Annotated in this window: 175 protein-coding genes and 6 pseudogenes; 107 read left to right on the plus strand and 74 right to left on the minus strand. The window is 71.1% G+C overall.

Annotated features, from left to right (window positions below; genetic code table 11):
• Positions 1-101: 101 nt before the first annotated feature.
• Positions 102-227: pseudogene (locus tag ACIQZO_RS15535) on the plus strand (carbohydrate-binding protein); the annotation flags it as partial.
• Between the two features lie 126 nt (positions 228-353).
• On the opposite strand, the gene ACIQZO_RS15540 reads toward ACIQZO_RS15535, so the two are convergent.
• The 3 genes from ACIQZO_RS15540 to ACIQZO_RS15550 are packed head-to-tail and all read right to left on the minus strand — an operon-like array spanning position 354 to position 4,277.
• Positions 354-1,370, minus strand: coding sequence for a YdcF family protein (locus ACIQZO_RS15540; protein ID WP_403625782.1), 1,017 nt, complete (start codon positions 1,368-1,370; stop codon positions 354-356).
• A 23-nt stretch (positions 1,371-1,393) separates the two neighbouring features.
• Positions 1,394-2,974 carry an amidohydrolase family protein gene (locus ACIQZO_RS15545; RefSeq protein ID WP_403625785.1) on the minus strand — a complete coding sequence of 527 codons (1,581 nt, stop codon included), beginning with the start codon at positions 2,972-2,974 and terminating at the stop codon, positions 1,394-1,396.
• Between the two features lie 10 nt (positions 2,975-2,984).
• Positions 2,985-4,277 (minus strand): amino acid deaminase, encoded by a 1,293-nt coding sequence (locus ACIQZO_RS15550; protein WP_403625788.1) that lies wholly within the window; start codon positions 4,275-4,277, stop codon positions 2,985-2,987.
• 195 nt (positions 4,278-4,472) lie between these two features.
• On the opposite strand from ACIQZO_RS15550, the gene ACIQZO_RS15555 reads away from it, so the two are divergent.
• Together ACIQZO_RS15555 and ACIQZO_RS15560 are read left to right on the plus strand one after the other, a co-directional pair.
• Positions 4,473-5,225: an IclR family transcriptional regulator gene (locus tag ACIQZO_RS15555; protein ID WP_403625791.1), complete on the plus strand. Its 753-nt coding sequence runs from the start codon at positions 4,473-4,475 to the stop codon at positions 5,223-5,225.
• Positions 5,226-5,236: 11 nt separating this feature from the next.
• Positions 5,237-5,647 carry a RidA family protein gene (locus tag ACIQZO_RS15560; RefSeq protein WP_403626377.1) on the plus strand — a complete coding sequence of 137 codons (411 nt, stop codon included), beginning with the start codon at positions 5,237-5,239 and terminating at the stop codon, positions 5,645-5,647.
• Between the two features lie 150 nt (positions 5,648-5,797).
• Here ACIQZO_RS15560 and ACIQZO_RS15565 read toward each other — a convergent pair whose 3' ends face one another.
• Together ACIQZO_RS15565 and ACIQZO_RS15570 are read right to left on the minus strand one after the other, a co-directional pair.
• Entirely contained in the window at positions 5,798-7,135 is a 1,338-nt protein-coding gene (locus ACIQZO_RS15565; RefSeq protein WP_403625794.1) for a M14 family metallopeptidase, read from the minus strand.
• Between the two features lie 125 nt (positions 7,136-7,260).
• Positions 7,261-8,964 (minus strand): chitinase, encoded by a 1,704-nt coding sequence (locus tag ACIQZO_RS15570; protein ID WP_403625797.1) that lies wholly within the window; start codon positions 8,962-8,964, stop codon positions 7,261-7,263.
• Between the two features lie 416 nt (positions 8,965-9,380).
• Between ACIQZO_RS15570 and ACIQZO_RS15575 the strand changes: the two genes are divergently transcribed.
• From ACIQZO_RS15575 to ACIQZO_RS15635, 13 genes are all read left to right on the plus strand, one after another.
• Complete coding sequence (locus ACIQZO_RS15575) at positions 9,381-10,271, plus strand: hypothetical protein (protein WP_403625800.1); 891 nt, start codon at positions 9,381-9,383, stop codon at positions 10,269-10,271.
• 48 nt (positions 10,272-10,319) lie between these two features.
• The gene (gene cpaB / locus ACIQZO_RS15580; protein WP_403625802.1) at positions 10,320-11,021 is read left to right on the plus strand and encodes a Flp pilus assembly protein CpaB; all 702 of its coding nucleotides are present in this window, start codon (positions 10,320-10,322) and stop codon (positions 11,019-11,021) included.
• A gap of 7 nt (positions 11,022-11,028) precedes the next feature.
• Positions 11,029-12,312 (plus strand): CpaE family protein, encoded by a 1,284-nt coding sequence (locus ACIQZO_RS15585; protein WP_403625804.1) that lies wholly within the window; start codon positions 11,029-11,031, stop codon positions 12,310-12,312.
• Positions 12,313-12,315: 3 nt separating this feature from the next.
• On the plus strand, positions 12,316-12,684 hold the full coding sequence (locus ACIQZO_RS15590; RefSeq protein ID WP_403625807.1) for a TadE/TadG family type IV pilus assembly protein: 369 nt from the start codon (positions 12,316-12,318) through the stop codon (positions 12,682-12,684).
• 1 nt (position 12,685) lies between these two features.
• Complete coding sequence (locus ACIQZO_RS15595; RefSeq protein ID WP_403625810.1) at positions 12,686-13,054, plus strand: TadE/TadG family type IV pilus assembly protein; 369 nt, start codon at positions 12,686-12,688, stop codon at positions 13,052-13,054.
• Positions 13,051-14,394, plus strand: coding sequence for a CpaF family protein (locus tag ACIQZO_RS15600; RefSeq protein WP_403625813.1), 1,344 nt, complete (start codon positions 13,051-13,053; stop codon positions 14,392-14,394). Before ACIQZO_RS15595 ends, ACIQZO_RS15600 begins: the two co-directional genes overlap by 4 nt.
• Complete coding sequence (locus ACIQZO_RS15605; RefSeq protein ID WP_403625816.1) at positions 14,391-15,329, plus strand: type II secretion system F family protein; 939 nt, start codon at positions 14,391-14,393, stop codon at positions 15,327-15,329. Before ACIQZO_RS15600 ends, ACIQZO_RS15605 begins: the two co-directional genes overlap by 4 nt.
• 19 nt (positions 15,330-15,348) lie before the next feature.
• Positions 15,349-16,239, plus strand: a complete 891-nt coding sequence (locus ACIQZO_RS15610; protein ID WP_403626379.1) for a DUF5936 domain-containing protein — start codon at positions 15,349-15,351, stop codon at positions 16,237-16,239.
• Between the two features lie 3 nt (positions 16,240-16,242).
• Positions 16,243-16,929, plus strand: a complete 687-nt coding sequence (locus ACIQZO_RS15615; protein WP_403625819.1) for a response regulator — start codon at positions 16,243-16,245, stop codon at positions 16,927-16,929.
• 110 nt (positions 16,930-17,039) lie between these two features.
• A complete protein-coding gene (locus ACIQZO_RS15620; RefSeq protein WP_403625822.1) occupies positions 17,040-17,240 on the plus strand; it encodes a hypothetical protein in 201 nt (66 codons plus the stop codon).
• Positions 17,237-17,863 carry a pilus assembly protein TadG-related protein gene (locus tag ACIQZO_RS15625; RefSeq protein WP_403625825.1) on the plus strand — a complete coding sequence of 209 codons (627 nt, stop codon included), beginning with the start codon at positions 17,237-17,239 and terminating at the stop codon, positions 17,861-17,863. The genes ACIQZO_RS15620 and ACIQZO_RS15625 overlap by 4 nt, the downstream gene beginning before the upstream one ends.
• A 27-nt stretch (positions 17,864-17,890) precedes the next feature.
• Entirely contained in the window at positions 17,891-18,475 is a 585-nt protein-coding gene (locus ACIQZO_RS15630; protein ID WP_403625828.1) for a hypothetical protein, read from the plus strand.
• A 4-nt stretch (positions 18,476-18,479) separates the two neighbouring features.
• Entirely contained in the window at positions 18,480-19,115 is a 636-nt protein-coding gene (locus tag ACIQZO_RS15635; protein ID WP_403625831.1) for an OmpA family protein, read from the plus strand.
• Here ACIQZO_RS15635 and ACIQZO_RS15640 read toward each other — a convergent pair whose 3' ends face one another.
• From ACIQZO_RS15640 to ACIQZO_RS15650, 3 genes and pseudogenes are all read right to left on the minus strand, one after another.
• A complete protein-coding gene (locus tag ACIQZO_RS15640) occupies positions 19,116-19,445 on the minus strand; it encodes an SCO4225 family membrane protein (protein WP_403625834.1) in 330 nt (109 codons plus the stop codon).
• A 137-nt stretch (positions 19,446-19,582) separates the two neighbouring features.
• Positions 19,583-19,836, minus strand: a pseudogene (locus ACIQZO_RS15645) (carboxymuconolactone decarboxylase family protein); the annotation flags it as partial.
• Positions 19,837-19,899: 63 nt separating this feature from the next.
• A complete protein-coding gene (locus ACIQZO_RS15650) occupies positions 19,900-20,433 on the minus strand; it encodes a TetR/AcrR family transcriptional regulator (RefSeq protein ID WP_403625837.1) in 534 nt (177 codons plus the stop codon).
• Positions 20,434-20,551: 118 nt separating this feature from the next.
• On the opposite strand from ACIQZO_RS15650, the gene ACIQZO_RS15655 reads away from it, so the two are divergent.
• Complete coding sequence (locus ACIQZO_RS15655) at positions 20,552-20,980, plus strand: nuclear transport factor 2 family protein (RefSeq protein WP_403625840.1); 429 nt, start codon at positions 20,552-20,554, stop codon at positions 20,978-20,980.
• A 148-nt stretch (positions 20,981-21,128) separates the two neighbouring features.
• Here the strand turns inward: ACIQZO_RS15655 and ACIQZO_RS15660 are convergent, their stop codons facing one another.
• Positions 21,129-21,707 (minus strand): TetR/AcrR family transcriptional regulator, encoded by a 579-nt coding sequence (locus ACIQZO_RS15660; protein ID WP_403625843.1) that lies wholly within the window; start codon positions 21,705-21,707, stop codon positions 21,129-21,131.
• 131 nt (positions 21,708-21,838) lie between these two features.
• Here ACIQZO_RS15660 and ACIQZO_RS15665 point away from each other — a divergent pair, with 131 nt between their 5' ends.
• The 3 genes from ACIQZO_RS15665 to ACIQZO_RS15675 all read left to right on the plus strand — a co-directional run bounded on the left by ACIQZO_RS15665 (position 21,839) and on the right by ACIQZO_RS15675 (position 25,274).
• Positions 21,839-23,425, plus strand: a complete 1,587-nt coding sequence (locus tag ACIQZO_RS15665; RefSeq protein ID WP_403625845.1) for an MDR family MFS transporter — start codon at positions 21,839-21,841, stop codon at positions 23,423-23,425.
• A gap of 529 nt (positions 23,426-23,954) precedes the next feature.
• Positions 23,955-24,833 carry a polysaccharide deacetylase family protein gene (locus ACIQZO_RS15670; RefSeq protein WP_403625848.1) on the plus strand — a complete coding sequence of 293 codons (879 nt, stop codon included), beginning with the start codon at positions 23,955-23,957 and terminating at the stop codon, positions 24,831-24,833.
• Positions 24,834-24,944: 111 nt separating this feature from the next.
• Entirely contained in the window at positions 24,945-25,274 is a 330-nt protein-coding gene (locus tag ACIQZO_RS15675; RefSeq protein WP_403625851.1) for a nuclear transport factor 2 family protein, read from the plus strand.
• Positions 25,275-25,350: 76 nt separating this feature from the next.
• Here the strand turns inward: ACIQZO_RS15675 and ACIQZO_RS15680 are convergent, their stop codons facing one another.
• Positions 25,351-26,034 (minus strand): serine hydrolase domain-containing protein, encoded by a 684-nt coding sequence (locus ACIQZO_RS15680; protein WP_403625854.1) that lies wholly within the window; start codon positions 26,032-26,034, stop codon positions 25,351-25,353.
• 152 nt (positions 26,035-26,186) lie between these two features.
• Between ACIQZO_RS15680 and ACIQZO_RS15685 the strand changes: the two genes are divergently transcribed.
• Positions 26,187-26,813, plus strand: a complete 627-nt coding sequence (locus ACIQZO_RS15685; RefSeq protein WP_403625857.1) for a hypothetical protein — start codon at positions 26,187-26,189, stop codon at positions 26,811-26,813.
• Positions 26,814-26,970: 157 nt separating this feature from the next.
• On the opposite strand, the gene ACIQZO_RS15690 is transcribed toward ACIQZO_RS15685, so the two are convergent.
• The 3 genes from ACIQZO_RS15690 to ACIQZO_RS15700 form a co-directional block, all read right to left on the minus strand.
• Positions 26,971-28,257 carry an extracellular solute-binding protein gene (locus ACIQZO_RS15690; RefSeq protein ID WP_403625860.1) on the minus strand — a complete coding sequence of 429 codons (1,287 nt, stop codon included), beginning with the start codon at positions 28,255-28,257 and terminating at the stop codon, positions 26,971-26,973.
• 315 nt (positions 28,258-28,572) lie between these two features.
• Positions 28,573-29,190, minus strand: a complete 618-nt coding sequence (locus ACIQZO_RS15695; protein ID WP_403625863.1) for an SMI1/KNR4 family protein — start codon at positions 29,188-29,190, stop codon at positions 28,573-28,575.
• Positions 29,191-29,249: 59 nt separating this feature from the next.
• The gene (locus tag ACIQZO_RS15700; RefSeq protein WP_403625866.1) at positions 29,250-29,624 is read right to left on the minus strand and encodes a DUF192 domain-containing protein; all 375 of its coding nucleotides are present in this window, start codon (positions 29,622-29,624) and stop codon (positions 29,250-29,252) included.
• A gap of 38 nt (positions 29,625-29,662) precedes the next feature.
• Here ACIQZO_RS15700 and ACIQZO_RS15705 point away from each other — a divergent pair, with 38 nt between their 5' ends.
• Positions 29,663-30,403: a prepilin peptidase gene (locus ACIQZO_RS15705; protein ID WP_403626382.1), complete on the plus strand. Its 741-nt coding sequence runs from the start codon at positions 29,663-29,665 to the stop codon at positions 30,401-30,403.
• 142 nt (positions 30,404-30,545) lie between these two features.
• Here ACIQZO_RS15705 and ACIQZO_RS15710 read toward each other — a convergent pair.
• From ACIQZO_RS15710 to ACIQZO_RS15720, 3 genes and pseudogenes are all read right to left on the minus strand, one after another.
• Positions 30,546-31,166: pseudogene (locus ACIQZO_RS15710) on the minus strand (aldo/keto reductase); the annotation flags it as partial.
• Positions 31,167-31,174: 8 nt separating this feature from the next.
• A complete protein-coding gene (ltrA, locus tag ACIQZO_RS15715) occupies positions 31,175-32,995 on the minus strand; it encodes a group II intron reverse transcriptase/maturase (protein ID WP_403625869.1) in 1,821 nt (606 codons plus the stop codon).
• Positions 32,996-33,659: 664 nt separating this feature from the next.
• A pseudogene (locus tag ACIQZO_RS15720) lies at positions 33,660-34,034 on the minus strand (aldo/keto reductase); the annotation flags it as partial.
• Between the two features lie 177 nt (positions 34,035-34,211).
• Here ACIQZO_RS15720 and ACIQZO_RS15725 point away from each other — a divergent pair.
• From ACIQZO_RS15725 to ACIQZO_RS15750, 6 genes are all read left to right on the plus strand, one after another.
• Positions 34,212-34,973, plus strand: a complete 762-nt coding sequence (locus ACIQZO_RS15725; RefSeq protein ID WP_403625872.1) for an isoprenyl transferase — start codon at positions 34,212-34,214, stop codon at positions 34,971-34,973.
• A gap of 302 nt (positions 34,974-35,275) precedes the next feature.
• On the plus strand, positions 35,276-36,592 hold the full coding sequence (locus tag ACIQZO_RS15730; protein ID WP_403625875.1) for a PhoH family protein: 1,317 nt from the start codon (positions 35,276-35,278) through the stop codon (positions 36,590-36,592).
• 460 nt (positions 36,593-37,052) lie between these two features.
• On the plus strand, positions 37,053-37,754 hold the full coding sequence (locus tag ACIQZO_RS15735; RefSeq protein ID WP_403625878.1) for a transglycosylase SLT domain-containing protein: 702 nt from the start codon (positions 37,053-37,055) through the stop codon (positions 37,752-37,754).
• Between the two features lie 135 nt (positions 37,755-37,889).
• Positions 37,890-39,314, plus strand: coding sequence for an AI-2E family transporter (locus tag ACIQZO_RS15740; protein ID WP_403625881.1), 1,425 nt, complete (start codon positions 37,890-37,892; stop codon positions 39,312-39,314).
• Between the two features lie 78 nt (positions 39,315-39,392).
• On the plus strand, positions 39,393-39,683 hold the full coding sequence (locus ACIQZO_RS15745; RefSeq protein ID WP_403625884.1) for a hypothetical protein: 291 nt from the start codon (positions 39,393-39,395) through the stop codon (positions 39,681-39,683).
• Positions 39,684-39,701: 18 nt separating this feature from the next.
• Positions 39,702-40,394: a hypothetical protein gene (locus ACIQZO_RS15750; protein ID WP_403625887.1), complete on the plus strand. Its 693-nt coding sequence runs from the start codon at positions 39,702-39,704 to the stop codon at positions 40,392-40,394.
• Positions 40,395-40,457: 63 nt separating this feature from the next.
• Here ACIQZO_RS15750 and ACIQZO_RS15755 read toward each other — a convergent pair whose 3' ends face one another.
• Positions 40,458-40,994, minus strand: a complete 537-nt coding sequence (locus ACIQZO_RS15755) for an alkyl hydroperoxide reductase (protein WP_030712103.1) — start codon at positions 40,992-40,994, stop codon at positions 40,458-40,460.
• Between the two features lie 3 nt (positions 40,995-40,997).
• Positions 40,998-41,552 (minus strand): peroxiredoxin, encoded by a 555-nt coding sequence (locus ACIQZO_RS15760; RefSeq protein WP_403625891.1) that lies wholly within the window; start codon positions 41,550-41,552, stop codon positions 40,998-41,000.
• A 135-nt stretch (positions 41,553-41,687) separates the two neighbouring features.
• Here ACIQZO_RS15760 and ACIQZO_RS15765 point away from each other — a divergent pair, with 135 nt between their 5' ends.
• Positions 41,688-42,635 carry a hydrogen peroxide-inducible genes activator gene (locus ACIQZO_RS15765; protein ID WP_403625894.1) on the plus strand — a complete coding sequence of 316 codons (948 nt, stop codon included), beginning with the start codon at positions 41,688-41,690 and terminating at the stop codon, positions 42,633-42,635.
• A 5-nt stretch (positions 42,636-42,640) separates the two neighbouring features.
• Here ACIQZO_RS15765 and ACIQZO_RS15770 read toward each other — a convergent pair whose 3' ends face one another.
• Both ACIQZO_RS15770 and ACIQZO_RS15775 read right to left on the minus strand, forming a co-directional pair.
• Entirely contained in the window at positions 42,641-42,874 is a 234-nt protein-coding gene (locus tag ACIQZO_RS15770) for a hypothetical protein (protein WP_403625896.1), read from the minus strand.
• Positions 42,871-43,779, minus strand: coding sequence for an SPFH domain-containing protein (locus tag ACIQZO_RS15775; RefSeq protein WP_403625899.1), 909 nt, complete (start codon positions 43,777-43,779; stop codon positions 42,871-42,873). Before ACIQZO_RS15775 ends, ACIQZO_RS15770 begins: the two co-directional genes overlap by 4 nt.
• Positions 43,780-44,011: 232 nt before the next feature.
• Between ACIQZO_RS15775 and ACIQZO_RS15780 the strand changes: the two genes are divergently transcribed.
• Positions 44,012-46,276: a transglycosylase domain-containing protein gene (locus tag ACIQZO_RS15780; protein WP_403625902.1), complete on the plus strand. Its 2,265-nt coding sequence runs from the start codon at positions 44,012-44,014 to the stop codon at positions 46,274-46,276.
• Positions 46,277-46,357: 81 nt separating this feature from the next.
• On the opposite strand, the gene ACIQZO_RS15785 is transcribed toward ACIQZO_RS15780, so the two are convergent.
• From ACIQZO_RS15785 to ACIQZO_RS15795, 3 genes are all read right to left on the minus strand, one after another.
• Positions 46,358-48,652, minus strand: coding sequence for a SpoIIE family protein phosphatase (locus tag ACIQZO_RS15785; protein WP_403625905.1), 2,295 nt, complete (start codon positions 48,650-48,652; stop codon positions 46,358-46,360).
• 307 nt (positions 48,653-48,959) lie between these two features.
• Complete coding sequence (locus ACIQZO_RS15790; RefSeq protein ID WP_403625908.1) at positions 48,960-49,679, minus strand: DUF402 domain-containing protein; 720 nt, start codon at positions 49,677-49,679, stop codon at positions 48,960-48,962.
• A 112-nt stretch (positions 49,680-49,791) separates the two neighbouring features.
• Positions 49,792-51,195 (minus strand): class II fumarate hydratase, encoded by a 1,404-nt coding sequence (locus tag ACIQZO_RS15795; RefSeq protein ID WP_403625911.1) that lies wholly within the window; start codon positions 51,193-51,195, stop codon positions 49,792-49,794.
• A gap of 109 nt (positions 51,196-51,304) precedes the next feature.
• On the opposite strand from ACIQZO_RS15795, the gene ACIQZO_RS15800 reads away from it, so the two are divergent.
• The gene (locus tag ACIQZO_RS15800) at positions 51,305-52,831 is read left to right on the plus strand and encodes a ricin-type beta-trefoil lectin domain protein (RefSeq protein ID WP_403625914.1); all 1,527 of its coding nucleotides are present in this window, start codon (positions 51,305-51,307) and stop codon (positions 52,829-52,831) included.
• 83 nt (positions 52,832-52,914) lie between these two features.
• Here the strand turns inward: ACIQZO_RS15800 and ACIQZO_RS15805 are convergent, their stop codons facing one another.
• The 6 genes from ACIQZO_RS15805 to ACIQZO_RS15830 form a co-directional block, all read right to left on the minus strand.
• Positions 52,915-53,697, minus strand: a complete 783-nt coding sequence (locus ACIQZO_RS15805; RefSeq protein ID WP_403625917.1) for a glycerophosphodiester phosphodiesterase — start codon at positions 53,695-53,697, stop codon at positions 52,915-52,917.
• 226 nt (positions 53,698-53,923) lie between these two features.
• Positions 53,924-54,115 carry a hypothetical protein gene (locus tag ACIQZO_RS15810; RefSeq protein ID WP_403625920.1) on the minus strand — a complete coding sequence of 64 codons (192 nt, stop codon included), beginning with the start codon at positions 54,113-54,115 and terminating at the stop codon, positions 53,924-53,926.
• A gap of 66 nt (positions 54,116-54,181) precedes the next feature.
• Positions 54,182-55,012 carry a helix-turn-helix domain-containing protein gene (locus ACIQZO_RS15815; protein ID WP_403625923.1) on the minus strand — a complete coding sequence of 277 codons (831 nt, stop codon included), beginning with the start codon at positions 55,010-55,012 and terminating at the stop codon, positions 54,182-54,184.
• Complete coding sequence (locus tag ACIQZO_RS15820) at positions 55,009-55,527, minus strand: DUF6879 family protein (protein WP_403625925.1); 519 nt, start codon at positions 55,525-55,527, stop codon at positions 55,009-55,011. The genes ACIQZO_RS15815 and ACIQZO_RS15820 overlap by 4 nt, the downstream gene beginning before the upstream one ends.
• On the minus strand, positions 55,517-55,714 hold the full coding sequence (locus tag ACIQZO_RS15825) for a hypothetical protein (protein WP_403625928.1): 198 nt from the start codon (positions 55,712-55,714) through the stop codon (positions 55,517-55,519). Before ACIQZO_RS15825 ends, ACIQZO_RS15820 begins: the two co-directional genes overlap by 11 nt.
• 210 nt (positions 55,715-55,924) lie before the next feature.
• Positions 55,925-57,595, minus strand: a complete 1,671-nt coding sequence (locus ACIQZO_RS15830) for a fumarate hydratase (RefSeq protein ID WP_403625931.1) — start codon at positions 57,593-57,595, stop codon at positions 55,925-55,927.
• A 150-nt stretch (positions 57,596-57,745) separates the two neighbouring features.
• Here ACIQZO_RS15830 and ACIQZO_RS15835 point away from each other — a divergent pair, with 150 nt between their 5' ends.
• The 3 genes from ACIQZO_RS15835 to ACIQZO_RS15845 all read left to right on the plus strand — a co-directional run bounded on the left by ACIQZO_RS15835 (position 57,746) and on the right by ACIQZO_RS15845 (position 59,699).
• The gene (locus tag ACIQZO_RS15835) at positions 57,746-58,405 is read left to right on the plus strand and encodes a DUF1707 domain-containing protein (RefSeq protein ID WP_403625934.1); all 660 of its coding nucleotides are present in this window, start codon (positions 57,746-57,748) and stop codon (positions 58,403-58,405) included.
• A gap of 162 nt (positions 58,406-58,567) precedes the next feature.
• Entirely contained in the window at positions 58,568-59,167 is a 600-nt protein-coding gene (locus ACIQZO_RS15840) for a TIGR03086 family metal-binding protein (protein WP_403625937.1), read from the plus strand.
• Positions 59,168-59,300: 133 nt separating this feature from the next.
• Complete coding sequence (locus tag ACIQZO_RS15845) at positions 59,301-59,699, plus strand: WhiB family transcriptional regulator (RefSeq protein WP_403625940.1); 399 nt, start codon at positions 59,301-59,303, stop codon at positions 59,697-59,699.
• A 131-nt stretch (positions 59,700-59,830) separates the two neighbouring features.
• Here ACIQZO_RS15845 and glpX read toward each other — a convergent pair whose 3' ends face one another.
• Complete coding sequence (gene glpX / locus ACIQZO_RS15850; RefSeq protein WP_403625943.1) at positions 59,831-60,862, minus strand: class II fructose-bisphosphatase; 1,032 nt, start codon at positions 60,860-60,862, stop codon at positions 59,831-59,833.
• Between the two features lie 246 nt (positions 60,863-61,108).
• Between glpX and ACIQZO_RS15855 the strand changes: the two genes are divergently transcribed.
• Positions 61,109-61,627: a DUF4245 domain-containing protein gene (locus ACIQZO_RS15855; RefSeq protein ID WP_403626385.1), complete on the plus strand. Its 519-nt coding sequence runs from the start codon at positions 61,109-61,111 to the stop codon at positions 61,625-61,627.
• Here ACIQZO_RS15855 and ACIQZO_RS15860 read toward each other — a convergent pair.
• From ACIQZO_RS15860 to ACIQZO_RS15880, 5 genes are all read right to left on the minus strand, one after another.
• Positions 61,611-61,862, minus strand: coding sequence for a hypothetical protein (locus ACIQZO_RS15860; protein ID WP_403626422.1), 252 nt, complete (start codon positions 61,860-61,862; stop codon positions 61,611-61,613). The two genes, ACIQZO_RS15855 and ACIQZO_RS15860, sit on opposite strands and share 17 nt — an antisense overlap.
• A 238-nt stretch (positions 61,863-62,100) precedes the next feature.
• A complete protein-coding gene (locus ACIQZO_RS15865) occupies positions 62,101-62,694 on the minus strand; it encodes a malonic semialdehyde reductase (RefSeq protein WP_403625946.1) in 594 nt (197 codons plus the stop codon).
• Positions 62,695-62,824: 130 nt separating this feature from the next.
• Positions 62,825-63,043 carry an exodeoxyribonuclease VII small subunit gene (locus ACIQZO_RS15870; RefSeq protein WP_030385819.1) on the minus strand — a complete coding sequence of 73 codons (219 nt, stop codon included), beginning with the start codon at positions 63,041-63,043 and terminating at the stop codon, positions 62,825-62,827.
• A gap of 54 nt (positions 63,044-63,097) precedes the next feature.
• A complete protein-coding gene (xseA, locus tag ACIQZO_RS15875) occupies positions 63,098-64,369 on the minus strand; it encodes an exodeoxyribonuclease VII large subunit (RefSeq protein ID WP_403625950.1) in 1,272 nt (423 codons plus the stop codon).
• A gap of 33 nt (positions 64,370-64,402) precedes the next feature.
• Positions 64,403-65,782 carry an APC family permease gene (locus tag ACIQZO_RS15880; protein ID WP_403625952.1) on the minus strand — a complete coding sequence of 460 codons (1,380 nt, stop codon included), beginning with the start codon at positions 65,780-65,782 and terminating at the stop codon, positions 64,403-64,405.
• Between the two features lie 129 nt (positions 65,783-65,911).
• Here ACIQZO_RS15880 and ACIQZO_RS15885 point away from each other — a divergent pair, with 129 nt between their 5' ends.
• Both ACIQZO_RS15885 and ppgK read left to right on the plus strand, forming a co-directional pair.
• Positions 65,912-66,916, plus strand: a complete 1,005-nt coding sequence (locus tag ACIQZO_RS15885) for a 4-hydroxy-3-methylbut-2-enyl diphosphate reductase (RefSeq protein WP_403625955.1) — start codon at positions 65,912-65,914, stop codon at positions 66,914-66,916.
• Positions 66,917-66,937: 21 nt separating this feature from the next.
• Complete coding sequence (gene ppgK / locus ACIQZO_RS15890; RefSeq protein WP_403625957.1) at positions 66,938-67,705, plus strand: polyphosphate--glucose phosphotransferase; 768 nt, start codon at positions 66,938-66,940, stop codon at positions 67,703-67,705.
• Between the two features lie 9 nt (positions 67,706-67,714).
• Here the strand turns inward: ppgK and ACIQZO_RS15895 are convergent, their stop codons facing one another.
• On the minus strand, positions 67,715-68,092 hold the full coding sequence (locus ACIQZO_RS15895; RefSeq protein WP_403625960.1) for a DUF6542 domain-containing protein: 378 nt from the start codon (positions 68,090-68,092) through the stop codon (positions 67,715-67,717).
• 282 nt (positions 68,093-68,374) lie between these two features.
• Between ACIQZO_RS15895 and ychF the strand changes: the two genes are divergently transcribed.
• The 4 genes from ychF to ACIQZO_RS15915 all read left to right on the plus strand — a co-directional run bounded on the left by ychF (position 68,375) and on the right by ACIQZO_RS15915 (position 71,340).
• Positions 68,375-69,463: a redox-regulated ATPase YchF gene (gene ychF / locus ACIQZO_RS15900; protein WP_403625963.1), complete on the plus strand. Its 1,089-nt coding sequence runs from the start codon at positions 68,375-68,377 to the stop codon at positions 69,461-69,463.
• 332 nt (positions 69,464-69,795) lie between these two features.
• On the plus strand, positions 69,796-69,987 hold the full coding sequence (locus ACIQZO_RS15905) for a hypothetical protein (RefSeq protein ID WP_361333796.1): 192 nt from the start codon (positions 69,796-69,798) through the stop codon (positions 69,985-69,987).
• Positions 69,971-70,513, plus strand: a complete 543-nt coding sequence (locus ACIQZO_RS15910; RefSeq protein ID WP_403625967.1) for a DUF6879 family protein — start codon at positions 69,971-69,973, stop codon at positions 70,511-70,513. The genes ACIQZO_RS15905 and ACIQZO_RS15910 overlap by 17 nt, the downstream gene beginning before the upstream one ends.
• Positions 70,510-71,340, plus strand: coding sequence for a helix-turn-helix domain-containing protein (locus ACIQZO_RS15915; RefSeq protein WP_403625970.1), 831 nt, complete (start codon positions 70,510-70,512; stop codon positions 71,338-71,340). Before ACIQZO_RS15910 ends, ACIQZO_RS15915 begins: the two co-directional genes overlap by 4 nt.
• A 541-nt stretch (positions 71,341-71,881) precedes the next feature.
• Here ACIQZO_RS15915 and ACIQZO_RS15920 read toward each other — a convergent pair.
• The 4 genes from ACIQZO_RS15920 to ACIQZO_RS15935 form a co-directional block, all read right to left on the minus strand.
• Positions 71,882-72,154, minus strand: a complete 273-nt coding sequence (locus ACIQZO_RS15920; RefSeq protein WP_403625973.1) for a hypothetical protein — start codon at positions 72,152-72,154, stop codon at positions 71,882-71,884.
• A gap of 225 nt (positions 72,155-72,379) precedes the next feature.
• A complete protein-coding gene (locus ACIQZO_RS15925) occupies positions 72,380-72,814 on the minus strand; it encodes a hypothetical protein (protein WP_403625975.1) in 435 nt (144 codons plus the stop codon).
• A 644-nt stretch (positions 72,815-73,458) separates the two neighbouring features.
• A complete protein-coding gene (locus ACIQZO_RS15930) occupies positions 73,459-74,040 on the minus strand; it encodes a Uma2 family endonuclease (protein WP_403625977.1) in 582 nt (193 codons plus the stop codon).
• Positions 74,041-74,189: 149 nt separating this feature from the next.
• Complete coding sequence (locus ACIQZO_RS15935; RefSeq protein ID WP_403625980.1) at positions 74,190-76,283, minus strand: N-6 DNA methylase; 2,094 nt, start codon at positions 76,281-76,283, stop codon at positions 74,190-74,192.
• Between the two features lie 583 nt (positions 76,284-76,866).
• On the opposite strand from ACIQZO_RS15935, the gene ACIQZO_RS15940 reads away from it, so the two are divergent.
• Positions 76,867-77,247, plus strand: a complete 381-nt coding sequence (locus tag ACIQZO_RS15940; protein WP_403625983.1) for a PadR family transcriptional regulator — start codon at positions 76,867-76,869, stop codon at positions 77,245-77,247.
• Complete coding sequence (locus ACIQZO_RS15945) at positions 77,244-77,819, plus strand: hypothetical protein (RefSeq protein WP_403625986.1); 576 nt, start codon at positions 77,244-77,246, stop codon at positions 77,817-77,819. The genes ACIQZO_RS15940 and ACIQZO_RS15945 overlap by 4 nt, the downstream gene beginning before the upstream one ends.
• An 87-nt stretch (positions 77,820-77,906) precedes the next feature.
• Here ACIQZO_RS15945 and ACIQZO_RS15950 read toward each other — a convergent pair whose 3' ends face one another.
• Positions 77,907-78,932, minus strand: a complete 1,026-nt coding sequence (locus tag ACIQZO_RS15950) for an SMP-30/gluconolactonase/LRE family protein (RefSeq protein WP_403625988.1) — start codon at positions 78,930-78,932, stop codon at positions 77,907-77,909.
• Positions 78,933-79,017: 85 nt separating this feature from the next.
• On the opposite strand from ACIQZO_RS15950, the gene ACIQZO_RS15955 reads away from it, so the two are divergent.
• From ACIQZO_RS15955 to ACIQZO_RS15970, 4 genes are all read left to right on the plus strand, one after another.
• Positions 79,018-79,455, plus strand: a complete 438-nt coding sequence (locus tag ACIQZO_RS15955; protein ID WP_403625991.1) for a MarR family winged helix-turn-helix transcriptional regulator — start codon at positions 79,018-79,020, stop codon at positions 79,453-79,455.
• Between the two features lie 136 nt (positions 79,456-79,591).
• A complete protein-coding gene (locus tag ACIQZO_RS15960) occupies positions 79,592-80,860 on the plus strand; it encodes an alpha/beta hydrolase (protein WP_403625994.1) in 1,269 nt (422 codons plus the stop codon).
• 246 nt (positions 80,861-81,106) lie between these two features.
• Complete coding sequence (locus ACIQZO_RS15965; RefSeq protein WP_403625997.1) at positions 81,107-82,120, plus strand: alpha/beta hydrolase; 1,014 nt, start codon at positions 81,107-81,109, stop codon at positions 82,118-82,120.
• The gene (locus ACIQZO_RS15970) at positions 82,117-82,908 is read left to right on the plus strand and encodes a trypsin-like serine peptidase (RefSeq protein WP_403626000.1); all 792 of its coding nucleotides are present in this window, start codon (positions 82,117-82,119) and stop codon (positions 82,906-82,908) included. Before ACIQZO_RS15965 ends, ACIQZO_RS15970 begins: the two co-directional genes overlap by 4 nt.
• Before the next feature lie 133 nt (positions 82,909-83,041).
• Here the strand turns inward: ACIQZO_RS15970 and ACIQZO_RS15975 are convergent.
• The 3 genes and pseudogenes from ACIQZO_RS15975 to ACIQZO_RS15985 form a co-directional block, all read right to left on the minus strand.
• Positions 83,042-83,665, minus strand: a pseudogene (locus ACIQZO_RS15975) (EamA family transporter); the annotation flags it as partial.
• A gap of 14 nt (positions 83,666-83,679) precedes the next feature.
• Positions 83,680-84,498: an isocitrate lyase/phosphoenolpyruvate mutase family protein gene (locus ACIQZO_RS15980; RefSeq protein WP_403626003.1), complete on the minus strand. Its 819-nt coding sequence runs from the start codon at positions 84,496-84,498 to the stop codon at positions 83,680-83,682.
• A 197-nt stretch (positions 84,499-84,695) separates the two neighbouring features.
• On the minus strand, positions 84,696-85,808 hold the full coding sequence (locus ACIQZO_RS15985) for a threonine synthase (protein ID WP_403626006.1): 1,113 nt from the start codon (positions 85,806-85,808) through the stop codon (positions 84,696-84,698).
• A 196-nt stretch (positions 85,809-86,004) separates the two neighbouring features.
• Here ACIQZO_RS15985 and ACIQZO_RS15990 point away from each other — a divergent pair, with 196 nt between their 5' ends.
• The 7 genes from ACIQZO_RS15990 to ACIQZO_RS16020 all read left to right on the plus strand — a co-directional run bounded on the left by ACIQZO_RS15990 (position 86,005) and on the right by ACIQZO_RS16020 (position 94,270).
• Positions 86,005-87,576, plus strand: a complete 1,572-nt coding sequence (locus ACIQZO_RS15990) for a S8 family peptidase (protein ID WP_403626009.1) — start codon at positions 86,005-86,007, stop codon at positions 87,574-87,576.
• A 157-nt stretch (positions 87,577-87,733) separates the two neighbouring features.
• Positions 87,734-88,903, plus strand: coding sequence for a DUF4190 domain-containing protein (locus tag ACIQZO_RS15995; protein ID WP_403626012.1), 1,170 nt, complete (start codon positions 87,734-87,736; stop codon positions 88,901-88,903).
• Between the two features lie 137 nt (positions 88,904-89,040).
• Complete coding sequence (locus ACIQZO_RS16000) at positions 89,041-89,793, plus strand: GntR family transcriptional regulator (RefSeq protein ID WP_403626015.1); 753 nt, start codon at positions 89,041-89,043, stop codon at positions 89,791-89,793.
• A 439-nt stretch (positions 89,794-90,232) separates the two neighbouring features.
• Complete coding sequence (locus ACIQZO_RS16005; protein WP_403626018.1) at positions 90,233-90,418, plus strand: SPOR domain-containing protein; 186 nt, start codon at positions 90,233-90,235, stop codon at positions 90,416-90,418.
• Positions 90,419-90,459: 41 nt separating this feature from the next.
• Positions 90,460-90,870 (plus strand): (deoxy)nucleoside triphosphate pyrophosphohydrolase, encoded by a 411-nt coding sequence (locus ACIQZO_RS16010; RefSeq protein WP_403626021.1) that lies wholly within the window; start codon positions 90,460-90,462, stop codon positions 90,868-90,870.
• 153 nt (positions 90,871-91,023) lie between these two features.
• Positions 91,024-91,452, plus strand: a complete 429-nt coding sequence (locus tag ACIQZO_RS16015) for an ATP-binding protein (protein ID WP_403626024.1) — start codon at positions 91,024-91,026, stop codon at positions 91,450-91,452.
• Between the two features lie 199 nt (positions 91,453-91,651).
• Positions 91,652-94,270 (plus strand): SpoIIE family protein phosphatase, encoded by a 2,619-nt coding sequence (locus ACIQZO_RS16020; protein ID WP_403626027.1) that lies wholly within the window; start codon positions 91,652-91,654, stop codon positions 94,268-94,270.
• Between the two features lie 58 nt (positions 94,271-94,328).
• Here ACIQZO_RS16020 and ACIQZO_RS16025 read toward each other — a convergent pair whose 3' ends face one another.
• The 9 genes from ACIQZO_RS16025 to ACIQZO_RS16065 all read right to left on the minus strand — a co-directional run bounded on the left by ACIQZO_RS16025 (position 94,329) and on the right by ACIQZO_RS16065 (position 104,169).
• Positions 94,329-94,793, minus strand: coding sequence for a hypothetical protein (locus tag ACIQZO_RS16025; RefSeq protein WP_403626030.1), 465 nt, complete (start codon positions 94,791-94,793; stop codon positions 94,329-94,331).
• 77 nt (positions 94,794-94,870) lie between these two features.
• On the minus strand, positions 94,871-96,751 hold the full coding sequence (locus ACIQZO_RS16030; protein ID WP_403626033.1) for an alpha/beta hydrolase: 1,881 nt from the start codon (positions 96,749-96,751) through the stop codon (positions 94,871-94,873).
• An 8-nt stretch (positions 96,752-96,759) separates the two neighbouring features.
• A complete protein-coding gene (locus ACIQZO_RS16035; protein ID WP_403626035.1) occupies positions 96,760-97,206 on the minus strand; it encodes a hypothetical protein in 447 nt (148 codons plus the stop codon).
• A 165-nt stretch (positions 97,207-97,371) separates the two neighbouring features.
• Positions 97,372-98,091, minus strand: coding sequence for a PspA/IM30 family protein (locus ACIQZO_RS16040; protein ID WP_403626038.1), 720 nt, complete (start codon positions 98,089-98,091; stop codon positions 97,372-97,374).
• 38 nt (positions 98,092-98,129) lie between these two features.
• On the minus strand, positions 98,130-100,253 hold the full coding sequence (locus tag ACIQZO_RS16045) for a TPM domain-containing protein (protein WP_403626041.1): 2,124 nt from the start codon (positions 100,251-100,253) through the stop codon (positions 98,130-98,132).
• Between the two features lie 91 nt (positions 100,254-100,344).
• The gene (locus ACIQZO_RS16050) at positions 100,345-101,121 is read right to left on the minus strand and encodes a succinate dehydrogenase/fumarate reductase iron-sulfur subunit (protein WP_403626043.1); all 777 of its coding nucleotides are present in this window, start codon (positions 101,119-101,121) and stop codon (positions 100,345-100,347) included.
• Positions 101,118-103,016, minus strand: a complete 1,899-nt coding sequence (locus ACIQZO_RS16055; RefSeq protein WP_403626046.1) for a fumarate reductase/succinate dehydrogenase flavoprotein subunit — start codon at positions 103,014-103,016, stop codon at positions 101,118-101,120. The genes ACIQZO_RS16050 and ACIQZO_RS16055 overlap by 4 nt, the downstream gene beginning before the upstream one ends.
• 1 nt (position 103,017) lies before the next feature.
• Positions 103,018-103,842 carry a hypothetical protein gene (locus ACIQZO_RS16060; RefSeq protein WP_403626049.1) on the minus strand — a complete coding sequence of 275 codons (825 nt, stop codon included), beginning with the start codon at positions 103,840-103,842 and terminating at the stop codon, positions 103,018-103,020.
• A 102-nt stretch (positions 103,843-103,944) separates the two neighbouring features.
• Positions 103,945-104,169, minus strand: a complete 225-nt coding sequence (locus tag ACIQZO_RS16065; protein WP_403626052.1) for a hypothetical protein — start codon at positions 104,167-104,169, stop codon at positions 103,945-103,947.
• A 347-nt stretch (positions 104,170-104,516) separates the two neighbouring features.
• Between ACIQZO_RS16065 and ACIQZO_RS16070 the strand changes: the two genes are divergently transcribed.
• The 21 genes from ACIQZO_RS16070 (at position 104,517) to ACIQZO_RS16170 (ending at position 129,964) form a co-directional block, all read left to right on the plus strand.
• The gene (locus tag ACIQZO_RS16070; RefSeq protein WP_403626055.1) at positions 104,517-106,832 is read left to right on the plus strand and encodes an ABC transporter family substrate-binding protein; all 2,316 of its coding nucleotides are present in this window, start codon (positions 104,517-104,519) and stop codon (positions 106,830-106,832) included.
• Between the two features lie 348 nt (positions 106,833-107,180).
• Positions 107,181-109,085: a translational GTPase TypA gene (gene typA / locus ACIQZO_RS16075; protein WP_403626058.1), complete on the plus strand. Its 1,905-nt coding sequence runs from the start codon at positions 107,181-107,183 to the stop codon at positions 109,083-109,085.
• Positions 109,086-109,556: 471 nt separating this feature from the next.
• Positions 109,557-111,209, plus strand: a complete 1,653-nt coding sequence (locus ACIQZO_RS16080) for an ABC transporter substrate-binding protein (protein WP_403626061.1) — start codon at positions 109,557-109,559, stop codon at positions 111,207-111,209.
• A gap of 230 nt (positions 111,210-111,439) precedes the next feature.
• Positions 111,440-112,333: an ABC transporter permease gene (locus ACIQZO_RS16085; RefSeq protein WP_403626064.1), complete on the plus strand. Its 894-nt coding sequence runs from the start codon at positions 111,440-111,442 to the stop codon at positions 112,331-112,333.
• A 23-nt stretch (positions 112,334-112,356) separates the two neighbouring features.
• Complete coding sequence (locus tag ACIQZO_RS16090; RefSeq protein WP_403626067.1) at positions 112,357-113,280, plus strand: ABC transporter permease; 924 nt, start codon at positions 112,357-112,359, stop codon at positions 113,278-113,280.
• A 51-nt stretch (positions 113,281-113,331) separates the two neighbouring features.
• Positions 113,332-114,381, plus strand: a complete 1,050-nt coding sequence (locus tag ACIQZO_RS16095) for an ABC transporter ATP-binding protein (RefSeq protein WP_403626070.1) — start codon at positions 113,332-113,334, stop codon at positions 114,379-114,381.
• Complete coding sequence (locus tag ACIQZO_RS16100) at positions 114,374-115,426, plus strand: ABC transporter ATP-binding protein (RefSeq protein ID WP_403626073.1); 1,053 nt, start codon at positions 114,374-114,376, stop codon at positions 115,424-115,426. The genes ACIQZO_RS16095 and ACIQZO_RS16100 overlap by 8 nt, the downstream gene beginning before the upstream one ends.
• A 174-nt stretch (positions 115,427-115,600) precedes the next feature.
• A complete protein-coding gene (locus ACIQZO_RS16105) occupies positions 115,601-116,527 on the plus strand; it encodes a GNAT family N-acetyltransferase (RefSeq protein ID WP_403626076.1) in 927 nt (308 codons plus the stop codon).
• Positions 116,528-116,634: 107 nt separating this feature from the next.
• A complete protein-coding gene (locus ACIQZO_RS16110; protein ID WP_403626080.1) occupies positions 116,635-118,266 on the plus strand; it encodes an ABC transporter substrate-binding protein in 1,632 nt (543 codons plus the stop codon).
• A 31-nt stretch (positions 118,267-118,297) separates the two neighbouring features.
• Positions 118,298-119,221, plus strand: a complete 924-nt coding sequence (locus tag ACIQZO_RS16115; protein WP_403626083.1) for an ABC transporter permease — start codon at positions 118,298-118,300, stop codon at positions 119,219-119,221.
• The gene (locus ACIQZO_RS16120) at positions 119,214-120,236 is read left to right on the plus strand and encodes an ABC transporter permease (protein WP_403626086.1); all 1,023 of its coding nucleotides are present in this window, start codon (positions 119,214-119,216) and stop codon (positions 120,234-120,236) included. The genes ACIQZO_RS16115 and ACIQZO_RS16120 overlap by 8 nt, the downstream gene beginning before the upstream one ends.
• Before the next feature lie 12 nt (positions 120,237-120,248).
• On the plus strand, positions 120,249-121,232 hold the full coding sequence (locus tag ACIQZO_RS16125) for an ABC transporter ATP-binding protein (RefSeq protein WP_403626089.1): 984 nt from the start codon (positions 120,249-120,251) through the stop codon (positions 121,230-121,232).
• Complete coding sequence (locus ACIQZO_RS16130) at positions 121,225-122,328, plus strand: ABC transporter ATP-binding protein (RefSeq protein ID WP_403626092.1); 1,104 nt, start codon at positions 121,225-121,227, stop codon at positions 122,326-122,328. The genes ACIQZO_RS16125 and ACIQZO_RS16130 overlap by 8 nt, the downstream gene beginning before the upstream one ends.
• Before the next feature lie 351 nt (positions 122,329-122,679).
• Positions 122,680-122,874: a hypothetical protein gene (locus tag ACIQZO_RS16135; RefSeq protein ID WP_030012369.1), complete on the plus strand. Its 195-nt coding sequence runs from the start codon at positions 122,680-122,682 to the stop codon at positions 122,872-122,874.
• A 24-nt stretch (positions 122,875-122,898) separates the two neighbouring features.
• Positions 122,899-123,795 (plus strand): N-acetyl-1-D-myo-inositol-2-amino-2-deoxy-alpha-D-glucopyranoside deacetylase, encoded by an 897-nt coding sequence (gene mshB / locus ACIQZO_RS16140; RefSeq protein WP_403626095.1) that lies wholly within the window; start codon positions 122,899-122,901, stop codon positions 123,793-123,795.
• Positions 123,792-124,175 (plus strand): DUF6113 family protein, encoded by a 384-nt coding sequence (locus ACIQZO_RS16145; protein WP_403626098.1) that lies wholly within the window; start codon positions 123,792-123,794, stop codon positions 124,173-124,175. Before mshB ends, ACIQZO_RS16145 begins: the two co-directional genes overlap by 4 nt.
• 343 nt (positions 124,176-124,518) lie before the next feature.
• Entirely contained in the window at positions 124,519-126,351 is a 1,833-nt protein-coding gene (locus ACIQZO_RS16150; RefSeq protein WP_403626100.1) for a hypothetical protein, read from the plus strand.
• A gap of 143 nt (positions 126,352-126,494) precedes the next feature.
• Complete coding sequence (locus ACIQZO_RS16155) at positions 126,495-127,439, plus strand: ABC transporter ATP-binding protein (RefSeq protein ID WP_403626103.1); 945 nt, start codon at positions 126,495-126,497, stop codon at positions 127,437-127,439.
• The gene (locus ACIQZO_RS16160; protein ID WP_403626106.1) at positions 127,436-128,176 is read left to right on the plus strand and encodes an ABC transporter permease; all 741 of its coding nucleotides are present in this window, start codon (positions 127,436-127,438) and stop codon (positions 128,174-128,176) included. Before ACIQZO_RS16155 ends, ACIQZO_RS16160 begins: the two co-directional genes overlap by 4 nt.
• Positions 128,177-128,255: 79 nt before the next feature.
• A complete protein-coding gene (locus ACIQZO_RS16165; RefSeq protein WP_403626388.1) occupies positions 128,256-129,350 on the plus strand; it encodes a sensor histidine kinase in 1,095 nt (364 codons plus the stop codon).
• The gene (locus ACIQZO_RS16170) at positions 129,347-129,964 is read left to right on the plus strand and encodes a DNA-binding response regulator (protein WP_030385870.1); all 618 of its coding nucleotides are present in this window, start codon (positions 129,347-129,349) and stop codon (positions 129,962-129,964) included. The genes ACIQZO_RS16165 and ACIQZO_RS16170 overlap by 4 nt, the downstream gene beginning before the upstream one ends.
• A gap of 94 nt (positions 129,965-130,058) precedes the next feature.
• Here the strand turns inward: ACIQZO_RS16170 and ACIQZO_RS16175 are convergent, their stop codons facing one another.
• Entirely contained in the window at positions 130,059-130,853 is a 795-nt protein-coding gene (locus ACIQZO_RS16175; RefSeq protein ID WP_403626109.1) for a tetratricopeptide repeat protein, read from the minus strand.
• The gene (locus tag ACIQZO_RS16180; RefSeq protein WP_403626112.1) at positions 130,850-131,836 is read right to left on the minus strand and encodes a GNAT family N-acetyltransferase; all 987 of its coding nucleotides are present in this window, start codon (positions 131,834-131,836) and stop codon (positions 130,850-130,852) included. Before ACIQZO_RS16180 ends, ACIQZO_RS16175 begins: the two co-directional genes overlap by 4 nt.
• A gap of 117 nt (positions 131,837-131,953) precedes the next feature.
• Here ACIQZO_RS16180 and fdxA point away from each other — a divergent pair, with 117 nt between their 5' ends.
• Together fdxA and dapC are read left to right on the plus strand one after the other, a co-directional pair.
• Positions 131,954-132,283, plus strand: coding sequence for a ferredoxin (gene fdxA / locus ACIQZO_RS16185; RefSeq protein WP_030011906.1), 330 nt, complete (start codon positions 131,954-131,956; stop codon positions 132,281-132,283).
• Between the two features lie 107 nt (positions 132,284-132,390).
• On the plus strand, positions 132,391-133,485 hold the full coding sequence (gene dapC / locus ACIQZO_RS16190) for a succinyldiaminopimelate transaminase (RefSeq protein WP_403626116.1): 1,095 nt from the start codon (positions 132,391-132,393) through the stop codon (positions 133,483-133,485).
• Positions 133,486-133,563: 78 nt separating this feature from the next.
• Here the strand turns inward: dapC and ACIQZO_RS16195 are convergent, their stop codons facing one another.
• Together ACIQZO_RS16195 and ACIQZO_RS16200 are read right to left on the minus strand one after the other, a co-directional pair.
• Positions 133,564-133,947 carry an ATP-binding protein gene (locus ACIQZO_RS16195; protein WP_403626119.1) on the minus strand — a complete coding sequence of 128 codons (384 nt, stop codon included), beginning with the start codon at positions 133,945-133,947 and terminating at the stop codon, positions 133,564-133,566.
• Positions 133,948-134,267: 320 nt separating this feature from the next.
• Entirely contained in the window at positions 134,268-135,248 is a 981-nt protein-coding gene (locus ACIQZO_RS16200; protein ID WP_403626122.1) for a hypothetical protein, read from the minus strand.
• 86 nt (positions 135,249-135,334) lie between these two features.
• Here ACIQZO_RS16200 and dapE point away from each other — a divergent pair, with 86 nt between their 5' ends.
• Complete coding sequence (dapE, locus tag ACIQZO_RS16205; RefSeq protein WP_403626125.1) at positions 135,335-136,414, plus strand: succinyl-diaminopimelate desuccinylase; 1,080 nt, start codon at positions 135,335-135,337, stop codon at positions 136,412-136,414.
• Between the two features lie 64 nt (positions 136,415-136,478).
• Positions 136,479-137,246: a TIGR00730 family Rossman fold protein gene (locus ACIQZO_RS16210; protein WP_150259084.1), complete on the plus strand. Its 768-nt coding sequence runs from the start codon at positions 136,479-136,481 to the stop codon at positions 137,244-137,246.
• 43 nt (positions 137,247-137,289) lie between these two features.
• Here ACIQZO_RS16210 and folP read toward each other — a convergent pair whose 3' ends face one another.
• Complete coding sequence (gene folP, locus ACIQZO_RS16215) at positions 137,290-138,150, minus strand: dihydropteroate synthase (protein WP_403626128.1); 861 nt, start codon at positions 138,148-138,150, stop codon at positions 137,290-137,292.
• A 76-nt stretch (positions 138,151-138,226) separates the two neighbouring features.
• Between folP and ACIQZO_RS16220 the strand changes: the two genes are divergently transcribed.
• Positions 138,227-138,607, plus strand: a complete 381-nt coding sequence (locus ACIQZO_RS16220; protein ID WP_403626130.1) for a DivIVA domain-containing protein — start codon at positions 138,227-138,229, stop codon at positions 138,605-138,607.
• Positions 138,604-139,182, plus strand: a complete 579-nt coding sequence (locus ACIQZO_RS16225) for a DNA-3-methyladenine glycosylase I (protein ID WP_403626133.1) — start codon at positions 138,604-138,606, stop codon at positions 139,180-139,182. The genes ACIQZO_RS16220 and ACIQZO_RS16225 overlap by 4 nt, the downstream gene beginning before the upstream one ends.
• A gap of 29 nt (positions 139,183-139,211) precedes the next feature.
• Here ACIQZO_RS16225 and ACIQZO_RS16230 read toward each other — a convergent pair whose 3' ends face one another.
• Positions 139,212-140,015 (minus strand): enoyl-CoA hydratase/isomerase family protein, encoded by an 804-nt coding sequence (locus ACIQZO_RS16230; protein ID WP_403626136.1) that lies wholly within the window; start codon positions 140,013-140,015, stop codon positions 139,212-139,214.
• Positions 140,016-140,348: 333 nt separating this feature from the next.
• Here ACIQZO_RS16230 and ACIQZO_RS16235 point away from each other — a divergent pair, with 333 nt between their 5' ends.
• On the plus strand, positions 140,349-140,516 hold the full coding sequence (locus ACIQZO_RS16235) for a DUF3117 domain-containing protein (protein ID WP_003966491.1): 168 nt from the start codon (positions 140,349-140,351) through the stop codon (positions 140,514-140,516).
• Positions 140,517-140,645: 129 nt separating this feature from the next.
• Entirely contained in the window at positions 140,646-141,263 is a 618-nt protein-coding gene (locus ACIQZO_RS16240) for a hypothetical protein (RefSeq protein ID WP_403626139.1), read from the plus strand.
• Positions 141,264-141,327: 64 nt separating this feature from the next.
• Here ACIQZO_RS16240 and ACIQZO_RS16245 read toward each other — a convergent pair whose 3' ends face one another.
• Entirely contained in the window at positions 141,328-141,990 is a 663-nt protein-coding gene (locus tag ACIQZO_RS16245) for an O-methyltransferase (protein WP_030385883.1), read from the minus strand.
• Positions 141,991-142,168: 178 nt separating this feature from the next.
• Here ACIQZO_RS16245 and sigE point away from each other — a divergent pair, with 178 nt between their 5' ends.
• The 5 genes from sigE to ACIQZO_RS16270 all read left to right on the plus strand — a co-directional run bounded on the left by sigE (position 142,169) and on the right by ACIQZO_RS16270 (position 146,413).
• Complete coding sequence (gene sigE, locus ACIQZO_RS16250) at positions 142,169-142,948, plus strand: RNA polymerase sigma factor SigE (protein WP_403626142.1); 780 nt, start codon at positions 142,169-142,171, stop codon at positions 142,946-142,948.
• Entirely contained in the window at positions 142,945-143,598 is a 654-nt protein-coding gene (locus tag ACIQZO_RS16255; protein ID WP_403626145.1) for an anti-sigma factor family protein, read from the plus strand. The genes sigE and ACIQZO_RS16255 overlap by 4 nt, the downstream gene beginning before the upstream one ends.
• Before the next feature lie 54 nt (positions 143,599-143,652).
• The gene (locus tag ACIQZO_RS16260) at positions 143,653-144,996 is read left to right on the plus strand and encodes a S1C family serine protease (protein ID WP_403626148.1); all 1,344 of its coding nucleotides are present in this window, start codon (positions 143,653-143,655) and stop codon (positions 144,994-144,996) included.
• Positions 144,997-145,114: 118 nt separating this feature from the next.
• Positions 145,115-145,546 (plus strand): sec-independent translocase, encoded by a 432-nt coding sequence (locus tag ACIQZO_RS16265; protein ID WP_403626150.1) that lies wholly within the window; start codon positions 145,115-145,117, stop codon positions 145,544-145,546.
• A 138-nt stretch (positions 145,547-145,684) separates the two neighbouring features.
• Positions 145,685-146,413, plus strand: a complete 729-nt coding sequence (locus tag ACIQZO_RS16270) for a hypothetical protein (protein WP_403626153.1) — start codon at positions 145,685-145,687, stop codon at positions 146,411-146,413.
• Between the two features lie 76 nt (positions 146,414-146,489).
• On the opposite strand, the gene ACIQZO_RS16275 is transcribed toward ACIQZO_RS16270, so the two are convergent.
• From ACIQZO_RS16275 to ACIQZO_RS16285, 3 genes are all read right to left on the minus strand, one after another.
• Complete coding sequence (locus tag ACIQZO_RS16275) at positions 146,490-147,605, minus strand: Mrp/NBP35 family ATP-binding protein (RefSeq protein WP_403626391.1); 1,116 nt, start codon at positions 147,603-147,605, stop codon at positions 146,490-146,492.
• Positions 147,606-147,693: 88 nt separating this feature from the next.
• Positions 147,694-148,269 carry a DUF1003 domain-containing protein gene (locus ACIQZO_RS16280; RefSeq protein WP_403626393.1) on the minus strand — a complete coding sequence of 192 codons (576 nt, stop codon included), beginning with the start codon at positions 148,267-148,269 and terminating at the stop codon, positions 147,694-147,696.
• Positions 148,270-148,375: 106 nt separating this feature from the next.
• Positions 148,376-149,647, minus strand: a complete 1,272-nt coding sequence (locus ACIQZO_RS16285) for a magnesium transporter MgtE N-terminal domain-containing protein (protein WP_403626155.1) — start codon at positions 149,645-149,647, stop codon at positions 148,376-148,378.
• A gap of 188 nt (positions 149,648-149,835) precedes the next feature.
• Between ACIQZO_RS16285 and ACIQZO_RS16290 the strand changes: the two genes are divergently transcribed.
• Positions 149,836-150,627, plus strand: coding sequence for a hypothetical protein (locus ACIQZO_RS16290; RefSeq protein WP_403626158.1), 792 nt, complete (start codon positions 149,836-149,838; stop codon positions 150,625-150,627).
• Positions 150,628-150,631: 4 nt separating this feature from the next.
• Here ACIQZO_RS16290 and ACIQZO_RS16295 read toward each other — a convergent pair whose 3' ends face one another.
• Together ACIQZO_RS16295 and ACIQZO_RS16300 are read right to left on the minus strand one after the other, a co-directional pair.
• Positions 150,632-151,144, minus strand: a complete 513-nt coding sequence (locus ACIQZO_RS16295) for a hypothetical protein (protein WP_403626161.1) — start codon at positions 151,142-151,144, stop codon at positions 150,632-150,634.
• 63 nt (positions 151,145-151,207) lie between these two features.
• Positions 151,208-152,323, minus strand: a complete 1,116-nt coding sequence (locus tag ACIQZO_RS16300) for a magnesium and cobalt transport protein CorA (protein WP_403626163.1) — start codon at positions 152,321-152,323, stop codon at positions 151,208-151,210.
• Between the two features lie 390 nt (positions 152,324-152,713).
• Here ACIQZO_RS16300 and ACIQZO_RS16305 point away from each other — a divergent pair, with 390 nt between their 5' ends.
• From ACIQZO_RS16305 to ACIQZO_RS16320, 4 genes are all read left to right on the plus strand, one after another.
• Positions 152,714-153,298 (plus strand): suppressor of fused domain protein, encoded by a 585-nt coding sequence (locus ACIQZO_RS16305; protein WP_403626166.1) that lies wholly within the window; start codon positions 152,714-152,716, stop codon positions 153,296-153,298.
• A 60-nt stretch (positions 153,299-153,358) separates the two neighbouring features.
• On the plus strand, positions 153,359-154,003 hold the full coding sequence (locus ACIQZO_RS16310) for a DUF6758 family protein (RefSeq protein ID WP_403626169.1): 645 nt from the start codon (positions 153,359-153,361) through the stop codon (positions 154,001-154,003).
• 62 nt (positions 154,004-154,065) lie between these two features.
• Positions 154,066-154,929, plus strand: a complete 864-nt coding sequence (locus tag ACIQZO_RS16315; protein ID WP_403626171.1) for a PHP domain-containing protein — start codon at positions 154,066-154,068, stop codon at positions 154,927-154,929.
• Positions 154,930-155,004: 75 nt separating this feature from the next.
• On the plus strand, positions 155,005-155,610 hold the full coding sequence (locus tag ACIQZO_RS16320; RefSeq protein ID WP_403626174.1) for a MarC family protein: 606 nt from the start codon (positions 155,005-155,007) through the stop codon (positions 155,608-155,610).
• A 114-nt stretch (positions 155,611-155,724) separates the two neighbouring features.
• On the opposite strand, the gene ACIQZO_RS16325 is transcribed toward ACIQZO_RS16320, so the two are convergent.
• From ACIQZO_RS16325 to ACIQZO_RS16335, 3 genes are all read right to left on the minus strand, one after another.
• Positions 155,725-155,877 carry a hypothetical protein gene (locus ACIQZO_RS16325; protein ID WP_167745535.1) on the minus strand — a complete coding sequence of 51 codons (153 nt, stop codon included), beginning with the start codon at positions 155,875-155,877 and terminating at the stop codon, positions 155,725-155,727.
• Between the two features lie 97 nt (positions 155,878-155,974).
• Positions 155,975-156,832: an alpha/beta fold hydrolase gene (locus tag ACIQZO_RS16330; RefSeq protein ID WP_403626177.1), complete on the minus strand. Its 858-nt coding sequence runs from the start codon at positions 156,830-156,832 to the stop codon at positions 155,975-155,977.
• A gap of 106 nt (positions 156,833-156,938) precedes the next feature.
• Complete coding sequence (locus ACIQZO_RS16335; RefSeq protein WP_403626180.1) at positions 156,939-158,885, minus strand: DEAD/DEAH box helicase; 1,947 nt, start codon at positions 158,883-158,885, stop codon at positions 156,939-156,941.
• 472 nt (positions 158,886-159,357) lie between these two features.
• Here ACIQZO_RS16335 and ACIQZO_RS16340 point away from each other — a divergent pair, with 472 nt between their 5' ends.
• Positions 159,358-160,116 (plus strand): ferritin-like fold-containing protein, encoded by a 759-nt coding sequence (locus tag ACIQZO_RS16340; protein WP_403626183.1) that lies wholly within the window; start codon positions 159,358-159,360, stop codon positions 160,114-160,116.
• A gap of 132 nt (positions 160,117-160,248) precedes the next feature.
• Here the strand turns inward: ACIQZO_RS16340 and ACIQZO_RS16345 are convergent, their stop codons facing one another.
• The 4 genes from ACIQZO_RS16345 to ACIQZO_RS16360 all read right to left on the minus strand — a co-directional run bounded on the left by ACIQZO_RS16345 (position 160,249) and on the right by ACIQZO_RS16360 (position 162,111).
• Positions 160,249-160,548, minus strand: a complete 300-nt coding sequence (locus tag ACIQZO_RS16345; RefSeq protein WP_403626396.1) for a hypothetical protein — start codon at positions 160,546-160,548, stop codon at positions 160,249-160,251.
• 112 nt (positions 160,549-160,660) lie between these two features.
• The gene (locus ACIQZO_RS16350) at positions 160,661-160,888 is read right to left on the minus strand and encodes a DUF3107 domain-containing protein (RefSeq protein WP_403626186.1); all 228 of its coding nucleotides are present in this window, start codon (positions 160,886-160,888) and stop codon (positions 160,661-160,663) included.
• Positions 160,889-161,016: 128 nt separating this feature from the next.
• Positions 161,017-161,700 carry a TetR/AcrR family transcriptional regulator gene (locus ACIQZO_RS16355; protein WP_403626189.1) on the minus strand — a complete coding sequence of 228 codons (684 nt, stop codon included), beginning with the start codon at positions 161,698-161,700 and terminating at the stop codon, positions 161,017-161,019.
• Positions 161,701-161,895: 195 nt separating this feature from the next.
• Complete coding sequence (locus ACIQZO_RS16360) at positions 161,896-162,111, minus strand: hypothetical protein (protein WP_403626191.1); 216 nt, start codon at positions 162,109-162,111, stop codon at positions 161,896-161,898.
• Positions 162,112-162,259: 148 nt separating this feature from the next.
• Here ACIQZO_RS16360 and ACIQZO_RS16365 point away from each other — a divergent pair, with 148 nt between their 5' ends.
• The 7 genes from ACIQZO_RS16365 to moeZ all read left to right on the plus strand — a co-directional run bounded on the left by ACIQZO_RS16365 (position 162,260) and on the right by moeZ (position 170,758).
• The gene (locus ACIQZO_RS16365; RefSeq protein ID WP_403626194.1) at positions 162,260-163,255 is read left to right on the plus strand and encodes an alpha/beta fold hydrolase; all 996 of its coding nucleotides are present in this window, start codon (positions 162,260-162,262) and stop codon (positions 163,253-163,255) included.
• A gap of 5 nt (positions 163,256-163,260) precedes the next feature.
• Positions 163,261-164,640, plus strand: a complete 1,380-nt coding sequence (locus ACIQZO_RS16370; RefSeq protein WP_403626197.1) for a DUF3152 domain-containing protein — start codon at positions 163,261-163,263, stop codon at positions 164,638-164,640.
• A gap of 394 nt (positions 164,641-165,034) precedes the next feature.
• Complete coding sequence (locus ACIQZO_RS16375; protein ID WP_403626399.1) at positions 165,035-166,645, plus strand: DUF3492 domain-containing protein; 1,611 nt, start codon at positions 165,035-165,037, stop codon at positions 166,643-166,645.
• Entirely contained in the window at positions 166,642-167,592 is a 951-nt protein-coding gene (locus ACIQZO_RS16380; RefSeq protein ID WP_403626200.1) for a hypothetical protein, read from the plus strand. Before ACIQZO_RS16375 ends, ACIQZO_RS16380 begins: the two co-directional genes overlap by 4 nt.
• A 149-nt stretch (positions 167,593-167,741) precedes the next feature.
• Positions 167,742-168,752, plus strand: a complete 1,011-nt coding sequence (locus tag ACIQZO_RS16385; RefSeq protein WP_403626203.1) for an NAD-dependent epimerase/dehydratase — start codon at positions 167,742-167,744, stop codon at positions 168,750-168,752.
• On the plus strand, positions 168,740-169,495 hold the full coding sequence (locus tag ACIQZO_RS16390) for a spherulation-specific family 4 protein (protein ID WP_403626205.1): 756 nt from the start codon (positions 168,740-168,742) through the stop codon (positions 169,493-169,495). The genes ACIQZO_RS16385 and ACIQZO_RS16390 overlap by 13 nt, the downstream gene beginning before the upstream one ends.
• Before the next feature lie 84 nt (positions 169,496-169,579).
• Complete coding sequence (moeZ, locus tag ACIQZO_RS16395) at positions 169,580-170,758, plus strand: adenylyltransferase/sulfurtransferase MoeZ (protein ID WP_403626208.1); 1,179 nt, start codon at positions 169,580-169,582, stop codon at positions 170,756-170,758.
• A gap of 138 nt (positions 170,759-170,896) precedes the next feature.
• On the opposite strand, the gene ACIQZO_RS16400 is transcribed toward moeZ, so the two are convergent.
• Complete coding sequence (locus ACIQZO_RS16400) at positions 170,897-172,492, minus strand: alpha/beta hydrolase (RefSeq protein WP_403626211.1); 1,596 nt, start codon at positions 172,490-172,492, stop codon at positions 170,897-170,899.
• A gap of 108 nt (positions 172,493-172,600) precedes the next feature.
• Between ACIQZO_RS16400 and ACIQZO_RS16405 the strand changes: the two are divergent.
• Positions 172,601-172,714: pseudogene (locus ACIQZO_RS16405) on the plus strand (VOC family protein); the annotation flags it as partial.
• Between the two features lie 137 nt (positions 172,715-172,851).
• Here the strand turns inward: ACIQZO_RS16405 and ACIQZO_RS16410 are convergent.
• Entirely contained in the window at positions 172,852-175,659 is a 2,808-nt protein-coding gene (locus ACIQZO_RS16410) for a YbhN family protein (protein ID WP_403626214.1), read from the minus strand.
• A 167-nt stretch (positions 175,660-175,826) separates the two neighbouring features.
• Between ACIQZO_RS16410 and ACIQZO_RS16415 the strand changes: the two genes are divergently transcribed.
• The 5 genes from ACIQZO_RS16415 (at position 175,827) to nudC (ending at position 186,132) form a co-directional block, all read left to right on the plus strand.
• A complete protein-coding gene (locus ACIQZO_RS16415) occupies positions 175,827-176,177 on the plus strand; it encodes an MGMT family protein (protein ID WP_403626217.1) in 351 nt (116 codons plus the stop codon).
• A 207-nt stretch (positions 176,178-176,384) separates the two neighbouring features.
• Complete coding sequence (locus ACIQZO_RS16420) at positions 176,385-179,996, plus strand: ATP-dependent helicase (RefSeq protein WP_403626402.1); 3,612 nt, start codon at positions 176,385-176,387, stop codon at positions 179,994-179,996.
• A 105-nt stretch (positions 179,997-180,101) separates the two neighbouring features.
• Complete coding sequence (locus ACIQZO_RS16425; protein ID WP_403626220.1) at positions 180,102-183,680, plus strand: UvrD-helicase domain-containing protein; 3,579 nt, start codon at positions 180,102-180,104, stop codon at positions 183,678-183,680.
• Positions 183,681-183,690: 10 nt separating this feature from the next.
• Positions 183,691-185,121: a dipeptidase gene (locus ACIQZO_RS16430; protein WP_403626222.1), complete on the plus strand. Its 1,431-nt coding sequence runs from the start codon at positions 183,691-183,693 to the stop codon at positions 185,119-185,121.
• 54 nt (positions 185,122-185,175) lie between these two features.
• Entirely contained in the window at positions 185,176-186,132 is a 957-nt protein-coding gene (gene nudC / locus ACIQZO_RS16435) for an NAD(+) diphosphatase (protein ID WP_403626225.1), read from the plus strand.
• The last annotated feature ends 146 nt before the right edge of the window (positions 186,133-186,278 follow it).

The raw sequence follows: 186,278 nt of genomic DNA on the forward strand, positions 1-186,278 counted from the left end.
TCTGGCACAACGACAAGACTGGGCAGCCGGTCAAGCGGTCACTGATCGCCTACGACCACTGACAGTGAGGACACCCCTTGGACTCATTCATCTAGAGGACGGGCACCGTCTACGCGGCCGGCGCCACCGTCACCCACGGCGGCGCGACCTACCGCTGCATCCAGGGGCACCAGGCCCGGACCGGCTGGGAGCCGCCGAACGTCCCGGCGCTCTGGCAGCGGGTCTGACGGACCCGCGCGAAGCCGGGACGCGGTGCCGTGACTGCCAAGGGGGGAGTCACGGCACCTGCGCGGGCGCGCGGGCGCGTCGCGTCTGCCTGAGCGTGGAACGGAGCGGAACGGAGCGGAGCGGATTCAGACGAGGACGGCGGCCAGCGTGCCGAGCGCGCCGAGGACGGTCAGCAGGCCACAGATCGCCAGGTTCACCCTCCGGTGCTCCCAGAAGACCGCGACGAACTCCCGGATGGTGGCGCTCGGCCAGTAGTACTTCGCGGTGGGGGAGCCCAGGACCTGCCCGTTGACCCCGGTCTTGCGGGCCAGCATCGCGGCCCGGAAGGCGTGGAAGTTGTTGGTGACCACCACGCACCGGTAGGCCGGATCGTGCGCCTCCATGATCTCCCGGCTGAAGCGCATGTTCTCCTCGGTCGTGGTGGACCGGTCCTCCAGCACGATGTGCTCCGCCGGCACGCCCTCCGCGATCAGCCAGTCCGCCATCGCCCGGGCCTCGGCGACCTTCTCGTCCGAGCCCTTGCCGCCCGAGACGAGCAGTACCGGCGGCCGGCCGCCGCGGGCGAGCTGGCCCTCGTAGATCTGCTGCCCCTTGCGCAGCCGCGAGGCCAGCAGCGGCGGTACGCGGTCCCCGCCGACCAGGCCCGAGCCCAGCATGACCACGTGGTGGACATCGCCGCGCACCTTGATCCGCCCGTAGAGGAAGGCGTAGCCGAGGAAGCAGAAGAAGACGAAGGAGACGTAGCCGGCGACCACGGTCAGGGTTCCGGCGATGCCGCCCAGAAGGGGGGAGCCGATCACCGCGACGAGGACCAGCAGTGCGATCAGCGCGAGGATCGCCAGGCCCGCGAGCATCGACAGGAGGTTCGCCGGCCGCAGGCCCTCCTTGCGGACCATGATCATGCCGTTGCGCACGAGGAAGACGCCCAGCCCCAGGATGCCGAACGCGGGCGAGGCGAAGGCCAGTACGACAACCGCGACGGCAGCCCAGGTGGGCAGCTTGCCCACTTGGAGGAAGAGGGCGGAGAACGCGCAGAGGAAGGTCAGCCCCAGGAGCACGGCATTGCTGAAGCGGCGCCGGTCCTGCCGGACGCTTATGCAGAACGCGAGGAAGAGCAGGACGGCGAGGACGAAGGCGACCATGGCGCCCATCGTAGATGCCGGATCTACCCCCGATCGCGGGCGGTTCGGCGCACGGAGCGGCCCGCCAGCTCCTGGGTCCGCCGCCCGTCGCGCATGACGAAGCGCCCGTCGATCAGGACGTGCGGGATACCGGTCGGCAGGACGCGGGGCCGCTCGTACGTGGACCCGGCCGCGACCGTGTCCGGGTCGAAGAGGACGAGGTCGGCGCGGTACCCCACGCGGACCAGTCCCCGGTCCGGCAGCCGTAGGCGCGCCGCGGGGCGGCCGGCCAGGTGTGCCACGCACTCCTCCAGGGAGAGCAGGCCGAGTTCGCGGACGTAGTGGCCCAGGTAGTGGGGGAAGGTGCCGTAGGCGCGCGGGTGCGGTTTCGCGCCCTGGAGGATGCCGTCGGAGCCGCCGGTGTGGACGCGGTGGCGCATGATCGCCCGGACGTTCTCCTCGTGGCCGACGTGCTGGAGGATCGTCGGCGCGAGCCGGTCCTCCAGCAGCAGCCTGCGCGCGGTCTCCCAGCCGTCCAGGCGCGTGCCCACGTACGGGGCGAGGGCGGGGTCGGCGGTGCCCGAGATCTCGATCGTCGACCAGTCGACGGGGACCCCGTGGCAGCCGTCGGAGCCCTCGACCTCCAGCGCGTGGCGGATCCGCTCGGCCCGGGCGTCGTCGCGCAGCCGGGCGAGGACCGCCTCGGGGCCGCCCTCGTTCGCCCAGCCGGGCAGGAGCGCGACGAGGGTGGTGCAGCCGGGGGTGTACGGGTAGCTGTCGAGGGTGATGTCGGCGCCCCCGGCCAGGGCCGCGTCGAGCAGGGCGAGCAGCTCGGGGGCCCGGCCGCGGTTCTCGCCGAAGTTCATGGTGGCGTGCGCGAGGTGCAGGGCGCAGCCGGCCTCCCGGGTGAGCGCGACCATCTCGGCGTAGGCGGCCAGCGCGCCGTGGCCGTAACTGCGGTGGTGCGGGCAGTAGTAGCCGCCGTAGCGGGCCACCACCCGGCACAGTTCGGCCAGTTCGGACCCGGTCGCGTACATGCCGGGGGTGTAGGTGAGGCCGGAGGACAGGCCGACGGCGCCCTGCGCCAGACCGTCGGCGACGAGCCGGCGCATCCGGTCCAGCTCGGCCGCGGTCGCCGGGCGGTCGTCCCAGCCGACGGCGTACGCGCGGACCGTGCCCTGGGGGACCAGGTAGGCGGCGTTGACCGCGATGCCCTCGCCGCCGAAGCCGCGGTCCAGCCGGTCGAGGTACTCACCGACCGTGCGCCAGTCCAGGTCGAGGTCGTCGCCGGGGCCGTTCCAGCCGGCGATGGCGGCCCGCACCCCGTCCAGGGTGCGGTCGTCGACGGGCGCGTACGACAGGCCGTCCTGGCCGAGGACTTCGAGGGTCACGCCCTGCGCGGCCTTCGCGCTGTGGTCAGGGTCGCGCAGCAGCGCCAGGTCGCTGTGGGCGTGCATGTCGACGAAGCCGGGGGCGAGGGCGAGGCCGTGCGCGTCGACGGTCTCGCGGCCCGCGGACAGCCTGCCGATCGCGGCGATCCGGCCCTCGTGGACGCCGACGTCGGCGGTGTACGAGGGCCCGCCCGTGCCGTCGACGACGCGGGCCCCCCGGATGACCAGGTCCACCGGCCGGCGCCTAGAAGAAGGTGCGGACGTAGTCGGTGACGGTGCCGTCGGCCTCCACGACCGGGATCAGCGGCCACTTCTCGAAGATCGTGCAGGGGTGGGACATGCCCAGCGCCACCCAGTCGCCCACCTGCACGTCCTCGGCCGCATCGGTCTCCAGCCAGGCGTGCTGGTCGGACAGTTTGACCACGCGGACCCCGGTGGCGGGACGCTCCTCGCCGGTGAGGGCGTCGCGGACCAGCTCCGCCTCGGGCAGGCCCAGGTCGTAGGCGATGTCGCGCTTGCCCGCGTTGACGAAGGCCTGGGTGGGGGAGGGGCGGGAGACGACCTGGGTCCACAGCCGGAACGCCGGGCGCAGGCCGCCCTCGTCGGGGTGCCGGTTGAAGGGGGTCAGGCGGGTGTACCAGCCGTGGTCGTGGGAGACGTACGCGCCGGAGCGCAGCAGCTTGAGGACCGGGCGGGAGAGCTCCGGGAGCTCGGCGAAGACGTCGGCGACCGCGTCGAACCAGGCGGAACCCCCGGCGCTGACGACGATCTCGTCGAGGTCCGGGGGGAACCGGCCGGCCCGGTCGAACTCGACGGCCAGCGCGGTGAGGCGGCGCAGGTACGCGTGGACGGAGTCGGGGTCGGCGGCCGGGACCTCGGCCTCGTAGCCGCCCATGCCGACCAGGCGCAGGGTGGTGGCGCGGGCGACGGCGTCGGCGACGGCGCGGCAGTCCTCGTCGGTACGGGCCCCCGTGCGGGCGCCCTCGCCGGCGCCGAGCTCGACGACGACGTCGATGCGGGCGGCCGGCGTCCGGCCCTGGAGGGCGCGGTCCATGAGCTCGACCCCGCGCACGGAGTCGACGTAGCAGACGAAGCGGAAACCGGGGTCGGCGGCGAGCTCGTCGGCGACCCAGCGCAGGGCGGCGGGATCGACGAGCTCGTTGGCGAGGAAGATCCGCCGGATGCCGAAGGCGCGGTAGACGCGGGCCTGGTGGGGGACGGCGGCGGTGATGCCCCACGCGCCGTGCTCCAGCTGGCGGCGGAAGAGCTGGGGGGACATGCAGGTCTTGCCGTGCGGGGCGAAGGCCAGGTCGTGGCGGGCGGCGTAGGCGCCGAGCGCGGTGAGGTTGTGCTCCAGCGCGTCCGCGTCGAGGGTCAGGACGGGGGTGGTGAACCCGCCGGTGTGCAGGTCGCGGCGCTCGGCGGCCAGCTGGCCGACGGTGAGGCCGTGCGTCTGGGCGTCCGGGGGGAGGCCCTTGAACCGGTGGTCGACCGGTTCGTCGGAGAGGTCCTTGACGGGGTCGCTGTCGCTGGCCATGCGGGGTGCCTCCGGGGTTGCGCGATGTGCAACGGTCATTGCGTGTGCCGCTGCATGCTGTCTAACATCCCGGGTGACGGAGGGTCAACGTGCGGCGCCGCTGCGGGGGCGCCGCCCCCGAACCCGCGGGTCCGGGCGGAGCCCGGTGCGCCGGCGGAGCCGGTGGTGCAGTGACCGTAGGAGAGAGGGCGAGCGATGAGCCAGTCGGTCGAGAGAGCACTCGGCATCCTGCCCCTGCTCGCGCGAGGCCCGGCCTCGCTCGGCGCGGTCGCCGACGAGCTCGGCGTGCACAAGAGCACCGCCCTGCGCCTCCTGCGCACCCTGCACGAGCGCGGCTTCGTCCACCGCCGGCCCGACGGCCGCTACCGCCTCGGCGCACAGCTCTTCGCGCTCGCCGCCGAGGCCATCGAGAACCTGGACGTCCGGGAGAGCGCGCACCCCCACCTCGTCGAGCTGAACCGGGCCACCGGCCACACCGTGCACCTCGCCCTGCACCAGGACGACGAGGTCGTGTACGTCGACAAGGTCGACAGCCGCTATCCGGTCCGCATGTACTCCCGCATCGGCCGCCCCGTGCCCCTCACGGTCGCCGCCGTCGCCAAGCTGCTCCTCGCCGATCTGCCCGAGGCCGAGCGCCGGGCCCTCGCCGACCGGATCGAGTACCCGCACTACACCGCCCGTTCGACCCCGGACGCGGCGGCCTTCCTGCGCGAGCTGGACCTCGTACGGGAGCAGGGCTGGGCCAGTGATTTCGGCGGGCACGAGGAGTCCATCAACTGCCTCGGGGCGCCCGTGCGCGGCCCGGGCGGGCGGGTGGTCGCCGCGCTGTCGGTGTCCGCGCCGGGTGTGGTCGTCGCCGCCGAGGGGCTCCTCGAACTGCTGCCGCAGGTACTGCGTACCGCCGAAGCCATCAGCCAGGACTACTCAGGAGCGCAGGAGAGCACGTGACGGAGAAGAACGTGACCGAGAAGGTCGCCATCACACCCGACACCCACACCACCCCGCCCGCGAAGTTCTCGCACGGCGTGCGGAAGGGGAACATCCTCCAGGTCGCCGGCCAGGTCGGCTTCCTCCCGCACGTCGACGGGCAGCCGCCCACCCCCGCCGGGCCGACGCTGCGCGAGCAGACCCTCCAGACGCTGGAGAACGTCCGCTCGGTGCTCGAGGCGGGCGGTGCGGGCTGGGACGACGTGATGATGATCCGGGTCTACCTGACGGACACCGGGCACTTCGCCGAGATGAACGGCATCTACAACGCCTACTTCGAGGAGCAGGGCCTGAAGGAGGCCCCCGCCGCGCGCACGACGGTGTACGTGGGCCTGCCGGCCGGGCTGCTCATCGAGATCGACGCCCTCGCCGTCCTGGGCTGAGCCGCGCAGGCGGGCGGACACGCGGCCGGTCCCGCGGCCGGTCCCGCGGGCGGACACGCGGGCGGGCACGCGGGCGGGGCGCCCCCCTGGCGGTGGGGCGCCCCGTTTCTTCACGCGGTCACGCGGTCACGCGGTCACGCGCTCACACGCTCACGGCGCCGTGCAGTACTGGGCTTCCTTGCCGATCGAGCGGTACATGCAGTCCGCGTTCTCCAGCAGCTGGAGCACCGCGTCCTTGTTGCGCGCGGTCTCGCGGTCGATGACCTCGTCCGGCGGGTAGAAGCCGCCGCCACCGCTCTCCGGGTACATCTCGAAGGTGTAGGAGAAGATCTTCTGGTTCCCCCACAGCCAGTCGTCGATGGTCCCGTCGGTGATGTACAGGTCGCTCGACTGCTCCGGCGTGTAGCCGTTGCTCGCCGCCATGCTGGTGCCGATCTTCTTGTAGACGGCGAGGTCGTCGGCGGTCAGGCCCGGGGCGGTGTCGTTGTAGGTGTAGCCGAAGGGCCACAGGACGAGCTCGCTGTAGGTGTGGAAGTCGATGGCGGCCTTGATCTGCTGCTTGCCGCCGACCACCCGGCTGCGGACGAAGTCCGCGACGACCTTCACCTCGGGCGCCGACTCACCGGCCGCGCCGCGGTAGGTCTCGGAGCTCTTGCTGCTGCTGGAGCCGCCGCAGCAGCCGAACTTGTAGTTCCAGTTGCGGTTCTCGTCGGTGCCGACGTAGGAGCTGCCGGAGTTCGGCTGCCGGTTCTTGCGCCAGGACCGGTAGGAGCCGGTGGCGATGTCGTACTCGCCGCCGTCCGGGTTGAGGTCCGGGACGATCCAGATCTCGCGGCCGTTGACCGCGTTGGTGACCCGGGAGTCGGTGCCGTACTTGGAGCCGAACTCCTTGAGGAGGTACAGCGCCATCTCGACGGTCAGGTGCTCGCGCGCGTGCTGGTGGGCGGTGAAGAGGACCTCGGGCTCGGCCTCGTCGGTCGCGACGTTGTCGCTGATCTTGATGGCGAAGAGGTCCCGGCCCTGGTACGACTTTCCGATCACCCGCTTGCTCGCGATCGCGGGGTACTGCGCGACGAGCTGGTTGATCTCCGCCGTCGCCTCGGCGTAGTTGTGGTACTTCGAGTCCGCCGAGGGGAAGTCCATCGGGCTCGCCGCGATACCGGGCAGGGAGCGGTCCGGGGGCCCGGGCAGGGGCGTCAGCCGGTAGCCGAGGTCCTTCAGCTTCTTCGCCTGCATGGTGTCGGCGCTGACCACGACCGTGTGGTCGTCCACCTCGTCGATCGAGACGCCCGTACGGAGCAGGGCGGTGCGGTCGGTGGCGGTGGAGGGGCCGTGGATCCGGTACTGGACGATCGCCTCGTCCTGGGTGGCCGTGGAAGGGGTGGGCGGAGGGGAAGCCGTCGCGCTCATGCCGTAGGCGGGTGCGCCCAGCGCGAGCGCCAGCAGGGCCGCCGTGACGGTGGCCCTTCGGCGGGTATGGAGCCGCATGCAGTCTCCTGGGTGGGGAGTGTGGGGGTAGCCGTGCGGACGCGCACAGCGTGCTCTCGTGGCATGTCCCGGTCAAGGACGCGCTGTGCCGGCCGAACCGATCCGGCCACCCCCACACGTACCGCCTACGGGAGCCCGTGGACCTTCGGACCCACCGAGTTCGACCAAGCACTACCCGCCTTGGCGTCCCAGTTGGTCGACCAGGTCATGGCGCCGCGCAGACCCGGGTAGGTCTTCGACGGCTTGAAGGAGCCGCAGCTCGTGCCCCGGGTCAGGCAGTCCAGGGCGTTGTTGACGATCGTCGGGGACACGTAGCCACTGCCCGCGCCGCTCGGCGAGGCCGGGACGCCGATGCCCACCTGCGAGGGGTCGAGGCCGCCCTCCAGCTGGATGCAGGCGAGCGCGGTGAGGAAGTCGACGGAGCCCTGGGAGTAGACCTTGCCGTCGCAGCCGTTCATCGACCCGCTGTTGTAGTACTGCATGTTGACGACGGTGAGGATGTCCTTGATGTTGAGCGCCGTCTTGAAGTAGCCGCCCTGCGTGGACTGCATGTCGATGGTCTGCGGGGCCATGGTGAGGACGAGCGAGGAGCCCGCCTTCGACGACAGCGAGCGCAGCGCCTGCGTCATGTAGGTGGGGTTCAGGCCGTTCTCCAGGTCGATGTCGATCCCGGTGAACCCGTACTCCTGCATCAGGGCGTACGCGGAGTTCGCGAGGTTGTTCGCGGAGGTCGAGTCGTTGACCGTGATGGTCCCCTTCTCACCGCCGATGGAGAGGATCACCGACGTGCCGGCCGCCTTCTTTGCGGCGATGTCGGCCTTGAACTGAGCGACCGTGTAGCCGCCGAGGCCGGCCGAGTCGAGGTTGAAGGTGATGCCGCCGGGCGTGGTGGTGGCGTCCGCGAAGGAGACGGCGATGATGTCGTACTGCGCCGAGACGTCGGAGATCTTCTGGACGGTCGCGCCGTTGTTGAAGTTCTGCCAGTAGCCGGTCAGGGCGTGCTTGGGGACGCCGGGGCCGGGGCCCGGACCCGGGCCGGTGCCGGTGGTGGTGCCGGTCACGGGAGCGGACTTGGGGCCCTCGCCCGCCGCGTTGTAGGCGCTCACCTGGAAGGAGTACGAGGTCGCGGCCGCGAGCCCGGTGATCTGGGTGGACGCCGCGCCACCGGTCACGGCCTTGACGCGGACGCCGTCCTGATACACGTAATAGCCGGTGGCCGAGCCGACCGCGTTCCACGAAAGAGTGAGGGCGCTCGCGCTCTGTCCGGAAACGGCCGCACCGGCCGGAGCGCCGGGGACGGACGGGCCGGGGTCGGTGCCGCCCCCGCCGTCCGGGCCGAAGACGCTGAACTCGTCGACGACGTAGGCCGGCTGGCCGTACCAGCCGTGGGTGTAGACGGTGACCTGGGTGGTGCTGGGTCCGGTGGTGAAGGTGGTGGAGAGCTTCTGCCAGCCGGCGCCCGAACCGGGCGTCCAGGTGGAGACGTCCTGGGTGCCGGTCCCGGTGGCGCCGAGGTAGACGTAGCTGCCCCGGACCTGCGTGCTCAGCGTGTAGGTCGAGTTCGGCTTGACCGTGACGGTCTGACTGCAGCGGGCGTTGTCCTGGCCCGCCGGAGTGGCCTTCAGGGCGCCGGAGCCGGAGTGGACGGGCGAGGAGACGGCGGCGCCGGTTCCGCCGGTGCAGGACCAGTTGGCGAGACCCGACTCGAAGCCGCCGTTGCGGGCGACGTTCACGTCCGCGGCTTGTGCGGTACCGGCGGCGAGGGCGGACAGGGCGCCGACGGTGAGGGTGACGGCGATGGGGAGGGCGAGGGAGCGTATCCGGTTCACGTGGGCTCCGGTGGGGGGAGGAAAGGGGTGCGGGGACAGCCGGACCGAGTGGGGTGGGTCCGACGCAAGGCGTGCGCTGCCAAGTTGGTCCAGACCAATCCCCGTGTCAAGAGTCTTTGCGATGTGGCTTGAAATGGCCCGCTATGCGATCCCTGTTGTCCGGGTTTCCGCCCCCGGTGACCCGTGCTGCGAGCACGGGAATCCGCAAGGCCCTGCCCTGCCAGGGGTGACGCGGATATGGTGCTGGGGCAAGGGGGAGCGGGTCGATCGGATGCGGTCGCGCTGTGCGGGGGCGCACCGCGGGCGTGGACGTGAAGGTCCGCGTCGAGTCCGCGTCGAGTTCCGCGCAGGGCGCGCGCCGGGCAGGTGAACTGCCGGCGGCGCACGGGGCGAACGTGGGGAACGGGGGAATTGGCGTGCCGACCGCCATCGCTGTCACCAGTGCCGATCTGGTACTTCCGGCCCCTGACCGGCACACGCCGGGGGCCGCGTTACTGCACCCGCCCGAGCAGCTCGACCTGGAGGCCGCGCTCGCCGAGACGGGCGCCCTGCTGGAGCGGCACGGCCACCTCGTGGCCCTCGTACCGCCGTGGCTGCCGCGCGCCACCGTCCAGCGCCTGCACACCGTGCGCGCCATCCTGGAAACCGACCGGATCGCGCTCATCGGGATCGATCTGCCGCCGCTGGGAACCGCTCTGCTGGTGCGTCAGCTGCGCCAGCTCAGCGTCTGCGACTTCAGCCCCGGAATCATCGCCTCCGCGGCCAGGCTGCTGTCCCACTACATCTACGCGGGCGCCCTGCTCGGCTCGGTCGCCAAACTCGACCGGGTCCGGGTCCCGGTCGGGCTCGGGGCGCACGCCAGGTCCTGGTCGCCGAGCGCGCAGTTCGCCGTCATGGCCCACCCGAAGCCGCACCTGGCGAAGCTGAGCGCGGGCTCGCAGGGTGCGCACGGCCCCCGCGGCGGGGCCATGCCCGCGGGCCCCGATTTCGCCACGCACCTCACCTTCGCCCGCGGCCAGCTCACCTCCGACTGGGTCACGGCCGAACTGGCCCCCGCCTGGCAGGTCCAGGGCGTCATGGAGAACCCGCTGCCCGCCGCGTCCCCCGGCTGGTGGGGCACCCCGAAGCTCATCGAGTTCGCCGCCGGCATCCCGGACCTGTCCGTGCTCTACCAGCTGGTCGCCTCGGTCCGCCGGGAGGAGTGCCGCTGGTGCGGCCTCGAACTCATCGGCGACCGCTGCGGCTTCTGCGCGGCGCCGCTCACCGCGCCGCCGCCGCCCGCGAGTACCGCCCGTTCCAGACCCTGATCACTCGAACGCACGAATGAATGAAGAACGGCGAGGTAGGTAAGGCCCATGAACTCACGCCAGCGCCGCGGCGTCATCCTGCTGCTCCTGTCGGTCCTGTGCGCACTGGGGGCCTTCGCCGGGGTCCTCGTGGTGATAGGCGACGTCAATTCCAAGGTCGGCGCCGAGGTCGTCGCCTACCGGGCCAAGGGCGACATAGCGCCGTACAGCCCGCTGTCGGCAGGACAGTTCGAGGAGGTCCGGATCCCGAAACGGTGGCTCTCCGACACCGCCGTCTCCGACCTCGGCGCGCTCAAGGACAAGATCGCCCTCACCACCCTGAAGAAGGGCTCGCTGCTCCAGGCCGACATGTTCGTCGACCGGCCGCAGCTGCAGCCCGGTGAGCAGGAGATCGCCATCATGATCGACGCCGCCACCGGCGTGGCCGGCAAGATCACCTCCGGCGCCAAGGTCAACATCCTCGCGACCTTCAAGGGCGCCAAGGACACCGACCCCTCGCGCTCGGTGATCATCGTCGCCAACGCCCGGGTCCTCGGCGTCGGCAGACTCACCGCCCTGGACAAGGACAGCGACCGCAAGGGCCCGGCCGAGGCCGTACCGATCACCTTCGCCCTCAGCACCAAGGACACCCAGCGCGTCGCGTACGCCGAGTCCTTCGCGGAGCACGTACGCCTGGCCCTGGTGGCCCCCGGCACCGACTCGGCGCCCGCCCCGGGCGACCGCACGTACACCCTCGACGGGGACAGGTGAGGCCCGGATGACCACCCGAATCCTCCCCGCGGTCAGCGACCCGGACGCCGCGCGCGCCATCGTGACCCTGCTCAGCCAGCTCCCGGCCGCGGAGCCGGCCGCCCCGGTCCCCGACGCGACCACGCTCCTGGACACCCTCGCCCGCCTCGCCGCCGAATCCATCGACGAACTCCCCGAGGTCGTCCTGGTCCACGAGCGGATCGGCCCCGTCCCAGCCCTGGAGCTCATCCGGGAAGTCGCCCTGCGCTTCCCGGCGGTGGGCGTCGTCCTGATCTCCTCGGACGCCGGCCCCGGGCTCTTCTCCGCAGCGATGGACTCGGGCGCGCGCGGCCTGATCGGCCTCCCGCTCTCCTACGAGGAACTCGCCGCCCGCGTCCAGGCCGCCGCCCAGTGGTCAGTGGGCGTACGCCGCCACCTGGGCGGGGGCGCCGGCACCGACGTCTTCACGGGCCCGGGCGGGCGGGTCGTCACCGTCACCGGAGCCAAGGGCGGTGTGGGCACCACCTTCACCGCCGTGCAGTTCGCACTGGCCGCGGCCGCCTCGGGACGGCGCACCGCACTGGTCGACCTGGACCTCCAGGCGGGCGACGTGGGCTCGTACCTCGACGTGCAGTTCCGGCGCTCGGTCGCCGACCTCGCCGGGATCCAGGACATCTCGCCGCGGGTCCTCCAGGACGCCGTCTACGACGACGCCTCGGGCCTGGCCCTGCTGCTGGCCCCGGCGGACGGGGAACGCGGCGAGGAGGTCGACGACCGGGCCGCGCGGCACATCCTCGCAGCCCTGCGCAGCCGCTACGAACTCGTCGTCGTCGACTGCGGGACCCAGGTCACCGGAGCCAACGCGGCGGCCGTGGAGATGGCGGACGTGGCGGTCCTGGTCACCACGCCGGACGTGGTCGCGGTACGGGCGGCCAAGCGGATGGTCCGGATGTGGGAAAGGCTCCAGGTGCGCAAGGCGGAGGACACGGCGATGGTCGTCAACCGCTGGAGCAAGCACACGGAGATCCAGCCCGCCCTGATCGAGAAGATCACCAAGACCCGCGCCACCCGCACCCCGGTCCCGGCCGCCTTCAAGGAACTCCAGGCGGTGGTGGACGCGGGCCGCGTCCAGGACCTCGACAACCGCTCGACGGTCAAACAGGCCCTGTGGACCCTGGCGGGCGAACTCGGCCTCCTGTCGACCCCGGACCCGGCCACCCCGCGCACGGAGTCCGCCACCACCACGGGCGCCACCCTGGCGGTCCGCGCCTCGGGCCCGGTGGCCCGCCTGCGCCGCGGCCGGGAGGGCTGACGCATGCCCGCCCGCAGACCGGGGCGCGGGGACCGGGGCCAGGTGGCGATCGAGTTCGTCGGCACGGTGCCGCTGATCCTGCTGCTCGTGGCGGCGGTGTGGGAGTGCGTACTGATCGGGTACGCCTTCTCCCTGGCGGGCAACGCGGCGGACGAGGCGGCGCGGGCGGGGGCGGTGAAGGGGCGCGCGGCGTGTGTGGCGGCGGCGGCGGAGCACATCAGCGAGGCGTGGGGATTGCAGTCCGCCTGCTTCCGGTCGGGGGACGTCTACAAGGCGCGGGTCACGCTCCAGATCCCCGTCCTCTACCCGGGACTCAACTTCGGCCGGATCGAGGGCTCGGGCGGCGCGGCGATGGAGAGGGAGGGGAACTGACGTGAAGAGGCGCATGCGCTCGGACCGGGGCCAAGTGGCCATCGAGTACATCGGTTTCGTGCCGATCCTGCTGTTCGTCGCGCTCTGCGGGATCCAGCTGGGCTGGGTGGCATACGTCCACGAGCAGGCGGACACGGCCGCCCGGACGGCGGCGCGCGTGGAGGCTCAGCATCCCGGCAGGGGTGTGGCCGCCGGACGGGCGGCCATACGGGAGGGGCTCGACGCGGACGTCTCCGTACCGCCCGGAGGCGACGCGGTGACCGCGACGGTAACCATCAAGATCAACGCGATTGTGCCGGGGCTCCGCATCGATGACGCGGTGGCGACGGCGGTCATGCCCAACAACGACCCGAAGGTGACCGGACCATGAGCCTGCGTTCCCGGGTCAACACCCCCGACGACCGGCACAGCCCCCGCGAGGACGGCCGGCTCGTCTCCTCCTACCGCGCCAAGCTGCTGGAGGAGATCGACCTCGCCGAGATGTCCGCGCTCGCGCCCGCCGAGCGCCGGGCGCGCCTGGAACGCGTACTCGGCCACATCATCAGCCGCGAGGGGCCCGTCCTCTCCACGGTCGAGCGCGCCCAGCTGATCCGCCGCGTCGTCGACGAGGCCCTCGGGCTCGGCGTCCTCGAACCGCTCCTCGAAGACGCCTCGATCTCCGAGATCATGGTCAACGGCCCCGACCAGATCTTCGTCGAGCGCGCCGGACGCGTCGAGCAGCTCCCCATCCGCTTCGCCTCGCACGAGCAGCTCATGCAGACCATCGAACGCATCGTCTCCACCGTCAACCGGCGCGTGGACGAGGCCAATCCGATGGTCGACGCGCGCCTGCCCAGTGGCGAGCGCGTCAACGTCATCATCCCGCCGCTCTCGCTGACCGGAGCCACCCTCACCATCCGCCGCTTCCCGCGGGCCTTCACCCTGCACGAGATGATCGCCCTCGGCTCGCTCGACGAGCAGATGCTGCTCCTGCTGTCGGGTCTGGTCGCGGCGAAGATGAACGTGATCGTCTCCGGGGCCACCGGTACCGGCAAGACCACCCTCCTGAACGCCCTCTCCGGACTGATCCCGGAGGGCGAACGCATCATCACCATCGAGGACTCGGCCGAACTCCAGCTCCAGCAGGCCCACGTCATCCGCCTCGAATCCCGCCCGCCGAACGTGGAGGGCAAGGGCCAGATCACCATCCGCGACCTCGTACGCAACTCCCTGCGCATGCGCCCCGACCGCATCATCGTCGGCGAGGTCCGCGGCGGCGAGACCCTCGACATGCTCCAGGCGATGTCCACCGGCCACGACGGCTCCCTGGCCACCGTCCACGCCAACAGCTCCGCGGACGCCCTGATGCGCCTGCAGACCCTCGCCTCCATGTCGGAGGTGGAGATCCCCTTCGAGGCCCTTCAGGACCAGATCAACAGCGCGGTGAACGTCATCGTGCAGCTGACCCGCTTCGGCGACGGCTCGCGCCGCATCACCGAGATCTCCGTCCTCGAATCACATGGCCGCGAACCCTTCCGGATCACCACGGTGTGCTGCTTCGGGGCGCAGCCGATGAGCGCGGACGGACGGGTGCACGGCTATTTCGAGTACTACCCGCTGCCCCGCCGGATCGCCGAACGCCTCTACATGAACAACCAGCCCATCCCGCAGGCCTTCGGCGTCGCGCCGGAGGATCCCCTCACCGCCCGCATCACCCGGACCGCCCTGTGAACCCACTGATCCTCGCCACCCTCGGCGCCACGCTGCTGACCTGCGTACTCGTCGTCGTGGGCCTCCAGGCGTATATGGCCGGCCGTGCCCAGCGTGCCGCGCTGATCGAACGACTCTCGGCGAGCGGCATGCCGGAGCCCCTGGGACGGCGGCGCCGTTTCCGGACGGTCGACCGTCGGTTGCGCAAGACGAAACTCGGCCGCAGCCTCGAGCTGAAGCTGGCGACCACCGGCCTGGACCTCACACCGGGCGAGTTTTTCGTCTACATACTGGGTTCGATCGTCGGCGTCTGGCTCATCGCGGCATCCCTCCTCGCGCCGTTCTTCGGGCCGGTGGCGGGTGCGATCGGCGTCTGGGCGGCGAACGCCTTCCTCAATTGGCAGCGTGCCCGGCGTACGGAACGGTTCATCAATCAACTTCCCGACCTGGCCCGCATCCTGGCCAACGCCACCCAGGCCGGGCTGGCCCTGCGCACGGCCATCGGCATCGCGGCCGAGGAACTGGAGGCTCCGGCCGGTGAGGAACTCGCGCGCGTCGCGGACCGTCTCGCCGTGGGTCACTCCATCGAGGAATCTCTCGGGGAGCTCACCGAACGCCTCCCGTCCCGTGAGCTCGTCGTACTGGTCTCCACCCTGGTCCTGTCCGCCCGGGCGGGTGGCGCCATCGTCGACAGCCTGCGGAACTTGACGGTGACACTGGAGCAGCGCAAGGAGACCCGTCGGGAGATCCGTACCCAGTTGTCCCAGGTGACGGTGACGGCCTACCTCGTACCGTCCCTCGGACTGGGCTCGCTTCTGCTGGTCGACATGATGATGCCGGGCGCGCTGGACCGGATGACGGGTGCGTTCCTCGGCCAGACGGCCGTTCTCATCGCCCTCGGCCTCTTCGCTCTGGGCTTCCTGCTCATCCGCCGCCTGTCGAAGATCGACGTGTGAAGGGGCGGACGGGACGATGATCGGACTTCTTCTCGCAATCGCCGTGGCCCTGTCGGTCCTCGGAGCCTTTCACGGCATCCGCCTCTACCGCGCGGACGTGAAACTGCCCAGTGACCTCGCGCTCGCCCTGGAGGTGGGAGCCACCCGTACGACAGCGGTCGGCTCGCTCGTCGACCGTATGGGAATCCGCTGGGCGCCCCTGGTACTCAGCTCGATGGGCCCGGCCCGGGTCGCCCGCAAGCGCCGTCAGATCGACATGGCGGGCAACCCGGCCGGCCTGACGATCGACCGGTACGCCGCCCGGCGGGCGGTGTACGGGGCCCTGGGTGCTCTGGGCGCCTTCTCCATGCTGATCAACGGCCAGCTGGTCGCCGCCCTGCTCATGGTGGCCTTCGGCCTGTTCTGGATCGAGGTCGGCCTGTGGTCGGCCATCCGGATCCGCCGCGACCACATTGAGCGGACCCTCCCCGACTTTTTGGATGTACTCGCCGTGGTGGTGAGCGCCGGGCTGGGCTTCCGGCAGGCGCTGGCCCGAGTGGCGGACAAGTACGAGGGTCCGTGGGCGGACGAAATCCGTATCACGCTCCAGCAGATGGACATGGGTGTCAGCCGTCGCCAGGCGTTCGACGAGCTACGGCGCCGCAACGACAGCGAACAGGTCGCGCAGTTCGTTACGGCCCTCCAGCAGGGCGAGGAACTCGGCTCTCCGATCGTGGACACGCTGATCGCGATCGCCGAGGACATGCGCCGTACAGACGCACAGAACGCCCGCCGTCGCGCGGCCCGGGCCGTCCCCAAGGCGACGTTCGCCGTGACCATGTTCATGCTGCCGGGCACGCTCATCCTCCTCGTGTGCGGCTTCGTCTACGGAGCGAACGTCGACTTCGGCGCGCTGTTCGGCGGTGGCTGAGCGATGGCGGGACTGAGCGTTCTCATTGCCGATGGCAACCCGGTCATCAGGGCGGGCCTCGCGGCCATCCTGTGCGCGGCCGAGGACCTCGACGTCATAGCTCAGGCTGCGGACGGCCGCGAGGCCCTGAGCCTGACCCGTCGGCATGCCCCGGACGTGATCCTGCTGGACGTCCGGATGCCGGGGGTGGACGGGATCTCGGCGCTGCCGCACCTGGTGCAGATGGCTCCGGTGCTGATGCTGACGTACAGCAAGGAAGCCGAAATCATCTGTGAAGCATTGCTGTTGGGCGCCGGCGGCTACCTCGTGCATGGTGAGTTCACGACGGACGATCTGCTCCGGGCGGTACGGGATGCCCCGTTGGGTCGCCCCCACTTCACCCCGACAGCGGCAAGTGCACTCCTCGCGGAAGTCCGGTCCCCTTCGCATCCGCAACGAACTGTGGCACAGTCTTCAGAGCGGATGCACAACTCAGTTGTCTTCGGGCTGAGTTCCCGGGAGGTGGAGATCATGGATTTGATCGCGTCCGGGATGAGCAATCAGCAGATCGCGGCTGCCTGCTTCATCAGTGAGAAGACCGTCAAGAACCACATCAACCGCATTTTCGCGAAGCTCCAGAGCGCCACTCGCAGCGAGGCGATAGCCCGCTGGCTGGGAACCGCCCGTCCAGGAGTGACCGGTCATGGGTAGACAGAGTGCGCAGTGGGTCCGTAATTGGGCCCCGGGACCCTTGGTTACGACTGGTGACTCGCCGTACGGTCCGCAGATCGACAGCGGTACCGGCCCGGGAGGGAACCCCCATGTTGCAGAAGACCGTGGCGAGGATGCGCAAGCGGTACGAGGGCAAGGGTGTGAGGGATCGAGGCCAGACGGCATTCGAATATCTGGGGATCATCCTGGTGGTCGTCGTGATCATCGGTGCGATCATCGGTACCGGCATCGGCCAGGCCATTACCACCAAGATCACTGCTGCCGTCGCGAGTATCACTGCAGGAAAGTGACATGGCGCAGATTCGGCGGTGACCGCGGTCAGGCCTTCCCGATTTACGTCGTCCTTGCGGCGGGTCTCCTCTTCGCTGCTCTGGCGTATTTCACCATCGGCAAGGCGGCGATCGTCCGCAGCAACGCGCAGGGCGCTGCGGACGCCGCCGCGCTCGCGGCCGCGCGCGAGGCCAGAGACACCCTGCTGCCCGGCGTGAACCTCGCCACCCTCTCGCCGGAGGAGTGGGACCAGGTCCTGCTGGGCAATCGATTCGACGCTTCCGCCGACGCTTGTGCGGCGGCGCAGGACTTCGCCGCCATGAACGACGCGACGGTGGAGTGCAGCCCGTCAGGTACCCGGTTCACCGTTCGGTCGATGACGAACGGAACGGTGGGGGACTCCGTCGTCCCCGGTACGAGCGGCAAGCGTGGCGGAGCGGACGCGACGGCGGAGATCGTTCCCCGCTGCCACGTCAAAGCCGGGGAGTCGGGGGGCGACGGCGGCTCGGGGCCGACACCGGAGCCGCCCGGGCCGATCAAGTTCTCCTGCGCGAAAGGGGTCGTTGTGGACTACGACCCTGCCCAACCGCGCGTGTGGCGTTCGCTGGCTGCGGTTCTGTTCGACATACGCCTGATCGACTGACGACCGAGAGACAAGGAAGCCAAGTACATGAGTGTTCGGCGGCGCGCGGCCCACGGGAAGGCGGTTGTGGGGATGGTGGCGGTCCTGGCCCTTGCCCTGACCGGGTGTGGGGGCGAGGGGAAGTCCGACAAGCCCGCCGCGTCGACGTCGGCGAAGCCGCAGGGAGGCGGTGAGGCGGCCCCGTCCGGAGCGGCGAAGAGCGCGGATGCCCCGCCGGCCCAGGTCATCGCCACGGTGAACGGCGAATCGGGCATGGTGTTGACGATCAACAAGGCTGCCCGGGACGCCGGAGGGTTCCTGACCGTCGAAGGACAGTTGAAGAACACCGGCAGTGCGGCGTATGTGAACACCGCGCCGTGGCGCGGCAATGAGCTGAACTCCAGTGGTGTCTCCGTAGCCGGCGTGACCCTGGTCGACAAGGTCGGCAAGAAGAGGTACTACGTGCTCCGGGACACCGATGGCCGGTGTCTGTGCACGACTGGGCTGAACATCATCGAGGCCGGCCAGACCATGCCGTTCTTCGCGCAGTTCCCCGCTCCTCCGACCAGCACCGTTGAGGTGGACCTCAGCCTCCCCACCTTCGCCACTGCGACCGTCAAACTCTCCGGGTGACCCCATGACCAAACGCCACCGCGTCCTCGCCGCCACAGCCGTCGTCGGGCTCGTCATCGCCGGCGTTCAATCAGTCGGTGCGACGGTTGCTCACGCCGATGATGTCAAGCCGTCCGCCCCGCCCGGCACGGAGCCATCCGCGTCCGCGCCCGTACCCATCGACTCCAATGCCCCCGGCTTGAAGATTCCTCAGGGCGGGACTCTCGCTCCCGTCAAGGTGCTCGACATCGCCGAGGTCGTCGAGGATCTCGGTGGGGAGCAGCGGCGGCAGGAGACCAATCAGACCGTCATGATGGCGCTCCAGTCCGAGGTGTTGTTCCCCGAGGACAGCGCCGTCTTCACTGCCCAGGCCTCCGCTCGTATCCAGGCCATCGCGCAGGAGATCAATCAGCAGAAGGCCACCCGGATCCGGGTGTTCGGGTTCACCGACGACCAGGGGAGCTACGAGCACGGCAAGGAGCTCTCCAAGAAGCGGGCCGATGCCGTGCAGGCCGAGCTGGTCAAGACCGTGACCAATCCGAGTGTCGTCTTCGATGTCCGCGGCTACAGCGAGGACTACCCGATCGCCGACAACGGCACCGAGGAAGGTCGCAAGAAGAACCGTCGCGTGGAGATCACCTTCCCGCGCAGCGCCGGTTAGTCAGCTGGTCCGCGGCCGTCGCCGGAGGCGGCCGCGGGATGCTTCCACGATCATTCCCAGAATGAGCGACTGAGCCAGTACGCAGAGGATGATCTCGGTGACGAGGAGCCATGTCTGAGGGTCGCCCTCCCCGCGTATCGCCCCCTCGGCCAGCGTGACGAAGAGGAACAGCGGGAACGCGCACATGGCGGGCAGGACCCATACGAACCCGGGGTCCGGGGCGAACAGCGTGACGGCCGTCGCGATGGCCACGGCGACGCCGACGAGGCTCAGGTAGATCACCGAAGCGGGGTTCGCGAAGGTCAGACGGACGAGCGTGCGTGCGTTCATCGGATTCCCCCGGTTCTGTGGACTCCCTCTCCATCCATGATGGGGAAGATCCGGAGCCCTGTCGTGAGTACGCGTACCCAGACCGGTTCCCCGTATCCGGCCCCCGGTGGGTCCGATCAGCCGGAGCGGCCCGGCCGGTGGTGCTCGGCGGCGATCGCCCAGGACGTGTCCGTGACGCCGCCGGCGGCGTCGGCTATGCGCGTGCCCTGTGCCGTCAGTTCCAGGGCCGACCGCTCGGCGTCGGTGAACACCGTGGCCTCGCGCAGGGCCGCGATCAGGTTGAGGCGTACGGGGGTCTCCCCGGAGCGGGCGGCGTCTCGGCCGGCAGGACCGAGTCGCTGACGACCCTGCCCGCCGAGTTGGTGTGCCGCGCGAACCTGGTGGCGACGGGGGTTGCACAGCGCTGACGGAGCGGCCCGCCGGAAGGTGACCGGTCCGGGAGGGGACTCCGCCGCTACGTCACCACCGGGTGGGCCCGGAGGAGGAGTGCGGCGACCTCGCGGGCCCTGCGGGCCGGCTCCGGGCCCGGGTCAAGGGCGGCCACCGCGGTCGCGCCCTCCGCCAGGATCAGGAGCTGGTCGGCGAGGGCGGGGGCGGGCGCCAGTTCGGCCAGCAGGGCATGGAGTTCCGCTTTGTGGGTGTGGACGACCGTCGGCGCGGCCGCGCCGAGTTCGCCGTGAGCGTTGAGGAAGGCGCAGCCGCGGAAGTCCGGCTCCGAGAACCACGCCGCCAGCCAGTCGAAGACGGCGAGGACCGGCTCCGGGGTGCCCGTCACGGCCTCGCGCAGGGCGGCGATCCAGCGCCGGTCGCGGCGCTCCAGGTACGCGGTGACCAGGGCCTCCTTGGCCGGGTAGATCCGGTAGAGGCGCTTGAGGGGGACCCCCGACCCGGTGCGGATCCGGTCCATGCCCACCGCCTGGATGCCGTGCCGGTAGAACAGCTCCTCCGCGGCGTCCAGGAGCCGGGTGCGGGCCTCTTCATCGTCCATGCGGGCAGCGTAGTCCAGATGCGCCTTGCGTGGAGAACGAGCGTTCTCGTAGAGTCGGCCGAGCAGAGAACGATCGTTCTCCGCTTTTGAGACGTGAGACGTGAGAGGTGACACCGTCATGACCGACGCCGCCCCTGCCCTACGCCCGCCCCTGCCGCCCTTCACCGAGGAGTCCGCCCTCGCCAAGGTCCAGGCCGCCGAGGATGCCTGGAACAGTCGTGATCCCGAGCGCGTCGCCCTCGCGTACACGCAGGACTCGGTCTGGCGCAATCGCGACCGCTTCCTCACCGGGCGCGCAGAGATCCGCGCGTTCCTCGCCGACAAGTGGGAGCGCGAGCTCGACTACCGGCTCCGCAAGGAGCTGTGGGCGTTCACCGGCAACCGCATCTCCGTCCGCTTCGAGTACGAGTGGCACGACGCCACCGGCCAGTGGTGGCGCAGCCACGGCAACGAGCAGTGGGAGTTCGCCGACGACGGCCTGATGAGGCGGCGAGAGGCCAGCATCAACGACGTCCCGATCGCCGCCGAGGACCGCCGCCTCGCCTGACGGAGTCGGCCGCCCAGCCGCCCGGCCGCCCAGCCGCCCAGCCGCACAGCCGGGCGGGCGGGCGGGCGCCGCCGCGTCCGGATCCCATCGCCTCCGTCCCGGCCCGCCCCGCTCCCCGGCAAGGGCGGGCCGGGAGGGCCGGCCGGGCCTACGCCTGGTGGTGGGCCTGGGTGATGAGGTCCGTGGCGACCTCCAGGGCCGCCAGGCGGGTCTCCTCCGGGTTGCCCTCCACGTGCTGGAGGAACATCATCCCGGCGTGCAGGGTGAACAGCGCGCTGACGCAGCGGACCTGGTCGGTCAGCGGGCCGTCCTGCGTGCGGAGCAGTTCCACCAGCGTGAAGAGCCGCTTCTTGACGGTCTCGCCGATGCTGAGCTCGCGCGTCGTCGCCTGGTTCTCCTGCATGAACCGGTACAGCACCGCGCCGCCCGCCATCGCCTCGCTGTAGCGGCGCAGCACCTCGCGCTTGGTCTCCAGGGTGCGCGGCTGGTCCTGGGCCCAGGTGATCAGCTCGTCGATGGGCCGCGTCAGGTCCTCGAAGATGCTGATGATGATGTCTTCCTTGGTCTTGAAGTGGTAGTACAGCGCCGCCTTCGTGACCTCCAGCCGCTCCGCGATCTCGCGCAGCGACGTCTTCTCGTAGCCCTGTTCCGCGAAGAGCTCCAGTGCGACGTCCTGGATGCGCTGACGCGTGTCGCCGCGGCGTCGCTGCGGACTGCTGCTGGACATGGCTCTCCCAAGATTACTTACTTGACGCCCGGCTAGTTGCGGGTCTACCTTCCCCATTGTAGTGAACTAGCCGGGCGGCAAGTAAGTGCCAGTGCGGGACGAGTGCGAGTAGTAGGGCCAGGGGAGTGGACATGGTGGACACAGTCAAGCCTGCGGGGACCTCGGAGGAGGTGAAGCCGCGCAGCGTACGGGTCGTCCTCATGGCGCTCATGATCGCGATGCTGCTGGCCATGCTCGACAACATGATCATCGGCACCGCGATGCCCACGATCGTCGGCGAGCTCGGCGGTCTGGAGCACCTGTCGTGGGTGGTCACCGCCTACACGCTGGCCACCGCCGCCTCCACCCCCATCTGGGGCAAGATCGGCGACATGTACGGGCGGAAGGGCTCCTTCCTCGCCTCCATCGTCATCTTCCTGATCGGCTCCGCGCTCAGCGGAATGGCCCAGGACATGGGCCAGCTGATCGGCTTCCGCGCGATCCAGGGCCTCGGCGCCGGCGGTCTGATGGTCGGCGTCATGGCGATCATCGGCGACCTGATCCCGCCCCGCGAGCGCGGCAAGTACCAGGGCATGATGGCCGGCGTGATGGCCCTCGCCATGATCGGCGGCCCGCTGGTCGGCGGCACCATCACCGACCACATGGGCTGGCGCTGGTCCTTCTACATCAACCTGCCGCTCGGCGCGGTCGCGCTGGCCATGGTCACCGCCGTGCTGCACCTGCCGAAGAAGCGGGCGCAGGGCAAGATCGACTACCTGGGCGCGGCGCTGCTGACCATCGCCATCACCTCCACCGTCCTCGTGACGACCTGGGGCGGCACCGAGTACGCGTGGGGCTCCGTCGAGATCCTCGCCCTCATCGCCGTCGGCGTCCTGTCGACCGCCGCGTTCCTCTACGTGGAGACCAAGGCCGCCGAGCCGGTCATGCCGCTGCACATCTTCCGCAGCCGCAACTTCACCCTCATGTCCGTGATCGGCTTCCTCGTCGGCTTCGCGATGTTCGGCGGCGTGCTCTACCTCCCGCTGTTCCAGCAGTCGGTCCAGGGCGCCTCCGCGACCAACTCGGGTCTGCTCCTGCTGCCCATGCTGCTCTCGATGATGCTCGTCTCGCTGATCGCGGGCCGCGTCACCACCAGCAGCGGCAAGTACAAGATCTTTCCGATCGTCGGCGGCGGGCTCATGGTCGTCGGGCTCTTCCTGCTCGCGACCATGGACACCGACACCACGCGCCTGATGTCCGGCGTCTACATGGCGGTCCTCGGCGCCGGTCTCGGCTTCCTGATGCAGATCACCATGCTCGTCGCGCAGAACAGCGTCGAGATGAAGGACATGGGAGTCGCCTCCTCCTCGGCGACCCTCTTCCGTACGCTCGGCGGCTCCTTCGGTGTGGCCCTGATGGGCTCCCTGTTCACCACCCGCGTCACGGACACCATGTCCGAGCGCCTGGGCCCGGAGGCGGCCGGAGCCGCGGGCTCCGCCCAGCTGGACGCGGCGAGCCTGGCCAAGCTGCCCGAAGTGGTACGCGACGCCTACCAGCACGCGGTGGCCGCCGGCACGCACTCCGCGTTCCTGCTCGGCGCGGCCATCGCCGTACTGGGCTTCGCGGCGGCCTGGTTCGTCAAGGAAGTCCCCCTCCGCGGCGCGGGCCCGTCGGGCCCGTCGGCCCCGGCGGACGGCGACAAGGCGGCCCCGGCCGCACAGGAGTCGCTCGCGCACTGACCGCGCACGCACCGCACCCGCCGGAAGGCGGCGCCACCGGGACGACCGGTGGCGCCGCCTTCCGGCATGTCGGGGCGCGGCTGCTCGGGGTCGTCCGTCTCGCAGGAGTGCGCCGGCGCATCGGCGCGGGCCCGGGACGGGGTGATGTTCACCAACGCCCGCCGGTCCGGCCGGGAGGGCGGGACTTCCGTCACCAGTTTGCGGCCCGGGCGGAGGGTGGTCGGTTCGTCCGCCGGCCGGGCGGGCTCGTCGTGCGTACGGCCATGGTGGTCCGGGCCGCCGACCTGTCCGTCGGTGAACCTCCTTGCGCGTGCGCGCACTTGGGGTGCACCGGCCCGCAAGCATGGACTTGCCCCGTTTCAGGCCCGTTCGCCTGGGCAGGTAGGGAACTCCGTGGAGGACTAAAGCCCCATCGGTCCCATGGGTCCCATTACATGCAGCTTGGCGGCTATTTGACTGGAACTTCCCAGCGGGGATGAACGTCCTGATCCACAGAACGCTCGCAAAGCGGATGGGGAGTGGACAGTTCATGAGTTTCTTGGCGCGTGCGAACAAGAAGGGCGTCCGGGCGGGGGCCGCCGTCGTGGCCTCGGCCGTGGCCGTCGCGGCGACCGCGTGGGGAGTGACCGCCCTGGTCGAGCCGGGCGGAACCGCCGCCTCCCGGCAGAACGTGGCCCGGCCCGGTGCCACGGACAACTCCGGCCGCGGTGACGACGGTCGGCCGCAGGGGATACCCGAGGGCATAGCCCATGCCTCCGAGAGCGGCGGCAACGCCGTCAACATCACCATCGACGACGGCCCGGACCCCCGCTGGACCCCGAGGGTCCTGGAGGTACTGCGGCGGCACGACGTCAAGGCGACCTTCTGCATGGTCGGACCGCAGGCCAAGGCCCACCCCGACCTGGTCAAGAAGGTGGTCGCGGCCGGCCACCGGCTCTGCGACCACACCATGAACCACGACACCGCCATGGACAAGAAGCCCGTCGCCTACCAGGAACAGCAGATCCTGGAGGCCAAGAAGCTGATCGAGGAAGCCGCGGGCGGCGGCGCGAAAGTCGACTACTACCGCGCCCCGGGCGGCGCGTTCACCCCCGACAGCCGGCGCATCGCCGCCGCGCACGGCATGCGGCCGCTCGGCTGGAACGTCGACACCAAGGACTTCGACAAGCCGGGCACCGCCGCCATCGTGGGCGCCGTCAAGCGCGAGATCGGCAACGGCCCCACGGTGCTCTTCCACGACGGCGGCGGCAACCGCGCCCAGACCGTCGACGCCCTCGACCAGGTGCTGGCCTGGTTGAAGGAGCAGGGCCGGCCCACCGGCTTCCCCGTCCGTACCGCCCCCGACGCCCCGGAAGCGTCCGACGCCCCGGACGCCGCGAGCGGCTCCGGCGGCTCCGGCGGGTCCTGACACGCCGTCCGCCGGGCGAACGGGTGACGGTCGACCGCGCGGCCCCGTCCGCGTTGTTCCCTGGTCGGGCGCGTGCGCACGTGCGCACGTACGACCGACCAGGAGGCTCCTGTGGCCATCGCCCCCGCCCGACTGTCCGACCCGGTGGTCGGCGCCCTCGTCGCCGCCGTCAACGCGCACGACAAGGCCGCCTTCCTCGCGGTCCTGACCGCCGACGCGACCATGTCCGACGACGGCTCCGACCGCGATCTGCACGACTGGATCGACCGGGAGGTCTTCGACTCCGGCGGCCACATGGACGTCCAGTCCGAGTCCGACGGCGGCCGCACCCTGCTCGTCAACTACCGCAACGACACCTGGGGCGAGATGCGTACCACCTGGCGCTTCGTCATCGCCCCCGGCGGCGGCCGGATCAGCCGCTTCGAAACCGGTCAGGCCTGAGCGGACTCCTTGCCGGATTCCTTGCCGGACTCCCGCGCGGACCCCAGCCCCCGTGCCACGCCCAGCACCGCCGCCGTCAGGCGGTCGTTCTCCGGCGCCCGCCCGCCGCCGACGCCTCGGCCTGCTCGGGCGTCGGCCGCATCTCCAGCACCGGCTTCCAGCGGCCCTGCTGCGAGGCAGGGAGACCCAGGTACAGGTCCAGCCCGTACGGGGCGCGCACGCGCTCCTCGTACTGCTCCTGGATCGACCTGCCGGTCGCCCGCCGCACCACCTCGCCGGTCAGCGCGCCGATCACGAAGGCGTGGTAGACGTAGGCCTCGCCCGGCTCCCAGAACGGCTTCTGCGCGGCGAGCCGGGCCGCGATCAGCGCGTCGTCCGCGATCTCCTCGTAGCCGAGGCCCTCGGTCGTGTTGATCAGCCCCGATCGGTGCGCGAGCAGCTGGCGCAGGGTCAGCCGCTCCTTGCCGTCACCGGTGAACTCCGGCCAGTACGAGGACACCTGACGGTCCAGGTCCAGTACGCCCTCCTGCACGAGCAGCGCCACCACCAGGTGCGCCGCGCCCTTGGTGAGGGAGAAGACCCCGCTGACGGTGTCCCCGTCGGTGTCCTCGCCGGCCCACAGGTCGACCACGCGCCGGCCCCGGTGGTGCACGACCAGCTGGGCCTCGGGCGAGTGGGCCTGCGCCGCGGCGAAGGCCGCGAACTCCTCCCGCACCGGCTCCCAGCCCGCCGCCACCGTGCCGTCCACGTACTCGCTCATCGGATCCCCCGTAGATCGCATCGTCATATCCGCTCACGGCCAACGGGAGTTGATCACCGGGTACTCCGGGCTCCCGGAACCGGGCGTTCCCGTACGGGTGAAAGCGCGCCCGGCGTCGTTCCGGCCCGCCGGAGGGCCCCGTTGGACCGGGCATGAAGCGCACCCGCATCGCCGCTCTCGTCCTCGCCACCGCCTCGGCCGCCCTCGCGCCCCTCCTCGGGCAGGCCGCCACCGCCGCGGAGGGCGCGGTGTACCTCCAGGACCCGGCGGGCGGCGAGAAGACCATGAAGTCGATGTGGACCAAGGACGAGATGCACAAGGTGGAGGGGCAGCTCCGCTTCCACCCGGGAATCCAGTACAAGACGGTCAACCGCCCCGGGCCCGCGGCAGCGCCGGAGTACGAGCGCCGCTCCGGCGACCCCAAGACCCTGGCCTGGCTGCCCTCGTACGAGTTCGCCTGGTCGGTCTCGGACTCGACGGTGGTCAAGAAGGCGGTGACGGTCAAGGAGGGCGCGCACCCGATCGTCGTGCACGCCGTGCTGCGCAACGCGGACCGGGTCAAGGTCGGCGAGGTGCGCAAGGAGCTGGCGGGGAAGCCGCCGACCGGGCGCGAGAAGGTCGCGGGCGGCAAGCGGATCGCGTGCGACACCGGGGAGTACACGGTGGAGTGGTCGGTCACGCGCTCGGGCTACGGAACGCTGGGGGGCACGCTGCGCTGGAACTCCAGCTGCGAGCAGTACCGGACGGCGTTCGCCGAGAACCACGGGCAGCAGCGCTGAGGGGCCGGGTGGAGGCCGGCCGCCCCGTGCACCTTGTGGGTGCCCGTCGGGCGACTGGGCCGCGGCCTTGGATCAAGTGCCGTAGTGGCCATGGTGCCGCACGGGGTGGTCTGCGGCATGGGTCGAAGGTCCCGTGTCGAGGGACTTCTTGGCGCTCTCAGTGCTTCTTGGAGGCCCGGGAGGCCTGCGAGGCGATGTCTTCCAGGACGAGCTTCGGTTCGCCGCCCGGTTCGACGGCGCGTCCGATGTTGCGCTTGATGGTGTCGCTGACCGTCAGCCAGGACGGGTCGTTCACCGGGTAGAGCTGCGCTCCGCGCAGCGCGTTCAGGAACTGCGTGTCGTTCTTGTCCAGGCCGCCCCCGGCCGGGGTGCGCGAGGCGGTGACGGTCGACGGCAGCAGGTGGTAGCGGCCGGCGAAGTCCGACAGGTTCTTGTCCTGGTAGATGAAGTCCAGGAACTTGCCGATCTCCGCGCGCTTCCCGTTCTGCTTGAAGGCCATCATCCAGTCGGCCACACCGACGGTGGGCGGCACCTCCCCGACGCCGAGGTCGTCCGAGACGGGCATGGAGATGGTGGCGACACCGATGCCCTTGGCGCGCGCCTCGTGGGCGAGCGAGGGATAGCCGTTGACCATGCCGACCTCGCCCCGCAGGAAGGCGGCGAAGGCCTCGGCGCGGTTCAGCTGGGAGGGCGGGGTCGGGCCGGTGAGTCCGGGAGCGACCAGCTGTTCCTTGACCCAGTTCCAGGTCTCGATGTTCTGGTCGGAGGCCAGGCTGTAGTTCCCGCTGCTGTCGGCGTACCCGCCGCCGTTGCTCAGCTCCCAGATCAGCGCCTCGGCGTGCGCCTCCTCCGGGCCGAGCGGCAGGGCGTACGGGAACTTCACGCCCTTGTCCTTGAGCGCCTTGGCGTCGGCCTTCAGATCGGACCAGGTCTTGGGGGGCTCCTTGATGCCGGCCTTGGCGAAGAGCGCCTCGTTGTAGAACAGGAGGCGGCTGCTCGCCACGAAGGGCAGGCCGTAGAGGGTGCTGCCGACGGAGCCCGCGTCGGCGAGCGGTTGGAGGAAATTCGCCTCGGCGGTGATCGAGAGGAGTTCGTCCGCGGGATAGAGCTCCCCCTGGGCCGCGAAGTCCGAGTAGGAGCCCATGAGCGCCATGTCCGGCGCCTTGCCGGCCTTGACCATACGGGAGACCTCGCGGTCGATGTCCGCCCACGGCAGGAGCTTGACGTCGACCTTGATTCCCGGGTTCTGCTCGGTGAAATCGGCCGTCATCTTGTCCCAGAAGGGCTTGGAACTGGTGGCCTGGCTGTCGCCGTATTCGGCGGCGACCAGGTGCAGCGTACCGCCGTCACCTGCACTGTCTCCGGAGCCACCACATCCGGCCAGCGGTATCAGCAGACCGAGCACGGCCGTGGTGGCGGTCGTGCCGGAAATTCTTCTTCGCACGGGTGTATTCCCCTGATTTTCTTTTGGATCCCGTTATTACTTATGAGTCGCTCCGGGTTGAGGTGTCCCTCGATGGCCCGTTGGCCGGAATTCTCTCCTGAGGGAGGGGCGGTTGATTCCATTGGGGGCCCACTTGTGGTCAATGCTCCAAGTGGAGCTTTTCCGAATGGTATTTTCCGATATGTGATCCACGAAATGGACGCGCGTAGACATGCCGAAAAGCCCGTTTCCGGTCTCGGAAACAGGCTCCAGGGATTTTTTCGGGTGCGGGTGCTGCGGGTGCTGCGGGTGCTGCGGGTGCGGCCGTGGTTCGGGCTAGTCGGCGAACTCGCCGGCGTACGGGTCGGGCTCGCCCGTCTCCGGATTGCGGCCCTCCTGCCAGCGCCGCTGGGCCTTGCGCCAGTGCACGAAGCTCAGGTGGCCGCCGTCCCAGAAGGTGATGCTGACCGGGCTCACGTCGAACTCGTCGGAGCAGAGCCGGTAGAGGAATTCGGCCATGCCGTACGGATACACCGCGAAGGAATCGGCGGTGTGCCGCCCGCAGACCAGGACCGGCCACCGGTCCGGGTCGGGGTCGGAGGTGAGCCAGCACAGGATGTCCGACCCACCGGTGACGCCCCAGGCGATGATCGACTCAGGGTCCACGTCGAAGGCGGACCGGCCGCCCTCCGCCTCCCAGGTCTGCCGGGCGTTGTCGGTCTCCTCGGCCATCCCGGCCGGTTCCCACTGGAGTCCGGGCTTGGGCAGCGGCAGCAGGATGCTGGCCTCGCCGTTGATGGAGCCCGCGCCGAAGCGGCCCATGAAGGCGATGAAATCGGCCGGGAACCGGGTCCCCCAGACGGCCTCCACCGCCGGCCAGTCGATGTCCTCGTCGGCGCCGTGCGTCGCCGGCATGATCTGCTCCAGCGCCTTGATCCGCGCGTTCTCCGTCATGCCGCTCCCCTGATACCCCAGCTCAACCGCCCCAACCTAGCGCCAGCGGGCAGCCTCGCCTAGCGGAGCGTGAGACGCCCGGGTACGTCCACCGTGACGGTGGCCCCGGCATGCAGGCCCCAGCCGGCCATGGCGCCCGCCGCCGCCTCCAGGACGTGCCGGGCGCGCAGCCGGGGCAGGCCGAGGCGACCGGGCGTCATCGTGACCACCGCGAGCACGCCGAGTTCCCGGTCGAGGTACGCCACGTCGATCGCGAAGCGCATCCGGAACGTGTGCACGCTCGCCGCGGGGGTCAGCAGCATCGCGCCGTCGATCCCGTCCCGCCCGAGCAGCCCGCGGGTCCGCGCCCCGTACGAGGCCGCGACCTCGAGCGGGATCTCCGTAGGGTCCGCGCCGACCCGCAGTACCGCGGGGCCGTCCTGCCAGTGCGCCATGGCGGCCACCTTAGGGGGTGTCCTACGGTCGCCGGATGATGGGTGCGCTCGTGATCGTTCTCGCCGCCGGGTACGGCGTGGCCGCCGGACTCCTGCTGCCGCGTCCCGCGTACCGCCTCTCCGTCGAGCCCGGGGAATCCTGGCGGGGCAGCTGCCCGCAGGGGCACCGGCTGGCGGGCTGGGTCGGCCCGGCCCGCTGCCGGCCGGCCACGGAGCCGCCCGGGCCCCCGCACGGTTACGGGCGCCGGGCCGCGCCCGTGGCCGTGCTCACCGCCGGGGTCTGCGCGCTGCTCGCGGCCGCTGTCGGGGCGCGCCCGGAGCTGGTGGCCTACGCGGGCCTCGCCCCGCTGCTCGTGCTGCTCGCCCTCGTCGACCGGGCTGTGCACCGGCTGCCCGACGTAGTGACCCTGCCGCTCGCCGCGGCCGTCGCCGCGCTGCTGGGGGCGGCCGCCCTCGCGCCGGGCTCCGCCGGATCCTGGCGGCTCGCGCTGCTGGGCGGCGGCGCGCTCGGAGCCGCGTACCTGCTGCTCCATCTGATCAACCCGGCCGGCATGGGCTTCGGCGACGTCAAGCTGGCGCTCTCGCTGGGGGTCGCTCTTGGGTGGTACGGGTGGGGGGTATGGTCCGCGGGAGCCTTCCTCGGCCTCCTCTACGGGGCCCTCTACGGGCTCTTCCTGCTGCTGCTCGGCTCCGAACAGGGCCGTCAGGGCTACGCGTTCGGCCCCTTCATGGCCGCCGGAGCACTCACCGGAGTGCTGCTGGGTGGTTTCGGAGCGTAATCGTGGTGCGCCAATGCACGCAGCATGCTTTACGAAGGGTTATGGTGGAACCCCCCCCTCGGGCCGGTCCGTATCCCCCCCACGGACCGGCCCGTTTTTTGTTTTCCTGCATCTCCGCCGCCCCTGGCGGCAAATGCGCAGGTCAGCCGCGCTGGGCCCAGATGTTGGTGCCGGGGGTGGAGACGGCGAGGGAGTCAATCTCCTTCAACTCGGCCTCGGTGAGCGGTGCGGACGCCAGCGCGGCCACGTTTTCCTCCAGCTGCGGCACGCTCGACGCGCCGATCAGGGCCGAGGTCATCCGCTCGTCGCGGAGCACCCACTTGAGCGCCAACTGGGCGAGGGACTGCCCCCGGCGGGCCGCGATCTCGTTCAGGCCGGTCAGCCGGCGGAGCACCTCGTCCGAGAGCAGGTCCGGATCCAGGGACTTGCCCTGCGCGGCGCGCGAGTCGGCCGGGATGCCCCCCAGGTACTTGCCCGTCAGCATGCCCTGCGCGAGCGGGGCGAAGGAGATGCACCCCATGCCGGCGTCCTCCAGGGTGTCCAGCAGGCCGTCCTCCTCCGTCCAGCGGTTGATCATGGAGTACGAGGGCTGGTGGATGAGGGGGCGCACGCCCATCCCGCGCAGGATCCGCACGGCCTCGGCCGTCTGCTCCGCCGTGTAGGAGGAGACACCCGCATAGAGCGCCTTGCCCTGCTGGACCGCGGACGCGAGGGCGCCCATGGTCTCCTCCAGCGGGGTCTCCGGGTCGAAGCGGGTCGGGTAGCCGGGGGTCATTGCTGAACCCCCGGCCCCCTCAGAACCGGGCGTGCGGCTTTCACCGCACCCGGCTCAAGCACGTCCTGTGGGCTGCTCTGCGCCTTGCCCTCAAGAGCATGGCGCTGGTGGTGGCACTGCGTGTGCAGGAGCACCAGATTCTTGTAGTCGTTGGTCCCGCCGTGCACCCGGTAGATCATGTGGTGCACGTTCAGGGCCTTTCGGCGCGCGTCGAACCAGGCGATCCAGTCGTGGACGTTGTCCGGTTCGAACTCTGCGCCTTCTACAAGATCCAGACCGCATTCCGGGCAGAGACCCTTCTGCTTCGCTGCCAGGGACTGGAGAAACTTGCTCTCCGTCTCCAACTTGCTCCGCTTGCTGGCCCTGTCCTTCCAGTACTGCGTCAGCGCCGGGTCATCCTTCGAATGTGAATCCATGACCGGGACGTGACGGACGATCTTCGTGTGGGCGGCCGGAGTGATGTACCCCGTGTCGTCCCCGAAGATCCAGCGGTTCTGACTTCCCTTGATCCGCTGTTTCCAGTAGTGGCTGGCGATCCAGACCCTTCCCTTCCTCCGGTGGTTCCTGTTCGCCCACTGCCAGAGCTGGTTGAACAGAAGCCAGTCGAGGTGTTTGAAGGCATCCTTCGAGCTCCACGGCCGGTAGTACGCGGTCCACCCCCGGATGAACGAGTTCACGTGACCGATCAGACGCTTGGTCTCGTGCCCCCGGTTCTCCCGGATGATTTCCCTGATACGTGCCGCAGCTCTCTTCATGGCGTCCTTGCTCGGCCTGATGAGAGTGATTCCATTGCTGTACCGGCGGACGTTGCCCCCCAGGAAGTCAAAGCCTTCGGTGAGGTGTACGACTCTCGTCTTCTCCTCATTGAAGGCCACCCCCCTCGGTTTGAACCATTCCGCCAGCCGTCGCTTCGACTCATACGCCTGCTCCTCCGTGTGACACATGACCACGAAGTCGTCCGCGTACCTCACCAGTGCGGGAGAGTCTTCCTTGGCCGCCCTGTGGGCGCCCTTCTTGCGGTAGACCACGCCCGCTGCCTTTTCCATCCCGTGGAGGGCAATGTTCAGGAGAAGAGGACTGATTACGCCACCCTGCGGAGTTCCCTCCGGAGTGGGCGCGAACCTTCCCTTGTCCATTACCCCAGCCTTCAGCCATCCCAGGATCATTTCCCTTGCGGGGAATTTTCCGAGAGATGTCATCAGGTGCTGGTGGCTGATGCCGTCGAACGCCGCCGAGAGGTCGGCGTCCAGCACCCACACCCTGTGAGCCTGCTTCTTGCCGACGATCTGAAAGATCGCTGCCATCGCGTCGTGGCAGCCCCGTCCGGGGCGGAAGCCGTAGCTCCTCGCCTCGAAGCGGGCCTCCCACTCGGGCTCCAGGGCGTTCCTGACCCTGGCCTGCTGCACCCGGTCACGGATGACCGGGATGCCCAGCGGCCTTGTCTTGCCGTTGGCCTTCGGGATGTATACACGCTTTACCGGTGACGGCGTCACGTTCTTCTCCGCGATCAGATGCCTCGCGAGGAGGCCCCTTTCCTGCGGGGTAAGAGCCGTGTCGCCGTCCACGCCTGCCGTCTTTCTCCCCCTGCTCACCTGTGTTACCCGCCGGACACTCAGCAGAGTGTTCGCCGTCGAACGCAACATGAGCTTCTGGAGGTTCCTGACCTTAGGCATGTCGTATTCCTGAGCAGCCTTGAAGATCCTCTGCCTAAGCCTTCTTACGTCCGCGTCCACCCGGTTCCAGTCAATGCTGTGCCAGGCTTCGGCGTCGTCGCCGGTTTCGTTCCAGAAGGACTTCCGTCCCACGTTCTCGTCCATCTGTCCTCCCTGTCTAACGTGCACCGTCGTTATGTCGGCGTTGGTTTGCTGGTTCTTCAAGGACGAACCTGGTCCGCGTGGGCCCCCTTTCGGGTCCGGCCATGAGGCCGGTATCCACCGGGTTATAGCTGGAGGGTGGAGCCCCTTTGTCCAGCCTTTCCCCTGGGCTTTCACCCCAGTGGCATTCGCTTCTCGGACCATCCTGCGCCCGCAGAGGTTCTGTGCCTTTGTTACCTCCGGCCTACCCCCATCTCCGGGGGACCTCTACGGGGTTGTCTAGTTCCGCACAACCAAGTTGCGTTCGGGGTGGGTGCCGTCTCTATCCCGGGAGCCACGGTGACCTATCCGCGCCTTCACAGCCGGCTTGGCGGATCGTGTGAGGGAATCTCACCCTCTGCTCATTTTCCGCCCGGTTGCAACCCACTAGGGCGGTTTGTTCTTTACGAGACCTCAATGACGATTCACTTACGTTCACCCGTCCGAACTTCCACCGGACCCGTACCGTTGCAGTGGACGCTTCGGCCTTCGGTCGCGAACTCAGGCTTCACACGAAAGGATTACTCCCGACGCATGCTGAGCGGTGGACGGTCCATTGGTCACAGGACCGGCCTGCCCTTATCTCCTTCCGGGCAGGCCCTTGATTGTGCGACTTCTAGCCGCACTGCGAGTAGAAGATGTCGACGTAGTCCACGCCCATCCGCTTCAGCGAGGCGTCGAGCGAGCTGAGCAGGTACTTGCGGCTGCCCCACTCGCCGTACGGCCCGGCGTGCATCAGGTAGCCGGCCTTGGTCGAAAGGATCAGCTCGTCGCGCAAGGACGCGAAGTCCTGCGAAAAGATCTTGCCGAAATTGAGCTCGGCCGAGCCGGGCGGCGGACCGTAGTTGTTCGCCAGGTCGAAGTGGGTGATGCCGAGGTCGAAGGCCCGGCGGAGGATCGCCCGCTGGGACTCCAGCGTCCTGTCGTCGCCGAAGTTGTGCCAGAGGCCGAGGGAGATCGCGGGGAGCTTGAGGCCGCTGTGGCCAGTGCGCCGGTACTCCATGGAGTCGTAGCGCGAGGGCTCTGCCCGATAGGGATTGGTATCAGTCACGTTGTCCTCCCTATCACGGACTTGTGACAGACCGAGTTGGGTACCCGATCCCGGCGCGCAGTAATGTGGCGGACTCGGGGGTGGGACCGCATTTCGCACGGGGGCAAGGCACGGAGGGGCTGGAAGATCGTGAAGCTGCGCGACCTGGTGTACAGGCTTTATGCACGCCGGGTGGAGGGCCGCCTCGACCATGACGCGGCGCCCAAGCACATCGGCGTCATCCTGGACGGAAACCGTCGCTGGGCGAAGGCGTCCGGAGGGACGACGGAGCAGGGCCACCAGGCCGGAGCGGACAAGATCTCCGAGATGCTGGGCTGGTGCACCGAGACGGACGTCGAGGTCGTCACCCTGTGGATGCTCTCCACGGACAACCTGGACCGGCCCGAGGTCGAGCTCCGTCCGCTGCTCAACATCATCGAGAACACGGTGCGGGGCCTGGCCGCGGACGGCCGCTGGCGCGTCCACCACGTCGGCAACCTCGACATCCTGCCCGCCGGGACGCAGAACGTCCTGAAGGAGGCCGAGCAGGCCACCCACGACGTGGACGGGATACTGGTCAACGTCGCCGTCGGCTACGGCGGCCGCCAGGAGATCGCCGACGCGGTCCGCTCGCTGCTGCTGGAGCACGCGCGCAAGGGCACCTCCTTCGAGGAGCTCGCCGAGATCCTCGACATCGACCACATCGCCGAGCACCTCTACACCCGCGGCCAGCCCGACCCGGACCTCGTCATCCGCACCAGCGGCGAGCAGCGACTGTCCGGATTCATGCTGTGGCAGAGCGCGCACAGCGAGTACTACTTCTGCGAAGTCTTCTGGCCCGCCTTCCGCAAGGTCGACTTCCTGCGCGCCCTGCGCGACTACGCGGCCCGCCACCGGCGCTACGGCACCTGAGTACCTCGGGCCCCGTCACCCCCTCCCCTCGAAGCCTTCACCAGGGATTCACCGAGCGTCCGTCATATGCCATGGCATGGCCTGGCCTGTTCGGGGAATATCCCTTTCAGGTCGATGCCCGATCCACGGGTGTCGTGTCTCAGCGGACGGCATGGGGTCGTCCGCCCGGGAGGCCCTTTGCACCAGGACGCACGTGCGGTTCGCACGGTCGGATTGGAGGGCCGGAAATCGGCCCTGGCATGGGTGCCGATGACCGGTCCGGTCTTCATGGCCCGACCTCTTCCGAGGGGGTACGTCCTTCCGTGGTGACCAGCACAAAGAGCCGCCTGCAAGACAGGCGGACCTACGTCCTCGATACCAGCGTCCTGCTGGCAGACCCCAATGCGATCTCCCGCTTCGACGAGCACGAGGTCGTGCTCCCGATCGTGGTGATCACCGAGCTGGAGGCAAAGAGGCACCATCCCGAACTCGGCTACTTCGCGCGCCAGGCCCTGCGCCTGCTCGACGACTTCCGGGTTCGCAACGGTCGCCTGGACGCCCCCATCCCGTTGGGCGATCTGGGTGGCACCCTGCGTGTCGAGCTCAACCACTCCGACCCGAGCGTCCTGCCCGCCGGCTTCCGGTTGGGGGACAACGACTCGCGGATCCTCGCTGTCGCCCGCAACCTCCAGGCCGAGGGCTACGACGTCACGGTGGTCTCGAAGGATCTCCCACTGCGCATCAAGGCCTCCTCCGTGGGGCTGATGGCCGAGGAGTACCGCGCGGAACTCGCGATCACCGACGCCGGCTGGACGGGCATGAGCGAGCTCGCCCTGTCCGGGGAGCAGGTGGACCTCCTCTTCTCGGAGGACCGCCTCTACGTGCCGGAGGCCGCGGAGCTGCCCGTGCACACCGGACTGGTCCTGCAGTCCGAGCGCGGCAAGGCCCTGGGAAGGGTCACGGCTGACGGCAATGTGAAGCTCGTACGGGGCGACCGCGAGGCCTTCGGGCTGCACGGCCGCAGCGCCGAGCAGCGCATCGCCCTGGACCTGCTCCTCGATCCCGAGATCGGGATCATCTCGATGGGCGGCCGGGCCGGCACCGGAAAGTCGGCGCTGGCGCTCTGCGCGGGGCTGGAAGCGGTACTGGAGCGCAGGCAGCACCAGAAGGTGATGGTCTTCCGGCCGCTGTACGCGGTGGGCGGCCAGGATCTCGGCTACCTGCCCGGTGACGCGTCCGAGAAGATGAGCCCCTGGGCGCAGGCGGTCTTCGACACCCTCTCGGCGGTGGCCGGGCGAGAGGTCATCGAGGAGGTGCTGACCCGCGGGATGCTGGAGGTCCTGCCGCTCACGCACATTCGCGGCCGCTCGCTGCACGACGCCTTCGTGATCGTGGACGAGGCGCAGTCGCTGGAGCGCAATGTCCTGCTGACCGTTCTGTCCCGGATCGGGGCCAATTCGCGGGTCGTTCTGACCCACGACGTGGCTCAACGGGACAATCTGCGGGTCGGCCGGTACGACGGAGTCGTCGCCGTGGTCGAGAAGTTGAAGGGCCATCCGCTCTTCGCCCACATCACGCTGACGCGTTCCGAGCGCTCCCCGATCGCCGCGCTGGTCACCGAGATGCTCGAAACCCTCTGACCGGAAGCGGCCGCACCCGGCGGTCGAATCGGTCAAAAACCTCATAGCGGGAAGGTGAGTTGGCGCCGCCCGGCAAAGGCCCGAGAGCCTAGCCGGGCGGCGTCGTGCTGCACAGGCCTTTGGCTGAATCAGTGGCGACATGCCAGGTGTGACCTTTCACACGCAGCAGAGAATTGCCTTGCAGTGTCGCGTTCCGGCAAAGTCTGGTTTCCGTCAGGCCCCGCATACGGCACTCCCCCAGACTTCGTCCGGGGGGACCCCTGTATCTCTCGTGAGGTACGCGCAGCACCACAACTCCACAGCCGATCGCCGTATGCCGCCCGAAGCTTCACGCGGCAGCCCCCGCAAGGGAGTTGTCCACGGGCCCGCGCCTCCAGTGACCGTAGAACCACGGAGGCCAGTGTCGAGGGGCACTTTTGCGCCCGCGCGGTCACTGCGGACGCTGCTGGAAGGACACCGTGTGAGCCGGATCTCGGTCCGGGGGTTCGCCGTGGCTTCGGCCACCGCGGTCACCACCGTCGGCGCAGTCGTGGGCGTTGCCACCGGCGACCCCACGAACGATCTCGAGACGACCGCATCCGGCGCGACTCTCCTTGCCGACATCCCGGTCGGCGACCAGGCACAGGTCCAGAGCGCGTCCCTGACGCAGCAGGCCGATGCCATCGCCCACGCCGCGGATGCCGACGCCAAGCGTTCCGCCGAGGAGTCCGCGCGCCTCCAGGCCGCCGAGGACGCCAAGTCCAAGAAGGCGGAGGCCGAGAAGGAGAAGGCCGAGGCCGAGGCCAAGGCGAAGAAGGAACGCGAGGAGAAGGAGCAGGCCGCCAGCCGCTCCAGCCGCGACGCCGGCGACTTCGCGCTCCAGAGCTCCTACACGGTCGCGCAGGTCAAGGCCATCGCCCAGCAGATGGTCCCGGCCGGCCAGTTCCAGTGCTTCTCGAACATCATCAACCAGGAATCCACCTGGAACTACCTGGCCGTGAACAAGTCCTCGGGCGCTTACGGCCTGGTCCAGGCGCTGCCCGGTTCGAAGATGGCCTCGGCCGGCGCGGACTGGCGCACCAACCCCGCCACCCAGATCAAGTGGGGTCTGAACTACATGGAGGACCGCTACGGCAGCCCTTGCGCCGCCTGGAGCTTCCACCAGAACAACGGCTGGTACTAGCGGCGCCGCGGCTGCGACACCGCACCGCACCGCTGCTCAACCCGGGGGAGCCCCGCACCGTCCTACGGTGCGGGGCTCCTCGCGTGTACGGTCTTCGAGGTGAGCCCGTGGATCGGGGCGGGGGAAGGAAGCGACATGGCGAAGCGGGAAGGCTGGCTCGGCCGGCTCGGGAACAGGCTGAACCGGATGGAGGCGCGGCTCAACGAGCGGCGCGCCGAGGTCGAGGCCGAGACCAGCGGCGAACTGCCGGGCTCCGGCCGGCCCGGGCGCGCGCCGGCGGGCAGGGAGGCGTCCGCGGCAGCTGCCGGGTCGGGCGGGTCCGCCACGTCCGGCGCCGCGACAGCCGTGGCCGCGCCGCCCGTTGCCCCACCGGTGACCCCCGCGCCCCACCTCGCCGCACCGACCGCGCCCACCCGCCCCGACCCGGCGAGCGTCGTCCCCTGGGGGATGCGCGTCGCCGCCGAGGCCAGCTGGCGGCTGCTGCTGCTCGCCGGGATGCTCTGGGTGCTGATGAAGGTGATCAGCGAAGTCCGCCTGGTCGTCCTCGCCTTCGCGGCCGCCATGCTCGTCACCGCGATGCTCCAGCCCTTCGTGGTCCGGCTGCGCAGACTGGGCATCCCACGCGGTCTGGCCACGGCCGTCACGGCGATCCTCGGCTTCGTCGTCATCGGGCTCGTCGGCTGGTTCGTGGTCTGGCAGGTCATGGAGAATCTCGACGACCTCTCCGACCGGGTCCGCGACGGCATCAACGAGCTCAAGCTCTGGGCGCTGGACAGTCCGTTCCACGTGACCGAGAAGCAGATCACCGACATCGCGAAGAACCTCAGCGAGACCATCGGCACCAACACCGAACAGATCACCTCCGCCGGACTGCAGGGCGTGACGGTGCTCGTCGAGGTCCTGACGGGCATCCTGCTCGCGATGTTCTCCACGCTCTTCCTGCTCTACGACGGGAAGCGCATCTGGACCTGGGCGCTGGGCCTGGTCCCGGCCGCCGCCCGGCCCGGCGTCGCCGGTGCCGGTCCGCGCGCCTGGCGCACGCTGACCGCGTACGTGCGCGGCACGGTCATCGTCGCTCTCATCGACGCCATCTTCATCGGCCTCGGCCTCTATTTCCTGGACGTGCCGATGGCGGTGCCGCTGGCCGTCTTCATCTTCCTGTTCGCCTTCATCCCGCTGGTCGGCGCGGTGGTGTCGGGAGCCCTCGCGGTGGTCGTGGCGCTCGTGACGCAGGGCGTGTTCACCGCCCTGATGGTGGTGCTGGTGGTGCTGGCGGTGCAGCAGATCGAGGGGCACGTGCTCCAGCCCTTCATCCTGGGCCGGGCGGTACGGGTGCACCCGCTCGCGGTGGTGCTGTCGGTGGCCGCCGGCGGGATGATCGCGGGCATCGGCGGAGCGGTGGTCGCCGTACCGCTGGTGGCCGTCACCAACACGGTGGTGGGATACCTGAAGGCGTACTCGCGCGATCAGCACCACCTCGGCGCCGGCATGATCGGCCCGGCCCCGCACGGTTCGACCGCCCTGGGCGGGGTACCCGACCGCGAGAACACCACGCCATAACCGCAGGGGAATCGGGAGGCCGAACGGCCGTCGCAGAGCCCTCCCCCGATCGCGTACGGGATCCCGGCCGAGTTCGAGGTGGATCCGGCACTGGACCCCTGGGCGTCGACGGACCTCCCGACCGGCGGCGAAGCGGTCGACGGTCTGGGCGAGCGGGCGCTGATCCAGTGTCACGACGAACGGCGCGGCCCCCGGTTGCGGGTGCTGGACGGTGGCGAGGTCTTCACCATGGGCGTGGACCGGTACTGGAACGTGCCCGGCCCGCCCGGGCCCGAGGCGGTGGAAGAGCCCACGGAACCTGATATTCCGTCGATCAGGGCTGCGATGATCGAAGACATGCGCCCACTGATGGCGGCACTGCGGAAATAGGTACCACGGGGGGACAGCATGATCACCGATCCGGAGCTCGGCGAGGAGTGGAAGACCGAGCCCTTGGAGCACACGCAGGCGCGGACGCCGTCGGCGGGCGAGCGGGACCGGCCCGCTCCGCGGCCGTTGTGGTGGGCGCTGGGCGGCGCCGTGGTGGCCTCTGCGGTGTGGGCCGGCGGGCTGTACGCCCTCGAGGGCCCGTCGGCGGAGCCGGAGATCTCCTACCGGGCGTCGAAGAACCTGTGCGAGGACTTCCGGGCTCAGGCGCTCGGCGCAATCACCGGGGACATGAAGAGACCGGTGAACCACGAGAGCGACCACCCGGCCGTCCACTCGGCGCGGTGTGTTCTGGAGAACGCAGGGAAGGACGGGGTGGCGACGGACTTCGTGGTGGATGTGCGGGTCGACCTCCACAAGAAGACCGATCCTTCGGCGGAGTTCGAGGTACCGCCCGCCCGCAACATCGCCTACGCGGGGGCCGGGCGCACGACAGGGGTGCCGGACCTCGGGGAGCGGGCGGTCATGACCGTGCTGCCCGGCGAGACGTGGCTGGTCCTCAAGGCACTGGACGGGGGCGCCGTGTTCACCGTCGAGGTGGCCGCCGGCACCTTCGAGGAGAACAAGGGCCGACCCGCCACGGACGCCGATGCGGTCCAGGCGGCGATGATCGAGGACATGCGCGAGCTGATGGCCGCGCTGCGCAAGAGCTGACACAGCACGGTGCCCCGCGACCGGATCCGGTCGCGGGGCACCGTGCTGTCGTACGGGGTGCCGTTACTCGGCGGCGAGGGCGGCCTCGGCGTCGAGGGTCACGGCGACGGCCTGGATCACGGAGGCGATCTTGAAGGCCTCCTGGATCGTCTCGCGGTCGACGCCCGCCTTGCGCAGGACCTGCTCGTGCGAGTCCAGGCACTGGCCGCAGCCGTTGATCGCGGAGACCGCGAGCGACCACAGCTCGAAGTCGACCTTCTCCACGCCCGGGTTGCCGATGACGTTCATCCGCAGGCCCGCGCGCAGCGTGCCGTACTCCGGGTCGGAGAGCAGGTGCCGGGTGCGGTAGAAGACGTTGTTCATCGCCATGACCGCGGCGGCGGACTTTGCGGCGGTGTACGCCTCCGGCGAGAGGTTCGCCTTCGCCTCGGGCTCCAGCTCACGCAGGACCAGCGGCGAACGGGCGGCGATCGCGCAGGACAGGACCGTGCCCCACAGCTGCTGCTGCGGGAGGTCGCTGTTGCCGATGACCGAACCGAGGTTCAGCTTCAGGTCCTTGGCGAAGTCCGGTATGGCCGACTTCAGGGAGTCGAGGGACATCCGTCACTCACCGGCCAGCAGTGCGCCGGCGTCGATGGTGTTGTCGCCCTTGTTCCAGTTGCACGGGCACAGCTCGTCGGTCTGCAGGGCGTCGAGGACCCGCAGGACCTCCTTGGGGTTACGGCCCACGGAACCGGCGGTCACCATCGAGAACTGGATCTCGTTGTTCGGGTCCACGACGAAGACGGCGCGCATCGGCAGGCCGTCCTCGCCCAGGATGCCCAGCTCGGTCGACAGCTCGCGCTTGATGTCGGACATCATCGGGAAGGGCAGGTCACGCAGGTCGGCGTGGTCCTTGCGCCAGGCGTGGTGGACGTACTCGGAGTCGAGCGAGAAGCCGAGGATCTGCGCGTCGCGGTCGGCGAACTCCTCGTTCAGCTTGCCGAAGGCGGCGATCTCGGTCGGGCACACGAAGGTGAAGTCCAGCGGCCACGCGAAGATGACCTTCCACTTGCCCTCGTAGGTCTTGTGGTCGATCTGCGCGAACTCGGCCCCGGCCTCGAGCGAGACACAGGCGGTCAGGTCGAAGGTGGGGAACTTGTCACCAACAGTGAGCACGCGCTCTCCTTGTGCAGTGGAAAATAGCCCTTTTGGGGGTTTTCCGATGGGGTTGGACTGATCTCACATGCTGACACACCTGCATTGATTAAAGAAATAGCTACTCTTGTTCCGGGTGATCGGAGGTACCTATCAGTGGCTGTCAGTAGTAGGGGAGCGAAGCAGGCGACGCTCGCGCAACTGCGCGCCTTCGCGGCCGTCGCCGAGCACCTGCACTTCCGGGACGCCGCCGCGGCCATCGGCATGAGCCAGCCGGCGCTCTCCGGAGCCGTCTCCGCGCTGGAGGAGGCCCTCGGCGTGCAGCTGCTGGAGCGCACCACCCGCAAGGTGCTGCTCTCCCCGGCGGGCGAGCGGATCGCGGCGCGGGCCCGGACGGTGCTCGAGGCGATGGGCGGGCTGCTGGAGGAGGCCGAGGCCGTACGGGCGCCCTTCACCGGGGTGCTGCGGCTCGGGGTGATCCCCACGGTGGCGCCCTACCTGCTGCCGACCGTGCTCGGGCTGTTCCACCGGCGCTACCCGCGGATGGACCTCCAGGTGCACGAGGAGCAGACCGCCTCGCTGCTGGAGGGGCTGGGCGGCGGGCGCCTGGACCTGCTCCTGCTGGCGGTGCCGCTGGGGGTCCCCGGAGTCACCGAACTGCCCGTCTTCGACGAGGACTTCGTCCTGCTCGCGCCCCGGGAGCACGCACTGGCCGGGCGCCGGGACATCCCGCTGGAGGAACTGCGGGGACTTCAGCTCCTGCTGCTGGACGAAGGGCACTGCCTGCGCGACCAGGCCCTCGACATCTGCCGGGAAGCCGGGCGGACGACCGGGGCGGACGTCACCACGACCGCCGCCGGACTCTCCACCCTCGTACAACTGGTCGCCGGGGGGCTGGGGGTGACGCTGTTGCCGCGCTCCGCGCTGCGGCTGGAGACCGCCCGCAATGAGTACCTGTCCACCGGGTACTTCGCCGAGCCCGCGCCCTCCCGGCGGATCGCCCTGGCCATGCGCACCGGGACCGCCCGGCAGGAGGAGTTCAGGGCGATCGCCGCCGCGCTGCGCGAAGCCGTACGCCCGCTCCCGGTGTGGCCGACCGACTAGACGGGTCAGTCCGTGGGCTTCGGGGGCCGTCCCCGCTGCGGGATGGGGCCGGGGGCCGAGGGGAGGCGGCCGGCCTCGGCGAGGGCCCGGCGGAGCAGGAACTCGATCTGCGCGTTGGCGCTGCGCAGTTCCTCGCCCGCCCAGCGGGCCAGCGCGTCGTACACCTGCGGGTCGAGCCGCAGCAGCACCTGCTTGCGCGCCTGCCGGCCCGTAGGCTTCTCCTCGCCGCCCGGGGTCACTGGTAGAGGGTTCCCGTGTTGACCACCGGCTGTGCGGCGCGGTCGCCGCACAGGACGACCATCAGGTTCGAGACCATGGCCGCCTTGCGCTCCGGGTCCAGGTCCACGATGTCCTGCTCGGCGAGCCGGTTCAGTGCCATCTCCACCATGCCCACCGCGCCCTCCACGATCTGCTTGCGGGCCGCCACGACCGCGCCCGCCTGCTGGCGCTGGAGCATCGCGGAGGCGATCTCCGGAGCGTACGCGAGGTGCGTGAAGCGGGACTCGATGATCTGGACGCCCGCGGCCTCCACACGGGCGTGCAGTTCGACCGCCAGCTTCTCGGTGATCTCCTCGGCGTTGCCGCGCAGCGACAGGCCGCCCTCCTCGTGCGCGTCGTAGGGGTACTCGATGGCGATGTGCCGGACGGCCGCCTCGGTCTGCGTCTCGACGAACTCGGTGAAGTCCTCGACCTCGAAGGTGGCGCGCGCGGTGTCCTCGACCCGCCACACCACGACCGCCGCCAGTTCTATCGGGTTGCCGTAGGCGTCGTTGACCTTCAGGACGGCCGTCTCGTGGTTGCGGACCCGGGTGGAGATCTTCTCGCGGGAGGTCAGCGGGTTGACCCAGCGCAGCCCGTCGGCGCGGATGGTGCCCCGGTAGCGGCCGAAGAGCTGGACGACGCGGGCCTCGCCGGGCGCCACCGTGTTCAGCCCGGACATCGCGATCACGGAGAGGAGGCTCAGCAGCACGCCGGCCGAAATCAGGATCGCCTTGGCCGCGGCGGCGGCCACCACGGCGCCGGTCGCGATCAGGCCGGCGCCCGCCAGCAGACCCCCCAGTCCGAGCAGCAGCGCCAGCCCGCCGCCGACGCTGTTCGCGGTGAACTCCCGTACTCCGTCAGGGGTGGCGTTTTCGTTCGTCATGGTTTGCCCCGTTTCTCAGCTGGCGGCCAGTCGGACCGTCTAGCAAAGTGATATCACTTTATTGCGCCAAGGCAACCCTTCGGCTTAGGTGGGCGTCGGTTCCAGTGATGTGGGTGCTGATTCTCACGTCCGAATTGACCGGAAATATTCGCGGTTGGCCAACTTTTGACACAGCCTGCGGTGTTAGCTTTCTGAGCTGACGTCGGGGGGGTAATCGAGCGGAGCGGGAGCGATGGGCCGAGCAGAAGTGCGTAAGGCGCAGCAGCGCGGTGCGCGGCGTGCGCCGAGCGGACGCGCGAAGGGGACCAAGGAGAGCGGAAGCACCGGCAAACGCACCGGCATACGCCGCTTCTTCACCTGGAAGAAGGTCCTGGGCACGTTCTTCGGGCTGGCGCTGCTCGGCATGGGCGCACTGGTCGCCCTCTACTTCTACGTGGAAGAGCCGGACCCCAACAAGCAGGCCCTTCAGCAGAGCAACGTCTACAAGTACGCGGACGGCTCGATCATGGCGAGCAAGGGCAAGGTCAACCGCGAGATCCTGCGGATCGACAAGATACCGATGGACGTGCAGGAAGCGTTCATCGCGATCGAGAACAAGTCCTTCCGCAACGACCAGGGCGTGGACTTCAAGGGTCTGGCCCGCGGTCTGTGGAACACGGCCACCGGGCGCGGCAAGGCCGGTGGTTCCACGATCACCCAGCAGTACGTCAAGAACTACTACCTGACCCAGGACCAGACGGCGAGCCGCAAGCTCAAGGAGCTGGTGATCTCCCTCAAGGTCGACCAGCGCATGAAGAAGCCCGAGATCCTCGCGGGCTACCTGAACACCAGCTACTTCGGGCGCGGCGCGTACGGCATCCAGGCCGCGGCCCAGGCCTACTACGGCGTCGACGCGGGCCAGTTGACGCTGGAGCAGGGCGCCTACCTCGCCACCCTCGTCCAGGCGCCCAGCCAGTACGACTGGTCGACCGCCAGCGACGAGACCAAGAAGCGGATCACCATCCGCTACCAGGCCACGCTCACCAACATGGTCGACATGGGCAAGCTCGACGAGGCCAAGCGCGCGACCGTGAAGATGCCGGAGCCGATCCCGCCGCAGCCGCCGATGGGCATGGACGGCCAGAAGGGCTACCTGGTCCAGGCCGCCGAGGCCGAGCTCAACGCCCAGGGCGTCGAGAAGAAGCTGATCGACGCCGGCGGCTGGACCTTCACGCTCAACATCGACCCGAAGAAGCAGGAAGCGCTGGAGAAGGCCGTCCAGGACGAGCTGGAGTCCAAGCTCGACCGCAAGGACACCAAGGGCAAGCCCCAGGACCAGAGCGTGCAGGCCGGTGCCACCTCCGTGGACCCGAAGACCGGCGCGATCGTCGCGATGTACGGCGGCACGAGCCTGAAGGACCACTGGTCCAGCAACGCCCTGCGCAAGGACTACCAGCCGGGCTCGACCTTCAAGCCGGTCGTGCTCGCCTCCGGGCTGGAGAACGGATCCAAGACCCAGGACGGCAAGCCGATCACGCCGAACGCCCTCTACGACGGCACCAGCAAGCGCCCGGTCGTCGGCAGCGACATCCCGTTCGCGCCGCAGAACCAGGAGGACCGCAACTTCGGCACCCCGATGATGACGGTGCAGGAGGCGACCAACTTCTCCGTCAACTCGGTCTACGCGCAGATGATCGTGGACGTCGAACCGAGCAACGTGAAGAAGACGGCCCTGGCCCTCGGCATGAAGGACCGCGAGGGCTGGCCCGAGGACAAGCCGGCCATGTCGCTCGGCACCATGAGCGCCAACACCGTGGAGATGGCCGGCGTCTACGCCACCTTCGACAACCACGGCAAGAAGGTCACGCCGAGCATCATCAAGAAGGCCGAACACAAGGACCGCGTGGTCGAGCCGGCCCAGCCCATCGGGGCCCAGGCCATCAGCCGCCAGACCGCCGACACCGTCACCAAGGTGCTCACGGGCGTCGTCAACGACGAGGGCGGCTCCGGAAACAAGGTCCGCAGCAGCTCCTACGAGGCCGCCGGCAAGACCGGTACCACCGAGAACAACGTCTCCGGCTGGTTCTCCGGATTCACGCCGGAACTGGTCACCGTCGTCGCGATCTTCGGTGAGGAGCCCGTCACCGCCAAGCAGGTCACCCTGACCGGTACGGCCGGCCTCGGCCGTCTGGGCGGTTCCAGCTTCCCCGCCTCGATCTGGAAGGCGTACACCCTCGCCGCGCTCAAGGGCGGCAACGCGGGCAAGTTCCAGCTGAGCGAGGCGGAGATGGGCGCCGTGCAGACGCCGTCCCGCAGCGCCTCGCCGACGCCGTCCCCGACGCCTTCGCAGTCCTCCAGCGCCCCCGCGGCCAGCACCAGCCCGACGCCGTCCCCGACGGCGTCGCCGACGCCGACCGCGACCAAGTCGGGTACGACGCCGTCGCCCAGCCCGACGCCCACGACGACCAAGACCGGCGCTCCCAAGCCGCCGGACCCGCCGCTCATCCCCGAGCACTAGGCCGTCGGACACACGGAAAGACCGCCGCCCCGCAGCCTTCGAAGGCTGCGGGGCGGCGGTCTTTCCGCGGTCTCGACGCGATCAGCGCTGCTCGGGTGTCCCCGGCAGCGACAGCTCGAACCAGACGACCTTTCCGCTGCTGAGCCGTGTCGCGCCCCAGCGGCGGGCCACCCGGTTGACCAGGAACAGGCCGCGGCCGCCCTCGTCGGTGTCCCGGGCCCGGCGCTGGCGGGGCAGCTGCGGCGAGTCGTCGCCGACCTCGCAGCGCAGTACGTCCGTACGCAGCAGGCGCAGGGTCACGGGCCGCTCCGCGTACCGCACGGCATTGGTGACCACCTCGCTGACCAGCAGCTCCAGCGAGTCGCTCAGCTCCTCCAGGCCCCAGCGGGCCAGGGCGCGGCGGGCGAACCGGCGGGCCCGGCCCGGCGCGGTCTCCTCCGGGTCCAGGAACCAGTACGCGACGTCACTGGGCGCGATCCCGTCGAACCGGGCCGCGAGCAGCGCGATGTCGTCGTCCCGGTCGCCGGGGCCGAGCATGTCCAGGACGTCGTCGCAGAGCGCCTCCAGGGGCGGCGGGTGGTCCAGGCCGGTCAGCTGGGCGGTGGTGGCCAGGCGCTCGCGGAGCTGCTCGATGCCGGTCCACACGTCCCGCAGGCGCGACTCCACCAGGCCGTCGGTGTAGAGCAGCAGGGTGCCCCCGGCGGGCGCGTCCAGCTCCACGGCCTCGAAGTCCACGCCGCCGACGCCGATGGGGGCGCCGGGGGGTACGCGCAGCACCTCGGCCCGGCCGCCCAGGTGCAGCAGCACCGGCGGCGGGTGGCCCGCGTTGGCGATGGTGATCCGGTGCGCGACGGGGTCGTAGACGGCGTACAGGCAGGTGGCCATGCGGTCGGAGCCCAGGCGCTGCGCCTGCTCGTCCAGGTGGTGCAGGACCTCGGCGGGCGGCAGGTCCAGCTGCGCGAGGGTCTGCGCCGTGGTGCGGAGCTGGCCCATGATCGCGGCGGAGGTCATGGAGTGGCCCATGACGTCACCGACGACGAGCGCGACCCGGCTGCCGGGCAGCGGTATGGCGTCGTACCAGTCGCCGCCGACCCGCGCCGTCTCGGCGGCGGGCAGGTAGCGGGAGGCGAGGCGCACGCCGGTGGGCTGCGGGAGGCTGTCGGGCAGCATGGTGCGCTGCAGTTCGTCTGCGATGTACGCCTCGCGGCCGTACAGGACCGCCTTGTCGATGCCGAGCGCGGTGTGGGTGGCCAACTGGGCGGCGACCAGGAGGTCGTTCTGCTCGAAGGCGGGACGCTCGGGGCTGCGCAGGAACACGGCGGCGCCGATCACCCGGCGGCGCCCGCGCAGCGGCGCGAGGACGGCCCGGTTGCCGCGCGGCAGCGGGTGGTCCACGCCGAGCAGCTCGGGCAGTGCGGCGCGGGCGGCGGCGGAGGACCCGAAGACGGGCCGCACGCCGCGCAGCACCTCGGCGAGCGCGCCGCCGGGCCGGATCTCGCACAGCTCGGACGCGGGCAGGTCACCCTGCGGGCCGACGAGCGGCAACTGGCTGAAGTCGAGCTCGCCGGTGGCCCCCGCGGCCCCGGCGAGGTCCATCCCCGCGCCGATGGTGTTGCTGATGTCGGTCAGATCGTCGATCGGCCGCAGCCGGTCGGTGCGCCGGAGCCTTAAAACGACCGGGCCGACGGGCCGCTCGTCACCGACGGGCAGCGGGTCGCGCAGGTAGACGAGGATGGCGTCGGAGAAGGTCGGAACGGTGGCCCGGCACAGGCCCAGGACGATCTCGTCGAGGTCGATGCCGCGGGCGATCCGCCGGGTGGCGGCGCCGACGAAGCGCAGCCGGTCCCCTTCGCGGCGTGCGGCGCCGGCCTCCCCGGTGCTTCCGCCCACTGCGGAGCCCCCGCCGCTTCCATGGTGTCCGGCTCCGCCGTCACCGCCGTCACCGCCCGCGATCGTGCCGGCCGCGGGGCCGCTGCCGTCATAGGTCATGTCGTCGCTCCCACCGCGCGGGCGTGGGGCCTCGGTGGGACCACCGTGCCCGGCCGCGCCGATCGAGGCGTCGAGGGCGCTCGTACCGGGCCGGGGACGGGCCGCATCCCGGCCGGGCTCCGGCGCGCCCGGCACCTCGCCCGGGGCGGCCGCGTTGCGGCGGGGCCGGGGGAGGCCGGCGCCGCCGCCCGGGCCCGCCGCGGAGCGGGCCGCGCGGGCGTCGGAGGCCGCGGCGGTCGCGCCGCCCGGCTCCGCGCCCTTGCCCGGCGCATGCGTGCGTACGGCCTCGGTGGCGGCGATGGGCGCCTTGCCGTGGCCGGCCTCGTCCGTACCTCCGCCGGAGGCGACGGGCTGCGGGCCCTCCTGGGAGGTGGGGTACTCCGTCACGCGGGATTTCCGTCCGTTTGCGCTCGATGTGCGCTGCACTCAACTCGGTCAGTCGCGGTATACCCGCTCAGCGGCCCGGGCACCATCGCCCCGAGGTTCCTCGCCCAAACTTCTCCCCCAACCTGCGGCCGGGAGGTGCCCCTGGCGGACCCTCGCCCCCTCGTCGCCTCTCCTCGTGCGTCGACTTCCGGTCAAGTCACGCGTGCGGCGCACCACTTGCCCGGCGGCACATCCACCGCGCCGCCCCGCGCGCGTGACCTCGTGGAGGACGATCCTACGTTTGAACCCCGGGGGCGCATCAAGGGTCTCATGAGGTCATATACGCCGGGGAGCGGTCCCAGTCCTCCGGCAGGGCCGGAATCCGCCAGGCCGGATCCGGCCGCCAGTCCTCCCAGCCGTCCGAGAACGGCGCCCCCCATTCCTTGATCACCTCGACCGCGGCGCGGCCCGCCTCCTGCACCCGGGAGGCCTGCTCACGGTCCATCAGGCCGGACCGCTGCGCCTGCGCGAACTCGTCCGCGTCCAGCCACTTCCAACTGCGGTCCGGGTGGACGGAGATGTCCAGGAAGTGGTCGACGGAATCCACCCCGGCGGCCCACCGTGCACGCGGCTCCTCCAGGTTCACGTACCAGTTCTTGAACTGCCAGCCGGGTCCCCAGAACAGCCATACCGACCACGGGTCCCCGGGCCGGGCCAGTTTCAGGACACCGCCGCCGAACCAGCGCGACCGTACGGTGGTCCGCGCCGCGGTGTAGCGGGTGGCGAGCGGTTCCTCGTGGACGGGGGTGCCGTCGGCGAGGATCGGCTTGACGCATTCGGTGCCGGGGGCCATCCACACCGCCAGCAGCTCGTCGGTGTCCTGGACCACGGTCACCGGGCGGCAGATGTGGACCGGGCCCTTCAGCCCCGGGGCGTGGTCGCGGTAGCGCCAGAGGATCTGCTCCCCGGGCGCCCAGCGCGGGCCCTGCGCGGGGCCGCCCGGCGCGCTCGGCGCCGCGCCGCTCCCGGGCTTGAAAGTACCTGTCATGCGCAGATCTTAGGGCGGGGGTCCCGGTGACCGCTGCGGCGCATGTCACCGGTGGGTTCGGGGACGAGAAACGACCGAATCCGGCCCCTGCCCGGGGGCCGGTACGGACGGGTCAGGGGTGCGTCATGCGCAGCACGTCCAGGGCCTCGTCGAGCTGCTCCAGGGTGAGGTCGCCGCGCTCCACGTAGCCGGAGTCCAGCACCACCTCCCTGATCGTCCTGCGCTCGGCGAGGGACCTCTTGGCGACCTTCGCGGCCTCCTCGTAGCCGATGTAGCGGTTGAGCGGGGTGACCACGGAGGGCGAGGACTCGGCGTATTCCCTGGCCCGCGCCTCGTTGGCGGTGATTCCGTCGATCGTGCGGTCGGCCAGCAGCCGGCTCGCGCTGCCGAGCAGCCGGATCGATTCGAGGAGGTTCCTGGCCATCACCGGGAGCATCACATTGAGCTCGAAGTTGCCGGCCGCGCCCGCCACGGCGACGGTGGTGTCGTTCCCCATGACCTGTGCGGCGACCATCAGGACGGCCTCCGGGATCACCGGATTGACCTTTCCGGGCATGATCGAAGAGCCCGGCTGGAGATCCGGGAGATTGATTTCGGCCAATCCGGTGCGCGGTCCGGAAGCCATCCAGCGCAGGTCGTTGGAGATTTTGGTGAGTGATACGGCGACGGTGCGCAGCATCCCGGAGGTTTCCACGAGCGCGTCCCGCGCCCCCTGGGCCTCGAAGTGGTCGCGGGCCTCGGTCAGCGGCAGTCCGGTCGACACCGCCACTTCCGCGATCACCGCGGCGGAGAACCCGGGCGGGGTGTTGATGCCGGTCCCCACCGCGGTGCCGCCCAGCGGCAGCTCGGCCAGCCGCGGCAGGGCCCCCCGCAGCCGCTCGACCCCGTAGCGGACCTGGGCCGCGTAGCCGCCGAACTCCTGGCCGAGGGTGACCGGGGTGGCGTCCATCAGGTGGGTCCGGCCCGCCTTGACCACCTGCGCGAACTCGGTGGCCTTGCGCTCCAGCGCGGCGGCGAGGTGCTCCAGGGCCGGAATCAGCTCGCCGGCGACGGCGGCGGTGGCGGCGATGTGGATGGACGACGGAAAGACGTCGTTGGAGCTCTGCGAGGCGTTGACGTGGTCGTTGGGGTGGACCTCCCGGCCCAGGCGCTCGGTGGCCAGGGTGGCGATCACCTCGTTCGCGTTCATGTTGGACGAGGTCCCGGAGCCGGTCTGGAAGACGTCCACGGGGAAGTGGTCGTCCCAGCGGCCGTCCGCGACCTCTGCGGCGGCGGACCGGATCGCGTCGGCGATGTCCCGGTCCACCACGCCGAGCTTCGTGTTCACCGAGGCGGCGGCGGCCTTGATCCGGGCGAGAGCCTCGATGTGGGCGTGCTCCAGCCGCTGTCCCGAGATGGGGAAGTTCTCCACCGCGCGCTGGGTCTGGGCACGCCACTTGGCGTGCCGGGGCACCCGTACGTCGCCCATGGAATCGTGCTCGATCCGGAAGGAATCGGCCTGCTGGTCCTCTGTCATGTGTATGACCTCCTCAAAAAGTTGAGCAATTGTCTTGTTCGAAGTGTTCCCAACTCCCCTACCGGCCAGTAAATACCGGGGGTAACACCGACATCCGGGGAGGCGCTCCATGGCACGTGCCCGTACGAGACCCATGCTCAGATCTACCTTCGCCGCCGCCGCGGCGATCGCGGCCGCCCTGGGGGGTGTCACCGCCATCACCCCCATGGCCCAGGCGGCGCCCGCCTCCGGGGCCGTCACGCCGCTCTCGCCCGAGCTGGAGGCCATCCGGGCCGCGGAGGCCGTCAAGATCTACGGCGACCCGGCCGTACGCCCGCTGAACGAACGCAGAACAGGCCTGATCTCGCTCGGTGACAGCGAGATCTCGGGCGAGGGCGTCGGCAACTACGACCCCGCGACCAACACGCCGAACAACCAGTGCCACCGCTCGCCGGACTCGGCGATCCACCGCACCGGCATCCCGGCCGACCTGACCTTCAACGTCGCCTGCTCCGGCGGCTACACCGGCAACATCCGGATCGGCGGCGGCAAGCAGTACGCCGACGAGCTGGTGCAGAGCGACAACCTGGCCGTCAAGGCCCGCAACACGAAGATCAAAATGGTCCTGCTGGTCGCCGGGGCCAACGACGACCTGCAGTTCGGCCCGGTCATGACGGACTGCGTGACCCGCTGGATCCTCAGCCAGGGCACCTGCGAGCCCAAGTACGGGCCCGGCTGGCAGGCGCGCGTCGACGGCCTGAAGCCCAAGGTGGAGGCCACGGTCGGAGACCTCAGGACGGTCATGCGCGACGCCGGCTACGCCGACTCCGACTACAAGCTGGTCGTGATGGGCTACCCCAGCCCCATCGGGCCCGACTTCTACGACAACCCGAACTTCCCCGGCAAGCTGCCCGGCGGCTGCGCCGGCTACGACTCCGACGCCACCTGGGGCCGCAACTACGCGGTGCCCGCCTTCGAGAAGGGCATGCGCGCGGCCGCCCTCGCCTCCGGCGCGGTCTACCTCGACAACTCGCGGCTCTTCCACGGCCACGAGGTCTGCACGGAGGACACCTGGGCCCGCGGCCTCTACCTGGACCTCGGGGACCACTTCCCGTGGGACGAGAACACCGCCCGCCAGTCCTTCCACCCCAACTACCGGGGACACGGCGCCTTCGCGTCCTGTCTGACCCAGCTCTACAACTCGGGCCTGCGCGAGGCCTCCTGCGCCGACCCCGCGAGCACCGGGACACCCGTCCTGCAGGCCGGGGCCTGGGACGAGAAGTTCAAGCCCCTGAAGAACGAGGCGACCGGCAACTGCCTCGACTCCTTCGGCGGCTCCAGCGCCAATGAGACCAAAATCGTCGGATGGGACTGCCACGGCGGCCGCAACCAGGGCTGGTGGTACGACAGCGCCCGCAAGTCCGTCCACATCGAACTGACCCAGGACCGCTGCCTCGACGCCCCCGGCGCCAACTACGGCTCCGGCACCGGCCTGATCATCTGGAACTGCCACGGCGGCGCGAACCAGCAGTTCGTCCGCGACGGCGCCACCCTGCGCCCCGCCGCCGCCCCGGGCATGTGCCTGACGGTGGCCGCCGCCCACGAGCCGCTGCGCCTGCAGACCTGCAACGGGTCCGCCAACCAGCGCTTCGCATAACCGCCCCCGCACCACCAGACCCCCCACGCCCGGCCGGCGCACCCCGGCCGGGTGTTTCCACGTACGGGCCCGAACGCCGGACGTCAGCGGGCCGCCTCCAGCTGCTCGCGCACCTCGCGCGGCCGGTTGGTGATCAGGGCGTCCACACCGAGGCGCAGGCACAGCTCCACGTCCTCGGGCTCGTCCACCGTCCACACCCGCACCGCCAGCCCCTTCGCCTTCAGCCGGGCCACGAGGTCCGGGTCCCGCCGTACGAGGTCGATGCCCGGCCCCGCGTGCGTCGCGAACGGCGGGCGCACCGGCCGCAGCCGCCGCTCGATCAGGTAGACCGCGGGCAGGCCGGGTGCGAGCCGGTTCAGCCTGATCAGGGCGTTGCGGGAGAAGCTCATCACCTCGACCTGGCCGGCCGAGCCGTCGGCCAGCCCGTGGTCCTTCAGGACCCGGACCAGCTCGGCCTCCAGCCGGCCGCCGGCGCGGGTGGGGTGCTTGGTCTCGACCGCCAGCCCCACGGGCCGGTCGGCGGACAGCGCCTCCTTGAGCAGGTCCTCGAAGAGCAGCACCTGCGCCCCCCGGTGCTCCGCGCCCTTCCAGCCGCCGAAGTCGAGCGCGGACAGCTCCTCGTACGTCATGGCGGAGACGACCCCGCGCCCGTCGGAGGTCCGCTCCACCCGCCGGTCGTGCACGCAGACCAGCCTGTGGTCGGCGGTGAGCCGCACATCGCATTCGAGCGCGTCGGCCCCGTCGGCGATGGCCTGCCGGTAGGCGGCGAGGGTGTGCTCGGGGTGCTCGTGGGAGGCCCCGCGGTGGGCGATCACCCGGACGGCGCGGGTGGTGGTGGAGGAGGAGGACGGGGACTGCGGGTTCATGGAGCAGACGTTATCCGGCTGCGGCGCCGGTCCCGGTGCAGCATGCTGCACCGGTGGCCCGCGTTCAGGCCCGCGTGGGTCATGCACTGCCGATCTACTTCGGCCACGTCGGGGCCGGGCACGGCAGCCCAGCCGCACCCCTCCTCAAGACAGCTCGCAACCACGGTGGGCGTGGTGGCGGGGTCTCTGATGATCCGGTGTTCGGCGTGCCGGATGACTGAGCGCGTCATCGGCGCGACCCATCCGTCTTGACGCACCGTGTGTGCCAGTACGCGAGCTTGGGCGGGCCGTCCTTCCCGGCGAGCATCCCCCGCCGGGCGAGCTGGTGAAGGGGGATGGGCATGTTGCACGACGGGCACGTCTCGCGCTTCTCCGTGTACGTCGCGTACTCGAAGCTATCCGCCTGCTGCGTTGCCATTGCGCACCCCTTCGCCGCTGTCTCCGGGAATCGACAGCCAATTATTTCCAGGGGCGGGGCGAGGTTCTAGCCGGTTCCCTGTTCGCGCAAGAACTCTTGTCGAACGTTCGCAAGCATGGCGCGTGCTTCGTCGCCAGAAAGCGCCAGCGTTGCGAAACCCTCGAACTTGCGGACGTACAGAGCTACATCCCGAGGGTCTGTTACCACGATTTCAGCATGAGTGGTTTCGACGGTCACCGTACGATCGTCTCGGACTACAAAGGCGTGATTGGCTATGTCGTGCTGCCGTGCCGAGAGTGGAACGATGCGGATGTCTATGTGAGGCAGGCGCGAGAGGGAGACGATCCGGTCCATTTGCTCTGCCATCCTGGACGCCGTCACAATTCGCCACCGCAAGACAGGCTCCGTGATGACGAACTGGAGTTCTTTCCCTGCGTCGTAGAGTGCCTGTTGTCGTTCCAGGCGGGCCCCGATTGTTTTGGTAAGTACATCCTCGCCGAGGTCATGCCGCGACAGAATCGCCCTCATGTACTCAGGTGTTTGGAGCAGGCCCGGAATGAGGGCCGGCTGGAAGAGCCGCAGGAGCGTCATTTGGGATTCGAGAGCCCTTGTTTGCTGCTGCGCCTTGTGTACTCCCATGCGGCGGATGAGACGCCACGCCGTGGCCTCCGTCGCCGCTGCCCTGACGGCCTCTAGATACTCTTGCTTAACTTCATCTGAAACGCCTATGGCCGTAAGGATGCGCTCAACGTCCACAGCGGACGGGGCAACCTTGGCCGTTTCGATTTTGCTCAGCTTACTTGCGGACATGACGGCGCTGCGGGCGACGGCTTTGGCTTCCTTCCCGGATGCTTGCCGTAGCGCCCGCAGCGCGGCCCCTAGCTGCCCTTTGTTCACTCGCCGTGCTTCGCCCACCATTCGGAGAACGCCACGGCATGACTCATCGCCGTGTCTCGGTACGCGCGGAATTCGTCCGCCCGCTCCGCGGGCAGAATTTCAACTCCAAGGAACGATCCATCGCCCGAGTAGTTCATTACGCCTGGAGTTGCGTTGTCCATCAACCAGAAATCGGGGACGCCTTCCAGTGGGTTGGGCTTTCCGGTGACGTCGAGGATGAAGAATTCTTCGCCGCCCGTCGCGTTCTTCTGGTAGCCCCAGCCCAGTTCGAACCGTAGGTACGAAGTGAGGGGTCGGGACAGGATGTGCACACGATAGATACGCTTCCCCCTGCTGGTGTGGGAGAGCAGTTCTGACACCCAATCCTCGTTGTAGTCGGCTGGTTGGGGTTCGTCGTCCAGGAAAGCCTCGTAGGCCTGCGTGTTGCCCGACTTGCTGTAATCGTCCAGCATCTCCAGCCGAAATGCCTCTTGCTCGAAGGTGTCGAAGAGTTCCCCGAGAGTCTTAGGCGCCACGGAGGCCCTTCCGGATGAGATCAAAGATCAGCTGCTCTGGGATCTCGACAACGGTTTCGTGCGCGGGAATCTCTAGACCGTGGTCGGTCGGGGTCTCGCCCTGAACCAGCAGGGTGCCCCTGTCGGTGAGGTAGATCGTCGGACAGTCCTTGAGGTCGCAGGTACTCACAAGCTTGGTGACCTTCATCAGGTTCCCCTCCTGGCCTTCGGCGTTGCGTCTCAGTAGATGCTTGCGAGCAACTGACCTGAGACGCAAGGGGTTCCAGTTTCTGGAACAGGAAACTGCGTCGCCCGGCTGGCAGCCCGTGGGCACCCCCTGCCGTCCGGCGCGGAGGCAGACACGGCGAGAGCCCCCGGCGGGGGCGCCAGGGGCTCTCTCAGTTCGTCGGGTTCGGGGTTACGCGAGCCCGGGACCCCGGACGGGGATGCTGGTGAACGTCGGCTGCTCGGGTTCACGCGAAGTGAAGAAGTCGTTGCCCTTGTCGTCGACGACGATGAAGGCCGGGAAGTTCTCGACCTCGATCTTCCAGACCGCCTCCATGCCGAGCTCCTCGTACTCCAGGACCTCGACCTTCTTGATGCAGTCCTGGGCCAGGCGCGCCGCCGGGCCGCCGATCGAGCCCAGGTAGAAGCCGCCGTGCGCACCGCACGCGTCCGTCACCTGCTGGGAGCGGTTGCCCTTGGCCAGCATGACCTTGGAGCCGCCCGCCGCCTGGAACTGCTCGACGTAGGAGTCCATACGGCCGGCCGTGGTCGGGCCGAAGGAACCCGAGGCGTAGCCCTCGGGGGTCTTCGCGGGGCCGGCGTAGTAGACCGGGTGGTCCTTCAGGTACTGCGGCATCGGCGCGCCCGAGTCCAGCAGCTCCTTGATCTTGGCGTGCGCGATGTCGCGCGCCACGACCAGCGGGCCGCTCAGCGACAGGCGGGTCTTGACCGGGTGCTTGGTCAGCGTCGCCAGGATGTCGTCCATCGGCTGGTTCAGGTCGATGGCGACGACGTCCGAGGCCTCGCTCAGGTGCTCGTCCGTGGTGTCCGGCAGGAAGCGCGCCGGGTCCGTCTCCAGCTGCTCCAGGAAGACGCCCTCGGCCGTGATCTTCGCGGTGGCCTGGCGGTCCGCCGAGCAGGACACGGCGATGGCGACCGGCAGGGACGCGCCGTGCCGGGGGAGGCGCACGACGCGGACGTCGTGGCAGAAGTACTTGCCGCCGAACTGCGCGCCGATGCCGATCTTCTGGGTCAGCTCGAAGACCTGCTGCTCCAGGGCCTCGTCGCGGAAGCCGTGGCCCAGTGGGGAGCCCTCGCGGGGCAGCTCGTCCAGGTAGTGCGCGGAGGCGTACTTGGCGGTCTTCAGGGCGTGCTCGGCGGAGGTGCCGCCGACCACGATCGCCAGGTGGTAGGGCGGGCAGGCCGCCGTACCGAGGGAGCGGATCTTCTCCTCCAGGAACTTCATCATGGAGGCCTCGTTGAGGACCGCCTTGGTCTCCTGGTAGAGGAACGACTTGTTGGCCGAGCCGCCGCCCTTGGCCATGAAGAGGAACTTGTACGCGCCGCCGTCCGTCGCGTACAGCTCGATCTGCGCGGGCAGGTTCGAGCCGGTGTTCTTCTCCTCCCACATGGTGATCGGGGCCATCTGCGAGTAGCGCAGGTTCAGTCGCGTGTAGGCGTCGTAGATGCCGTGCGACAGCGCCGCCTCGTCCCCGCCCTCGGTCAGCACGTTCTGGCCGCGCTTGCCCATGACGATCGCGGTGCCCGTGTCCTGGCACATCGGCAGGACGCCGGCCGCCGCGATGTTCGCGTTCTTCAGCAGGTCCAGGGCCACGAACTTGTCGTTCGAGGAGGCCTCGGGGTCGTCGATGATGCGGCGCAGCTGCGCGAGGTGCGCGGGGCGCAGGAAGTGCTGGATGTCGTGGATGGCCTCTTCGGCGAGCTTGCGCAGCGCCTCGGGCTCGACCTTGAGGAACGTACGGCCGTCGGCCTCGAAGGTCGAGACGCCCTCCGAGGTCACCAGCCGGTAGGGGGTGGTGTCCTCGCCCAGGGGCAGCAGGTCGGTGTACGCAAACTCTGGCATGACGGCAGTCATTCCTCACTCGGCAGACGGCGCTGGCGACCAATTGGCAGCGCGGTTAACCAGCGTAGGACCTCCCGGGGGAGGTGTGTCTGTGAGGTAAGGCTCACTCAGCAGTATCGCGATCTATCGTGTCTGGCTATGCTGGGCGTCGTGGACCTGGAAAAGCACCCCGCCGCCCCCGTACCCGCGCCCGCCGAGCTGCGCGCCTCCGACGCAGACCGGGACCGGATCGCCCAGATCCTCGGCGACGCCCTCGCCGAAGGCCGGTTGACGGCCGAGGAGCACTCCGACCGCCTGGACACGCTGTACGCGGTCAAGACCGTCGGCGAGCTGGAACTGCTCGTACGGGATCTGCCCGCGCCCGGCGGCGTCCATGCCTCGCAGGCGTACGCCTCGCCCTCCACCGCCCTGGCCGGTCCGCCCGAGACCATAGTGGCCGTGTGCAGCAGCTCCGCCCGCAAGGGCCGCTGGCGGCCCGGTCCGCACACCCGGGCCGTCTCGGTCATGGGCGACATCAACATCGACCTCACCGAAGCGGTCTTCGAGCAGCAGGTCACCGAGATCAACGTGACCTGCATCCTCGGCAACGTCGAGGTCCTGGTCCCGGAGAACGTCACCCTGCGCGGCTACGGCAGCGGCGTCCTCGGCAACTTCGAGGTGCGCGGCGAGGGTCGCGGGGAGAGCGACCCGCAGGCGCCGGTGGTGATCGTCCGGGGCTTCGCCCTGCTCGGCAACATCGAGGCGCGGCCCAAGCTCGGCGCCCGCCTGGTGGATCTGGCCCGCAAGCTGCGCAAGCGCCTGGACGGCTGAAGCGGGCCTGAAGCGGGCCTGAAGCGAGACTGAAGCGAGACTGAAGCGAGGCTGAAGCGGGGGCGTCCGCCGGGCCCGGTGCTGAGCCCGCCGGGCCCAACGCGCGGCGGATTCAACGAAATTCAGCCGAAGATCGACAGCGCGCCCTCTAGGGTCCGCACCATGACCGAGACCAAGTGGGATGTACTCGACCGGGCGTACGCGACGCTGCGCGAGGCCGTTGCGGGGGTGCCCGCCGACGGCTGGGACCGCCCGACCCCCTGCGCGCAGTGGAACGTCACCCAGGTCCTCCAGCACGCCGCGGGCGACCAGCTCGCGTACGCCGCCCGGCTGACCGGCGGGCCCGGGCCCGCCGAGGACCCCTTCGCACCCTCCGGCTCCCTGGCGGGTCCCCCCGAGGGCCTGCTGGACCCGGCGCTCGCGGCCGCGGCCGAGGCCTTCTCGGCGGTCGCCCCGGGCGATCTCCACGTGGCCGTGCCGCTGCCGCCCTTCACCGTGCCGGCCGCGACGGCCGTCGGCGCGGCCGCGCTCGACGCCGCCGTGCACGCCTGGGACATCACCGTCGCCACGGGCCGGCCGCCCGCCCTGACCGACGCGCTGGCCGCCGCCCTGCGCCCGGCCGCCGACGCCCTCGCCGAGCCCCTGCGCGGCTTCGCGTACGGACCGGCCCTCACCCTCGCGCCCGGCGCGGACCACGGCGCCGCGGCGGACCTCCTGGCCTTCCTCGGCCGGGATCCCGCATGGGCCGCGCCCGCGGTGTGACGGCCCTCCCGGCGGGGGGCTCGTTTCGGACGAACCCCCGCCGGCCCGTGGCACTGGGTGCATAGGGGCGCGTACAGCGGGTAGGGACAGGTGCGTCGTCTCTCGCTCACGTATACGTCGTCAGGAGTAGACCGTGCCGCATCCGCCGCATCAGTCCTTGCAGGTAGCCGTCGTCCATAGTGTGCCGGGGCGTGCGGCGGCCGTGCCGCAGCCGCGGGTGCCGGCGAGGGCGGAGGACGGTCCATGGCACGCGGAGGCGGTGTGCCGCCGCGACGAGGCGGGGCTCTTCTTCGCGCCGTCCAAGGAGCCGACCGCGGCCCGGCTCTCCCGCGAGGAAGCCGCCAAGCGCGTCTGTGCCCGCTGCCCGGTGATGGTCGCCTGCCGGGAGCACGCGCTGCTTCAGCCCGAGCCGTACGGGGTGTGGGGCGGGCTCACCGCGGCCGAGCGCCGGGTGGTGCTGGCGCGGATGCGGCGCCGGGCCGCCGAACTGCGCCAGGCCCCCGGGTCCGGGCCCATCGCCGCGGCGGGCTGAGCCGGTCGCCGGGCCGAGCCGGCCGCCGTGCCGGTCACCGGGCCGAGCGGTCGCATGTGGACGTGCGAGAGGGGCGGTCACCGCCGCACGCGGTGGACCGCCCCTCTCGTTTCCCGCTGTCGTGCCCGGGCCTAGTGGGCGCGGTCGAAGTCGATCGCGCTGTACGCGCGCAGCTTCGACAGGCGGTGCGTGGAGTCGATCTGCCGGATCGTGCCCGACTTCGAGCGCATGACCAGCGAGGACGTCGTCGCGGTCTCCGAGCGGTAGTGGACGCCGCGCAGCAGCTCGCCGTCGGTGATGCCGGTGGCGACGAAGAAGACGTTGTCGCCGGACACCAGGTCGTTCGTCATCAGCACGCGGTCCAGGTCGTGGCCGGCGTCGAGCGCGCGCTGGCGCTCGGCCGCGTCCTTCGGCCAGAGCTTGCCCTGGATGGTGCCGCCGAGGCACTTTATGGCGCACGCCGAGATGATGCCCTCGGGGGTGCCGCCGATGCCGAGGAGCAGGTCGACGCCGGTGCCCTCGCGCACGGCCATGACCGAGCCCGCGACGTCGCCGTCGGAGATGAACTTGATCCGGGCACCGGTCTCGCGGATCTCCTTGACGATGCCCTCGTGGCGGGGGCGGTCCAGGATGACCACGGTGACGTCCTCGACGGCCATGTTCTTCGCCTTGGCGACCCGGCGGATGTTCACCGAGACGGGGGCGTTGATGTCGACGAAGTCGGCGGCCTCGGGGCCGGTGACCAGCTTCTCCATGTAGAACACCGCGGACGGGTCGAACATGGTGCCGCGGTCGGCGGCGGCCAGGACGGCGATGGCGTTCGGCATGCCCTTGGCGTTCAGGGTGGTGCCGTCGATCGGGTCCACGGCGATGTCGACCTCGGCGCCCGTGCCGTCGCCGACCCGCTCGCCGTTGAAGAGCATGGGGGCCTCGTCCTTCTCCCCCTCGCCGATGACGACGACGCCGTTCATCGAGACGGTGGAGATCAGGGTGCGCATCGCGTTGACCGCGGCACCGTCCGCGCCGATCTTGTCACCGCGTCCGACCCACCGGCCGGCGGCCATGGCGGCGGCCTCGGTGACCCGTACGAGTTCCAGTGCGAGGTTGCGGTCGGGGGCCTCCGGAGAGACTTCGAGCTGGGGCGGCAGGTTGTGCTCGGTCATCGGAGCGCACCTTTCTGTACGGCGACGGCCGGGAAGTGAGGGTGCTGGAACTCTATCGGTACGTCGACATATTGAGCAGGGCGGGTCACGTATGAGCGGCATATCGGTCAGCCGATTGTCCTGACCGGACGTCTTGCGGCCCATTGGCGCTCTCCGGGAGTCTCCAGGGTCCGCCGACACGCGCCGCACCGCGACCCCGGCGGTGATCGCCGTCCCGCGATGCGGGACGATGGCCCTGTGGCAGGTATGAAAGGCAAGCAGACGGTCTGGGACATGGTCCGGTCGCTGGGGGTGATCGGCATCGTCGTCGCCGGGATCTACCTCTTCGTCCCGCATGACGAGAAGGCCGATCCGACGCGCACGGTCGACTACCGGGTGGAAACCCTGACGGCCCGGCGTGCGGCCCCGTATCCGGTCGCGGCCCCCGTGGGGCTCCCGGAGCAGTGGCGGGCGACCTCGGTGACGTACGAGCGCAAGAACGCCAGCGCCTGGCACCTGGGCTTCCTCGACCCCCAGCAGCAGTACGCGGCGGTGGAGCAGTCCACGGACACCTCGGCCAAGCACCTCGCCAAGGTCACCCGGCACGCGACGGCCACCGGGCAGACGCAGCAGGTCGGCGACCAGACCTGGGAGCGCTGGGACGGCGAGAAGTACGACGCCCTCGTGCGCCAGGAGCAGGGCTACGTCACGGTGGTGACCGGGACGGCCTCCTTCGAGCAGCTCGGCGTGCTCGCGGCGACGCTGGAGTTCAAGCAGGGCCGCTAGCCCGTACCGAAGGCACGCTCCGGCCGCCCTCGGCTCCCGGCGGCCCGGCCCTCGCCCGCCATGAAGACGGCAGCGCCTCGGCCTGGATGGAGCTCAGGCCCGAGCGGCCGGGCGCCACCCGCCGGACCTGCGGCTGCTCCGGCCCGCCGACCTGGGCGAACAGTCCCATCAGGGCGGGCAGCAGGAACGACAGGTGGATCCCGCCGGCGACGCGTCGCAGTACCGGGTCGCGCATCCAGTCCTGATGGCTCTGGACGACATTCCGGCCGGGTACGGGAAAGGGCCGTGGGGCCCCCCGGGGCGGGGGGCCCCGCCCCCCCCCCCGCCCGGGGGGGGGGGGGGGGCGGGGGGGGGGGGGGGGGCGCCCCCCGCGGGGGGGGGGGGGGCCGGGGGGGGGGCCCCGGGGGGCGCGGGGCCCCACGGCCCTTCCCGCGTACCTGCGCGGGCGCTCGGGCGGGCGCTCGGGCGGGTGCTCAGACGGTGGTGATGACCTCGTCGAAGGCCAGGCGCGGGGAGCGGTCGAACCAGGCGCCCTCGGTGGCCGGCGTGCCGATGTTGATGACCATGATCGGCGTGTGGTCGGCGTCCAGGAATTCCTTCTGGATGCCGGCGAAGTCGGCGCCGGTCATCGGGCCCGCGGCCAGGCCGGCGGCGCGGATGCCGATGATGAAGTACGCGGCCTGCAGCGCGGAGTTCAGCAGGGCGGACTGCTCGCGGACCGGGCGCTCGGAGAAGAACGCGTCCTTGGCCTGCGGGAAGTGCGGCAGCAGCTGCGGGAGCTCCTCGTGGAACTCGTTGTCCGCGGAGAGGATCGCGACCAGCGGGGCGGTCGCGGTCTTGGCGTCGTTGCCCTTGGCCATGTGCTTCACGAGGCGCTCGCGGGCCTCGGGGGAGCGGACCAGGGTGATGCGCAGCGGGGTCTGGTTGAAGGCGGTCGGGCCGAACTTCACCAGGTCGTATATCGCCTGGACCTGCTCCTCGGTGACCGGCTCGTCGGAGAACGCGTTGGCCGTGCGGGCCTCGCGGAACAGCAGGTCCTGAGCGGCGGAGTCAAGAACGAGAGACATCGGGAAAGCCTTCTTCCATGCGGAGGTGAAGCGATGTCCCCCGACTCTACGGCGCAAGTAGATGAAACTTCAACTAAATCGGCCTCCCGGTGACCGGGATCACTTCCACCCGCCCCCGGTCATCCCCCGGTCACTCCTCCTCGGCCGGTTCGCGCGCCGCCAGCGCCGAGTCCAGTCGCGCCCGGGCCCCCTCCAGCCAGTGCCGGCAGACCTTCGCCAGCTCCTCCCCGCGCTCCCAGAGCGCGAGGGAGTCCTCCAGCGAGGTCCCGCCGGCCTCCAGCTTGCGGACGACCTCGATGAGCTCGTCGCGGGCCTGCTCGTACCCCAGCGCCGTTCCGGCCTCTGTCATTCCCGTATCCATCCTCTGTGTGTCGTGCGACCACGTGATTGCGGCCGTGTGTCGCTACTCCGAAGCCTCTGCCCCGGCCTCCGCTCCGGCTTCTGCCCGAGGGGCCCCCTCGGAGGCGTCCGCGGAGACCTCCACGGAGAAGGTGCCCTCCGCCACCCGCGCGCGCAGCACCTCGTGCGGCGCCACCTCCTGCGGCGAGCGCACCACGTGGCCGTCGGCCCGCTGCAGTACGGCGTACCCGCGCTCCAGGGTCGCGGCGGGGGAGAGCGCCACCACCCGGGCGAGGGTGTGTGCGAGTTCCGAGTCGGCCCGGTCCAGCAGGTGCCCCAGCGTGCGCCGGGAGCGGGCCAGCAGGGCGTCCAGCTCGTCCTCGCGGATCTCCACCATTCGTTGCGGGTGGACGAAGACCGGCCGGCCCAGTGCGTGCGCGAGGCCCCGCTCCTCCCGGTCGAGCAGCCCGGTGACCGCACGCAGCCCCCGCGCCTGCAGCTGGCGTACCCGCTCCAGCTCCTCGCCGACGTCCGGGACCACCTTCTTCGCCGCGTCCGTGGGCGTGGAGGCCCGGACGTCCGCGACCAGGTCCAGCAGCGGGGAGTCCGGTTCGTGGCCGATCGCGGAGACCACCGGGGTGCGAGCCGCCGCGACCGTCCGGATCACCTCCTCGTCGGAGAACGGCAGCAGGTCCTCCACGCTGCCGCCGCCGCGCGCCACGATGATCACGTCGACCTCGTCGATGGCGTCGAGCTCCTGGACCGCCCGGACCACCTGGGGCACCGCGTGCACCCCTTGGACGGCGACGTTGCGCACCTCGAAGCGGACCGCCGGCCAGCGGCGCCGGGCGTTCTCCAGGACATCGCGCTCGGCCGCCGAGGCCCGCCCGACCACCAGCCCGATCAGCTGCGGCAGGAAGGGCAGCGGTTTCTTGCGGTCCAGCGCGAAGAGCCCCTCGGAGGCCAGGGAGCGCTTGAGCCGCTCCAGCCGGGCGAGGAGCTCCCCGATGCCGACCGGCCGTATCTCCGTGGCCCGCAGGGACAGCTGCCCGCGCGGGGCGTACCACTCCGGCTTGGCCAGCAGGACCACCCGGGCGCCCTCGGAGACCACGTCCGCGACCTCGTCGTAGACCTGGCGGAAGCAGGTCACACTGACCGAGATGTCGTGCGAGGGATCGCGCAGCGTCAGGAAGACCACCCCCGCTCCCGGCCGCCGCGAGAGCTGCGTGATCTGCCCCTCCACCCACACCTGACCCAGCCGGTCGACCCAGCCCCCGATGAGCCGGGACACCTGGCCTACCGGCAGCGGCGCCTCGGCCGACGTATTCAGACCCATGCAGGCAGGCTATCCGGCGCCGCCGACAGTGCGTCAGGCCCCGGCGCCGGTGTCGCCGGGCAGGTCCCGGCGTCCGCGCTGCGCGAACAGCACCGCCAAGCCCACCGCCAGCCACACCGCCCCCACCAGTTTCGCCGTCCAGGAGGCTTCGAAGATCACCACGACGGTCACCACCGCGCCCAGCACGGGCATCACCAGGTGCTTCCACCAGTTCGGCGCCCCCTCGCGCCGCTTGACCACGAACCAGCCCACCACCGAGGCGTGCAGCAGGGTGAAGGCCACCAGCGCCCCCACGTCCACGACCGACACCAGGTGGTCCAGCCCGTCGTCGCGCCGGGCCGCCCACACCGCAGCGACCAGCGTGATGGCCGCCGCCACCAGCAGGGCGGGCCGCGGGGTGCCGTCCGAGGTCCGGGCCAGCACCCGCGGCAGCCGCCGCTCCCGGGCCATCGCGAACACCAGCCGCCCGGCCGCCGCCTGCCCCGCCAGCGCCGCGAAGGCCGCCCCGATCGCCTTGCTGACCGCCACCAGGTCGTGCAGCCAGGAGCCCACCGCGGACTCCACCGCGTTGTAGAAGGCCGGGCCCTGCTGCGCCGGATCCACCGCCAGCTCCGCCGCCGACACCGGCATGAGCAGCGCCGCCAGATAGCTCTGCGCGACGAACAGCACCCCGGCGAGCGCCAGGCAGAACAGCACCGCCCGCGCCACCCGTTCCGATCCGCCCGTCACCTCCTCGGCGAAGGAGGCGATGGCGTCGAAGCCGAGGTAGGACAGGACCGCCACCGATACCGCGCCCAGTACTGCGGCCGTACTGAAGCCGAGCGAGCCGTCGCCGGTCAGCGGGGACAGCCAGCCGCGCCGCGCCCCGCCCCGGGCCAGTACGGTCACCGCGGCGACCAGGAAGACGAGCAGGACCACGATCTCCATGGCCAGCACGGCGAAACCCACCCGCGCGGCCGCCCGTACGCCCCACAGGTTCAGCAGGGTGGTGATCACGACGGCCAGGGCCGTCCACACCCACCGGGAGACCTCCGGGACCAGCGCGTTCATCGCGATCCCCGAGAAGAGGTACGCGACGGCCGGGATCAGCAGGTAGTCGAGCATCGCCATCCACCCGGCGATCAGCCCCGGGCCCTCGCCGAGACCCTTTCGGGCGTATGTGAAGACGGAGCCGGCTTGCGGGGCGACCCGCACCATCTGCGCGTAGCTGAAGGCCGTGAAGGCCATCGCGACGGTCGCGCAGAGGTAGACGAGGGCGACGGCGCCGTGCGAAGTGGCGTCGAGCGTGCCGAAGACCCCGACGGGAGCCATCGGGGCGATGAACAGCAGGCCGTAGACGACCAGATCCCGGAAGCCGAGGCTTCGCCGCAGCGCCGTGGGCGCCGCCGCACTGGGATCCGTAACGGAAGCCATCCGTCCTCCGGGGCTGTGGGCGGGTGCAGGCGGGTGCAGGCGGGTGCAGGCGGTGGTGCGGGTGGTGCGGGCTTTCGGGCCAGTGTGTGCCGTACGGGCGACGCCCGGCCTCCTGGAGACCCCCGTACGATGGAGCACATGACTGCTCCCGCCCCCGCTCCCGCTTCCCGCCGTGTCCTGCTCGCCGCTCCCCGCGGATACTGCGCGGGCGTGGACCGAGCCGTGATCGCCGTCGAGAAAGCCCTTGAGCAGTACGGTGCGCCGGTCTACGTCCGCCACGAGATCGTGCACAACAAGTACGTCGTCCAGACGCTCGAGAAGAAGGGCGCCATCTTCGTCGAGCGGACGGAGGAGGTCCCCGAGGGCTCCATCGTGATGTTCTCCGCGCACGGTGTGGCGCCGGTGGTGCACGAGGAGGCGGCGCGCGGCAAGCTCGCGACGATCGACGCGACCTGCCCGCTGGTCACCAAGGTGCACAAGGAAGCCATCCGGTACGCCAACGAGGACTTCGACATCCTCCTCATCGGCCACGAGGGCCACGAGGAGGTCATCGGCACCTCCGGCGAGGCCCCCGAGCACATCACGATCGTCGACGGCCCGCACGACGTGGAGAAGGTCACCGTCCGCGACGAGTCCAAGGTGGTCTGGCTCTCCCAGACCACCCTCTCGGTCGACGAGACCATGGAGACGGTCGACGCGCTCAAGACGAAGTTCCCGCTGCTCGTCTCCCCGCCGAGCGACGACATCTGCTACGCCACCTCGAACCGCCAGGCGGCGGTCAAGGTGATGGGCGCCGACTCGGACCTGGTCATCGTGGTCGGCTCGAGGAACTCCTCGAACTCGATCCGGCTCGTCGAGGTCGCCAAGGACGCCGGCGCCAAGGCCGCGTACCTGGTCGACTTCGCCAGCGAGATCGACGAGGCCTGGCTGGAGGGCGTCGCCACGGTCGGCCTCACCTCGGGCGCCTCGGTGCCGGAGGTCCTGGTCGAAGAGGTCCTGGAGTGGCTGTCGACGCGCGGCTTCGAGGACGTGGAGATCGTCAAGACCGCCGAGGAGTCGATCATCTTCTCGCTGCCGAAGGAACTCCGCCGCGACCTGCGTGCCGAGGCTGCCGAACTGGTCGCCGACAAGTAACTCGTTTCGTACGGTATGTCCATGCAGATCTTCGGCGTGGACATCGGCGGGTCCGGGATCAAGGGCGCACCCGTGGACCTGGAACGTGGCGACCTGGCGCAGGAGCGCCACAAAGTACTGACACCGCAGCCGGCCACCCCCGAGGGGGTGGCCGGCTGTGTCGTCGAGGTGGTGCGCACCTTCGACTGGGACGGTCCGGTCGGGGTCACCTTCCCGGGTGTGGTCACCGGCGGGGTTACCCGTACGGCGGCCAACATGGACAAGTCCTGGATCGGAGTCGACTCGGCGGCGCTGCTCTCGCGCGAGCTCGGCGGCCTGCCCGTCACGGTCCTGAACGACGCGGACGCGGCGGGGGTCGCGGAGATGACGTACGGGGCCGGGCGCGGGCGGGGCGGCACCGTCCTGCTGCTCACCCTGGGGACGGGCATCGGGAGCGCCCTGTTCACGGACGGGCGGCTGGTGGCGAACACGGAGCTCGGGCACCTGGAGCTGAGGGGCCACGACGCGGAGACGCGGGCGTCGGTGAAGGCCAAGGAGGACCACGAGCTCACGTGGGAGCGCTGGGCGCACCGTGTGCAGCGCTACCTCCAGCACGTGGAGATGCTGTTCTCCCCGGACCTCTTCATCATCGGTGGCGGCGTCAGCCGCAAGCCGGAGAAGTTCCTGCCGCTGATCGAGGGCGTGCGGGCCGAGATCGTTCCGGCGAAGCTCCAGAACAACGCGGGCATCGTGGGAGCGGCGATGGCGGCGAAGGCGACGAATGCAACGAGGGCGGCGGCGAAGAGGTAGGCCGGGTGCTCACTGGGTGAGGCGGCGGGGCATCCGCCGCCTGCCGATGAGCACGGCCTTGCGCACGACGGCGATCAGCGCGGCGACCAGCGTCCCGGCGTAGAGCCAGCCCGCGTGCAGCGACAGTGCGGACACCAGCCCCATCAGCTGCCCGCCGAGGCCGCCGGAGCCGCCCGAGATGGGCCACACTCCGGCGGCGAAGGCGATGGGGACCCCGATCGGCGCGGTGATCAGGTCGGCGGGCCGCACCCAGAGCGCGGTCGCGGCCGCTACGGGCAGGAAGAGCAGCCCGTAGACGAAGAGCGAGGAGCCGAAGAGCAGCCAGCTGATCCCGGCCACCAGCACCATGGCGGCGCACGCGAACAGCCCGCCGCCGAGCCCGGTCAACCGGGGCCGGGGCATCCGCCGCGCGAGCGGGGACCGCCGAGATCCGCCGCCGGCCGCCTGGGCGGGCACCGCTGTGGCCCGCGGTCCCCCGCGCTGGGCCGGGGGTCGCTGCGGGTGAGGGGCCGATCGCGTCCTGTGTTGCTCCACACGACCAAGCTAGGCGGGGCGAGCGCGGTATCGGTGTGGGGACACGCGTACAACGAGTGCCACTCATCGGAAAGTAAACTGTCCGGTGGCCCACCCCCGGGCCGCCGCCCCCTCCAGCTACGGGAAGTCGCCAACGTGTCGCTCACGATCGGAATCGTCGGCCTGCCGAATGTCGGCAAGTCGACCCTGTTCAACGCCCTGACCAAGAACGACGTGCTGGCGGCCAACTACCCGTTCGCCACCATCGAGCCGAACGTCGGCGTCGTCGGCGTCCCGGACCAGCGCCTGGCCGTCCTCGCGGGCATCTTCGGATCGCAGCGCGTCCTCCCGGCGACGGTCGACTTCGTCGACATCGCGGGCATCGTGCGCGGCGCCTCGGAGGGCGAGGGCCTCGGCAACAAGTTCCTCGCGAACATCCGCGAGTCGGACGCGATCTGCCAGGTCATCCGCGCCTTCAAGGACGAGAACGTCGTCCACGTCGACGGCAAGGTCTCGCCCAAGGACGACATCGAGACGATCAACACCGAGCTGATCCTCGCCGACCTCCAGTCGATCGAGAAGGCCGAACCGCGCCTGACGAAGGAGTCCCGCCTCCAGAAGGAGAAGGTCGCGGTCCTCGCGGCCGTCGTCGAGGCCAAGAAGATCCTCGAAGCGGGCGACACCCTCTTCTCGAAGGGCATCACCAAGGGCACGGAGCGGGGCGACCTCCTCCACGAGCTCCACCTGCTCACCACGAAGCCCTTCCTCTACGTCTTCAACGTGGACGAGGACGAGCTGACGGACGACGCCTTCAAGGCCGAGCAGAGCGCCCTCGTCGCCCCGGCCGAGGCGATCTTCCTCAACGCCAAGCTGGAGGCGGAGCTCATCGAGCTCGACGACGACGAGTCGCTCGAACTCCTCCAGTCGGTCGGCCAGGAGGAGCCCGGCATGGCCACCCTCGGCCGTGTCGGCTTCGCCACCCTCGGCCTGCAGACCTACCTGACGGCCGGCCCGAAGGAAACCCGCGCCTGGACCATCAAGCAGGGCGCGACGGCCCCCGAGGCGGCCGGCGTGATCCACACCGACTTCCAGCGCGGCTTCATCAAGGCCGAGGTCATTTCGTTCGCGGACCTGGTCGCCTGCGGCTCGGTCGCCGAGGCCCGCGCCAAGGGCAAGGCCCGCATGGAGGGCAAGGACTACGTCATGCAGGACGGCGACGTGGTGGAGTTCCGCTTCAACGTGTAGTGCCTGATTCCTTGATCGGCTGAAGTGGCTGGTCAGAGTAGGAAACCCCAGGTCAGGGGCCAGATCTTCGGGTCTGGCCCCTTCCTGTTTTCTCCTGCGGATTCACGCCGTTTCCGGGTCGTGTGCTGACTTGGTGCTGACCCTGCGGAGGGGGTTGGGTCGGTGATGACCTGGGCTTTCAGCGTGAGAAGAGGAGTCCGCTCGCGTGGGTGACGCGAGGTGAGGGGCGGGGGAGCGGTTTCCCGTTCCGGAAACTCGAACCCCTTGTGGGAAACGCTGGCGGCTGGGAACGATGAACGGGACACCGGAGCACGGGAACGAGGGGGCACCGTATGAGGCTGACGAAGCTGGCCACGACCTGTGAGAACGGGGACTGTCCCACCCTGTACGCGACCGACAGGGGAACCCTGATCGTGCAGGGAGGCGTGCCGACCGGCCACGGCCTCGACGTACCGGAGGGCGAAGCCCTGGTGGAAATCCCCATGGACCTCATCCGGAAGGCAATCCGTGATCAGCGCATCTAACGACCTGGCTGCCCGCTTCTCCACCTTCCGGGAGGAGGCGTTCCGGCTGGAGACCCTCGACGACTACAGCAACTCTGGGAACCCCGCAGCTTTCCGCTCCTTCCTTGCAGGGGAGCCCAAGCCCGAGGACTACAACGCGGGCTGGCTGGAGACCGTGGGCAAGGCGACGGAGAGCGGGAAGCGCATGGTGCGCGTTCACGTCCTGTCCCGCCCACTCACGCCGTACCTCCGCTACGAACTGAGCTGGGGTTACCTGACGAACATGAGTGCAGGCGAGGAGTTCCACATCCTCGACGTCACCGACCGAGAGAACCCCTTGGCCGGTGTACCGGACTTCTGGCTCTTCGACGGCCGCGAGCCGGTCGTCCTCAACTACGACGACAACGGCGCCTTCACCGGCCCGACGTTCTTCGCCGCCCCGAGAGAGTTCCTCATCCCCGAAGAGTCTCCGTACGCCGCCCACCGGAGTACAGCTCTGACGCTGTCCGTTCCGTTCGCCGAGTGGTGGGCAAAGTACGGGGAGTGAACCGGACAGAACTCGGCGCGGCACTGCGGGCCCTGCGGCAGGCATCCGGAAAGGAAGCCAAGGCCGTGGCCCGTGGTGCCGTCATGTCGACGGCCAAGCTGTCGAAGATCGAGAACGGCCGGGTGGCTGTCGCAACGGCAGACGTAGAGCGCATCCTCACGGCCCTGGGTGTGTCACCGGAGATCAAGGCCGAGTACCTCGCTGTAGCCCGCGCACAGGCCACAGAGGCGACTGCATGGCGTCTCTTCCGGCGCATGGGATACCACAAGAAGCAGGAGCAGATCAGGGCGCTTGAGTCCTCCATGACGCTCCTGCGTCTCTTCCAACCGTCCCTGGTTCCCGGCCTGCTCCAGACACCGGAGTACATCCGGGCGGTGCTGGAACCGAAGGGGCTCACGGATGAACAGCTCTCCCGTACGGTCTCGGCCCGGATCGAACGCCAACGAGTTCTCTACGACGCGGGGAAGAGCCTGCGCTTCGTCATCACGGAACCTGTCCTGCGCTGGCGTCTGCTCCCCGCAGCGATGATGGCGGGGCAGTTGGACCGCATCGTGTCCGTGTCTCGCCTGCCCCACGTGGACGTGCGCGTGGTCGCCCTCGATACCCCGCAGCGAGACGTTCCCGGCCACTCCTTCGTCATCCGGGACGACCGGGTGGTGACCGTTGAGACCACGCACGCGGAAATGGTCGTGACCGACCCGCGGGACGTCTCGCTGTACGTCGACAAGTTCGACCGGTTCACCACCGTGTCCCTTGCCGGGGACGAAATGCGTGACCTGGTCGAGGGCATCCGGGACGGGTTCTTGCGCGAACGGGAAATGCCCTAGCTCCGCCCCTGCTCAGCGGCTGACGATGTTCTCCTCGATGAGACGCGGGGAGGCGTACGAGGTGAGCGGAGAACAGACGGTCATGTCAGGCCCGGTGCACTTGTCCCTACCGCCGGCACGACCGGAACCGGCCCCGGGCTGTCGGGAATGCCTGGGCCTCGCAGTCCAGCGGGTCAACGCGGGATCGGTCGGGGACTACTCCAAGGTCTCCGATACGAACGTGACCCTGCGGGAGCACCTACGCGACACACACGGAGACGAGTGATGGCCCGCGCTGTGCTGCGATACGTGACGCACCGGATCACTCAACACCCGGACACCGACGTGACGTTCGAGGCCGAGTGTCTCCACTGCCTGTGGACGGCGAGGCCGTCGGAGGACGGGGCCGCGGTGGACATCGAGTGCATGGGGCACACGGGGCACAGTGGCCACAGGGGCTTCCGGCGTGTGTGTACGTCGTTCGCAATGGTGGTGAGGGCGGAGGAGGAGCGAGGGCGTGCCTGATGAAGCAGCCAGTCCGCCCTGACGAGGCGGATGGCGCTCAGCTGGCTGAGGATGCGCAGGCGAGGAACGGCCCGGCCGCCTTGCTCCATGATTCGCCCCGCGCGAGAGCGGCCGTCCCCTCGGTGCGCAGAGATTCAACCACGGGCGTGAGGAAGTCTGTTCGCCAGTTCTGCACGGTCTCCGGCTTCATACCGCTCGCGTCGACCGCAGCCCCCACCCGGGCTTCGAGGACGGCCGCGCCCTGCACGATGTCGTCCCCAGTCCACTCGTCTACGTGCTCGGCGACCAGTGCCCACGTCAGCTTGATCATGAGCGGGATGGTAGAGGCGGCGACGGAACGGGGGGAAGGGGTGGGGTATGACCCCTTGGATCTGGTTTCCCCGGCCGCCACGTCTTAGCAGCTCGGATTCTGCCACGGTTCCGAGGTCGGCGAGGGCCTGGCGCTCACGCGGTCAGCGCGCACATCTCAGCAGGTCAGCAGCGGCGCGACCGCTCCGCAGGGCCTCCGCCGGCACCGCACAGAAACGAGCGATGTTCAGGCTGCGGCTTCGCCGGGGTCTTCGTCCTCGTCCTCGTCTTCCGAGGAGCCGCCCCGCTCGTAACCCGATACGTCGATCTCACGGCCGCCCTTCAGCCGCCTCTTGTGCGGGGCGACGTTGTGCTTGCCGGGCGAGTTCCGCTTCTCGCTCTCCTCCGCCGAGTCAGTGCTCTCAGCGCCCTCGCTCTTCGAGTCATCCCCAGCGTTCGCGGAGGCCTCGGCGCGGCTGGAGATCTCGTCTTCGTCCTCAGTCCTGCCGCTCTGCGCGAGGACCGCGACGGCGATCACGCCTGCAACCGCGCCTGCGGCTTTGACGCAGTGGATCGTCCTCGGGTGCTCCTCGGCCCAGCCCTTACCCTTCTCGACCCAGCCCTTGACCTTTTCACGCAGGGAGGTGGGCTCGCCGTCATTGTGGGACGCGGAGTCAGTCACTTGCACAGATCTACCGGACCCAAACCTCGTCTGTCAGGCAATCGCCAGACATCGCCTGATCCGCTTCAGCGGCGCTTGCCGGACTGGAGTGCCTCTGGACGTCATCGAGACTCCTCGAAGGTGCGGACTCCGGCCGTCGCAGCCGTCCACCAGCTTTCCGCTGTCCGCCCTCCGGGCGGCTCTGCTTGGCGTCGGTCGCGAGGCGCCTCTCTTCCCATACAGGGCATCTCTGCCGCTTTCTCTACTACGCTTCCCGCGTGGACTCGGCTGCCGCTTGCGTGGAACTCGCATCGACGGCTGGAAGCGGCAGCGGGAGTCGGCCCTTCGCTGTTCCCGTGCCGGGATTTCTGACGCCGCCTCGTCTACCTGGTGACGGACCAGGAAGTCATCATTCTCGCGGCTCGGTACCGCTACTGACCGCTGACGCGGTACGGGTGGCGCCACATGTTCCTCCCGCGCTGGGACGGCGCCCTCGAACTCGACGTTTTCGCAGGTAGTAGCCCTGTGCTCGACGTTCCGCTTCAACGTGTGGTCGTTGCCTCACCGTGTCTGAGACAGTTCGTCGAAACGTGCAGTTCAGAAGGGGTCGGACTCCCGCGAGTCCGACCCCTTCTGCCTTCCCGTGCTCACGTGGAGCTGGCTTTTCAGCTGCTTCGGGGCGGTGTGAGCTTGTCGAGGTCCAGGCTGACCTCGAAGGGCACGGGGCGTTGGAGGGTGCCCCGGAAGATGCCTGCGGGAGCGTAGGCGCCGGTGGGTTCGTCGAGCTCGTAGACGTGGACGACGGGTGCCCCGTCCTCGTCCTCGATGCACCAGCAGTGCGGGATGCCGGCCTCCGCGTATTTGCGGAGCTTTACCGTGCGATCGCGATGGGCGGACTCGGGGGAGACGACCTCGATGACGAGTCGGACCTCATCCGGTGCGAACCAGGTGCGGTCGTCGTCGTACGGGGCCGTGGTCACCAGGAGATCAGGTTCGGGGCGGTTGCGCGGGTCGAGTTTGATGGTCATCGCGCGGCCGATTCTGGCATCGCCCGGTACCTGATCCATGAGGGCGACGGTGAGCATGGTGACGAGGTGGCCGTGCCACCACCTCTGGGGCGACATCATGAAGACGAGGGCTCCGTCGATGAGCTCGGTGTGGCGGGGCGCCTCGGGGAGACGGTCCAGGTCCTCCGCGAACCAGCCTTCCGCGCGCGGCGGGCGCATCCAGTCGGGCAGTGCGGTCATGGCTTCACGGTAGCGCCCGCGGCTGAACGTGAAGAGCCGAACGATCTCGCCCCAGGATTTTCGCCGACTCGCCGTGCCGCATCCAGCCCGGCTCCGGCGCTTGGATACCTCGTCGAGGCGGTTCACGCCCCGACGGCGCCCGGGAGCGGTTACGGCGGAGGGATGATGCCTCCGTCCAGCGCGCCGTGGCGGATGCGTCGCGTCAGGTCGAGCTGCTCGTGCAGCAGGCGCTCGTGTTCGTCCAGCTGCGTCATCGTGTCGGCGACCGCCCGCTGTGTGGCGAGGTCGGGCAGTACGACGGGCAGGTCGCCGAGTACGCCGAGGGAGATGGTCTTCATCTTCATGCTCCCGGTGGAGTGGTTCTCCAGCCATGTCCGTGCCTCCGGACCTCGTAGGTACGCGGCGAAGTAGTCGGCGTCGAGTCCGGCGGGGGGACGCAGCACGAAGCACCCGGTGCCGCACAGCCAGCCGCGCTGTTCCTCACGGACGACGGCGGCTCGCCCCAGCTCCCCGCGGCGCGCGAGGACGACATCGCCCGGTTGGAGGCGGAAGCGTTCCAGCTGCGAGGCCTGCCGCTCGCTGATGTACCGGATGCCGGCCGTGCTGAAGCCGTTTCCCGTCAGGTCTCTGGGCATCACGACGGGGACGCCGTAGGCGTCGACGTAGTGGTCGGCGCGGATCAGGCTCCCCGACGGTCCCGCGAGGAGCAGGCCCGGAGCCGGTGCCTCGAACGCCCCCTCCGCGGTGCCCTCCACGATGCGCCGGAGTGGCACACGCGGGACCTCGGTCTCATTGCGGGCCACCCGCTCGCTCCGGTCGAAGCTCTTGTGCAGGCGGGCAGTCGCTCCGGCTGTCGACCCGGCCCGTTCGGTCAGCTCGTCGAGCAGGCGACGCGTGTCCAGTGCGGCGGGCGGGCGTTCCCGTGACGGCACCACGTACATCCGGGGGTCCAGGGGGCAGCCGTCGTTCTCCAGGATCTCTGCGTACGGGACCGAGCAGGAGAAGCCGGGTTCGTCCGGTGTCGTACGAGGAGAACGCAACCATGCGTGAAACCGGCTGCTGATGCGTTCTCCGTCGGCCGGGCCGAGTACGCGCGCCTGGCGCGGGGCCTGCGTACCCAGCTGACTCGCGTCGATGAAGAGGACGGAATCGGATTCGCCGACGGGCACGTGGCGGGTCTTGTCGCGGGCGAGCAGCCACAGGTGCACGGGGACGGCCGTGTGGGCGAAGAGATCGGCCGGTAGTGCGACGACGGCGAGGACTGCGCCCGCGATCAGCATCCTCCTGCGGATCTCGGCCTCGCGACCGCGTGTGGAGGCGGCGCCCGACGGCATGATCAGGGCCGCCTTGCCCTTTTCGCTGAGCCGGGTCCACGCGAGCTGGAGCCAGGCGAAGTTCGCATTGGAGTCCGGCGGTGGCCCGAAGGGCCAGCCGAGGTGTTCAAGACCCTGGACGCGCTGGTTGAACGGCGGATTGCTCAGCACGAAATCGGCCATGCCGTCGCCCGGGCTCCGGAACAGCGATCCGGGATCGGAGGCTCGTACGACGGGCCGGTCGATTCCGTGCACGGCCAGGTTCAGCATGGCCAGGTGAGGGTTGCGGTGGTCCATGGCGTAGCCCTCGAACGAGGCGTCACCGGCGTGCCCCTGCTTCGCGATGTGCTGCGCGGCGGCGACGAGGAAACCTCCGGTGCCGCACGCGGGGTCCAGTACGCGATCGCCGGCCTGGGGGGACAGCGATTCCGCGAGCAGGCGGGTGAGCGCCCGCGGGGTGTGGTACTCGCCTGTTTGCGCGGCGCTCTCCGCGACGTATCGCTCCAGGAGCAGGCCGCTGACCTCTTCGAGTCCGGCCCCGACCGCTGTCGGGGGGTGTTGGAGCGCCGCGAGGAATCCCGCTGCCCACGGCAGACCGCCCGTTGCCTCGCCGTTGTCGGCGAACACGCTCTCCACGCTCCACGGTGCACGCGCGGGAAAGCGCTCGTGCCTGGCGGCGAGGAGGAGCGCCTCGCTCAGGTCCCTCAGCGGCGGGTAGCCGGTCTGTGCCTCCGCCGTGGCCCTGGACCACCGTTTGGCGAGCTCGTCCCCCGGGTCGTCCACCGAGTCGATGAATCCCGCGAGCAGCAGGATCGCGAGCATCGCGGTGAGGTCGCGGTCCGTCCCGCGGCCTCGTTGATAGGGGGCGTACGCCCGCCACAGTCGGTCGACGACCGCTGCGGCGGGACTCTTGGCGTCTGTGGTCTCCACCGGGGACTCCTTGCTCGGGCTCGGCCTCACTGCAGGCGGCTGATGACGTAGGCGGCCGCGGGCACCAGCATCAGCAGACACAGACGCAGTGTTGTCCCCGTCGTCTGCATCGCCTTCCCCAGCAGATCGAAGAACGCTTTCATCCTCGGTTCCCCCGTTTTCTGCGCAGCGTTGCTGCGCACTCTCAATGGTCTTGTCTTTGACGCGAGTTGACCTCTTGGGTCGAGCGTGGAGGCCTCGCAAGGAGGAAATTAGCAGCCTGTGAGGTGGCCTGCGGGCTCGCCGGCAGGCGCACGTCAATCGCGCGACCGTGTGCGCAGTGGTGCTGCGCACATGTCTGCGTGGCGTTCTCGCTGCATATCGGAGTGGGGGGAGAGGGTGTGGAGTTGAGGGGTTGGCGGCATGGAGGGCTTTATGTGTGACTCAGGTCACACCGATGTCGGCGGGTCGACCCGCCGGCGCCGCTCGCTGTGGCTTCCCGCACGCGAGGGGCCGTCTGTCGCCTTGATGCGAGGCCGCGTTCCCGTGCGATTCGGGGTGATTGTCTTGTGGTGCAAGAGGGTTGGGGACTATCTTGTGCCGCATGACAAAGGAGCCGGTTGCGGCCGGTGACCAGCGGCGCAGTCAGCTTCTGCGGGGAGTGCTCGATCTGTGTCTGCTGTCCCTCATCGCCGAACGGCCGCGGTACGGATTCGAGTTCGCGCAGGCGCTCGCCGACAGCGGGCTCGAACTCGTCAGTGACGGCAGCATCTATCCGCTGCTCGCGCGGATGGAGCGGGCGGGGCTCGTGTCCTCGTACCGTGCCGCGTCGCCCAGTGGTGGCGCCCCGCGCAAGTACTACCGGCTGACCGGGGCGGGGGACGCCGAGCTGAGGGGCGGGCGGGCCGGCTGGGGGGCCTTCGCCGGGTCGGTGGGTCGGATCCTGGACGCCGGTACGCACTCCACGGGGGAACACGCACCATGACGAACGAGCAGATACTCGCGGCCTGCCGCAGCAACTGGGAGTACCGCGGGGTCGACGACGCGGTCATGCGGGAGATGCTCGACGAGCTCTCCGCGCACCTGGAGGACGCGCAGGCCGCCGGCCGCAGCGCGCAGGACGTCGTCGGCCCGGACGTACGGGCCTTCGCCGCGGCCTGGGCGCGCGAGCGCGCCCCGTTCGCGCGGCGGGCGGTGCGCACGCTGGCCATGGCCTGCTACATGCTCGGCTGGCTGTCGCTCTTGGGCTGCCTGGTGCGGTGGACCACCCGGCTGGCCGTGACCCCCGGCCATCTCGCCTTCGTGGTGGTCCTCGGCGCGGCGACGGTCGCCTGGGAGCTGCGGCGCGGAGAGATGCGGCTGCACCGGCGGTGGCTGCTCGAGCTCGCCGTCGGCCTGCCCGTGGTGATCCTCACCCGGTGGCTGGCCGGCGACGGTGTGGTCTTCACGTTTCCGCTGTGGGCCGCGCCGGTCCTGCTGCTGCCCATGGTGCCCTTCGCGGTCACCGACGCGCGGGCCGGCCGACATGCCGTGAGCGGCTCGACCCGGCCTGCCTGAACGCGTTCGAAGGTACGCGTACGCACGCGGGCGCCGGCGCGGGACCGGCTCGGGGCCGAAGTCGCCCCGCCGGTCCTGCGGGCGCGTTCAGAAGCCGCGGACCGCGGCGATCGTGAAGGTGGTGGGGGTGCCCGAGTCCGGGGACATGGGGCCGCCCTTGTCGAACTGGGAGCGGACCACCAGCGTGCGGCCGGGGGTGTGCGCCAGGGTGGTGGGGATCTGCAGCGACGGGTCCGTGATCGTACGGGTCAGCCGGGCGCGGGTGCCGTTCGCGCCGACCTGCCAGCGGGTCAGCGTGTTGGTGGTGTTGTGCGCGACGCGCAGGGTGCCGTCGGGGGCGAGGTCGAGGCCGTCGGCGGCCTTCAGGTCGGCGCCGCCGGTGAGGGCGACCCGGCGGATCGCGCCGGTGCGCAGGTCCACGCGGTAGAGGTCGCCCGCCGTCATGTCGACGGTGAGGAGGTAGCGGCCCGCCCGGTCGGAGACGATGCCGTTGAGGCTGAAGCTGCCCGCCGGCCGCGGGCGCAGGGCCGGGGTGAGGTCGTAGGTCTCGGTCAGCGCGCCGCCGCCGGCGGCCAGCTGCTCCGGGGTCACGCGGTAGATCACGGCGCGGACGCTGTCCGTGAGGTACGCGGTCCCGTCCGGGGTGATCGTCAGGTCGTTGATGAAGTGGGCGGGGGCTCCGGCGCCCCGCGCCACCTCGAAGTGGGCGAGGCGCGACCCGTCGGCGGTGTCGTAGACCGCCACGCCGGTGGTGGAGTCGGTGACCCAGAGGCGGCCGAGGGCGTCGACCCGCAGGCCGTTCGCCGTGCGGCGGCCGTCGGTGCCGGCGGGCAGGAACACCTCCGCCTCGGGGCGGCCGGGGCGGGCCCGGTACACCGTGCCGTCCGCGTACGAGCCGACGTAGACCGTGCGCGTGCGGGGGTCGGCGGCGATGCCCTCCGGGTAGACCTTGCCGCCGGGTAGGGAGAAGGCCGTGGATATGTGCGGGGAGCCGGGATGCGGCTGCGCATGGGTGGAGTCCGGGGCCGGGGCCGCTCCGAGGGTGAGGGTCGCGGCCAGGGTCAGGACGGCGGGGAGGACGGCGGGGAGGGCGGTGGGGAGGGATGACTTCATCTTCATCGGTGTCCTCTATTGAATCGGTGAGGGCGAATGTATGTGAGAGCTCTAATGCATGCAAGGGTGGCCGTAAGATGCGGGCATGACCTCCATGGCCCCCGAGGAGCGCATCGGCTCTCACCTCAAGCGCGCCGAGCAGGCGCTTCTCGCGGCGAAGAACGCGGCGTGCAAGCCGGCCGCAGTAACGGTTCCGCAGTACGCCGCCCTGCTCTGGCTCGCCGAGAAGCCCGGTATCTCGGCCGCCGCGCTCGCGCGGTTGTGCGGAGTGACGCCGCCGACCATGAACACCGTGCTGAAGAACCTCCAGGAGCGCGGGCTCATCGAGCGGACCCCGCACGAATGGCACCGCAACGTGCTGGAGATCCGGCTCACGGACGAGGGCCGTACGGTGATGGAGCTGGCGGACGCCGGAGCCGTACGGGTGGAACGTGCGCTCGCCGCGGCATTCACCGGCGAGGAGCGGGAGTTGCTCATCGAGCTGCTCGGGCGGTGTGCGGAGGTACTCGACGCCCAGCGCTGAGGCCGGCCGCCCGCCGTGTTCTCCGGCAGGACTTTGCTCTGTTTTGGAACTGTGCGGGGGGGTTCGCGCATCAGAACTAGGGGATGTCCAGCCGTTCTGCCCTCGGGGGCAGTCATGACCGTTCGGAGCGAAGTTCGTGCACGAGTACCCGCAGCGCCCGCGGCCCGATGACCGGCCGTCGTACCCGGAGTACCCGCCCCCCGGGCAGGAGCAGAGCCCTCACCAGGGCCATCAGCAGAGCCCTCAGCACGATCACCGTCAGGACTTCCCCGGGTACCCGGGACCGCCGCAGCAGCCTCCGCCCTACCAGTACCAGCAGTCCGGCCCCGGAACCGAGACGCAGCCGCGGCGCTCCCGGCGCCGAATATGGATCAGCGCGACGGTCGCTCTCGCGCTCCTGCTCGGCGGCGGGTTCGCGGCCTGGAAGCTCGACTGGTTCTCCGGCAACGGCGAGGCCGTCAGCTTCGGCAAGAACGCCCCGCCCCCGGCTGCGGGAAAAACGGAACCGACCGCCCCCGCGGTCGAGGCCAAGCCCTCCGGCGACCCGGACGTGCTCATGCCGACCGGCCCCAAGTCCGGTTTCAAGCAGACCACCAAGCTCGACGACGGCACGATCATCGCCAAGACCCGCCTCGCGGGCGCGAAGTCCGGTTTCGAGGGCGACGTCTGGGTGTGGGCGCCCAAGGAGTACGACGACCCGAAGTACGCCAAGAGCGGCTTCCCGGTCCTCATCGCCCTCCCCGGCGGCAACGGCTTCCCCGAGAACTACTGGGCCGACCGCAGCCTCGGCCTGCAGAAGGCCGTCACCGAAGGCGTCAAGGCCGGCACCAGCCTGCCGTTCATCGTGATCATGCCGGTGCTCAACCCGGACGCCAAGTACTACTACGACGGCTCCGACATCCCCGGCCAGGCCAAGATGGGCACCTGGATCGCCGAGGACGTCCCGGACTTCGCCAAGGCCAACTTCCGTACGTACAAGTCCCGCGACGGCTGGGCCTTCATGGGCTCCTCCTCCGGCGCCTTCGTCGGCATGAAGACCGTCCTGCAGCACCCGGACCGGTTCAAGGCCGTGATCGCCAGCGGTGGCGAGATCGTTCCGGACTCCCCGCTGTGGAAGGGCCACCAGGCGGAGATGGACGCGAACAACCCGGAGAAGCTCGCCCAGAAGCTGATCGACACCAAGGGTCCCGAGGTCTACATCAACTTCCAGATCGGCACGAAGGAGAGCGGGAAGGAGCGGATGACGAAGTTCCAGCAGCAGTACGGCAAGGGGCCCGTCAAGATGACCATCCGCGACATCCAGAACGGCGAACACAACGGCTGGCACTACGTCCGGGGCATGAAGGAAGGCTCCCTGGAGTGGGTCAGCAAGGTCCTCAAGGGACCGAAGCCCGACGCCGGCTGACCGAGGCCGCCTGACCGGAGTCGGCGGGGCTTGGCCCCTCCGCGTGGTGCTCGCCACGTCCCGCCCGTCCCAGGCAACCCATCCCGTCGTTCATACCTCTGTAAAGGGTGTAAGGGGGACCGATCGGTCCGACCCGCGCTCCTCGGTGAGCGCCGGAGAAGGAACGGGACAAAAACCGTGCAGCATGACCAGCAAGGCGACGGCAACCCCATGACCCAGGGCGGCCGTCGCCCCCACCGCCTGCGCATGACTCTCATCAGCGGCGGCCTCGCGCTCACCCTCGCCGGAGGCGGAGCGGCAGCGTACAAGTTCGGCCTCTTCTCGGACATAGGGGATCCGGTCTCCTTCGGAAAGGTCCAGGAGAAGGCCGTCGCCGCCGCCGACGTGCCGCCCGAGGTGCTGATGCCGACCGGGCCGAAGGCCTCGTTCGTCCGTACCTTCCGGATGCCGGACGGCACCCAGATCGGCCGGACCACGCTCACCGGGAAGAAGTCCGGCTTCACGGGTGACGTGTGGGTGTGGGTGCCCAAGGAGTACGACGATCCGAGGTACGCCAGGAGCGGTTTCCCGGTCCTGATCTCCCTGCCCGGTGGCCGCGGCTACCCCACCAACTACTGGGGTACGGGTCCGGGCCTCGGCCTCCAGAAGGCCGTGAGCGACGGGGCCAAGGCCGGTACGAGCCTGCCCTTCATCCTGATCATGCCGGTGCACAACGCCGACACCAAGCACCACTTCGATGCCTCGGACATCCCCGGCCAGCCCAGGATGGGCACCTGGATGGTCGAAGACGTCCCGGATTTCACGAAGGCCAATTTCCGGACCTTCACCTCACGCGACGGGTGGGCCTTCATGGGCTCCTCGGCGGGCGGATTCGGTGCCTTCAAGCACGTCCTGAAGCACCCCGACCGGTTCAAGGCGGCCATCGCGAGCGGGGTCGACATCGTCCCCGACTCCCCGCTGTGGCAGGGAAACACGCAGGCCATGGACGCGGACAACCCGGAGAGGCTCGCCGCGAAGCTGATCGCCGCGGGCGGTCCGGACGTCTACATCAACTTCCAGATCGGTACCGCGGAGAGCGGCCGCGACAAGGCCGAGAAGTTCATGAACGACTTCGGCAAGGGCCCCGTGCACACCTCGCTGGAGGTGATCCAGGATGGTGAGCACAACGGAAAGTCGTACGTGCGCGGCATGAGGGAGGGCTCCCTGGAGTGGATCAGCAAGGTGATGAAGGGACCGACACCCGACGCCGGCGTGCGATGAGCACGGTGGTGAAGGGGGCATCGGCGGCCGCCGCCGTCTCGATCGCGGCGCTGTGCGCCGTTGCCTTCATCGAGGCGCCCGGCGAACGGCCGGTGCTCCCCTTCCCCGCCGTCGGAGTACTCATGGCGGGCGGCGAGCACTGGTGCACGGCGAGCGTCGTCGACAGCCCCGAGGGCAACGTCGTCGCCACCGCCGCGCACTGCGTGGCCCCCGCGGGCGAGGACGGCCGGGCCGGCGAGGTGGCCCACGACGGCCTGGCGATCGGCGAGCTCTCCTTCGCCCCGGCCTTCTCCGGCGAGGGCGCCGGCACCCAGCCGCTGGGGGTGTGGAAGGTGAAGTCGATCCACGTGGACGACCGCTGGTCGAAGTGGGGCGAGGACACCGCCGACTTCGCCTTCCTGACCATCGAGCCGGACGAGGGCGGACGCAGCGTCCAGGAGGCGGTGGGTGGTGGCGCCGAGGCCCCGAAGCCCGAATGGACCTCGGGGTACGAGCGGGACGTGACCGTCGTCGGCTACCCGGAGTCCGAGCACAATCCGCAGAACAAGCCCGTCTCCTGCACGACGCAGACCCGCCACGACGAGGACGACCCCGACATGCTCTACATGAGCTGCGCCGGGTTCTGGACGGGGACCAGCGGCAGTCCCTGGATCGCCGACCGGGGCGGACCGGACCGTGCCGGTCGGCTCATCGGGGTGCTGAGCGGCGGGGACACGGACGTGGACTCCACGGCCGCGCTGTTCGACGAGCACGCGAAGGCCCTCTACGAGAAGGCCGCGCGGGGCTGAGCGGCCTCCCGGCTGTGCGACCTCCCGGCTGACCGACCTCCCGTTGGTGCGACCTTGCGGTGGTGCGCCCTCCCGGCTGTGCGCAGCCCGGCCGAGCGCATCCGGTCGAGCGGGCCCCGCCCTGCTTCTTGCCGCGCTCCGTACTGACGATCACGCCCACCGCCGCGACCACGATCCCGCCGCCCACCAGGATCGGCCAGGTCAGGGCTTCGTCGAGGATCAGCGCGCCGAGCGCGACGGCGACGACCGGATTGACGTACGCGTACGTGGACACCAGCGACAACGGCGCGGCCTGGAGCAGCCACACGTACGCCGTGAACCCGACGAGCGAGCCGATCAGGACCAGATAGCCCAGGGCCAGCCAGGACGCGGTGGAGAACGCCGCCGGGTCCAGAGCGCGCTGCTCGCCGCGCAACAGGCCGACGACCACGGCGGCGCCCCCGCCCACGAGCATCTGGTAGGCGCTGCCCGTGAAGGGGTTGGCCGGCAGCTTCAGCCTCGCCGCCGAGAACGAGCCCAGCGACCACGACAGCGAACCCGCCACCACCAGCAGCACCCCCGACAGCCGCACCGCCCCGCTGAGCCCGGGGCCGGTCAGGACCGCGAGCCCGGCGAGGCCCACCAGCACCCCGGCCAGGGTGCGCCGCGGGGGCCGGTCGCCGGTGCTCGCCCGGAGTACCACCACCCACATCGGCACCGCCGCCACCAGCAGCGCGGCGAGGCCGGACGGCACCGAGGTCTCGGCGAGGGCGACCAGGGCTTCCGGGTATCTCAGCCCTTGAGCAGGCTGTTCAGCTCGCCGTACGGGAGCGCGTGCGCGAGCGCCCCGTAGGTGCCGTCGGAGATCAGCTCCTCGGCGGCGCGGCGGACCACGGCGTACGCGGCTTCGGCGACCCAGGAGCCGAGGCTCACGCGGGACACGCCGAGGGCGCCGAAGGCCGCCACGGTCGGGGCGCCGGGGCCGAGCAGGATGTTCAGGGGGGCGTCGATGCCCTTGGCCAGCTCGGCGACGGTGTCCGGGTCGAGGACGCCGGGCACGAAGATGCCGGTGGCACCCGCGCGGAGGTAGGCGGCGGCGCGGGCGAGGGTGTCGTCCAGGCGGGTGGCGCTCTCGCCGAAGCCGCGGAGGTAGGTGTCGACGCGGGCGTTGATGTAGAGCGGCACCCCGGCGGCGTCGGCCGCGGCGCGGGCCGCGGCCAGGCGCTCGATCTGCTCGGCGGGGTCGCGGTGGCCGTCCTCGATGTTGATGCCGACCGCCCCGGCGGCGAGGACCCCGGTGACGGTCTCGCCCACGGCGGCCGGGTCGGCGCCGAAGCCGCCCTCGATGTCGGCGGTGACGGGGACGGAGACGGCGCAGACCACGCGGGCGACGAGGTCGAGGGCCCGGTCGCGGGCGAGGGCGTCGCCGTCCGGGGACCCGAGGGACCAGGCGACGCCGGCGCTGGTGGTGGCGATGGCGGGGGCACCGGTGGCCTCGACGATGCGGGCGCCGGCGACGTCCCAGGCGTTGGCGAGGGCGAGGGGGGTGGTGGGGGTGTGCAGGGCCGCGAACGCGGTGGCCTTGGCGGCGAGATCAACGTGGTTGGTCATGGGGCCAGTTCACCAGACCGGGCGGGGTCGGGCTCGCGGATTTCCGACATGTAGGTGGGCGGTGGCGCGGTGGCGGGCGGGTCCGGGGCCGGTGCCTTGGGCGGTGCGTGGGTGCGTGCGGCGCCGTTGCCGGGGCGCTGCCCCGGACCCCGCGCCTCAAACGCCGGCGGGGCTGAAACAGGTGCTGGTGGGGCTGGTCAGGGGGCCGGGTCGGCTTTGGTGCCCGCGCCGCAGAGGGGGAGGACTGCCGTGCGGCCCCGGAGGGGGTCGTCGGGAGCCGAGGGGCCCACCGCGGCCCAGCAGGCCGCCGCCGTCGGCTCGACGAAGAGGCCACGGCGGGCCAGGTCCCGCTGGGCCTCGCGCAGCCGGTCGTCGGGGACGGTCAGGAAGGTGCCGCCGGACTTGCGGACCGCGGCCAGGATCTGGCGGGCGCGGGGAGGTGCCGGGATGGCGATGCCCTCGGCGAGGGTCGGCAGCTGCTCCACCGGTTCGGCGTCCTCGGCGCCCGCCGCGAAGGCGCGGGCCAGCGGGGCCACCGCCTGCGACTGGACCGCGATCAGGGCCGGCGGCCTGACCCCGCGCCGGGCCAGTTCCTCCACGGCCAGCGCGGCCCCGAGCAGCAGGGTGCCGTTGCCGACGGGGACCACCAGCGCCTCCGGGAGCCGGCCGCCCAGTTCCTCCCACACCTCGTACACGTACGTCTTGGTCCCGTGCAGGAAGTACGGGTTGAACACGTGGCTCGCGTAGAAGACCCCGGGCGCGTCCGCGGCCGTACGGGCAGCCTGCGCCGCGGCCTCACGACCGCCCGGGATCACGCGGACGGCCGCCCCGTGCGCCCGCATCTGTGCCGTTTTCTTCTCCGACGTGCCCTCGGGTACGAAGACTTCGCACTCCAGCCCGGCCCGCGCGCAGTACGCGGCCACCGACGTTCCGGCGTTGCCGCTGCTGTCCGCCACGACCCGCTCCGGGGCGAGGCGCCGGGCGAGTTCCACGAGCATCACCGCGCCCCGGTCCTTGAAGGACAGGGTGGGCATCAGGTAGTCGAGTTTGGCGTGAATCCGCTCCGCCAGCGGAACCAGCGGAGTGTGCCCCTCCGCCAGCGATACGGCGAACGCCCCGGGCAGGGGGAGTACGGACCCGTACCGCCACAGCGAATTCGGTCCGGCGGCCGGTTCCAGCACCGCGGCCGGGTCCGGCGTGAAATCGAGGTCCCAGGGTCCGCCGCAGACGGGGCACCCCCAAGGAGCAGTCCGGACGTCCGCGCGTGTACCGTCCTCCGAGCAGATGTAACCGGGGGGTGCGTGCGTCATGTGTGGAGCACCTTCGCTCGATCATGGCCGGTATATGGCACGGATGTTACGCGCCCGTTCTCCCCTTCTGGACGCTCCGAGCGTGTGTCAACCGTTCGGATTCGGCAGCCCGTTGGGCCGTCCGGGTTGTCATGATCACGCTTTCGCGGCGCTGCCGCACCCCTCGCAGAGCACCACCTAGGAGGAGGACCGTCACATGCCCGTGATGCGTCACACACGCCGGAGATTCGCCGGCATCAGCGCGACCGCGGTCGTGGCCCTCGCGATCGCCTCGGCCGCCGCGCTTCCCGCTTCGGCGGTCGGCGCCGGTGCACCGGGCGTCATTCAGAACGCCGGAGCCCCGGGGTCCATACCCGGCAGCTACATAGTGACCCTGAAGGACTCGGCGGCCCGCTCCACCGCCGACAGCGGCAAGGCCGTCGCCAAGCGCTACGGTGCGAAGATCGACAAGACCTACAGCGCCGCCCTCAACGGCTACTCCGTCAAGGTCTCCGAGACGCAGGCCAGGAAGCTCGCCGCCGACCCGTCGGTCAAGTCGGTCGTGCAGAACCGCACCTTCACCGTCAACACCACCCAGCCGTACCCGCCGTCCTGGGGGCTGGACCGTGTCGACCAGGGCGCGCTGCCGCTGAACCAGAGCTACACCTACCCGGACAAGGCCGGTGAGGGCGTCACCGCCTACATCATCGACACCGGTGTCCGCATCACCCACCAGGACTTCGGCGGCCGCGCCTCCTACGGCTACGACGCCATCGACAACGACAGCACCGCGCAGGACGGCCACGGCCACGGCACCCACGTCGCCGGCACCGTCGCGGGCGGCTCGTACGGCGTGGCCAAGAAGGCGAAGATCGTCGGCGTCCGCGTCCTCGACAACAGCGGCAACGGCACGACGGCCCAGGTCGTCGCCGGCATCGACTGGGTCACCCGCAACGCCGTCAAGCCGGCCGTGGCGAACATGTCGCTCGGCGGCGGCGCGGACTCCGCGCTCGACGCGGCGGTGCGCAACTCCATCGCCTCCGGCATCACCTACGCGGTGGCCGCGGGCAACGAGTCCACCGATGCCTCCAAGAAGTCCCCGGCGCGCGTCACCGAGGCCATCACGGTCGGCGCCACCACCAGCACCGACGCCCGGGCGAGCTACTCCAACTACGGCTCCGTGCTGGACATCTTCGCGCCGGGCTCCGCCATCACCTCCTCGTGGGGCACCGGCGACAGCGCCACCAACACGATCAACGGCACCTCGATGGCCACGCCGCACGTCGCGGGCGCGGCCGCCGTCTACCTTTCGCAGAACCCGGCCAGCACCCCGACCCAGGTGGCCACGGCCCTGGTGGGCTCGTCCACCCCGAACGTGGTGACCGGGGGCGGCGCGGGTTCTGCGAACCGCCTGCTCCGCGTCGTCGCCCAGGGCCCCGTCCCGCCGGGCAAGCGCTTCGACAACGCCGCCGACGTCGCGGTGTCCGACAACACGACCGCCGAGTCCTCGATCACGGTCAGCGGTGTCGTCGGCAACGCCCCGTCGGCGCTGCAGGTCCCGATCGACATCAAGCACACGTACATCGGTGACCTCAAGGTGGACCTGGTCGCGCCCGACGGCAGCGTCTACACGCTGCACAACCGCGCCAACGGCGCCGACGACAACATCATCCGGACCTTCACCGTGAACGCCTCGGCGGAGACGGCCAATGGCGTCTGGAAGCTGCGCGTGAACGACAACTCGATCGGCGACACCGGGAAGATCGACTCCTGGGCGCTCCAGTTCTGAGGTTCTGAGCGGCAGGCGGCCACGGGCACCGGCCCGGCCGTGCGCAACAGCGGGGGCGACCGACTGATCGGTCGCCCCCGCTGCGTACTATTTCGCGCATTCGTTCGCGCCCGACGCGGCGCGCCCCGCGATGCCCCCTGTGATGGAGTCCGCCCCAGTGAGCACCACGCCGACCCCTCCTCCCGGACCGGGCCACTCCTGGCCCCCGCCGTCCCCGCAGTGGGGCTGGGGTCCGCCGCCCGGCCAGGGGCCGTATCCGCCGGCGCTCAACGGGTTCGCGCTCGCCTCGCTCCTCTCAGGGCTGCTGTGCTTCCCGCCGCTCGGCATAGCCTTCGGCATCGCGGCCCTCGTGCAGATCGCGAAGAGGGGTGACCGGGGCAAGGCCATGGCGATCACCGGTCTGGTGGTGTCGGTGATGATGACCGGCGTCCTGGCCCTGACCGCGGGGCGGGTCCTCGCGGCCGTCGGCGACCGGGTCGACCCGGTGAGCGAGTACTCCGACGTCGAGGGCGCCCTCACGGATTTGAGCGACCTGCGGGCGGGCGACTGCTTCAACGTGCCCGGCGGGGACCTGATCGACGAGCGGCCCGTGACGTACCGGATCGACTGTGCGCAGGTCCACCACGGCGAGGTCACCGCGTCGAAGGTGCTGGAGACGATGGACGGAGCCGAGCCGGACGGGTCCGACCGGAACTCCGAGGACGCGTGCTGGAAGGCCCAGGACGAGTACGCGATGGACACGTGGGCGCTGCCCGAGTACGCGGAGATGTTCTACTACGCGCCCTCGCGGCAGTCCTGGCGCCAGGGGGACCGGGTGCTGCTCTGCGTGATCGGCACGACCGACGAGGAGCGGCGCGGCAGCCTTCGCCGGGACGCCGGGATGCTGGGGCCCGAGCAGTCGGCATTCCTGCGGGCCGTCAACGCCGTCGAGTTCGTCATGAGCCGGCCTCCCGAGGACGATGTGGAGGACGCGCTGGCGCAGTACCAGGCGTGGGCGCGCGCGGTGAGCGCGGCGCTGGGCACCGAGGCGAAGCTCCTTCAGGAGGACGCGGCCCGGCCGGGGCTGGAGAAGGCCGCTCCGGCGCAGGTCAGGGAGATCGAGGCGGCGCGGGCGCAGTGGCAGCGAGCCGCGCAGGCGAGAACGGCACAGGAGTTCGACAAGCAGTGGGACCGGGCACTCGCCGCGATGTCGGTGGAGACGGAGAAGGAACTCCGCGGCGCGTACGGGCTTTCGACGGTGGTTCCGCAGTGGCTGGAGGACAGCCAGGGCGACCTGGAGGAGCCGGACGACGACTCCGTCGAGGGTCCCTCGTCGGAGGCGGTCTGACGTCGTCCGGATAACGCACGGTAACGGGTTTGAGTGACGTGACTTCATCACTTCGAGTGAAACTCTGGCCCTTGCTTGCGGTCTTCAACCATCGGTTGCCAGGGTGTAGCTGTCTGTCAACCTGATGGGAGTGGCCAGTGACTTTCGGTGAGCAGCCGGCCTATCTGCGCGTGGCCGGGGACCTGCGACGGAAGATCGTCGATGGTTCTCTGCCCCCGCACGCCCGGCTCCCCTCTCAGGCCCGCATCCGCGAGGAGTACGGCGTCTCCGACACCGTGGCCCTGGAGGCGCGCAAGGTCCTCATGGCGGAGGGGCTGGTCGAGGGCCGGTCCGGCTCCGGCACGTATGTACGGGAACAGCCCGTCCCGCGGCGGGTCGCCCGCGCCGGCTACCGCACGGGCGGCACCTCGACCCCGTTCCGGCAGGAGCAGGCCGACTCGGACGCGCGCGGGACCTGGGAGTCGAGCAGCGAACAGACGTGCGCGCCCGCGGAGATCGCGAAACGGCTCGGCATCGAGCCGGGAGAGCGGGTCATGCGCACGCGGTACGTCTTCCGCGACGCGGGGGAGGCCATGATGCTCTCGACCTCCTGGGAGCCCCTCGCCGTGACCGGCCGGACTCCCGTGATGCTGCCTGAGGAAGGGCCGCTGGGCGGCTCCGGGGTGGTCGACCGGATGGCCGCGATCGACTTCGTCGTGGACAACGTGGTGGAGGAGGTCGGCGCGCGGCCCGGCCTGGCCGAGGAGATCATGCTCCTCGGCGGGGTCCCCGGGCACGTGGTGCTGGTGATCGGCCGCACCTACTACGCGTCCGGCCGGGCCGTGGAGACGGCCGACGTGGTGGTCCCGGCGGACCGCTACCGCCTGGCGTACCACCTCCCGGTGCGGTAGCCGTCCGGCCGGCGCGTGAACCCCCGGGCGCTGTCCGGGGGTTCACGCGCGCCCGGCGTGCGCCGTCGACCCGGCGGGTTTCGGCGCGATGGTGATCCGCTCCGCCGTCCCCGCCCCGGCGTCCCCGGACCGTTCGGTCCGCATGCCGGGACCCGCGCCCCCCTCGGCGGGGCCGGATCCGCCCCGCCCGCCCCGCCTTCTTCTCGACGCCACCTGCGCGGACGCCCGCCGTCCGCGGGCACGGTGGCGCCGCCCGGGCCCCCGGTGCGCGCCGTTCGAACCGGCGCGCACGGCCCGCTCGTACGCATGGCCGGATGCGTACGCCTGTGAGGTACCTCTTCGTGAAAAACCGTATCCGCTCCGTAAAGGTCGGGCGTAAGCTCGGGCATATGCACAATGCGGTTTCCCGGGCAGATACGTCGGCGGAGGGTGAAGCGCGATGAACGACAGCGGTGCCCTGCTCCCGTGGCTGGTCATACGTGAGGACGACAACGGCAACCGCTACCGGGTGGGCCGGTACCCCACCCGGGCCGAGGCCCAGAAGGTCGCCGACAGTCTCGACGACCGAGGACACAAGCAGCTCTACTGGGTCGAGCGGATCGGTCAGACCGCCACGATGAACTGAGAGCGTCGCAGTGCTTGACGACGCTGGCATAGGCTCCGCCCATGACGGTACGAGTGGTCGTGGGCGGAGCCCTTTGTCATGAGGGGCGCCTGCTGGCCGCCCGCCGCAGCGCACCGCCCGAGCTCGCCGGACGCTGGGAACTGCCGGGCGGCAAAGCCGAACCGGGTGAGTCCGTCCCCGAGGCGCTGGTGCGCGAACTGCGCGAGGAGCTCGGCGTGGAGACCGAGCCGCTGGAGCGGATCCCGGGGGAGTGGCCGCTGCGGCCCGGTCTCGTCCTGCACGTGTGGACCGCCCGGCTGCTGTCCGGAGAACCCGCTCCGCTGGAGGACCACGACGAGCTGCGCTGGCTCGGACCGGAGGAGCTGGAGTCGGTGGACTGGCTCGACCAGGACCGGCCCGCGGTCGCCGAGGCCGGCCGCCGACTGCGCCGGGACGGTGGCGGGGGCGCGTGACGCTCGCGGCCTAGGCCGTCTGCGCCACAGTGCGCCGGTGGGCAGGGATCGAGTGGTACGACGCCCCAAATATCGGGTATGTCGCTATTAATCCCTATCTCGTCCCCCTTTCGTCCCCGACGAACCGGACTGGGGTCGCTGCTGGCCCGGGAAGTGATCGGCGTGATCGACACAGACGGTGAGTGCGCCGAGTGGGCCTTCCCCGCCGAGCCCGGTGCCGTCCGCACCGCCCGGCACGCCGTGCGCGGCACCTTGCACGCCTGGGGCCTCGAAGTCGTCGGCGATGTGACCGTCCTGCTGGTCAGCGAGTTGGTGACCAACTCCCTGCGGTACGCATCCGGCCCCATCGGCGTCCGTCTGGAACGGCGCAATCCAGCCGTCGACAGCCCCGCGGGAGGGCCCGCCCTGCTTGTGGAGGTTTCCGATCCGCTTCCGGATCCGCCCCGCGAGCGGGTGGCGGACCACGAGGACGAGGGGGGCCGTGGCCTGCACCTCGTCGCCGTCTCCTCGCAGCGCTGGGGGACCCGGCACGGGAAGTCGGGCAAGACTGTGTGGTTCGAGTTGGCTCTTCCTGGTGAGTAACAAGGTGAACGGTGGTGTGTGACCTTTCGGGGACACCTCCCGGCGTCGGCCGGGAGAGGTGCTCGGGGGAGATCATGCGACATGGCTCGAAATCATCGAGACCGTGCTGTGATCGTGAACGCCGTGCCGTCCGGGGCCGTGGTGCTGAATACTTCGGTCATGGCCGGTCCGGTTGCGGTGAGCTGGAGGGGACGGTCGCGTGAGCGAGATACCTGCGCAGGCACATCAGACCGACGTGCCGCGAGAGACATGGCACGACGCCCTGTGGCACAGCAGTCCGCCTGGCTCGATATATGACTACATAAAGGTCGCATCCTTCTCGATCGGACCCGACGGTCTCATCGATCAGTGGAGCCTGCGCGCCGAGGAACTCTTCGGCCTGACGGCCTCCCAGACCGTGGGCCGCGACCCGGTCGAGGCCTTCATGCCGCCCGAGCTGCGTCCCGAAGCGCACCGCAGGGTCGCCGAGATCCTCGACGGCAAGGAGTGGACGGGCCTGATCCCCTTCCGGATCCCGGGCGGGAACGGCGCGCACGGTGTGGCCGAGATCTATGTGATGCCCACCCAGACGGAGACCGCCGAGCGGGCCGCGCTGTGCGTCGTCGTGGACGTACGCGCACTGCGGCGGATCGAATCCGACCTGGCGGCCTCACAGGCGATATTCGGCCAATCCCCCTTCGGCTTCCTGCTCTTCGGCACGGACCTCACCGTCCAGCGGGCCAACCGCCGCTTCGCCACCGTCTTCGGGGGCGCCGCCGAGGAGCACCGCGGCCGGACCGTGCACGACTACCTGCCCGCCCACGAGGCCGACCGGATGTCCGACGCCCTGCGCCGGGTGCTGGACACCGGGGAGTCGGTGACCGATCTGCGGATCACCGGCGCCGCCCCCGGCAGCCGGGAGCACCGCCACTGGTCCATCAACCTGTACCGCGTCCACGGCGGCAGCGGCCGCCCCATCGGCGTGGCCGGGATCGGCACCGACGTCACCCGACGCCACCTCGCCGCCCGCGAGGCCGCCGGGGTCCGGCGCAATCTCGCCCTCCTCAACGAGGCCGGGCACCGCATCGGCAACTCCCTGGACCTGGAGACCACCGCCCGCGAACTCCTCGACGTCACCGTCCCCGGCTTCTGCGACCTGGCCGCCGTCGACCTCTACCAGGGCCTGCTGCTCGGCGACGACGACCGGCCCGCCCGGCCGCAGGGCCCGGGCGTGCCCAGCCTGCCCGGGCAGGGCCCGGCGCGGACCCCCTCGGCCGCGCTGCGCCGGGTGGCCTTCGCCTCCGCCGTCTCCGACGCCCCGCTGTCCGGTCCGGGCGCGCTGGTCTCCGTCGGCGACATCCACCGCTACCCGGCCGCGTCGCCGGGCGCGTTGGCCCTGCGTACGGCCCGGCCGGGGCTGATCGAGGGCGGCGGACCGGAGGACCTCGTCCAGTCCACGCTGGTCGTACCGATGGTCGCCCACGACACGGTGGTCGGGCTCGCGCAGTTCTCCCGTACCAAGGGCAGCGAACCCTTCGGCGAACGGGACCGGGCGGTGGCCGTTGAACTGGCCGCACGGGCCGCCGTATGCATAGACAACGCACGGCTGTACCGGCGCGAGCGCGAGCGGGCGCTGATCCTCCAGCGCAGCCTGCTGCCCCCCGGCGACCCGGAGGCGGCCGGCCTGGACATCGCTTGCCGGTACCTGCCGGGCAATGCCGCCACCGAGGTCGGCGGTGACTGGTTCGACGTCATCGAGCTGCCCGGGCACCGTACGGCGTTGGTCGTCGGCGACGTCATGGGACGCGGACTGCGGGCCGCCGTCGCCATGGGCGAACTGCGGACCGCCGTACGGACCCTCGCACTGCTGGACCTCGAACCGGCGGAGGTACTGACCGCCCTCGACGAGATCGCCCGCGGGCTCGGCGCCCCCGGCGGCTCCCAGCAGGCCTCCCGGGCCGCCCTGCACTCGCGGGACGCGGACCGCTCCGAGGTGTACCTCGCCACCTGCGTGTACGCCGTCTACGACCCGGTGACGCGGCGCTGCACGATCGCCAACGCGGGCCACATGCCCCCCGTCCTGGTCGAACCCCCGGACGAGGCCGGGAAACCGCGGCCCGCGCTGCTCCTGGAGGTGCCGCCCGGTATGCCGCTGGGCGTGGGCGGCGAACCCTTCGAGGAGGTCGAGGTCGATCTGCCGGAGGGCGCCCTGCTGGCCCTCTACACGGACGGGCTCGTGGAGTCCCGCGACCATCCTCTCGAGGAGGGCCTGCGCGGGCTGCGCGAGGCCCTCGCCGATCCGGTCCGCCCGCTGGAGGACGTCTGCGACCACGTGCTGAACACGCTCGACACCCGGCACGGCGAGGACGACATCGCCCTGCTCATGGCGCGGGTGCAGGGCCTGCCGGTGGACGCGGTCGGTGACTGGCAACTGCCGCGCGAGGCGCGCTCGGTGGGCCGGGCCCGGGAGCTGGCCCGGGCGAAGCTCCCGGCCTGGGGCCTGGAGGGGCTGCTCGACACGACCGAGCTGCTGGTCAGCGAACTGGTCACCAACGCCCTGCGGTACGGCGAGGGCGAGATCCGGCTGCGGTTGCTGCTGGACCGCACGCTGGTCTGCGAGGTCTGGGACGCGAACCTGGTCCAGCCCCGCCGTCGGCGCGCCCGCGACACGGACGAGGGCGGCCGCGGGCTCCAGCTGGTCGGCCTGCTCTCGGCGGGCTGGGGCACGCGCCGCACCCACCGCGGCAAGACGGTCTGGTTCGAACTCCCGCTGCCCGGCGCGGCGGCGGAGGCCGTCGCCGAACTGTCGGCCGAGCAGCTGCTGAGCATGTACGGCTGACCGGCGGGCGCCGAGGGTGCCCGCTCGTCCCCGGACCCGACGGATCCGGGGACGAGCGTCACTTCGGTTCGGTGTCCTTGAAGCACCGGGAGGACACGGCGAAGTTGATCAGGTTCTCGCCTCCGTCGGAGCTGTCCATCCACCGGGCTTCGAGTTGGGTGTGGGTCGCCTCGTGGACGGCGAAGACCTCGGGTGTCTTGGCCTCCGTGTTGGGGTTCGGGCCGTTCTTCACGACCTTCCAGCCGTTCTCCGGCAGCTGCGCGGCGAGGTTCTTCATGCCCTTGTCGAGGGTGGCGTGGTCCACGCCGTAGACGGACCAGGCGTGCCGGACGAAACGGAGGCCGCTCTTCTTCTCCTCGCTGGTGCCGCAGGGATAGGTCGCCGGGCCCCCCTCCGTCACCTTGCCCTTGACCTGCGTCATGTCGAGGGCCCTGCTCGACAGGTCGCCGACTTCCTTCTCCACCTCCGGATGAGTGCGCGGCTGCGGGTCGTACGTGCGCTTGGAGGAGGATTCGTCGTCCATGAGAGTGCATCCCGATGCGAGGGTCAGGGCGCCCAGGAGCGCCAGTGCCGTGGCGTTACGCCTGTTTCTGCGGTCCATTAGGGAGCCTCCCTGTCCAGCTCGACCCTGCCATACCGGCCGGCTATCACGGCCGCCTGGTTCGTGAGGCTGACAGACGGCTTACCGTCGTTCTCGTCCCAGAAGTTCCCGTGGCCCGGGGAATCACTGTGCATCTTGTTGGCACCGAAACGCTCGTCCGTGGGAATGACCCCCCAGTCACCGAGACCGCTGAGCCTGCCGCCGAGCGTGACCCCGTTGTCGTCGCCCCCGCCTTCCATGGCCCACACGTGCTTCGGCTGGAAGCCCAGGTCTCCGGCGCGGTCCGCCTGCATACCGGGGCTGCCAACGGCGACCACATCGTCGACGGGCATGGGATCGGCCCAGCTGTCGGCGTACTCACTGCGGTACTTCGCCGTATCGCCGATCAGCGTGGATCCGTAGCTGTGGCCGATGAGCGTCGTGTGGGCGGTATCGCCGGTGGCCGCCTGATGGGCCGCCTGGTTGCCGTCGAGGAACTGCCGCAGGGTCGGCGCCCCCTGTTCGGCCCACTTGTCCTGGGGAGCCTCGGTGAGGATGGTGTTCGGGGCGTCGTAGTCGAACCAGGTGATGGTCGACACCGACTGCCCGGGCGCCAGTGCCGAGGACTCATGCCACAGGGCGTCGCTCTTCGCGGCCTCGTCCTCGATGCTCCCGAGGGTCGTCTTCGTGCCCGGTACGAAGATCGCCGTGTGGTCCGCGGTATCCGGGTTCCCGTTGGCCAGGATCACGCGGCCGTCGTTGTTCGCCTCGGCGTCGAATCCGAGCAGGTACGCCTCGGGCAGTCCCCGCTCGCCCGTGGCGTTGAAGCGGCGCTGGATCGTGTCCATGCCCTCCAAGCGGTCCTTCAGATGGGCCCGGCGCTCCCCGTGCTTGTCGTTCCAGGCGCTCCACTCGTCGGTCTCTTCGCGCATCCAGGCGCGTCCGTGCTGGACGTAGTGGTACTTGGGCTGCGGTTCCCCGGGGATCGCGTTCAGCTCCGTCCTGTAGGCGCCGTGCGTCTCCGCGAGGACCGTACGGTTGGCGCTGTCGCGGACGTCCGCCGGGAGCCCGTTCAGTGCCCCGACGCTCGCCGGCTGCAGGGTGATGCAGGCCTCCCTCTCCTCCTCCGACAGGCCCTTCCACCACTCGGCGTTCAACTGCGGGTCGCTGCCCTTGGGCGGCGGGGGCTTGATGTGGTCGAGGTAGTCCTTGGCTCCCGCACGCACCTCGCCGGTGTCGGCCTGGACGTCGGCCCAGTCGGAGTCGGACACGGTCAGGTCGTCGTCGGCCTTGAGCTTGCGCAGGTGCGGCGCCCACTGGGTGTCGGCCTCGGTGGCCTCGGCGACCGCCTGGGCGATCCGGTTGGCTATGTCCACCGCCTTGCCGAAGTTCGGGTTGGGGTGGATGTTCGCGGCCTGGCGTTCCAGGGCGGCGGAGAGGTCGTTGGCGTCCTTGGTGGGGTCGATGACGTTCCCCGACGGCTTGCCCTTGGCGCTGCCGCTGACCGTGCCGCCCTCGGGCAGCTTGCCGTCCTTCTCCGTCCCGCCCGGCGGGAAACTCACCGAACCGTCGGCGCCGACCGAGAACTTCTGGGCCTCGGCGTCGCTCACGGCCGCGCCCAGCTTCCGCTTCGCCTCGGTGAGGGAGGCGGCGAGCGCGTTCAGGGAGGTGGCGGCCAGCCCGCACTCGACCTGCGTGTAGTGGAAGTTCTGCGCCAGGCCCCGCAACTGCTCCAGGGCGGCCTCGACGGCCTTGCCGCTGAGCCCGGTCCGCAGCCGCGCCGAGATCTGTCCCTCGGCGCTGCCGTAGGCGTGGTCGGCCATCGCGCTGACCGACTGGTAGCCGTCGGCGGCCTCGGTGAACTCCGACGGCTTGAGCGCCTTCAACGTCGCGTAGTCCATGCCCGCCCTCACCGGCCCCCGTCGTTGCCGCCGGTGGCAGGCGTGTCCTTGTACGTGTCGTTCATGCGGGCGAAGTCACCGTGCAGGGTCTCGTCGTTGGAGACCTGGCCCTTGCCGGCCGAGATCATCGGTCCTTGGAGCGCGGTGCACTTGCCGACCAGACTGTCGAGGTACGTCTTCCACGACTGGTAGAGCTCGCTCTGCGCGGTGGCGCTCTCGACGCCGGTGACGGCGGCGCCCTTCTGGCCGGTCTCGAAGCCGGTGAGGGCCGACTTGACGGCCGTCACCAGCTCGCCGACGTCCTGGCTGCCCTTCTTCCAGACCGCCATGTCGGACTTGAGGTCCTCACCACCGCCCCCGCCACCGCCGTCGGGCGCGGCACTCGCCAGCCGCATCTCGGCGCCGGCCGCGGTTCCTTGTTTGAGCCCTACCCACTCCGTGTCGAACGACGTCATGCTCACCCGGGCCCCCGTAACACTCTGCGAATGCAATGATCGGGTGATCCTAATACTTCGACAGCCCCCCGCCTGCCGGGTGGTGTTGACCCCGCTGGGCAGGCACGGCCGGGTCGCGGCCCGTAGCGTCCGCTAACGCCGCGCCCGGATTCCCTACGGCAACGGTCAGGCGGCGTGACCCTGTTTGAGGGCGGCGAGGCGGGCCTCGATCTCCGAGGTCTTGCCGAGGTCGTCCAGGGCCTCGAACTGGGCGTCCAGGGAGGACGCGGCCAGTTCCTGCTTCCCCAGCGCCATCGCCTCCTCGCGCCGCACCTTCTCCTCGAAGCGGTTCAGATCGCTGGTCGGATCCATGACGTCGATGTTCTTCACCGCGTCCATCATCGTGTTCTGCGCCTGCGCCGTCTTCGCCCGGGCCACCAGCTCGTCGCGCTTGGCCTGGAGCTCCGTCAGCTTGTTCCGCATCGAGTCCAGACCCGACTTGAGCTTGTCGACGACCTCCGTCTGAGCGGCGATCGTCGGCTCCGCGGTCGTCGCCTCCTTCTCCGACTGGATCTGCCGTCCCAGGGCCACCTTCGCGAGATGGTCGAACTTGTCGGCGTCCGCCGCCGACCCCGCCGCCCGCAGTTCGTCCGCCTTCCGGCTCGCCGCGAGGGCCTTGCCGCCCCACTCGGCGGCCGCCTCCACGTCCTCCTTGTGGTCCGCCTCCAGCATCCGCAGATTGCCGATCGTCGTCGCGACGGCCTGCTCGGCCTCCGAGATGTTGTTCGTGTAGTCGCGGATCAGCTGGTCCAGCATCTTCTGCGGGTCCTCCGCCTGGTCCAGCAGCGCGTTGATGTTCGCCTTGGCGAGCTGGGTGACACGGCCGAGGATGGTCTGCTTGCTCATGGTGGGTCTCTCCTGGTCGGGACCGGTGGGTGTGCAGTTCAGAAGCGGCCGCCGCCGCCCATGCGGCCGCGGGTTCCGCCGCCGCCGAAGGAGCCGGGGCCGCTGCCGCCGCCTCTGCCGGAGCCCCCGCCGCCCCCGAAACCGCCGCCGCCTCCGAAGCCCCCTCCGCCGCGGCCGCCCCGCAGGATCTCGCCGAGGATGATCCCGCCCAGTACGGCGCCGCCCGTGCCGCCGCCGGAGCGCCGGCCCGCGTACGGGTCCTGGTACCCGCGGACGTCCTGCTCCGCCAGCTGCTGCGCCTGCCGCGCCAGCGCGTCCGCCTGCTGGGCCTCCGCCAGCGCCTCCGCCGGGTCGGCCTCCGCGACCGATACCGCCCGCTCCAGGTGCCGGCCCGCCTCCGCCAGCCGGGTGCGGGCCTGGCTGCCCACCGCGCCACGGGTGGTCGTGATGTAGTCCGTGGCCGCGCCGATCGCACTGCGCGCCGCGAGCATGGCCTGGTCGAGCAGGGCCACCGCCCGTTGCCGCCCCGACTCCCGCTCCCGCGCCCCGAAGAGGGCTTCATCGAGGGCCGCGTCGGCCTCCTCGACCCGGCGCAGGGCGTCGAGCGGGTCGTACCGGCCGGCCGCCTCCTCCTGCCGTACGTCGGCCAGTACGGCCTCCGCCCGGCCGATCCGCCCGCGCAGGTCCGCCGTGGAGGTGCCCTCCGCGGTACCGGTGAGCAGCCCGCGGGCGTCCGCGAGGTCGGTGTCCGTCTCGGTCAGCGCGCCCGGCAGCTTCCCGGCCGCCTCCGCCAGCTCCTGCGCCCGCCGCTCGACCGCGTCCACCAGGGTCGCCGCCTGGTCCACCGCGCCCTCGGCGGCCCGTACGTGCACGGCCGCCGCGCCGTTCTCGCCGACGTCGAGGGCGGCGCGGGCCTGGCCCAGGTTGGTCGTCGCGAACAGCAGCCGGTCCTCGGCCTGTCCGGCGTTGGACGCGACGGGCGCGGACGCGGAGTCCGCGTACCGTCCGGCCAGCGCGGTCAGGGTGGCCGCGGCGGTCGCGGTGCGACCGGTCAGGTCGCGGACGTGTGCCTCCACGGCGGCGAGGGCCTGCGGGGCGTTCTTCTCCAGGTCCCGCAGCCGGTCGAAGTCCGCCGACTCGGCGTCGAGCCGCCGGTTGGCCTCGGTGCAGCGGGCCACGATCTCGTCGAGCATCCGGCGCCGGGTGGCGTCGTCCTCCGGGTAGGCGTCGTCGAGCTGCTGGCGCAGCCGGAAGGCGTGCGTCAGCTCGTCCTTGGCGTACTCCACCGCCGTGACGAAGGGGCGGGTCGCCTCCTCGCCGAACTGGGCGGTGGCGAAACCGAGTTCCTCCGTGCTGGTGCGGACCGCGTCGTCGGTCTCCACCAGCAGGGCCTTGGCCCTGCCGTCCAGTTCCGGCAGCGGGAGCCGGTCCGGCGCCCCTTCCGGCCAGCCCGGCCCGGTGGTCGTCCCGCGGCCGCCCCCGGCCGCGCCCTTCCGCTTGCGGCGGGTGTACGTGTACGCGGCGAGCGCCCCGGCCGCGCCGACGGCGACCACCGGGAGCACGTAGTCACCGGCCCCGTTCTCGCCGCCCGCCGCGCCGCCGGGATCGGCCGGGCCGGGGGTGATGGTCGGTACGGGTACGGGCTGCCCGCCGAGTACGGCGTTGTAGCCGTTGGCCGCGCCGATGGCGGCGCCCGCCCAGTCGTTCTGCTTCAGGGCGGGCTCGATCGCGGTCCGCGCGACGGTGGCGAGCTGCTGCTCGGTGAAACCGGAGTCGACATCGGCCGAATAGGCGTACTGGCGGGCTCCGGTCGCCACGGCCAGCAGCACGTCGTTCTGGCCGAGGCCGTTGCGCTGCGCGGTGGCGTCCGCCCAGCTCTGGGCCGAGCGCCCGGAGAAGTCCTGCACGTAGACGACGAAGAGCTGGATCTTCCGGTCCGCGTACAGCGTGTCGAGCGCGGCGGTGACGGCGCCCTGCCGGTCGCCGAGGGCCCCCACGCGGTCGGTGATCTGCCCCTGCCGGGACAGGGTGACGGGATCCTCGGCCCGTGCGGCCGGCGCCCCGGCGACGCCCCAGCCGCCGACCGCGAGCAGCCCGGCGGCGAGCGCGAGCGCGGCCCGTACGGACGTTCTGCGGCGCGGCCTGCTTCTCGGCGGAGTCACAATGGGGAGCGTATGGGTGGTTACGTACCCTCGCATGCGGAGTCGCCCCGGGTCCGGCACCCGGCGGGGTGCCGGACCCGAGGGTTTCCGCCTACCGGGAGTCGGCCCGGCGGCCGATCTTGTTGCCCAGCCAGACCAGCGGGTCGTACTTGCGGTCCACCGCCCGCTCCTTCAGCGGGATGAGGGCGTTGTCGGTGATCTTGATGCCCTCGGGGCAGACCTCCGTACAGCACTTGGTGATGTTGCAGTAGCCGAGCCCGTGCTCCTCCTGGGCCGTGCGCTTGCGGTCCAGGCCCGCGTCCGCCGCCGCGTCCAGCGGGTGCATGTCCAGCTCCGCCACCCGCATCAGGAAGCGCGGACCGGCGAAGACGCCCTTGTTCTCCTCGTGGTCGCGCACCACGTGGCAGGTGTCCTGACACAGAAAGCACTCGATGCACTTGCGGAACTCCTGCGAGCGCTCCACATCGATCTGCTGCATCCGGTACGCGCCCGCCGGTACCCCCTCCGGAGGGACGAAGGCAGGGACCTCCCGTGCCTTCAGATAGTTGAAGGACACGTCCGTGACCAGGTCCCGCACCACCGGGAAGGCGCGCAGCGGGGTGATCGTGATCGTCTCGGAGCGCTCGAAGGTGGACATGCGCGTCATGCACATCAGCCGCGGCCGGCCGTTGACCTCCGCACTGCACGAGCCGCACTTGCCCGCCTTGCAGTTCCAGCGCACCGCCAGGTCCGAGGCCTGGGTGGCCTGGAGCCGGTGGACGATGTCCAGGACCACCTCCCCGTCGTGCACCTCGACGGTGAAGTCCCGCAGGGCCCCGCCCTCCGCGTCGCCCCGCCAGATCCGGAAGCTCGCGTCGTACGTACTCATTCGTACAGCTCCTCTTCGGCGAGGTACTTGACCAGCTCTTCCTTCTCGAACAGCGCGAGCAGGTCCGGGCGGATGGGATCGGTGCGGGTGCGGACCAGGGCGATCCGGTCGGCCGCAGGGTCCGCCGGGGGCGGGTCGACCGGCCGGCACAGCAGGTTCACCGGACGCCAGCCGCGCTCCATCGACGGGCAGTCCTCGCGGGTGTGCCCGCCCCGGCTCTCGGTGCGCTCCAGGGCCGCACGGGCCACGCACTCGCTGACCAGCAGCATGTTCCGCAGGTCCAGGGCCAGGTGCCAGCCGGGATTGAACTGCCGGTGCCCCTCGACACCGGCCCGGGAGGCCCGTACGCGCAAGGTCGCGAGCCTCTCCAGGGCCTCGGCCATCTCGCCCTCGCGCCGGATGATGCCGACGAGGTCGTTCATGGTCGTCTGGAGCTCCTGGTGGAGCGTGTACGGGTTCTCCGCGCCCTCCACGGCGTGGAAGGGGGCCAGCGCCTCGGTCGCCGCCGCGTCGATCTCCGACCGCGCCACCGCCGGACGTCCGGCGGAGACGGCGTACCGCGCCGCGTGCAGACCGGCCCGCCGCCCGAAGACCAGCAGGTCGGACAGGGAGTTGCCGCCCAGCCGGTTCGAGCCGTGCATGCCGCCCGCGACCTCGCCCGCGGCGAACAGGCCCGGCACCCCGACGGTGGCGGCGGACTCCGAGTCGACCGCGATGCCGCCCATCACGTAGTGGCAGGTCGGACCCACCTCCATCGGCTCGGCCGTGATGTCCACGTCCGCCAGCTCCTTGAACTGGTGGTACATGGACGGCAGCCGCCGCTTGATCCGCTCGGCCGGCATCCGCGTGGACACGTCGAGGAAGACCCCGCCGTGCGGGGAGCCGCGGCCCGCCTTCACCTCGGAATTGATCGCCCGTGCGACCTCGTCGCGCGGCAGCAGCTCGGGCGGGCGCCGGTTGTGGTCCGGGTCCTCGTACCAGCGGTCGCCCTCCGCCTCCGACTCCGCGTACTTCTCCTTGAAGACGTCGGGGACGTAGTCGAACATGAACCGCTTGCCCTCGGAGTTGCGCAGCACCCCGCCGTCACCGCGCACGGACTCGGTGACGAGGATCCCCTTGACCGACGGCGGCCAGACCATGCCGGTCGGGTGGAACTGCACGAACTCCATGTTGAGCAGGGGCGCGCCCGCCAGCAGCGCCAGCGCGTGGCCGTCGCCCGTGTACTCCCAGGAGTTGGAGGTCGTCTTGAAGGACTTGCCGATCCCGCCCGTGGCCAGCACCACCGCCGGGGCCTCCAGGACGAAGAAGCGGCCGGACTCGCGCTCGTAGCAGAAGGCCCCCGAGACCCTCCGCCCCTCCTTCAGGACCCTGGTGACCGTGCACTCCTGGAAGACCTTGAGCCGGGCCTCGTAGTCGCCGTACTCCTTGAAGTCCTCCTGCTGGAGCTGGACGATCTTCTGCTGGAGCGTGCGGATCAGCTCCAGGCCGGTCCGGTCGCCGACGTGCGCGAGGCGCGGGTACTCGTGCCCGCCGAAGTTGCGCTGGGATATCTTCCCGTCCGGCGTCCGGTCGAAGAGCGCGCCCCAGGTCTCCAGCTCCCAGACCCGGTCCGGGGCCTCCTTCGCATGGAGCTCCGCCATCCGCCACTGGTTGAGGAACTTGCCCCCGCGCATGGTGTCGCGGAAGTGCACCTGCCAGGTGTCGCGCTCGTTGACATTGCCCATGGAGGCGGCGATCCCGCCCTCCGCCATCACCGTATGGGCCTTGCCGAACAGGGACTTGCAGATCACGGCCGTACGGGCGCCGCGCTCGCGGGCCTCGATCGCGGCGCGCAGCCCGGCGCCGCCCGCGCCGACCACGACCACGTCCCACTGCTGCCGTTCCACTTGAGCCATCTCAGAAGATCCTCGGGTCGGTGAAGGCGCCGCTCGCCAGCAGGTACACGTAGAAGTCGCACAGGGCCACGCTGATCAGGGAGGCCCACGCCAGTAGCATGTGGCGGGAGTTGAGCCTGCTGACCCAGCCCCAGAGCCGGTAGCGCACCGGGTGCTTCGAGAAGTGCTTGAGGCGGCCGCCCATGATGTGGCGGCAGGAGTGGCAGGACAGGGTGTAGGCCCAGATCAGCGTGATGTTGACCAGGAAGAGCAGGGTGCCGAGGCCCATGTGGCCCCAGGCGTAGTGCTCGTCGCGGAAGGTCAGCGCGGTGTCGTAGCTGAGGATCAGGGCGACCGGGACCGCCGCGTAGAAGAAGTACCGGTGCGCGTTCTGCAGGACCAGCGGGAAGCGGGTCTCGCCGGTGTACTTCGTGTGCGGTTCGGCGACGGCGCAGGCGGGCGGCGAGGCCCAGAAGCCCCGGTAGTAGGCCTTGCGGTAGTAGTAGCAGGTCAGCCGGAAGCCGAGCGGGAAGATCAGGATCAGCAGGGCGGGGGAGAGGCCCCACCAGCTGCCGAATATCTCCCAGTTGGGCCCGCCCTTCATCGGGACGCAGTTCTCCGCGAGACACGGGGAGTAGAACGGGGAGACGTACGGGGCCGCGTAGTAGTCGGCGTTGGCGAAGGCCCGCCAGGTCGAGTAGACGATGAAGGCGAGCAGCCCGGCCGCGGTGCCGGCGGGGGCCAGCCACCACCGGTCGGTCCGCAGGTGCCGGGCCGCGATCGCGGCCCGTGAGGCGTCGTGCACGCCGCCGGGCCGCTGCTGGGGTCGTTCCGTGCCTGTGGCCAAAGGGGACTCCGGGAGGAGTGATGAGGGGTGCGCCGGTCGGCCGGGCCGAGGACGGCCGGGCCGGTCGGGGCGTGGGTGGATGCGCGTCCGTGACGGGCGGGCTCAGGGGGCGCGGCGGTCGCGGGCGCCCAGGCCCTCGTCGTCGGCGTCCGTCCACAGGGAGCTGTCGTACGGGGTGTCCGGGACCGTCACCATCCGGGACGGGTCCTGACCGGTCGCCGTCGTCGACGGCTTCTGCCGCGCGGCCTGCTTCTCCAGCCGCTCGACCTTGCGCGTCAGCTCGTCCAGGTTGCGCCGTACAGCACTCAGATCGTCTTGCAGGGACATGATTTGCCCTCACTTCCGCCAAGGTGCGGTGGCAACGCTCATGTGCGCCTGCGAGTGTCGCGCCTCCCGTCCCCCGTTGTGAAGGGACGTGCAGCGATTGCGGGCGCGCAGGCGTGAATCGTGCGCCCCTCCCCGCCCCCCATTCTCATCCCTCTCCCGGGGGAACGCCCGCGGCGGTGCAAGCGGGATTGGTCCGCACGGGTGGGGTTCGCGGCGTGGCGAGAGGCGGGTGCGAGGGGTGCGGCTGAGCGTCTATTTCAGTGGGTTCCGGCAACCGGTGTGATCAGCTCCATATACCGCCGAACGTGATCATGCTTCCCCCACGCCCCGCCCCGGAGGTACCACCCATGTCCCAGAGAAGGCGCAGGTCCTTGGCGCTCCTGACCTCGGGAGTCCTCGCACTGCCGCTGCTCACGGGCTGCGGCGCGGGTGATGACGAGGGCGGCCCGGCCGCCGCAGGGCAGGACATCGCCACGACCACCCGCGACAGGGTCGCGGACGGGGGTGTGCTCCGCTGGGCGGTGGACGCGCTCCCGGACACCCTCAACACCTTCCAGGCCGACGCGGACGCCACGACCGCCAGGATCGCCGGCGCCGTGCTGCCGCAGCTCTTCGTCCTCGACGCCAAGGGACGGCCGGTGGCCAACCCCGACTACCTCGAGAAGGCCGAGGTCATCGAGCGGGAGCCGAAGCAGGTCGTCCTGTACAAGCTCAACCAGCAGGCGGTGTGGAGCGATGGACGCGAGATCGGCGCCGCCGACTTCGTGGCGCAGTGGCGGGCCCTGAACGGCAAGGACTCGGCGTACTGGACGGCGCGCAACGCCGGCTACGACCGGATCGAGAAGATCGAGAAGGGCAAGACCGACCTGGAGGTCAGGGTCACCTTCAACAAGCCGTACGCCGACTGGCGCTCCCTGTTCACCCCGCTCTACCCCAAGCAGGTCACCGGCACCCCCGACGCCTTCAACGAGGGCGCCCGCGGCGCGCTGAAGATCACCGCCGGTCCCTTCGCGCTCGGCGCGATCGACAAGAAGACCGGTACCGCCTCCCTGACCCGCAACGCGCGCTGGTGGGGCCGTCCCGCCAAGCTGGACACGCTCGTCCTGACGGCGGTCCCGCGGGCCGAGCGTCCGGCGGCGCTGGCCGCCGGGAAGCTCGACCTGGCGGAGATCGACCGCGCCGGGGCCGACCGGATCGCCCTGGCCCGCCGGGACGCCGCCGCCAAGAACGGGCCGGGCGCGGGTGGCGCCCCGGCCCACGGCCCGGGGGCCACGCTGACCCCGGCGCAGGCCACGCTGTCCTGGGCCGTCGCCTTCGGGGCGGACGAGGACAAGGCCGCGGCGGAGACGGAGAGCCGGCACAAGCACCTCGCCTCGGTCGAGCGGTACGCCGACGAGCAGAAGGCCCTGCGGGCCTTCACCGTGCGCAAATCCCTGGAGCCCGCCTATACGCAGCTTGCGATGAACGGCTCCTCCGGCCCGCTGGCGGACGAACGGGTGCGCCGGGCCGTGGCCCGGGCCCTGGACCGCCAGGCGCTGGCCGAGGTCGTGCTCAAGCCGCTCGGACTGCCGGCGAAGCCCGTCGGCAGCCACCTGGCCCTGGCCGGGCAGCGGGCGTACGCCGACAACAGCGACGCCCTCGGCGGTCAGGACACGCACGCGGCCCAGGCCCTGCTCACGGACGCGGGCTGGCGCAAGGGCGGCAAGATCACCGAGCCGGCGGGTGCCAAGGCCGGCCCGGAGAGCGCGCCGCAGGACGACTCGAAGACCCCGTCCGGCCCGGGTACCGGGAACGACGGGCTCTACATCGTGGGCCAGGACGACGGGGCCAACGGCGATCCGCGGTCGGCGACCGAGGCCCGCCCGAAGACGGGCGCCGTCCCGGCGGGCCCCCAGGACGGGCCCTCCCCGGTGCTCGCCCCGGCCCCCTTCGGCGCCCAGCAGCGCGCGTCCCTGCTCGCCCAGGCGGTCCGCGCCGCGGCCGCCCGGCCCGAGGTGCTCGACGACGGCAAGGGCGCCCCGGCCCGCGACGACGCGGCGGACGCCGACAAGGCCTCCCCGGCTCCGGCCCCGGCCAAGCAGCCCGTCCGCACCTCCGGCAACACGCTCGCCAAGGACGGCAAGGCGCTCTCGCTGCGCTTCGTGGTCCCGGCGGGTCCCGGGTCGGAGTCCCTGCGCGCGGTGGGCGAGCGGATCTCCACGATGCTCCGCAAGATCGGCGTGAACACCGAGACGGTCAAGGTGGCCGACGACAGCTTCTTCAAGGACCACGTCGCCTCGGGCCAGTACGACCTGGCCCTGTACTCGTGGCCCGCGACGGCCTACCCGGCCACCGACGCCCGGCCCATCTTCGCCAAGCCGGAGCCGGCCGCGGACGGCTCGCTCCTCGTCGAACAGAACTACACACGGGTCGGCACCGACCACATCGACCAGCTCTTCGACCAGGCGGTCGGCGAGCTGGACGAGGAGCAGTCCCGTGAGCTGATGCGCAAGGCGGACGCCCGGATCTGGGCCGCCGCCGGATCCATCCCGCTCTACCAGCGCCCCGAGCTGGTGGCGGTCAAGCCGGGTCTGGCCAACGCGGGGGCCTTCGGCCTCGGCGCCCCCCGCTACCAGGACATCGGCTGGAAGAAGGCCCCCGCTGCGAAGGACAAGAAGAAGTAGCGCGGGAGAAGAAGTGATGACAAAGCGGTGCCTGTCAGGTTGACCGCAGACCCGCAAGCTCAGATGTGACTCAAGTCCCTTGCCCGCCGGATCTTCCGGCGGGCAAGGTCGTGCCAGACCCATTGACCACGCCTGTTGACCCGCATGAATACCGGTACGACGGCGGCCGAAGCACCCCACGCAGCACTCGGCCGCACTCATTCCTCCGGCCCCTTGACAGACCCCCCGGCAGGCGGTTCCCGCCACGCGACGTACCATGGGGTAAGGCCGTGGCAGGTTTTCGCCCGGCCGAGGCGCGCGTGCCGGACCGTACGCGACGCCATCCACGATCCCGGGAGAAGCGCCGAAGTGCCCACGCGCCACGACATCCGTAACGTCGCCATCGTCGCCCACGTCGACCATGGCAAGACGACCATCGTCGATGCCATGCTCAAGCAGGCCGGTGCCTTCGCCGCCCACCAGCACCTCGACGACCGCATGATGGACTCGAACGACCTGGAGCGTGAGAAGGGCATCACGATCCTCGCCAAGAACACGGCGGTGAAGTATCACCCCAAGGACGGCGGGGCCCCGATCACGATCAACATCATCGACACCCCCGGCCACGCCGACTTCGGTGGTGAGGTCGAGCGCGGTCTGTCGATGGTGGACGCCGTCGTTCTGCTGGTGGACGCCTCCGAGGGTCCGCTGCCCCAGACCCGCTTCGTCCTGCGCAAGGCCCTGCAGGCGAACATGCCGGTCATCCTCTGCATCAACAAGACGGACCGTCCGGACTCCCGGATCGACGAGGTCGTCAACGACACGTACGACCTCTTCCTGGACCTGGACGCCACCGAGGAGCAGATCGAGTTCCCGATCGTCTACGCCTGCGGCCGTGACGGCGTCGCCTCGCTGACCAAGCCCGAGGACGGCACCGTCCCCGCGGACAGCGACAGCCTGGAGCCGTTCTTCTCCACCATCCTGGCCCACGTCCCCGCCCCGGTGTACGACGAGGAGGCCCCCCTCCAGGCCCACGTCACCAACCTGGACGCCGACAACTTCCTCGGCCGTATCGCGCTGGTCCGTGTCGAGCAGGGCGAGCTGCGCAAGGGCCAGACCGTCACCTGGATCAAGCGTGACGGCACCATGTCGAACGTCCGCATCACCGAGCTGATGATGACCGAGGCGCTCACCCGCAAGCCGGCCGAGGTGGCGGGCCCGGGTGACATCTGCGCGGTCGCCGGTTTCCCCGACATCATGATCGGCGAGACCCTGGCCGACCCGGAGAACCCGATCGCGCTCCCGCTGATCTCGGTCGACGAGCCGGCGATCTCCATGACCATCGGTACGAACACCTCCCCGATGGTCGGCCGCGGCGGCAGCGGCAAGGGCGCGGACGCCAAGTCCGCGGTCAAGGACCGCAAGGTCACCGCCCGCCAGGTCAAGGACCGTCTGGACCGCGAGCTGGTCGGTAACGTCTCGCTCCGCGTGCTGGAGACCGAGCGTCCGGACGCCTGGGAGGTCCAGGGCCGTGGTGAGCTCGCGCTCGCCATCCTGGTCGAGCAGATGCGCCGTGAGGGCTTCGAGCTGACCATCGGCAAGCCGCAGGTGGTCACGCAGGAGATCGACGGCAAGGTGCACGAGCCGGTCGAGCGCATGACGGTCGACGTCCCCGAGGAGCACATGGGCGCGGTCACGCAGCTCATGGGCGTCCGCAAGGGCCGCATGGACAACATGTCGAACCACGGCTCCGGCTGGGTCCGCATGGAGTTCGTCGTCCCGTCGCGCGGTCTCATCGGTTTCCGTACGGAGTTCCTGACGAACACCCGCGGTACGGGTATCGCCCACTCCATCCACGAGGGCCACGAGCCGTGGTTCGGTCAGCTGGTGACCCGTAACAACGGTTCCCTGGTCGCCGACCGCTCCGGCTCCGTGACGCCGTTCGCGATGATCAACCTGCAGGAGCGCGGCGTCCTGTTCACCGAGCCCGGCACCGAGGTGTACGAGGGCATGATCGTCGGCGAGAACTCGCGCTCCGACGACATGGACGTGAACATCACCAAGGAGAAGAAGCTCACCAACATGCGTGCGGCTTCCGCGGACAACACGGAGAACGTGGTGCCCCCGCGCAGGCTCTCCCTGGAGCAGTCCCTGGAGTTCTGCCGCGACGACGAGTGCGTCGAGGTGACCCCGGAGGCCGTCCGCATCCGCAAGGTCGTCCTGGACCAGAAGGACCGTTCGCGCACCGCGTCGCGCGCCAAGTCCGGCAAATAACAGGAGCCCTACGTCCGTTCGCCCGGGTTTGCTCGGGCGGCGGTCGCGGTGGCCTCAGTAGGCCGCATTGCCTTGGTAACGCAGCAGCCCCACCCCTCACGGAGTCCGTGAAGGGTGGGGCTGTTCGCTTTTGTCAAGCGGATTTTTGCGTTCAGGTGTCCGCATACCGACCGTGACACTCCGGAAGATGAGCTAACCGTCCGTTTCGCACGTGTCTGTCTCCTATCCGTTTGTCCGGATTTCGGGTTTCTGACGCGGATCGATGTTGTGAAAACGAGACCACTTAAGTGTGGTTTACGGCCTGGCAGTCCCTGAGGATGGCTCCATTGAGCTCGGGTCAATGGGTCACGCGATGTGGGGATCGCGCCGACTCACGAGCACACTCTGGGCAGGAAAATGCTCGCCGTCAGGGGTGTCGGCGAGGTTTTTTTGCCCCTCAAGTCGATCAGTGGACTCATGAGGAGGAAACCCATGCGCGGTGCCAAGAGCGCCAAGTGGGTCGTGGGCGCGGTTGTCGTCGCCCTGGCCGCTACTGCCTGTGGCGGCGGTGACGGTGACAGCAAGGACAAGGGCAGCGCCAACGGTGGCGTGTTCCGGATGGGCAGCACGGAGCCGGACACCATCGACCCGGGGCGTGCCCACGAGTCCACCGGCATCCTGCTGGCCAACGCCCTGTTCACCGGCCTGTACTCGAACACGCCGGACGGCCTGGCCGAGCCCGCGCTCGCCGAGTCGGCAACGTCGGACGAGGGTTGCACCTCCTGGACCTTCAAGGTCAAGCCCGACACCAAGTTCTCCAACGGCGAGGTCGTCGACGCCGAGGCGTTCGCCCGTGGTTGGGCCCGTGCCGCGCACAAGGCCGCCGCGTCCGACGTCGCGTACCACTTCGCCGGCATCAAGGGCTACGCCGAGCTGCAGGACGGCTCCGCGAAGACCTTCTCCGGTGTCACCACGCCGGACCCGACCACTCTCAAGGTCGACCTGTCGAAGGCGGACTGCGAGTTCGTCCTGAAGACGGCGCACAACGCGTACAGCCCGGTCCCGAAGGTCGCCAAGGTCGGCGAAGAGGACAAGGCGTTCGGCGAGGCCCCCGTCGGTAACGGCCCGTTCAAGATGGACGGCTCGTGGGAGCACAACAAGGCGATCAACCTCGTCCGCAACGACGCGTACTCGCTGCAGAAGGCCTCCCTCGAGAAGGTCCAGGTCACGCTGCTCAACGACAAGACCGCGCAGCAGCTCGAGTACGACGGCTTCCAGGCCGGCACCTTCGACTACGCGCACATCCCGACGCCGATGCTGAAGACGGCCGAGGCGAAGTACAAGCCGCAGAACAAGTGGTTCGCCAAGGACACCAACGGCATGAACTTCGTTCTGCCGATCGGTGACAACGGTCCGACCAACAACAAGGACGCCCGTCTGGCGATCTCCTACGCGATCGACCGTCAGGCCATCGCCAAGGGTGTCTTCCAGGGCTACCAGACCCCGTCGACGACCATCGTGCCGCCGGCGTTCCCGAAGGCGTACCAGAAGGACCTGTGCGTCTCCTGCGTCAAGCAGGACGTCGCCAAGGCCAAGGAGCACGCCGAGAAGGGCGGCCTGAAGCCGGGTACCGAGATCAAGTTCAGCTTCAACACCGGTGCGGGCCACGAAGAGTGGGTCCAGGCCATCGCGAAGCAGCTCGAGGACGTCCTCGGCGTCAAGGTCAAGCTGGACGGCAAGGACTTCCCGGGCATGCTCAAGGAGCAGCAGGGCAACGGCGCCACCGGTATCTACCGCTTCGCGTGGGGCGCGGACTACCCGACCCCGGAGAACTTCCTGTTCCCGCTGCTGCACTCGACCTCGATGAACAAGGACGCCGAGGGCAACGTGGTCGGTGACAACCGCGTCCGTTACAACAACCCCGAGTTCGACAAGCTGATCGACACGGCTCGCGCCACCAAGGACGAGGCCGCGCGTACGGCGATGTACAAGCAGGCCGAGAAGATGGCCATGGACGACATGGCCCTCATCCCGACCTTCAACCGTTCCCAGTTCCGCCTGATGTCGACCGACAAGTTCAACGGTCTGGACGACATCAACTTCAACGAGGACCCGATCCTCGAGAAGATCTCGATCAAGAAGTAATCGGTTCGGACGGTATATCCGTCAGGAGCGAAAGTGCCGCGGCCCCCGGGTGACCGGTGGGCCGCGGCCCCGCTCGGCAGGCCGTTTTTACTTCGGCACCCCTCACATCCGCGGGCAATCCCCGCAGGCCGAGAGCCGACCCTTTCCTTGGGTCGGAGGCCGCTGCTCCCAGAAGCGGCCAGGTAGAGAGGCAAAACATGGGAAGGTACGTCGCCCGTCGCCTCGGGCAGATGGTCATAGTCCTCATTGGCGCGACCATGGTTCTGTTCGCGTGTCTGTTCGTTCTCCCCGGCGATCCCGTGGGTTCGATTGCGGGCAGTGACAAGGCTCGCGACCCAGCTGTGGTCGCGGAGCTCAAGGCGAGATACGGGCTCGACAAGTCGCTGCCCGAGCAGTACGTGAATTACGTGGCCAAGGTCGCGACCGGAGACCTCGGCGAGGACTTCGTCCAGCGCCGCGAGGTGTCCGAGATCCTCGCCCCCAAGCTGCAGAACACCGCGAGGCTGGCCCTGCTGGCCATCGCTCTCGTCACGGTGTTCGGTATGGGAGTCGGCATCATCGCCGCGCTCTACAGATACAGCATCTTGGACATGGCCACGACATTCTTTACGACCATGGCCGTCGGATTCCCGACGTTTGTGGTCGGCATGCTGCTCATGAAGTACTTCGCCGTGGAACTCCAGTGGTTCCCACAGCTCGGCGGCGACAAGCTCGAAGGCATGGTCCTTCCCGCGATCACCCTCGCCGTCACCGACATCGCGTTCGTCGCCCGCCTCACCCGCGGCACGATGCTCGAGGTGCTGCGCGCGGACTACGTGAAGACGGCCGTGGCCAAGGGACTTCCGCGCCGGCGCGTGCTGTTCAAGCACGTACTGCGCAACTCGTCCATCCCCGTGGTCACCTACCTGGGTATTTCGTTCGGCGGACTCCTCGGTGGTGCGCTCATCACTGAGGCGATCTTCAACTGGGACGGTGTCGGTCTGGCACTGGTTCAGGCGATTCAGCAGCAGAACAACCCGATCGTGATCGGCGTGGTGACCTACAGCGTCGCCATCTTCGTCGTCCTCAGCCTCATCGTGGACCTGCTGTACGCGGCCCTCGACCCGCGTATCCGCCTCAGCTGACCGCCCCCAAGGAGGATTTCCTCATGTCTGAGCTCGCAACGAGCCCGGCGATCGGGGACGAGAACCCCGTGTCGTCCGTTTCGGCCCCGGCCGAACCCCGACCCAAGCAACTGAGCCAGTGGGGCGAGATCCGCCACCGCTTCGTCCAGAACAAGCTGGCCGTCGTCGGCCTCGTGATCATCACGCTGCTGTTCCTGACGGCCGCGTTCGGCGAGATGCTCGCCCCGTTCGACCCCACCGCGCAGGACCTCGAGAACACCCTCGCGTCGCCCAACGGCACCCACTGGATGGGTACCGACGCCCTGGGCCGCGACATGTTCTCGCGCCTCATAGCCGGTACCCGCGTGGCCATGTTCGTCGGCCTCGCCTCGATCTTCTTCGCGGTGCTGATCGGTGTCGCCCTCGGCGCCATCGCCGGTTACTTCGCCGGCTTCGCCGACACCCTGGTCATGCGCATCGCGGACGTGTTCCTCGCGTTCCCGCTGATGATCGGTGCCGTCGTCATCATCCTGGTCACCGGCCGTGGCATCACGCCGGTGATCATCTCGCTCGCGATCTTCTCGTGGGCCACCGTGTCCAGGCTGCTGCGCAGCTCGATCCTGTCGGTGCGCGAGATGGACTACGTCCACGCGGCCAAGGCACTCGGCGCGAGCGGCTGGCGGGTCGTGCGCACGCACATCCTGCCCAACTCGATGACCGCGGTGCTGGTCTACGCGACCTTCAACGTCGGCACCACCATCGTCGGTGTGGCAGCGCTCTCCTTCCTCGGCGCCGGTGTCCCCGTCGACGTGCCGGAGTGGGGCAACATGCTGGCGGCCGGCCAGGGCTTCATCGGCGTCAATGACTACCTGTGGGTGTTCCCGAGCCTGTTCGTCGTCGTCACCGTGCTGGGCTTCGCCTTCGTCGGCGACGGCCTGCGTGACGCGCTCGACCCGAAGCTCCGGTAGGGCCGCCCAATGCCCCGAGACAACATCAGCAAGCAGGACGAAGGTGGCGGCGTGACCACGTCGGAGATTCTCAGCGTTGCGGAGACGGGCGGCGGATCCGCCGTGCCGCTGCTGGAGGTGGACAACCTCCAGGTCGAATTCAAGACCCGTGACGGGGTCGCCAAGGCCGTCAACGGCGTGAGCTACAGCGTCAGCGCCGGCGAGACGCTCGCCGTGCTCGGCGAGTCCGGCTCCGGCAAGTCCGTGACCGCGCAGGCGATCATGGGCATCCTCGACAGCCCGCCCGGACGCGTTTCCGGCGGCGAGGTGCGCTTCTACGGCAAGGACATCCTCAAGATGTCCGACGAGGAGCGCCGCAAGCTCCGCGGCAACAAGATGGCGATGATCTTCCAGGACGCGCTGTCCTCCCTGAACCCGGTCTACTCGGTGGGCGACCAGCTCGGCGAGATGTTCCGGGTCCACCGGGGCATGTCCCGCAAGGACGCCAAGCTCAAGGCCATCGAGCTCATGGACCGGGTGAAGATCCCCGCCGCCAAGGCGCGCGTGGGCGACTACCCGCACCAGTTCTCCGGCGGTATGCGCCAGCGCATCATGATCGCGATGGCGCTGGCCCTGGAGCCGGACCTGATCATCGCCGACGAGCCGACCACGGCTCTCGACGTGACCGTCCAGGCCCAGGTCATGGACCTGCTCGCGGAGCTCCAGCGCGAGATGAACATGGGCCTGATCCTGATCACCCACGACCTCGGCGTCGTCGCCGACGTCGCGGACAAGATCGCGGTCATGTACGCGGGCCGGATCGTCGAGACCGCTCCGGTCCACGAGATCTACAAGCGCCCGTCCCACCCGTACACCCGTGGCCTGCTCGACTCGATCCCGCGCCTGGACCAGAAGGGCCAGGAGCTCTACGCGATCAAGGGCCTGCCGCCCAACCTGCTCCGCATTCCCACGGGTTGCGCCTTCAGCCCCCGTTGCCCCAAGGCGCAGGACATCTGCCGCACCGAGATCCCGGTGCTGCACCCGGTCACCGAGCAGGACGGCACCGAACTGCCCGGCCGCGGCAGCGCGTGCCACTTCTGGAAGGAGCAGATCCATGGCTGAGCTCACCAAGAACGCCACCGAGCGCGAGCCGATCCTCCAGGTCCGTAACCTGGTCAAGCACTTCCCGCTGACCCAGGGAATCCTGTTCAAGAAGCAGGTCGGCGCGGTCAAGGCGGTCGACGGGATCTCCTTCGACCTCTACAAGGGCGAGACCCTCGGCATCGTCGGCGAGTCCGGCTGCGGCAAGTCCACGGTCGCCAAGCTCCTGATGAACCTGGAGCGGGCGACCGCGGGCGAGGTCTTCTACAAGGGCCAGGACATCAGCAAGCTGTCCGGCCGCGCGCTGAAGGCCGTGCGCCGCAACATCCAGATGGTCTTCCAGGACCCGTACACGTCGCTGAACCCGCGCATGACGGTCGGCGACATCATCGGGGAGCCGTTCGAGATCCACCCCGAGGTGGCTCCCAAGGGCTCGCGCCGGCAGAAGGTCCAGGAGCTCCTGGACGTCGTGGGCCTGAACCCGGAGTACATCAACCGCTACCCGCACCAGTTCTCCGGCGGTCAGCGCCAGCGCATCGGCATCGCCCGCGGCCTCGCGCTCCAGCCCGAGATCATCATCTGCGACGAGCCGGTCTCCGCGCTCGACGTGTCGGTGCAGGCACAGGTCATCAACCTGATGGAGAAGCTGCAGGACGAGTTCAACCTCTCCTACCTCTTCATCGCGCACGACCTCTCGATCGTCCGGCACATCTCGGACCGCGTGGGCGTCATGTACCTGGGCAAGATGGCCGAGATCGGCTCCGACGCCGAGATCTACGAGCACCCGACCCACCCGTACACGCAGGCACTGCTCTCCGCCGTCCCGGTCCCCGACCCGGCCGCGCGCGAGGGCCGTGACCGGATCATCCTCACCGGCGACGTCCCGTCGCCGGCCAACCCGCCGTCGGGCTGCCGTTTCCGCACCCGCTGCTGGAAGGCCGAGGAGAAGTGCTCCGTCGAGGAGCCGCTGCTGGCGATCCCCGAGCGCTTCAAGGGTCTGAAGACCCTGGCCGCGCACGAGTCGGCGTGTCACTTCGCGGAGGAGAAGGCCATCCTGGCCGTCTGACCGACGCGTTCCTTCCGGACGGCTGGTCCCCGGCGCCCCACGGCGCCGGGGACCAGCCGTTTTTCCGCGCCGGGACCGGGGACGCACCCTCCCGGGCCGCGGCCGGGCGCATTCCCCCCGCGACGCCGCGGAAAGCGGTTGCGGCCCCCGGAGCCGGGGCCGGAGAGTGGCGGCATGACCATCACCGTACGGCCCGCGGGGCCGGGGGACGCGCCCGACATCTGTGCCCTGCTCAACGCCGTCGACATGATCGAGATCGGCCGCCCGGAGACCGATCTCGCCGAAGTCGAGTCCGATCTCAACGCCCCCGACGTGGACCTGGCCACCGATTCCTGGCTCGCCCTCGAGGACGGCCGGCTCCTCGCCTACGCCCTCGTCTGGGCGGACTCCGGCCCGGGCCGCGTCGACGGGGACCACTACGTACTGCCCGGCCACCACGAGGCCGCCGTCCTGCTGCTGGAGCGTATGGAGGCCCGCGCCCGGGAGCTGGCCGCAGGGCCCGGGGTACTCAGACTCCAGCTCAACGTGAAGCCCACCCTCGACCTCTCCCTCCTCAGCGGGCGCGGCTACCGCACCATCCGCCGCTACCAGGTCATGACCCGCTCGCTGTCCCCGGCGGCCGACCCGGCGCCGACCCCGCCGCCCGGGCTCACCCTGCGCCACTGCGGCGAGGACGAGGCCGACCGCCGACGGGCCCACGCCCTGGTCGAGCGGACCTTCGCCGCGCACTTCGGCCATGTGGACCGCCCGTACGAGACCTGGCTGGACCACATGGACGGCAGCAAGATCGACTGGTCGCTGGTGTGGATCGCGAGCCTGCCCGGCCACGGCGACGCGGCCGTACTGCTGACCCGCGACGACCGCACGAGCATGGCCTGGGTCAGCCACATCGGCGTGGCCGAGGAGGTACGCGGGCGCGGCATCGGCGGTTTCCTGCTGCGCCATGGCTTCGCCTTCTACGCCGAGCGGGGCCGGGACACCGTAGGCCTCGGGGTGGACACGCACAACGCGACCGGCGCGCTCGCGCTGTACGAGGCGCACGGGATGGGCCTGCACTACGCGGTCGACTCCTGGGAGCTGGCTTTGCACCCCCAGGGGTGACAGGGGCGAGACGCGCGGGTGCAATCGGTCCAACCATCAGTGCACGGGACCCCACATAGGGTGACATTGGCCCCTAAGCGAGTCTTGGGATCCCTAGGAGGCACTCCATGCGCGGAGCCACCCACGCCACGTGGGCCGCATGTGCGGTGGCCGTCGCCCTCGCGGCGACGGCCTGCGGCGGCGGAAGCGACAGCGGCGGAGGCGGTGGCGAGGCGGGAATCGTCAGCTCCTCGTGGGGTGACCCGCAGAACCCGCTGGAGCCGGCCAACACCAATGAGGTGCAGGGCGGCAAGGTCCTCGACATGCTCTTCCGGGGTCTCAAGCGCTACGACCCGAAGACCGGCGAGGCCCTCGACATGGTTGCCGAGAAAATCGATACGACGGACAGTCAGAACTTCACGATCACGCTGAAGGACGGCTGGAAGTTCAGCAACGACGAGCCGGTCACCTCGCAGTCCTTCGTGGACGCCTGGAACTACGGCGCGGACGTGCGCAACAAGCAGAACAACTCGCCGTTCTTCTCCGACATCGTCGGCTACGCGGACGTCCACCCCGCCTCCGGCGAGCCCAAGGCCAAGACGATGTCCGGACTGGTCGTCAAGGACGCCAAGACCTTTACGGTCGCCCTGAAGAACAAGTTCTCCACCTGGCCCGAGACCCTCGGTTACCAGGCCTTCTCCCCGCTGCCCAAGGCCTTCTTCACGGACCACACCGGCTGGCTGAACAAGCCGATCGGCAACGGCCCGTACACGGTGGACTCGTACACCAAGGGCACCGGCATGCAGCTGCGCAAGTGGGACACCTACCCCGGTCCGGACAAGGCGCAGAACGGCGGCGTGGACCTGAAGGTCTACACCGACAACAACACCGCCTACACCGACCTGATCTCCGGCAACCTCGACCTCGTCGACGACATCCCGGCGCAGCAGCTGAAGAACGTCAAGAACGACCTGGGCGACCGGTACATCAACCAGCCGGCCCTGATCATCCAGACCCTCACCTTCCCGCTGTACGACCCGCAGTGGAGCAAGGAGGGGATGGAGAACGTACGCCGCGGGATCTCGATGGCGATCAACCGCGACGAGATCACCAAGCAGATCTTCCGCGAGACCCGCACCCCCGCCAAGGACTGGACCTCCCCGGCCCTCGGCGAGGCGGGCGGCTTCTCCTCCACGGTCTGCGGCGACGCCTGCGTCTACAACCCGGCGGCGGCCAAGAAGCTCATCACGGACGCCGGCGGGCTCCCCGGCGGCAAGGTCACGCTGACCTCCAACGTGGACACCGGCTCGCACCGCGACTGGATGGACGCCGTCTGCAACAGCGTCAACAACGCCCTGGGCGAGGGCCCGGTCTGCACGGTCAACCCGATCGGCACCTTCGCCGACTTCCGCAACCAGCAGAGCAGCTTCAAGCTGACCGGCCCCTTCCGCTCCGGCTGGCAGGCCGACTACCCGCTGATCCAGAACTTCCTCCAGCCGCTGTACTACACCGGCGCGTCCTCCAACTACGGGAAGTTCAGCAACCCGGAGTTCGACAAGCTCGTCGACGAGGCCAACCAGGAGAGCGACCCGGCCAAGGCGGTCGCGAAGTTCCAGGACTCCGAGAAGATCCTCGCCGCGCAGATGCCGTCCATCCCGCTCTGGTACCAGAACGGCAGCGCGGGCTACGCCGAGCGGCTCTCGGACGTGGCGCTCAACCAGTTCAGCGTCCCCGTGTACGACCAGATCAAGGTCAACTGACCGACGTTTCGGATCGATCCTGGAGCAGTCCATGGGACGTTATGTGATCCGGCGGCTGCTCCAGATGATCCCGGTGTTCATCGGCAGCACGTTCCTGATCTTCTTCATGGTGTACGCGCTCGGTGATCCGGTCGCGGCGCTGTTCGGCGACAAGGCGCCCGACCCCGCCACCGCCGCGCGCATCCGCAAGGACCTGTATCTCGACCAGCCGCTGTGGAAGCAGTACCTCCACTACATGGGGCAGATCTTCCAGGGCGACTTCGGCACGGCCTTCAACGGCCAGCCGGTCACCGAACTGATGGCCAGCGCCTTCCCCGTCACCCTGCGCCTGACCATCGTCGCGATCTTCTTCGAGATCATCATCGGCATCACCCTCGGCGTGATCAGCGGCCTGCGCCGCGGCAAGTCCGTCGACACCACCGTGCTGGTGCTCACCCTCGTCGTCATCTCCGTGCCGACCTTCGTGACGGGCTATCTGCTCCAGTACCTCTTCGGCGTCAAATGGGGCTGGGTGCGGCCCACCGTCTCCCCGGACGCCCCCTTCGGCGAGCTGATCCTGCCCGGCATCGTGCTCGCACTGGTCTCCCTCGCCTACGTCACCCGGCTCTCGCGCACCTCCATCGCCGAGAACGTCAAGGCGGACTACGTGCGCACCGCCGTCGCCAAGGGGCTGCCGCGCCGCCGGGTCGTCACCCGCCACCTGCTGCGCAACTCACTCATCCCCGTCGTCACGTTCATCGGCACCGACATCGGCGCGCTGATGGGCGGCGCCATCGTCACCGAGCGGATCTTCAACATCCACGGCGTCGGGTACCAGCTCTACCAGGGCATCCTGCGCAACAACTCGCCCACGGTCGTCGGCTTCGTGACCATCCTCGTCATCGTCTTCCTGCTGGCGAACCTGCTCGTGGACCTGCTCTACGCGGTCCTGGACCCGAGGATCCGTTATGCCTGACCCCGAGCGTCCCGAAGGGCCCGGCGGCTACGATCCCGTCGGGCCCCGTCCGCACGAGGCGGTCTCGCCGACCGGCCAGGGGGGGCCCATGGATCTGGCGCTGGAGGAGGCCGAGAGCGTCGAGGGCATCGAGAGGGACGGCCCGCCGGGCGGGACCGGACCCGGCGAGAAGCCCCGCTCCCTGTGGTCCGACGCCTGGCACCAGCTGCGCCGCAACCCCGTCTTCATCATCTCCTCGCTGATGATCCTCTTCCTGGTGATCATCTCGATCTGGCCGCAGCTCATCGCGAGCGGCGACCCGCTCCAGTGCGATCTGTCCAAGTCGCAGCAGGGCTCCTCCCCGGGCCACCCCTTCGGCTACGACACCCAGGGCTGCGACGTCTACACCCGTACCGTCTACGGCGCCCGGGCCTCCATCACCGTCGGCGTCTGCGCCACCCTCGGCGCGGCCCTGCTCGGCTCGCTGCTCGGCGGGCTCGCCGGGTTCTTCGGAGGCTGGGGCGACGCGCTCCTGTCCCGGGTCGCGGACATCTTCTTCGGCATCCCCGTCGTCCTCGGCGGGCTGGTCTTCCTGTCCGTGGTCACCAGCACCACCGTCTGGCCGGTGGTCGGCTTCATCGTGCTCCTCGGCTGGCCGCAGATCGCCCGCATCGGCCGCGGCTCCGTCATCACCGCCAAACAGAACGACTACGTTCAGGCCGCCCGGGCCCTCGGCGCAGGCAACAGCCGGATGATGCTGCGGCACGTGGCGCCCAACGCCATCGCCCCCGTCATCGTCGTCGCCACCATCGCGCTCGGCACGTACATCGCGCTGGAAGCCACCCTGTCCTTCCTCGGCGTCGGCCTGCGCCCGCCCACCGTCTCCTGGGGCATCGACATCTCCAACGCGGCCTCGCAGATCCGCAACGCCCCGCACATGCTGCTGTGGCCGGCCGGCGCGCTGAGCCTGACCGTGCTCGCGTTCATCATGCTCGGCGACGCGGTGCGCGACGCCCTCGACCCCAAGCTGCGCTGAGGAGCCCCGCACATGCTGCTCGAAGTCCGCGATCTGCACGTGGAATTCAAGACGCGCGACGGAGTCGCCAGGGCCGTCAACGGCGTCAACTACTCGGTGGCCGAAGGTGAGACGCTCGCCGTGCTCGGCGAATCCGGCTCCGGCAAGTCGGTGACCGCCCAGGCCGTGATGGGCATCCTCGACATGCCGCCGGGCCGGATCGCGGGCGGCGAGATCCTGTTCAAGGGCAAGGACCTGCTCAAGATGAAGGAGGAGGAGCGGCGCAGGATCCGCGGCGCCGAGATGGCGATGATCTTCCAGGACGCGCTGTCCTCCCTGAACCCGGTGCTGAGCGTGGGCGCACAGCTCGGTGAGATGTACGAGGTCCACCGCGGCATGTCCCGCAAGGCCGCCAAGCTCAAGGCCGTCGAGCTGATGGACCGGGTGAAGATCCCGGCGGCCAAGGAGCGGGTGGGGGACTACCCGCACCAGTTCTCCGGCGGTATGCGCCAGCGCATCATGATCGCGATGGCGCTGGCCCTGGAGCCCTCGCTGATCATCGCGGACGAGCCGACCACGGCCCTGGACGTGACCGTCCAGGCCCAGGTGATGGACCTGCTGGCCGAGCTCCAGCGCGAGCTGAACATGGGCCTCATCCTGATCACCCACGACCTGGGCGTGGTCGCGGACGTCGCCGACAAGATCGCCGTCATGTACGCGGGCCGGATCGTCGAGGCGGCGCCCGTCCACGAGATCTACAAGGCTCCCGCGCACCCGTACACGCGCGGCCTGCTCGACTCCATCCCGCGCCTGGACCAGAAGGGCCAGGAGCTCTACGCCATCAAGGGCCTGCCGCCGAACCTGCTGGCCATCCCGCCCGGCTGCGCCTTCAACCCGCGCTGTCCGATGGCCCAGGCGGTGTGCAGTACCGACGTCCCGCCGCTGTACCGGGTGACCGAGTCCCCGGTGGAGCGGACCAGCGCCTGCCACTTCTGGAAGGAGTGCCTCCATGGCTGAGCCCCTTCTCGAGGTGAAGGACCTGGTCAAGCACTACCCGCTGACCCGGGGCATCGTCTTCCGCAAGCAGGTCGGCGCGGTCAAGGCCGTCGACGGGGTCTCCTTCGACCTGCGCGCCGGCGAGACGCTCGGCATCGTCGGGGAGTCCGGCTGCGGCAAGTCCACCGTGGCCAAGATGCTCGTCAACCTGGAGCGGCCCACGGCCGGTGCGATCTCCTACAAGGGCGAGGACATCACCAAGCTCTCGGGCCGGGCCCTGCGGGCCGTGCGCCGCAACATCCAGATGGTCTTCCAGGACCCGTACACGTCGCTGAACCCGCGCATGACGGTCGGCGACATCATCGGGGAGCCGTTCGAGATCCACCCCGAGGTGGCCCCCAAGGGCTCGCGCCGGCAACGGGTCCAGGAACTGCTCGACGTCGTGGGCCTGAACCCGGAGTACATCAACCGCTACCCGCACCAGTTCTCCGGCGGCCAGCGCCAGCGCATCGGCATCGCCCGCGGCCTTGCCCTCCGGCCCGAGATCATCGTCGCCGACGAGCCCGTATCGGCGCTGGACGTCTCGGTCCAGGCTCAGGTCATCAACCTGCTGGACCGCCTCCAGAGCGAATTCGACCTGTCCTACGTCTTCATCGCGCACGACCTCTCCATCGTCCGGCACATCTCCGACCGGGTCGGCGTCATGTACCTGGGCCGGATCGTCGAGATCGGCACCGACCGCGAGATCTACGACCACCCGACCCACCCGTACACCCAGGCACTGCTCTCGGCCGTCCCGGTCCCGGACCCGCAGGCCCGCGCCCACCGGGAACGGATCATCCTCACCGGCGACGTGCCCTCCCCGGCCAATCCGCCGTCGGGCTGCCCCTTCCGCACCCGCTGCTGGAAGGCCGAGCCCCGCTGCACGGCGGAGGTACCGCTGCTCGCGGTGCCGCAGGCCTTCCCCTCGGGCCCGGCGGCGCACCCGTCCGCCTGTCATTTCGCGGCGGAGAAGCAGGTGGTCCCTCCGTCGGACCAGCGGCCCCCGCCGCCGCCCCAGCCGCCCCAGCCGCCCCAGCCGCCCCAGCCGCCCGCGGATCCACTGACGAAGGAGTAGCCTCCGAGCGATCATTTCCGGCCACCGCTGCGCGCCCGGCGGCGAAGCGCTCGCCGCACGCGCAACTCCGTTTACGTGAGGGCAACTTGACCGTTTCTGTCCCGAGATCTGGGGCAGGCAACCTGGATGCCGTGCGGCCGTGCGGGTGCCGACAGCCGGTCGGGGAGGCGTACAGCCTCGCCGACCGGCCTCCCCGTGCCCCCACTCATGCGCGGCGTGCGCCCCTCGTGCTGCCGGATTTCGATCGATGCGCTGGTACGGATAGTTATGATCCGTAGCGCACGGTGGGTATGACTCCTGCCGAGCACGAATACGCGTACCGATATCCGCTCGACGTGGAGGTGAAACGCCGTGGCACTCTCGATCTCCGCCGTGGTGCTGCTGGCGATCATCGTCTTCCTGCTGGTCCGAAGGGCGGGCCTGAAGGCGGGACATGCGGTGGTCTGCGTGCTGCTCGGCTTCTACCTGGCGAGTTCCACCATCGCCCCGACCCTCAGTCAGCTCACCTCGAACGTGGCGAGCATGATCAGTGGCCTCAAGTTCTAGCCCTGGCCTCGTAGGCTGGGCCCCATGAACGGTCTTCCCGCCCGTCGTCTGCTCCTCGTGCACGCGCACCCGGACGACGAGTCGATCAACAACGGCGTCACCATGGCCAAGTACGCGGCCGAGGGTGCCCACGTCGCGCTGGTGACCTGCACCCTCGGCGAGGAGGGTGAGGTCATCCCGCCCGGCCTGGCCCACCTGGCGGCCGACCGCGACGACACCCTCGGCGCCCACCGCGTCGGCGAGCTCGCCGCGGCCATGGCCGAACTGGGGGTCCACGATCACCGGTTCCTCGGCGGCCCCGGCCGCTTCCGCGACTCCGGGATGATGGGCGCCCCGCAGAACCACCGCACCGGGGCCTTCTGGTCCGCCGACGTGGACGAGGCCGCCGCGTACCTCGTGGAGGTGATCCGGGAGCTGCGCCCGCAGGTGCTCGTCACCTACGACCCGGACGGCGGATACGGGCACCCCGACCACATCCAGGCCCACCGCGTCGCCATGCGCGCCGCCGAACTGGCCGCGGAGACCGCCTACCGGCGCGACCTCGGCGCACCCCACACGGTCGGCAAGATCTACTGGAACCGCGTCCCGCGCTCGGTGGTCGAGGAGGGCTTCGCCCGGCTGCACGCCGCGGGCCGCGGGGTGCCCTTCCCCGGGGTGGGCTCGCCCGAGGACGTGCCGGGGGTCGTCGCCGACGAGCGGATCACCACCGAGATCGACGCCAAGGACGCCTTCGTGGCGGCCAAGGCGGCGGCCATGCGGGCCCACGCCACCCAGATCGCCGTGGACGGGCCCTTCTTCGCCCTCTCCAACGACCTGGCGCAGCCCCTCTTCACCCGCGAGTACTACGAACTGGTCGAAGGCCGCCCCGGCGCCCCGGCCGGCGAGCGCGAGCACGACCTCTTCGCGGGGGTGCGGGCATGAGCGGCACGATGACGGCCGGACGCATCGCCGGGTGCCTGGGCCTGCTGGTCCTGGGCGCGCTGACGGGTGCGGCCGGCTGGCTGGTGGTCGACCTGTGGTTCCCCGGCGGTCTGCTGCTCGCCCTGCTGGCCGTCTTCGGGCTGTTCCTCGGCGGCCGGATCGCCCTGGGGACCGGCCCCGGCGTGGGCGGCGCCGCGGCCGGCTGGTTCCTCTCGTACGTCGTGCTCAGCCTTCCGCGTCCCGAGGGCGACTTCCTGTTGAGTTCGTCCGGAATCGGCATGTACGTCTACCTTTTGGGTGGAACCGTGCTCGCTGTGATGTGTGCCACGATGCGCGGTCCGCTGGATCGGCCGGTTTCCGCCGCTCGGCCTGCCAAGTGACGTGGTGTCGGACCTCGTAGGGACATACGCCGAGGGAAGCGCGCGGGGGCCCGCCGGGCGGTTCAGAGGGGTTTGACGGGCCCTGTCAGGAACCCCTGATTCCCGGCAGTCAGTTGCGTGCGGGCGACGGCCAGTATGGTGGACGGGCCGCCGAGCTGCCCGCGCACGCTATGACGGGCGGCGGAGCCAACCGGGAGAACCTGCCTTGAGTCGTGAAACCGACAGTTCGTCCTCCGGGCCCAAGGGGCACGGTGGAGCCGCCTACCCCTCGGGGACACCGCCGTATGGAACCGGCCAGTACCCGTCCACGGACGCTGCGGCGACCGCTCCGGAGGAGAACTCTGTGACCTCGAAGCCGTCCACGCCCGATTCCGACGGGCCCAAGACCGAGACCACCCTGACGACCCGGATCCGGATCAACATCCCGGGTTCGCGGCCGATCCCGCCGGTGGTCGTGCGCAAGGCGATGGGCACCAACTCCGGCACGGCCGGTTCCGCGGAGCAGACCGCGCCCGGGCCGGCCCCCTCCTCGGCGCCCCAACCGCCGATCGCCCAGCGACGGGGACCGCAGCCGACCCGCATCGAGGCCGCGCCGGAGCCGGACCGCGCCCAGGCGCCCGCCCCCGCCCCGGCCGAGGAGACGGCCAGCAACTGGTTCGCCCCCCGCAAGTCGGGTGGCCCGGCCCCGGCCTCGGCCCCGATGCCGCCTGCCGCGGCCGCACCGCCGCACGCGCAGCGGCCGTTGCCCACCCGGACGCCGTCCCCGACGCCGACTCCGACGCCCACCCCGCCGCCGGCCGGGCCCGGTGCGGGCTACGCCGCGCCGCCGCGCGTCCAGGCCCCGCAGGGACCCGCGCCGGACGCCGCCTTCGCGCCGCCGCGCACCCCGCCGCCGGCGGTGGACTACGGCCAGGGCTTCGCCCAGGCCCCCGCCGCCCCGCGGCCCGGCGGCCCGGGCGTCGGGTCGACCCAGGGCTTCCCCGCGTACGGGAACGACATGGTCGACGCCGGCCCCGTCACCGAGGCCTTCCCGGCCTACGGCGGCGGTCCCGCCGGACCCACCGGCGGCCCCGGCTTCGGAACCGGCGGCCCGGCCGGCGCGCCCGACTACGACGACCCCGCGCAGTGGCCCGGCCCCGACCTGGACGGCCCGCTGCCCGCCCCGGTGCCGGCGCCCGCGCCGGCCGCCCCCCGCCCCGCGCCGGACCGGCCGAAGGCCACCGCCAAGCCCGCCAAGAAGGGCCGCTCCAAACTGGTCCTGCTCGGCGGCGCCGTCATCGGCCTCCTCGGCGTGGCCTACGGCGCCGGGCTGCTCCTGAACCACTCCGACGTCCCCAAGGGCACCACCGTGCTCGGCATGGACATCAGCGGCAGCCGCGACGAGGCCGTCTCCAAGCTCCAGACGGCCTTCGGCACCCGCGCCGCCGCCCCGATCCAGCTCAGCGTCGGCGGCAAGCAGGTCGAGCTGAAGCCCGAGAAGGCCGGCCTGACCCTGGACGCCCAGACCACCGTGCGCAACGCGGCCGGCAGCGACTACAACCCGATCACGGTCATCGGCTCGCTCCTCGGCAACGAACGGGTCGCCGACCCGGTCATGCCGATCGACGAGGAGAAGCTCCAGGTCGCGCTGCAGGAGCTCACGGGCACGGCCGCTTCGGGGACCGAGGCGACCATCAGGTTCGACACCGGCAAGGCCGTCGCCGTCCCCGGCACCCCCATCGCCGTCCTCGACGCGGACGCCTCCGTGCAGCTGGTGTCCAAGGCCTTCAAGGACCAGGTGGCCACCGGCAAGGCGGCCGTGGCCGAACTGCCCACCACCACCAAGGATCCGACCGTCACCCAGGCCGAACTGGACCGGGCCATGAAGGAGTTCGCCGAGCCCGCGATGTCCGCCAACGCCATCGTCAAGGTGGGCAGCAAGTCCATCGCCTTCGGCGGCAAGTCCCTGCCCAAGATCCTGAGCATGTCGCCCGTGGACGGCCGGATGACCGAGAAGTTCGACCTGGAGGCGCTCAAGGCGACCTACGGGAACACCTTCGACGGGATCCTGATCACCCGGGGCTCCGGCGACCGGACGGCCGTCATGCCGCAGGACATCGCCGGCGCCCTCGGCAAGGCACTGCGCGGGAAGACGACGGCCGAGCGCACCGTGGTCGTCGACACCAACCCGAGCTAGCGACTCCCCGAAGACCGGCACACCAGTGCCCCCGCCCGGATTTGGGCGGGGGCACTGTCACGTCCCCCGCATGACATCTGTCATCCGGCACGCACGACGCCCGACACTGCCGCGCGGGGCCCCGTACGGGCGAACCTCTATCCATGACGACGACGACCGCGACACGCACCGCGAAGCCCGCCACCGACAGCGTGGTCAGCTTCGAGAACGTGACCAAGAGCTACGGCGCGGTCCGGGCGGTCGACGGCCTCTCCCTCGCGCTCCACCCGGGCGAGACCGTCGCACTCCTCGGCCCCAACGGCGCCGGCAAGTCCTCCACCCTCGACCTCCTCCTCGGCCTGCGCCCCGCCGACTCCGGCTCCGTCCGGATCTTCGGTACCACCCCGCGCGAGGCCGTCGCCGCCGGCCGGGTCGGCGCGATGCTGCAGAGCGGCGGGCTGATGGAGGAGGTGACCGTACGGGAGATCGTGGCCCTGGGCTGTGCCCTGCACCCGCGGCCGCACCCGGTCGACCGGGTGCTCTCCCGGGCCGGCATCGACAAGATCGCCGACCGCAGGGTCGACAAGCTCTCCGGCGGCCAGGAGCAGCGCGTGCGCTTCGCGCTGGCCACGGCCGGCGACAACGACCTGATCGTGCTCGACGAGCCGACCACCGGTATGGACGTCACCGCCCGCCAGTCCTTCTGGGCCACCATGCGGGAGCAGGCGGACCAGGGCCGCACCGTCCTGTTCGCCACCCACTACCTGGAAGAGGCCGACGCGATCGCCGACCGCGTCCTGGTGCTCAGCAGGGGCCGGCTGCTCGCGGACGGCACCGCCGCCGAGATCAAGGCCAGGGCCGGGGCCCGGAAGATCTCCTTCGACCTGACGGCGCCCGCCGACACCGAGATCGAGCGACTGCGCGGGCTGCCCTTCCTGACGGCCTTCGAACACCACGGCGACACCGTCCGCATCCAGTCCCGCGACGCCGACGCGACCGTCCACGCCCTCTACGGGCTCGGGCTGTACCCCCGCAATCTGGAGGTCGCGGGCCTCGGCCTGGAACAGGCCTTCATCGCCCTCACCGAGGCCGAGGAGGCCACCCAGTGAACGCCCTCATCAAGCTGGAGATCGTCCGCGCCCTGCGGAACAAGAAGTACCTCTTCTTCACGATCATGTATCCGGCCGCGCTGTTCCTGATGCTCGGCGGAACCCTCGACGGCACCACCAAGGTCATGGGCACCGAACTGACCATGCCCGCCTTCTACATGGTCGCCATGGCCTCCTTCGGTGCCCTGACCGCCGTCCTGATGGGCAACAGCGAACGCATCGCGAAGGAGCGGGAGAAGGGCTGGGTCCGCCAGCTCCGCCTCACCGCCCTCCCCGGCCGCGGCTACGTCCTCGCCAAGACCGCGGGCGCCGGAGTGCTCTCGCTCCCCGCCATCCTGGTCGTCTTCGCGGTGGCGGCCGGCGTGAAGGGCGTACGGTTCGACGCCTGGCAGTGGCTCGCCCTCACCGGCTCGATCTGGGCCGGCAGCCTGGTCTTCGCGGCGCTCGGCGTCGCCCTCGGCTACCTGGCCAGTGGGGACAACGTCCGCCCCATCACGATGCTCGTCTACTTCTCGCTGTCGATCCTCGGGGGCCTGTGGATGCCCACGGCGAACTTCCCGCAGTGGCTCCAGAACATCTGCGAGTGGCTGCCCACCCACGCCTACGCGGGCCTCGGTCAGGCCATCGAGCTCGGCGGCGCGCCCCGGGCGGGGGACGTCGCGCTCCTCGCGGTGTACTTCGTACTGTTCACCGGTGCGGCTGCCTGGCTGTACCGCAAGGACTCACTGAAGGCATGAACCCGTGGCGCTGACGAAGGAAGGCGAGGACCGGAAGTTCCCCGGGATCGCCGAAGAGCCGGAGAACCGCCGCCAGAAGATGGTGAAGGCGCTCTGGATCAGCATCTGGCTGTTCTACCTGAGCGCGCCCGTCACCGACCTGATCAGCGGGGGACACAGCCTCGGGGCCCGGCTGCTCGGCGGCCTGGGCCTGGTGGCCTTCGTCGCCTGGTACCTGGTGCTGGTCTTCCGCACCGCACGGCAGATGCCGGTCCGCCGGGTGATGTTCTCCCTGGCGGTGCTCTCCGCCCAGGCCACGGTCCTCTCACTGACGCTGGGCCGCGAATGGCTCGTGCTCTTCGTCTACGTGGCCATCGCCTCCGGCGCCGCGCTGCCGGCCGAGTACGCCCGCTGGACCGTCCTCGGCACCACCGCCCTGCTGGCGGTCACGGCGAACGCGGTCCCGGGCGGCACCGCCTACCTGGCGGGCCTGCTGATCCCGGCCCTCATGGGCGGCTTCGCGATGGTCGGCATCCGGGCGATGATCCGCACCACGATAGAGCTGCGCGCGGCCCGGGCCACCGTGGCCCAGCTCGCGGCCAACGAGGAACGCCTGCGGATGGCCCGGGACCTGCACGACCTGCTGGGGCACTCGCTGTCGCTGATCACGCTGAAGAGCGAGCTGGCGGGCCGGATGCTGCCCGGTCAGCCGGAGGCGGCCGCCCAGCAGGTCGCCGACATCGAGCAGGTCAGCCGGCAGGCGCTGGTCGACGTACGCGAAGCGGTGAGCGGCTACCGGCGGCCCACCCTGCCCGGCGAACTCGCGGGCGCGCGCACGGCACTGGCCGCGGCGGGTGTGCTGGCGGACCTTCCGTCGCCGCCGGCCGAAGACCTCCCGGAGGAGGCCGAATCGGCCCTGGCCTGGTCGCTGCGCGAAGCGGTGACGAACGTGGTGCGGCACAGCGGCGCGAAGCGCTGCCGGGTCACCCTGGAGACGCGCCGGACCCTGGACGGACCGGTGCTGGAACTGACCGTCACGGACGACGGCGCGGGCGGCGGCCCGTGCACCCCCGGCAACGGTCTGACGGGGCTGACGGAACGTCTGACGGCTCTCGGGGGGAGCCTGTCGGCGGGCTCCGCGGGCCGGACCGGCTTCGTCCTCACCGCCCGAGTCCCCCTAGGATCGAGACCATGACCTCACGTCCCATCCGCATCCTCCTCGCGGAGGACCAGTCGATGGTCCGCGAGGCGCTCGCCGCGCTGCTCGGCCTGGAACCCGACATCGAGGTACGGGTCCAGGTGGCCCGCGGCGACGAGGTACTGGCGGCGGCCCGCGCGCACGACGTGAACGTGGCGCTGCTGGACATCGAGATGCCGGGCATGACGGGCATCGAGGCGGCGGCCGCCCTGCACGCCGAACTCCCCGCCCTGCGGATCGTCATCCTGACCACCTTCGGCCGCCCCGGCTACCTCCGCGGCGCGATGGAGGCGGGCGCCTCCGCCTTCCTGGTCAAGGATGCCCCGGCCGCGCAGCTGGCGGCGGCCGTGCGCAAGGTCCTCCAGGGGGAGCGGGTGATCGACCCGACCCTGGCGGCGGCCGCCCTGGCGGAGGGCGCGAACCCGCTGACCGACCGCGAACGGGAAGTCCTGAGGGAGGCGGAGACGGGCGCGACCAACGCGGAACTCGCGGCGCGGCTCCACCTGTCCCAGGGCACGGTCCGCAACTACCTCTCGACGGCGATCCAGAAGCTGGCGGCCCGCAACCGCGCAGAAGCCGTCCGCACGGCCCGCGAAAAGGGCTGGCTCTAGCCCCCCGTATTCAGCCTCGCCGGGCACGACTCAGCGAGGCTGAATACGGCTCGGCCAGGCTGGAAGGGGCCGCCCGGGCTGCAGTGGAGCCGGCTCAGTTCAGGAGGGAGCGGGCGGAGACGGCCTCCGCGTGGATGCGGGCCGCCGCGTCGGCGTCCACCGCGGAGACCACCCCGGCGTACGCGTCCAGCTCGGCCGCCCCCTCCTGGAAGGAGCCCCGCTCCACCAGCAGCCGCGCCCGCTCGTACCGCAGCGCCGCCGGATGCGACGGCAGCAGCAGCGACAGCTCCACCGCCCACAGCGCGACCCCCGACTGCTCCGGGCGGGACGCGGCCCAGGCCCTGATGTTGGCCAGGATCCGCAGCACGATGTCCAGCGTGCGGGCCGGCTCGCGCGGCCCCGACGCCAGCTCCGCAGGCCCCGTGCCCAGGGACGCGCCGCCCGCGAACGGGTCCACCACCACGCCCTCCTCCGGGTCGCCGAAGCCCACCACGAAGTGCCCCGGCAGCCCCAGCCCGTACACCGGCGCCCCGGCCCGGCGGGCCACCTCCAGCCACACCACCGACAGCAGGATCGGCAGCCCGCGGCGCCGCCCCAGTACCTCGTGCAGCAGCGAGGACGACAGCCGGTCGTAGTCCGCCGGGGTGCCGTGGAACCCGAGGCGCCCGCCCAGCAGTTCCGTCACCGCGTTCGCCCACGCCCGCCCGCCGCGCAGCCCGTACGGCAGCATCCCGGCCAGCCGGTCCAGCTCGATCTGGGCCCCGTCCATGGCACGCTCGTCCAGCTCCGGGTCGCCCTCGGTGGCCAGCAGCAGGCACAGCAGTGCCAGATCGGGCCGCTCGGCGCGGGCCTCGGCCGCGAACTGCTCCCGCCAGGCCGCCGGGCTCACGTCGCCGCCCGGTAGTGGTGGTAGGTGTGGTGCGTCGCGAAGCCCAGTCCGTCGTACAGGGCCAGCGCCCCCGGATTGTCCGTCTCGACCTGGAGCCACGCCGCCGACGCGCCCTCCTCCAGCGCCCGCCGGGCCAGCGCGGCCATCACGGCCGTGGCCAGGCCCTCGCGCCGGTGCGCGGGATCGACCGTCACCGCCGCGAAGCCGGCCCACCGGCCGTCCACCACGCACCGTCCTACGGCCCGGCCCCCGGGCAGCGCCGCGAACCACACCGACGGCCCTTCCACCAGCATCCGCCGGGCCAGGTCCGGGTCGCCGACCTTTCCGTAGCGCCCGAGCCACTCCTCGTCCGGGGCACGGGTCAGACGTACGGCCTCGGCCGCGGGCGCGTCCACGTCGCCCACCGGCGCCAGCGCGCCGATCCGTACCTCCGCCGACACCTCGGACAGCCAGCCGCGCCGCTCCAGCTCGGCGGCGAGCATCTCCTGGGTGCCCGCGGCTCCCGTCGCGACCTGCACATACGCCGGAAGGGATCGCTCCGCATACCAGGAGGCCACTCGCGCGAGCGCATCGTCCAGCGGTATGCCCGGGTCGCCGAGCGGCAGTACGGAGTTGGCCCGCCGGGTGAATCCGGCGGCAGCCCGCAGCGTCCACCCGCCCAGCCGCTCGCTCTCCAGCGGCTGCCAGGCGCGCGCCGAGACCCTGGAGAGCTCCTCGAAGGAGGTCGCGGGGCCCCGTCGCCGGGCCGGCGCCGCCGGCACGGTCTTGCCCGCCACCAGCGACGATTGCGCGATGCGGACGGACTGCCCGTTCTTCTTTGTGATCAGCAGCACACCCTGGTCCCAGGATGTGAGAACACCGACCGTGTCCGTGAACTCGGGTGATCCGCTCAGTCCGGTCTCCACCCGTCGTACAGAGACACGTTTACCCACGTCAGCCGGGGTGATTCGGACCTCCAGCAGCCCTCCGGCAGTGATTTCCACAGCTCTGTCCGCCCCTCCTGTTCGGATCGTGCCCGGGAACGGAGATACTAGGTGCGGGCATCGACGACGCCGCGCTCCCGCGCGATATGGAAAGCCCTACCGAGGAGGAACGAGAGCGTGACCTACGTCATCGCGGAGCCTTGTGTCGACGTCAAGGACAAGGCATGCATCGAAGAGTGCCCCGTCGACTGCATCTACGAGGGCCAGCGGTCCTTGTACATCCACCCGGACGAGTGCGTCGACTGTGGTGCGTGTGAGCCGGTCTGCCCGGTCGAGGCCATCTTCTACGAGGACGACACTCCGGAAGAGTGGAAGGACTACTACAAGGCGAACGTCGAGTTCTTCGACGAGCTCGGTTCGCCCGGTGGTGCCTCCAAGCTGGGCCTGATCGAGCGCGACCACCCCTTCGTCGCGGCGCTGCCCGCCGGTATCAACGGCGAGCACTGACCCTTCGGGCAGACGCGCCCCTCGGTCCCGTACGGCCTTCCCGCCGCACGGGACCGACGTGTTTTCCGACCCGTGCACACCAGCACTCAGAGAGAGCAGAGACCACCGTGGCCGCAGTATCCGACCGTCTTCCCGCCTTCCCCTGGGACAAGCTGGAGCCGTACAAGGCCACGGCGGCGGCCCACGCGGACGGCATCGTCGACCTGTCGGTCGGCACGCCCGTGGACCCGGTCCCGCAGCTGATCCAGCGCGCTTTGATCGAGGCCGCCGACTCCCCGGGCTACCCGACGGTGTGGGGCACGGTCGCCCTGCGCGACGCGATCACCGGCTGGGTGCGCGGCCGCCTCGGCGCGAGCACCGCCGAGCACCGCAACGTCCTGCCGGTCGTCGGCTCCAAGGAGCTGGTGGCCTGGCTGCCGACCCAGCTGGGCCTGGGCGCCGGCGACAAGGTCGCCTACCCCCGGCTCGCCTACCCCACCTACGAGGTCGGCGCGCGGCTGTGCGGCGCCGAGGCCGTCGTCTACGACGACCCGACCGAGCTCGACCCGGCCGGCGTGAAGCTGCTGTGGCTCAACTCCCCGTCCAACCCCACCGGCAAGGTCCTCGCCAAGGAGGACCTCGTCCGGATCGTGGCCTGGGCGCGCGAGCACGGGATCCTGCTCTTCAGCGACGAGTGCTACCTGGAACTGGGCTGGGAGGCCGAGCCCGTCTCCGTCCTCCACGACGACGTGTGCGGCGGCTCGTACGAGGGCATCGTCGCGGTCCACTCCCTCTCCAAGCGCTCCAACCTGGCCGGCTACCGGGCGGCCTTCGTCGCCGGTGACGCCGACGTGCTCGGCGAGCTGCTGGAGATCCGCAAGCACGGCGGCATGATGACCCCCGCCCCGGTGCAGGCGGCCACGGTCGCCGCGCTCGGCGACGACGCCCACGTGGAGGAGCAGCGGGAGCGCTACGCGGCCCGCCGCGCGGCGCTGCGCACGGCCCTGGAGGCGCACGGCTTCCGGGTCGAGCACAGCGAGGCCAGCCTCTACCTGTGGGTGACCCGCGACGAGCCCTGCTGGGACACCGTCGCCCACCTCGCGGGCCTGGGCATCCTGGTCGCGCCGGGCGACTTCTACGGCGAGGCGGGCGCGCGGTTCGTGCGCGTCGCCTTCACCGCCACCGACGAGCGGGTGGCGGCGGCGGTCAAGCGCCTCGGCTGACCGGCCGCGTTCCACGGCGAGAACGCCCGAGGGGGCCGGGAGTTCGCACTCCCGGCCCCCTCGGTGGTTCCTGGGGCGTCAGCCGCCCAGCGGCAGGCCACCGGGCAGTCCCGCCGGCAGGACACCCGACGTCGGCAGTGAGGAAGTCGGCAGCGAGGAAGTCGGCAGCGAGGACACCGGGAGCTCCTGCGCCGCCGGCAGGCCGCCCAGCAGGCCCTGCGCGGTGCCGGCCACCTCGGAGGCGGGGGCCGGCAGGGTCTTGGCGGCGCCACCGGCGGTGTCCACGGCGCCCGTGGCCGTGTCCGCGGTCACCGCGCCGTCCGGGGCGGTGAGCTGGCCCAGCTGCGGCACGGACTCCAGACCGGCGGCACTGGCCGCGCCGGCCGCACCGACCACGGGCGCTGCCCCGGCTGCGATCAGCAGCGCGGCACGGGCGATCCGACGGGTCAGGGGGAGAGACATGTTGCTCCTAAGCGGTAGCGGCTGAGTACGCCCTGCTAACCGCTCCCGGGGTGGGTGGAGTTGCGGTGCCGGTGGGTAAAGGATCGGTAACGCATCGTTTAATCGGCTTCCGCGAAAAGCGCATCGGATGGGCGCCGACCAGGGCTTCCGTCCCGATCGGGGATCCCTGACCCGCTACACGGATCCCCCCGCAGGAGTGATCACTCGTACATGAGCCCGGGCGCCCCCGGCGCGTGCCCCCGGCACGCGGCGGGGGGCTGCGGCGGGGGTCCGCGCGGAACGGCGCGCGGGTCGGCGGGGACCCGCGGGGTCAGCGGGGGTCAGCGGGCCATGAAGATCCGCACCTCGCCCGGCCCGGCGCCGTAGGGATCCCCCTCGCCGCTCTTCGCCCCGGCGTCGTCCATGTCCTGCCACCGTCCCCGGTCGTGGCCGCCGATCCAGCCGTGCGCGTCGTAGGAGACCCGCGCGATGCCCATCTCCTTCGAGTTGGCCACCGCCCAGTGGGCCATCGCCCGGCTGCGCCGGACCGCGGCGTCACCGCCGCCCTTCTTCTCCACCAGTGCGACCTCGGCCTCCGGGGCGGATCCGCCCCCGCCGCTGTTCCGGCCCGCCTGGCCGCCCTGCGGGGGCAGCGTGTGCATGCCGTCCTTGCCGAAGATCCGGGTCAGGTCCGCCTTCACCCGCTCGGGGTCGCCCGGCCCCGCCGGCGCGGGCCCGCCGCAATTCAGGGTGCCGCCGCCGGCGAAGGCCGCCGTGATGACGGTCGCTTCCGGTTCGTGCTTCGCGTACGCCTGCGGGAAACCGCTGCGCTGCACCTTCTGGGCGGCCACCGTCAGCGGCAGCCGCGAGTACCCCTCCACGTCCACGAGGTGGTCGTAGAAGATCCCGGCCGAATAGACCGGGTCCGTGATCTGCTCCGCAGTGCCCCAGCCCATCGAGGGCCGCTGCTGGAAGAGGCCCAGCGAGTCCCGGTCGCCGTGGTCGAGGTTGCGCAGCGCGGACTCCTGCATGGCGGTCGCCAGCGCGATGGTCACCGCCCGGTCCGGCAGGCCCTTGGCGACGCCGACGGCCGCTATCGTCGCCGCGTTCGCCGCCTGCTCCGGAGACATTTCGTACGTTTCGGATGTTCCGTCCTCCCCGACCGGGTCCGCGCTGGCCAGGCAGAACGGGGCACCGCCGCCGCCGTTCGAATCGCGCTGCACGGCGAAGTAGCCGACCACCGCGAGGAGTACGAACAGGCCGACGGCCGCCCGCAGCAGCCGACGGCGGCGGCGAGGACGGGGTTCACGGGTCTCGGACACGCGCCCACCGTACTTGAGCCATATGACGCGTCCACCGGCCGGACGTACGAGGCTTCGCCGCAGCCCGGGGCGTTAGGGTCAGGTCCATGTCCGAATCCGAGCTGGACCTCACCCAGGACGCCGCCGAGCTGACCGCCCGGCTCGTCGACATTCCGTCCGTGAGCGGCGACGAGAAGGTACTCGCCGATCTCGTGGAACACGCGTTGCGCGGCCTGGCGCACCTCACCGTGGACCGCTTCGGCAACAACGTCGTCGCCCGCACGGACCTCGGCCGCGCCGAGCGCGTCGTACTCGCCGGCCACCTCGACACCGTGCCGATCGCCGACAACGTCCCCTCCCGCCTCGACGAGAACGACGTGCTGTGGGGCTGCGGCACCACCGACATGAAGTCCGGCGTCGCCGTGCAGCTGCGCATCGCCGCGACCGTGCCCGAGCCGAATCGCGACCTCACCTTCGTCTTCTACGACCAGGAGGAGGTCGCCGCCGACCTCAACGGCCTCGGCAAGGTCGCCGAAGCCCACCCCGACTGGCTGACGGGCGACTTCGCGGTCCTGCTGGAACCCTCGAACGCCGAGGTCGAGGGCGGCTGCCAGGGCACCCTGCGCGTCCTGCTGCGCACCGCCGGCGAGCGCGCCCACTCCGCCCGCAGCTGGATGGGCTCCAACGCCATCCACTCGGCGAGCCCGATCCTCGCCCGGCTCGCGGCCTACGAACCCCGCAAGCCGCTCATCGACGGCCTGGAGTACCACGAGGGCCTCAACGCGGTCCGTATCGAGGGCGGCGTCGCCAACAACGTCATCCCCGACGCGTGCACGGTGACGGTCAACTTCCGCTACGCCCCGGACCGCACCGAGGCCGAGGCACTGGCCCACGTGAAGGAGGTGTTCGCGGACTGCGACATCGCCGAGTTCGTCGTCGACGACTCCTCCGGCGGCGCCCTCCCCGGCCTCGCCCACCCGGCGGCCGCGGCCTTCATGGAGGCGGTCGGCGGCCGGGCGATGCCCAAGTTCGGCTGGACGGACGTCTCCCGCTTCAGCGCGCTCGGCGTCCCGGCGGTCAACTACGGGCCGGGCGACGCCCTGCTGGCGCACAAGGTCGACGAACGCGTGGAGACGAAGGCGATCCTGCACTGCGAGGAACGACTTCGTGCCTGGCTGACCTCCTGAATTCCGCTTCTCGTCACCTTTGTGCGCCTACCCTGATCCAACGATCAGCAGGAGGGAGCACAGCATGGGCAACCACGGCAGTCCCGAGGGTTCCGCTCGTCGTCGGCCCGAGGAGCAGCAGCTCGGGCCGGTGCTGAGGAGGCGGAGTCAGGTGCAGGCGGGCAGTACGACGGACCAGCGGCTGCTGGATTCCGCCGGGCCCTCCGAGTGGGTGCACACCGATCCCTGGCGGGTCCTGCGCATCCAGTCGGAATTCATCGAGGGCTTCGGCACGCTCGCCGAGCTGCCGCCCGCGATCAGCGTGTTCGGATCGGCCCGTACGCCGGAGGGCTCGCCCGAGTACGACGCGGGCGTGCGGATCGGCAGCGCGCTGGTCGACGCCGGCTTCGCCGTGATCACCGGCGGCGGTCCGGGAGCCATGGAGGCGGCCAACAGAGGCGCCCGCGAGGCGAACGGCATCTCGGTCGGCCTCGGCATCGAGCTCCCCTTCGAGCAGGGGCTCAACCAGCACGTCGATCTCGGCCTGAACTTCCGGTACTTCTTCGTCCGCAAGACGATGTTCGTGAAGTACAGCCAGGGCTTCGTCGTCCTGCCGGGCGGCCTGGGCACCCTGGACGAGCTGTTCGAGGCACTGACCCTGGTCCAGACCCAGAAGATCACCCGCTTCCCGATCGTGCTGTTCGGCACGGAGTACTGGAGCGGCCTGATCGACTGGCTGCGGGGCACGGTGATCGCCCAGGGCAAGGCCTCGGAGAAGGACCTCTACCTGTTCCACGTCACGGACGACGTGGACGAGGCGATCGCGCTCGTGACGAAGGAAGTCGGCAAGTAGCGGCCCCGGGGTCCGGGGCGGTCCGCCCCGGACCCGGAAGGCCTCAGGCCAGGCCGCGGCGGGCGACCGCCGGGGGGCGGTGACCCTGGATGGACCGGACCATCTCCAGGATCTGCCGGGTCTCCGCCACCTCGTGGACGCGGTAGACCTGCGCGCCCAGCCAGGCCGAGACCGCCGTCGTGGCCAGGGTGCCCAGCAGGCGCTCCTTGACCGGCTTGTCGAGGGTCTCGCCGACGAAGTCCTTGTTGGACAGGGAGACCAGCACCGGCCAGCCCGTCGCCGTCATCTCGTCCAGCCGGCGCGTGGCCTCCAGCGAGTGCCGGGTGTTCTTCCCGAAGTCGTGACCGGGGTCGATCATGATGGCGTCCCGGCGCACCCCCAGCGCCGCCGCGCGCTCCGCCAGCCCGACCGTCACGCGCAGGACGTCCTCCATGACGTCCTCGTACGCGGTCCGGTGCGGCCGCGTACGCGGTTCGACACCGCCCGCGTGGGTGCAGACCAGGCCGGCGCCGTGGCGTGCGGCGACCTCGGCCAGCTTGGGGTCCACCCCGCCCCAGGCGTCGTTGAGCACATCGGCGCCCGCCTCGCACACCGCCTCGCCGACCTCGTGCCGCCAGGTGTCCACGCTGATCACCACGTCCGGGTGGCGGCGCCGGACCTCGGCCACGAAGCCGACCGTGCGCCGCGCCTCCTCGGCCGCGTCCACGTGCTCGCCCGGGCCCGCCTTGACCCCGCCGATGTCGATGATCGCGGCGCCCTCGGCGATCGCGTGCTCGACCCGGTCCAGCGCCGGCTCGTCGCGGAACGTCGCGCCCTGGTCGTAGAAGGAGTCCGGCGTCCGGTTCACGATGGCCATGATCACCGGCTCGTGGGTGTCGAACTCGCGCCTGCCCAGTCGCAGCATCCTGCTCTTTCCTCCTTCGGCGGCCCTTGCGCCTCGCCTGCGACCTTAACCTGGTGGCCGGAGTCTCTCAGGGGAGTTGATCGTGTTCTTCTTCTTGATGATCGCGCTGGTCGTGGTCGTGGCAGCGGTCACCCTTGCGGTGATCGGCGGCGGCTCGGAGGCCGTCCTGCCGGAAGCGGAGCCGGACCGGGTGGCGGACGGGCTGCCGGAGACCCGGCCCGTGGTGCGGGCGGACATCGACGCGCTGCGACTGCCGGTCGCGCCGCGCGGGTACCGGATGGCCGAGGTGGACGACGTACTGGAGCGGCTCGCGGCCGAGCTGGCCGAGCGGGACGCGCGGATCGCGCAGCTGACGGCCGCTGCGGCGCCCGCGGCGGTCCCGGCGGACCCGGCGGACCCGGCGGACCCGGCGGACCCGGCCGGGCAGGTCGACCTCAGCAAGGGCGGTGAGCGGTGAGCGGTCCGGTGGCGGGCGCGGACGGGTTCCTGCGCTGCCCGTGGGGGCTGTCCACGCCGGACTACGTGGCCTACCACGACACCGAGTGGGGCCGGCCGGTCCACGGCGACGACGCCCTGTACGAGCGGCTGTGCCTGGAGGCCTTCCAGTCCGGGCTGTCGTGGCTGACGATCCTGCGGCGCCGCGAGGGGTTCCGGAAGGCCTTCGGCGGCTTCTCGATCGCGGCGGTCGCGGAGTTCGACGACAGCGACGCGGAGCGGCTGCTGGCCGACGAGGGGATCATCCGCAACAGGGCCAAGATCGAGGCGACCCTGGCCAACGCCAAGGTCCTCGCCGGGTGGGAGCCTGGGGAGCTGGACACCCTCATCTGGTCCCATGCCCCCGAGGAGCGGGGAGCGGCCCCGCTGACGGTCACCGGGGTCCCGGCGGTCACCCCGGAGTCCACCGCCCTGGCCAAGGCCCTGAAGAAGGCGGGCGTGCGCTTCGTCGGCCCCACGACGGCCTACGCCCTGATGCAGGCGTGCGGGCTGGTCAACGACCACCTGGCCGACTGCGCCTTCCGCGACCCGGCCTGAGCCGGGCCGCGGGACACGGAGGCGGTCCGTCAGCGGCCGAGGTACTTCGGCGGCTGCTTCGCGAGGAAGGCCTGGACGGCGATGGAGTGGTCCTCGGAGGCCCCCGCACGGGTCTGGAGGACGTCCTCGTGGGCCAGGGACTCGGCGAGGGAGTGGGAGGCCCCGTGGGCCAGGGACTCCTTCAGCGCGGCGTACGCGACCGTCGGGCCGGCGGCCAGGGCGCGGGCCACGGCCTCCGCCTCGGCGTGCAGGGACTCCGCGGGCACCAGGCGGTTGACGATGCCGAGCTCGTACGCCTCCTGCGCCTTGATCGAACGCGGGAAGAGCAGCAGGTCCGAGGCGCGGGAGGCGCCGATCAGCCGGGGCAGGGTCCACGAGACCCCCGAGTCCGCGGTCAGCGCCACCCCGGCGAACGAGGTGTTGAAGGAGGCGGTGTCGGCGACGACCCGGAAGTCCGCCGCCAGCGCGAAGCCGAAGCCCGCGCCGGCCGCCACGCCGTTCACGCCGGCCACCACGGGCTTGGGCATCTCGGTGAGCGCCTGCACGATCGGGTTGTAGTGGTCGGCGACCGTGCTCATCGTCAGCGAGGAACCGCTCTCGCGGTCCGAGGCGAGGTTGCCGATGTGCTCCTTGAGGTCCTGCCCGACGCAGAAGGCCCGGTCCCCGGCCGCGGTGAGCAGGACGGCCCGTACGGCGCCGTCCGCGGCCGCCGCCAGGACCGCGTCGCGCAGGGCGACCTTGGCCTCGGTGTTCATCGCGTTCATCGCGTCCGGACGGTTGATCGTGATGGTCGCGAGTCCGTCGGTCACTTCGTAGAGCACGCTGTCGGCCATGGCAGGGGGTCCCCCTTCGTCGCAGGCTTGGCTACCGGTCGGTACTGTCCGGTGCAAGGGCCAGCATGGCGGACCGGACGTGGCCCGCACATGTGATGTGCGTCAAAGTATGTCGATGCCGCTTCCCTGGTGCGGCGGCGAAGTATCGCAGGCGGATCCCCGAAATGAGTGGTTTTGGCCGAGCGCGTTGCCCAAGCGTTCCCGGGTGATGTTGGTCATCGGGTCCTGACATGCGGGATAATGGCTGGGAAGCAATGTGTTCGATGCCGGGTACTAGGCGCCTGAATGGGGCCGTCGGCTGACGATGAGCTGGTTTCAGGAAGGGGAACGAGCATGGCGGCCATGAAGCCGCGGACGGGCGACGGCCCGCTCGAGGTCACCAAGGAGGGGCGGGGCATCGTCATGCGCGTACCGCTCGAGGGCGGCGGTCGGCTTGTCGTCGAGCTGACCCCTGATGAGGCGGACGCCCTGGGTGACGCCCTGAAGAAGGTCGTCGGCTGACCCCCCGGGGACACTGACAGCACTTCCACCTTCTGCGTTTCTGCATTCTCTGCACTGCCCCGACCGCGATCCGCGGCCGGGGCAGTGTTGTGTCGTCCTCCCCGGACCCGAACATTCCGGAGCCGAGCCGTGAGCTTCAGCCCGCCAGCGCCGCCCGCCCTCGCGGACTGCACGCCCCGCCAGAAGGCGGCCCGGGTCCTGTCCGACGTACTGGCGCCGGCGAACCTCGTGGTCGCGCTGCTCCTGCTCGTCGGCCGGCACAGCACCGGGTCGTGGGCCGGGCTCGGCTGGGGGCTGCTCGCCGCCCTGTTCTGCGGGGTGGTCCCGATCGGGATCATCGCCCTCGGCGTTCGCCGGGGCGCGCTGAGCGACCAGCACATCCGGGTGCGGCGCCAGCGGGTCCTCCCGATGGCCCTGAGCCTGGTCTCCGTCCTCGCCGGGATCGCCCTCCTGCACCTCCTGGGCGCCCCCCGGGAGGTGTTCGCGCTCGTCGTCGCGATGCTGGTGGGCCTCGTGTCCTCGCTGCTGGTCACGGTCGTCTGGCAGATATCGATCCACATGTCGGTGGCCGGCGGCACCGTGATGATCCTGCTGCTCGTCCTCGGGGCCCCGGCCCTCCCCGCGGCACTGGTCGTCGCCGCCGCGGGCTGGTCCCGGCTGGTGCTGAAGGCGCACACCGCGGCCCAGCTCCTCGCCGGCACCGCGCTGGGCGCCGCGGCGGCCCTCACCTACGCGCTCCTGAGCTGAGCCCCACCCGGCCCTCCGGGGCCCGGGGGAGGGTCCTACGGGGTCCGCGGGCGGATCCGGCCGCTCAGCGGCGCACGGCGCACAGCAGGCCGTCGCCCACCGGGAGCAGTGCGGCCTCCAGGGCGGGGCTCTCGCGGACGCTGCGCAGCAGCTCGCGGACGCGCAGCACCTCCACCGGCTGGGCCGCGGAGTCGACCGTACGGCCGTCGGAGAAGACCCCCTCGAAGCACACCAGTCCGCCGGGGCGCAGCAGCCGCAATGATTCGGCGAGGTAGTCGAGGGACTCGGAGGGGTCCCCGTCGCAGAAGACGAGGTCGTACCCGCCGTCGGCGAGCCGGGGCAGTACGTCCAGGGCGCGGCCGGGGATGAAGCGGGCGCGGTTGCCCGCGAAGCCGGCGGCGCGGAAGGCCTGGCGGGCGAAAGCCTGCCGGTCCGCCTCGGGATCCACGGTGGTCAGCACCCCGTCGGGGCGCATTCCGTGCAGGAGGTGGATGCCGGAGACGCCGGTTCCGGTGCCGATCTCGGCGACCGCCTTGGCGTCCGCGGTGGCGGCGAGCAGGCGCAGCGCGGCCCCGGTGCCGGGGGAGACGGACCTCAGGCCCGCTTCCCTGGACCGGTCGCGGGCCCATCGCAGAGCGTCGTCCTCGGCGACAAACGCGTCGGCGAACGCCCAGCTCGTCTGCCGGTTGCCGGTAATGACCCTCTCCTGTCCCCATAGTTGGCGCAACGGTGACTGTATCCGTTGACGTCGGGAACCCGCAGATGGGACCGGGCGTTGTGAAGGGTGGAGGCGGGATGAGAAGGGACGGTGCCGGGCAGATCGACGGCCGGGACCGCTCCGGGGCTTAAGTCTCGCGTAAAGATACTGCAAAAACGCTTATCCGGAGCTGACAGAGGGGGTGGTTATGGTAGGGACTCCACTGGACACCACCAGAGCCGACAGGGGAGGTGCGGCTGCGCCTGGGGATCGTGGGGGCGTGTTGAGACGCCTCTTCTGGTCGGCGGGTGAGCCGAAATCCGTGACCTACATTGCTGACCGCTTCCACACCGCAGACACCGCAACCACCGCGACCTTTGCTGCCGATGCGGGCTCCCAGGCGTGGACCCCTCCTTCGTGGGAGGAGATCGTCAGCACGCACAGCGCGCGGGTCTACCGCCTTGCCTACCGTCTGACGGGTAACCAGCACGACGCCGAGGACCTCACCCAGGAAGTCTTCGTCCGCGTCTTCCGCTCGCTGTCCACCTACACCCCGGGCACGTTCGAGGGCTGGCTGCACCGCATCACCACGAACCTCTTCCTGGACATGGTCCGCCGCAAGCAGCGCATCCGCTTCGACGCGCTCGGCGACGACGCCGCCGACCGGCTGCCGAGCCGTGAGCCGTCCCCCCAGCAGGTACTGCACGACACCCACTTCGACGCGGACGTGCAGCAGGCGCTGGACACCCTCGCCCCCGACTTCCGCGCCGCCGTGGTGCTGTGCGACATCGAGGGCTTGTCGTACGAGGAGATCGCCGCGACGCTCGGCGTGAAGCTCGGCACCGTGCGCAGCCGCATCCACCGGGGCCGGTCGCACCTGCGCAAGGCACTGAAGCACCGGTCCCCCGAGGCCCGCGCCGAGCAGCGCGCGCTGGCGGGAGTGGCGATGGGCGCCCCCGGCGCCGGGGGAGAGGGCGGAGCCGAGTGAGCGAAGTCAGTCCTTCCCCCGCCGAACAGCACCTGGGCGACCGGCTTGCCGCCCTGGTCGACGGGGAGCTGAATCACGACGCCCGCGAGCGGGTCCTGGCCCACCTGGCGACCTGCGCCAAGTGCAAGGCCGAGGCCGACGCCCAGCGCCGGCTGAAGACGATGTTCGTGGAGAGCGCGCCGCCGCCGCTGTCCGCCGGGCTCCTGGCCCGGCTGCAGGGACTGCCGGGCGGCGGTCTCGACGACCCGTCCGGTCCCGCCGGTCCGCCCGGCAGCGCCGGACGCGACCCCTTCGACGCGTTCGCCTACGGGCTGCCGGTCGCCGCCCGCCCGCAGCAGCAGGAGGGCTTCCGCATCCACGAGGTGGGCCGTCCGCGTCGCAGGTTCGCCTTCGTCGCCGCCGGAGCCGTCTCGCTGGCCGCGCTGGCGCTCGGTGGCGCACTGCCGCTGGAGGCGGATCCGAACCTCCGGGGTGATTCCCCGGCCCCGGCCTCCCGGCCCGGTCCGCTGCCCGTGAGCGATGCGGGCGCCCGTGACCGCCTTCCCACGCCGGCGGCCGTCCCGACCCTCCTGTCGGCCGTCGCGACCCCGCTGCCGCCTCTCCAGCCCTCCCCGCAGGTCCCGGCACGACCGGTCTCCCTGCTGCGCTGACGCGGGACCTGATTGAATCTGCGGCACATGCGCATAGGTACGCGGGGAGCGCCCATGGCCGACAGGCAGCAGACCGACCCGGCTCCGCAGTGGTGGAGCCGGCCCGAGGGCACGTCCGACGACGGCCGCCGCGAAGGGATCCCCGCGCCGCGGCCCGAAGCGGCGGACGGGGCGGGCGCCGGGGACGGCATACCGCTCCAGGACGCGGCCCCCGCCCCCGACGCGGGGACTGCGGACCGCCCGGTGCGGTACGACCCGTGGAGCCTGCAGCCCCTGCAGGTCGTGGACCGCGGCCGGGAGCCGCGCGGGATCCGGCTCTGGCAGGTGGTGGCCCTCAGCCTCGGAACGGCCCTGCTGGCCGGCGGGATCGGCGGCTACCTCGGGGTGCTCGCCGAGCGGCAGAGCCGCACCCGGCTGGAGCTGCCCCAGGCGGCCGCCGCCGACAAGGGCCGGGCTCCCGAGAGCGTGGCCGGGATCGCCGCCACCGCGCTGCCCGGGGTGGTGACCCTGCACGTGCGGGGCGAGAAGGGCAGCGGTACGGGTACCGGCTTCGTGCTCGACCCGCAGGGCCACATCCTGACCAACAACCACGTGGTCGCCGACTCCAAGGAGATAGCGGTCACCTTCAGCACCGGCGAGAGCGTCACCGCCGAGCTGATCGGCCGCGACTCCGGCTACGACCTGGCCGTGGTCAAGGTCAGCGGTGTGCGCGGGCTCCAGCCCCTGAGCCTGGGCAACTCCGAGAACGTCAAGGTCGGCGACCCGGTGGTGGCCATCGGCGCGCCCTTCGACCTCTCCAACACCGTCACCGCCGGCATCATCAGCGCCACCGGCCGGCCCGTCACCGCGGGCGGCGACAAGGGCGACGGCAGCGACATCAGCTACGTCGACGCCCTGCAGACGGACGCCCCCATCAACCCGGGGAACTCCGGCGGCCCGCTCCTCGACTCCAAGGCCCACGTCGTCGGCATCAACAGCGCCATCCGCGGGGCCGACAAGGACGACCCCAGCCGGCAGGGCGGCTCCATCGGCCTCGGCTTCGCCATCCCCATCAACCAGGGCAAGCGCGTCGCCGAGGAGCTCATCCGCACCGGCCGCGCCACGCACCCCGTCATCGGGGTCACCCTCGACATGGACTACACGGGCGACGGAGCCCGGGTCGGGGACAAGGGCGAGGACGGCAAGCCGTCCGTGGTCGCCGGCGGACCGGGCGCGCGCGCCGGGATCAGGGCCGGGGACGTGATCACCAAGGTCGACGGCCAGCGGGTGCGCGGCGGTGACGAGCTGATCATCAAGATCCGGGCCCACCGCCCGGGCGACCCGCTGACCCTGACGGTGCTCCGCGACGGCCGCGAAAGCACACTGAAAGTGGTCCTCGGATCGGCCAACGGTTCATGATCGGGTGATGACGGCCGGGTGAAACCGCGGCGGGGGCGGTACGCAGGTATGGGCCCGCGGACAACGCCGGGTACCGTGTGTCAGGGCCCGAAGTGATAGAGAGCCGAGGAGCGGCAAGGTGTTCAACGACATAGGCGCACTCGAACTTGTCACGATCGTGGTGCTCGGCATCCTCGTCTTCGGACCGGACAAGCTGCCCAAGGTCATTCAGGACGTCACGGGCTTCATCCGGAAGGTCCGCGCGTTCTCGGACAGTGCGAAGCACGACATCCGCTCCGAACTCGGCCCGGAATTCAAGGACTTCGAGTTCGAGGACCTCAATCCGAAGACCTTCATCCGCAAGCAGCTGACCGAGAACGAGGACCTCAAGGAGATCCGCAGCAGCTTCGATCTCCGCAAGGAGCTCAACGACGTCTCCGACGCCGTGAAGAACTCGGACGCCGACGTGGCTGCCGCCGCCCCGCCCGCCGTGACCGGCCCGGACCTGCTGAAGAAGCCCGCCGCACCCGCCGCCGACCAGCGCTCGCGCTTCGACGCCGACGCCACCTGACGCGCGGCCTGCCCGGCGATCCGCGGTCGGATGGCTATCCTCCATCTGTCCGGATCGCAGGACGCCCGAGGGAGGGGGTCCCCCCAGCGAAGCGAGGGGGAGGGCCGTTCCGGACCCCACGGAACGAGAGGCCGCCAGATGGAGACGACGAGCAGCAGCCGGGTAGGGGCGCAGACCGCGGAGGCCGTCGCCGCCGCCGCACCCGCCCAGGAGCCGGATACCGGCCCCGACAGCCATACGCAGCCGCAGGAGGCCGCCGCGCCCGTACCGGCGGCCCGCCGGACGGCCGAGGGGTTCCTGGCTGCCGACTTCCCCTGGTACGGGCTGGACGGGGCCTTCACGGGCCCCCGCTGGCTCATGCAGGTGGCGGTTACCGCCGACGGCACCGTGGAGCACGGCTCCACCGGCCACGGCGACGAGCCCTCCGCCCGGGGCGAGATCGCCACCGGCGAGAAGGAACGGTTCGCGGTGGTCATCACCGTGGCGAGCAACCCGCTGCGTCGCAGCGGCGACGGCACCGGCGTCCTGGAGGCCACCTCGGTGGCCTCGGCGGCCTGGCTGGCCGGCTCCGGCCTGCTGGCGTACAGCTGGCCGGGACAGATGGACCACTCGCTGCGGGACGACTGGCTGGACCAGCAGACCGAGGCCGCCTGGGAGCTGGCGGACGACTTGGCCGGTGAGGACTGGTCCACGCTGTCGCTGCCGGTGGACGGGGAGCCGACGCCGTTCCACTACCGCGAGTCGGAGTTCGGGTGGGTGCTGGCCGGGTCGACCGGCAGCGGCGTCCACCTGGGCGCGTACGGCCGCGGGATGAGCGCGTACGGCCTGGGCTTCGCCGCGATCGCGGACCTCGGCTCGTACGAGTGACGCGCGGCGCGTAGCGACGGGTACGCGCAAGGGCGCCGCTCGGCGAGCGGCGCCCATGCGCGCGGGGTCCGAGCGGTCAGAACTTGTTGCGCGGGGTGATGCCCAGCGACATGCCCGACAGGCCGCGCGCGCGGCCGCCCAGCTTGCCCGCGATCGCGCGCAGGGCCGCGCCGGCCGGGGAGTCCGGGTCGGACAGGACCACGGGCTTGCCCTCGTCGCCGCCCTCGCGCAGGCGCACGTCGATCGGGATCGAGCCCAGCACCGGCACGCTCGCGCCGACCGTCTTGGTCAGGCCGTCGGCGACCCTCTGGCCGCCACCGGAGCCGAAGACGTCGACCATCTCGTCGCAGTGCGGGCACGGCAGGCCCGACATGTTCTCGACGACCCCGACGATCTTCTGGTGGGTCTGCACGGCGATGGAGCCGGCCCGCTCGGCGACCTCGGCCGCCGCCTGCTGCGGGGTGGTGACCACGAGGATCTCCGCGTTCGGCACGAGCTGGGCCACGGAGATCGCGATGTCACCGGTGCCCGGCGGGAGGTCCAGCAGCAGCACGTCCAGGTCGCCCCAGTACACGTCCGCCAGGAACTGCTGGAGGGCGCGGTGCAGCATGGGCCCGCGCCACACCACCGGCGCGTTGCCCGGGGTGAACATGCCGATGGAGATGACCTTCACGCCGTGCGCCGACGGCGGCATGATCATGTTCTCGACCTGGGTGGGACGGCCTTCCACACCCAGCATGCGCGGCACGCTGTGGCCGTAGATGTCCGCGTCGACCACGCCGACCTTCAGTCCGTCGGCCGCCATCGCCGCGGCCAGGTTCACCGTGACGGAGGACTTGCCGACGCCGCCCTTGCCGGACGCGACCGCGTACACACGGGTCAGCGAGCCCGGCTTGGCGAAGGGCACCTCGCGCTCGGCGGTGCCGCCGCGCAGCGTGGCCGCCAGGTCCTTGCGCTGCTCGTCGCTCATCACGTCGAGGCTGACGGCGACGGAGGTGACGCCCGCGACCCTCTCGACGGCCTCGGTGACGTTCTTGGTGATGGTCTCGCGCATGGGACAGCCCGACACCGTGAGGTAGACCGTGACGGCGACCTGGCCGCCCTCACCGATCTCCACCGATTTGACCATGCCGAGCTCGGTGATCGGCCGGTGGATCTCGGGGTCGTTCACCGTCGCCAGCGCGTCCAGGATCGCGTCCTGCTCAGGCACGGCGGCGGAGCTTGTGTCGGTAGCCATGTACCCGATGGTACGGCTCGGTAGCAGGCCGCAGGTAAGCCTGTCAGCGGTCGCCTTCATCACGTTCGGCGGGGAATAGACGCCGCTCGTCCATCTCCTTGATCAGGTCCTGGAACTCCGACCTGATCCAGTCGCGCGTGGCCACCTCGCCCAGGCCCATCCGCAGAGCGGCGATTTCCCGGGTCAGGTACTCCGTGTCGGCGATGGACCGCTCGTTCTGCTTGCGGTCCTGCTCGTGGGTGACCCGGTCGCGGTCGTCCTGCCGGTTCTGCGCGAGCAGGATCAGAGGAGCGGCGTAGGAGGCCTGGAGCGACAGCATCAGCGTCAGGAAGATGAAGGGGTACTTGTCGAACCGCAGGTTGTCCGGCGCGAAGACGTTCCACAGCACCCAGACGACGACGACCAGGGTCATCCAGACGATGAACCGGCCGGTGCCCAGGAACCGCGCCACCCGCTCCGACAGCCGCCCGAAGGCCTCCGGGTCGTACTCGGGCAGCAGCGACCGGCGCGGCGCGCGCGGCAGGTCCAGGCGCACCCGCGAGCGCGTCAGCGCGCTCGACCCGGTGCCCGAGGACCTCGCCGAGCGCTCGCCGGAACGTTCCGCCGCGTCCGCCGCCAGCCCGTGCTCGCGCGCCTGCGCCCGGGCCTGCTCGCGGCGCTCCCGGATCTGCTCGCGGCGCCGCTCGCGCGCCTGCTCGCCCCGCCCCCGGTCGAAGCGCCCTCGCTCAGCGGCCACCCAGGGCCTCCTCGGAATGGAAGTCCGTCTCCCGCCAGTCGTCCGGCAGCAGGTGGTCCAGCACGTCGTCCACGGTCACCGCGCCCAGCAGCGAGCCGCTCTCGTCGACCACCGGCACCGCCACCATGTTGTAGGCGGCCAGGTGCGTGGTCACCATGGGCAGCGAGGCGTTCGGCCGCAGCGGCGGCAGATCCGTGTCCACGATCGAACTGACCAGTGTGAACGGCGGGTCGCGCAGCAGCCGCTGGAAGTGCACCGTGCCCAGGTACTTGCCCGTGGGCGTCTCGTCCGGCGGGCGGCACACGTACACCTGCGCGGCCAGCGCGGGCGACAGGTCCGCCTGCCGTACGCGGGCCAGCGCGTCCGCGACGGTGGCGTCCGGGCGCAGCACGATCGGCTCGGTGGTCATCAGACCGCCGGCGGTGTTCTCCTCGTAGGACAGCAGGCGGCGCACATCGGCCGCGTCGTCCGGCTGCATCAGTGTCAGCAGCCGCTCCTTGTCGACCTCCGGCAGCTCCGACAGCAGGTCGGCCGCGTCGTCGGGGTCCATCGCCTCCAGGACGTCGGCGGCGCGCTCCTCCTTCAGCTTGCCGAGGATCTCCACCTGCTCGTCCTCGGGCAGCTCCTCCATGACGTCCGCGAGCCGGTCGTCGTCGAGGGCACTGGCCACCTCGGCGCGCCGCTTCGGCGTCAGGTGGTGCAGCACGTTCGCCACGTCGGCCGGGCGCATCTGCTCGAAGGTGGCGACCAGGTTCTCGGCGCCCTGGCCGTGCTCCTCCAGCGAGAAGCCGGTCACCGCCGACCACTCCACCGTCAGGGCCTCGCCGCGTCGGCGCAGCGCCCCCGACTTGCCCTTCCGTACGAAGATGCGGTCGATCTCCCAGTCCCGGCGGGCCGGCAGCTGCTGGATGGCCACGTCCAGGACGGTGACCTCCTCGCCGCTCGCGACCAGCGTCACCCGCCGGTCCAGCAGCTCGCCCAGGACCAGGCGTTCGGTCGGACGCTGCTCGAAGCGCCGCATGTTGACGACACCGGTGGTGATGACCTGCCCGGACTCCACACCGGTGACCCGGGTCATCGGCAGGAAGATCCGCCGCCGGCTGACGACCTCGACCACCAGGCCCAGCAGCCGCGGCGGACGGCCGCCGACCCGGAGCATCGCCACGAGGTCGCGGACCCGGCCGACCTGGTCGCCGTTGGGGTCGAAGACGGGCACACCCGACAGATGCGAAACGAAGATCCGCGGGGCGCCTGCAGCCATCCGAGCGCCTCCTAGTGCGTCGATCAAGAGTCGTGCCGCCCCTCAGGCTAGCCCGTGCCGCAGGAAAGCGTCCTGGTGGGGCCGTCCGGCCGGGGGCCGGTGAACACCGGGGGCGCGGTCGCGGGGCGGATCCTACGGGCGGGTACGCTGCCTGCTGCTCGCAGACGACCGACGAGAGGCCCCTACCCGTGACCGCCTACTTCCCCGCCGCGCGGCTGCGCCGGGCCGCCCTGATCGGTGCGCTGTGCGCAGGCCTCGCCGTCACCGGTACGGGCTGCGGGGACGATCCCGACGAGGGCACGAACGGTGTCGGGAAGCTCTCCGCCGACAAGATCGAGGCGAAGGCGAAGGCGGCCGCGACGGAGGCCGACTCGGTGCACCTGTCCGGCACGCTCGTCAGCGGCGGCAAGTCCTTCACCCTCGACATGAGGCTGAAGGCGGACGGCGGCTCCGGCGAAGTGAAGTCGAAGGACGACACCTTCCAGCTGCTGCGCGTGGGGGAGCAGCTGTACCTGAAGGCGAGCGCGGCGTTCTGGGGCGAGTCCGACTCGGCCGGCAAGCTCGGCGACAAGTACGTGAAGGTCCCCGAGGGCGACCCCTCCTACAAGCAGTTCCGCGGCTTCACCGACATGGACGTGCTGCTCGAAGGGCTGCTCGGTCTCGAGGGCAAGCTCGCCAAGGGCTCCTACAGCAAGGTCGGGCACACCCGCGCGGTCCAGGTCACGGCGAACGAGGGCAAGGGCGGCAAGCTCTCGGTCTCGCTGGAGGGGACCCCGTACCCGCTGATGATGGAGCGGGCGGGCGGCGCGGGCCGGGTGGAACTCGCCGAGTGGGGCAAGACGTTCCCGCTGGAGGCGCCCGCGCAGGACCAGACCGTCGACTACGGGTCCCAGCTGCCGACGACCAAGGACCAGGGCGGCGAATCGGCCCCGGCCCCCTCCAAGGGCTCCGGCCAGGGCGCGAACCCGACGAAGCCCTGACCGGCTAGCGCGCGGTCTTCTTCCGCTTCAGCAGCAGCTTCGGCAGGCCCGCCGGGATCGCCCGGCGGGTCGTCGCCGGGGACGGCAGCGGGGCCGCGGCCAGCGAGTCGTCCGGCAGCCCGCCCCGGACCGACTCCGGCTCCAGCCGCAGCAGCCGGCACTCCCGCGCCCACCGCTCGGTCATGTCCTGGGTGTCGGGCGCGTTCAGCCGCTTGCCCTTGAGCTCGGCGACCGCCGCCGCCCACTCCTCGCTGCGGGGTGCGATCTCCCGTACCGTCGCCGTCCAGGCCACCAGCCGGCCGCCCTTGTCCTTGCTCCGCACGGTCACCTCGGCGCTCGCACCGTCCGCAAGACCCGGGAACGGCTGCTCGCCGGGCCCGTCGCCCACCACGTGGGCCGCGCCCTCCACCCAGGCGTGCCACAGGGCGCGGTCGGCCCCGCCGCCGCGCACCCAGATCAGGCCGGACTTCTTCGTGGCCTCCTCGACGAGGGCCAGGTCGAGCGTGCTGAGAGTCATGCCGACAGGGTAGGGGGTCGCCGCGCGCCCGCGAGCGGTCGTCCGGGACGGGTCCGGGGTCGGTCAGAGCCAGCCGTGGCGGCGCAGCGCGCGGTGGATGGTGAAGCAGGAGGCGGCGATCGCGGCCATCACCATCGGATAGCCGTAGCGCCAGTGGAGTTCCGGCATGTGCTCGAAGTTCATTCCGTACACGCCGCAGATCATCGTCGGCACGGCGATGATCGCCGCCCAGGAGGTGATCTTGCGCATGTCCTCGTTCTGGGCGACCGTCGCCTGCGCGAGGTTGGCCTGGAGGATCGAGTTCAGCAGTTCGTCGAAGCCCACCACCTGCTCGTGGACCCGCGCCAGGTGGTCGGCGACGTCCCGGAAGTACTTCTGGATGTCCGGGTCCACCAGCCTCATCGGCCGCTCGCTCAGCAGCTCCATCGGCCGCAGCAGCGGTGAGACCGCCCGCTTGAACTCCAGTACCTCGCGCTTGAGCTGGTAGATGCGGCCCGCGTCGCCGCCGCGCGCACTGCCTTTGGCGGGGGCCGCGAAGACCTCGCTCTCCACCTCGTCGATGTCGTCCTGCACCGCCGCGGCGACCGCGATGTAGCCGTCGACGACGTGGTCGGCGAGGGAGTGCAGGACCGCCGAGGGGCCCTTGGCGAGGAGGTCAGGATCGTCCTGGAGGCGGTGGCGCAGCCCCTTGAGGGAGCCCTGACCGCCGTGCCGGACGGTGATGACGAAGTCGGGGCCGGTGAAGCACATCACCTCGCCGGTCTCCACCACCTCGCTGGTGGCGGTCAGTTCGGCGTGGTCGACGTAGTGGATCGTCTTGAAGACGGTGAAGAGTGTGTCGTCGTAGCGTTCCAGCTTCGGCCGCTGGTGCGCGTGCACCGCGTCCTCGACGGCCAGCGGGTGCAGTCCGAAGGTGGCGGCGATCCCCGCGAACTCGGCCTCGGTCGGCTCGTGCAGGCCGATCCAGGCGAACCCGCCGTCCTCGCGGACCCGGCGGATCGCCTCACGGGGCGTCAGGCACGCCGGCCCCAGCACCCGCCGCCCGCCCCGGTACACGGCGCAGTCGACCACCGCGCTGCTCGCCGACGGGTCGCGGGTGGTGTCGTATCCGGGCTGTACGGGAGTGGCCCTGCGCAGGGACGGACGAACGGCCGCACGCAGGTAGGGCAGCATCGACATGGCAGGCTCCTTCTCGCGTACGGCTGCGGACCGTACGGGTGGGAGACCCTCCACCGCGGGCGGGCAGGCCCAGGCAGGGGGAGGGAACAGGACGGGAGGACAACGTTCTGCCGTCGCTCTTCTACTGATCGCCGGATCGGACGGATCGAGCAGATCAAAGGGGGCGGGAGGCGCCCGTCACAGAAGTGGAAGAGCGATTGGTACTGCACGATCGACTTCGGTCCACCGCAGCCCCACCTCCTCCGGCCGGTCCCCCGTGAGGGACGTCCTGTAGCCGGGGCGCTGAAACACCGCTTCTGCGTGCGGCCCCGAACAGCTGTCAACACTATCAGCCGACGGATGGTCAAGACCCGCCCTTTACCCGGCTGATACGAGTTCTATGCTCGCTTCATGGCAGAAATTCTGGCTCTTGTGGAGGCCCGGCTGCGGACGGTGTTCGGTGAACCGGACGCCCGCGCCGCCGTCACCTTCCTGGGCACCGACCGCATCGAGGTACTCCGTTTCGCCGAGGGCGACCTCGTGCGGTACGCGACCCTGGGGATGTCCGCGCATCCGATGACCGATCCGACCGCCGCGGTCGCCGACCCCGTACGGGGCCCGCGCGCCGAGCTGGTGCTGACCGTACGGGCCGGGCTGGCGGCCACCGACAAACTCCTGCGACCGCTCGCGGTGCTGGCCGCGTCCCCGCAGGTCGAGGGGCTGATCGTGGCCCCCGGGGCTTCGCTGGACGTGGGCGGGCCGCTCTGGGACGAGGCGCCCTTCAGCTCCGTCCTCGTGGCGGAACCGGGCGGTCTGGTCGAGGACCTGGCGCTCGACGAGCCCATGGACCCGGTGCACTTCCTGCCCCTGCTGCCGATGACGGCGAACGAGGCGGCCTGGAAACGGGTGCACGGGGCGGCGGCCCTCCAGGAGCGCTGGCTCGCGCGCGGGACCGACCTGAGGGACCCTTTGCGTACCGCTGTCGCGCTGGACTGACAGCCCGGACGGGTGAGCGCGCCTTGACTGGGGGCCGGGCGGGGAGGAGCGTGGCATCTTATGAGGGGTGAACCAAGTTGCCCGAAGTGCGGCGGCCGGGTCAGGGCGCCCGGACTCTTCTCCGACTCCTGGCAGTGCGCGGTGCACGGCGCTGTCCACCCCCTGCAACCCGTCATCCCGCCGAGCGTCGAAGGACTGAGCGTGGTGGCGCACCGGGCCAAGGTGCCCGTGTGGATGCCGTGGCCGCTGCCGGTCGGGTGGCTGTTCACGGGGGTCGCGTCCGCGGGTGACGACCGCAGCGGCGGCCGGGCGACGGCGGTGGCCTGCTCCGGCCCCGGACCGCTGGGTGGCATCGGCGAGCTGCTGCTGATCGCGGAGGAACTGGGCGTCGGCCTGGGCGCCCGGTACGCGGGCATCGACGGCCTCGACCCCGGCTCGTCCATCAACGTAGCGGCGCCGCCGCACACCAAGGTGGTCGCCGCCGGCCGGCCGACACCGCTGTGGCACGTGAACGGCGGCCCCGACGACCGGGCCGTCTTCGCCGGCGAGGCGCGCGGCCTGTGGCTGTGGGCGATCGTCTGGCCGGAGCAGTCCGGCCTCCTGATGTACGACGAGCTCGTCCTCACCGACCTGCGGGACGCGGGCGCCGAGGTCGAGCTCCTTCCGTGCGGGGCCCTGAGCCCGCGCATCCTGGGCCCTGCCTGAGGGACCCGTTCGCCCGGCTATCCTGGAGTGTCCCCCGTACGTACGAACCATGGAGCCAGGCTGTGCGCATCGACCTGCACGCCCACTCCACGGCCTCCGACGGTACGGACACCCCCGCCGAGCTGGTGCTGGGCGCCGCGGCGGCCGGGCTGGACGTGGTGGCGCTGACCGACCACGACACCGTGCGCGGACACGCCGAGGCCCTCGCGGCCCTGCCCGCCGGACTGACCCTCGTGACCGGGGCCGAACTCTCCTGCCGTCTCGACGGGGTCGGCGTGCACATGCTCGCGTACCTCTTCGACCCCGAGGAGCCCGAGCTCGCCCGGGAGCGGGAGCTCGTCCGCGACGACCGCACCCCGCGCGCCCGGACCATGGTCGGCAAGCTCCAGGACCTCGGCGTCGGCGTCACCTGGGAGCAGGTGGCGCGGATCGCCGGTGACGGCTCCGTCGGGCGGCCGCACATCGCCACCGCCCTCGTCGAACTGGGCGTCGTGGCCACCGTCTCGGACGCCTTCACGCCCGAATGGCTCGCCGACGGCGGCCGCGCGTACGCGGAGAAGCACGAGCTCGACCCCTTCGAGGCCGTGCGCCTGGTCAAGGCGGCCGGCGGCGTCACCGTCCTCGCGCACCCCGCCGCCGTCAAGCGGGGCCGCTGCGTGCCCGAGTCGGCGCTGGCCGCGCTGGCCACCGCGGGCCTGGACGGCATCGAGGTGGACCACATGGACCACGACGCGGACACCCGCGCGCGGCTGCGCGGCCTGGCGGCGGACCTCGGCCTGCTGACCACCGGCTCCAGCGACTACCACGGGAGCCGCAAGACCTGCCGTCTCGGGGAGTTCACGACCGACCCCGAGATCTACGGCGAGATCACGCGCCGCGCGACAGGGGCCTTCCCGGTTCCGGGCGCCGGCGGACGCGAGCGCTGATCGGCCGGATCCGGCCCCGCTCCACCCGTCCCACACTCTTCTTCGCGACACCCCTCTCTCCTGCAAGGCATCACTGTGTTTGATTTCGCCGTCTTCGGATCCCTTTTTCTCACGCTTTTCGTGATTATGGACCCCCCGGGCATCACGCCGATCTTCCTCGCCCTCACCTCCGGCCGCCCCGTCAAGGTGCAGCGCCGCATGGCCTGGCAGGCCGTCTGCGTGGCCTTCGGAGTCATCGCGGTGTTCGGTATCTGCGGCCAGCAGATCCTCGACTACCTGCACGTCTCCGTCCCGGCGCTGATGATCGCCGGTGGTCTGCTGCTCCTGCTCATCGCGCTCGACCTGCTCACCGGCAAGACCGACGAGCCGAAGCAGACCAAGGACGTCAATGTCGCCCTGGTCCCGCTGGGCATGCCGCTGCTGGCCGGACCCGGTGCGATCGTGTCCGTCATCCTGGCCGTGCAGAAGGCGGACGGCGCCGCCGGGCAGGTCTCCGTCTGGGCCGCGATCGCGGCCATGCACATCGTGCTGTGGATCACCATGCGCTACTCGCTCGTGATCATCCGGGTCATCAAGGACGGTGGCGTCGTGCTCGTCACCCGGCTCGCCGGCATGATGCTCTCGGCGATCGCGGTTCAGCAGATCATCAACGGCGTGCTCCAGGTCGTCCGCGGCGCCTGACGCCCGCGGAGCCCGGCGCCCGCGCCGCGCGCCTGCGCGCCCGCGCCCGCTCATGCGAACGCCCCCGCACCGGGATCGGTGCGGGGGCGCGAACGTTTTCGTGCGGGCGATGCGTCAGCAGGACGCACTCTCGGCCGGTCGGATCAGAATGCGCTGGCCGACGGCTGCGGCCTGCTGCACGATCCGGTTGACGGAGGCCGCGTCGACGACTGTGCTGTCCACGGCGGACCCGTCGACGTCGTCCAGGCGCAGAATCTCGAAGCGCATGGGGCTTCTCCCTTCGTCAGTGTTTCTCCTTGCACTGGGTCAACGAAGTGTAAGCCGCAATCATTCCCTACGCTAAGGAAATTTTTTGACTGGCTAACTACACGCCGGTGCAGGAGTCCCAGAACGAGGCCAGCGCGCGGGCCGTCGTGGCCGGGTCCTCGGCGTTCGGGGAGTGGTCCGTCCCCGGCACGATCACCCGTCGCGCACCCAGGCGCCGGGCCGTCTCGTCCAGCAGCGGCACCGGCCAGGCCTGGTCCACCGCACCGGACAGCACCAGCTTGGGAAGGTCGACCCGGCCGAGCTCCTCGACCCGGTCGGGCTCGCAGATCAGCGTCCGTCCGGTGGCGATCAGCTGCTCGGGGACGGTCGCCAGCCACCGCTCGCGCAGGAAGTGCGCGAGCTCCGGGGAGTCGGCGGCCGCGTCCTTCGGATCGTGGGCCCGCATCGCCGCCCAGATCCCGGGCATGTCGTCGCCCATCGCCTCCAGCGCGGCCACCAGCAGCTTCGTCCGGGCCTGCTGCTCCTCGGAGATCGCGGCCGGCCCGCTGCTCATCAGGGTCAGCGAGGCGAAGTGCGAGGGGTCGCGCAGCACGGCGGCGCGCGAGATCAGCCCGCCGAGCGAGTGGCCGACCAGGTGCACCCGGTCCCCGCCCAGCGCGCGGACCTGTGCGAGGACGTCCCGCGCCAGCTCCTCCAGGGTGTACGGGGCCTCCTCGCGCGGGCCCGGGCTCTCGTACTGGCCGCGGCCGTCCACGGCGACGACCCGGTACCCGGCGGCGGCCAGCGGCTCCAGGAGACCGATGAAGTCCTCCTTGCTGCCCGTGAAGCCGGGGACCAGCAGGGCGGTGCCGCGTACGGGCTCACCGGCTTCGTGCACGGCGAAGGAGCCGCGGTCGGTGGTGAGGAGGTACGCACGGGCGGCGGCGGGCAGGGTCAGGCGCGGCGGCTTGCTCATGGCCCGAGGTTACCGGCCCGTACGGGACCGGCGCGGCCCGGGCAGACCGATGGCCCCGGCCCCCTCGGAAGGGGATCGGGGCCATCGGTGCGGTACTGCGTGGGGCCTACGCCTCGGGCGCGGCGGCCGCGACCTTGCGGGCGCGGGTGCGCTTCGGCTTGACCGGAGCCTCCTCGGCCACGGCGACGGCCTCGGTGACCGCGGCGGCCTCCGGGGCGGCAGCGGCGACCTTGCGGGTGCGGGTCCGCTTCGGCTTGACCGGAGCCTCCTCCGCGACCGCGACCGCGACGGCCTCGGCGACGACCGGAGCCGCCTCCGCGACCTTGCGGGTACGGGTCCGCTTCGGCTTGACCGGAGCTTCCTCGACGGCGACCTCGGCGACCGGGGTCACCGCGACGGACGCGACCGCCGGGGCGGCCTTGCGGGTGGGCGTGCGGGTGGGCGTGCGCCGGGCCCTCACGGGCTCGACCAGCGGAGCCATCTGGAAGTCGGGCTCCGACGCGGTCTCGACGATCTTGCGGGTACGGACGCGCTTCGGCCTGGCCGGAGCCTCCTCGGCGGCCACGGCCACGGGGGCCACGGCCTCGGCGACCGGCGCGGCCGCGGCGGCCTGGACCGGCACGGCAGCCGTACGGGTACGGCGGCGGCGCGGACGGCGCGCCTCGTCGGCGGCCGGGGCCGCGGGGGCCTCCGGAGCCTGGACCGGGGTCACCGCGGCGGTGGCCTCGGCGCCCTCGGCGAGCTCCGATCCGCCCCGCGTACGGCGGCGCTGGCGCGGCGTACGGGTACGGGCCGGACGCTCCTCGGTCACCACGGCGGCGGCCGCAGGACCGGAGCGGCCGCCACGGCCACCGCGGCCGCCGGTCTCGCCCAGGTCCTCGAGGTCCTCGGCCTTCAGGCCGGCCCGCGTGCGCTCGGCGCGCGGCAGGATGCCCTTGGTGCCGGCCGGGATGTTCAGCTGCTCGAACAGGTGCGGCGACGTGGAGTACGTCTCGACCGGGTCGTGGAAGTCCAGCTCCAGCGCCTTGTTGATCAGCTGCCAGCGCGGGATGTCGTCCCAGTCGACCAGGGTGACGGCGATGCCCTTGTTGCCCGCGCGGCCGGTGCGGCCCACACGGTGCAGGAAGGTCTTCTCGTCCTCGGGGGTCTGGTAGTTGATGACGTGGGTCACACCCTCGACATCGATACCGCGCGCGGCGACGTCGGTGCACACCAGCACGTCGACCTTGCCGTTGCGGAACGCGCGCAGGGCCTGCTCGCGCGCACCCTGGCCCAGGTCGCCGTGGACGGCGCCCGAGGCGAAGCCGCGCTTCTCCAGCTGCTCGGCGATATCGGCCGCCGTGCGCTTGGTACGGCAGAAGATCATGGCCAGGCCGCGACCCTCGGCCTGCAGGATGCGGGAGACGAGCTCCGGCTTGTCCATGTTGTGCGCACGGAAGACGTGCTGCGTGGTGTTGGCGACGGTCGCGCCCTCACCGTCCTCGGAGACGGCGCGGATGTGCGTCGGCTGCGTCATGTAGCGGCGGGCCAGGCCGATGACCGCGCCCGGCATGGTCGCCGAGAACAGCATCGTCTGACGCTTCGCGGGCAGGTAGGCCATGATCTTCTCGACGTCGGGCAGGAAGCCCAGGTCGAGCATCTCGTCGGCCTCGTCCAGGACGAGCGCCTTGACGTGCGAGAGGTCGAGCTTCTTCTGCCCGGCCAGGTCGAGCAGGCGGCCCGGGGTGCCGACGATCACGTCGACGCCCTTCTTGAGCGCCTCGACCTGGGGCTCGTACGCGCGGCCGCCGTATATGGCGAGGACGCGCACGTTGCGGACCTTGCCCGCGGTGAGGAGGTCGTTGGTGACCTGGGTGCACAGCTCGCGGGTCGGAACCACCACGAGGGCCTGCGGGGCGTCGGTCAGCTGCGCGGGGGTGGCGCGGCCGACCTCGACGTCGGCAGGGACGACGACCCGCTCCAGCAGGGGAAGGCCGAAACCGAGCGTCTTGCCGGTACCGGTCTTGGCCTGGCCGATGACGTCCGAGCCGGAAAGGGCGACGGGGAGGGTCATCTCCTGGATCGGGAAGGGGGACACAATGCCGACGGCCTCAAGGGCTTCGGCCGTCTCGGGAAAGATCCCGAGGTCTCGGAACGTAGTCAGGGTGCTGCCTCTTCTGTGAGACGCGGCGCGAGGCGGCGAGGGGGGTCGTACCGTGCCGTGCTTGCAGTACTGCTACGTACGAAGCTGCGCGGGACCACTAGCCTTCGCTCAAGCGCATCTGCCGCTGAGGGGGCCCCTCGTGGGAGGCGGTACGCATGAACGCACGCACCGCACCGAGGGCGGTCGGTTGGAGCCGATCGGGCCACCGACCGGGCATCCTCATTCGGGATGGCCCGCCGAGTATTCGGCAGGCGCATTACCACTGTACCCCGGAATCGCGCAGCTGTGTCGGGTGAATTCACCGCGTAGGCGCGTTTCGCTGGACAGGCAAGGTACCGGCGTGGTGACTCGGAGGGCTATTCGGCGGGCTATTGTGCGGAGCATGTCGACCGTAGAAAACGCCTCGTCCGCCGACGACAGCGCCCCCGCCGAAGCCGTGGGTATCGCCTCCCAGGACTGGGCCGCCGCCTCTGCCTCGCCGCAGTACCGGGCCGCCGTCGTGGACCTGCTCGGCGCGCTCGCCTACGGAGAGCTCGCGGCCTTCGAGCGCCTGGCGGAGGACGCGAAGCTCGCGCCCACCCTGGACGACAAGGCCGAGCTCGCCGCGATGGCCTCCGCCGAGTTCCACCACTTCGCGCGGCTGCGCGAACGGCTCGCGGCGATCGACGTCGAGCCCACCGCCGCCATGGAGCCCTTCGCGAAGGGCGTCGACGACTTCCACCGCCAGACCGCGCCGTCGGACTGGCTGGAGGGCCTGGTCAAGGCCTACGTCGGCGACTCCATCGCCAGTGACTTCTACCGCGAGGTCGCCTCCCACCTGGACACCGACACCCGCGCGCTCGTGCTCGGCGTGCTCGACGACACCGGCCACGGCAACTTCGCCGTCGAGAAGGTGCGCGCCGCGATCGAGGCGGACCCGCGCTGCGGCGGCCGGCTCGCGCTGTGGGCCCGCCGCCTGATGGGCGAGGCCCTCTCGCAGGCCCAGCGGGTGGTCGCCGAGCGTGACGCGCTCTCGACCATGCTGGTCGGCGGCGTCGACGGAATGGCGGCGGGCTTCGACCTCGCGGCCGTCGGCGAGATGTTCACCCGGATCACCAAGGCGCACACCAAGCGGATGGCGGCCCTCGGCCTCGCCGCCTGACCGTACCGCTTCGTCACCACCCGTACGTACGTCGGCCCCGGCGCGCTGTGTGCGCGCCGGGGCCGACGTACGTGGTGCGGCGGTCTGGGTTCGGGGCTCAAGGGCCGGGGCTCAGGAGCCGGGACTCAGGGGTCAGCCCCGCGACGGGAGCGAAAACGGAGTCCTGTGGGACCGCCTGCGGGGCCTTGCGGCCGGACGGAGCAACAGCGACAGGACCACGGCCGACACCAGCACTGCGCCGATGAGGGTCGCGGTCAGGGTGTTGTGCCCGGGACCCAGCGCGAAGTGTGTGAGATACGCCCCGAACAGCGCGCCCAGTACTCCGCTGAGCAGCACCACTCTGAGGGAAGGCAGCCGGCTCGCGAGCACTCGGGCGGCCGTCGCGGACAGGGCGAGGCCCAATAGAGCGGAGCCGAGCACTTCCAACAGCAGCATCAGGTCTCTCCCATACGTCAGGGCAAACCGGGTCACTGCGGTCCTACCCGAAGCGGAAGAAACAGAAACGGCCCGGTGGGCTCAACCACCGGGCCGTTTCCAACAGTTCTCAGAGCGCGCCGAAACCGACCTTGCGCACGCTCGGCTCGCCCAGGTCGACATACGACAGGCGGTCGGACGGCACCAGGACCTTGCGGCCCTTGTTGTCGGTGAGGCTCAGCAGCGGCGCGGTGCCGGACAGTGCGGCGGTGACGACGCTCTCCAGCTCCTCGGCGCTCAGGTCGCTCTCCAGCACGATCTCCCGGGGTGCGTGCTGCACGCCGATCTTGACCTCCACGGCTTTGTCCCTCCGACGATCCGGTTCGCGCGATCAGCCGCGCCGTACGCGGTCCACATTAGCCCGGTGAGGGGACGCGGACCGCGCAGAGCGGACACGCTCGCAGCGAACACGGGCCGTAGCGGCCGTCAGGACTCGGTGGTCTCCGCGGTCTCCGCGGTCTCCGCGGTCTCCGCGGACTCGGCACCGTGCAGCGGGAAGCCGGCGATACCGCGCCAGGCCAGCGAGGTCAGCAGGCCGACCGCCGTCCCGCGGGCGACCGGGCTCTCGCTGGAGAGCCAGTAGCGGGCCACGACCTGCGAGACCCCGCCCAGGCCCACGGCCAGCAGCATCGACTCGTCCTGGGAGAGACCGGTGTCCTCGGCGATGACGTCGGAGATCGCCTCGGCGCACTGGAGGGAGACCCGGTCGACGCGCTCGCGCACCGCCGGCTCGTTCGTCAGGTCGGACTCGAAGACCAGCCGGAAGGCGCCGCCCTCCTCCTCCACGTAAGCGAAGTAGGCGTCCATGGTGGCCGCCACGCGCAGCTTGTTGTCCGTCGTCGACGCGAGGGCGGTGCGTACGGCGAGCAGCAGGGCCTCGCAGTGCTGGTCCAGCAGCGCCAGGTACAGGTCGAGCTTGCCGGGGAAGTGCTGGTACAGCACCGGCTTGCTCACGCCGGCCCGCTCGGCGATGTCGTCCATCGCCGCCGCGTGGTACCCCTGCGCGACGAAGACCTCCTGGGCCGCGCCCAGCAGCTGGTTGCGCCGGGCTCGGCGCGGCAGTCGCGTGCCCCGCGGACGCGCTGCTTCGGTCTGCTCGATGGCTGTCACGCCGCCTCCCACTTTCTCTAAGAACACAGTGCGCTCTGCGCCGCGCGGCCATCGTACTTTTCGGTAACCGAATCTGGAGGGTTCAAGCCGAGTTTTCTCGCGGTACGGACGGCCCGGAGGCGCTGGTCAGCGGTTTGATCAGCGGTTTGATGACCGGTTCGGTCGGGTGCCCGGCCGGTGCCCGGTCCGCCGGGGTCAGCGGTAGTCGTCCTCGTCCAGCGGCACCACCCGCGCCTGCTCGACGGCATCGCCGTCCGTGGCCTCGCCCGCCGCGCCCGCGGTGACCGGGTCGTCCTGGTCCGGCCGGAGATCGGCCAGCTGCTCCGCCACATCCGCCTCGGGCGCCTCAGGATCGAGGGTTTCCGGAATCCGCTCCCGGAAGGTGTCCGGCTCCGCAGGGTCGACAGTCATGCCGCTCCCCTCGCTTCCTTGTGCTCACTTACGAGCCTAGGAGGATCGCGGATGCACCGCTATACGGATCAGTACTTCTTCCGGTCGGCCGGCGTCTGTGACGGCGAACACAAGAAGAGGAGCGTGATCGTCTCGTAACATTGCCCGCATGTCTTCGACCGAGCTGCCGGGCGTACGCTCCACCGCCGAGGTGTCCTCCCTGGTGGGAGCCGCCCGGCTGGCCGAGGGGGAGCAGCTGCGCACCGCGGCGCTGCCCGGACTGGAGCTGGCCGTCCGGGTCCGCCCGCCCCTGCGTACGGGACTGCCACCCGCTCTGTTCGTGCACGGACTCGGCGGTTCCTCGCAGAACTGGTCCGACCTGATGGCGCAGCTCGCCGGCACCGTCGACGGCGAAGCCGTGGACCTGCCGGGCTTCGGCTGGTCCCCACCACCGGCCGACCGGGACTACTCCGTCACCTCCTTCGCCCGCGTCGTCATCCGGCACCTCGACGCCGCCGGGCGCGGCCCGGTCCACCTGTTCGGGAACTCCCTCGGCGGAGCCGTCTCCACCCGCGTCGCGGCCGTCCGGCCCGATCTCGTGCGCACCCTGACCCTGGTCTCGCCCGCCCTGCCCGAGCTGCGCGTGCAGAAGTCGGCCGTGCCGACCGCGCTGCTGGCCGTCCCCGGGGTGGCCGCGCTCTTCAACCGGATGATGCAGGGGATCGGCGCCGAGCAGCGCACCCGGGGAGTGACGGAGCTCTGCTACGGAGACCCTTCCCGGGTGACGCCCGAGGGATTCCGCAACGCCGTGGAGGAGATGGAGCGGCGGATGGCCCTGCCGTACTTCTGGGAGGCGATGACCCGCTCCTCGCGCGGCATCGTCGACGCCTACACCCTCGGTGGCCAGCACGGACTGTGGCGGCAGGCACAGCGGGTTCTTGCACCCACCCTGCTGGTCTACGGTGGCCGGGACCAGCTGGTCTCGTACCGTATGGCGCACAGGGCGGCCGCGGCCTTCCGCGGTTCGCGGCTGCTGTGTCTGCCCGAGGCCGGACACGTGGCGATGATGGAGTACCCCGAGGTGGTGGCCGCCGCCTTCCGGGAGCTGCTGAGCGACACCGGAACGGGCGAGAGTGACCGAGATACCGAAGACGGCAGAGGCTGAGGACCGTGGGACGACATAGTCGCAAGGCCTCCGGTCCGGCACCCGCACCCGCCCCGGCTCCGCCCCGGCCGGAGCCCGAGCCCGCGCCGCTGCCCTACGAGGAGCCGCCCGCCGGGTACTGGCCCGAGCCGACCGTCACCCACCAGGGGTACGTGTCGCAGGACCGGTCCTTCGCCGACGCGCGGAGCGGCGGACACCCCGAGCAGCACGAGTCCGGCGGCGCCTGGGGGGCCCGCCCCGACTCCGTCTACGGGGACTGGCACGGGGTGCGGCGCCCGCACGGCGCCACCGCCACCGAGCGGTCCGCGGCGGCCCCCGCCGCCCTCCTGGACTGCGACACCCCGGCCTTCGGCACGCCCGCGGTGGGCTTCCCGCAGGTCACCCTGACGCCTCCGGGCGCCCCCGCTCCCGTACCTGCGCACGACTTCGACCTCGACCCCGTCACCTCCACGGGATCGCACCGCCGGGTACCCGGGCCGCGCAAGCCCGTCGATCCGGTCGTCCCCGCGGACGCCGACGCTCCCGCCGAGGACGCGCCCGGCCCGGCCCGCGGGCTGAAGGTCCGTACGTACACCGGTATGGCCGCCGCGGCCGTCACCACCGTGCTCGCCGTCGTCGTCGCGGGCCAGGTGCTCAACGACGGGGACGGCGTCCGCACCGGCGCGCAGGCCGCCGCCGGCACCGGCCGGGCCGACGAGGGCGCCTCCCGCTCGGACGACCGCCCGACGCCGCCGCAGGCGGCCGCGCCCGCGGCGCCGTCCGCGAACGCGCCCGCACCGGAGCTGACGTACGAGCAGCAGATGGCGCTCCAGCTGCCGCTCGACGCGAAGCTCGCGGGCTCCGGGACCTTCGACACCGTGCCCGGCCTGGCCAAGGCACCCGGCAAGGGCAAGCTGGTGCGCTACCGGGTCGACGTCGAACAGGGCCTCGGCCTGGACGCGCAGCTCTTCGCCGAGGCCGTCCACCGCACCCTGAACGACGACCGCAGCTGGGGCCACGGGGGCAGCAGGACCTTCGAACGGGTGCCGGGCGGCGAGGCGGACTTCGTGATCACCCTCGCCAGCCCGGGGACCACCGGTGTGTGGTGCGCCAAGTCCGGACTGGACACCACCGAAGAGAACGTCTCCTGCGACTCCGCGCGCACCGAGCGGGTGATGATCAACGCGTTCCGCTGGGCGCAGGGCTCCGCCACGTACGGGCCGGACCAGATGTTCGCCTACCGGCAGATGCTCATCAACCACGAGGTCGGACACCGGCTCGGACACGACCACGTGAACTGCCGGACGCCGGGCGCGTTCGCGCCGATCATGCAGCAGCAGACCAAGTCCCTGAACATCAACGGCATCGAGTGCAAGCCCAACCCCTGGGTTTTCCCCGGCGGTTGATCCCGCGCGAGCGGCCCCGCCCGTCGGCCGGGCGGGGATCCGCGTGGACAACACGTCCGATCGTCGGCCATCGCTCTGCGCATGCCGCACCACCACACCATGACCGCGAGCGCCGGCTGCCGGCCGCCGTACCGGCACTCGATCCGGGGCTCGCCGCGTGCCGCCGCAGGTCACGGCAGGAGGTCTTCGCCCGAGCCCTCGGCAGCCGTCTCCGAGGCTGTACTTCTAGCGTGCTCGAACGCGAACCGTACGGGAAAGTTACGACTCTTCACCCCTTCCGGTGGCGCGACGGACAACCGTCCGTCGCGCCTTCGGCATATCCGCTTGAGTTCTCCCGCAGCGGGTCGCCCGACCGAACGGCGACCGCCTGAACGGGAGATCGGGGGTGGCACTCGTGCGGATCGGACTGCTCACCGAAGGTGGTTATCCGTATGCGACGGGAGAGGCGAGGCTGTGGTGCGACCGGCTCGTGCGCGGGCTCCCGCAGCACGAGTTCGAGATCTACGCACTGAGCCGCAGCGCCGAGCAGGAACGCGCCCGGGTGCCACTGCCCGAGCACGTCACGCGGGTCCGGACGGCCCCCCTGTGGGCTCCCGCCGACGACGGGCGGACCTACTCCCGGCGCGAGCGCCGGCGGTTCGTCGACTGCTTCAGGGAGCTGGTCGACGGGATCTGCTCCGGAGAGCCGCAGCCCTTCGCCGCCGGGCTGTACGGGCTCGCCGAACTCGCCCGCGCACAGGGCGGGATGTACGCGGCCCTGCGCTCCGAGTCCGCGGTGCGGGCCCTGGAGTCCGCCTGCCGGGCCCCGGGCGCGGCCCGCACCGTGGCGACGGCCCAGGTGAGCGACCTGCTGGAGTTCGTGGACGAACTGGAGGTCATGCTGCGGCCGTTGTCCCTCGACTGGTACGAGGAGCCGGGCGGCCTCGGCGAGGCCGACATCTGCCACGCGGCCGCGGGCGGCGTGGCGGCGATCCCCGGACTCCTGGCCAAACGCTTCTTCGGGGTCCCGCTGCTGGTCACCGAGTACGGGGTCCAGCTCCGGGCCCACTACCTGACCCGGCTCGCCACCGGCGGCGAGCCGGAGACCCGCCCCGCCGTACGGGCCCTGCTCGCGGCCTTCCACCTGCGGCTGGCCACCGAGATCTACACCCGGGCCGACTTCCTGACCCCCGGCAACGCCCACGCCCGGCGCTGGCAGGAGCGGTGCGGGGCCACCCGGGAGCGGCTGCGGACCGTCTACCCCGGGATGGAGGCGGACCGATTCGCCACCGTCGGCGAGGCATCGGACTGCGGGGACCCCGACACGCTGGTGTGGGTCGGCCGGATGGAGCCGGCCAAGGACCTCATCGCCCTGCTGCACGCCTTCGCCGAGGTCCGCCGGGCCGCCCCCGGCACCCGGCTGCGGATCTTCGCCACGGCCGCGGCCCCCGGATACCTCGCCGACTGCCGTTCCCTGGCCGCCCAGCTCTTCCCGGACGAGGCCGCCGACTCGGTCACCGTCGGGGAGAACCCGGTCACCTTCGAGGAGATCGGCGGACCCGACGCCCCCACCTCGGCCGAGGCGTACGGCGCCGGGCGCGTCGTCGTGCTGTCCTCCGTGATCGAGGGCTTCCCCGTGACCCTCGCCGAGGCGATGCTCTGCGGGCGCGCCACCGTCTCCACCGACGTGGGCGCGGTGTGCGAGGTCATCGGGGGCACCGGACTCGTCGTCCCGCCGCGCAACCCCCGGGCCCTCGCCGAGGCCTGCCTGTCCCTGCTGCGGGACCCCGAACGGGCGCAGCGGCTCGGCGCCGCGGCCCGGGCGCGGGCTCTTGAGCTCTTCACCGTCGAGCAGAACGTGGCCGCCTTCGAGGACATCTACCTGCGGGTGCTGGCCAAGGGCTCCGAACGGCCCGACGGCGAGATCCCCTTCGCGCGGCCCCCGGAGGCCCGGGTGCCCGGCCACTGGACCAGCCCGACGTGGGCCGAGCCCCTGCCGGACTCGCCCTCGGAGGCCGCCGTATGACCACCGTCGACCCCGAGATCGCGACGCCGCCGAACGCCGTCGGGGCCGAATGCGCCGAGGCCGGGCCGGCCCCCGGCGAGGCGGCCGCGAGGCCGGCGCGGCGCCGGGCCGCCGGGGATCCCGTCAAGACCCTGCTGCACCGTCACCGGGAGCTCTGCGAGCGGGCCGTGGACCCGCTGGAGATCGCCGCGGGGCTGGAGGCCCACGGCATCACCGACCGCACCGCCGCGCGGTTCCGCCACCGGGACGTCTTCTCGCTCGCCGAGGAGCTGTACGCGCGCAGCTCCCACGAGGAGGTCTCCGCCGCCGCGCGCACCGTGGTGCCGGCGGGACCCGCCGCCTTCCGGGGGTTCGGCTACGCGCTGCTGCCCGCCGCCCTCGCCTGCGCCGCGGCCGCCGCCGGGCAGTCATGGGCCGGGGCCGCCGCCGCGGTCGCCGTCGCCGCCGCCCTGGTGTGGCCCGGGCGGGCCGCCGGGGGCCGGTTCCCGTACGCGGCGCACCTGCTGGCCGCCGCCGTCGCCGGGTGGGCCGTCCACCGGCACGGCACCGCCCTCGCGGTCGGCCTCGCGTTGGCCGTCGTCCCCGGGCACCTGGCCGCCGTCGCCTTCGCCGCCGGGGCGCGGGCCCGGCTCGACGGGAGCCGCGCCCTGGAGGAGTTCGCGGACCGGGTCCGCCCGCTGCTGGTGGGGGTCGTCGCGCTGTTCACCGCGGCCGCCGCCGGGGCCGCCGTACTCGCCGGAACACCGCTCCCGGTGGCGGTACCGCTCGCCCTGCTGTTCCTCCTGACCCGGCTCCTGCTCCGGCACGGAGCCCACCGCGCGCCCGTCGGCGCCGCCCTCGCCCTCGCCCTGGTCCCCTCCCCGGCGGCGGTGCTCGCCGCCGCGGCAGGACTTCTCGTACACGCCGTGCTCGCCCTGTCCCGCGCGTCCGCGCACGCGCGGCCCTGACGTCCCCGGGACGTCCCCACAGACCTTCGGAGCCGACGCCGAGGCGCTTTACCCGTACCCCGCCCCACCCGTCCGTCCACCCGTCCGTCCACCCATCCGCAAGGAGAAACAGACATGACCGGCCAGCCAACCAACCAAGGGGTCACGCGATGAGGGTGCTGCTGATCGGAGCCAACGGATACCTCGGCCGCTACGTCGCCGACCGGCTGCTCGCCGACCCCGCCGTCCAGCTCACCGCGCTCGGCCGCGGCGACGACGCCGACGTCCGCTTCGACCTCGCCACCGGCAGCCCCGGCGCGCTCACCCGCTTCCTCGACGCCGTCCACCCGGGCGTCGTCATCAACTGCGCCGGAGCCACCCGGGGCGGGGCCCGGGATCTCACCCGGCACAACACCGTCGCCGTCGCGACGATCTGCGAGTCGCTGCGCCGCAGCGGCTGCGGGGCCCGGCTGGTGCAGCTCGGCTGCGCCGCCGAGTACGGGCCCAGCCAGCCCGGATCGTCCACGGCCGAGGACGCCGTGCCGAGACCCGGTGGGCCGTACGGGGTGAGCAAGCTCGCCGCCACCGAACTGGTCCTCGGTTCCGGACTGGACGCCGTCGTCCTGCGCATCTTCTCGCCCGTCGGCCCCGGCACCCCCGCCGGATCCCCGCTCGGCCGCCTCGCCGAGGCGATGCGTCGCGCGATGCAGGCGGGCGACGGCGAGCTGAAGCTCAGCGGGCTCGGAGTGCAGCGCGACTTCGTCGACGTACGGGACGTGGCGCGGGCCGTGCACGCCGCCTCCCTGTCCGCCGCACAGGGCGTGGTCAACATCGGCACCGGCCGCGCGGTCCGGCTGCGCGACGCGGCCGGGGTGCTGGCCCGGGTCGCCGGGTACGGGGGCGCGCTGCACGAGCTGGACGTCCCGCACGGCGGACCCCAGCAGGCGCACGGGCACCCCGGCCGCCCGGCCGGACTCGCCACCATCGGCTCGCCCCGCTCCGAAGCCACCGCCGAGCAGATCGCCGCGGCGGCGCCCCAGCCGTATCCCTACCCGGACGGCTGCGGAGCCTGGCAGCAGGCGGATGTCCGTACCGCCCGGGACCGGCTCGGCTGGCGGCCCCGGATCAACCTGGAGGAATCCCTCGCGGACATCTGGATGGAGGCGGCGTGCCGCATCTGACGACGCCGCCGGGGTCCATGACCGCCTCCGCGACCGAGGCCGGCCGCCTCGGCCTCGGCATCCCGGGCTACGCGCACCCGCTGCTCGCCCCCGTCGAGTGGGCCGAGCTGACCCGCCCCGGCACCCCGCTGCACTGGGCCGTGCTCAACGTGGCGGACGGCCCGGGCGGTCGGCCCGACCCGCACTGCACGGAGGCGGCCGCGAAGTTGCGGCGCGGGGGCGGCACCGTGCTCGGCCATCTCGCGATGCGGGACGGGTCCCGGTCCTTCGGGGAGCTGATCTCCGACGCGCACCGCTTCCGCGACTGGTACGGGGTCGGCGGCTTCTACCTCGCGGCGGCGCCGGCCGACCGGGCGGACCTGGCCTCGGTGTGCCGGGTCGTCGACACCCTGCGCAGCCTGGGCGGGGACCTGCGGATCGTGCTCGGGCACGGCACGCACCCCTACGAGGGCTATGCGGAGGTCGCCGACCAGCTGGTCACCTTCTCCGGGTCCTGGGCCGACTACCGCTGGTCGCAGGTCGCGGAGTGGACGGCGGACCATCCGGCGGAGCGGTTCTGCCACCTTGTCCACGGAGTGCCGCGCCCGCATCTGGAGGAGGCGATGCGGGTCGCCCGCTGGCAGGGAGCGGGCACGATCTGGTTCACCGACCGGCTCGGGGTGCGCGGCGGCGACCCGTGGGCCTCCATGCCCGCGTACTGGGACGAAATCGTCTCACGGGTCGGGACAGGTGTCTTGGAATGAAGACGGGCGTGGCAGTGTTACGGAGAGAACAACCGTCAGTTCGCTCCCTGCACCTGCGGGGATGCTCCCACCTCCGGAGTGCCTGTGTCGCTGCCACCGCTGGTCGAGCCAGCAGCTGAGCTCACCGTTGACGAGGTCCGTCGGTATTCGCGGCACCTGATCATCCCGGACGTCGGGATGGACGGTCAGAAGCGCCTGAAGAACGCCAAGGTGCTGGCCGTGGGTGCCGGCGGTCTCGGCTCGCCCGCCCTCATGTACCTCGCCGCGGCCGGCGTCGGCACGCTGGGCATCGTGGAGTTCGACGAGGTCGACGAGTCGAACCTGCAGCGCCAGATCATCCACAGTCAGGCGGACATCGGCCGTTCCAAGGCCCAGTCGGCCCGTGACAGCGTGCTGGGCATCAACCCGTACGTGAATGTGGTCCTTCACGAAGAGCGGCTCGAGGCCGAGAACGTGATGGAGATCTTCAGCCAGTACGACCTCATCGTCGACGGCACGGACAACTTCGCCACGCGCTACCTCGTGAACGACGCCTGCGTGCTGCTGAACAAGCCGTACGTGTGGGGCTCGATCTACCGCTTCGACGGCCAGGCCTCGGTCTTCTGGTCCGAGCACGGCCCGTGCTACCGCTGCCTCTACCCGGAGCCCCCGCCGCCGGGCATGGTCCCGAGCTGCGCCGAGGGCGGCGTACTGGGCGTGCTCTGCGCGTCCATCGGGTCCATCCAGGTCACCGAGGCCATCAAGGTCCTCACGGGTGTCGGCGACCCGCTGGTCGGCCGCCTGATGATCTACGACGCCCTGGAGATGCAGTACCGCCAGGTCAAGGTCCGCAAGGACCCCGACTGCGCGGTCTGCGGTCCGAACGCGACCGTCACCGAGCTCATCGACTACGAGGCCTTCTGCGGCGTCGTGTCGGAGGAGGCCCAGGAGGCGGCCGCCGGTTCGACGATCACTCCCAAGCGGCTCAAGGAGTGGATCGACACCGACGAGCCCATCGAGATCATCGACGTTCGCGAGATCAACGAGTACGAGATCGTCTCGATCCCCGGCGCGAAGCTGATCCCCAAGGGCGAGTTCCTGATGGGCACCGCCCTCCAGGACCTGCCGCAGGACAAGCGCATCGTCCTGCACTGCAAGACGGGTGTCCGCAGTGCGGAAGTCCTCGCGGTCCTGAAGTCCGCGGGCTTCGCGGACGCGGTGCACGTCGGCGGCGGCGTCATCGGCTGGGTCCACCAGATCGAGCCCGAGAAGCCGGTCTACTAGGCCGGTCCGCCGGGCCGGTCCACCAGCACAGCCCGAAGGGGCCGTAACCCGATCGCGTGGTGCGGCCCCTTCGGCGTGCGTTCCGCGGACCTGACCTGACCGCGACCCGACCCGACCCGGAGCGCGACCCGACCCGGATCAGACGGCCGACGGCGACTCCGGAGTCTCGGGCGGGGCCGTCGGGTCGGCGGCCGCGGTGCAGACGGTGCCCTCGGCCGGCGTCTTCCCGTCCAGCAGGTAGGTGTTGACCGCCTTCTGCACGCACGGGTCGCCGCTGTTGTACGCGCCGTGCCCCTCGCCCCTGTAGGTGAGCTCCACGCCCACGCCCGGGCCGAGCCGCTCCACCATCTTGCGGGCGCCCTCGTACGGAGTGGCCGGGTCACCGGTGTTGCCGATCACCAGGATCGGGTCGGACCCCGGCGCGGAGACGTCGGGGGTCTCCCAGGTGCCGGCGACCGGCCAGCCGGTGCAGGACATCATGGCCCAGCCGAGGAGGTCCCCGAAGACCGGCGAGGCGGCGCGGAACGTCGCCAGCTTGGCCTTCGTCTGCTCCAGGGTGTAGCGCTCCTTGTCGTCCACGCAGTTGACGGCGGTGTTGGCCGCGCCGATGTTGCTGTAACGCCCCTGCTGATCACGGCCGTTGAGCGCGTCGGACAGAGCCATGAGGAGCTGCCCCTGACCGCCCTCCGCCTCGTCGAGACCCTGCTCCAGCAGCGGCCACAGCTCCTTGGAGTACAGGGCCTGCGCGATGCCGTTGGTCGCCTGGGTCTCGCTGAGCATCCGGCCCCCGATGCCCGGGATCGGCTTGACGGCCAGGGCCTTCTGCAGCTTGATGATGTTGTCCTCGATCTCCTTGGGCGTGCTGCCCTGGAGCCGGCACTCGTCGCCGCGGTCCACGCAGTCCTGGGCGAAGTTGCCGAGCGCGAGCTGGAAGCCCTTCGCCTGGCCCAGGGCGCTCTCCTCGGCGGTCTTCGTCGGGTCCACGACGGCGTCGAAGACGGCCCGGCCGACGTTCTTGGGGAACAGGTGGGCGTAGACCCCGCCGAGCTCCGTGCCGTAGGAGATGCCGAAGTAGTTGAGCTTCTCGTCGCCGAGGGCCTGGCGGATGCGGTCCAGGTCGCGGGCGGCGTTCTCGGTGCCGACGTGGGGCAGCAGCTTGTCGGAGTTCTTCTCGCAGGCCTCCTGGTACTGCCGGATGTTCTCGATGAAGGCCTTCTCCTCCTCCGGGGTCTCGGGAGAGGAGTCCTCGGAGTAGTACTGGTCCAACTGCTTGTCGTTCTCGCACAGGACCGGGTCGCTGCCGCCCACCCCGCGGGGGTCGAAGCTGACCAGGTCGTAGCGGGCGCGCAGGGCCTCGTACTCCTTCGCGGCGCCCGGCAGCGTACTGATCCCGGAGCCGCCGGGGCCGCCGAAGTTGAAGACCAGCGAGCCCAGCCGGTTCTTCTGGTCGCGTGCCTGGGCCCGGATCAGGGCGATCGGGATCGTCTCGCCCTCGGGCTTCGCGTAGTCGAGCGGGACGTCGAGGGTGGCGCACTGCCAGTCCTTCGGCGGGGCCTGGCCGCCGCCCTGGGCGGCGGTCGGCGCCTCGCAGTCACCCCATTTCAGGGGCTTGACCTCCGGGGTGCCGTCGGCCGTCGTCTTCTTCCCGTCGCCGTCGTCGGAGCAGGCGGCCGTGGTGAGCAGCCCGGCAGCGAGCGCGGCGGCGGCGGTGACCCGCCAGGCGTGTGTCGGCATGTCCCCATCCTGTGCGCCCCGCAGCGACCCCGCCCGCGCGCTGACCCGAACGGGGGGCGGCCCCGGGGCCTCCGGCCCACCGGGGCCGGCGCTCCCGCACGACGCAAACGGCGGACGGTGGCCAGAGCACCGGAGTGCGGCGGGAAGCGCATCGATGTGGGACAGCTCCCGGAAGAAGGGCATGTGGTGCTCGCCGATCCCGGCGGCAACGAGTTCTCCGTACAGAAGCCCCGGTAGCGGGGAGCCCGCGCACGAGACCGAGCGCCTGGGCACCGGCACGGTACGCGCCCGGCCGGAGCCGGAGCCGGAGCCGGAGCCGGAGCCGCAGACCGGGCCGGAGCCGCAGACCGGGCCGGAGGCTAGATGGCTTCCTTGCGGGTCAGGAAGTTGAACGAGATCCACCCCGGCAGCACCGGCAGCCAGAAGGTCATCAGGCGGAACAGCAGCACCGCCGAGATCGCGACCTCCTTCTCCAGCCCCGCCGCGATCAGCCCGAGGGTCAGCGTGGTCTCCACCGCGCCCATACCGCCCGGCGTCGGCGCCGCCGACCCCAGCGCGTTGCCCGCCAGGAACACCACCGCGATGCTCGCGTAGCTGATGGCCTCGCCGCCCCCGAACGCGCGGATCGACGCGTCCAGGCACATCACGAAGCAGCCCGTCAGCAGCAGCATCCCGCCGATGCCGGTCATCAGCTTCTTCGGCCGCTGGAGCACGTCCAGCATGCGCGGCACCACGCCCGCGAACAGCGCCCGTACCCGCGTCACCACGAACTTCCGCATGAACGGGACCGCCGTCACCACCAGCACCAGTACGGCCACCGTCAGCAGGCCCGCGATGACCGCCCGCGAAGGGGTCATCTCCGGGGTCTTCTCGGTTCCGGTCAGATAGCCGAAGGACAGCAGCAGCACGATATGGCTGGCCAGCCCGAACAGCTGGGAGGCACCCACGCTCGCGACGGCCAGCCCCGGCCGGACCCCCGCCCGCTGCAGGAACCGCGTGTTCAGCGCGACACCGCCGACGGCCGCCGGGGCCACCAGCTTCACGAACGACCCCGCCACCTGCGCGACCACGGTCCGCAGGAACGACACCCGCTCCGGCACGAAGCCCAGCAGGCTCATCGCGGCCGCGAAGTACGTCAGCGCCGAGAAGGCGAGCGCCGCCCCGACCCAGCCCCACTCCGCCTGGCCGATGACGGTCGCGAAGTCCACGTGGGCCAGCTGCGTGAGCAGGAAGTACGCACCGAACGCGCCCGCGATGAACGAGACCAGCGTGCGCGGCCGGATCCGCTCCAGCCGGGCCGGCTCCACCGGCGCCTGCGGGCGGATCAGCAGCACCTGGTGGCGGATCTGGGTCAGCAGATCCTCCTCGCGGGCCCCGTCCAGCGCGTCCTCCAGGGCCTTCTTCTCGGCCTTGCGGTCGGCGGCGGCCGAGGCGGAGACCGGGGTCGCGGAGGCCGCCGACTCCGCCTCGCGCGCGGCCTTCGCCGCCCGCGAGGACTCCAGTACGGCCTCCCGCTGCCGCTCGGCCCGCTCCCGGGCCAGCTTGCGCAGCGTCGCCCGGGTGGAACGGCTCAGCGCGATCGGCTGGAGCAGCGGCAGGCAGTCCGCCACCGCGTCCGGGCCGAGCACCGACACGGCCGAGGCCACCGCCCGCTCCGCGCCGACCCGCAGGCCGATCGTGGTCAGCAGCTGGGCGATGTCCATGCGCAGGACCAGGTCGCCCGCGGCGATCTCACCGCCGCGCAGGTCGGTGAGGATGACATTGCCAAAACGATCCACCACGAGGGCGTCACCGGTGAGCCGCCGGTGCGCGATCCGCCGCGACTGCAGGGCCCGCACCTGCTTCCACGTGCTGTGGATCAGCTCGTCGGTGATCTCCTCGTCGGGGAGCGCGTCGAGGGTCCGGACGTCCAGGTGCTCGTAGACGAGCATCACCGCGTCGGGGCCGAGCTCGGAGGTGGCGATCAGCTTCGGCGCGTTCGCCCCGGCCGCGATGGCGGCGTAGGCGAGCAGCGCCTCCTGCTCCAGCGCCTGGCGCAGTGACTGCAGGCTGCGCCCCGTGGTGATGCCGCGCAGGGTGAGCCGGCGCCAGACCCGGTAGAAGTAGCCGTGGGCCTGCTGCTCGCGGTCGACGATGGTGACGTCGAGCGGCGGCCCGTCCTCCAGGGTCACGTGGTAGCGGCGCCCCCGGTCGTTGGCCTCGGAGGGCTCGGGGCCCTCGGGCAGCTCGGCGCGCATCGCGCTGACCGGCTGGAAGCCGACCCGGCGCAGGCCCGCGAGGAGGTGCTGCCCGGTGGGGCGCACGTTGGGCGAGCCGACGGCGTACAGGGTGCCGTAGGCGACGCTCCAGCCGATCAGCACGGTCAGGATGATCGAGAAGGGGGTGGTGTACCCGTTGACGAGCATGGCCAGGGCGTTGAGCAGCAGCACCACCCACAGCGCGACGCGCCAGTGAGGTCTGCGGGTCATGCCGACCGCGGTCATGTAGGCGATGACGGGTGCCAGGTAGCCGTGCACCGGGTCGGTGAGGGTCCCGCCGGCCGCGGGGCGGGTGAGGGCGTCCTGGATGGTGCCGGGGGCGGCCTGCGAGACCCACAGGTCGGTGGCGAGGGTCACGCCGTGCGCGAGGACGGCGGCGAGCACGCCGTCGGCGATGCGCAGCCCGTCGCGTTTGATCAGCCGTTCGATGGCGAAGGCGACGGGCAGCAGCAGCACCGCGATGCTGGACACCAGCGCGGCGACCTTGATCAACAGGGCGGGCGCCTGGCCGGTGCCCTTGCTGATGTCCTCCTCCAGGCCGACGGTGGTGCCGTGGGCGAAGGCGGCGATGCCGAGGAGGACGGCGATACCGAGGATGCCGACGAGCAGGCGTACGAGGTCGGAGGGCCGGTGCACGCGGGCGGCGAGCAGCGGTTCGTCGACCTCGACCCGGTCGGCCTCCGTGGAGGCGTGGCCGTGCGGCCCCTCGGCCCCGGGGGTCTCCTTGCCCTCGGCGGCCTCCTTGCCCTCGGCCGTTTCCTCACCCTCGGCCGTCTCTTTGCCCTCAGCCGCCGCCTCCGCGGCGCGCGGGGGCTCCGGACGGGGCTCCGGGACGGGCTCGCGGTGGGATGCGGGGCCGTCGTCAGGGCGTGCGCCGTCGTCCGTCGCCGCGCCGTCCGGAGGGCTCACACCCTGCTCCTTCGTCGTCACTTCCGTCTCTTCTTGATCACGTATCACCAGTCACCGCCCGGAAGATGGTGGCACGGACCGACGGGCCGGCGGGGCATCAGGGTGCGCGCCGGTACGGAAGCGAGACTTCCGCCGGAGCGTCGCCGATGTGCTGCACCATGTGCCGAATGAGCGAGGAGCTGCCCGCGTACGCGGAGCGCGTGCTGGAGGTGGTCGAGCGTATTGCGCCCGGCCGGGTGATGACGTACGGCGATGTCGCCGAATGGCTGGGCGAGGGAGGACCGCGCCAAGTCGGGCGTGTCATGGCCCTGTACGGGGGAGCCGTGCCCTGGTGGCGCGTGGTGCGGGCGGACGGTCTGCCGCTCCCCGACCACGAGGTGCGCGCCCTGGAGCACTACCGGACCGAAGGCACGCCACTGCGCCTGACGGCGGGCGGCGAGCCGCGGCTGGACATGCGCCGGGCGCGCTGGGACGGGTCCCCCGGACAGGACGGCACACGCGACGAGGCTCACATCTGACAGCTTCCGCCATGCGGGGCCCCGGCGGGCGATCGGGCGACGGTCCGAACATCCGTCCGGGGTGCCCGGGGGGACTGCGCGGCGTCGGCCGGTTGCCGTAGCGTTGCGCCTTCGGCTTCCGGCTCGGCTTCCGCCTCGGCTTCCGGGCGAGCCGTCACGGCAGCACCGCCACACCCCGCAGACCCACCAGGACCGGCACCCCACGTGATCACCTCTTCCTCCGACCGCACCGAACGGCGGCATACGCGGACCCCCGACGCGTACCGCCTCGTGCGCACCGGGCCGGAACGGGTGGATCCCCCTGTGCTGGACGCAGCGCAGCGTGCCGTGGTTGACCACACCGGCGGACCACTGCTGGTCCTCGCCGGACCGGGCACCGGGAAGACGACCACCCTGGTCGAGGCCGTCACCGCCCGGGTGGAAGCGGGCACCGACCCCGCCCGGATCCTCATCCTCACCTTCAGCCGCAAGGCGGCGGAGGAACTGCGCGACCGGGCCGCCCTGCGCCTCGGCGGCGCACGGGCCCCGCAGGCCACCACCTTCCACTCCTTCTGCTACGGCCTGGTCCGCGCCCACCAGGACACCGACCTCTTCGCCGACCCGCTGCGGCTGCTGTCCGGCCCCGAGCAGGACGTCATGGTCCGCACGCTCCTGGAGGGCCAGCGCCGGATCCGCTCCATCCGCTGGCCGGACGACCTGCGGGCCGCGCTGACCACGCGCGGGTTCGCCGACGAGGTCCGGGCGGTGCTCGCCCGCGCCCGCGAACTGGGCCTCGGCCCGCAGGCCCTCTCCTCGTTCGCCGACCGCATCGGGCGCCCGGACTGGAAGGCGGCGGCGGCCTTCCTCTCCGAGTACCTGGACGTCCTGGACATGCAGGGCACGCTGGACTACGCGGAGCTCCTGCACCGGGCCGTGCTCCTCGCGGAACGCACGCCGTCCCTCGCCTCCGCGTACGACGTGATCTTCGTCGACGAGTACCAGGACACGGACGCCTCCCAGCTGCGGCTGCTGCGGGCCCTGGCCGGCCCCGGCGGCACGCTGGTCGCCTTCGGCGACCCCGACCAGTCGATCTACGCCTTCCGCGGCGCCGACATCAACAACATCCTGGACTTCGAGTCGGCCTTCCCGGGCGCGCGGGTCAGGGCCCTGACCGTGGGCCGCCGCTCCGGCGCGGCCCTCCTGGCCGCGACCCGCCTGCTCACCACCCGGATGCCGCTCCCGCGCCTGCCCTCCGAGGCGGTCCGCGCCCACCGGAACCTCGCACCGGTACGGGAGGGCGGCCGGGTGGAGGTCTTCACGTACCCGACGGCGGGCGCCGAGCTGGACAACATCGCGGACATCCTGCGCCGGGCCCACCTGGAGGACGGCGTGCCCTGGCAGGACATGGCCGTCCTGGTCCGCGCCGGCGGCCGCACCCTCCCTGCGATGCGCCGCGCCCTGATCTCGGCCGGAGTCCCCACCGAAACGGACGCCACGGACACCCCCCTCCGCCACGAACCGGCGGTGGCCCCCCTCCTGACGGCCCTGCGCATCACAGCCACCTCGGCCACAACGCCCACCCCGCCCCGAACCACCCCCACGGACGAGCCCGCCCCGGAGACGGCGGCCGCCGGGGGCGGGGCCGCCGTCCTGTCGGGTCCGCAGGACCGGGCCGACGCTCCCGAGCCGGGCGCGGAGCGCCCCACCGGGTCCGCCGACGCGGCCGAGGCCGCAGCCCCCGTGACGGCTGCCGCCGCGGGCGAGCGCGCCCAGACCCCCACCGACCCCGCCGCAGGCGAACCGGGGCCGGGGCAGGGGCAGGGCCCCGAGGCGTCCGACGACCCCGCCGCAGCCGATCGGCCGGGCGAGCCCGCTCGCGTCGACGGGGCGGGTGGGCGGGAGCCGGAGCCCTCCGGAGGCGAAGCGGGTGCGGGGGGCGGGCCCGAGGACTTCGGCGATCCCGCCGGAGGCGTCGGCGTCGAGGCGGCCCTCACGCTGCTCGCCTCCCCCCTCGGCGGGATGGACGCCGCCGACCTGCGGCGGCTCGGCCGCGCCCTGCGTGAGGAGGAGCGCGCCGCGGGCGTCAAGGTGCCCGCGCCCTCCGACGTACTGCTCGCCCGCGCCCTCGCCGAGCCCGAGCGGCTCACCGCGCACGACCCCGCCTACGCCCGCGGAGCGCAGCGCCTCGGCCTGCTCCTGCGCAAGGCCCGCGAGCTGCTCCAGGGCGGCGGCACCGCCGAGGAGGCCCTCTGGGTCCTCTGGGACGGCACCCCCTGGCCGCAGCGGCTCGAGCGCAGCGCCCGCCGAGGCGGCGCGGCCGGCCGCAACGCCGACCGCGACCTCGACGCCGTCTGCGCGCTCTTCGACACCGCCGCCCGCGCCGAGGAACGCACCGGCGGCCGCGGCGCCCTCAACTTCCTCGAACAACTGGAGGCGGAGGACATCGCCGCCGACATGTTGACCGCCCGCGCCACCCGCTCCGAAGCCGTCCGGCTGATGACCGCCCACCGGTCCAAGGGCCTGGAGTGGTCCCTCGTCGTCGTCGCCGGCGTCCAGGAGGGCCTGTGGCCCGACCTCCGCCGCCGCGGCTCCCTCCTGGAGGCCGACCGCATCGGCCGGGACGGTCTCGCCGAGCCCCTCACCCCCGGCGCGCTGCTCGCCGAGGAGCGCCGGCTCTTCTACGTCGCCGCCACCCGAGCCCGCGACCGTCTCGTCGTCACCGCCGTCAAGGCCCCCGCCGACGACGGCGACCAGCCCTCCCGGTTCCTCACCGAGCTCGGCGTCCCCCCGCGCGACGTCACCGGCCGCCCCCGCCGCCCCCTCGCCGTCGCCGCGCTCGTCGCCGAGCTGCGCGCCACCACCGTCGACCCCGACGCCTCGCCCGCCCTGCGCGACGCGGCCGCCCGACGCCTCGCCCGCCTCGCCGCGCTCACCGACGACGAGGACCGCCCCCTGGTCCCCGCCGCGCACCCGCAGCGCTGGTGGGGCCTGTACGAGCCCACCCGCAGCAGCGTTCCGCTGCGCGACCGGGACCGGCCGGTGGCCCTGTCCGGCAGCGCCCTGGAGCAGCTCGCCAACACCTGCTCCCTCCAGTGGTTCCTCGGCCGCGAGGTCAAGGCCGACACCCCCTCCACCGCCGCCCAGGGCTTCGGCAACGTCGTCCACGTCCTCGCCGACGAGGTCGCCTCCGGCCGTACCCCCGCCGACCTGGCCGTCCTCATGGAACGGCTCGACTCGGTGTGGGACGCCCTCGCCTTCGACGCGCCCTGGAAGTCCCGCCAGGAGAAGGACAACGCCCGCGCCGCCCTGGAGCGCTTCCTGCGCTGGCACACCACCGACCGCGGCGGCCGGGCGGCCGTCGCCACGGAGCACGAGTTCGACGTCACACTCGAGGCCGGTGACGTCGCCGTCCGCATCCGGGGCTCCATGGACCGGGTCGAAACGGACCCGCAGGGGCGCGCGTACGTCGTCGACTTCAAGACCGGCAAGTCCGCGCCGACCCGGGACGAGGTCGCCCGCCATCCGCAGCTCGCCGTCTACCAGCTGGCCGTGCGTGAGGGCGCCGTCGACGAGGTCTTCGACGGCCTGCGCCCCGCCCCCGGCGGTGCCGAGCTCGTCCAGCTCCGCCAGGGCGCTGCCGTCCGCGAGGGCGGCGACGCGGTGCCCAAGGTCCAGGCCCAGCAGCCGCTGGACGGGGAGTGGGTCGGCGACCTGCTCGCCACCGCGGCCGGCCGGGTCCTGGACGAGCGGTTCGCGCCCGCCGCCGGCCGCCACTGCGACCACTGCTCCTTCCGCAGCTCGTGCAGCGCCCGCCCGGAGGGCCGCCAGACGGTCGAGTGAGCCCGTCTGCCGGGGCCGCCGGCCGGGGCTGACGGAGCTGCCGGCCAGGGCCGCCGGCCGAGCTGGTCGGTCGGGGTTGTCGGTGCGGGCGGCTAGCCTTTTCGGGTGCCCGCGCGTCCGCCCGCCCTCTCCGACCCTGAGCAGCTCAAGGAGCTTCTCGGGATCCCTTTCACGCCCGAGCAGATGGCCTGCGTCACCGCCCCGCCCGCCCCACAGGTCGTCGTCGCCGGCGCGGGCTCCGGCAAGACCACCGTGATGGCCGCCCGCGTGGTCTGGCTCGTCGGCATCGGTGCGGTCGCCCCCGAGCAGGTGCTCGGCCTGACCTTCACCAACAAGGCCGCCGGTGAACTGTCCGAGCGCGTACGCAAGGCCCTGGCCCGGGCCGGCATCACCGACCCCGACCCCTCCCCGGCCGACGCCGACGCGGCCGGCGGCGAGCCGCGCATCTCCACGTACCACGCCTTCGCCGGCCAGCTCCTGAAGGACCACGGCCTGCGCATCGGCCTGGAGCCCAGCTCCCGGCTGCTCGCCGACGCCACCCGCTTCCAGCTCGCCGCGAAGGTGCTGCGCGAGGCCCCCGGCCCGTACCCCTCGCTCACCAAGTCCGTCCCCGACCTGGTCGGCGACCTCCTCGCACTCGATGCGGAGCTCTCCGAGCACCTGGTCGAGCCCGAGCGGCTGCGCCTGCACGACACCGAACTGCTGGGTGTGCTCGCCGACACCAAGCTCACCAACGAAGACCTCCGCAAGGTCCCGGAGGCCGTGCGCGGCCGCCTCGAGCTGCTGGAACTGGTCGCGCGCTACCGCGCCGCCAAACGCTCCCGCGACCTCTTCGACTTCAGCGACCAGATAGCCCTCTCCGCGCGGCTCGCCACCACCCGGCCCGAGGTGGGGACGATGCTGCGCCAGGAGTTCCGGGTGGTCCTGCTCGACGAGTACCAGGACACCTCCGTCGCGCAGCGACTGCTGCTGTCCGGCCTCTTCGGCGCGGGCTCCGGCCATGCCGTGACCGCCGTCGGCGACCCCTGCCAGGCGATCTACGGCTGGCGCGGGGCCTCCGTAGCCAACCTCGACGACTTCCCGGAGCACTTCCCGCACGCCGACGGGACCCCCGCCACCCGGCTCTCCCTCAGCGAGAACCGGCGCAGCGGCGGCCGCCTGCTGGACCTGGCCAACGGCCTCGCCGCCCCGCTGCGCGCCCTGCACGAGGGCGTGGAGGCGCTGCGCCCGGCGCCGGGCGCCGAGGCCTCCGGGCAGGTCCGCTGCGCCCTGCTGGAGACCCACGCGCAGGAGCTGGACTGGCTCGCCGACTCCGTCGCCCACCTGGTCCGCACCGGGACGGAGCCGCGCGAGATCGCCGTACTGTGCCGCTCCGCCGGGGACTTCGCGCAGATCCAGGCCGTGCTGGTGGACCGGGACGTTCCGGTGGAGGTCGTCGGCCTCTCCGGGCTCCTGCACCTGCCCGAGGTCGCCGACCTCGTCGCCGTCTGCGAGGTCCTCCAGGATCCGGGCGCCAACGCCTCCCTGGTCCGGCTCCTGATCGGCCCGCGCTGGCGGATCGGCGCGCGCGACCTGGCCCTGCTGGGCCGCCGGGCGCGGCTCCTGGTGAGCCGCACGCCCGCCGGGTCCGACCCGGACGAGCGGCTCGCGGCGGCCGTGGAGGGCGTGGACCCGGCCGAGATCGTGTCCCTGGCCGACGCCCTGGAGACCTTCCTCGACGGCTCCGGACAGGCCCCGGACGACCTCCCCTTCTCGGCGGAGGCCCGGATCCGCTTCGCGCACCTCGCCCAGGAACTGCGCGACCTGCGGCGCTCCCTCGCGGACCCGCTGATGGACGTCCTGCACCGGGTGCTGACCGCCACCGGCCTGGAGGTCGAGCTGTCGGCCTCCCCGCACGCGCTGGCGGCCCGCCGCCGCGAGACGCTGTCGAACTTCATGGACGTGGCGGCCGGTTTCGCCGCCCTGGACGGCGAGGCCACGCTGCTGGCCTTCCTGGCGTTCCTGCGCACGGCCGCCCAGTACGAGAAGGGCCTGGACCACGCCCTGCCGGGCGGCGAGAACACCGTCAAGGTGCTCACCGCCCACAAGTCCAAGGGCCTGGAATGGGACGTGGTGGTGGTCCCGGACCTGTGCGCGGGGGCCTTCCCGAAGGAGAAGCCGCCGGAGGCCTGGACCTCGTACGCGAAGGTGCTCCCGTACGCGCTGCGCGGCGACGCCCCCACCCTGCCCGCGGATCCGGCCTGGACCTCGGCGGGCCTGAAGTCCTTCAAGGCCGAGCTGAAGCACCACAAGTCGGTGGAGGAGCTCCGCCTCGGCTACGTGACCTTCACCCGGCCGCGCTCCCTGCTGCTGGCCTCGGGCCACTGGTGGGGGCCGAGCCAGAAGAAGCGCCGCGGCCCGTCGCCGTTCCTGGAAGCCCTGTACGAGCACTGCGTGGCCGGATTCGGCGAGATCGAGGCCTGGGCGGACGAGCCCGACCCCACGGCGGAGAATCCGGCGCTGTCCGGCGACTCCACCCCGGACCACTCCTGGCCCCTTCCGCTCGACCCGCACTCCCTGACCCTGCGCCGCGCGGCGGCGGCCCTGGTGGAGTCCTACCTGGCGGCCCCGCCCCCGGAGGAGGACGTTTACCTCTGGCCCCCGGACTGCGAGGAGCCGTGGCCGGCCGAAGACCCCTGGGAACCGCCCCCCACGGACGACCCGTGGCCCGCTGATCCCGGCGCCCAGGCCTCTGCCGACGACCTCTGGCCCGCCGAACCCACGGCCCCGCCCGCCGTCCCCCACGGGGCGGCCCGGGGCAGCGCCCCGGTTTCGGGAAGGGGCGGGGTGGGGGAGGAATCCGCCCCGGCCACCCCCGCCGCGGCGGACGACGACCTCTGGCCGGAGGCCGACCTGTGGGCCGAGGAGACCCGCCCCGCCGCGGGGGCGGCCGCCCCCCACCGCGCCGGAAGCGGTCTGGTTCCCGAGGAGGCCCGCGCCGTCGCCTCCTGGGACCGCGACCTCGACGCCCTGGAGGGCGAGCTCCGCCGTGCCCGCGCGGCCGTCCGCGACGTCGAGCTGCCCTCCGCCCTGTCCGCCAGCCAGCTGCTCCGGCTCGCCGCCGACGAGCAGGGCTTCGTCCGCGACCTCGCCCGCCCCATGCCCCGCCCCCCGCAGCCCGCCGCCCGCCAGGGCACCCGGTTCCACGCCTGGGTGGAGTCCCGCTTCGACGAGCTGCCGCTGCCGTTCCTCGACGTCCTGGACCCCGTCGCGGACCTGCCCGGTGCCGGTTCCGACCAGGAGATCGCCGACGAGGCCGACCTCGACTCCCTCAAGGCCGCCTTCGAGCGCAGCCCGTACGCGGACCGGCCGCCCCACCGCATGGAGGCCCCGGTCCAGCTCACCCTCGCCGGCCGGGTCGTCCGCGGCCGGATCGACGCCGTCTACAGGAACCCGGACGGCTCGTACGAGATCGTCGACTGGAAGACCGGCCGCACCACCGAGGCCGATCCGCTCCAGCTCGCGGTCTACCGCGTGGCCTGGGCCGAGGCCACGGACACCCCCCTCGACCGGGTCACGGCCGTCTTCCTGCACGTCCGCAGCGGCCGAGTGATCCGCCCCCGCAACCTCCCGGACCGGGCCCGTCTTGAGCGGATCCTCCAAGGCGAATCGGACCCGGACGGCGACCATCAGGCGGACGGCTAGGCTCGTGGGCATGAGCGACACCCCGCCGGACAGCGTCGTCCGCACGTACATCGACAGCCACCGCGCCGCCTTCCTCGACGACCTCGCCGAGTGGCTCCGCATTCCCTCCGTCTCGGCCCAGCCCGAGCACGCGGGCGATGTACGCCGCAGCGCCGAATGGCTGGCGGCCAAGCTCAAGGAGACCGGTTTCCCGGTCGCCGAGGTGTGGACCCCTTCTGATGCGAAAACGGGCCCCGGCGCGCCCGCCGTGTTCGCGCACTGGCCGAGCGAGGACCCGGACGCCCCGACCGTCCTCGTGTACGGGCACCACGACGTGCAGCCCGCCGCCGTCGCCGACGGCTGGCACACCGATCCGTTCGAGCCGGTGGTCCAGGGCGGCCGCATGTACGCGCGCGGCGCCGCCGACGACAAGGGCCAGGTGTTCTTCCACACCCTCGGGGTACGGGCGCACCTGGCGGCCACCGGCGCCGCCGCTCCCGCCGTGCACCTCAAGCTGATCGTCGAGGGCGAGGAGGAGTCCGGCTCCCCGCACTTCCGCGCCCTCGTCGAGTCCCGCGCCGCCGAGCTCGCCGCCGACGTCGTGATCGTCTCCGACACCGGCATGTGGTCCGAGACCACCCCCACCGTCTGCACCGGCATGCGCGGCGTCGCCGACTGCGAGATCGACTTCCACGGCCCGGACCAGGACATCCACTCCGGCGCCTTCGGCGGGGCCGTGCCCAATCCGGCCACCGCCGCCGCCCGCCTGGTCGCGGCCCTGCACGACGCCGACGGACGCGTCACGATCCCCGGCTTCTACGACAACATCGCCGAACTCACGGACGCGGAGCGCGCGCTCATCGCCGAGCTGCCCTTCGACGAGTCCGAGTGGCTGCGTACGGCCAAGTCCCACGCGGCCGCGGGCGAGGCCGGGTACTCCACCCTGGAGCGCGTCTGGGCCCGCCCCACGGCCGAGGTCAACGGCATCGGCGGCGGTTACCAGGGTCCCGGCGGCAAGACCATCGTGCCGGCCTCCGCCCACCTGAAGCTGTCGTTCCGCCTGGTGTCCGGGCAGGACCCGTACGAGGTCGAGGCGGCCGTCAGGGACTGGGTCGCGGCCGGTGTCCCGGACGGGATCCGCCACTCCATCACCTTCGGCGCACCGACCCGGCCGTGCCTGACCCCGCTGGACCACCCGGCCCTGCAGTCGGTCGTACGGGCCATGGGCCGCGCCTTCGGCGAGAAGATCCGCTTCACGCGGGAGGGCGGCTCCGGCCCCGCGGCGGACCTCCAGGACGTGCTGGACGCGCCCGTCCTCTTCCTCGGCATCTCGGTACCGTCCGACGGCTGGCACGCACCGAACGAGAAGGTCGAGCTGGACCTCCTGCTCAAGGGCGTCGAGACGACCGCCTACCTCTGGGGAGACCTGGCCGCCCATCACCACCACCGCACCACCGCCTGACACCCGACGCGCACACCTGCCGTACCGAGCCTGCCTGTCCCACCACCGGGGGAGTTGGAAGTACCTGTGAGCACCCATACCGAGCGCCCTCTCGCCGAGCGCCCTCTTTCGCTCGCCGCGCCCAGCGGGATCGACCGCGCCGCGCACCACCGTCTCGACGAGGCCTGGCTCGCCGCGGCCTGGAGCCACCCGACGACCCGCGTGTTCGTCGTCTCCGGGGGCCAGGTCCTGATCGACGACACCCCCGACGGCGGCAGCGGCATCGTGATGACCCCGGCCTTCGAGGCCCCGGTCACCGAGACCCACCGCTACTTCCTGGGCACCGACGAGGACGGCGTACGGTACTTCGCGCTGCAGAAGGACGCCCTGCCCGGCCGCATGGACCAGTCGGCCCGGCCGGCCGGCCTGCGCGAGGCCGGACTGCTGCTGTCCCCGCGCGACGCCGGGCTGATGGTGCACGCGGTGGCGCTGGAGAACTGGCAGCGGATGCACCGCTTCTGCTCGCGCTGCGGCGAGCGCACGGTGGTCGCGGCCGCCGGGCACATCCGCCGCTGCCCGGGCTGCGGCGCCGAGCACTACCCGCGCACGGACCCGGCCGTGATCATGCTGGTCACGGACGACCAGGACCGGGCGCTGCTGGGGCGCCAGGTGCACTGGCCGGAGGGCCGTTTCTCCACCCTCGCGGGGTTCGTGGAGCCGGGCGAGTCGATAGAGCAGTCCGTCATCCGCGAGGTGTGGGAGGAGGCGGGCGTCAAGGTCGGCGAGGTCGCGTACGTGGCCAGCCAGCCGTGGCCCTTCCCGTACAGCCTGATGCTGGGCTTCACGGCCCGCGCCACCACCTCGGAGATCACGGTGGACGGCGAGGAGATCCAGGAGGCCCGCTGGTTCTCCCGCGAGGAGCTGCGCGCGGCGTTCGCGTCGGGCGAGGTGCTGCCCCCGTCGGGCATCTCCATCGCCGCCCGGCTGGTCGAGCTCTGGTACGGCGAGCCGCTGCCGAAGGCCGCCTCGTAACCTCCGTCACTTCCCCGCGTCGGGGGCCACCCCGGGGGGCCCCCCCCCCCCGGGGGCCCCCCCCGGGGCCCCCCCCCGGGGCCCCCCCCCCCCCCCCGGCCCCCCCGGGGGGGGGGGCCCGCCCGGGCGGGGGGGCTAACCCGGCC

This window comes from Streptomyces sp. NPDC097617 (assembly GCF_044761485.1).
GTDB lineage: Bacteria > Actinomycetota > Actinomycetes > Streptomycetales > Streptomycetaceae > Streptomyces.

Excerpts from the sequence above, each read along its gene's own strand:
- ACIQZO_RS15540 (WP_403625782.1), bottom strand. The coding sequence starts at position 1,370 with ATGGTCGCCTTCGTCCTCGCCGTCCTGCTCTTCCTCGCGTTCTGCATA.
- ACIQZO_RS15550 (WP_403625788.1), bottom strand. The coding sequence starts at position 4,277 with ATGGCCAGCGACAGCGACCCCGTCAAGGACCTCTCCGACGAACCGGTC.
- ACIQZO_RS15555 (WP_403625791.1), top strand. The coding sequence starts at position 4,473 with ATGAGCCAGTCGGTCGAGAGAGCACTCGGCATCCTGCCCCTGCTCGCG.
- ACIQZO_RS15565 (WP_403625794.1), bottom strand. The coding sequence starts at position 7,135 with ATGCGGCTCCATACCCGCCGAAGGGCCACCGTCACGGCGGCCCTGCTG.
- cpaB (WP_403625802.1), top strand. The coding sequence starts at position 10,320 with ATGAACTCACGCCAGCGCCGCGGCGTCATCCTGCTGCTCCTGTCGGTC.
- ACIQZO_RS15585 (WP_403625804.1), top strand. The coding sequence starts at position 11,029 with ATGACCACCCGAATCCTCCCCGCGGTCAGCGACCCGGACGCCGCGCGC.
- ACIQZO_RS15590 (WP_403625807.1), top strand. The coding sequence starts at position 12,316 with ATGCCCGCCCGCAGACCGGGGCGCGGGGACCGGGGCCAGGTGGCGATC.
- ACIQZO_RS15600 (WP_403625813.1), top strand. The coding sequence starts at position 13,051 with ATGAGCCTGCGTTCCCGGGTCAACACCCCCGACGACCGGCACAGCCCC.
- ACIQZO_RS15615 (WP_403625819.1), top strand. The coding sequence starts at position 16,243 with ATGGCGGGACTGAGCGTTCTCATTGCCGATGGCAACCCGGTCATCAGG.
- ACIQZO_RS15620 (WP_403625822.1), top strand. The coding sequence starts at position 17,040 with ATGTTGCAGAAGACCGTGGCGAGGATGCGCAAGCGGTACGAGGGCAAG.
- ACIQZO_RS15630 (WP_403625828.1), top strand. The coding sequence starts at position 17,891 with ATGAGTGTTCGGCGGCGCGCGGCCCACGGGAAGGCGGTTGTGGGGATG.
- ACIQZO_RS15635 (WP_403625831.1), top strand. The coding sequence starts at position 18,480 with ATGACCAAACGCCACCGCGTCCTCGCCGCCACAGCCGTCGTCGGGCTC.
- ACIQZO_RS15640 (WP_403625834.1), bottom strand. The coding sequence starts at position 19,445 with ATGAACGCACGCACGCTCGTCCGTCTGACCTTCGCGAACCCCGCTTCG.
- ACIQZO_RS15650 (WP_403625837.1), bottom strand. The coding sequence starts at position 20,433 with ATGGACGATGAAGAGGCCCGCACCCGGCTCCTGGACGCCGCGGAGGAG.
- ACIQZO_RS15655 (WP_403625840.1), top strand. The coding sequence starts at position 20,552 with ATGACCGACGCCGCCCCTGCCCTACGCCCGCCCCTGCCGCCCTTCACC.
- ACIQZO_RS15660 (WP_403625843.1), bottom strand. The coding sequence starts at position 21,707 with ATGTCCAGCAGCAGTCCGCAGCGACGCCGCGGCGACACGCGTCAGCGC.
- ACIQZO_RS15665 (WP_403625845.1), top strand. The coding sequence starts at position 21,839 with ATGGTGGACACAGTCAAGCCTGCGGGGACCTCGGAGGAGGTGAAGCCG.
- ACIQZO_RS15670 (WP_403625848.1), top strand. The coding sequence starts at position 23,955 with ATGAGTTTCTTGGCGCGTGCGAACAAGAAGGGCGTCCGGGCGGGGGCC.
- ACIQZO_RS15680 (WP_403625854.1), bottom strand. The coding sequence starts at position 26,034 with ATGAGCGAGTACGTGGACGGCACGGTGGCGGCGGGCTGGGAGCCGGTG.
- ACIQZO_RS15685 (WP_403625857.1), top strand. The coding sequence starts at position 26,187 with ATGAAGCGCACCCGCATCGCCGCTCTCGTCCTCGCCACCGCCTCGGCC.
- ACIQZO_RS15695 (WP_403625863.1), bottom strand. The coding sequence starts at position 29,190 with ATGACGGAGAACGCGCGGATCAAGGCGCTGGAGCAGATCATGCCGGCG.
- ACIQZO_RS15700 (WP_403625866.1), bottom strand. The coding sequence starts at position 29,624 with ATGGCGCACTGGCAGGACGGCCCCGCGGTACTGCGGGTCGGCGCGGAC.
- ACIQZO_RS15705 (WP_403626382.1), top strand. The coding sequence starts at position 29,663 with ATGGGTGCGCTCGTGATCGTTCTCGCCGCCGGGTACGGCGTGGCCGCC.
- ltrA (WP_403625869.1), bottom strand. The coding sequence starts at position 32,995 with ATGGACGAGAACGTGGGACGGAAGTCCTTCTGGAACGAAACCGGCGAC.
- ACIQZO_RS15740 (WP_403625881.1), top strand. The coding sequence starts at position 37,890 with ATGGCGAAGCGGGAAGGCTGGCTCGGCCGGCTCGGGAACAGGCTGAAC.
- ACIQZO_RS15750 (WP_403625887.1), top strand. The coding sequence starts at position 39,702 with ATGATCACCGATCCGGAGCTCGGCGAGGAGTGGAAGACCGAGCCCTTG.
- ACIQZO_RS15755 (WP_030712103.1), bottom strand. The coding sequence starts at position 40,994 with ATGTCCCTCGACTCCCTGAAGTCGGCCATACCGGACTTCGCCAAGGAC.
- ACIQZO_RS15775 (WP_403625899.1), bottom strand. The coding sequence starts at position 43,779 with ATGACGAACGAAAACGCCACCCCTGACGGAGTACGGGAGTTCACCGCG.
- ACIQZO_RS15780 (WP_403625902.1), top strand. The coding sequence starts at position 44,012 with ATGGGCCGAGCAGAAGTGCGTAAGGCGCAGCAGCGCGGTGCGCGGCGT.
- ACIQZO_RS15790 (WP_403625908.1), bottom strand. The coding sequence starts at position 49,679 with ATGACAGGTACTTTCAAGCCCGGGAGCGGCGCGGCGCCGAGCGCGCCG.
- ACIQZO_RS15795 (WP_403625911.1), bottom strand. The coding sequence starts at position 51,195 with ATGACAGAGGACCAGCAGGCCGATTCCTTCCGGATCGAGCACGATTCC.
- ACIQZO_RS15800 (WP_403625914.1), top strand. The coding sequence starts at position 51,305 with ATGGCACGTGCCCGTACGAGACCCATGCTCAGATCTACCTTCGCCGCC.
- ACIQZO_RS15805 (WP_403625917.1), bottom strand. The coding sequence starts at position 53,697 with ATGAACCCGCAGTCCCCGTCCTCCTCCTCCACCACCACCCGCGCCGTC.
- ACIQZO_RS15810 (WP_403625920.1), bottom strand. The coding sequence starts at position 54,115 with ATGGCAACGCAGCAGGCGGATAGCTTCGAGTACGCGACGTACACGGAG.
- ACIQZO_RS15825 (WP_403625928.1), bottom strand. The coding sequence starts at position 55,714 with ATGAAGGTCACCAAGCTTGTGAGTACCTGCGACCTCAAGGACTGTCCG.
- ACIQZO_RS15830 (WP_403625931.1), bottom strand. The coding sequence starts at position 57,595 with ATGCCAGAGTTTGCGTACACCGACCTGCTGCCCCTGGGCGAGGACACC.
- ACIQZO_RS15840 (WP_403625937.1), top strand. The coding sequence starts at position 58,568 with ATGACCGAGACCAAGTGGGATGTACTCGACCGGGCGTACGCGACGCTG.
- glpX (WP_403625943.1), bottom strand. The coding sequence starts at position 60,862 with ATGACCGAGCACAACCTGCCGCCCCAGCTCGAAGTCTCTCCGGAGGCC.
- ACIQZO_RS15855 (WP_403626385.1), top strand. The coding sequence starts at position 61,109 with ATGAAAGGCAAGCAGACGGTCTGGGACATGGTCCGGTCGCTGGGGGTG.
- ACIQZO_RS15860 (WP_403626422.1), bottom strand. The coding sequence starts at position 61,862 with ATGCGCGACCCGGTACTGCGACGCGTCGCCGGCGGGATCCACCTGTCG.
- ACIQZO_RS15865 (WP_403625946.1), bottom strand. The coding sequence starts at position 62,694 with ATGTCTCTCGTTCTTGACTCCGCCGCTCAGGACCTGCTGTTCCGCGAG.
- ACIQZO_RS15870 (WP_030385819.1), bottom strand. The coding sequence starts at position 63,043 with ATGACAGAGGCCGGAACGGCGCTGGGGTACGAGCAGGCCCGCGACGAG.
- xseA (WP_403625950.1), bottom strand. The coding sequence starts at position 64,369 with ATGGGTCTGAATACGTCGGCCGAGGCGCCGCTGCCGGTAGGCCAGGTG.
- ACIQZO_RS15880 (WP_403625952.1), bottom strand. The coding sequence starts at position 65,782 with ATGGCTTCCGTTACGGATCCCAGTGCGGCGGCGCCCACGGCGCTGCGG.
- ACIQZO_RS15885 (WP_403625955.1), top strand. The coding sequence starts at position 65,912 with ATGGAGCACATGACTGCTCCCGCCCCCGCTCCCGCTTCCCGCCGTGTC.
- ppgK (WP_403625957.1), top strand. The coding sequence starts at position 66,938 with ATGCAGATCTTCGGCGTGGACATCGGCGGGTCCGGGATCAAGGGCGCA.
- ACIQZO_RS15905 (WP_361333796.1), top strand. The coding sequence starts at position 69,796 with ATGAGGCTGACGAAGCTGGCCACGACCTGTGAGAACGGGGACTGTCCC.
- ACIQZO_RS15920 (WP_403625973.1), bottom strand. The coding sequence starts at position 72,154 with ATGATCAAGCTGACGTGGGCACTGGTCGCCGAGCACGTAGACGAGTGG.
- ACIQZO_RS15930 (WP_403625977.1), bottom strand. The coding sequence starts at position 74,040 with ATGACCGCACTGCCCGACTGGATGCGCCCGCCGCGCGCGGAAGGCTGG.
- ACIQZO_RS15940 (WP_403625983.1), top strand. The coding sequence starts at position 76,867 with ATGACAAAGGAGCCGGTTGCGGCCGGTGACCAGCGGCGCAGTCAGCTT.
- ACIQZO_RS15945 (WP_403625986.1), top strand. The coding sequence starts at position 77,244 with ATGACGAACGAGCAGATACTCGCGGCCTGCCGCAGCAACTGGGAGTAC.
- ACIQZO_RS15950 (WP_403625988.1), bottom strand. The coding sequence starts at position 78,932 with ATGAAGTCATCCCTCCCCACCGCCCTCCCCGCCGTCCTCCCCGCCGTC.
- ACIQZO_RS15955 (WP_403625991.1), top strand. The coding sequence starts at position 79,018 with ATGACCTCCATGGCCCCCGAGGAGCGCATCGGCTCTCACCTCAAGCGC.
- ACIQZO_RS15965 (WP_403625997.1), top strand. The coding sequence starts at position 81,107 with ATGACTCTCATCAGCGGCGGCCTCGCGCTCACCCTCGCCGGAGGCGGA.
- ACIQZO_RS15970 (WP_403626000.1), top strand. The coding sequence starts at position 82,117 with ATGAGCACGGTGGTGAAGGGGGCATCGGCGGCCGCCGCCGTCTCGATC.
- ACIQZO_RS15980 (WP_403626003.1), bottom strand. The coding sequence starts at position 84,498 with ATGACCAACCACGTTGATCTCGCCGCCAAGGCCACCGCGTTCGCGGCC.
- ACIQZO_RS15985 (WP_403626006.1), bottom strand. The coding sequence starts at position 85,808 with ATGACGCACGCACCCCCCGGTTACATCTGCTCGGAGGACGGTACACGC.
- ACIQZO_RS15990 (WP_403626009.1), top strand. The coding sequence starts at position 86,005 with ATGCCCGTGATGCGTCACACACGCCGGAGATTCGCCGGCATCAGCGCG.
- ACIQZO_RS16005 (WP_403626018.1), top strand. The coding sequence starts at position 90,233 with ATGAACGACAGCGGTGCCCTGCTCCCGTGGCTGGTCATACGTGAGGAC.
- ACIQZO_RS16010 (WP_403626021.1), top strand. The coding sequence starts at position 90,460 with ATGACGGTACGAGTGGTCGTGGGCGGAGCCCTTTGTCATGAGGGGCGC.
- ACIQZO_RS16025 (WP_403626030.1), bottom strand. The coding sequence starts at position 94,793 with ATGGACGACGAATCCTCCTCCAAGCGCACGTACGACCCGCAGCCGCGC.
- ACIQZO_RS16030 (WP_403626033.1), bottom strand. The coding sequence starts at position 96,751 with ATGGACTACGCGACGTTGAAGGCGCTCAAGCCGTCGGAGTTCACCGAG.
- ACIQZO_RS16035 (WP_403626035.1), bottom strand. The coding sequence starts at position 97,206 with ATGACGTCGTTCGACACGGAGTGGGTAGGGCTCAAACAAGGAACCGCG.
- ACIQZO_RS16040 (WP_403626038.1), bottom strand. The coding sequence starts at position 98,091 with ATGAGCAAGCAGACCATCCTCGGCCGTGTCACCCAGCTCGCCAAGGCG.
- ACIQZO_RS16050 (WP_403626043.1), bottom strand. The coding sequence starts at position 101,121 with ATGAGTACGTACGACGCGAGCTTCCGGATCTGGCGGGGCGACGCGGAG.
- ACIQZO_RS16055 (WP_403626046.1), bottom strand. The coding sequence starts at position 103,016 with ATGGCTCAAGTGGAACGGCAGCAGTGGGACGTGGTCGTGGTCGGCGCG.
- ACIQZO_RS16065 (WP_403626052.1), bottom strand. The coding sequence starts at position 104,169 with ATGTCCCTGCAAGACGATCTGAGTGCTGTACGGCGCAACCTGGACGAG.
- ACIQZO_RS16070 (WP_403626055.1), top strand. The coding sequence starts at position 104,517 with ATGTCCCAGAGAAGGCGCAGGTCCTTGGCGCTCCTGACCTCGGGAGTC.
- ACIQZO_RS16080 (WP_403626061.1), top strand. The coding sequence starts at position 109,557 with ATGCGCGGTGCCAAGAGCGCCAAGTGGGTCGTGGGCGCGGTTGTCGTC.
- ACIQZO_RS16085 (WP_403626064.1), top strand. The coding sequence starts at position 111,440 with ATGGTCATAGTCCTCATTGGCGCGACCATGGTTCTGTTCGCGTGTCTG.
- ACIQZO_RS16090 (WP_403626067.1), top strand. The coding sequence starts at position 112,357 with ATGTCTGAGCTCGCAACGAGCCCGGCGATCGGGGACGAGAACCCCGTG.
- ACIQZO_RS16100 (WP_403626073.1), top strand. The coding sequence starts at position 114,374 with ATGGCTGAGCTCACCAAGAACGCCACCGAGCGCGAGCCGATCCTCCAG.
- ACIQZO_RS16105 (WP_403626076.1), top strand. The coding sequence starts at position 115,601 with ATGACCATCACCGTACGGCCCGCGGGGCCGGGGGACGCGCCCGACATC.
- ACIQZO_RS16110 (WP_403626080.1), top strand. The coding sequence starts at position 116,635 with ATGCGCGGAGCCACCCACGCCACGTGGGCCGCATGTGCGGTGGCCGTC.
- ACIQZO_RS16115 (WP_403626083.1), top strand. The coding sequence starts at position 118,298 with ATGGGACGTTATGTGATCCGGCGGCTGCTCCAGATGATCCCGGTGTTC.
- ACIQZO_RS16120 (WP_403626086.1), top strand. The coding sequence starts at position 119,214 with ATGCCTGACCCCGAGCGTCCCGAAGGGCCCGGCGGCTACGATCCCGTC.
- ACIQZO_RS16125 (WP_403626089.1), top strand. The coding sequence starts at position 120,249 with ATGCTGCTCGAAGTCCGCGATCTGCACGTGGAATTCAAGACGCGCGAC.
- ACIQZO_RS16130 (WP_403626092.1), top strand. The coding sequence starts at position 121,225 with ATGGCTGAGCCCCTTCTCGAGGTGAAGGACCTGGTCAAGCACTACCCG.
- mshB (WP_403626095.1), top strand. The coding sequence starts at position 122,899 with ATGAACGGTCTTCCCGCCCGTCGTCTGCTCCTCGTGCACGCGCACCCG.
- ACIQZO_RS16145 (WP_403626098.1), top strand. The coding sequence starts at position 123,792 with ATGAGCGGCACGATGACGGCCGGACGCATCGCCGGGTGCCTGGGCCTG.
- ACIQZO_RS16155 (WP_403626103.1), top strand. The coding sequence starts at position 126,495 with ATGACGACGACGACCGCGACACGCACCGCGAAGCCCGCCACCGACAGC.
- ACIQZO_RS16165 (WP_403626388.1), top strand. The coding sequence starts at position 128,256 with ATGGTGAAGGCGCTCTGGATCAGCATCTGGCTGTTCTACCTGAGCGCG.
- ACIQZO_RS16170 (WP_030385870.1), top strand. The coding sequence starts at position 129,347 with ATGACCTCACGTCCCATCCGCATCCTCCTCGCGGAGGACCAGTCGATG.
- ACIQZO_RS16195 (WP_403626119.1), bottom strand. The coding sequence starts at position 133,947 with ATGTCTCTCCCCCTGACCCGTCGGATCGCCCGTGCCGCGCTGCTGATC.
- dapE (WP_403626125.1), top strand. The coding sequence starts at position 135,335 with ATGTCCGAATCCGAGCTGGACCTCACCCAGGACGCCGCCGAGCTGACC.
- ACIQZO_RS16210 (WP_150259084.1), top strand. The coding sequence starts at position 136,479 with ATGGGCAACCACGGCAGTCCCGAGGGTTCCGCTCGTCGTCGGCCCGAG.
- folP (WP_403626128.1), bottom strand. The coding sequence starts at position 138,150 with ATGCTGCGACTGGGCAGGCGCGAGTTCGACACCCACGAGCCGGTGATC.
- ACIQZO_RS16230 (WP_403626136.1), bottom strand. The coding sequence starts at position 140,015 with ATGGCCGACAGCGTGCTCTACGAAGTGACCGACGGACTCGCGACCATC.
- ACIQZO_RS16235 (WP_003966491.1), top strand. The coding sequence starts at position 140,349 with ATGGCGGCCATGAAGCCGCGGACGGGCGACGGCCCGCTCGAGGTCACC.
- sigE (WP_403626142.1), top strand. The coding sequence starts at position 142,169 with ATGGTAGGGACTCCACTGGACACCACCAGAGCCGACAGGGGAGGTGCG.
- ACIQZO_RS16260 (WP_403626148.1), top strand. The coding sequence starts at position 143,653 with ATGGCCGACAGGCAGCAGACCGACCCGGCTCCGCAGTGGTGGAGCCGG.
- ACIQZO_RS16270 (WP_403626153.1), top strand. The coding sequence starts at position 145,685 with ATGGAGACGACGAGCAGCAGCCGGGTAGGGGCGCAGACCGCGGAGGCC.
- ACIQZO_RS16285 (WP_403626155.1), bottom strand. The coding sequence starts at position 149,647 with ATGGCTGCAGGCGCCCCGCGGATCTTCGTTTCGCATCTGTCGGGTGTG.
- ACIQZO_RS16295 (WP_403626161.1), bottom strand. The coding sequence starts at position 151,144 with ATGACTCTCAGCACGCTCGACCTGGCCCTCGTCGAGGAGGCCACGAAG.
- ACIQZO_RS16300 (WP_403626163.1), bottom strand. The coding sequence starts at position 152,323 with ATGTCGATGCTGCCCTACCTGCGTGCGGCCGTTCGTCCGTCCCTGCGC.
- ACIQZO_RS16305 (WP_403626166.1), top strand. The coding sequence starts at position 152,714 with ATGGCAGAAATTCTGGCTCTTGTGGAGGCCCGGCTGCGGACGGTGTTC.
- ACIQZO_RS16310 (WP_403626169.1), top strand. The coding sequence starts at position 153,359 with ATGAGGGGTGAACCAAGTTGCCCGAAGTGCGGCGGCCGGGTCAGGGCG.
- ACIQZO_RS16325 (WP_167745535.1), bottom strand. The coding sequence starts at position 155,877 with ATGCGCTTCGAGATTCTGCGCCTGGACGACGTCGACGGGTCCGCCGTG.
- ACIQZO_RS16330 (WP_403626177.1), bottom strand. The coding sequence starts at position 156,832 with ATGAGCAAGCCGCCGCGCCTGACCCTGCCCGCCGCCGCCCGTGCGTAC.
- ACIQZO_RS16335 (WP_403626180.1), bottom strand. The coding sequence starts at position 158,885 with ATGACCCTCCCCGTCGCCCTTTCCGGCTCGGACGTCATCGGCCAGGCC.
- ACIQZO_RS16340 (WP_403626183.1), top strand. The coding sequence starts at position 159,358 with ATGTCGACCGTAGAAAACGCCTCGTCCGCCGACGACAGCGCCCCCGCC.
- ACIQZO_RS16360 (WP_403626191.1), bottom strand. The coding sequence starts at position 162,111 with ATGACTGTCGACCCTGCGGAGCCGGACACCTTCCGGGAGCGGATTCCG.
- ACIQZO_RS16365 (WP_403626194.1), top strand. The coding sequence starts at position 162,260 with ATGTCTTCGACCGAGCTGCCGGGCGTACGCTCCACCGCCGAGGTGTCC.
- ACIQZO_RS16380 (WP_403626200.1), top strand. The coding sequence starts at position 166,642 with ATGACCACCGTCGACCCCGAGATCGCGACGCCGCCGAACGCCGTCGGG.
- ACIQZO_RS16385 (WP_403626203.1), top strand. The coding sequence starts at position 167,742 with ATGAGGGTGCTGCTGATCGGAGCCAACGGATACCTCGGCCGCTACGTC.
- ACIQZO_RS16400 (WP_403626211.1), bottom strand. The coding sequence starts at position 172,492 with ATGCCGACACACGCCTGGCGGGTCACCGCCGCCGCCGCGCTCGCTGCC.
- ACIQZO_RS16415 (WP_403626217.1), top strand. The coding sequence starts at position 175,827 with ATGAGCGAGGAGCTGCCCGCGTACGCGGAGCGCGTGCTGGAGGTGGTC.
- ACIQZO_RS16430 (WP_403626222.1), top strand. The coding sequence starts at position 183,691 with ATGAGCGACACCCCGCCGGACAGCGTCGTCCGCACGTACATCGACAGC.